The sequence below is a fragment of the Salinibacterium xinjiangense genome (assembly GCF_014645015.1).
Classification (GTDB): domain Bacteria; phylum Actinomycetota; class Actinomycetes; order Actinomycetales; family Microbacteriaceae; genus Rhodoglobus; species Rhodoglobus xinjiangensis.
In genome coordinates this window covers 1-230,686 of record NZ_BMLC01000002.1, presented here as the reverse complement: position 1 = coordinate 230,686, position 230,686 = coordinate 1, and the positions used below count along the sequence as shown (strand labels likewise).

Below are 230,686 nucleotides of genomic sequence, written 5' to 3'. Positions count from 1 at the left end.
CTCGGCAGCCGAGGCGGATTGAGTAGCGCTCAACCCACCAACCGTGAGCGCCGCGGCAACCGCGATTGCTGCGATCTTTTTGGAGATGTTCATTGCTTTAAGTGTCCTTATCGTTTTTCTAGCGGGGGTTAGTAACGGAAGGCTTGCTTGTAAGTGGTGGTGTTACCGCAGAGGGAGCCGATGGTGCCGAATCCGAACTGCTTGATCTGTGCGGAGGCCGCACAGACACTCGAGGTGGTTCCTGAGAAGGTGTTCCTGAGCAGGGTGTCGGCCGTCGACGTGCCGGCAAGGCGCGAGGTCTGCACGACGTTGAACACGAGACGGTTGATCGGGAAAGCGGTGTTGAGCTCGACTCCGCCACCTGCGGTCAGCAGGATGGGCTTGACCGTGTCGACGTTGCCCAGCGCGATGTTCCCACGGCGCTCGATGACGTTGGTCGGCAGCGCACCGTGGTTACCCTGCGCGATGTACTGCGCGATAGAGAACGGTGCGATGTCTCCGGCGTTCTTGATGTAGGTACCGGTGTGCTCCTGTGCCGTGTTGCCGATGTCCGTCGTCGGGGTTCCGACGATCGTCGCTTCGGTCAGGCCGAGCGCTGAGAGCCAGAAGGAGCGAGTGCCGGACCCTGACTGCGGGATGATCGGACGGATCGTGACAGCGTTGAAGTCGCCATCTGCGTAGGTGGTGACGGCGCCACGGTAGATGTTGCGCAGTGTGAACGGCGCGGGTGAAACAGCATCCTGTGAAGCGCTGCCGAGAGCAATGTCGCGCGGGAAGTCGCTCGCCTGGCTCACCGCGTACGTGACGGCGTCACGAGCGAAGGGGACGAAGGTCAGGTCGGTTCCGACGAAGGAGCCGCTCGGTGCGCTAGAGCTACGAGCGAAGTCGAGCTGGCCGGTGATGCTCACGCCGCCCGAAGCCGGGAACGTGCGCGTACCGGTGTTGTTGATCGACGCGCTCAGGGCCTGGACGCCCTGCGTCGAGCCGTTCGGACGGTTGAACGTCGCGCCACCCGACGTGGTCTGGATAGTTGCCGAACCGATCGCGTCCCAGGAGCCGATCGAGGTCACGACCGTGGCGACACCATCCACAACATCCTGGGTGGTGTCAGAGCCCGCGCCGTTGAGCGGCTTGAAGCCGATCGGGTCTGCGTACGCGGGGGCCGCTGCGCCGAACGCGAGCGTGGCGGCAGCAGCAGCTGCTACAACGCCAAGACGCAGCTTTGTTTTGTTGAGCATTGTGTTCCAACCTTCGTTTGGTAGGGTGCCCCTGCAGTTCAGTCCGGATGGACTAGCCCCTCATTGGCTTTGCGGTTCGATGAGGGGTTTTCTTGTGCGCCGGAGCGAAACGCACAGGAAGTTTCGGGTGTTTAGAAGAAACCTCTGCCTCTGAGTAAGACCGGGGCGATGAGCAGGCCTGCCAGCCCGATGACAAGGGCGATCACGAGGCCGGAAAGAAGAAGTGGATCGGTAGACGAGGCGTTGGTGCGTGCCGTCGACAGTTCGTCGACTCCGGCAACGACCGCCGGATCGGCGGCAGCCGCAGCTCCAGAATCGGCCGCCGCCTCGAACGGATCCTGAGCGATGGCCTTCGGAGCAACCGGACTAGCGGCAGCAGGCTTCGGCGCAGGCGTTTTCGTTACCGGCACGAAGGAGTCGATCGTGGCGATAGCAGCCACGGCCTGCGTTTTCAGCTCGTCGGTGAGAGGCAGGTAGCCGGTGGGCAGCTCACCTGGCGCGGTGCCCAGGATCTGCCCGGTCGTCGTGACCTGCTTCAACATCGCCGAGATCGTCTTCCTCGCCGCGACCGGGGCTTTGGTCAGGTTGACACCTGCGTACGTGACCATCGTCATCGGCCATCCACCTGCAACCACCTTTGACGGATCGACCTGCTTCACCGAATCCAGACTCGTCGCCGTGAGCGCTGCGAGCGCCTTCGACATCGATTCGGGGGTCATCGTGATGGACTTCACATCGGCTGGCACCGTCTTCGCCGTGACCGTCGTTCCCGGCGCGGTGAGGCTTGCGGTGCTGATGCCCCACCGCTGGGCCGACACGCTGTCGGTGACCGTGATCATGAATCGCTGGCCCGGCACCTGGGCACCGGTGGCCTTCCAGTCGCCCTTCTCTCCCACCGCGTTGATCGAGTTCGGATCCCACATGGTCTTCGCTCGCGAATCCGCACGAAATGTCTGGCGCGCGCCAGCGAGGAAGGTCTCGGAGTACGGCGCGAACTGAATGGAGTCGAACCTCGACCGCTCGGTGGCGAGCTTCAAGGGCATCAGCGTTTGGTCGTACTTGGAGAAATCGTCGGGCGGAGAGTCGACGAGTTTTCGCGGAGTGCCGTCGAGGTTGCTCAGTCCCACTGCCCGTGTGACCGCGGTCTCGAGATAGTCCCGCGACTCACTCAGGTACCAGGGGATCGTCGCCGCCGCCGTGCCTTTGGGGAGGTAGTAGGGGTTGACCGTCATCCCCCACGGGTCCTCCGCGCCGGAAAGGAACGCCCGAGCGTCAGCGTCGGCGAGGATCCAGCGCCACACCTGCCTGATGCCGTCAGATTTGGACCCCGGCAGCACGAGTGCCGGTACGTACTGGAACTGCAGGTAGTTCGTCGGATTCAGAACCTGGAACTCCGGATCCTGGAAAGGCTTCGTGTACTTCTGGTTAGCAGCACCGAGGTGAGTCGCGTTCCTGCCCTGGCTCGAGATGGACTGCGGCACCAGGAACGGATAAGACTGCGTGAGGTATTTCGCCATCAGGCGTGGTGAGAAGACGAGACTCTCCTGGCGGCCTGACGCGGATTCGGCGACGAACCCGATCACCATCGACGAGACGCCGACGGGCACGTAGCTCAGTGTGGTTTTTGCGAAGTTGGTGCGCTGATTCTCGGTGCTCAACTCACCCGCAGCCACAGGGTTGCCGCTATACGCGATATTCGGAGAGCTGAGCCCAGTATCAATCAGCTGTGCTCGCGCCAACACATCAGAATTGGTCGAAAAACTGAAGGTCGACTTCACTGACGAGCACAGCGACGGCTGCCACGAGCTCATCGCAGCCGTCATCAACTGTGACCCGACCACTCGGGTCTCCGTGCTGCCGATCGCGCAGGTGACACCAGTCGGCATGAAGTCGAGAGGAACCACGATGCGATTGTCGAAATAGTCGCACTGGTCGTTTACCGGGCTTCCCCCCTGGATGACGTTGGCCTGGCCTTTCTTGAACAGGTCGTACGGGTCCTGGTTAGCCCGGACCCCGCTGCACTCATCGCCATTTCCGCCAAAGTGAGTGCCGCGCGGCACCACCACGAGCCAGCACCGAAGGTGCTTCGCCGAACCACAGCCCAACTGCGGTGCTGACGCGGAAGACTGCGTTTCGAACTCGAAATAACCTGATCCCTTCGTACCGATACGGGCGGCGCTCACCTCGTTGGTACTGGACGAACTGAAATAGTTGAGCATGTCGTACTGGGCGAGACCATCGACCAGACGTGGCTTGCCGCTCACTTCCCTGCCGTTGGCGGTGCGGAACGGAACGTCGTGGGTGGTGGGCTTTGCGAAGTCATTGTCGAGGGGGCCGACACGACCGAGATTGTCGGCGATGACCGAGTCACCGACGCCCGTGCCATCCACTCGACCGCCCCATTGGCAGGTTTCATTGAAATCAACCGCATTGGGGTCATCGCCCCAGCACTGCATCGCCTGGATGTAGTTCTTCGCGCTGTCGGCCGCGACTCCGTCCCGGCTCTGCGTTGCGCTGATAGTCGGGCTGAACCCTGTGACGGAAACCCGGACAGTCTGATCGACAATTCCCTGCGTCTGGGAGACCGAGACTTTGATGTCGTTGAACTCCGCATAACCGGAGCTCGAAGGGTTGCGTTCGGGTTGGAAATCCTTCGCCAGTGAGACATCGCCGTCCCAGGCGACAGTCAACTCCGAGTTGGTGGATGTCGCGGCAACCGCTGGCGTCGAATCCACCGGCACAATGACGACCAGCCCCATCACGGCCAGCGTGACGAGTGCGCCGGAGACTGCCGTGACGACGCGCTTGACGCGGCGCTGAGCTGGCGACTTCGGGTGGGAGAGCATCACAGAGAGCACGTTATGAGTCACCCTTCGAAGCTGCGGCACTACCACGTTTCCTAAAGGGGTTATCAAGATGAACTTTGGGAATTCTCAGCCGATTCTGGGACGAGTTCTGTCGCTTCTTGCTTCCGTCTGTCCGACGTCTGGTCGGGCCGCGGGGAATACCCGCCATGGCTGCTCTTCTGCGCGCGATCATCGGAGGGAGAAACACCAGCGAAATTGCCGCAACCGCCGCGAGAAGCATGAACGCGAGTGTCGCGAGCGACAAACCTCGGCCGGGCAGGTCGACCGGCGAACCGGCGACAATCGGGTCGCCTCCTGCAGTCAAACCGACAGCTTTGCCGTCGACGGCAGCCGGCACACCTCCCGCACCGACGGCACCTCCTGCACCGACGGCGCCCGCAGCACCGGCCGCTGCGGCGGCGCTGGCCGTAGCAGCTGCAGAGCTCGCATTCCCTGAACTGTCTGCGGTGACCGTGTCTGCCGCACCGCCTGTGCCGGTCAAGCACTGGTCTGCGCCCTGCTTATCGCAGGCCTGGGGTTGGGGTGCTTCGTTGGCGAGTTTGTTGGTGCCATCCGGCGAGAAGGTCGGGTTGTTGCAACTCGCGATCGTCTTGTTTTTTGGGTTTCCCCCGGGAATTCTCTGCGCCTGTTCGAGACCGGCGGAGGCAAGGTTGACCGGCAACGGGGAGTACCCCAGCACCTCGGCGGACTGCTGGCCCTCGCATAGGAAGTACGACACAAACTCGGCGAGCGTCAGTCCCTTGTCCACGGTGAAATTGCCTTCGATCGCGAGCGGGACGATCATGTAGGAGTAGGACGACAGGGGATAGGTTCTGGGGTCTACGTTGCCGTACACGCCGCGCAGGTCGGCGGTGAGGTAGTCCGGGGATGCTGCGGTCGTGTTAACGACCGCTGCCAGCAAGGAGACCGCAACGTTCGAGGCCGTCGGCTCTGTGAAGTAGCCGGAACTGTTCAGCACCTTGGCGACGGGAAATCCCTCGTTGAGCGCGTAGGAGGTCTCCACGTAGGTGATCGCACCTGCCGCGTCGCCCTTGACGAATCCGGCTACGCCGTCCGAGCCCTGTTGGCTGACGAATGCCGAGCCGGGAACAACCGGGTAGTTGGAGGTGATGCCGCAGTTCGAGCGACCGGCCTTGGCGCAATACGCGTTCCAGATTGCCGGATATTGCGACCTCATCCATGACGAGAACTGTGCCGTGGTGCCCGAACCGTCTGAGCGCACAACCGGCACCACGGTAATCGCCGGAAGTGTGAGCTTTGGATTGTCTTTTGCGACCGCCGGGTCGTTCCACTTCGTGATGACGCCGGTAAAGATCTTGGCGAGCGTCTCACCCGACAGTCGCAGGTTATTCACCCGCTGGCCACCGATGGCGAGGTTGTACATGAAAGACGTACCACCGGCAACGATCGGGATGTAGGCGAACGGCCGCTTCGGCTTCGGGTCGGGGGCGTCACTGCCGCTCAATGTGTAGGGAATTTCCGAGACGCCGAAATCAATAGTTCCCTGCGAAAAGAGGGTTCGTCCGGCTGTGGACCCGCTGGCGGTATAACTCACCCTTCCCTGATAGTTGTCGAAGAAGTTTCTGGTCCACTGGTCGAGGGCGTTGGCTGACCAGGTTGATCCGGCACCCTGTACAGACTGGTACTGAGGACTGGCCTCGGCGTCGGCCGCAGTCGTACCTTCAACACCGGACCCGAGGGTCAGCGCCACCACCATCACGATGGCGAGCGTCCCCTGAATGCCCCTGGGGACGGTCAGCGTCTTTTTCACGATTTGGTGTCTTTCCTGGTCGGTGTGGCGGGGGATTCGCGAGGTGGCAATGGATGGCCGATGCCGAGCCGCGCGCGCAGCGAGCCGCGCGACGCTCCCCCACCGTTGCGGTCCAAACCGAGCTCACGCCTGCGGTAGCGGTAATCGTCATCGCGGGACTGCCTCGTCCGAGCGCGCTGCTGCCGAACAGAGAGCTGACCCGCGCCCCTGCCGCCAATGGCTCTTGCCAGTGCGAACAGGATCAGGACGAGCACCATGAGCACCGCGGCCGTGCCGAAGCCTCGGGCGACCATCGTCAATTCCGGGGACTTCACGAACGTGAAAGTGGTGAGCGGCAGCGATGTCATCGGACCGTTAAACGGGTTCAGGTTGAGGAATGTCGTGGCACCCGCCGTCAGGAGCACCGGCGAGGTCTCACCGATGCCGCGCGCGGTGCCGAGGATGATGGCCGTCGTGAGCCCCGACCTGGCCGTCGGCAGGGTCACGTTCCAGACCGTGCGCCACGTCGAGGCACCGAGCGCTCTCGACGCCTCCTTGAGGTTTCCCGGCACGAGTCGCAGCACAACATCGGCCGAACGGATGATGATCGGCAGCATCATCACCGTGATAGCGAGGGATGCCGCGAAGCCCGACCGGTTGAAGCCCAGAAAGACGATGAGCGTCGCGTAGATGAAGAGACCGGCGACGATGGACGGCAGCGCGGTCATGGCCTCGACGATCGTGCGTACGAAGCTGGCGTAGCGTCCGGGGAACTCGCTCAGGAAGACGGCGGTGAGGAGTCCGAGCGGAATGCTGATCGCTAGCGCGATCGTGATCATGATCAGTGTGCCGACCACGGCGTGGAGCACGCCTCCCTGTGTCAGAGGCTCAAGCGGACCGGCGTTGCTCATGTCTTCGATGAAAAAATTCAGGTTACCCAACGGCGCGAGTCCCCGACCGAAGGTGTAGATGACGACCGAGAACAGCGCGAGTAGCAGGATGAACGCGAGCGACTGGATGAAAACGGCGATGAGGCGATCCTTCACCGTGATCCGGTTCTCATCGAACGATGTCAAGATCGCGAACAGGATCAGGAAGATCAGGTAGGAGATCAGCACGAAACCGAGCTGCCCCTGCAGCGGGAGCGCAAAAAAGTAGAGCCAGGCTGTGAGTCCGACCGCCGCGGCGGCGGATCCGAGCATCCGGATCACATCGACGGTGCGGACGGTTGCCGTCGACCGGCGAGCCTCGGCCGCGCCGGGCGGCGTTGCCATTGCCGCATCCCTGATCCAGGTGCGCGGACTCGATACAGGAGGGGCCACGTGTGCGGGCGCAAGCGCGGTGGGCGCCTCGGTCTGTTCGGTGGTTGACATTAGTCGCTTTGGCTCCCTGAGCGGCTTCGCACGATGATCGTCGAGGCGATGAAGTTGACGACGAGGGTGATGAGGAAGAGAGCGAGCCCAGCCGCCATCAACGCGGAGATCTCGAAGACCGACGCCTCGTTGTAACGCAGGGCGATGAGGGCCGAGATCGAGTTCGCACCCTTTTCAAGAATGTGCGGCTGGATGACGAACACCGGCGAGATGATCAGGAACACCGCGATGGTCTCGCCGAGTGCCCGGCCGAGACCGAGCATGGTTCCACCGATGATGCCACCCCGACCGAAGGGCAGCACAACGTTGCGAATCATGCCCCAGCGGGTGGCACCGAGCGCGAGTGCACCCTCACGTTCGCCGATCGGGGCCTGCGTGAACACCTCCCGCATAATCGAACTGGTGATCGGCGCGACCATCAGGGCCACGACGATTCCTGCGATGAAGGTGGATGCCGCGAACACCGTCGGGCTTGCCAGCGGGTCGTTCGTGTCGAAGCCATTGACGCGGAAGACGGGGATCCAGTTCAGATAGGTCGACAGCCACTGGGAGACAGGGATGATGTTCGGACTCAGGAAGAACACGCCCCACAGCCCGTAAACGACGCTGGGCACGGCCGCCATGAGGTCGACTATCGTCACCAGTCCGTTCCTGATCTTCGCCGGGGCGTACTCGCTGATGTAGAGCGCCGTGCCCAGTGCCAGGGGCAGGGCGAATGAGATCGCCGTGAGGGCGATAAAGAACGTGCCGGCCAATACCGCGGCGATGCCGAACTTGCCCGAGTTCGGATCCCAGCTCTGCTCGGTGAGAAAAGACGGCCCGGCGACCTGCAGGGCCTGGAAACCCTGGTAGGCGAGAAACAGGCCGACGAGCGACATGACGGTGACCACGATGGTGCCGCCACCGCGCGCGATCCAGCGGAACGCGGCATCCGGCCGGTCGATCTTCGACGACAGCTTTCTCGGCTTGTCTTCGGCAACGGGCAAGGCCTCGGTCATCGGCTCGGTCACCTCGAGAATCGCGGTGCCTGTCTCGACGCTGTCTGTCTCAACGCTGTCTGTCTCAACCGTTCCTGTCTCGACGGCGCCTGCCTCGACGCTGCCTGTCTCAACGCTGGCGGCCAAGATCGCCTCCCATCAGTGCAGGCAGGTTGAGTCGAGCTCCGGTGTGCAGCGTCGCCGACACGATGGCTTTGCGTGCGATCTCGATGGAGTGGCGGCGGTCACGGTCGGTGACGTACCAACGCGCGCACGTCATTACCGGCACGCCATCGACTGTCGTGAACCATCCGTAGACTCCGCGACCCGATTCGCTCACCTGCTCGATGACCGAATCGGCGCTCGAATCGACGACGTGTTGCGCGCCGGCGGTTGCCGACTCGAAGGTGCCGTAGACGTCCACGCTCCTGGCCAGCTCGCGGTTGTTCGCAGACACCAGTTGCCAGACGATACGGCTGTCACCGACAACCGGCACGGTGGCTCGCGCGGTGCGACCGACGACCCGTGAAACATGAGCGATCCACGGTGTTAGTTTTGGACTGTCGGCACTCTGGAAGCGCACGAAAACTACACGAGGTCCAACAGCCATTGTCGGCCACCTTCTGATGAGACGCGGGAGCCTCGACATCGGGTAACGAGGCGAGTGCATTCAAATCCCGGGCACTAAACGCGTCGCGTCGCAATCACATACAACAGCGCTTTATTTGGTGAACAGTGGATGTCTCGGGGTACAACCGGGGTACGGCCGGTGAGGGGTTCCGACAACTGGCGGTCGCCGTCGTATTCACTCGCGTCGCGCGTTCACCTATGAAACGCGACATGCAGATGAGATCGAAGGTCGCTAGACACCTCCTGATGTAGTTGACCGCGTCGAGATCGGACACTGACCAGATTGCGTGCGTAGGTGTTCGCGACCGCCAGTCAGTCAGTCAGTCAGTCAGTCATCTCGAATGCGATGATCGGCTTTCAGCTTGTGCAAGCACCAATCTGCTCGCGGACGCAACAGAGGGCCACACCGTCGCACAAGGGCCCTGCCGCGACATGCCGACGCCTGCCGCGCGAATCGCTGACGACTGGCGCGCGCAGCTCGCTACGACTCGGTGTCGGTCAGCGCATCGAGGGTGGCCATGTCATCGTCGGCGATCTCGAAATCAACATCGGCGTTCTCCGTCATGCGCGACGCGTTCGTCGTCTTCGGCAGCGGCAGGATGCCGTTCTGCAGCACATAGCGGATGCAGAGCTGCGCCACCGACCGGTCGTACTTCGCGGCGATCGCCGTCACATCCTCGTTGTCGAGAATCGCGCCGGTGGCGAGCGGGGAGTATCCCTCGACCAGAATGTTGTGCTCCGCGCAGAACTCCACGACATCGTTCTGGGTGTAGCCGACGAAGTAACGGATCTGGTTGGCGTGCGGGGTGACTGTGGCTGACGTCAGGAGCGACTGCAAGTCATCTACCTGGAAGTTGGAGACGCCGATTGCGCGGGATCCGCCGGCTCCGAAAATCTCCTCGAGCGCCCGCCAGGCCTGCTTATTGCCCTCGCGATGGTCGCTGCCCATGTCAGACCACGGCCACGGCGCGTGGATCAGGTACAGGTCGACGTAGTCGAGATCGAGAGCGGCCATCGTCACGTCGAAGCTTGCCCTGGCACCGTCGTAGTCCTTGACTTCGGCGGGCAGCTTCGTGGTGATGAACAGCTCGTCGCGGGCGATTCCGCTGTCGCGCACCGCCCGGCCCACACTTGGCTCGTTGCCATAGACCCGCGCGGTGTCGATGTGACGATATCCAGCGTTCAGCGCGGCCGCGGTCGCGTCGTAGGCCTCGGCTCCGTCCGGGATCTGCCAGGTGCCGAAGCCGATCTTCGGGATGGTGTTGCCGTTGTGGAGCGTGAACGTGTCGGTCAGTGCGGCCATGATGATCTCCTCACATTGCGAGACCCGGAACTCGGGACCTCTTATCGATTGTAGGCAGGCAACTTTTCCTGGTGTCCCCCTTGCGCTCGCGCCCCATCAGTCCGTCTCGACGAGGAAACGACTGAGGATAAACAGACGATTGAAGAGAGTTGCGAGTAGGTCTGCTGCACGTCACACTCTCACCAATCCGTGCAGCAGACCCGAATGATTAGCGGGATGGTGCCCGAAGAGCGCTCGTCATCTCACAGCCCCGTTCTCGCGGGCTGTCGCCGAGTTCGGTGTCGGCGTGAGGTCAGCCGGAGGTTGTTTTCCCCAGCACGTGGATTTGGATGAGATCCCGAGTGAAGGAGAGTAGGGCTGCTATCGCGTCGTGCAGCTCTGCTGGATCAGGCCGATTCTCGCTGCCATGAACGATCGCGCTGCGCATCCTGTAGCAGTACGTGAAGAATGACGGTGCGTCGAGGCCACCGTACAAACGATCGCCAAGACCCATGGCAACCCGTTTACCCGCTTGACCGATGGACTCCTCTCCCAGATGCCCGACCCGCGCCGCTAGGGAATCTCGAGCCGATGGGTCGAGATCCAGTGTTCGAATGTGTGTGATCACTGACGCGACCGCGTCGGCGTTGACGCCGTCGAACGGTAGAGGTACGACTAGCGCCTCCAGCGCAATCATCAAGCTCAAAAACTGTGCATCTGTCGAAGGCATGTGGAAGTAGGAGCCGAACATATCAATCGCAACGAGGGCAGCTGCATCCGGAACAGCGGTCTCATCGTAGGAGTCACGGATGGCCGCCAACGCTCTCTCCCCGGTTGAGATCTGGCGGCTGGTTGTGAACATCCGGATAAAGCGAGCCGGTTCGCTCCCATCCTGAAAGATGGACACACCCGGAACGTCGCTCCCTAGACGCTCGCCAGGACGCGCTTCGAAGAAGCGGGCGAAATGCTGTTTACCCTCCTCAGTGAGATAGTGCGGGACTTGTCTCGCACGAAAATCTACCCCGAGGTTGGAACGGAGTAGTCCCATTGCCGTAGCTCCTTTCCAGCGAGCCCCGTCCGCTCTGGCTTCATCTTCGCTGCAATACCCGTAACCGCGGACTTCCAATCGTCCGACCTGCGCTATCGGGAGCTCAGTGCCAGATCGGATAATAATGCGCCGTTCGCCCTCCTCAAAAATGAGCATCTCCTGACCATCGACATTAATGCGCTGTGTTTCGGCCAGGTCGAAGGGGAATCGAAACATGTAGTTCATATGCCGACCCTAGTGCCGACTTATTGCCCTCCTTCATGAAGACCGCGGCGACGAAGCGGGCCGTTGAATGGACCCTCCCACGCCTTCCGTAGGTCGACGAGGCTCAGGGTGGCGCGCTTACCTCGCCTACTGACGAATAGCGCTCAGGTGGCTTCAACGCGACAGCAGGTTGACGTTTATGGCCGTCTCGTATCCCTAGCGATTTGAGGCGTCTCGATGATTCACCGGGACGGTGCTTGGCATCGACCATTTTCGGCCAGCGGCGATTCGCATGCTTCTGTCGCGTAACGTCCAGCGCAAACTGCAGTACACACGGTGAGTTATGGCACACCTGAAAAGTAAGGGAAGGAGCCGATCGGATAGGCGCACTTATCAACGCGTCAGCAATACACCAAGCGGTAACAGGCCAACATTCTGGCCGCGGTGCTAGCCCTCACTCGCTGAACGGATGAACATCGAGTTATCGGAACCCGATCCACTCAGTTTCCAGAACCCCTCCCAGCTCCGCCTCCAGGACTCGAACCTAGACCTAACAGCTCCAAAGGCTGTCGTGCTGCCATTACACCAAGGCGGACCGCACACGCGTGCCGGACAAGTCTGCCAGACCGACCGGGCGACGCGCTGCCAGTCCGGACCGTTGCCGTTAACGTTCGGGCGATAAGTCGTTACCGGCCCACCCTATGATGTGCGCATTATGAGATCGCGCACTCCCCTGTTTGTTGCCCCGCTCCTGCTCCTGCTCGCTGGCTGCACTGCCGCGCCAGCCCCCACGCCCACCCCGCTTCCTGAGGAGTCGAACGTCTCGGCTCCGACCCCGGATGAGACGCCCCTGGCTAAGGCTCCCGGCGAGGTCGAGGCCGATACGACGCTCATCGTGAAGACCACGGCGACGGCTGCCAACGGGGCGCAACTCGCCCTAGAAATGCGCGTGCATCAGCCGATTCCCTTCGACGACGTCGCAAACCAGACGCTGCCGGGAGCCTTCGTTGAATCGTGCGGCGCGACCTACAACGCCGACCTGTTTGCCGCCGAGGCGTGGAGCTTCGCCCGGGCGAATATCAGTGCGGTGCCGACGGCCGCATCCACCGCCGATTGGCCAACGGACGCGACGCTGAAGGTCGAACCGACACCGGGCGGCGTGCCGGTCGTCGTACCGGTCGTCGGGCGAGGGATGCTGCGCGAGGCTGCCGACGCGACCGCGCCGTGCTCCGACGCGAAGTCGTTCTCGACGATGGGCAACGGAGCCATCGCGTTAGGTGTGAAGGGCGACAGCGGCACCTTCCGGGGCTGGACGAGCCAGCGCTTCGGATTCACCGCGGCGGCCAGCGTCACCTTCAGCGATTGCAGTTTCGTCCTCACCGACCTCGGAACCAAGTTCGGTGGTGGCGACGACGCGTGGTCGTCGGTCTCGGATGGCGGCTCCTGCACCATCGGCGGTGGTTCCTAGCTCGACACCCGCGCGCGACGAACGCGACGCACCACGAGCCACACGATGATCCCGGCGAACGCGGCGTAGACGGCATAGTTGAGGTAAGACGAGTACTCGTCGATCAGGTGATACTGGGTGCCGAGGGCCGCACCCAGGCCGATCAACAGGCCATTCCAGATCGCACTGCCCGCGATGGTGAAGATGCTGAATGTGAGCAGGGGCATGCCTGCTGCTCCAGCCGGTATCGAGATCAGGCTTCGGACGCCAGGGATGAAGCGGCCGAAGAACACTGCAGGCCTGCCGTGCCTCGTGAACCACGCTGCCGCCTTCTCGAAATCCTGCCGGTCGACGAGCGGCAGTTTCGACAGCCATCGGATCGAACGCTCAAGGCCGAGCCGCGCCCCGAGCGCGTACAGCACGAGCGAGCCGAGGTAGGCACCGAGGGTGCTCGTCACGATAATGAGCGCCATATTCAGCCGCCCCTGCTGGGCCAGCACACCCGCGAGGGGCAGGATCACCTCGCTCGGAATCGGCGGGATTACCGTCTCAAGGAGGGTGAAAAACCCGACCCCCCACTCGCCGATCGCGTCGATGAGGCTGGCTGCGAAACCTACGATGCCGCCGAGATCGCCAGGGTCGGTGGTAGTAGTCAGCACACCCCATCATCACAGCAACCCCTGTGCGATTGCACACGGGGGCGGCCCGACGCCGAAATCCTCTGGCTGGATGTCGCTCGCGACGAGTAACGTTTTCCCCGTGAGTTTCATCGAAGCCGAGAGCCTGAAGAAGACGTATACCCCGCGTGGGGCATCCCCCGTCCACGCCCTCGACGGTCTCGATCTGGCCGTGCCGCAGGGCACGGTCACGGCGCTGCTCGGCCCCAACGGCGCGGGCAAGACCACGGCGGTGAAGGTGCTCACCACCCTCGTCACGCCAGACTCCGGCACCGCCGTGATCGATGGAATCGACGTCATTGCGCATCCCGAGCGCATCCGCCCGATCATCGGGGTGTCAGGGCAGTATGCGGCAGTCGACGAGAACCTGACCGCCTTCGAGAACCTTGATATGGTCGGTCGCCTCTACCACCTCGGAGCAAGTGCCTCCCGAGCCCGCGCTCGCGAACTCATTGAGCTCTTCGATCTCACCGAGGCACAGAACCGACCGGTCAAAGGCTTCAGTGGTGGCATGCGCCGCAGGATCGACCTCGCCTGCGCACTCGTCACCAGGCCGCGGGTGCTGTTTCTGGATGAACCCACCACCGGTCTCGACCCGCGAAGTCGACTCGGCATGTGGGACATCATCACCACCCTCGTCGGGGAGGGCACCACTGTGCTGCTGACCACCCAGTACCTCGAAGAGGCCGACCAGCTCGCCGACAGCATTTCGGTGATCGACGACGGCAAGGTCATTGCGAAGGGCACCTCAGACGAGTTGAAGGCCTCGATCGGTGGCCAGCGGGTAGAACTCAGCCTCGTCAGCCCGGATGACTCCACGGCGGCCCGCGAGATCCTGGTGCGCCACGGCTCCGGCGAACCGACCGTCACCGCCGACGGGCGTGCGCTCACGGTAACCGCAGATGACGCCCCGGCCGCCCTGCAGCGTATCCTCGCGGAATTCGGCAGCAGCGGCATCCAGCTATTCGATGCCGGAATGCGCAGGCCCACCCTCGACGACGTGTTCCTCAAGCTCACGGGCCGCTCCGCCACCGTGGATGACGAGTCACCAGCCACCACGAAGAAGAAGGCGAAGAGATGACCGTGGACACGCCCCAGCAGCAGTACCGCGCATCGCTGGCTACCTGGCTCAACGACGGCTGGATCACGACCCGCCGCAACCTCATCAAGATCAAAAGGGTGCCAGACATCCTGGTGTTCACGACGCTGCAGCCGATCATGTTCGTGCTGCTGTTCACCTACGTCTACGCGGGTGTCATCGACATTCCCGGCAGCACCTACACCGAATTCATCATGGCCGGCATCTTCGCCCAGACCGTCGTGTTCGGCTCGACCTACTCCGGTTCGGCGATGGCCAATGATCTGAAAGACGGCATCATCGACCGGTTCCGCACGCTTCCAATGAGCCCGTCATCGGTGCTCGTCGGTCGCACCAACGGCGACCTGCTCATCAACACGATCTCGATGGTGGTGATGATGGCCACCGGATTCATCGTGGGATGGCGCATCCGCTCCAGCATCTTCGAGGCTGTCGCCGCCGTGGCCCTGCTGCTGCTCTTCGCCTATGCGCTGTCGTGGGTGATGGCGTTCATCGGCATGAGTGTGCGAAGCCCGGAAGTCATCAATAACGTCTCTTTTCTCATCCTCTTCCCGCTGACGTTCCTGTCGAATGCCTTCGTTCCGAGCGACACCCTGCCTACCCCGCTGCGCATCTTCGCTGAGTACAACCCGGTGTCGGCACTGGTGCAGGCGGCTCGCGAGCTTTTCGGGAATGTTCCGGCCGAAGCGCCTGTGTCAGACGTCTGGACCCAGCAACATCCGGTGATCACCGTTCTGGCTGGGATCGCGATCGTGCTCATCATCTTCGTGCCAGCATCGATCCGCAAGTTCCGCAAGATCAGTACCCGTTAGAGGCTCGACCTATCCGGCCTGGATGATGAGCGGGTGGTCGAGCCCGATGTCGACGGGCGTCGACTCAGCACCAGCCCTGATCGCGGTCGAGAACCTGTGCCAGCCGCTGCTGTCAAGAGTGACCTGGTTGACGACGCCATCCTCGTTCAGGATGACCTGCACCGCGCCGTCGACGACGACGGCCGAGATCGCGCCGTCCGCCTCAATGCCCGTGCTCTTCCTGTGCCAGCCGAGGGCATCTGCCCAGACCTGCTGCAGTACCCCGCCCTCGATGGCGAACACCTGGGGAAGCGATCCGCCGACATTGACGGCCGTGATGTCACCGGTCACCGCGATGCCAGTGTCGGTGACTTTCCAGCCCGCCATGCCACGGCGCACCTGGAAAAGTTTCCCGTTCTGGGAGACCATGATCGTCGGCCAGAGCCCGCCCGTGTCGAGCGCGGCGATCTCGCCACTCACCTTGATCCCCGTGGGCATCTTCTGCCAGCCTGTCCTGCTCGCCGCGGTGAGGAACAGCTGACCGTCGTCGATCGACACCACCTGCGGCGATGCGCCGCCCATGTCGACGGCGACGAGCTTCCTGCTGCGCGACGGGATCGCGGTGTCGGTGACGGCCCATCCGTCGACCGACCTGGTGGCGGTCTTCAGCGTGCCGCCGTCGGCAAACACCAGCTGCGTGGATGCCGCGACCGCCGTGCCCGTGACGCTGTCGCCAGCATCTACCGCGCGCATCGCCACCGCGCTCATCGCGCTCGGCTGTGTCAGCAGCCCGGTGCTCCGCTCCTGCCACACGGGCGCTCCTGGCTCGCCCGTCAGGGGGAGTGCGGTGGGAGTGGGAGTGAGAGTGGGCGTTTCGGCCGGAACCGGAGTCGGATCGACCGGGGCCGGGGCCGGCCCAGTCGGCACGGGTTCGGGGGTCGGCTCGCTTGGCACCGGGGTCGGCTCGGGAGCGCCTGGTGCCGTGGTTGGCTCAGGTGTTGGTTCCGGGGTCGGTGGCACGGCATCCGGCACCGTCCACCCCGCGATGCCCCCGAGTGGAGCGGGAAGGATGAATGGGTTGGCCGGGGCCTCGCCCGGCAGTACGAAACTCGGATGCGGAATCTCCTGCGGCGGGATGCTCGGGGCGACGTCGCCCGGCTGCACTGCCTGCTCTTCGACCGGTGCCACGCTCACGGGAGTCGGCGCCCCGAAGATGACCTCACGAATCCAGCGGTTGGTGTCGCCGAAGTGGATGAAGTTCGACACTGTCGCCGCATCCACCGTCTTGAAGGTCAGTGGTCCACCCTTGTTGTTCGGCCGCCAGGCATCTTCGGAGATCAGGATCGTGCCGTCGGCGTTGACCTTCTCGACGTAGGCGACGTGGCCGTACATCCCGACGTTAGACGCGTAGGCATCCCACTGTGCCACGGCACCGACCGCGGGCACCCTGTCGACCCCGATGCCATTGGCAATCGCGGATTCGGCCCACTGGCCCGCGTCCCCCAGGCCGATGTTGGGGCGGCTGACCCCGTTGGAAATCAGCTTCCACGCGACGAAGTTCGTGCAGTTGTGGCCCGCGCCCATGCCCCAGTATGAAATCTGGTCCGACGCACCCCGGGCGGCCTGCCACAGCCCGCCATCGCAGGAGTCGGTCGTGCACACGACGACGGTCCGCGACAGCGCGATCGCGCCCGGAGCCGTCGGTGCTGCAGCGACTCCCGCGGGTGTGAGCGAGCCCACGATGATCGCGAGAACGGCCGAGGCCGTGACCGCGCCGAGGCGCGTCCGAAGGTTTCGTCCGATACTCACCTCACTATGGTGCCAGCCCGCCGCACGGACCGCGCGAGCCCCTGTGACGATCGCGCATCCGTTCGCAAACTCTTTTCTGCACCATAAGTCGCCGTTCACCTTGCGGACCGTTGCCGACAACCTCCGCCGCAATCCGGGGGTGACGGCGGCGCTGCGCTCTGCGCATCCCCCGCTCCCACATCCCCGCTCCCACATCCCCCGTCCCCCGCATCCCCCGTCCCCCGCGTTCCGCATCCAAATGAAGGAGATTTCGCGGCCAGGCACGTCGCTGGGCCGCGAAAGCATGCAGGAAGAAGAAATCTCCTTCATTTGGATGAGCAAGCGGGCGGAGAGGACGGGCGGAGAGGACGGGCGGGCGGTGAGCGGGTGGGCGGCGAGGGTGAGCGGGACGGAGGCCGGCGCGAGGGTGCGGGCACCCGAGCACCGCACCAGCGATAATTGGGGGATGCCCACCAGCGACGAAGTCGACCGCATCGTCGACGGGTGGTCGCGTGAGCGGCCCGACCTCGACTTCTCACCCATGCAGGTGCTGTCGCGCGTGGGCCGTCTCGCCCGGCACCTCGAGTTGGCGCGTAAGACTTCGTTCGAGGCATCCGACCTCGAATTGTGGGAGTTCGATGTGCTCTCAGCGCTGCGGCGGGCTGGTGTTCCCTACCAGTTAAGCCCCAAAGCGCTGCTGCAGCAGACCCTCGTCTCGAGCGGCACCATGACGAACCGCATCGACCGGCTGGTCACGCGCGAGCTCGTCGAGCGGCGCACCGACCCGAACGACGGCCGCGGCATCCTGGTCATCATGACCGATGCGGGCCGTGAGCGGGTGGATGCCGCGATCAGGACGCTGCTCGTCGCAGAGCACGAACTACTGAAGTCGCTGCCGAAAGCCGATCAGGAACGCCTCAGTGGCCTGCTGCGCAAGCTGAGCCTCGACTTTGACTAAACGGCTCGTGGCCGTGCTGCCCGGGCTGGCACTGGCTCTCGCCGCGTTCGGTCTTGCGAGCCTCGCGCACCTCCTGGCGCCCTGGATTCCCGCGCTGACAGCGTGCGTCGTGCTGGGCGTGGCCTTCACGTCGCTCCGGTGGTCACCGCGAGTGCGGGCCGTGCTCCAGCCGGGCTTTGCCACTGCAGCCCGGCGACTGCTGCGCATCGGAATCGTGCTGCTCGGCCTGAAACTCAGCCTCGTCGACATCGCCGGCCTCGGCTGGCTCGTGCTCGGGATGATCGTGCTGGTCGTCATCGCCACGTTCGTGTTCACCTTCGCCATCGGCCGACTTCTGCGGCTGCCGGGCGACGAGCCGCTGCTGATCGCCGCCGGTTTCTCGATCTGTGGCGCATCCGCCATCGGTGCGATGAGTAGCGTGACCGGGTCGAAGGAGTCTGAGCAGGCCACCCCGATCGCCCTCGTCACGCTGTGCGGCACGCTCGCGATCGCGCTGCTGCCCGCGCTCCGGCCCGTGTTCGGGCTCGACGCCGAACAGTTCGGGATGTGGACCGGTGCGAGCGTTCACGACGTGGGACAGGTTGTGGCGACAGCACAGATCGCCGGGGCATCCGCCCTCGCCATCGCCGTCGTCGTCAAGCTGACCAGGGTCGCAATGCTCGCGCCGATGATCGCCATCACGGGCCTCGTGCTGAAGCGCGACGGCAAGGGAAAGCGGCCGGCGCTGGTGCCGCTGTTCCTCATCGGATTCATCGCCGCCGTTCTGGTACGCACGTTTCTTCCCGTGCCCGACGTGGTGCTGCAGGCAGCGGACCTCATCCAGCTGGTGCTGCTCGGAATGGCCCTGTTCGGGCTGGGAGCAGCCATCCGCGTGGGCACCCTGGTGCGCACCGGCGTGAGGCCGCTGGCCGTCGCCGCCATCTCGTGGGTCGCGATCGCCGCGATGTCACTCGGGGCGGTCGCCGTCGCCACCGCTGCGGGAGCACCGGCGCTTCGCTGACCGGTCCACTTCGTTGACCGGTCCACCTCGCTGACCGGTCTCTCACAGGCAGCACGGCCTAGGCTCGGCACATGGCCACAGTCATCCTCGTGAGGCACGGACGCACCACCGCAAACGTGTCAGGAATGCTGGCCGGTCGCACCCCCGGCGTCGTGCTCGACGATGTCGGCACGGGCCAGGCGATCCGCACCGCCGAACGACTCACGGTCGTTCCCCTCGTTGCGGTCGTCGCGAGCCCGCTCGAGAGGTGCGAGCAGACCGCCAGGCACATCCTGGATGCGCAGGCGGCGGCGCCGACCTCGGTCGTCGAGAGCGCCATCATCGAATGCGACTACGGCGACTGGCAGGGCCAGCCGCTCTCGCTGCTCTCTCTCGAGAAACTCTGGTCGGTGGTTCAGACCCAGCCGTCGGCTGCGACATTTCCCGGAGGAGAATCGATGGCGACGATGCAGGCACGATCCGTCGGCGCGATCCGTCGCTGGGATGCAGCAATCGAAGCCGAACACGGACCGAACGCCGTCTGGGTCGCTGTCAGCCACGGCGACATCATCAAGTCGGTGCTCGCTGACGCTCTCGGCATGCATCTGGACCTGTTCCAGCGGATCTCGGTCGACCCGGCGTCTGTCTCCATCGTCCGCTACGGTGCGACGCGCCCGACGGTGATCACCACCAATTCGGATTCCGGGGACTTGTCGTGGCTGAACCACAGCGCTCCGGTAGCCGATGCGCCGGTCGGCGGGGGCGCCGGACATGATGCGGCACCCCCCGCAGGATCGTAAAGTTAACGGATGCCAACACTCGTGCATGAACTCGATTGGCCGGATCGCGTCGTCGTCGGCACGGTGGGCGCCCCAGGGCAGCGCACCTTCTACCTGCAGGCCCGATCAGGACGCCGCATCGTCAGCGTCGGTCTCGAAAAACAGCAGTCGGCTGCCCTCGCGGAGAAAATCGACGAGCTGCTCGACCAGCTCATGGCGACCGAGGGAAATCCTTTCAGCGTTCCTGCCACCACCCCGATCGAACTCGTTGACAACGATCCGCTCGAGCAGCCTGTGGATGAGCAGTTTCGCGTTGGTGGGATCAGTCTCGGCTGGGACTACGCTACGTCCCAACTCGTGATCGAAGCCTTTCCGATCATCGAGATCGAGGTGGATGCCGACACCGACCTCGAAAATCTCGAGGTGATCGAGATAGAGCCAGCGGAGAAGTTGCTGCTGAAGATCCCCGTCGGTACGGCTCGCGCGTTCGCGAAACGCACCCTCGAGGTCGTCGGAGCTGGTCGGCCGTTGTGTCCGTTCTGCGCCGAACCGATGGACGCAGAAGGCCACAACTGCATTCTCTCCGACGGCTATTGACGATGCCCCCGCGGGACACCGAGCCGAACGAGGTCGCCGACGCCCTCGACTGCGGTGAGCTGGAACTGCTGGGCCGCATCACGACAGCGTCCAACGCGACGTTCCTGGCGAGCATCCGGGGCACAAGGGTCGTCTACAAGCCGATCGCCGGCGAACGCCCGCTCTGGGATTTTCCCGATGGCGACCTGGCGAGCAGGGAGGTGGCGGCCCACCTGGTCTCTGAGGCGTTCGGCTGGAATGTGGTGCCGCGCACCTGGCTGCGTGACGGTCCCGGTGGTGAGGGCATGGTGCAGCTCTGGCAGGACTGTGCGCCAAACCAGGACCCTGTCGACCTCGTCACCGTCGACGCGATCCCCGACCGGGGATGGCGCCACGTACTCGACGCCAGCGACGAGAACGACCGGGAAGTCTCGCTGATCCACGAGGACTCCCCAGCGCTTCGTCGCATGGCGGTCTTCGACATCGTCGTGAACAACGCCGATCGCAAGGGAGCGCACGTGCTGCCCGTCGACGGCGGTCATCGCTACGGTTGCGATCACGGGCTCACCTTCCACGCCGAACACAAGCTGCGCACCGTGCTGTGGGGATGGATCGGCGAGCCACTCAACCCGGACGAACTGGCGGGTATCGCGCGGGTTCAGGATGCCCTGGCCGGCGAACTGGGCGAGGCACTTTCACTGCTGCTGACAGGGGTCGAGATCGCTGCACTGGCCGACCGCTGCGACGCGCTGCGGTCGGCAGCGCTGTTTCCCCCACCGCGAGGCCCGATGCCCGCGGTGCCATGGCCGCTGTTCTGACCAGCGACCCGGAAACTGCTCGCACTAGTCGTGCGTCGGATGCTCGTGGGCGCTGTGCCCGGCAGGCTCGAGCTGGAACGTAGAGTGCTCGATCTGCACCTCGAAATGCTCGGCGACGCAGTGCTGGAGCGAGTCGAGCATCTGCGCGTTGTGACCATCGTAGAAGCAGGAGTCTTCGACGACGACATGTGCGGTGAGCACGGGCAGTCCCGTCGCGATCTGGCTCACGTGCAGGTCGTGCACACCGATGACGTGCTCCAGTTCGAGCAGATGCCCACGCACGGATTCGAGGTCGACGCCTTTCGGTGTCGATTCGAGCAGCACGCTGGTGGAGTCGCGCAAGAGAAGCACAGCACGCGGCACGATCAGCGCGCCGATGATGATCGCGGCTATCGCATCGGCGAACTGGAAGCCCGTGAGCAGGATCACGAGCGCGGCGACGATGACCGCGACAGAACCGAGCGCATCGTTGACGACCTCGAGGAAGGCCGCGCGCATGTTGAGGTTCGCGCCTCGCTGGCTTGCCAGTATGGCGATGGATGCCACATTGCCCAGCAGCCCGATCACACCGAAGACCACCAGCAGGTCCCCCGCGATCTCGGGTGGATCGAACAGGCGCTGTACGGCTTCGACCACCACGAAGATCCCGACCGCGAGCAGCACGGCCGCCTGGGCTGTCGCACCGAGCACTTCACTCCGGGCGAAACCCCAGGTGCGCTTGGCTGTGGCGGGGCGCCCGGCGAGGGTCGCGGCCACGAGGGCGATGGTGAGGCCTCCCGCATCCGTGAGCATGTGTGCGGCATCCACCAGCAGTGCGAGGCTGCCTGTCACTATCGCGCCGACCACCTCGGCGACGAGCACGACAACGGTGATCCCGAGGGCGATAGCGAGTCGGCTGCGGCTCGACTGGGAGCCATGGCTGTGCCCGGTGCCCTGGCGTGCATGATCGTGTGACACACTCACCATTCTCCCGTACCGGAGGCTAACCGAGCAGTTCTTCCAGCTCCAGCCACCGCAGTTCGAGAGCCGACTGGGCGGCCTCCACAGACTGCAACTCTTTCGAGATCTCGCCAAGACCGACGTAGTCGCCCTGGTCATGGGCCGCGAGCTTCAGGTGAAGCTCCGCGATCTGGCCTGTGAACTTCTCGAGCTTGCGACCGGCAGCAGCGAACTCCTTCTGGGCAGTGCGCAGTTCTGCTCCACCGAGCTTCGGCTCGGTGGCCGTCGTCGTGGTCGTGGTGTTCGACGATGCCTTGTCCTGGGCCGTGCGCAGCTCCAGGTACTGGTCGACCCCACGCGGCAGGTGGCGCAGCGCCCCGTTCATCACCGCGTACTGCTGGTCGGTGACGCGCTCCACGAGGTACCGGTCGTGGCTGACCACCAGGAGCGTTCCCGGGTAGGTGTCGAGCAGGTCTTCGATGGCCGCGAGCATGTCGGTGTCGAGATCGTTGGTCGGCTCATCCAGGATCAACACGTTCGGTTCAGACAGCAGGATCAGCAGCAACTGCAGCCGACGTTTCTGCCCGCCCGAGAGGTCTTTCACCTGCGTGCTGAGTTGGGCGCTCGCGAAGCCGACGCGTTCGAGCATCTGGCTCGGCGTCATCTCTTTGCCGCCCGTGATGTATGTGCTTTTCTGGCGGGAGATGACGTCGCTGACGCGATCGTTCCACACGTCTTCGAGCTCAGCGAGCTGCTGGGTGAGGGTCGCGACCTTGATCGTCTTTCCGCGCTTCACCGTGCCGCTGGTGGGCAGCAGGCTCCCGGCGACGAGAGACAGCAACGTGCTCTTGCCCGCGCCGTTGACCCCGAGGATGCCGGTGCGCTCGCCGGGGGCGATGCGCCACGTGACATCCGTCAGCACCTTCTTGTCACCGTAGGCGACGCTGATGTTCTCGAGGTCGACGACATCTTTACCGAGCCGCTGCATGGCCATGGATGCCAGGCTCACGCTGTCGCGGGCCGGCGGCTCATTGGCGATCAACTCGTTGGCGGCATCGATGCGGAACTTCGGCTTCGCCGTGCGCGCCGGAGCCCCGCGACGCAGCCACGCCAGCTCTTTCTTCATGAGATTCTGGCGCTTCGACTCCATGGTCGCGGCCATCTGGTCGCGCTCGACGCGCTGGAGGATATAGGCAGCGTATCCACCCTCGAAAGGTTCGATCAGCTGGTCGTGCACCTCCCAGGTCGCGGTGCAGATCTCGTCGAGGAACCACCGGTCGTGGGTGACCACCACGAGCCCGCCAGCGTTGGCTGACCAGCGACGCTTGAGGTGGCGCGCCAGCCACGTGATGCCCTCCACGTCGAGGTGGTTGGTGGGCTCATCCAGGAAGATCACATCGTGGTCGCCGATCAGCAGCGCCGCGAGCGCGACGCGCCTGCGCTGGCCACCGCTCAGTTCTGAGACGCTCGCCTCCCACGGGAGGTCGGCGATGAGTCCGGCGATCACGTCGCGCACCTGCGGATCCCCGGCCCACACGTGCTCGTCGATGTCTCCGATGACCGTCTGGTGCACCGTGAGGGCGCCGTCGAGCTCGTCCGCCTGGTCGAGCATGGCGATCGTGACACCACCTCGGCGGGTGACACGGCCGGAGTTGGGCTCGAGCCGGCCGGACAGCATCCTGAGCAGGGTGGATTTGCCGTCGCCGTTGCGGCCGACGATGCCGATGCGGTCGCCCTCATCGAGCCCGATCGTGATCTTGTCGAAGATGACGCGGGTCGGATATTCGAGGTGCAGCGCTTCAGCGCCCAGAAGGTGTGCCATTCGGGCAAGCTTATCCGCGCGCGGAGGGTACCGTTGGCGGGTGCGACTACCCTTCGAGACTCCGGTCACGATCGAACTGCTGCTCGCCTCACCCCAGCATCGGTACGAGGGCAGGCCATCGGATGGACCGGTGGATGCCACGGCCAGGGAGCTGCACGATTCCATCCAGGTGCGGGCGGGCCTGGGTGTCGTGGGCGACCGGCACTTCGGGCAGCGAGCGCACGTGACCGCCTCGGTCACCGTGATGGCCGCCGAATCGGTGGAGTATGTGGCGCGAACCCTTGGCACGGGGCCGCTGCTCGCGGCAGACACCCGCCGCAACATCATCGTGCGCGGGCTCGATATCGACGCGATGCGCGGCGAGACGTTCAGCATCGACAGCGGTCATGGCGCTGTCACACTGCTCGCACACCGGCCCGCGAATCCGTGTGGATGGATGGATGTGGTGCTGGCTCCGGGCGCCCACCGGGCGCTCCGGCAGCGCGGCGGCATGCGCTGCGAGCCCCTGACCAGCGGCACGCTGCTGCTCGGCCCTGCGATCGTGCGCCGTGCCGTGGCATCCACCGCTCCGGTTCCGCTGTTCTAGCTACTTGCCTTCGTGCCGCCCGTTCTCACCGCAGGGCTTCGATCCCAGCGGCAAAACGTGCCGGGTGTGAGCCCCGCGGTTACTGGCCGAGGCCGACGATGCCGACGATTGCCACGATGATGCCGGCCCACAGCAGCACCGAGGCACCGATCGCGATGAGCCAACCCTGAGCGCGACGATTGCCCTCTGCTTCGTCGCTGTCCTCGGGATCGGCGTGCACGTCTGCCAGGAAGGCCCGATCCTGTACCGTGCTCGACATCTGTCTCCCGATGAATAGGGCGCCCCCGCGCCAAGTCTAACTGTATGGCGTCGAGGATGCACTGCGTGGACCCCAGTAATGGGTACAGATCATGTGACGTTCACTGTGATGGTGTGGAAGCCCTCTGAACCGTTCGGCGCGACGGGAATCCTGTTTTCGCGCTGCGTATCGCTCGGTGCACCCGTGGCGCGAACGGCGACGGTGTGGTTTCCGGCGGTCGCATCCCATTCGAGGTACCACTGGCGCCAGGTGTCTATTGAGATGGCCTCGGCCATCGTCGCCGGCTGCCAGTCACCGTCGTCGATGCGCACCTCGACGCCCTCGACGCCGCGATGCTGCGCCCAGGCGACGCCCGCGATCGCAACGGTTCCGGCCGGAGTCGACGACCCGCTCGATGGAACGTCGATCCTGGATGCCGTCTTCACCGGTCCGAGGGCGTCCCAGCCACGCGGGGTCCAGTAGCCCATGTCTGCGGCGAAGGTCGTGACGCGCAGCTCCACCACCCACTTGGTGGCCGACACGTATCCGTACAGTCCTGGCACGACCATCCGCACCGGGAATCCATGCTCGATGGGCAGCGGCTCGCCGTTCATACCGACGGCGAGCAGTGACTGCCGGTCTTCCTCGAGCAGCACGTCGAGCGGGGTTCCTGCGGTGAAGCCGTCGATGCTCGTCGACAGCACCATGTCTGCGCCAGCCTTCGGGCCGGCCCGCTTCAGCAGTTCCCTGATCGGGTATCCCAGCCAGGTCGCGTTACCCACAAGATCGCCACCGACCTCGTTCGACACGCACATCAGTGTCACCACATGTTCGGTCATGGGCAGTTCGAGCAGTTCGTCGAAGCCGATCTCGATCTCGTTGTCGACCATTCCGGTGATCTTCAGCTTCCAGCTGGCGACATCGATCACCGGAACCTGAAGAGCCGTATCGATGCGGTAGAAGCCATCGTTGCTGGAGATGAGCGGGCTGATCCCCGGTATGTCGAGCGAGGCACCGGCCGCAATCGCGGGCGCCGCGATGGCGGGTGCCGGCAGCACCAGCGCCTGGCGCACGGTGTTGACGGCCGCCGTTCCCGCGTTGAGCGCGCGCGCTCCGAGCCCGATGACGACCGCGCCGGCAGCCGTGCCACCGAGCAGGATGAAGAAGCGTCGACGCGTGACGGACGCTCGTGCGGCGTTTCTCGTGGAGGAGAGCCCCGGGGTAATCGGGGCAGGGGTAGGAGCCGAGGCATGCACCCAGTCGTGCAGCTTGTTGGAGGTGGCGCGAAGCACCATGATGCCCCCGAAGACACCGGCGAGGGAGGGCAGCGCCCACAGCGCCGATGATCCCGCGCGCGTGGCCACGGCGAGCACCGAGACCACGCCTACGGCGGCGAGCAGCACCGATCCCCACGGCGGCCGGCGAAACTGCAGCACACCCACGACCATGGCGAGGATCAGCACCAGGATGCCGAGAACCACGAACAGGGCGACCTTGTCGCCGGTGCCGAACAGCGAGATGACAAGATCTTTCAGCCAGGTCGGTACCAGGTCGACGACGGCGGCGCCGACGGCGAACAGGGGGCTGCTGCCCGGAGTGGCCATGAATGCGGCGAAGGCCTCGGCGATGGCCAGTGTCACGACAGCGGCGAGAACGCCGGTGATTGCGGCCCAGAGGGTGATGCGCCTAGGGTCCATAGCGGTGATGCTAGCGCCCGAAACCGTGAATTCAGTCCATCCAGGCCGGGCGGGCGGGAAGGTCGGGGAAACGGCGATAGATGAGGTCTGACTCAGGTCGGAGCACCGCGTGAACCGTGAGAACCATGAGCCGTGCATCCAGCCACAGCGAATGGTGGTCGAGGTACCACATCTCGAGCGCGCCCTTGTATGGCGCGATCTTGTCACTGTAGAACTGTCGCGGGTCGATGCCCTCGCGCGACAGCAGTCGCTCCTCGTCGCGGAACACGATCGACCCGATGCCGGTCACTCCCGGTCGGACCTCATAGATACACTCCCGCACCGGCTCCGGGTACACGTCGAAGTCGACCTGCATCTGAGGTCGCGGTCCCACGAAACTCATGTCGCCCACCAGCACGTTGATCAGTTGCGGAAGTTCGTTGATCTTCGTCGCGCGCAGCCCGTGCCCCAGTGGGGTCACGCGTGGGTCGCCCCGCACGGTCAGGCTCCCCGTGCCCATGTTCGGACTGTTCTTCAGCATCGTCGCGAACTTCAAGATGTTGAAGTCGCCATTGTGCAGCCCGATCCGCTTCTGTCGGTAGAACACCTCTCCCTCACCCGTGAGCCTGAGCGCGAGCATGACGGGCAGCAGCAGTGGGGTCAGGACCAGCAGCGCGACGGCCGCCACCAGCACGTCGAAGAACCTCTTGAAGAATCGGCTCACGGTCACATCTTCGCATCCAGGCTCTTACCGGTTTCCACGTGCTGGAAACTCGGTACGAGCCTGGTGAGGGTTTCGACGATGGCGCTCTTGGTGAGCTCCGGGCGGGAGAAGAGCGTCTGAAGATCCGCGACGGTCGACCGGATGCTCGCCACATCGTTGCGCGTTGTGCCCGCGATCACTCCCAGCGCCGCGAAGCGTTCGTGGTCGACGTTCTCGTCGACGGTGAAGAATTCCTCGAACGGCTTCTCGCCCGAGGTCTCGGAGGTGAAGTAGTACACCGGCCACGTGGGATCCTCGGACGATCGCCGCGCTGCAGCATCCCGTGCTTCGTCCTCACTCGCGCACGGCACCGGCGTGTAGCCCATGTCGCGCAACAGGGCGTCTGCGATGGCCGAGAAGGTGAGCATCCTGGGCTCGTCCAGTTCGGGGAAGAAGATGTCCCCGGGCGCGCCGAGCACGCAGGCGAGCAGGCACAGTTCACCGCTCTCGGCCGGCGAGACGAAGTAGCGGCGCACGTCGTGCGGGGCAGACAGGGGCTGTGCCTTGCTGATGCGCTCGAGGAATCCGGCGGGCAGGCTGCCGTTGGAGAATGCGACGTTCGCAAACCTGGCCGTGACAGCCGGCAGTCTCGCGGAGTACGCGAGCACCGCCTCCTCCATGAGCTTCTTGGAGGCACCCATCACGTTGGCCGGGTTCGCCGCCTTGTCTGTCGACACGCAGAAGAAGTGCCGGGGCGGCTGCTCGATCAGCAGCTCGAGCAGCGCGACGGTGTTCATCACGTTGTTTTCGACCATCGCCTCGATCGAGTACCGGTCTTTCTCGCTGCGCACATGCTTGTGGGCAGCGAAGTGCGCCACGACGTCGAACGGGCCCTCGCGGCGCATCATCCTCGCGAAGACCGGGTCGCCGAAGCTGATCGGATAGGTCTTGAAGTCGTCGGGGACGAACTGGCCGGATGTGCTGCGCAGGTCCCGGGTCAGTTCGGTCAACCCGTTCTCGTTGAGGTCGACGACGTAGAGTCGCGCGGGCTCGAACGGCAGCAGCGCTCGGATGAACGACGACCCGATGGTGCCGGCGCCGCCGATCACGAGCACTGAGCGGCCTGCGATGGCGGCCCGCAGCTCAGGCTCGTGGGTGGCGAGGTCTGCCGCGAACAGCGACTCGTCGCGGCCCGTCACGTGCTTCGCGATGAAGTTCTCGAGGTCGAACATCACAGCCGTCCCAGCATCACAGCATGCTCTCGACAGACTCGATCACGACGCGGATGACCTCGTCCACCTGCTCGTCGGTAAGCCCGTTGTACAGCGGCAGGGTGATCTCGTTCGAATACAGTCCGTAGGTCTTCGGGTAGTCGGCGATATCGAATCCCCGATTCCTGAAGAGCGTGAGCATCGCCATCGGGATGTAGTGCACGTTCACGCCGACGCCGTGGTCGGCGATCGCCTGGATGATCGCGTCGCGGGCGGTCTCGTCAACTCCGGCGATACGCAGCATGTAGAGGTGGCACGAGCTTTCCCGCTCGCCGTTTTTCGACACAGGCAGGATCGCCCAGTCGCGACCCGCGAATCCGTCCTGGTACCTGGCGAAGATGCGCTTGCGGTCGGGCAGCAGCGTGGACTGGTATTTGCGGATCTGTGCGAGGCCGATCGCGGCCCCGATGTCGGGCATGTTGACCTTCATGCCCTGGTCGATGATGTCGTAGCGCCACGCGCCAGGCTGGTTCTTCTCGAACGCGCTCTTGGTCTGCCCGTTGAGCGCGAAGGCACGAAGGAAAAGGTATTCGGCGTCGTTGTCGAACGGCGCTGGCAGGTTGATGCAGATCGCTCCGCCCTCGCCGGTGGTGATGTTCTTGACCGAGTGCAGCGAGAAGATTGCGGCATCCGCCTGCCGCCCGTTGGGCTGGCCCTTATAGGTCGAACCGATCGAGTGGGCAGCATCCGAGATCAGCAGGATGCGCCCGAGCCTGGCCTGCCGCTCGGTCGACGCGGTGAACTGTGCCACGACCGCCGACTCCGCCAGCACCGCTTTGATCGCGTCGTAGTCTGCCGGCCATCCGGCCATGTCGACGGGGATGACGGCTTTCGTGCGTGGCGTGATGGCCGCGCGGATGTTCGCCGCAGAGATTGTGAAGTCGTCGTCGACGTCCACCATCACCACGGTCGCACCGAGGTTCATGGCGCAGAGCGCGGTCGCACTGTAGGTGTACGCGGGGATGATGACTTCATCGCCGGGCCCGACCCCGAACCAGTGCAGCATGAGCATCGCGCCGGACGTCCACGAGTTGACGCAGAGCACCGGGGTGCCCGTGATGGCGCTGATCTCGGCCTCGAGCTGGCGAACCTTCGGACCTGTCGTGAGCCAGCCGGTGCCCGTGAGCGCATCGTTCACCTCCGCGATGACATCGTCATCGATCAGGGGGAGGGAGAAGGGGATGGGCATAAGGCCCAAATCTAGCAAGGAACAGCAGGTGGCAGACTTTAGCCATGAGCATCACGCGCACATCCATCGCCGTCATCGGCGGTTCGGGCCTGTACTCCCTGTTCGACCCAGCGGCCTCCCTGATCAACACGATCCAGACGCCCTATGGTGCGGTGGATGTCACGACGGGCGTGCTCGCCGGTCGCAGTGTCGCGTTCCTCCCGCGCCACGGGGTCGGCCACACCGCGGCACCCCACCTCATCAACTACCGCGCAAACATCTGGGCGCTCGCGTCGATCGGAGTAAAGGCGATCGTCTCCACCGCCGCCGTCGGGGGCGTCAGCCCGGACTATCCGCCGGGAAGCCTCGTGCTCGCCGACCAGTACATCGACCGCACCTCCGGCCGTGCAGACACGTTCTACGACAGGGGTTCGGTGCAGCACCTCTCGTCGGCAGACCCGTTCTGCCCGGCGCTTCACGATGCAGCCGTAGTTGCGCTTGCCGGCATCGCGATCCCGACCGGTACCGTGGTCGTCATCCAGGGTCCGCGATTCTCGACACGGGCGGAGTCGCTGTGGTTCCGCGCGGCGGCAGCGCACATTGTGAACATGACCCTCTATCCCGAGGTTCCGCTCGCCTCCGAACTCAACATCGGCACGGTCAACATCGCCTACGTCACCGACGCGGATGCCGCCCCAGCCGACGAGGAGTTGAGCGCCAAGCTCGTATTCGCGCGTTTCGCCGAGGCGCAGCCCCGCATCATCACGGCTCTCGAATCTGTCGTCGCGGCAATTCCCGAGAACTACGCACCACGGGAGCTGATCGCCCCCGCGGAAGTCGCGGCAGTGCTGGCACGGAGCACATCATGACGCTGCTCATCACCGGCGGCGCGGGCTTCATCGGCGGCGCGATCGTGGCTGAAGCGCTCCGGCGCGGCGAGACCGTGCGGGTGCTCGACTCGCTGCGCTCAGACGTACACGGCGACTCTCCCGTGGTGCCGGCGGGGGTGCAGTTCGTGCACGCCGACGTTCGCGATGCCGAGGCCGTGGCATCCGCCCTCGATGGGGTCTCCGTCGTCTGCCACCAGGCGGCGAAGGTCGGCCTCGGGGTCGACTTCTCCGATGCGCCGGATTACATCGGATCCAACGACCTCGGAACGGCCACCCTGCTCGCCGCGATGACAGTGGCCGGCACCGGTCGACTCGTCATCGCGAGCTCCATGGTCGTCTACGGCGAGGGTTCTTACTCGGGACCGAACGGGCTCACCAGGCCGGCACCCCGCGCCATCGCCGACCTCGATGCCGGACGATTCGACCCGCTGGACGCCGACGGCAATCCGCTGCAGCCCGAACTCATCGACGAGGACGCGCCCCTCGACCCGCGCAACGTCTATGCCGCGTCGAAACTGTCGCAGGAGTATCTCGCCAGCTCGTGGACCCGTGCCACCGGCGGCACGGCCATCGCCCTCCGGTACCACAATGTCTATGGCCCGGGCATGCCCCAGAACACCCCGTACGCCGGAGTCGCGTCCCTGTTCCGCAGTGCCGTGGAGCGCGGCGAAGCGCCGAAGGTGTTCGAGGATGGCGCCCAGCGTCGCGACTTCGTGCACGTCAGGGATGTCGCCACCGCCAACCTGGCCGCCCTCGAGTGGACGTCAACGGCGAGTGCAGGCAGCTTCCGCGCGTTCAACGTCGGCAGCGGCATCGTGCACACCATCGGCGAACTGGCGCAGCAGGTGAGCCTGCATTCCGGTGGGCTGCCACCCGTGACCACGGGCGAATACCGGCTCGGCGACGTGCGACACATCACCGCGTCATCCGCCCGCCTGAGAAATGAACTGTCATGGGTGCCCGCCGTCAGTTTCGAGGATGGCATGCGAGAATTCGCCACCGCCCCGCTGCGCCCCGCCGTCACTTAGCGCACGCCTCCCCGGGTGTCGCCTCCCTCCCTCCCTCCCTCCCTCCCTCCCTTTCTTCCGAAATGACGGAGTTCTCGTCCGCAATCGGGGTCGGATCGCCCGTACCGGGTCGGCAACGCCACACTTTCCGTCATTTCGGAAGATTGCGGAGGGAAGATGGATGTTCGGATGACCACCTCTGGCGTCGGCACCGTGCTGAGAGCTCTCGATAGAGTGCAGCATGACCACGATCTCCCCGTTCGAAGCGCGCATGCTGAACTCCCTTGACGAGCAGCGCCTCGTAGACAGCCTGGTGGAGTCGGTCCGCATCCCCAGCGTCACGGGCACCGCAGAAGAATCCCAGTTGCAGCACCACCAGGCGGCTGAGTTGGCGCTCTACGGGTTCGACGTGGACAGCTGGAAGTTCGACCTCGAGGAGCTCACCGCACACCCCCTGTTTCCCGGCATAGAGACCGACCGGGAGGAGGGATACGGGCTCGTCGCGACCATCGGTGGCAGCGGCATCCCAGCACTGATCCTGCAGGGTCATGTCGACGTCGTGCCCACCGGCGATCTCGACAAATGGCACGATCGCGACGCGTTCAGCGGCTCGATCAGCGGCGGCCTGCTCCATGGCCGGGGTGCGTGCGACATGAAAGCCGGGGTCGCCGCGAACATGGCCGTGGCTCGCACGCTCGCTGCCTCCGGTGTCACGCTCGATCGGCCGCTGGGCATCCATTCCGTTGTCAGCGAAGAGGATGGCGGTCTGGGCGCGTTCGCGACCCTGCTGCGCGGGCACACCGGGGAGGCCGCCGTCATCAGCGAACCGACGAGCAATCGCATCGTGACCGCGAACGCCGGTGCGCTGACATTCCGCATGGTCGTTCCCGGGAGGGCTGCCCACGGCAGCACACGCCTCGAAGGTGTCAGCGCCCTCGACGCGTTCCTGCCGATCTACGCCGCCATGGCGGAACTCGAGCGAGAGCGCAACGCGGTGCCTGATGCTCGGTTTCCAGACACCGTACTGCCGTACCCCATCTCGATCGGTCGGATCTCGGCCGGTGACTGGCCGAGCAGCGTCCCGGACATCCTGACCGCTGATGGTCGTTTCGGGCTTCGATTGGGGGAGGACCCCACTGACGCTCGCGCTGCGTTTACACGCATGATCGACGCGGTGTCTGCCCGCGACCCCTGGCTGCGCGACCACCCGATTTCTCTCACCTGGCCCGGTGGGCAGTTCGCGAGCGGGTGGCTGGACCCCGGGCATCCCCTCATCGGGGAGATGGCACAGTCGGTTGTGGATGTCGCCGGCGGTGTGCGACCCGAGATCGCAGCTGCGCCGTACGGCAGCGACCTCCGGCTCTATTCGGGAATCGGCGGAATCCCCACGCTTCACTTTGGACCCGGGGATGTGCGTTTTGCCCACGCACCCCGCGAGCAGGTAGCCATTGCCGAGCTGGTATCGGTCACCCGATCGCTGCTGCTGCTGGCTATCCGACGTTGCGGTGCTCGCGAGTCGGTCACCACGCGACCCCCGACAGCCGCACGCGCGTAAGCTTGAACCGCATCCGCGGCCGCCCCTGAAGGAGATCATGCTCGCCAGAAGCACGGCACCGTCCACGATCGGGGACCAGCTTGCCGACCTTCTGACGCAGGTCGGGCCGATCGCTTTCTACCTCGTGGTGTGGGGGCTCGTCTTCGTCGGCACGGCGCTCTTCGTGGGTGTCTTCATCCCGTTCATCACCGGTGACTCCCTGCTCTTCGCGGCGGGGATCGCGACGGCGACCAATGACAACCTCTCGATCTGGATCCTCGCCATCGGGGTGGGCGTCGCGGCGTTCGCCGGTGACCAGGTCGGGTTCGTGCTGGGGCGCCACTTCGGACGGCCCTACCTGAGCAGGCGTCGCGGGCGCTGGGTGCAGGCCGGTATCGCGCGCACCGAGCGCTTCTACGAGCTGTTCGGCTGGTGGTCTGTGGTCGTGGGTCGCTACATCCCCTGGGGACGCGTGTTCGTGCCACCGGTCGCGGGCATCGCCGGTATGGCGTACTGGCGTTTCCTCACCGCGAACCTCGTGGGCGCGGTGTCATGGGGCGTGCTGATCACGGTCGTCGGCTACGCGGCGGGATCGCAACCGGAGCTCCGCCCGATCGCCTATATCGTCGCGGGAGTTGTCATCCTCGCCTCGATCATCGCCGGAATCAGGGCGCTGGTCATCGACCGCTCGGGTCGGGCCGCTGCGGCCGCCGTCCCGGACGATAATCACGCCGTCGACACAGCCGTTGACACAGCCGGCATCTGACAAATGCGCAGCCCCGAGCTCCTCGTCGATGTCGTCTTCCCCTGCCTCAACGAGGAGGGAGCCCTCCCCTGGGTGCTCTCCCGGCTGCCGGAGGGCTATCGCGCGATCGTCGTCGACAACGGGTCGACCGACAACTCCGCGGCGGTAGCGAAAGAACACGGCGCCCTGGTCGTGACGGAGCCGATCCGCGGCTTCGGATCGGCCGCGCATGCCGGCCTGATGGCGGCGACTGCACCGATCGTCGCCATCTGCGATGCAGACGCCTCGATGGACCCGGCCGACCTGCCGCTGGTCGTCGACCCCGTGGTCGCCGGCTCGAGCGACCTTGTGCTGGGGCGCAGGAGGCCAACCACGCGCGGCGCCTGGCCCATCCATGCCCGCATCGCCAACCGTGCTCTCGCGTTCCTGATGCGGCGGGCGACCGGTATCGCCTTCCATGATCTCGGCCCCATGAGGGCGGCCCATCGCGAGGCGGTCGTCGCGCTGGGCCTGCAGGATCGCCGCAGCGGCTATCCGCTCGAGATGGTGCTCAAGGCGAACGATGCAGGATGGCGCATCACGGAGGTCGACACCCCGTATTCTCCCAGGGTCGGTCGGTCTAAGGTGACGGGAACCGTCAGGGGCACCATCGTCGCCATAAAAGATATGTCACGACTCCTAGCGGCGCAGCGGAGGGCTCCGAAGAACTAATTGTGACTACCCTCGTGCTGATCGCCAAAGAGCCGCTTCCCGGCAAGGCGAAGACCCGGCTGCACCCGCCGCTCACGCTCGAGCAGGCGGCGTCGCTGGCAGCAGCCGCGATCGACGACACCCTGCTCGCGATGCACTCGCTTCCCGCGACCCGCAGAATTCTGCTTTTCGAAGGCAACCGCTTGCCCGCGCGCTCCGAATCCTATGACGTGACTGGGCAAACAACCGGCACTCTCGACCTTCGCCTCGGCGCGATCTTCGACGAGTGCGATGAACCGATGCTGCTCATCGGAATGGATACTCCGCAGCTGACCTCCGACGACCTCGCTCCAGCTTTCGGCGGCTGGCCGCTCGATGAGAACGCCGACGTGGACGCCTGGTACGGTCCGGCCAGCGATGGCGGGTTCTGGGCGCTCGGTATGCGCGAACCCCGCGGCGACCTCATCCGAGGGGTCGAAATGTCACAGGATGACACCGGAGCGGCCCAGCTCGCACGACTGGACGAGGCCGGCCTGAAGGTGGGCACCCTCCCCACGCTCACCGACGTCGACACGATCGACTCGGCCCGCGAGGTAGCGGCACTAGCTCCGCACACTCTTTTCGCCCGCACCCTCCAGCAGTTCGAACGGGTGACCCCGTGAGCATCGCAACCACGACATTCGGTGCCGGTGGCGCCGAGCCGTACGCCAATGCACTTCGCGCCGGCGAACTGCTCTACCTGAGTGACACCCGTGCCCGCTCGACCACTCGCGTGACCATGGATGTGTCGCGCTGGAATGCCGACGCCGATGCTGCAGACCTCAGTCTGCTCTCGCGCGTAACCGGCCCCGTTCTCGACATCGGGTGCGGCCCAGGGAGAATGGTGCGCGCTGCCATGGATCTCGGCATGCATGCCGTCGGTATCGACGTATCTGCCGCCGCGCTGGAAATGGCGAGCAGCCTCGGCGGCTCGTTCTTCCGGGGATCGGTATTCGACCGCGTGCCCGGCGAGGGCATGTGGCAAACCACGCTGCTCGTCGATGGGAATGTGGGCATCGGCGGCGACATCCCCAACCTGCTGGCTCGCTGTCGCGAGCTTCTGGCGGCCACCGGTGAGATCGTCATCGAGCTCAACGCCGACCCCGACCATGAAGAGCACTACTTCGCCGAGGTCGCTGACTCGCACGGCAACCGCAGCGACTCATTCCCGTGGGCCGAGATAGGCCTCGACCGGTTGAGCCTGATGCTCGACCGCCTCGGGCTCCAGCTCGTTCAGTTTTGGGAGCTTGACGGGCGTGCGTTCTGCCGCCTCGCCAAAACCAGGTAAGCCGCGATCGCCGCAGCGGTCACGACCGCAAGGCCCGCGTAGAACGACACGAGGTTGAGGCCGTAGTCCAGCGGCAGGATCGACGTGTTAGCCGATCCGATGTCTTTCTTCAGGATCGCGGGAACGACGATCACAAAGAAGATCGCACCGATCGCGAGTGCACCCTGGATGATCGCGATGACCGCCAGCGGAATCTTGCGGGATGCCCTGCGCATCACGACGATCACACCGAAAATCACGAACGAAGCAATGCCGTCGTGGATCACAAGCGCGCCGAGGAACCAGATGGCGATACCGATGTAGTCCTTTGGTGCGACGTCGTTAAGCAGCGTGATCGCCCCGACCACGAGTAGCGCGATTCCGACGAGGATGAGCCCCGTCTGCCAGCGCCTCGTCACGGTCATCCGTCCGGCCAGGATCGGTTCTGGCGCTGTGGTGTTGCTCATGACATGACCTCCAGGGTGCTGAGCCATTTGGTTTGCAACACACCGGGCCGTGCCGGCGCGATCGCCCTGGCGGGATACCCATGGTCAATATCGAGGGGCTCACCCTCGAGGTCGAGCGCGATGAGGGTCAGGTCATCCCGAACGAATTCGGGCTGCATGGTGGTCTGGGCGTACGAGCTGTCCTGTTCGAGGCTCGTCAGTCTCACGGTCGACGACGGCTCGGCGCCCACGGCGGCGATGAGGTCTTTGAGCCTCGGGCCCTGCCAGGTGGCGTACTGGCTCCAGCCTTCGACGCAGGCAATCGGCAGCACCACCTCGTACTGGGTCATCGCTCGCAGGTCGTCGTAGCTGAATACCTTCGTGGATTCTCCGTTGCTGACGGTCAGCCGCCAGTCGGCCGAGGTTGCGGTCTCAAGCACTTTGGCGCGCTTCGCGGTGCGGTTCACCGGCAGGCCCTGCGGTCCGACATCGTTTTTGCGAGCACCGAACAGGTTCGTGGCATCGAATACGCGGAACGATTGCCCTGCCGTGAGGGTGACCAGGGCTGCGGATGCCACGGCGACGGTCGCGAAGAAGCCCCGGCGGCTGGTCTGCGGTCGCGGTGCGGGCGAGGAGTCGATCCACTGGAAGATCCGACCGGTGACCCCGGCGTACTGCCTCTTTCCGGTGAGTCGCTGCAGTTCATCCGGAGCGGCTGGATCGTCGACGACTTCGTGCCCGGCGATCTCGCCGTCTGCCGTGACGGCGTCTCGCTTGAGCCAATACCGGGAGATGATCGGCAGCTTGACCGCGATATGGATGGCCAGCGAGCCGATGATCACGAATGACAGGGCGTAGTGGGTCTGGCGGAACGCGAAGGGGAACAGCGCGTACCACTGGTAGGTGTTCAGCAGCCCGATGGTGATCTGCACGAGCGACGATGCCACGAACAGGGCGATGGACGCGCGCTCGAGGAAGTGCGGGAATGATCGCACCGGCGGCGACTGGAACAGCCCGGGGAAAACGGTGTAGAGCTTCGCGAAAAGCAACGGGAAGCAGATGATGCCGGCCGTGATGTGGATGCCCTGCGAGACCTGGTAGAGCCAGATCGGCCTGGTGAGAAACACCATGCCCGGCAGCGGCTCCTGGATGAAGTGGCTGTAGGTCCCGGTCGCGAAGCAGATGAGGAACGCGATGCCGAGCAGCCGGCCGATGACAACCGTGGCCCGCGGATTTCGCGACGGTGAGGCGAGTGAGTGCTGCGTCTGGTGCAGTAAGCGTTGAATTTGCCATTTCAGCAGCACGTGCGACCCCCTTTGGACGTGGATGACCCTATGTCTCATTATGGTTCGTAGCGCTCATGCGATCAGACAGGATGAACGGGTGCGAATTGTTCTGACCTCCCTGCTGCTGGCCGCGTCGGCCGTGGGCACAGCGCTGTCGATCACCGCGCTGCCCTACTATGACGATAAAACCGGTGACCTCGAACCGCTGGTCTACGTCACAGCCGGGCTCTGGATGTTGTTCGGCCTCTCCCTGCTGGCATCTAAGGGAGTTCGCACCCGCGCGGCGATCGTGCTCGTGCTCGTCGGCTCCGTGGCCATCGGCGGAGCGGCGATGGCGGGCCCTCCCAACACGAGCACGGACTCGGCACGGTACGCCTGGGACGGCATCGTGCAGAATGCTGGCATCTCGCCGTACGACTATGTGCCGGCCAACCCCGTGTTGACCAGCCTGCGAACAGAGTGGCTGTTTCCCACCCCTGTAGTGAAGGCCGACGGCGAGTTCGGCTGCGCGGGCCCGCGCATTATGACCGTGGAAGAGCCGAAGACCGGCGACATCATCTGCACAGCCATCAACAGGTCGAAGGTCACCACGATCTACCCGCCGGCCAGCGAGATCTTCTTCGCCGCCGTCAGGTTCGTCACGGGCCCGACACCCCAGTACTGGCCCATGCAGCTCGCCGGACTGCTGATCAGCCTCGGCACGACCGTGCTGCTGCTCAGGGCCCTCATTGCCCGCGGTCGCGACCCGCGCTGGGCTGCCCTGTGGGGGTGGTGCCCCCTCGTGGCCACCGAGGGCGTCACCAACTCCCACATCGACATCGTCGGCGCGATGTTCCTGCTGGTGGCGACACTGCTTATCTCTTCCCGTCGACCGCTGCTGGGCGGAATCGCGCTCGGCGTAGCGATCTCAGTCAAGCTCATCCCGGCGATCGGGTCGTTCGCGCTGCTGAAGCGCAACCCGTTCATCGTCATCCTGGGCGCGGTCGGCACCTTCGCTCTCCTCTATGTGCCATACATCCTGGCGAGCGGAATCGACGTGCTGGGCTATCTGCCCGGCTATCTCAGCGAGGAGGGCTACACCTCGGGCACCCGGTTCATCATGATCTCGCTGGTGGCACCGGGCTTCGCGGCACTCGTGGTCGCGGGCATCCTGATCCTGGTCACGGCGGCGCTCACCTGGTGGAAGTCGAATCCGGATGACCCGTGGCTCGGTCAGCTCGTCATGATCGGTGTGACCCTGCTCATCGTCACACCGCGCTACCCCTGGTACGCCCTGCTGCTCGTGCCCATGATCGTCATGACGGGACGCTGGGAGTGGCTGGCCGTGCCCCTCGCGCTGACGGAGCGACTGCTCATTCCATCGGTCGACCTCGCCCGGCTCACGGTCACCCTCGCGATCATCCTGATCGTCGCGATGACCATCCATCGGGCGGGCCCCGGCGCGCTCGCCCGGCTCGGAAAGGCGATCCGGCATCCCTTCGGCAGAGGAAAGACCCCGGAATTGCGCGGATCTTCATCCGCTTTTATAACGGAAACGTAACGGAACAGACTCATTCCAATCTGATTCGCGGTAGGGGCCCGAACCATCACCAGCACCAAGACAACCCACACCAAACAAAGGATTGAAACAATGCGCACGTTCTCGAAAGTAACTCTCGGACTCGCCACCGCCAGCCTCCTTGTTGCAGGCCTCGCCGGCTGCTCGGCTCCCGCAGCCGAGACCGAAGAGACCACCGCTCCTTCCGTTGAAGCCGACCCGGTGCCCCTGGCCTCGATCCCGGCCCTCGACGGTGTCGACACCGCCGTTGCTCTCGACCAGGGCTTCGTCGACGCTCTCACGAGCCTCGGCCTCACCCCCGGAGTGACCGGAACCGCGACGCTGGTCGACGGCTCGCTGCACTTCCCGATCACCGGCGGAAACGTCGACTACTACGACCCCAACGAGTCGTACCGTCCCTACGTCCAGGGCCTCATCAACCACGATGGCTCCGGCATCACGCTGACCGCTGGTGACATCGTCGTCGGCCTCAGCGACTTCGAGATCGACCCGGGCACCTCACGCCTCACCGGTACCGTCACCGCCAACGGTGCAGAGGTCGGCAAGGACATCTTCATCTTCAACCTCGACGGTTCAACCCTGAACCCGCTCGAGACCGACGCTGATGGAAACGCTGTGCTCCAGGGCACCACGGTCCTGATCAGCGCGGACGCCGCTGCGCTGCTGAACCAGACGTTCGGCACCGACGCTGTCACCGACAAGCTCGTCGTCGGCATCGCCACCATCACGGCCAAGGCTGCAGCGTAACCACAGCCCCCGCTTCACAGAAAGCCCCGCTGCGCTTCATGCGCAGCGGGGCTTTCCGCATTCCCCCCAAACAGCAGGACCCCCAAACAGTAAGGCCCGCACACGGTAAGGAAGGGTAGCCTGCAACAATGACCGCGACGATGGGCCGCGAGACGGTCAGACTGCCCTTGCTGCAACGACCGTTCGTCTCACCGCTGGCTGCAGGCCTCCTCGGGTTCGCGATCTCGATGATCGGCATCACGGTCCCCGGCCTCTGGTACGACGAGGCCGCCTCCGTCAGCTCGACGACGCGCAGCTGGCCGCAGCTGTGGGCGGAGCTCGGCAACGTCGATGCCGTGCACGCCCTGTACTACGCCATCCTGCACGTCATCTTCGACGTCGTCGGCTATTCGCCCCTGTCGCTCAGGATGCCCAGCGCCATCGCCGTGGGCATCGCCGCAGCCCTCGTGCTGATCCTCGGCCGCCAGCTCGGCAGACCGAGGCTCGCAGTCATCGCGGCAATCACCTTCTGCCTCATCCCCCGCGTCACGTGGATGGGGACCGAGGGCCGCTCCTACGCCCTCACCGCCACGCTCGCCGTGCTCGCGACGGTCGCACTGCTGCGCGCGGTTCGCGTGGGCACGCGCGCAGTCTGGATCGTCTACGGGGTCGTCGCAGTGCTGTCGGTGACACTATTCATCTACCTGGCTCTCGTGATCGTGGCACATGGCCTGACCGTAGCGTGGCTGGCTGGCGCCCGAACTCCGGCGTCACGCCGCGTGGCGCGGAACTGGCTGGTCTCGGCCGCAATCGCCGGGGCGGCGAGTATCCCGTTCGCCATCGAGGTCGTCAGCCAGAGCGGGCAGTTGTCATGGATCCCGCCACTCAGCGGCTCGACGATACGGGGAGTACTGCGCTCGCAGTGGTTCTATTCGGGCGTGTGGTTCGCCGTCGCATCCTGGGCGTTCATCGTGCTCGGTGTTGCCGTGCTGGTGCGCGGGCTGGTGCTCTCGCGCCGAAACCGAACCGACGATACCGCTCTCACCTTCCTCGCCGTGGTCATGCCGGCCCTCGTTGCACCGACCATCGCGCTGCTGCTCATCAGCGTCGTGCACCAGCCCGTCTACCAGCCGCGCTACCTCGCCATGTGCACTCCGTTCGTGGCGATCGCGATCGCCGCAGGCATCGACTCGATCCGCTGGCGGCCCGGCGCGATCATGGCCGTCGCCCTGCTCGCGGTGCTCGCCGTTCCGCAGATCATCGTGCAGCGTGAGCCCGAGTCGAAGGAGAGTTCGTCCTGGGCTCAGGTCGCCGACCTCATCGCCACCGAGCGGGCGGCAGACGGCCCCGGCAGCACGACGGCCATCATCTACGGAGAGCTCTGGGGCCACTCGAAAGCGACGACCAGGGTGATCGCGTACTCCTATCCTGAGCAGTTCGCTTCGACGGTGGATGTCACGATCCGCACCCCAGCGGCCGACACCGCCCAGCTTTGGGAGACACGTGCCCCCATCGCCGAGTGCCTCGACAGGCTGACCGGCACGGATGTCGCCTACCTGATCGCAAGCCCCACCCGTGACGTGCGGCCGGCGACCACCGCGGCTCTCGCCTCCATCGGCTGGCGAGTGACTGACGAGTGGAACTTCACCCGGGTCAACGTGCTGCGCTACATCCGCGACTGAGCGGTGCTGCGGATCAGGTGATGACGCGGGCGCCGTGCACAGGGCCGGTCGCCCGAACCACAGTGTGTCGTGCCGCGCCCAGCGCGATCTGCAGTTCGAGCGCAGAGTCGAGGTCAGCCGTCAGGAATGCGACGGTCGGCCCCGAGCCAGACACGATCCCCGCGAGAGCGCCGTTTTGCTCGCCCAGCTCGATGACAGAGGCCAGCGATGGTTCGAGGTGCAGGGCCGGGGCCTGGAGGTCGTTGTGAAGGCTCTCGGCGAGCATGTGTGGGTCCCCCGCCCGCAACGCCTGCAGCACGTTCGCGTCGACCGATGGTGCGATGGATACCGGGAAGATGTCCTGGGAGTGGCGGTCACGGTGCCGGTCCAACTCCCGGTAGACCTCCGGGGTCGACAGCCCGAAGTCCGCGAGCACGAGCACCCACTGGAAGGTTCCCTTGGCCAGTGCCGGGCTCAACTGGTCGCCGCGGCCCGTGCCGATGGCCGTGCCACCCGTCAACGAGAACGGCACGTCGGCGCCGAGTTCGCTCGCGAGTTCGAGCATCTCCTCCCGCGGGAGGCCGGTACCCCACAGGGTGTCGCAGGCGAGGAGGGTGGCCGCGGCATCCGCCGAACCACCGCCCATACCGCCCGCCACGGGAACGTGCTTGTCGATCTCGAGACGCACACCGCCGCGGAACGCCGTGCGGCGCGCGAGCAGTCGTGCGGCTTTGATGGCGATGTTGGAGCCGTCTGTCGGCACTCTGGAGAGCTCGACGGTTCCCGTCACCGATACCGAGAAGTCATCGGCGGGGTAGGCGCGAACATCCTCATAGAGGGAGACGGCCTGGTAGGCGATGGCGACATCGTGGTACCCGTCGTCGAGCAGGGAGCCGACTTTCAGGAACACGTTGATCTTGCCCGGCGCCCGAGTGTGCACCATGCTCGAACCTGGCCCGGAAGTCATACGACAAATCTAGCGCGCAACACGACGAACTCTCAGCCGCGAGCCCGGGCGACTGCGAGGAAGTCGGCCACAGTGAGTTCCTCGCCGCGGGCCGTGGGGGCGACACCCGCTGCCTCGAGGGTGGCTGACGCACCGATCGAGCCGCCCAGCACACCGGAGAGCGCCTGACGGAGCATCTTGCGCCGCTGCTGGAACGCGGCATCCACCAGTTCGAAGGTGGAGAGTCGCTCGGCTTCGGTTCCCGGCTGCTCGTGCCGATTGAACCGCACGAGGATCGAGTCGACGTTCGGCACCGGCCAGAACACCTGCCGGCTCACCTGGCCCGCGGTCGAGAAATCGCCGTACCAGGCGGCCTTCACGCTCGGGCTGCCGTAGATCTTCGATCCGGGGCCAGCGGCGACACGCTGGCCGACCTCGGCCTGCACCATCACGAGCCCGCGATCGATAGTCGGGAATCGCTCCAGAAAATGCAGCAGGACGGGCACGGACACGTTGTATGGCAGGTTCGCAACGAACACCGTCGGGTCGTTCGGCAACTCCGTGATCCGCAGTGCATCCTCGGTGATTACGATCAGCTCGGAATCGGGCTGGAATTTCGACACCGTGGCGGGCAGTTGGGTGGCCAGTCGCTTGTCGATCTCCACCGCCACGACCGAGGCGCCGGTGTCGAGCAGTCCGAGAGTCAGGGATCCGAGCCCGGGGCCGACCTCGACGACGGTCTCCCCGGCCATAACCCCCGCCGACTTGACGATACGCCTGACAGTGTTTGCGTCGATGACGAAATTCTGCCCGAGCTTCTTCGTGGGCTGGATGTCGAGCAGTTGGGCGAGCTCCCGAATCTCGACCGGCCCGAGCAACGCGCCGCTCACGCCAGGTCAGCGAACGGGCCGTCCGGCGCGGTCACAGGTTCAGCGTCCCAGCGGCCGTAGACCTCTTCCGTGGTCGACGTGACCTGCGCGGCGAGCATGGACACGTCGGTCTCGAGGTGAGCCGCCATCGCACGCAGCGTATACGGGATCAGGTACGGCGCATTCGGTCGACCTCGAAGCGGGTCGGGTGTGAGGTACGGGGCATCGGTTTCGATCAGGATGCGGCTGCGCGGGATCACGCTGAGCGCATCGCGCAGGCCGCCGGCGTTCTTGAACGTCACGGTGCCGGCAAATGACAGGTACCAGCCGTTGTCCGTGCAGAGTTTCGCCATCTCGGCGTCCCCGGAAAAGCAGTGAAACACCGTGCGCTCGGGTGCACCGACACGCCTGAGCGTCTCGATCACCTCAGCGTGAGCATCCCTGTCGTGGATCTGCAGCGCGAGGTTGTGGCGCTTGGCGATCTCGATGTGCGCCTCGAACGAACGGAACTGCGCATCCCGGCCATCCGCTCCGGTGCGGAAGAAGTCGAGCCCCGTCTCACCGATGGCGCGCACGCGCGGCCGCCCGGCGAGCTCGTCGATCTCGGCCAGGGCCGCGTCGAGGGTTCCCTCGGCGTCATACCGCGGCGCCTCGTTGGGGTGCAGCGCCACGGCTGCGAGAACGCGCGGTTCGACGCTCGCCACATCCGCCGACCATCGTGAGGTCTCGAGGTCGGTCCCGACCTGCACCACACCGCGCACACCGACACTGGATGCCCGGTCGAGGTGCTCGTGATAGTCGAGCTGCCCGTCCGGGCCGCCGTCCGAGATCTCGAGGTGGGTGTGGTTGTCGTAGGTGCCGACGACGAGCGCCTCAGGCAGCGGCGGATACTGAAGATCCCGGGGGCCCTCGGTCTGGCGATGCCGGAGGTGCGCTTCGCTCACGCGGCTCCTTCGGTGGCGGCCTGCTCGATACGCGGGAAGAGCGGGGCCGAAAGCGGCGTGACGCGTGAACCGGCGGTGAACTGCCACGCGCGGTCGACCCGCTGCTCGTCGACGCTCCCGGTTCCGCCGAGAGCCGCCCAGAGGGTGGATGTCGCCTTCGGGAGCACCGGTGACAGCAGCACGGTGAGCGTGCCGAGGCCGTGCACCACGGTCGCAAGCACCTGCGCGAGGCGATCGCGGTTCGCGGGATCCTTTGCGAGCGCCCACGGCTCATGCTCCGTGATGTAACCGTTCAATGCGTCCACGAGCTCCCAGATGCTCGCGAGAGCCTCGTTGATCGCGAAACGGTCGATCGCGGCATCCGCTGCCACCGTGACACGCTCGGCGAGTTCGGTGATCGATGCGTCTGCCGTGGCATCCGGAATCTGGCCGTCGAAATACTTGGTGACCATGGCAATCGTGCGCGACGCGAGGTTACCGAATCCGTTGGCGAGTTCCGACTGGTAGCGGGCGCTGAGGTCCTCCCAGCTGAACGAGCCATCCTGGCCGAACGTGATGGCGGAGAGGAAGTAGTAGCGGAACGCGTCGGAGCCGAAGGTGTCGGTGATCTGCGTTGGCGCGATGCCGGTCAGCTTCGATTTGCTCATCTTCTCGCCACCGACGAGCAACCAGCCGTGGCCGAACACGGCGCGCGGCACCTCGAGCCCCGCGGCCATGAGCATCGCGGGCCAGATAACGGCGTGGAAGCGGGCGATGTCTTTACCGACGATGTGCACGGCCGGCCAGCGACGCGCGAACAGCTCGTCGTCGACACCGTATCCCGCGGCGGTCACGTAGTTGAGCAACGCGTCGAACCAGACGTAGACGACGTGGGTGTCATCCCACGGAACCTTGATGCCCCAGTCGAAACTGGAGCGGGAAATCGACAGGTCGGCGAGACCCTGCTTCACGAACTGGATGATCTCGTTGCGCACGCTCGACGGCTGCACGAAGTCCGGCTGGCTCTCGTAGAGATCGAGAAGCGGCTTCTCGAAGGCGCTCATCCTGAAGAAATAGTTCTTCTCCTTGAGCACCTCGACCGGGCGACTATGGATCTTGCAGACCAGCTGGCCCGCGTAGTCGCCGTCGGTGGTCTCCATGAGGTCGTCAAGCTGCTTGTACTCCTCGCAACCGACGCAGTAGTAGCCCTCGTACTCGCCCGAATAGATATGGCCATCGTCGTAGAGCTTTTGCAGGAAGCTGGTGACGGCTTTCTCGTGTCGCTCGTCGGTGGTGCGGATGAAGTCGTCGTTGCGGATGTCGATCGTCTTCAGCAGCGGCTTCCACGCGTTCTCGACGAGGTTGTCAGCCCAGGCCTGCGGGGTGGTGTCGTTGGCGACGGCCGTACGCAGGATCTTCTGACCGTGCTCGTCGGTGCCGGTCAGCAACCACGTGTCGTCGCCTCGCTGCCGATGCCAGCGCGCGAGAACGTCAGCGGCCACCTCCGTGTACGCGTGCCCGATGTGGGGAACGTCGTTGACGTAGAAGATGGGCGTCGTGATGTAGAAGGAGTCGCCGGCGGCCATGGGTTAATCCTAAACGTCAGCGGGGAAGTTGGAGGGCGCGCTTGTCCCGCCAGACAAATCCCGCATGACAAATCCCGCACTAATCACTATATTCTCCGAATAGATCAACTTGATTCATTTAGATGTGCCCGCCCACGAGCAGCCCGGAGGACAGACATGCCCGTCACCATCGCAGGACTTCAACACGCCGGAGTTGCGGGCGATGTCGATGCCAACCTGCGGATCCTCGCCGAGGCGGCCGCAAGCGCGTCTCAACAGGGTGCTCGCATACTGGTGACCCCGGAGATGTTTGTGACGGGCTACAACATCGGCGAGAGGGTGGCCGAACTCGTGTCTCCCGAACTCGTCGACCGAGTCGCTGACATCGCCTCGACGGCTGGAATTGCGATCGTCGCAGGTCTCCCCGAGCTGCTGACGGACGGGAAGATCGCCAACACCCTCGTCGTGGTCGACTCGGATGGTGCCCTGCTGTTGAAGTATCGCAAAACCCACCTCTTCGGTGAGTTGGATCGCTCACTCTTCGTCGCCGGGGACGCCCTGCCCGACCCCATCGAGATCGACGGCGTGCTGCTCTCTTTCCTCATCTGCTACGACGTGGAGTTTCCCGAAACCGTCCGATTAGCCGCTCTCGCTGGAGCCGACGCCATCATCGTGCCGACCGCCCAGATGGAGCCCTACGGCCACATCGCCGAACATTTGATCCCTGTGCGCGCCTGGGAAAATCAGGTGTACATCGTCTATGTCAATCACGCCGGCTCAGAAAACGGACTCCGCTACGTCGGACTCAGCAGCATCGTCGATCCACGTGGTGCAACTCTCGCGTCAGTCGGGGGCACCGACAGCAGCGGTCTGATGATCGCGACGATAGACCCTGCTGTCACCGCCCAGGCGCGACAGGACAACCCCTATCTCGCGGATCGCCGCCCCGAGCTGTACTGACAACCCGCACCAGCCCGCTTCGCACCACTTCACTGCTGCACAGGAAAGGACTTTCATGACCACTCCATCCCTTGTCGAGGTCAAGCCTCGGCTTCAGGGCAATCTGGGAACAGGCGCCATCGTGTTCATGGTGATCGCCGCGGCTGCACCGCTCACCGTCATCGGAGGCAACGTACCCCTCGCGGTCGGCGTCGGCAACGGCGCGGGGGCACCGGTGGGATTCGCTCTGGCTGCGGTCATCCTGCTCGTATTTTCCGTCGGATTCGTCACCATGACTCCCTTCGTCACAGAGGCGGGGGCCTTCTTTTCCTATGTGACTGCGGGTCTCGGATCCCGAGCCGGGCTCGGAGCCGCGTTCACCGCACTCGTCGCGTATACCGCCATACAGGTTGCGGTGTACGGGTATGTGGGCTGGGCTGCGGATGATCTCGTAACCCACTTCGGCGGACCAGCACTGCCGTGGTGGCTGTACTCGTTCGCGACGATGGCCATCGTCGCTGTGCTCGGTTACCGCCACATTGAGCTCAGCGCGAAGGTGCTCGGGGTGGCTCTTGCGCTTGAGATTCTCGTCGTTATCGTGCTCGACCTCGTGATCTTCACCACTGGAGGAGCGAACGGACCCGCGCTCGAGACCTTCGATCCGGCGAACGTCTTCACCGGAAGCATCGGAGTCGCTGTGCTGTTCGCTCTCACTGGATTCATTGGCTTCGAGGCAACAGCGGTGTTCCGCGATGAAGCTCGCAATCCAGAGAAGACGATCCCGCGCGCCACCTACCTGGCAGTCACCATCATCGGGGCCTTCTACGCGATCTCCTGCTGGGCGCTGATCACCGGCGTCGGTGCGGATTCCGTCGTCACGGTGGCTCAGGCTACCCTCGCTGGCGAGGGGAACATGCTGCTCGACGTAACCGAGCAATATCTCGGAACCATCATGCGTGATGTCGTACAGGTGCTCCTCATCACGAGCCTCTTCGCGTGTGTCCTATCGTTCCACAACGTCATCGCGCGTTATCAGTTCAGCCTCGCCAATAAGGGTGTGCTGCCAGGACGACTCGGGGTGATCGATAAGAAGCACAACTCGCCGTCCGCTTCGTCAATCGTGCAAACTGTCACAGCAGCGGTAGTGCTGGGCATTCTTGCCGCCTCTGGCCTCGACCCGCTCGTCGGCGTATTCGGCTCAATGGCTGGCGTCGCAACCGTGGGGATGGTGATCCTTCTGCTCACGACATCCATCGCCGTGTTCGTATTCTTCGCCCGTCGACCTTCGGCGATCTCCGGGCGGATCTGGGGCTCCCGGGTGTTCCCGGTGCTTGCAATCATGGGGTTGTGCGTTGCCCTGTGGCTCGTGCTCTCCAATTTCACACTCGTCACGGGCGGCAGTGCATTCGTCAGCACGATTTTGGCGATCATCCCGGCCGTTGCTTTCGCGCTTGGTATTGTTCTCGGCAAGCGATTCAGGCTTGATCGCCACTCGGCTGATGATGTCGACGAGATGGATGCCAGCAGCTAGGTAAGCGGCATCCGGACCTTGTGGATCCTGACCGAACGAGGAGCGAGACTATCGACCTCTCGTCCCCAACCCTCGGCGCGATCCGCCGAACTTCCGCCGTTGATACCGTTCGCGCTCGGATCTGGCTCGCTGTGCACCTGGGGATGCTCTCGCCGGGCCAAAAGCTACCTTCCCCCGAAGAAACCGCCCATGCGTTCGACGTCGGCGAGATGACCGTGCGTCGCGCCTACCGAGCACTGGTGGATGAGGGTCTCGTCATTCGCCACCGGGGGCACAGCGGCGGAACATTCATCGCCGAGTCTCTGCCCGCCACGAGGGGTGCAGGTGTTGCCGCATATCAGGCCGATGTGAACCACGTCCACGGACTCATCGACCAACGTGCAACTCTCGAGGCAGGGTTGGCTACCCTGGCCAGCTCCAGACGCTCGGAGCAGAACCTCGCTGCATTGGCGGGCCTCGTCGACCGGATGAGAATCGCCTCAGACTGGGCAGAGTACCGCGATGCCGACGCGAAGTTCCATGCCGAACTCGCGTCAGCTTCTGGTGTTGCGGCAGCAGCGGCGCTGCACCACCGCATCTCCCATGAGCTCTACTCCTATTTCATTCCCTACCGGATCGACTACCTCCGAGCGTCCAATGACGAGCACGCGGCGCTGGTGGATGCCTTGACGACACAGGACGCGGCGCTATCCGGTCGACTGGCATTCGACCACGTCGCTCATCTGCACCAATCGATGTACGTGGGGCTGACGTCGACCTGATCCTCGGGCACACGGGGTGCCGCTGTGGGCCAGTCCCGCAAGCTGCCTGGCGAGGACTGGGTTCTTCAGACCCCAGCGAGCGGTCGGAGTCAGCGCCAGGGGCTAAAGGTGGAACCTGCGAGGGATGCCGGTGCCGCACCGCAAATGGCGGGGTCCCGCTGGAACGCGCCAGCCTGCACGACGCCCATCATTTGTTGGCGAGTGCACCCTCGTAGAGATCCCTGCGGCTCAGCCCCGTCGCCTCCGCGACCTCGGTCGCCGCCTCCTTCAGGCGCGAGCCCTCCGAGACGAGTTTCAGCACCTGCGTGATGCCTGTCGGCAGGTCGGATGTCGCGGGCTGCGCCCCCTCGACGACCAGGCAGATCTCCCCACGAGCGCCCTCCTTGAACTTCTCGGCCAACTCGGCGGCGGTGCCGCGGGCTACCTCCTCGTGCAGCTTCGTCAACTCGCGGCACACCACCACCCTGCGCTCAGCACCGAGCGCTGTCGCGAGGTCGGCAAGCGCGGCAGGTAACCGGTTGGGGCTTTCGAAGAAGACCATCGTGCGTTCCTCCCGCGCGAGCGTGCGGAAGTACACGACCCGTCCCTTGCGCGGCAGGAAGCCCTCGAAGCTGAAACGGTCGGTGGGTAATCCGGAGACGGCCAGGGCGGTCAGTACCGCGCTCGGCCCGGGCAGCGCCGTGACCGTGACCCCGGCGGAGGCTGCGGCGGCCACGAGGGGGAAGCCCGGGTCGCTGATGGCGGGCATCCCCGCGTCGCTGAGGACCAGGACATCCACCGATCTGGCGAGCTCCACGATCTCGGCGGCCTTCTCGGTCTCGTTGTGCTCGTGCAGCGCGATCAGCCGCGGGCGGTTCTCGATGCCGAGCGCGCGCATGAGGTGGATGGTGGTCCGGGTGTCTTCGCTCGCGATGACCTCAGCATTGGTGAGCGCTTCGATGAGCCGCCTCGATGCGTCGCCGAGGTTGCCGATCGGGGTTGCGGCGAGAATGATCACCCGCCCATTCTCCCAGCAGGCCCGCCACACACCTGCGCACCCGCCCCGCCGACTGCGGACTGCGGACTCCGACCTGCCACCTGCCACCGCCACCGCCACCCGTCCACCGCCACCGCCACTCGTCCACCCGTCCACCCGCCAAATGAAGGAGAAATCGGGACGGTGGCATTATTTGGCTCGCAAATCGGGGCTTACCGCGGAAATGTCCTTCATTTGGAAGGGGGGGGGAGGGAGGGGGGGACAGGAGGGAAGGAGGGAGGTCGGACCAGACAGGGTGTCGGGAGGGTGCAGCGCCCGACATTTATGATTACTGGGATGACCACCCGGGCCGCGAGCGACTTCGACGCCATCGTCGCGGGCACAGGCACCCGTATCGACGACTGGTGGCTGCGGCAGTCTGTCGCTGTCCGCCGGATGGTCAGCCGGGGTGCGCCGGCACTCGTGGTCGTGATCGCTGCGCTCACGCGACTGGTCGGCCTCGGGCATCCTGCATCGCTGGTCTTCGATGAGACCTTTTATGTGAAGGATGCCTGGACGCTCTTCAATCTCGGCTACGAGGGGTCGTGGCCCGCCGAGGCAAACACGCAGTTCAATGCCGGCAACACCGAGATTTTCACGTCCGCTCCCGCTTTCGTCGTGCATCCACCTCTCGGGAAATGGCTGATCGGGCTCGGCATGGGGTGGCTCGGGCCGGACAACCCAGTGGGCTGGCGCATAGCCACCGTGCTGGCTGGCATCGTCGCGGTTGTGCTGCTCATGGTCGTCGCGAAGATGTTGTTCCGCTCGACCCTGCTCGCCACGATCGCCGGCTTGCTGTTCGCGATCGATGGCAACGCGATCGTGATGAGCCGCGTGGCCCTGCTCGACAACTTCGTGATGCTGTTCGCGCTGCTCGGCTTCATCGCGATCCTGCTCGACCGGGGCTGGAGCAGAGCCAGGCTCGACCGCTGGCTGGAGCGCAAGGGCGGCGACTGGGGGCCTGCGATCTGGTGGAGACCGTGGCTCATTGCGGCAGGCGTCGCGTTCGGAGCGACGACGGCGGTCAAGTGGAACGGCCTCTACTTCCTGGCGGCACTCGCCATCTACACACTGGCGGTGGATGCCGTGGCCCGGCGCCAGGTCGGCATCCCGTTCTGGCTCAGCGGCACGATCTTCAAGCAGGGGCCCGTCAGCTTCCTGCTCATGGTCCCGGCTGCCGTCGCCACCTACCTCGTCAGCTGGACGGGCTGGTTCGTGACGTCGGGCGGATACTCCCGACAGTGGGCCGAAGGCGCGGGCAACGCGTGGACCGGCGCGCTCTCCTGGGTGCCGCTGAGCCTGCAGAGCTTCTGGCACTTCGAGGTGAGCGTCTACAACTACCACGTGGGCGAGATGCGCCCGCATCCCTACCAGGCGAACCCGCTCACCTGGCTGTTCCTCGTGCGGCCGACGAGCATGTACTACCAGGGGGATGGATCAGGCGGCGAATCCATCTCGGGCATCGCCAACCCGATCATCTGGTGGGCGGCAACGGCCGCGGCGCTCTACCTTGTCTATCGGCTGGTGCGCTTCCGGGAGTGGCGCGTCGGGCTGATCCTGGCAGCACTCGGCGCCGGATACCTGCCCTGGCTGCTGTACCTGAACCGCACCGTGTTCCAGTTCTACACGATCGCGTTCGAGCCGTACCTGATACTCGCGCTGGTGGCGGTGATCGGCATTCTGCTGGGCACGGCGCGGGATCCGAGCTGGCGGCGGCTCAGCGGCATCCGGATCGTCATCATCTTCCTTGCTGTCTCGATCGCGGTCGGAGTCTTCTTCTGGCCGATCTGGACGGGCATTCGGCTCGATTACCCCTGGCTCGCCGCACACTGGTGGCTGCCGACCTGGCGATAGCGTGGCCTCCTGTTACGCCGGCACAGCTTTTCCCGCCGCAGCTTCTGTAACCTGATCTCATGGCTGATCGTGACTATGGTTTCCGCACGCGTGCAATCCACGCTGGCAACATCCCCGACGCGGCGACCGGATCCCGCGCCCTACCGATCTACCAGACGAGCGCCTATGTCTTCGATGACACAGCGGATGCCGCGGCCCGCTTCGCCCTGCAGAAGTACGGCAACATCTACTCCCGGCTCGCGAACCCAACAGTCGCAAGCTTCGAGGAGCGCGTCGCCTCCCTCGAGGGCGGCCTCGGCGCCGTCGCCACCGGCAGCGGTCTCAGCGCACAGTTCATCACCTTCGCCTCGCTGGCAGGGGCCGGCGACCACATCGTCTCAAGCGCAAACCTCTACGGTGGCTCCATCACCCAGCTGGATGTCACGCTGCGCCGTTTCGGCGTCGACACCACGTTCGTACGCTCCTCCGACCCGGCAGACTATGCCGCGGCCATCACAGACAAGACGAAGATGATCTTCGCCGAGACCATCGCCAACCCCTCGGGCGAGATCGCCGACATCGAGGGACTCGCCGATGTCGCTCACGCCCACAACCTGCCGCTGATCATCGACTCGACGGTCGCCACCCCGTACCTGAATCGCCCGATCGAGTGGGGCGCAGACGTTGTCACCCACTCCGCCACCAAGTTCCTCGGAGGAGCCGGCACCACCCTCGGTGGCGTCGTCGTCGAGAGCGGCCGCTTCCACTGGGCCAACGAGCACTTCCCCCTGTTCGACCAGCCCGTGCCGAGCTACGGCGGGCTCAACTGGCATGGCAACTTCGGCGAATACGCGTTCCTCACCCGCCTGCGCGCCGAGCAGCTACGCGATATCGGCCCCGCACTCGCCCCCCACTCCGCCTGGTTGCTCGCGACCGGTGTCGAGACCCTCCCGTTCAGGATGCAGGCCCACGTCGACAACGCCCGCATCGTCGCCGAGTGGCTCGAAGCCGACCCGCGCATCGAGACCGTGTTCTGGGCGGGGCTCCCGGGGCATCCGCATTTCGAGCGGGCACAGAAGTACCTGCCCAAGGGCGCGGGATCCGTCTTCTCCTTCGTGGTGAAGGGCGGCCGCGCGGTCGGCCAGAAGTTCATCGAGAGCGTGACGCTGGCCAGCCATCTCGCGAACATCGGCGACGCGAAGACCCTGGTTATCCATCCGGCATCGACGACCCACGCCCAGCTCAACGAGCAGCAGTTGCTCGATGCCGGCGTTCTGCCCGGCGTCGTGCGGATCAGCGTTGGAATAGAAGACCCCGAAGACATTGTTGACGACATCGACCAGGCTTTGACCGAAGCGACGAAAGGCTGACGATGTCGACAACCGAAGTGCAGACCACCCAGCTCGCGAACGGGCTCACCTGCGAGCTGCCCGCGAACTCGCCGCTGGCGAAGCTGCTGAAGTCGCAGCGCACCTGGGTCGGCCCAGATGCGAAACAGCGGCTCGCCATCCTGCGCAAGTCGAAGTCGATCGCGATCGTGGGCGCATCCCCCAACGCCGCCCGCTCCAGCTACTTCGTCGGCACCTACCTGCAGCAGTCCAGCGATTACCGGGTGTACTTCGTGAACCCGAACGCCGACACGATCCTCGGCCAGAAGGCCTATCCGGATCTCGCGTCGCTACCTGAGGTGCCCGACATCGTCGACGTGTTCCGCAAGGCCAGCGACATCCCCGCCGTCATCGACGACGTGCTGGCGATCGGTGCGAAAACGGTCTGGGTGCAGCTCGGAATCTGGAATCAGGATGCCGCGATCTACGGTGAATCAAAGGGGCTGACGGTCGTCATGGACCGCTGCCTCAAGGTGGAGCACGCGAGGTTCCACGGCGGGCTGCACCTGCTCGGCTTCGACACCGGAGTCATCAGCTCGCGTCGGGCGATCCGCTAAACCCTCGGTTCGCGACTACTCGTTGACGAGGACGGGCACTCCGACGGCTGCTGAGGACGCCTGCCCAGCGATCGCCGCTGGCACGTCGATCCGGAACGCGACAGTCTCGTCAGGGATTTTCGACGCGTCGTCGGTTGTGCCGTGCTCGCTTTCGAGCACGAACCGACCTTCTCCGATCAGCGCCCCGGCGGAGTCGTAGAAGCCTGCGAGCACCTCCAGGTTGATCACCTCACTGACGTCGCTCGTGACGAGGATGCTCCCCGAGACGGTTGCGCCGTCGAAGGCGAGGTCATTCACCTCGAACCGGTCGTCGAATGGCCCTTCCGCCAACTGAACGGTTCCCGCATCCGGCGCGAGCCGGGCGATGGACAGGAGTTGCGGATCACCTGTCGGAGCTGTCAATCCGGGAAATTCGGTTTTAGCGACCGGTGCGGCAGCGCCTGCCGCGCCTCCGCCCGGCGTCGGGCCGTTAGAGAAACCGACGACCAGTGCAGCCACGACCGCGATGGCAGCCACGGCCGAGACCCCCGCAACTACCGCGATTCGAATGGATGACATCATCAGTTTCCCGTTCTTTCATTGCTTTTCGATGGATTCGCGGGCAGCGGGCCCGGAGCGTGTCCGAGCCCGCTGCCCGTGGTCACCGGGTTACGGCTGCGACGTGATCTCGAACGTGGCTCCCACGGCCTCGAGTAGTCGCTTCGTGTTCTCTGCGGTCGGCTGTGACACATCATCCAACAGAACGTATGGCAGCTTCTTGGAGAGGATCTCGCTGATCTCCTTCTCTGTCAGGTTCGTGATCGACTTGATCACGTCGACCAGTTGGCTGCGTCGCGGCCCGATAGCTGTCACGACCACGTCGTACTTCGTGCCTGCTGTCGGCGTTGCTGTCGCTGTCGGCGTCGCTGTCGGCGTCGCTGTCGCTGTCGGCTGTGTGGGAAGACGCAGCGCCCCGGTGACGATATCGAAGAGATCCGTGTTGTCGATGGTGCCGTTCAGTTTCGCCGAACCGGCGCCGTACGAGAAGATCGGGACGTCTGCGCCGGTGTGGTTGCCCGAAAGGTAGGTCAGCCAGAGTGAGGCCTGGGGCGAACCATCGATCACCGAGTCAGGGTCGTCGGCCGTACGGAACGTGGCTGGCGCGAAGTTCGTCGCGCTGGCCGATCCTGCTCCATTGACTGCACCGGATGAGCGAGCCGGGTCGAGCGCTCCGTTCTTCGGCCTGGACGGGGTCGAGTTGTTGGCGATGTTCCCGCTGTCGACGTTCACAGGAGGTGCCACGGCCTCGGCGTTGGCGTAGCTTCCCTTGCCGATGATGTTGAATCCGGCACACTCATGGTCGGCAGTGACGATCACGAGAGTGTTCCCGTCTTTCTCGGCGAACGCTTTCGCTACAGCTACTGCGTCATCGAAGGCCTTGATCTCTTCGAGTGTCTGCGCGGCGTCGTTGGCGTGGGAGCGTTTGTCGATGAGGGCTCCCTCGACCTGGAGGTAGAAGCCCTTCTTGCCGCCCTCCGCGAGCAGCGCGATGGCCTTGGTCGTCATCTCGGCAAGAGTCGGCTCCAGAGCTCCCGCAGAGCCCGGGTTGTCCTGCTTTGACTTCTCGACCGTCAGGTTGCCCTTGTTGAACAGCGCAAAGACCTTCCCGCTCGCTGACGCGGCAAGGTCTGCCTCGGTAGCCACGGTCTGGGTTGCAGGAGAGCCGAGCACGGCATACCCCTGCGCCTTGAGCGCGGTCTCGTCGTCTGCGTCGAAACGGCTCAGGCCGCCCCCGAAGATGACGTCGGCCGTGCCATTGCGGGCGATCTGGTCAGCGATCGGGGTGACCCTGACATCCGTGGTCGGCAGCGCGGTGCCGGTGATCTGCAGATCCTGGCATGACGACGCGGAATACAGCGGGCCCTGGCATCCACGAGCCAGTGCGTGGCTCATCTGGCCAGCCGGCGTCGCGTCGGTGACTTCGGATGTCGAGACGTTGCCGGTGCGCAGGCCCTGGTTCTTCGCCAGCTCCATCACGGTGGGTGTGACATTTCCCTTGGCATCGATGCCGAGGGCTGCATTGTACGACTTCACACCCGACGCCCACGCGGTGGCCGCCGAGGCGGAGTCTGTGACCAGGTTTGGCACGAAGTCTGCTTCTCCGGGCTGTCCGGAGTTCTTCTCGACCGCATAGGTGCGCACGGTACCGTGAACCGGCAACGACTCCATCGCCAGCGTCCCAGCAGCTCCCACAAAGCGCTGCCTCGCGGCGTCAACATGGGTCTGGCCCATGCCGTCCCCGAGAAGGTAGATGACGTTCTTCGCTTTCTCGTTGTCGGCTGTTGCGGCACCGACGGCCACGAGTGCTGACGACGCCACGACCAGTACGAGGGTGGCTGCGGCTAATCCCAGTTTCTTACGTTGCATGTTCGGTCTCCCGGGCGATGTTGAGGGGTGCCATACGGCGTCTACCCCCAAGAAGGGTACAAAGCCCGCCCAGTGTGTTGAGTGGCGATCCCGTGATATTCGGGAGAACAATCGATGAACGAGATCGACGCGATCCTCGCCGAACAGGCGCTCACATGTGACCGAGCTCCCGCGGAAGCTCGGTCACATCCAGGACTGCTCAGTGGTCAGCCCGCGAGACCCGCCGCGATACTCGCTACTTCGCTGGCCTTCAGCGGCACCCAGGGCGAGGCATCCGGGTCAGAGGAGGCGGCCTCGGGGCTGTCGCCCTGCGTCCACCACTTGGCCTGGAACGGCACACCGGAGAACAGCACGCGTGTGCCTTTTTCATACGCGACGCCCCCTTCCCAGTTTGAATAGGTGCCCTCGGGGAGGGTCGGTACGACAACGGGAGTCTCGCCCCGAAGCACCGGCCCGATGAGCGTCCACGGGGTCTCCCACTGGGCCAGCACCGGGCTGTCCGGCAGGTCGCCTCTCGTCCACCACTTCGCTTCGTACACGTTGCGGTGCCACACGATCTTGGTTCCCTGCAGGTATGACGACGATTCCGACCAGATCACGTAGGGGCTGGTGGCGGGGACGTCGAGGATTTTCTCAGGATCGACCGGCTCAGATGTGGTGACGTTCCCAGCGGCGCGGACGGCGCGTCCGTCAAACCCCGCGCTCAGCATGGTGGCGAATCGCACAGCACCCTGGTCGACACCGCTACAGGAGTCGGAGACCCTGGTCAGGTCGACGTAATTGGGCCCACAGCTCTGGTCGCGGTTCATCGACCACATCGACATGCGCCCCAGGCCATGCGTCACCGCGAAGGTGTTCAGGGCGACTGCATCATCGAGCGTGAAAATCTCTCCCTGGATGTCGTTCTGCCCGATCATCGGCGTCGCCCCGACCTTGTGCCAGATCGTCGCGTCCGTGAGGCTGATGCCGGCGCGGCTGTAGAGAGCCTTGAGCTGGCGGTGCGTCTGCTCGAGAGCGCTGATGGAGGCATCCGACATCGACTGCGTCTTCTCCCGGCTGTCTCCGAAGTCCATCGTCATGGCGTTGACGCCGCTGATGTCGACACCGGCGGCGAGCATCTGCGCCACGGCGGTGGTGCCGTCTTCCGTGAGACCGAAAGTGGCGGTCGGCAGTGTCAACCACACGGCGATGTCGTTGCCTGCTGCCCGATTCTCGGCCTGCAGTTCTGCCATCACCTGCGCCCGGCGTGCGCCCGCCCGCGTGTCTGCCAGGTCATCACCCTCGATATCGAGGTCGACGGTGGTGACGTCGTAGCGATCCAGGACGGCCGAATATGCTGCTTTGAGATCAGCCGGATCTGTGCACACCGAACTCAGTTCGCTGTTGTTCAGCCCGCCGAATGACACGGCCACCCCACCATCTTTCTGCTTGAGCCTGGCGATCCTGCGATCCAGGTCGAGGGCGACGGATGCCTCGTCGAGCGAGTACGCCGTGCCCCACGACGGCGCGCAGGAATCATCGGTGGCCGCGACGATGAATGACAGGATAACCTCGCGCCCCGAATCGTCAGCGGGGCTCTCGAACTCGAAAGTCGGTGTCGCCGTGGCGTCGACGTATCCCGCAAACCAGGGCTTCTCAGACCTTGTCGACTGGGTATCGCTCCACATGTCGTAGCCGTACGCCGTGCCGACACCGAGCCCTCCAAGGGCGACAACGGCCACGGCAACACGAAGGGGCGAAAGGCGCATTCCTGGGATGCTCATGAATTCGCTCCCTGCCGGTTGCGGCGCGATCCGCTTCGTGTGGCTCGCACGTGAGGGTTCTTGACGATTCGCGCATCCACGTCGCCGAGATAGAGCACCGTCGCCCAGTCGATCGGCGCCGTAGTCGGCGCGACAGTCGGCGCTGGTGTGGCCGAGGTGCGCACGGTGCGCTCGACGTAGAGCCATCGCGTCAGCCCGAGCCAGATGTCGACCAGCGATGCGCCGATGCCGATGTACGAGACGATCGCGGCCGCGGCCAGGATCGCATTGACACCGGCGAAGACAGCGTTACCCCAGTTTCCCGCGTTGACGTCGCGCCACAGGGTCAGCACCGAGAAAATCACTATCGCGTATGGCACCACGACATAGAGCAGCGGCGCCGCGGTGCGGTTGCGCACCTTTGGTGTGCGGGCAAACGGAATCTTCTTGCCTGTGATCGACTGCTCAACAGACTTCACCACGCCGGCCAGGTTGACGGGTAACAGGATCAGGTTGAACCCGTAGATCCTGAACACGTCGCTGTATTTGTAGCCGCAGTATTTGAGATCGCTGGCCATCGCCAGGAAGTACGGAAGTGCCGCGAGCAGCACTACCGGGCTGAGTAGCCGGCCATCATACGGATAGGCGAGAAGGAAGATCAGGCCGAAACTCGCCCAGGCAATCGAGGCCATGTAGTTGACCCTGAGGAGAATCTCGGTGACGGCCACCCGCTCACCGCGTGCACGGCGTTCGCGCACCTGCCGCCAGAGCTTGGGCATGATCAGGAGTCCACCGTTGGCCCACCGTCGACGCTGCACGACGAGCGATCCGAAGTCGGGCGGTGTTGCGCTGTAGCTGAGTCGCTCGGGATAGTTGGTGAGGGTCCAGCCGTGGGTGCCGAGGTCGACGCTCGACTCGGTGTCTTCGATGACCGTCCTGTCCTGGACATAGCGCCTGATAGCGAAGCCGCCGACAATCTCTTCCTCGACGATGTCGTCCAGTGCCCGCTTGCGGATCACCGCGTTGGCGCCGACCCAGAATGTCGCGTTGTGATACGACTTGCCCTGATGCAGGAGGTGCTGAAGGTCGGTGGTCGCGCCCGCGAGCCGTTCGATGCGAGTGGAGGCACCACGGAACGACGAGTACGGCGTTTGAGTGACGGCTACCCGCTCGCTGCCGGGCTGCTCCAGGAAGTAAACCAGGCGCAGGCAGTAGTCGCGCATCAGGATCGAGTCTGCGTCCAGCGTCAGCAGGTAGGTCGTGTCAGGGATGGCAAGATCCCAGCCGCTGCCGTCGTCGACGGCCCTGAGCACATCACCCGCCGGGGTCTTGACGATCACATATTTTGCGCCCATCAGGCCTATGTACGCGTTGAGGTTCATGGCCTTATTCGCCTCATGCGATACCGAGATGAACTTCTTGCGCTCGAATGTCGTCATCTGCACTGAGAAGATCCAGGCGAGCCTGCGGTACAGACGCAGCAGCTGATCGTGCTCGAACTCGGCTCCTGCCTCGTGTGCTGCCGAGAGCGCGGTCGAGACGATGTCGAGTTCAGACGCGAGCCCGCGCAGCACCTGGTTGATGAAAAACTCATCGACGTGGTCTTCGTTCTTTTCGTGCGCCGCCATGTTCTCCAGCCATTCGGCCGCCCAGGAGTAATGGCTGGCCAGTGCGAGCAACTGCTCTGCGTCGGTTTCCCATCCGAACTCGAAGCTCAGCAGCGCACTCGAGAATCGAGAAGCAGGCTCGGCGAGATCCTCCTGGATTCCCCGCGCAAGCAGTCGTGAAAGCTCGAGTTGCGCGGCTGCAGCCGGGTCGGACGGGTGCGGCGGGTCATCCAGCAGCAACACGACGCTGAGCGATGGATATTCCTGCAGCGCAGCTGACCACAGGGTCGCGCGTACGACCTCCGGCTCTTCGCTGTAGGAGGGGACTAACACTGTGATGCCATCGCAATGCCCATCGAAATGACGGTCGAGCTCGGCGCGGGGAACCCGCACATGGTTGCGAAAGCGCTGCAGTGCGCCCTGCCTGGCGACGAGGTACATCAGGGCCGAGAAGGTGAGGAACGTGACCACGACGACGTACGAGATGGCCTCGGTCGTGAACCGGAAGTTCTCTGGGCCGTTGTTGATGAACTGGCGAATGATGGTGTAGACGACATAGGTGAGCCAGAAGATCGCCGTGGCGATGATGGCCAGTCGGCCAGCGATCATTTTGCGGTCGCTGGGCCGTGGATGGAGTGAGGGCAGCGGCTCGGTGCGCTTTTCCGCACCCCACTGACGTTTTCGGGCGTGACTTAGGGGGGAATTAGAGCTCATGATCTCGGGTAATCCTTCGAACGCAGCGTCGAAGCTTCGGGTGCTTCGTCGGGGGCTGCATTTCCAGAATAGCCGCATCCGGGTTACCGGTATATCGGCCGTTAGGTGAACTCTAAGCATGAGCCTGTCCCCAGTTCAGGGGACACACTCACCAGCGGAGCGTGTCCCTACGGAACTCGTGGCGGGCGATCCGCCGGACAGGCGCTTACTCGCGGTCGAGCTCCCGGGCGAGGTTGGCCGCGTCGGTCGCCGGCAGCCGGCATACGAAATCGGTGCACACATAAGAGGTAGCGACCCCTGGCGCGGAAACGCGGCCCTCCAACAGCGCGAAGCCGGCGTCAGCCCACTGCGCGGCCTGCGCGCCAGTGAGCACGATCGAAATGCTGCCGGAGCGGTGCCAGCGACGCGCGAGGGCGGCCAAGGCATCCGCTGGATCATCGCTGATGACGACCACCTGGCGAGCCGGTTGGGCGAGCGCTGACATGACTGCGAGCGCGGCGCCACAGGAGATCGGCTGGCGGCTTGCCGCCTCGGCAATTCGCGCCATCACCGCAGTCGCGGCGGCGCGGTATTGCTCGTGCGCCGTCAGCAGGAAAAGTCGATGGGCAGCGGATGCCACGGCACTGAGCCCCGACGGCAACGCGCCGTCACTGGGGTCTGGCTCAACCGCGAGCCCCTGAGACTGGAGCACGGGGTCTGCCCCTCCAGGCACGCCGAAGGTGAGTCCTCCGGAGCCAGCGGCCAGCGAGTCATCGACCAGGGTGCGTGCGGCCACCACGTAACGCACCTCCCCCGTCGCGATGGCGAGTTCGATGAGCCCCGAGGCCAGCATGCCGACGTCTTCGAGAGTGGCCCTCGCGGACGACACTGTGCTTCCGATTGATGCACGCACCAGCCGGGCGCCGACATGGTGCTCGAGCAGGAAATCAGCGGCAATCCTGGCGGTGGCTATCCACTCCGGGTGACCGAGCAGTCGGCCGGCGACCGCGAGCCCCTCGATCGCGAGACCGTTCCATCCCGTGAGGACCTTCGCGTCGACGGGTGGGGCTTCCATCCTGCCGCGGCTGGCCGCATCCAGAGAATAGTAGAAGCCCTCGACCCGTTTGCCGTCGACCGTGCTCTCGCTGTCCTGGGCTGAGGCGAAGCCACCCCCGGGCTGCTGCATCGAGGCAATCCAACCGGCCAGCCCTTGGGCGACGTCCTCCATGCCCGCGATGGCATATCCCGGGAGAAGCTGCGCATTGTCGTAGAGCATGCGCTCGTAGTGAGGGTCACTCCAGTCGCGCATGGTCGCGTAGCGAAAGAATCCGCCGTCGACGGTATCGCGAAGGCCGAGGGTGGCGCGAAGGGTGCGGTGCGCCAGTGTCGAGGCGACGGTATCCCCCACCGACGCCCGTTCCAGCAGGAAGCGCTGCACTGGCGACACCGGGAACTTCGGAGCTCCGCCAAAGCCGCCGAACTGGGAATCCTCATAGCCCGCGAGCTCGGCCACGATCGAATCGAAGTCGATCACGAGCGACTCGCCAGCAGCGGGAACGCTGGCAAGGGCATCCACTATCGCCGCTGCGTTCTTGTCGACCTCGGCACGCCTCTGCTGCCAGGCATCCGTCACGGCGTCGAGTACGACCCTGAACGATGGATGCCCCTGCACTGGCTCCGGCGGCCAGTAGGTTCCCGCGAAGAAGGCCCGGCCTTCAGGCGTGACGAACACGTTGAGCGGCCAGCCGAGGTTGCCGGTGAAGGCGGCAGCGGCCGCCATGTAGGTGGAGTCCACCTCGGCGTGCTCCTCGCGGTCGACCTTGATGGCGACGAACCGCTCGTTCATGATTGCGGCCATGGCCGGATCGCTGAAGCTCTCGCGGGCCATGACGTGGCACCAGTGGCAGGTCGAGTAGCCGATCGACACGAGCACGGGAACATCGCGGCGGGCGGCCTCAGCGAACGGCTCCGGCCCCCACTGCCACCAGTCGACCGGGTTGTCGGCGTGGGACCGGAGATACGGACTTACAGCATCCATCAATCGGTTGGGCATAGTCTCAGGATATGTCGACGACGACCTTCACATATCTTGGTGGCCCTACCGGAATTCTCGAATATGCGGGTACCCGCTTCATCACCGATCCGACGTTCGACGCGCCCCAGACGTACGCGGAACCCGGCAGCAGTGAGCTTGTGAAGACGACCGGGCCCGCCATCGAACGCGCCGACATCGGACACATCGATGTCGTGCTGCTGAGCCACCACTCGCACAAGGACAACCTCGACTACGAGGGCCTCGAACTCGTCGCTACCGGGATCCCCACTCTCAGCACCAGGGAGGCTGCGAACGACCTGTTCGGCGGGTCCGTCATCGGCCTCGACTCGTGGGAATCCTGGGAGGTCAACGGCGTCACGATCACCTCGGTGCCAGCGCTGCACGGCCCTCCCGGAAGCGAGCGACTCGTCGGCCAGGTCACCGGCTTCGTGCTGGAGGCAGACGACGAGCCGACGGTCTACGTCAGCGGCGACAACGCATCCATCCCGCTGGTCGAACAGATCGCCGGGCGGTTTCCGGATGTCTCGATCGCCATCCTCTTCGCCGGAGCCGCCCGCGTGCCCAGCATAGACGCCGCACTCACCCTGACCTCGGTCGACGCCGTCAGGGCGGCGACGGCCCTCGGAGCATCCACCGTCGTTGGAATCCACACCGAAGACTGGCAGCACTTCTCGGAGTCACGTGCCGAACTGGAAGCGGCGTTCGCCGACACGGGGCTGCTCGTGACGACACCGCGCGGCGACACCGTCACTCTGTAGGCGCCGCGCGACGCCTGCACTGTCGTTGCCCGGCCCCCCTGCCCACGCCGCCCAACCTTGCCCCCACCTTCCGAAATGACGGAACAGCGGGCACCGAACCCCGTGTTTTCCGCCTTCGCTTCGTCAGCAGCGGTCGAAACTCCGTCATTTCGGAAGCGAATGGATGCACGCACCGGATCTACTCCGGAGCTGAGAGGGGCGGCGGCGCTCCAGCGGCAGCTATCGGAGTGCAGGCTACCGGGGTACGTCGTCGGGGTTTGCGCCAACACGCTGGCCGCGGTCGAGCCCGTCGATGGACGCCATCTGTTCTGTCGTGAGTTCGAAGCCGAACACGTCGAAGTTCTGCGCGACGCGCTCGCGCGAGTTCGACTTCGGGAACACGATGATGCCGTTCTGGATGTGCCAGCGGATCGCGACCTGCGCGGGTGAGACACCGTGAGCCGCGGCCGCGGCCGCGATTGCGGTCTCGCCGAACAGGTCGTACTTGCCCTGGCCGAGCGGCCCCCACGCCTCGATCTGCATGCCGATCTCTGCACCGAACTGGCGCAGCTCTCGCTGGGCGAAGGCCGGGTGCAGTTCGATCTGGTCGACGGCAGGAATGGTGTCGCTTGCCGCGATGATCCTGTCGAGGTGCGCGCGGTGGAAGTTGCTGACGCCGATCGATCGGGTCTTGCCGTCGGCTTTCAGCTGCTCGAGCGTGAGCCAGCTGTCGAGGTAAAGATCCAGGTCGGCACGCGGCCAGTGGATGAGGTACAGGTTCACGTAGTCGAGGTCGAGCTTTTCGAGGCTGAGATCCATCGCGTCGATCGCGGACTGGGTGCCGTGGTCATTGTTGTAGAGCTTCGTGGTGATGTACAGCTCGTCGCGCGGAATGCCGGAGGCGGCGATGGCCTTCCCGACGCCTGCCTCGTTGCCGTAGATGGCGGCGGTGTCGATGTGGCGATAGCCGACCTCGAGTGCGTCACTGACGATGCGCTCGGTCGCATCCGGATCAACCTTGAAAACCCCGAAACCGAGCTGCGGGATTGTGGTGCCGTCGTTGAGAGAGATCGTGGGAACAGTCATACTCTCAGCCTATGTCAGCCCACTAGACGTGCCGCTCGTCGGGGCCTACGTACAGGCTGAGCGGGCGGATCAGGGCGTTTGATTCGAGCTGCTCCATGATGTGCGCCGTCCAGCCGGTGATGCGTGATGCCACGAACAGGGGCGTGAACATCTCGGTGTCGAACCCGATCAGGTTGTATGCCGGGCCGCTCGGGTAGTCGAGGTTCGGCAGGATGTTCTTGCGATCCGTCATGGCCGTCTCGAGTGCCACATACAGTTCGAGCATCTCGGGGCGGTCGTATTCGGCGACGAGGGTGTCGAGCGCGGCCTTCATCGTGGGGACGCGGGAATCTCCACTCTTGTAGACGCGGTGCCCGAAGCCCATGATCTTGCGCTTCTCGGCGAGCGCGGTCTCGAGCCAGGCCTCGGCCTTATCGGCCGTGCCGATCTCGTCGAAGACGTGCATCACCGCCTCGTTGGCCCCACCGTGCAGTGCGCCCTTGAGCGCTCCGACTGCTGCGGTCACGGCCGAGTACAGGTCAGACAGAGTGCTCGTCACAACACGGGCGGTGAAGGTGGATGCGTTGAAGGAGTGCTCCGCGTAAAGGATCATCGACACGTCGAAGGCGTTGACGACAACCTCATCCGGAAGCTCCCCGAAGGTCATGAACAGGAAGTTGGCGGAGTAGCTGAGGTCGTCACGGGGCTCCACGAGGTGCTCACCCCGGCGGCGGCGCTGGTCGTAGGCGACGATCGCGGGAAGCTGCGCCAGCAGGGCTACGGATTTGCCGAGGTTCGACTCGCGACTGGAGTCGGCGGCATCCGGGTCGCTCGCACCGATGACGCTGACGGCCGTGCGCACGACATCCATAGGATGCGCGCTCAGGGGCAGCTCGTCGATCACCCGCTTCACGCGCTCGTCAAGGTGACGCAGTGCACGCTCCTGGTTCTCGAAGTCGGCCAGCTGGGTCGGCGTCGGTAACTCACCGTGCCACAGCAGGTAGGCGACCTCCTCAAACGTGCAGTTCGCGGCGAGCTCCTGCACGGGGTATCCGCGGTAGAGCAGCGAGTTGGTCTCGGGGTTCACCTTCGAGACGGAGGTGGTGTCGACATAGACACCGGCCAGGCCTTTGCGGATCTCTGGGTCAGTCATGGATGTTCCCTACTTCCCCTGCGGGACCTGGAAGTTGTATACCGAGGTGTCGAAGGTGTTGTACGACTCGTAGTCGAGCAGTTCATACAGTCTGGCGCGAGTTTGCATTCCCGCAACCTCCGACCTGAGGGACCCTTCGCGAGCGATTGTGTCCAGTCCCCGCTCGGCAGCACCCATGGCGATTCGCAACAGGCTCACCGGGAAGATGACGATGTTGATTCCGACGCCGGCCAGCTGCTGGGTCGTGAACAGTTCGCTCTTGCCGAACTCCGTCATGTTGGCGAGGATCGGCACATCCACGGCTGTGCGGATGGCCTCGAACTCGGCGAGGTCGGCCATTGCCTCCGGGAAGATGGCGTCGGCCCCGGCATCCACCAGTTGCTTCGCACGGTCGATGGCGGCCGGCAGCCCGTCGACGGCCCGGATGTCGGTGCGGGCCATGATGAGCAGGTTCGGGTCGCGTCGCGCATCGACAGCCGCGCGGATGCGTTTGGCCGCGACATCCGCCCCCACCACAGCCTTGCCGTCGAGGTGACCGCAGCGCTTGGGGTTGACCTGGTCTTCGATGTGGAGGCCGGTGACCCCCGCGTCTTCGAGCGACTGCACGGTGCGGGCGACGTTCATCGGCTCACCGAAGCCGGTGTCGGCATCGATGAGGGTGGGCAGATCGGTTATCCGGCTGATCTGCTGGCCGCGACCGGCGACCTCGGTCAGCGTGGTGAGACCGATGTCGGGCAGGCCGAGGTCTGCCGCAAGCACGGCACCCGAGATATAGACGCCCTCGAAGCCTTTGTCCTGGATGAGTTTCGCGCTCAGTGGGTTGAACGCGCCGGGGAATCGCAGCAGTTCACCGGTGGCGAGGGCCGCCCGCAGCTTCACACGCTTCTCGGCGGGAGTGATGGTCGAATACAGCATTAGAAGATGCCCTTCGGGGTGATGGCCGGGAAGTTTCCGTTGACGGTGAGCCCGGTCAGGTCGGTGAGATTCGGCAGGTTCTGCGCGGTGTCGAGGAACCGTTCGATTTCGCCGGCCTCCAGCACGCGGTCGGCGAGACTGCGGAACTTATGGATGTACTGCTCGCGCCCGAACGGCTTAGCACCGAGCGGGTGGGCGTCGGCGACCGCGATCTCGTCAACGATGCGGGATCCGTCTGCCAGCTCGATCTCGACCCGTCCCCCGAACGCCTTCTCGGTGATGTCGTTGGAGTGGTAACGGCGGGTCCACTCGGCGTCTTCGACGGTGGTGACCCTGTTCCACAGCGCGATCGTGTCCGGGCGGTTGGCGCGCCCGGGGGCGTACGAACGCTCATGGTGCCATTCGCCATCCTGCAGCGCGACGCTGAAGATGTACGGGATCGAGTGGTCGAGGGTCTCGCGGCTCGCACTCGGGTCGTACTTCTGCGGGTCGTTGGCACCGGATCCGATCACGTAGTGCGTGTGGTGGCTGGTGTGCAGCACCGCACTCACGATCGACTCGGCCGTCAGCCCAGGATGCTCGCGCTTCAGCCTGCGCGCAAGATCGATCCACGCCTGCGCCTGGTACTCGGCCGAGTGCTCTTTCGTATAGCTGTCGAGGATGGCCAGGCGTGCCTCGCCTGCGGCGGGCAGCGGAACCTCGTACGACGCATCAGCTCCATCCAGCAGCCAGGCGATCACCCCGTCTTCGCCCTCATAGATCGGGGTGGGGCTGGACTGGCCGCGCATGGCTCGATCGACGGCTTCGACGGCCATCTTCCCCGCGAACGCGGGAGCATGCGCCTTCCAGGTGGAGATCTCGCCCTTGCGCGACTGGCGGGTGGCGGTGGTGGTATGAAGTGCCTGGCCGATGGCCTGGAAGATGGTCTCGGTTTCCAGCCCGAGCAGGGTGCCGATACCGGCAGCGGCCGACGGGCCGAGGTGGGCGACATGGTCGATCTTGTGTTTATGCAGGCTGATCGCTTTCACCAGGTCGATCTGGATCTCGTAGCCCGTGACGATGCCCCTGAGCAACTCGGCTCCGGACCGGCCAAGGTGCTGGGCGACACTCAGGATCGGCGGGATGTTGTCGCCGGGGTGCGAGTACTCGGCGGCGAGGAAGGTGTCGTGGTAGTCGAGCTCGCGCACCGCGACCCCGTTGGCCCAGGCCGCCCACTCCGGGCTCGTCGGGAGGGTGCTGCCGAACACGGTCGACCCGGCTCCATTGCGGGAGACGGGGTGCGCCTCGGCCTGGGCACGCGCGGCGACGACCGGCCCTCGGGTGAGTGACGCGGTCGCGACAGACGCGTTGTCGATGATGCGGTTGATGACCATGTCGGCCACGGCATCCGTCGCCTCGATCTGTTCTGAGGCGACCTCGGCGATCTTCCAGGCGAGCTGGCTCTCCCTGGGCAGGTTCTCTTCGCTCTTGTAGACGCGAACGTGGTGGAGAGTTGTCATGCTGGAGTTCCTTTATCGATGCGTGCTGAGCATCTGCGCGGTCGCGAGGATGCTGGTCAGGCTTTGGTGAAGGTGCACGTGGGTGGCCGAGGCGGCGAGTTCCCTGTCGCCGGCCGCGACCGCCTCCACGATGAGCAGGTGTTCGCGGGCCGCGGCGAGCAGCCGTGAGTTGTTGTCGCGCGAGATGCGGCGCAGCCTGACGAGGTGCGGCCTGAGGCTGCGAACGGCGGTCACGAGGTAGCTGTTGGCCGACGCGGCATCCATCGCAGCATCGAGCCTGGACACGAGCTCGTAGTAGGCGGCGTGGTCCGATCGCTCGAGCAGCCCGGGCGCTGCCCGAAATTCGACGGCGAGCGATTCGAACACAGTGGGGTCGCCGTGCTGGGCGGCCTGGCGGGCTATCTGCTGCTCGAGCGCCTGCCTCAACTCGAACAGCTGGGCGATATCGTTCACCGAGACCGCTGTGACGACGAGCCCCCGGCCGCCCTGCGCCGCGACGAGGCCGTCTGAGAGCAGTCTCGCGAGGGCTTCCCGCAGCGGTGTCCGTGAGATGCCGAGCCGCTCCGACTGTTCGACTTCACCGAGCACGGTGCCGGGTTCGAGGCGCCATTCGAGGATGTCGTCCCGCAACGCCGCGTAGGCGCGTTCACTCGCTCGCATGATCACCTCCTCGTGCTGTGTATACAGTAAAAGACTCTAGCGCGGAATAAGGGGCATGGTGTCATACTTCTGTGAGTGAATGTATACATACATTCCACACTTCGATGAAGAGGTACGCCATGGCATCCACCGAGAATTTCGAATCTGTCGTCGCGCGCAGCAAGCAGGACCCGTCACGGTTCTGGCTGGAGGCGGCAGGCGCGATCGATTGGGATGTTGCACCCACCGTCGCCGTTGACGACTCCGATGCCCCGCTCTACCGCTGGTTTCCGGATGCCCGGCTGAACACCTCGTACAACGCGCTCGACCGGCATGTGCTCGCCGGCCGCGGCGACGACACCGCCCTCATCTACGACTCCCCCGTGGTGCTCAAGAAGAAGCGCTACAGCTATTCGACGATGCTGGACAAGGTCGGTCGCGCCGCCGGGATGCTCGCTGCTGCCGGGGTGGTCGCCGGTGACCGCGTCGTCATCTACATGCCGATGATGCCCCAGGCCGTCGTCGCGATGCTCGCCTGCGCGCGCCTGGGCGCCGTGCACTCTGTCGTCTTCGGAGGATTCGCCGCGAAGGAGCTCGCGAGCCGACTGGATGACGCCAAACCCCGGGTGATCATCACCGCATCCGGGGGCATCGAGTCCGACAGGGTCGTCGAGTACCTGCCGGCCATCGTGAACGCCCTCGAGCTGGCAGAACACACGGTCGAGACCGTCATCGTCAAGAACCGACCTGAGGTTCCCGGTTCGGCAGCGGAGTTCGAGGATGCCACGCCCGGCACCCGCTGGTGGGACTGGAGCTCGCGGTCTACCGATGCGGTGCCGCACCCTCCCGTGAGCGTCGCCGCGACCGATCCGCTGTACATCCTCTACACCTCGGGCACCACGGGATCGCCCAAGGGGGTTGTGCGTGACAACGGTGGACATGCCGTGGCCATGGCCTGGTCGATGCGCAACGTCTACGACATCGGTATCGGCGATGTGATGTGGACGGCGAGCGATGTCGGCTGGGTGGTCGGGCACTCGTACATCGTCTACGGACCGCTCATCGCCGGCGCCACCACGGTGCTGTACGAAGGCAAGCCCGTGGGCACTCCGGATGCCGGAGCCTTCTGGCGCGTGATCGACGAGCACAGCGTGAAGACCCTGTTCACCGCCCCGACAGCGCTGCGTGCCATCCGGAAGGCCGATCCGCACGCCGAGCTCTCGCACGGGTACGACCTCTCCCGGCTCGACGCGATGTTCCTGGCCGGCGAGCGGCTCGACCCCGACACCTGGACGTGGGCGACCGCGCTGCTGCAGAAACCGGTGATCGACCACTGGTGGCAGACGGAGACGGGATGGGCGATCTGTGCGAGCCCCCGCGGGATCGAGCACCTGCCGCTGCGTGCCGGTTCGCCGTCATTTCCGCTGCCGGGATTCGGGGTGTCGATCGTGGATGAGCACGGCGAGCAGGTTCCGCACCTCGAGGAGGGCAACATCGTCATCGACCTGCCGCTGCCGCCGGGCACGCTGGCGACCCTCTGGCAGGGTGACCAGCGCTACATCGACTCGTACCTCTCGGCTTTCCCCGGTCGCTACCTGACAGGAGATTCCGGATACCTGGACCGCGACGGCTACCTCTACGTGATGGGACGCACCGACGACATCATCAACGTCGCCGGGCATCGCCTGAGCACGGGGTCGATGGAGCAGATTCTCGCGCAGCATCCGGCGGTCGCCGAATGTGCGGTTGTGGGGGTGAAGGATGCGCTCAAGGGACAGAAGCCGCTCGGGCTGGTCGTGCTGGCCTCGGGCACGACGATCGAGGAGGCCGTGCTCATCGCCGAGCTCGTCGCGATGGTGCGCGAGCAGATCGGTGCGGTGGCGGCGTTTCGGGATGCCGTGGTGGTCAGCGCACTGCCCAAGACCCGTTCGGGCAAAATCCTGAGGAAGACGATGCGGCAGATCTTCGACGGCGACGATTACGTGGTGCCGCCGACGATCGACGACACCCGCGCGATCACGGTGATCGTGGAGGCCGCCGGCGCATCCACCAGACGCTTGGTCTAGCGGCGCACTTTTCCGGTGAGCGCGGCGAGGGGCGCCAGCAGGCTCGGTCGTGCGGCGAACCAGCCGATGACCATGAGCACGACGGATCCGGCGAAGAAGGCGAACCCGAGCCAGCCCTCGTCGTCGCGCGCTGCATACATGTGATTGAGGTTGCGCAGGGCTCCGGTGGTGAGCACGAGCGTGACGTGCACGATGATGAAGGCCACGAAGTAGATCATCACGGGCCAGTGGATGGCGCGGGCCACCGACAACGGAAGAACCCTGTCCATTGAGCGGAACGTCGCCGAGAAGCCGGGCGCCAGGCGAATGCCGGTGGCGAGGGCGAGCGGCGCTGCAATGAATGTGGTGGCGAAGTAGGCGAGCAACTGCAGCGCGTTGTAGTTGATCCATCCGTTCCCGGTCGGCCAGTCCAGCGAGGCGTACTGCAGGGCGGCGGAGAGCGCGTTCGGAATGACGTCCCAGCTGACGGGGATCACTCTCACCCATTGCCCGGTGGCGAACAACAGGATGTAGAACACGACACCGTTGAGCACCCACAGCGAGTCGACCGTGAGGTGGAACCACGTGGGCAGGCCGATGCGTACCGGCGGGTTCTTCGTTCGGATGAGGCCGGTGTTGTTGCGGGTCCAGAACGCGGCGGGGCGTTTGCCTTTGCGGATCTCCCAGCCCGTCCTGATGATGAACAGCAGGAAGAACGAGTTCAGGAAGTGCTGCCAACCGAGCCAGGCAGGCAAGCCGACGGGGGAACCCGCCGGTAGCTCAGACTCACCGGGGTAGTCGATCAAGAACGACTGCACGGCGGGAAGGCTCCGGATGCCCTGTGCAGCCAGCACAACCAGCACGACGACGACGAGACCGGCGGGAATGATCCACGCGAGCTTCCACCAACGGCTTCGCGTGGCGGAGGTCTGGGTCGTCGTCACACCCCCAGAATATCGGTTGAAGATGTTAGTCGAGCGCGTGCAGCCAGATGTCGTCAGGATCTCGGCGGTGGCCCCTCTTGCCCTTGCGCGTGTGCTGCGGTTCGAACGGTGATTGCTCCTCACCGTTCCAGCCGACGCGTTGGTCCCACAACCTGCGCAGGTCGAAAACGTAGCCTTCGATGTGTTCGATGACCCCGTGCCTCAGGTGATGGCACCGATTCGGCCAGTCATCGCGACTGTCGATCCACCCCGCGTCCCGCAGCGACCGGAGGTGGTGCTGGACGGCGGTGCGACCGACTCCGAACTCCGTGGTGATGACGCCCTCCAGTTCGCCCGTGGTGTGCTCGCCCGACGCGAGGATCTCGACAAGGCGACGCCGGACGGGCTCCGCCAACACTTCGAACGGGTGCACAAAAACACTGTGTCAGTTGCGACTGATGCCAGTCGCAACTGACATTCAAAATCAGGACAGGGTCGCTCGGGCTGGCCGTGTGGGGGAACAGTGTCTACTGCTGTGCGGCCGCGGGAGCGCGCAGGCATCCGGTGCCAGGCCTCAGTCTCGCGCGACAGCCAGCGCGATCACGAACTCTCGTGCTCGGTCGAGTTCGGCGACGATCGGCCCCACGACAACCCGTCGGGTGACCTCGCGCACCGAGGCTGTGAGCGCCTTGCGGGCACGGCGTCGGCGCGAGGCGCTGACGGCTCTCCCGATCACCGCCCCCAGCACACCGAGCAGGATGCCCAGCAGCACACCCGCGACGATCAGCAGTGTAGGCACCGCCCACCCCTCCACCGTCGGAACCTCGAACCTCGGCAGGCCGACCCCCGGCAGCAGCGCGTTCGCGAGCAGCCAACCCGCCCCGACAAGCGCGGCCAGCAACGCCACCCACTGGACGACAGCGAAGATCGCCCACCACCACGAGCCTTTCGCGGGCAGCCTGGTGCGTGCGATCGCGAGATCCAGTTCATCGGGAAGCGAGGCGATCGTGCCATCGGTGACCGAGCGGATGCCCGCCCGCCACGATTCCGTCAAACCCTCGCCCGCGGCATCCGCAAACCCGCGCACCGACATCGATACGGCGGCCCGGCCCCCTGCGCTCAGGGCCGGCATGCTCGTTCGGTGCAGTGCCGGATCGGAATCTGTGCCGGAACCCTTAGCGAGCGGCCCGAGCCCGAGCCTGCGCAGGGGATCGACCCTGAACCTGACCAGCCACGAGACCACCGGCCATCCGGTCGCCTGCTGCGAGCGCTTGCGGTACGAGCCAGCCACCGCCGACGCGACCACGGGAACGCCAGCGGCATCCGCCAGCTCCCTCGTAAGTCGGTCGAGTGGAACGTCCGTGCGACGCGGCAACACGCCGGGCTCCGGGATCGCGGCGGCCAGAGTCGAGACGTCGGCCGCCAACCGCGCATCCCGCAACTCCCCCGCTGCCGCGAGGTCGCCGATCGCCGCCCTCAACCGTGGGATGCCGACACCCGTCCGCGCGCTCACCGGCAGCACCTTCGCCCGGCCGAGACCATCGTTGGCGAGGATGCCACGCAGCGAATCCATCACACCGGCGACCTGCGACTCCGGCAGCAGGTCCACCTGATTGAGTACCACCAGGGTCACGGCACCGTGGCGAGCATGGGGTGCGATGAACTGCACGTGCAGCACCTCATCTGCGTATTTTTGGGGATCGACCACCCAGACCAGAGCATCCACCTGCGCGACGAGCCGCTGCGCGACATCCCGGTTCGCCAGCTCTATCGAGTCAAAGTCCGGCAGGTCGAGCAGCAGTAGCTTCTGTGCCCTCGGGTCGATCGGATCCTGGCGCACCACCCGCTCCCGCACGCCCAGCCAGTCGAGCAGCTCGGCAGCCGTATCGGCGTTCCAGCCCACCGACAGCGCCTGCGAGGTCGTCGGGCGACGCACGTGGGTGCGCGCCACGTCTGCACCGACGAGCGCGTTCACGAGGCTCGACTTGCCCGAACCCGTCGCGCCGAACACTCCCACGACCGTGAACTCGGGTGAGAGGCTGCGGCGAGCGCTGGCCCGCCCGAGCAGGGCGTCAAGCCCAGCGGCAGTCTCATCGTCGATGCGACCGTTCCCCGAGTCGAGCAGCATGCGTAGGGCATCCAGTCGCGCATCCAACGTCGACGTCATGGGCGGTCACCGGATGCCGCGGCCCGCTCCACATCGTGGAGGAGCGCCTCGGACTCACGACGAAGCACCTCGGGCGACGCGCCCATCCTCGCCTCCTCGAGCGCCGCCGTGACCCTCGCGGCTTCCCCATCGAACAGGGCACGCACCCGCTGCTGCAGGTCGCGGCGGGCCTCGAGCGCGAGGCGCCGCACGGCGTCCTCACCGAAAATTGTCTCGAGCAGCTTCTGGCCGACCACGGCCGACCCACCCGCGATCGCAACCTCGCCGCCGGTCAGGCCGCCGGTGGAGGCAAACACCACCACCATGAGAGCGACGGTCACAACGTTCAGGCCGAGCGACAGCACCCGCGCCCGCACCCGCTTCGAGCCTGCGTTCTGCTGCACGAGCCGCATCAGCGCGCCCTGCCAGTCGCGCACGAGTGTCGCCGACGCTTCGGCGAATCCCGCACTTTCCGAACGTAATCCTGGATGCTGTTGAGCGATCGACCGGCCGGCCGCGCTGCGCTGCAGGCTCGCCCACGCAGCACCGGCGGCGCTGCCACCCTGGTCGACGATGACAGCGTGGAGCCCACGCTCGATCTGCGTCTCGACCTCGACCACCGATTGTGGCCGACCGCGTAACCACGCCGTCGCCTGGTCCCGCGCACGCGACACCCAGCCTTCCAGCCGTCGGAACACGTCAGACGTGCCCACGAAATCCTGCCAGCGGGCGAGAACCTCACCGCGCAGCAGCGCGCCATCCTTGGTGGCGTCATCCACGGCCTCGACTGCCAGCTCGTACTCGTGGGCGACTGCGGCGACGGCGCTCTCCACCCAGTCGAGCTGCTGGCGACGGGCATCCGCGATCACCTGCACCCGCCGGTCGAGGTCGTCGACGGCGCCGCGCAAGGTTCGGGCGGCGACCCTGGCACGCTCGGCACGGTCGCCCGCGATCGACTCGAGCCAGGCCCGGGGTGCCTCGACGGCTGTCGGTGGCAGCATGCCGAGGTCGTCGAGCGGCTGCTCATCGATGACGAAGACAGGTGCGCCGGGCAGGCCGCGCTGGTCGAGCATCCCCCTCAGGTCCGGCAGCACATCGGCGGCAGCACCCGGCGGAACACGGTTCAGGATGACGCCGACCGTGATCGAGCGGGCCGCCGCGTTGTCGAGCAGCCGCCACGGCACGGCATCCGCGTAGCGGTTCGCGGTCGTGACGAACAGCCAGAGGTCGGCGGCCGCCAGCAGTTGGCTGGCGAGGGCGCGGTTGTCGTCGGCGACCGAGTCGATGTCTGGGGCATCCACGATGGCCAGGAACGGCGGAACGCGGTCGATTCCGAGCAGCATCAGTTCGTTGATACGGGATGCCGCCGGCGCATCCCCCGCAGACGACGCCGGTGTTCCCGCCGCCGTCACCTGGCCGCGCACACGCGCGAGCCCCGGCAGGATGCGGTCTGATGCGAACCAACCGGCATCCGCGGGCGAGTGCACGAGGATCGGCTGCCGCGTCGTCGGGCGGATCACTCCCGCCCTGGAGGTCGGCGTGCCCACAAGCGCGTTCACGATCGTCGACTTGCCCGAGCCGGTCGAACCACCCACCACAGCGAGCAGCGGAGCGTCGAGGTCGGCAAGGCGGGGGCGGATGTAGTCGTCGATCTGGCGCACGGCCGCGGCCGCTTCATCGCGGTGCTGCTGCGCTGCGTCGAGAGGCAACCCGAGCCCCACATCAGCGAGGGACGCCCGCAGGCGCTCGAGGGAGACGATCGCCGGCGTCCGTGACTCGTCCACCTTCCCAGCATGCCGCACCGGGTGGCGCCGCGCATCCCACCGAGCCGGGTTAGAGTGTGAGGCTGATGTCTTCTGAGAGCCCGCCCCCGATAAGCGGGCCCCCGCACGTCACCTTCCCGCCCGACCTCCCCGTCAGCCAGCGCAAAGACGATATCGAGGAGGCGATCCGCGGCAGCCAGGTGGTGATCGTCGCCGGGGCCACCGGTTCGGGAAAGACCACCCAGATCCCGAAGATGCTCATGGAGCTCGGCTTCGACAGCATCGGGCACACCCAGCCCCGCAGGATCGCAGCGCGCACGATAGCGGAGCGCATCGCGGAGGAGCTCGGGCAGGAGGTGGGGCAGCTCGTCGGCTACCAGGTGCGGTTCACCGACCGGGTCGGCAAAGACACGAAGATCAAGCTGATGACCGACGGCATCCTGCTCAACGAGATCCACCGTGATCGCGACCTCAAAAAGTACGACGCCATCATCATCGACGAGGCACACGAACGCAGCCTGACCGTCGACTTCCTGCTCGGCTACCTCAAACAGCTGTTGCCGAGGCGACCCGACCTAAAGGTCATCATCACCAGCGCGACGATCGACCCAGGAAGTTTCGCGCGGCATTTCGCCGACGCCGACGGTACCCCGGCGCCCATCATTGAGGTCTCCGGCCGCACCTACCCGGTCGAGATCCGCTACCGGCCGCTCGTGCCGGATGCAGACCTGGACGCAGACCCTGACGACGACAGCACCCGAGACAGCGCCGAAGGCCGCGACCTCTTCCAGGCGATCAACGACGCGGTCGACGAGCTCGGGCGCGAGAGCGACGGCGACGTGCTGGTGTTCCTGTCCGGCGAGAACGAGATCCGGGATGCGGAAGACGCCATCCGGGGTCGGCACCTGCCCGGAACCGAGGTGCTCCCGCTCTACGGTCGCCTCAGCGCCGCAGACCAGCACCGGGTGTTCGAGAGCAGCAGAACTCCGGGAACCCGCCGCCGCATAGTGCTGGCGACGAACGTCGCGGAGACGAGCCTGACTGTGCCGGGCATCCGGTACGTCATCGACGCCGGCACCGCGCGCATCAGCCGGTACAGCGTGCGATCCAAGATCCAGCGGCTGCCGATCGAGGCGATCAGCCAGGCGTCGGCCAACCAGCGCAGCGGCCGGTCCGGTCGCACGAGCGACGGCATCGCCATCCGGCTCTACTCGGAGGAGGACTTCGGCAAGCGGCCCGAGTTCACCGAACCCGAGATCCTGCGCACCAACCTGGCTGCCGTCATCCTGCAGATGATCTCGCTCGGGCTCGGCGAGATCGTCGCCTTCCCATTTTTGCAGCCGCCGGAATCCCGCGGCATCAAAGACGGGCTCGACCTGCTTCGCGAATTGAACGCGATCACCGCGGATTCTACGATCACGCGCGTCGGCAAACAGCTCAGCCAGCTGCCGATCGACCCGCGGCTGGCACGCATGGTGATCGAGTCGAAGCAGCACTCCACCACCCGTGAGGTGATGGTGATCGTTGCGGGGCTGAGCATCCAGGATCCGCGCGAGCGCCCGCTGGAACGGCGCGCACAGGCCGACCAGCAGCACGCGAGATTTACCGACCCGACGAGTGACTTCCTGACCCTGCTGAACCTCTGGAACCACCTCGAAGAGAGGCAGAAAGAGCTCAGCGGCAACCAGTTCCGTCGCGAGGTGAAAAACGAATACCTGAATTTCCTGCGCGTGCGCGAATGGCAGGACGTGTATCGGCAGCTGTCGCGCACCTCGAAACAGCTGGGGCTACACATCGGCGACGCGCACGCGAACCCCGACGGCATCCACCGGTCACTGCTCGCGGGGCTGCTCAGCCAGATCGGACTCAAGGATTCAGCGAAGAAGGATTACATCGGCGCGCGCCAGTCACGATTCGTGATCTTCCCCGGCTCGGCTCTCTCGAAAAAGCAGCCCGCCGCGGTGATGAGCGCCGAGCTCGTCGAGACCAGCCGACTCTTTGCGAGGATGAACGCCGCTATCGACCCCGCCTGGGCCGAGTCGATCGCGGCAGACCTCGTCAAGCGCACCTACTCGGAACCGCACTGGGAACGCAGGCAGGGGGCGTCCGTTGCCTTCGAGCGAGCCACCCTCTACGGGGTGCCGATCATCGTCAAGCGCCGCGTGCAGTTCTCCCGCATCGATCCGCAGTATGCGCGCGAACTGTTCATCAGGCACGCGCTGGTCGAGGGCGACGTGACGGAAGAGACCCTGCGGGCGCGACTGTACGACTTCGACAGGGCCAATAAGCGACTGCGTTCCGAGCTGTCCCAGCTCGAGGAGCGCACCAGGCGCCGCGACATCCTGTTCGACGATGAGGCGATCTTCGACTTCTACAATCGGCGTATCCCACCCGAGGTGGCGTCGACGAGGGACTTCGAGGGATGGTGGCGCAAAGCGAAGGTCGACTCTCCCGACCTGCTGACGATGACCGCCGAGAACCTCGTTGACGACGAGACGCCCAATCTCGACCACGACGCCTTCCCGAGCACCTGGCAGCAGGGCGACCAGTCGCTCGACCTCAGCTATCGTTTCGAGCCGGGCACAGAGGATGACGGCGTCACGGTCTCCGTCCCGCTGCCGCTGCTGGCGGGGCTGAAGCCCGACGGGTTCGACTGGCAGGTGCCGGGCCTGCGCGAAGAGCTGGTGACCGCGCTGATCCGGTCACTGCCGAAGAGCATCCGACGCCATGTCGTGCCGGCGGCAGACTGGGCGCGCACTCTCCTCGCAGAAGCGGGTGACCCGGAAGGTTCTCTCGTCGCGTTCCTCGCGCGCCAGATCACCGCGAAGACCTACACGCCCGTGACCGTCGCCGACTTCGACCTCGACCGGGTTCCCGCGCACCTGCGCGTGACTTTCGCCGTGATGGATGACCGCGCGAACCGTGTGGCGAGCGGCAAGGCGCTGAGCGCGCTGCAGGCCAGCCTCAAGCCGGTGGCGCGGGCGAGCGTCGCGCGCGTGACGGAGAAGGCCTCGGCTGCGCTGCCGCAGAGCGACCGCCTCGAGCGCGCCGGAATCACGACCTGGGATTTCGAGGAGCTCGACCGCAGCCGCGACACCAGGCACGGTTCGAACACGATTCGCGCGTATCCGGCTCTCGTCGATGAGAAGTCCGGTGTCGCCATCAGGCTCATGAGCACGCCGGAAGACCAGGCTGCGGCGCATCGTCTCGGAGTGCGGCGCCTGCTGCTGCTCGCGATCCCATCCCCGACCGGCTATGTGCAGGAGCACCTCACCACCCAGGAGAAGCTGGTGCTCGCCCAGAGCCCGTACCGCACGAACGCCGCCCTGTTCGAGGACTGCATGATCGCCTGCATCGACGCCGTCATCGGCGATGGCCAGCTGTTCACGCGAGCCGAGTTCGAGACGGCTCGGGATGCGGTCTCGGCCACCATCGTCGACGCGCTCTTCCAGGCCGTTGCACTCGTCTCCCGCATCACCGCCAAAGCCCGCGAGGCTGACAAGTCGATCAAGGCCGCTACGAGCCTCGCCCTCATCGCACCCCTCGGCGACGCCCGCAGCCAGCTGGATGCCCTCGTCTTCGACCGTTTCGTGAGCGCGACCGGGCTCGAGCGCCTGCGCCGCATCCCCGCCTACCTCGACGGGCTGATCCATCGCGTGGGCAAGCTCGTCGAGAATCCTGCCAGGGACAGGGTCTGGATGACCGAGGTGCAGCTCGCGCAAGGGCGCTACGTCACGGCGGGAGGCACCCTGCCGGTCGATGCCGCGGGTGAGCCCCGCATCATCCGGGCGCGCTGGATGCTGGAGGAGCTGCGTCTCAGCCTGTTCGCGCAGCACATCGCTACCGCAGAACCTGTGAGCCTGCAGCGCATCACGAAGGTGCTTGCCGACTGAGAAGAATTCTTTATGTAAAGTTTTCTTGACACGGTGTCTGGCTTCTCATACATTGTGCATGTCAGTAATTCTTGACATCACACACCGGAGGGGTCATGGCTTTCGAAGAGAAAAGCGCCTGGATCATGGGCAGTGTGTCAGTCGTCGCCTATGCCGCCTATGCGTTCATCGTGCTGAACCTGGGCCGGGCAATGCCCCTGGCCGAGGTCGACTACGTGCCAGCGATGCTCGGCACGATCGGGGCGGCCATCGTCGTCTCGATACTGCTGCACATCATCGTTGGCATCGTGTCTCGCAGGGATGTCGGCAAGAAAGACCAGCGCGACCGCCAGATCTACCGGATGGGCGAATACGTCGGGCAGTCGTTCGTGGTCGCCGGCGCCATCGCCGCGATGCTCCTGGCGATGTTCGAGCTGCCCCACTTTTGGATCGCCAATGTGCTGTATCTCGCCTTCGTGCTCTCGGCCATCCTCGGCACCATCGCCAAGCTCGTGTCGTACCGCCGGGGGATGCCGGCATGGTGAAGCCAACCAGCATCACCAACTCGATCCGCGCACTGCGGTTCAGTAACGGCGAGATGACCCAGGCCGACCTGGCCGAACAGATTGGCGTCACCCGCCAGACTGTCATCGCCATCGAGCAGGGGCGCTATTCACCGTCGCTCGAGCTCGCCTTCCAGATCGCGCAGGCCTTCAGTGTGCAACTCGGCGAGGTCTTCCAATACCCATCAGACTCAGGAGCCAGCTCATGAAAGCGATAGTGCACGACGAATACGGCCCGGTGGAGGTTCTCTCCCTGCGGGAGATCGAGTCGCCGACTCCTGGGCCCGGCGAGGTTCTCATCGGGGTGCACGCCGCCGGGGTCAACCCCGCAGACTGGCACCTCATGACGGGCGTGCCCTACCTCGCCCGCCTGGCGTTCGGGCTCCGCCGTCCGAAGAACCCGGTGCGGGGAGCGGATGTCGCGGGTGTGGTGCAGTCCGTCGGACCAGCGGTCACCGGGTTCCGTGTCGGCGATCGGGTGTTCGGGGTGGCGAAGGGTTCCTTCGCGCAATACGCCGTTGCTGCCGTCGGCTCGCTCGCCCACCTCCCCGAATCCCTGTCCTTCGTGCAGGGGGCCGCGATTCCGCTTGCCGGCTGCACGGCCCTCCATGCGGTTCGGGATGCCGGGCTCGTCTCAGCAGGCCAGCGCGTGCTGGTCATCGGGGCCGGTGGCGGCATCGGTACCTTCGTCGTCCAGCTCGCCGTCGCCCTCGGGGCCACGGTCACCGGCGTCTGCAGCACCTCCAAGCTGGAGCTCGTGCGTTCGCTCGGTGCCGAGACCGTCATCGACTACACGGTCGATGACATCACCGGGCACCTGCCATTCGACGTCATCATCGACACCGCAGGTAACCGGCCGCTGTCGCTCCTGCGAAGCACTGCGACACCGCAGGGGCGGGTCGTGATCGTCGGCGCCGAGGGTGGAGGGAATTTCGCCGGAAACACCGGTCGACAGCTGCAAGCCCTGCTCACTCCGCGAGCACGACAACGAGCGATCGGCCTGTTCTCGACCGAATCGACGGCCGACCTGGAATCGCTGCTCGAGTTCGTGGCGACCGGATCCGTTCGCCCCGTGATCGACCGCGAGTATCCTCTCGCCGAGGCGGCAGCCGCGATCACCAGGATGACCGATGGCCTCGCCCACGGAAAGATCGTGCTCACCGTCTGAGTTCGACCCGGGGTGCAGGGCGGAGCAGGGCCGGAGGTGCGACTAGCCTGTGGGAGGCACCTCTACCCGGGCGCCGTCAGCAGAGAGGTCATGTCGTGCAGCAGAATGCAACCCGAACCGTGTCAGCCGAGATCTCCCGGTCCTGGTTGCTCGTCGCCGCCACGAGGCCAGAGACCTTCGACGCCGCCGAAGGTTCCCGGGCCGACCAGATCATCCTGGACATCGAAGATGCCGTCGACCCCCGCCTCAAAGACAGCGCCCGCGCCGCCGTCGTCGACTGGCTGAGCACCGGCGGCAGCGGGTGGGTGCGCATCAACGACCGCACGTCCGATTTCTGGTCGGATGACGTCGACGCTCTCGTGGGCATCCCCGGCCTGCGCGGCGTCATGCTCGCCAAGTCGGAGTCGCCCGAACACGTCTCGGAGACCTTCGACAGGCTGCACGGCGTCACGCCCGTGATCGCACTCGTCGAATCAGCGCTGGGCATCGAGGAGGCGGCGAACATCGCCCGTGCCCGCGGTGCCTACCGGCTCGCCTTCGGAAGCGGCGACTACCGCCGCGACACCGGCACCAGCTCGGACGACATGGCGATGTCGTATCCTCGATCCCGCCTTGTCGTTGCCAGCCGGGTCGGAAACCTCCCCGGTCCCATCGACGGGCCCACCGTCGGCTCGAACCATCCCGTGCTGCGCGAGCAGGGCAGCATCGCCGTCGCGCTCGGGATGACCGGCAAGCTGTGTCTCGACATCGAGCAGCTCCCCATCATCAACGAGGTCATCAGTCCCACCCGGTCAGACGTGGCGTGGGCTCGTGACTTCCTCGCCGACTTCGAGGCCAGGGGCCGCGTCATCCGCGATGGCAGCGACCCGCCGCGACTCGGTCGTGCCCAGAAGATCGACAAGCTGGCGCGCGCGTTCGGGGTAGAACCGGCATAGACATACGCCCATGTCACGACGAAGGGGCGGCCCGGCAGGAGCCGCCCCTTCGTCGTAACAGGACTCCGGTTACTTCTTCTTGTCCTGGGCCCGACGCTCTGCACGGTTTGCGGGCGGCGGGGTCTCGCCCTCCGACCGCTGGCCGAACGCACCGCGTGAGGCTGGCTGCTGCGGCTGCTGCTGCGCGCGCTGGGGACCAGGCTGCTCGCTCTGCGCCTGCTGGGCCTGCTGCGCGCGGGCCGTTGCCGCCTGCTCGATCTGGCCGCGCTGGTTGCGCACCTCGACCTCGCCCTGGGCGTCCGCGCTCGGCGCGGAGTAGCTGAGCCTGTTCGCATCCGTGGCGGGAGCCGCGAGACCCTTCGCCTCGACCCCGGAGCCGCCCGTGACCTCGACTTCGAGGTTGAACAGGAACCCGACAGACTCTTCGCGAATCGACGCCATCATCGACTGGTACATCGCGAATCCCTCGCGCTGGTATTCGATGAGGGGATCGCGCTGCGCCATCGCGCGCAGCCCGATTCCGTCTTTCAGGTAGTCCATCTCGTAGAGGTGGTCTCGCCAGCGACGGTCGATGACGGAGAGCACGACCCGACGCTCGAGCTCACGCATCGCAGGCTCACCGAGCTGCTGCTCGCGGCGCTCGTAGGCGAGCCGCGCATCAGACATGATCTCCTTGGTCAGGAAGGATGAGGTGACCTTGCCGATCGAACCGGCCTCCGTCAGCAGCTCGTCTGTCGAGATCGAGACCGGGTATAGCGTCTTCAGTTCGGTCCACAGCGCATCCAGGTCCCATTCGTCAGAATGACCCTGGGCGGTGTGCACGTCGATGACCTCGCTGACGACGTCTTCCAGGAAGTGGGTGACCTTGCCCTGCAGGTCGTCTCCCTCGAGGATGTGACGGCGGTCACCGTAGATCGCCTCGCGCTGGCGATTCAGGACGTCGTCGTACTTCAACACGTTCTTGCGGATCTCGGCGTTACGACCCTCGACCTGGCTCTGCGCACTGCGGATGGCGCGGCTGACGACCTTGGACTCGATGGCCAGGTCATCCGGAACGTTCCCACGACCCATGAGCGCCTCGGCAGCGCCGCTGTTGAACAACCGCATGAGGTCGTCTTCGAGCGACAGGTAGAACCGGCTCTCGCCGGGGTCACCCTGTCGGCCGGAGCGGCCTCGAAGCTGGTTGTCGATGCGACGGGACTCGTGGCGCTCCGTGCCGAGCACGTAGAGACCACCGACCGCGATGACCTTCTCGGCCTCGACCTGCACTTCGTCCTTGACGGTCGCATAGACCTCATCCCAGGCGGCCTCGTACTCGTCCGGCGTCTCGCTCGGGCTGAGGTTCTGGCTGTTCAACTGGGCGACTGCGAGGAATTCGGCGTTTCCACCGAGCATCACGTCGGTTCCTCGCCCCGCCATATTCGTCGCAACCGTCACGGCGCCGAGGCGGCCGGCCTGTGCGACGATCGCGGCTTCACGAGCGTGGTTCTTGGCGTTGAGCACCTCGTGCTTGACGCCTCTCTTGGCGAGCATCCGTGAAAGCAGTTCGCTCTTCTCGACGCTCGTCGTTCCGACCAGCACCGGCTGGCCGGAAGCGTGACGCACCACGATGTCTTCCACGACCTGGCCGAACTTGGCCTGCTCGTTCTTGTAGATCAGGTCTGACTGGTCTTTACGCAGCATGGGCTTGTTGGTCGGGATCGGTACGACGCCGAGTTTGTAGGTGCTCATGAACTCGGCGGCTTCGGTTTCGGCAGTACCGGTCATGCCCGAGAGCTTCGAGTACAGGCGGAAGTAGTTCTGCAGCGTCACGGTGGCGAGAGTCTGGTTCTCGGCCTTGACCGCAACGCCCTCTTTCGCCTCTATCGACTGGTGGATGCCCTCGTTGTAGCGGCGGCCCATCAGGATTCGGCCGGTGTGCTCGTCGACGATCAGCACTTCGCCGTTCATCACGACGTAGTCCTTGTCTTTCTTGAACAGCGACATCGCCTTGATGGAGTTATTGAGGAACGAGATCAGTGGGGTGTTCGCCGACTCGTAGAGGTTGTCGATGCCGAGGTAATCCTCGACCTTCTCGATGCCGGGTTCCAGCACGCCGACCGTGCGCTTCTTTTCGTCGACCTCGTAGTCGACATCCGGGATGAGCTTGTTGGCGAGGTTCGCGAACTCTGTGAACCAGCGGTTGGCTTCACCCGAGGCCGGGCCCGAGATGATCAGCGGCGTGCGAGCCTCGTCGATCAGGATGGAGTCGACCTCATCGACGATCGCGTAGGCGTGGCCGCGCTGCACCATATCCTGCGCCTGCCACGCCATGTTGTCGCGCAGGTAGTCGAATCCGAACTCGTTGTTGGTGCCGTACGTGATGTCTGCCGCGTACTGCTCGCGGCGTTCCGGCGGAGTCTGGCCCGACAGGATGACGCCCACCGTCATCCCGAGTGCCCTGAAGACCCGACCCATCAACTCTGACTGGTAGCTCGCAAGGTAATCGTTGACCGTGATGACGTGCACCCCGCGCGACGGGATCGCGTTCAGGTATGCCGCGAAGACCGCGGTGAGGGTCTTGCCCTCGCCCGTCTTCATCTCGGCGATGTTGCCGAGGTGAAGAGCAGCTCCTCCCATGGCCTGGACATCGAACGGACGCATTCCGAGGGTGCGCTGCGCAGCTTCGCGAACAGCGGCGAAAGCTTCGGGCAGCAGATCGTCGAGGGACTCGCCCTTCGAGAATCGTTCGCGCAACTCGACGGTCTCGCTCTTCAGCTCGTCGTCCGTCAGCTCCCTGAAGTCTTCTTCGAGGTGATTGACTGCTTCCGCATAGTGCTTGAGGCGCCGAAGAAGTCGGCCCTCACCTACGCGAAGCGCGCGTTCAAGAACGTTGGCCACCGATAACTCCAGTCTTCGTCGGGCGTGCCCGAGTTTCCGGCACGACGATGAACACGTTACCGGTGGCCAATGGTACCAAGCTGAGCCGGATCAGCGCCTGCCGCTGCGACCCCGGCTTGCGACCGCGGGCAGTTGCCCGGACTCCTCCTCGAGCCCGATCACCCCGTAGTCCCAGCCCTTGCGACGATAAACCACGCTGGGCCGGTCGGTCTCACTGTCGATGAACAGGAAGAAGTCGTGACCGACGAGTTCCATGTGATCGAGCGCGTTCTCTACCGTCATGTGGCTGGTGGGGAACACCTTGCGGCGGATCACCACGGGCGAGTAGTCCTCGTCACCCGGTTCTGCCTCAGCGGTCTGCACCGCGATGGAGCCGGTGCTCACCTTTTCGAGGATCTCGGGGCTGGCGGGGGTGATGTCCACGACCGCGAAACCGCCGGCCGAAGCCTCACGCAGCGATACGGGACGGTGCTGGCCGCGATGGACCTTCTTGCGATCCTTCGACTGGCGCATCCGCTCGATCAATTTACCCATGGCGAGGTCGAACGCGACGTACTTGTCAGAACCTGCGGACTCTGCCCGCACCAGCGGACCCGGACCGATGAGGGTGAGCTCGACTCGATCGTCGCCGCTCGCGCCCCTGGTCTCGTGATGACGGGTGACTTTGATCTCGAACGCGATCGCCTTTTCCGAGAGATGATTGACCTTTTCGGCCTTCTCGATCGCGTATTCCCTGAACCTGTCGGTAACCCCCAGGTTTCGTCCGCTGACGGTAATTTCCACGGCGACCTCCCAGCCTTCATGCGCGGCCGCCAGAGCCTTCAGTCAAACCCAGGCGGTTCTTGTTCTGCGCCTTTTGCCCCACCGTAGTCCCTGCGGCTGGGGTTGTCACGCACCGCGAACATCCTCGGTGTGAACGCGATGGTTGCGGCCCCGGCAACCTCGCCACCGGCCGCTCGAATGGCTCTCGCGGCCTCATCCATCGTCGCTCCGGTGGTCAGCACATCGTCCACGATCACGAAGATCCTGCCTTCCAGCGAGCGCCTGGCCACCATCGCGCCGCGCAGGTTGGACGCCCGTCCCGCGCTGTCGAGCGACTTCTGGGGGGCCGTACGTCGCACCGTCACGAGCACCGCGGCAGGCCGGTAACCGGTATGCCCGAGGACGACCGCGACGGGATTGTACCCGCGTCGACGGTACGACGACCGGCTCGTCGGCACTGCGGCGACTTCCACGCGTGCGCCCGGTCGCTGTCGGTGAGCGGCGGCCAGCGACTGCCGGATGGCGACGGTGAGCGGGCGCGACAGGGCAGCGGCCACATCCGTCCTGTGGTGTTCCTTGATGGCAAGGATCACTCGCCGCACCCGCCCCTCGTACCGCAGGGCCGTCACGACCTCGAGCCCGCCGGCCGTCGTACGCGGGGTCGCCGACGGATGCAACTCCCTAGCGCACGCCGCGCACAGGCCGCGGTCGTCAGCGCCGCATCCCGCGCACTCGACCGGTAGGAGCAGGGCCCACGCATCGAGGATCGCGGCGAGGGCCTGGGGCAGCCATGCAAACATCACCGATGATGGCGCCGTTCGGAGGCGCACACTCGGCTCTCGTCCTTCCCCTGTGGAGAAGCCTGTCGCTACTGCTTGGTGCCGAGGAAGGTGGCCTGGATCCCGGTCGGTACCCAGCCGCTGCCCTGCGAGCGCCAGACCTCGCCGGCGCTCAGCACCCTGAGTCCATCCGTGCCACCCGCGCCACCCGCGATCGTCGTCGTGTCGTCGAGCTGGCCGAGTAACTGGGTGGGCCCGCCGATCTCCACGAGCGTGATGAGACCTGAGCCCGAGACCGTGGCCACCGACCTGTCGTCGATCCACGTGGCATCCACCGGCGCACCCAGCGGGGTCGGCAGGTCGAACAACTGGCCGAGCCTGGTCGGCACGGCGTCCTGCCGGATGATGCCTGCCACCACCAGCTTCGCCCCCACCGGGGTCGCAAGGTAGACCAGCAACCGTGCCCCGTCGCGGGAGACCGCCATCGACACGATGCTGCTGTCCGCCGGCAGGCCGGACTGGAGCGCGTGCGGCACGCCATCGGATCCGAAGGTCACGAGGGACGACGCGTCGTTCCCCTGGGCTGTCCACACGAAACCGAAGGTATCTATCGACGGCCGGATGAGTCCAGGGCGGTCGTCGATGAGGGTGGCAGAGCTCGAGCCGGCTGCGGCGAGTGACACACCCTCGGCGGAAAGGATGGCCGCTGACAATTTGTTCTGAGCGAGGCTTGCGGCGAATGCTCCGGTTTCGGCGACGAGGCTCGACACCCCGGGGATCGACGCGATTTCCGCGCCACCGCTGAAGCCGAACGACTTGTCGGTGCCGATCAGCGCTGCGCTGTCGACGGTGGGCGTGATCGCGTCGTTTCCGGAGGCGATGGGCGTCGCGAGCTCGGTGCCCCCGACGGTGATGACGACGTTCGCGATGCCGAGCGTGGCGACCAGTTGTTGTCGCATCTGGTCGCGGGCCGCCGGGCTGGAATCGATGACCTCGTTGCTCAGGTCGACGATCGCCTGCCCGGCCTGGACACTCACCGAATCCAGCGTCGTGACCTGCGGGAACGCAGTAACCCCTGCCTGCACGAGCCAGTCAGACGGTCCCGCGAGCAGTGCCGTCACTGTGTCGCGGGTGATATTCGACCGTTTCGCGAACCACCTCACGTCGGGAACAAGGTATCGATAACTCGGGTCGAAGAAGTACAGGGACTGCTCGGCGAAGACGAGACTGAAGCTACTGCGCGAGAGCACGATCCCCTTCGGCGCAGAGCTGATGCGCCACTGCCCGTCTTCCTGCGCGAAGCCGTAGCTGAGGGTCTGGCCCGCCGGCGGCGGCTCCGAGTACCTGCCGCGGTTGTCCACGATGGCGCCGGTAGTGACCGTGTACGACAGCGTGTCCGGTGCGTCGGCGGCGGTGATCGTCGCCACACCCGACCGGATGAGTGTGCCGGCATCCGGTTCCCAGTTGCTCGCCATCTCTGCGGTGAAGAACGATCGCGCGACCTGGAAGTTGCTTTGCGGCGCGCGCACAGCCTGCATAAAACCCGCGAGGATCTCGTCCGGAGTCGCGTCGGGCGTCGGGCCCAAGACGACGAACTCGACACCGGGGTTGTCTGGGTCGTTTATCATCGGACCAACCTGCACCCCGCCGCCAGAGGGCACGCCGACGCACCCGGCGAGCGCCAGGAGAACCGCGAACGCTGCCACGACGACTGCTGGTTGCTTACGCATCGATCGCCTCCTGGGCCGGGTCTTCGGGGGGAAGGGCCAGCGGCGATCCTACGAGCTCCGCTCCCCGCACCCGGGGAAGCGTAAGCCTGAAGCATGAGCCTTCGCCGGGAGCAGACCAGACCTCGAGCCAGCCTCCGTGCAGCGCCGCATCCTCGAGCGAGATCGCGAGACCGAGACCGGTTCCTCCCGTGACGCGCTGTCGTGACGGGTCAGCGCGCCAGAACCTGTCGAAGACACGGTCCATCGCGGCCGCGGTCATGCCGACGCCATAGTCGCGCACGGCGATGGCGACGGCATCCTTATCGCTGTCCACCCACACCACGATCGGTCGCCCCTCGCCGTGATCGATCGCGTTGCCGAGGAGGTTATGCAGGATGCGACGGATGCGCCTGCTGTCGACATCGGCCTCGAAGTAGCCGCCAGGGGCGACCATCCTGAGGGGCGATCCTTTCGACTCAGCGAGCGTGGTGACGCTGTCGATGGAGTCCTCGACGAGGTATACCAGGTTGGTGGGCTCGGTCTCCATGTCGACGGCGCCGGCGTCATACCTGCTCATCTCGAGAAGATCGGCCAGCAGCGATTCAAACCTCTGCACCTGGGTGTGCAGCAGTTCTGCGGTACGCGCTGCCGACGGGGAGAACGAATCGCGCTGGTCGTAGAGCACGTCGCCCGCGAGGCGGATGGTGGTGAGCGGGGTGCGCAGCTCGTGGGAGACATCGGAGACGAATCGCTGCTGCACCTGCGACAGGGCGGCGAGCCTCGTGATCTGGTTCTGCAGTGAGGCCGCCATGCCGTTGAACGATCGCGCGAGGGTGGCGATCACGTCGTCGCCCTTTACCGGGATGCGTACCTCCAGTTGCCCCGCCGCGAGCTTCTGGCTGGTTTCCGCAGCAAGCTGCACCGGACCCACTACCAACCGCACGACCGCGTAGGTGACGGCACCGATCAGCAGGATCAGGGCGAGTCCACCGAGAAACAGGGTGCGCTGCACGAGCCCGAGCGATTGCTGGAGATCCTGGATGTTGTAGACCAGATACAGCTCGTACTGCGCACCACGCACGTCGAGCACCGTGCCGAACACGAGACCGGGCTGCTCCGTCGAATCGCCCTGGGCGAGTCCGACCGACTGCGACACCGTGCGGCGCTCAGCAAGCCCCTGCACAGTCGCCCTGAGCTCGTCCGAAATGAGGAGAGGATCGAGGCCGGGTGACTGGATCTCCGAGGGGGTCCGCGGGCCATCCTGGCCCGGCGTGCGCTTGAGGGCGAACTGGGTGACCCCGGTGCTCGCGGCTGCGTTCAGGATCGCCTTGGCGGCATCCGTCGTCGTCGCATCGATGTCTTCATCCCCCAGCTGCTCCGTCGACTCGTCGAAGAACCGTTGGCCGATGATGGCAGCGTTCGAGGTGGTTCGGCTGAGCTGGTCGCGGCGGGCGTCGAAGAGATTGGCACCGACGCTCACCGACATGTAGCCACCGATGATCGCCACCGCGACCCCGGACAGCGCGAGGGTGAACGCGATCGTGCGCAGCTGCAGCGACGAACGCCACAGCCGCACGAAACGCTGCACGATCGCGCGCCACGGGAAATCACGCATAGTGCTACGTGATGCTGCCCGCGCGGTAGCCGACGCCCCGCACGGTCATGACGATGCGCGGGTTGTCCGGGTCTTCCTCGACCTTCGCGCGCAGTCGCTGCACGTGCACGTTCACGAGCCTGGTGTCAGCCTTGTAGTGGTAGCCCCACACCTGCTCGAGAAGCATTTCGCGGGTGAATACCTGCTGGGGTTTGAGCGCGAGAGCGAGTAGCAGTTCGAACTCGAGGGGCGTCAGGCTGATCTTGGACTCGCCGCGCCTGACCTCGTGACCTGCGACATCGAGAGTCAGGTCGCCAACCTGCAACGATCCGGTCGCGCTTTCCGGGCTCGGCCTGAGCCGCGTGCGCACGCGCGCGACCAGCTCCTTCGGGTTGAACGGCTTGACGACGTAGTCATCAGCGCCACTCTCCAGGCCTTTCACGACATCGGCCGTGTCGCTTTTCGCGGTCAGCATGATGATGGGAACGCCGGATTCCTCGCGGATCCTGGCGCACACCTCGATGCCGTTCATCCCCGGCAGCATCAGATCGAGCAACACGAGGTCGGGTTTCGAGGCGTGGAATGCCTCGACCGCCGCAGCGCCGTCAGCGCAGAAGAATGGTTCGAACCCCTCCGCACGCAGGACTATGCCGATCATCTCCGCCAGCGCCGTGTCATCATCGACCACAAGAATTCGCGCGTTCACCTGTACCTCGCCCATGCATAGAGCCAGCCGGACGTGCGCCGGAGCTTTCGCACAAGAGTAGTCGAGTGTGAAACCATGATGAGGACTGTTCCGCTATGCAAAGGATGAGCTGTGAGTGACAACACCCCGTGGCGGTCCCCAGCAGGTGGTGCAGCTACCCCGCCACCGTCTCCATATATGGCCCCCGGCTCGACGCCACCGCCGCCCGCGGGCGGATGGGCCCCGCCGCCGAAGCCGGGCCTCATCCCATTGCGGCCGCTGACGCTCGGGACCCTGCTCGGAGCGGCGTTCCAGGTGCTGCGCAGAAACCCGCGGCCGATGTTCGGCTTTTCGCTGCTGCTCACCGGGGTCATCTTCGCGTTCACCCTGCTCGTGGTGGGCTTCGTGACGTTCTTCGCCTTCTCGCGAGTGTCGAGCGCGACCGGGGCCGACCAGGCTGCGGTCGAGGCCGGGTCGGTGGCGACGGTCATCCTGTCTGCGCTGGTTCCGGTGGTGCTGTCCATCGTCGTGACCGCGGTCCTGCAGTCCATCGTCGTGCTCGAGGTCGCCAGGGGAACACTGGGCGAGAAGCTGAAGCTCGCGGGCCTGTGGCGCCAGGCGAAAGGTCGGATCGGTGCGGTCATCGGGTGGTCGCTGCTGCTCACCGGTGCCGCGGTGCTGGCCCTGACCATCCTTTCTGTCGTGATCGGACTGATCATCGCCTTCGGCGGCACCGCCGGGATCGTGGTCGGCGTGATTCTCGGAATTCTCGCGGCGGGCGGCGCCCTGGTGCTGTCGTTCTGGTTGGGCACCCGGCTGTGCCTCGTGCCGAGCGCGCTCATGCTCGAGAGACTGCCTCTTCGGGCCGCCATCGCCCGGTCGTGGTCGCTGACTACCGGCTACTTCTGGAAGACGCTCGGCATCCAGCTGTTGGTGGCGGTCATCGTGCAGACGGTCGCCGGTATCATCAGCGTCCCGCTGCAAATCCTCCTGGGCTTCGGCAGTACCCTGCTGAACCCGAATAGCGAGGGCGACGGTCTGCTCATCGGCGCGGTGGTGCTGTACGTGCTCTCGATCATCCTGAGCATCGTGTTCGGTGCGATTGCCGCCGTGATCCAGAGCGCGACGACCGCACTGATCTACATCGACATCAGGATGCGCAAGGAGGGGCTCGACCTGGAACTGAACAGGTTCGTCGAGGCGCGCCAGGCCGGCGACTCTCGCGTGCCAGACCCCTATCTTCAGCGCGCGACCACCGCTGGCGCGGCACCGCAGGCACCGTCCCAGCCGTCGCCCTCGCCGTGGTCGTGACCGGCTCAGCGCTGCCGCTCGACGTGCCGGTCGATCCCGACGCTCGGGATGCGGCCGAGCTACTCATCACCGAGCTCTCCAAAGCGCAGTACCAGGCCGCGCGACCGACCTGGTTCGACCTGCTCGCCAAAGCCGTACAGGATTGGCTCTCGTCGCTGCGTCTCGGCGATGTGCAGGGTCCACCCGCTCTCGGGCTCGGCATAGTCGGGGTGCTCGCCGTGGTCGGTATCGTCGTCGCGTTCCTCATCTTCGGTGTGCCGCGCCTGAACCGCAGGAGCGCCGTGGCCGGATCCCTCTTCGGCGAGGACGACCGCCGAACGGCGGCGATCATCCGTCAGGATGCCGAGGCTGCAGCCGCGCGCGGCGAATACTCGACCGCGGTCGCCGAGATGTTCCGTGCGATAGCTCGCGGGCTCGCAGAACGGGCGATCGTGACTACGAGCCCGGGAACCACGGCCAGGGACTTCGCGATCAATGCGAGCACCCCGTTCCCCGATCTCAGCGACGCGTTGCGCGAATCCGCAACGGCCTTCGACCAGGTGCGCTACCTCGACCGCACCGGCACGGCCGGGCAGTTCCAGCAGGTCGCGGCCCTCGAGCGCGACCTTCGGGCCACCCGGCCGGTACTGGAGCTGCTGTGACGACCCAGGCTCCCAGCCAGAGTGTGCTGACCCCGACGGTCGGTCGCGTGGCGAAGCGCGCCCTGTTCTGGGTGGCCGTCGCGGCGTTCGCGATCCTGATAGCCATCGTGGCCCTGGCGACGGCAGGCTCCACCGCCGGCGGCGCACCTCTCGACCCCGAGAGTGCAGCTCCCGGGGGCTCCATGGCGGTGGCCGAGGTGCTTCGGCAGCAGGGGGTCGATGTGGTCGTGGCATCCAGCCTGGTCGAGGCTCGAAATGCCGTCGCCGGTGTCGACGACACGACCGTACTGCTCTACGATCCCGACGGATATCTCGACGACGACCAGTTGAGAGAAGCCGCGACCCTGGCTCGCTCTGTCGTGGTCGTCGACGCCAACTTCACCCAGTTGCAGGCGATCGCGCCGAATATAGCGCAGGCAGGTGACGCCGACACCGAGCTGACCGCGGGGTGCGACGTGCCCGCCGCGGCAAGGGCAGGCAGCGTTTCGGGCGAGGCTGTCGGCTACCGCGTCATCGACGACTCCGTAGGCACCGCCACCTGCTTCGGCAGCGGCGACGACGTGTTCTCGCTCGTGCAGGTGAACCGCGACGGCGTGGAACTGACCGTGCTCGGTCTCACAGCAGCGCTGACCAACGAGCGCGTCATCGACAGTGGCAACGCCGCCCTCGCGCTGAACCTCCTCGGTGCGAAGTCGACTCTCGTCTGGTACATCCCGACCCTCGCCGATGTTCCGGATGCCGGCCCAGCGACCCTCGGTGAACTCACCCCGCCATGGGTCACCCCCGTGTTGCTGCTGCTCGCGCTCACGTTCGTGGCGGCAGCGGTGTGGCGCGGCCGCCGCTTCGGCCCCCTGGTGATCGAGAACCTGCCGGTGATCGTGCGGTCCAGCGAGACGATGCTCGGTCGCGCGCGACTCTACGAGCGATCGTCGTCGCGGCTTCGGGCGCTCGACGCCCTCAGGATGGGCGCCATCCAGCGACTCGCTGTGCTCTGTGGCCAGCCGCGTTCAGCCTCGGTTGACGAGGTCGTCTCGGCGGTCGCAGGCGTGACGGGTGCGCAGCGGCACGTCATCCGGGATCTTCTCGTCGACACGATCCCCGGCACCGATGCCGACCTGGTCACGCTGTCGGATGCCCTGCTCGTACTCGAGCGGGACGTCGCTGTGGCCGTGCGCCCATGACCGTCACGTTTCACGCTCTGACCTCAACACACTGGAGAATCGACTCATGACTGACGAGCAACTGACTGGCGAGCAAGTGACGGGCGAGCAAGTGACGGGCGAACATTTGGCTGATGAGCAACTGAGGCGATCATTCGCGAACCTGCGCACCGAGGTCGGTAAGTCCGTGGTCGGGCAGGATGCCGCCGTCACGGGCCTCACGATCGCACTGCTCGCCGGTGGCCATGTGCTGCTCGAGGGTGTGCCGGGTGTCGCGAAAACACTTCTGGTGCGCACGCTCAGCCATGCGCTCGCCCTTGACACGAAACGCGTGCAGTTCACTCCGGACCTCATGCCGGGCGACGTGACCGGGTCGTTGGTCTACGACGCCAGGGCGGGTGAATTCGAGTTTCGCGAGGGGCCGGTGTTCACCAACATCCTGCTCGCCGACGAGATCAACCGCACACCACCGAAAACGCAGTCGGCGCTGCTCGAAGCGATGGAAGAGCGCCAGGTCTCGGCTGACGGTGTGACCCGTGCACTTCCCGTGCCGTTCATGGTCGCAGCGACCATGAACCCCATCGAATACGAGGGCACGTACACGCTTCCGGAGGCCCAGCTCGACAGGTTCATGCTCAAGCTCGTGCTCGAGTTGCCGGAGCGCGACACCGAGATCGAGGTGTTGAGGCGCCACGCTGCTGGCTTCAACCCTCGCGATCTCGACGCCGCAGGAGTCACCGCCGTTCTGGACGCCGACCAGCTCGCTCTCGCGCAGGCCGCCGTCGCCCGCGTCGGCGCGACCGCAGACGTCATCGGCTACACGGTGGATCTCGCCCGCGCCACCCGGCACAGCCCGTCGGTGAAGCTCGGTGTGAGTCCCCGCGGGTCAACGGCGCTGCTCGCCGCAGCCAAGGCGTGGGCCTGGCTGAACGGATTCGACTCCATCACCCCTGACCACGTGCAGGCTATGGTGCTGCCGGTACTGCGGCACCGCATCCAACTGCGACCCGAAGCCGAGCTCGAGGGTGTCTCGCCCGACGCCATCCTGCGCTCGATCCTGCAGCAGGTGCAGGTTCCGCTGTGATGCTTCTGCTCGCTGCGGTGCTCTAGTGGCCGTCTCCGGCCGGTTCGTCGCGCTCGTCGTATTCGGCGTCGCGCCGATCGTCCTCATCGGCCAGCCCTGGGCGCTGTTGGCGTGGCTGCTGCTGGTAGCAGCACTCGCCACCCTCGACCTCCTGCTCGCGGGCTCTCCGCGGGCGGTGCGACTCTCCAGGGAGCTCCCTGCGCGAGTGAGGCTGGGTGAATCGGTCGCGTCGATCCTGCTCATCGCCAACCCCGGGCGCCGACGGGTACGCGGGATGGTTCGCGACGGGTGGTCGCCATCCGCTGTCGCGGAACCCGGCAGGGCGCCACTGGATATCCCCGCCGGCGAGCAGCGCACGATCACGACCACGCTGACCCCGTTCCGTCGAGGCGAACGCCGGGCCGCGCACGTCACGATCCGATCGTTCGGACCACTGGGGCTCACCGCCCGGCAGGCGACCATGATCGCACCCGGCACGATCACCGTGCTGCCGCCGTTCAACTCGCGCAAGCACCTGCCGTCACGACTGGCCCGGCTCCGCGAACTCGACGGCGCCACGAGCGTCATGGTCCGTGGCCAGGGAACAGAGTTCGACAGCCTGCGCGACTACGTGCGCGGCGACGACGTGCGTTCCATCGACTGGAGGGCCACGGCACGTCGGGCCACGGCATCCGGCCCCGGCCTCGTGGTGCGCACCTGGCGGCCCGAGCGGGACAGGCGGGTCGTGATCGTCATCGACAGTGGCCGCACGTCTGCCGCCCGTATCGACAACGAGCCGAGGATCGATACCGCCTTCGAGTCAGCACTGCTGCTCGCCGCTCTCGCCTCGAGCGCGGGAGACCGCGTCGACATGGTCATCTACGACCGGCGAGTACGCGCCCGCGTGCAGGGCGCCACGGGAGCTGAGCTGCTCTCGCGCATGGTGTCCAGCATGGCCCCGGTCGATCCTGAGCTCATCGAGATGGACTGGACCGCGGTGCCCGCGCTCGTGCGTTCCATCACCTCCAACCACGCGCTCGTGGTGCTCGCGACCACCATCGACGCGCCGGGTACCTCGCGCGGCCTGCTCGCCGTGCTGCCGCAGCTGACCCGCAAGCACATGGTGGTCGTGGCATCCGTCACAGATCCCACAGTGCTGGATGCGACGCAGCAGCGCAGCAATCGCGACGACGTCTACCGCGCCGCGGCCGCAGAGCGCGCACTGCTCGACCAGTCACGCGTGGCTGCGGCTGTGCGCCAGCTCGGTGCCGAGGTCGTCACCGCTGCGCCCCAGGACCTGCCCCCCGCGCTTGCCGACGCGTACATCGCGCTGAAAGCAGCAGGTCGCCTCTAGGGTCTCGGCGTCGACCCCGGGCCTCACCGCTGCCAGAGGATCCGTGGCTAGCTGCTGCGGCATTCACCTGGCAGAAACCGAGGTCTGGACGTGAAGCCCCGCCGCGCCGCTTCATCCGCACCCTTCCGAAATGACGGAGTCCGCACCCTTCCGAAATGACGGAGTCTGCACCCCTCCGAAATGACGGAGTCTGGCGCGGTTGGAAGACATGAGCCCAGTGGATGCCGGCCGCGGCACCGGCAGTTCCGTCATTTCGGAAGGTATCGGGCGCAGGCAGGTACCGGCACAGGAAGGTATCGAGCGCAGGCAGGTACCGGCACAGGAAGGCACTGGCACAGCGGGCACGGGCAGTGCGGGCTCGCGGGCAACCCCGTCCCAATGGCACGAACGGCCAGCCCCGATGGGACCGGCCGTTCGTTCAGCGGGTGGAACTAAGCGCCGACGGTCTCACGCAGCGAAGCGCCGAGTGTGGCATCCACGTTGCTCCAGTACCAGAAGAAACGCTCGCGGATCTCAGGGACCGTGATGCCCTTGCCCTGGCCGGTGAGCGTCTCCAGCAGGCGAGCCTTCGAGCCTTCGTCGAATATGTCGCGGTAGAGCGTGCCAGCCTGGCCGAAGTCGTCATCCTCGGAGTGCAGGGTTGCCGCAGCGCGGGTCAGCGTGCCGTCAGACTCCCAGCTTCCCTCGCCGGCGCGCGCAGGGTCGGCGACGGGCCCACCGTACGAGTTGGGCGTGTACGTGCGCGCTGTGGCATCGCTGAACTCGTAGCGCATGCTGCCTTCGTGCTGGTAGTTCGCAACCGGCGCGGCGTGCGGCTTGTTGACCGGAAGCTCGTTGTAGTTGGTGCCGATGCGATACCGCTGGGCATCCGGATATGAATGCACGCGCGCCATCAGCATTTTGTCGGGGCTGATGTCGATGCCGGGCACCAGGTTCGCCGGTGAGAACGCCGCCTGCTCGATCTCGGCGAAGAAGTTCTGCGGATTACGGTTCAGCGTGTACTCGCCGACCTTCACCAGCGGGTAGTCCGCGTGCGACCACGTCTTGGTGATGTCGAAGGGGTTGAAGCGATAGGTCTTCGCATCCTCGTACGGCATGACCTGCACGAAGACGTCCCAGATCGGGAAATCGCCGGTTTCGATCGCGTTGTACAGGTCGCGGCGGTAGTAGTCAGCGTCTGATCCGGCGAGCTTCTCGCCCTCTTCGGCGCTCATGCGCTCCACGCCCTGGCGCGACTTGAAGTGGTACTGGATCCAGTGACGCTCACCGGCGGCGTTGATCCACTGGTAGGTGTGTGAACCGTAACCGTTGAGGTGACGCCACGACTTCGAAAGCCCACGGTCACCCATCAGGTAGGTGACCTGGTGGGACGACTCCGGTGACAGGGTCCAGAAGTCCCACTGCATGTCGGCGTCGCGCAATCCCGACCCACCCAGGCGTTTTTGGGAGTGGATGAAGTCAGGGAACTTCATGGCATCGCGGATGAAGAACACCGGGGTGTTGTTACCGACGACGTCGTAGTTGCCTTCGGTCGTGTAAAACCGCAGCGAGTAGCCGCGCACGTCGCGCCAGGTATCAGGGGAGCCCTGCTCGCCGGCCACCGACGAGAAGCGGAGCAGGATCTCGCTCTTTGCGCCCGGCTGGAAGACCGCGGCACGCGTGTACTGCGACACATCCTCCGTGACCTGGAATTCGCCGAACGCCCCGCCACCTTTTGCGTGGGGGTTGCGCTCCGGCACACGCTCTCGGTTGAACGCGGCGAGCTTCTCGACCAGGAACCGGTCATGCAGCACGGTGCTGCCGTCGGGGCCTGCGGTGAGCGAATGCTCGTCGCTGGCCAGCGGCGCTCCGCTCTGGCTGGTGGTGAAATTGTCGGTCATGAATCCTCCTGGTTAGTGGTCGATGAATGGATGGGATCGAGGCGGGCGCAGTCCTGGCAAAGCCCCCAGAACGTCACCTCCGCCGTCGAGATCTGGAAGCCCGAACTGTCTGACGGTGACAGGCACGGAGGGTGGCCGACCACGCACTCGACGTCGACGACGGTTCGGCAGGAGTTGCACACGAGGTGGTGGTGGTTGTCGTTCTCGTGAAGTTCGTAGAGCGCGGCAGAGCCCGCGGGCTCGATGCGGCGAAGCAGGCCAGCTTCGGTGAGAGCGGCGAGGGCGTTGTGCACGGACTGCACGGAGGTGGCGGCATCCCCCAGTTGGGAGTGCAGCGCGAGAGCCGACGAGTGCGGAAGACCAGCGAGGGCGTAAAGCACTCGCACACGGCTGTTGGTGATGCGAAGCCCAGCCCGGCGAAGCGAGGTTTCTGCGGAAAAGGTCATTCCGCCATCATAGCCTTATCGTGAACGAATCAAAACAAGGCTACCCTGCGACGAGCTGCCTTGCCCCGGCCTCGAACTCCTCCAGGTCGCCAGTCTCGCCCGTGCTGGCAGCGCGTCGACCGACCACCCACTGGTAGAACAGAAACCCACCGAGCGCGACGGTACCGATGCCGATTTTGATCGGCCACGGCCACTCCTGCCGAGTGACGAGTCCCTCGATGAGCCCGGAGACCAGCAGCGCCAGGATGAGCCCGATGACAATCGTGAACATCGCGCGACCCTCCTCAGACAGCGCCTGGGCGCGGGTGCGGGCCCCGGGCGCGATCCAGGCCCAAAAGATGCGCATGCCCGCCGCGCCGGCCACGAAGATCGAATACAGCTCGAGCTGGCCGTGCGGTGCGATGTACAGGAAGAACACGTCGAGGCGATCGAATTCGTTCATGATGGCGGCGGTCATCCCGAGGCTCTGCGCATTGGTGAAGAGCAGGTATGCGGGGTAGAGGCCGACGATTCCGAAGGCGATGCACTGGGCCGCGAGCCAGGCGTTGTTCGTCCACACGAAGCTCGTGAACGATGTTCCCGAGTTCTCGGAGTAGTAGTTGACGAAGTCTTCCTTCGCGTACCGCTCGAGTTCGGAGGTAGGGCCGAGCGTAGCCAGCACCGCCGGGTTCGACGACGCCCACCACGCGTACAGGAACGCGATGACCACGGATGCCGCGGCAACAGCGAGGCACAACCACCGGATCCGGAACAGGGCGGCGGGCAACTGCGCGGCGAAGAATCGCGGGATACGGCTGAGCACATTGGCGGATGCCCCGCTGAACCGCAGCCGCGCCCTGCTCAACCCCAGCGACAATCGGTCGCCCTGCACGGACTGCCCCGAGGTCGTCTTGATAGCCGAGAGCTGCGTCGCGCCAGACTGGTATTTGTCGATCAGTTCGTCAGCTTCTACCCCGCTGAAACGTCGCTTCGCGCCGAGCTCGGCGAGGCGATCCCATTCCTCGCGGTGGGCGGCTGAGTATGCGTCGAGATCCATCTGATTAAATGATGGCATGGCCAGCATCGATTCTGTCGAGCATGACGAAAATCTGCACGAGCTCGTCACGGGCGAAGCCGTCGCGCTCGACCTCAGGTCGTCCAGTTTCGTGCTGCGGGCGGCTGGCACGATCATCGACTACTTGCTCTATTTCGGTTCATACATCGGGATCATCGTCGTGATGTTCTCGCTCGCCGACCAGTTCGGGCTCGACCAGGCACTCATGACGGCGATCAGCGTCGTCGGGCTCGTGCTCTGCCTCGTGGTGATCCCCACGGCCGTCGAGACCGCGACCCATGGCAAGTCGCTCGGCAAGCTGGCTATCGGTTCACGCATCGTGCGCGACGACGGCGGGTCGATCGGCTTCAGGCACGCTTTCATCCGGGCGCTGACGGGCGTCTTCGAGATTTTCATGACCTTTGGTGGCATGGCGGCGATCATCGCCCTGCTGAACGGCCGCGCGAAACGGCTCGGTGATCTGGTGGCTGGCACGTACAGCCAGAACGAGCGGGTCTCCGCGGCGGTCACCCCGGTCTACGGCGTTCCCACTGTCCTCGCCGAGTGGGCCAGGACGGCGGATGTCGCCACTCTCCCCGACGCACTCGCTCGCCGGGTCGCTGCGTTCCTCGCGCAGGCCGCCTCCCTCACCCCTGTCACGCGGGAGCGGTTCAGTCGCGAACTCGCCGATGAAGTCAGCGTGTTCGTGTCGCCGGTCCCCGCCGCCAACGCCGAACTGTTCCTCGCCGCTGTCGTCTCGGTTAGGCGCGACCGTGAGTCTACGGCCCTCGGCCTCGAACGATCAGGGCTCGAACGGCTCGCGCCGGTGCTCGGGGGCTTGCCCCGCGGATTCCCCGATCGCGGCTGAGCCACCGCCGCACGCCCGCCCTCGCACGCCCGCTGCCGCACGCACCCGCGGCTCAAGTGCGGCGATCACATGTTCCGAACATCCCGGAGCATGTATTCGCCGCACCTGAGCATGCTGCCGGCAGCTGGCTGCCGGCTCAATCAGTAGCGGTAGTGGTCGACCTTGTACGGCCCCTCGACCGGGACGCCGATGTAGGCGGCCTGCGTCGGGGTCAGCGTCGTCAGCACGACACCGAGGGCGTCGAGGTGCAGGCGAGCCACCTTCTCGTCGAGGTGCTTGGGCAGCACGTAGACCTGCTTCTCGTACTTTCCTTCGGTGTTGTTCACCCATAGTTCGAGCTGCGCCAGCACCTGGTTCGTGAACGAGTTGCTCATCACAAACGACGGGTGACCCGTCGCGTTTCCGAGGTTCATCAGACGACCCTCCGACAGCACCAGGATGCTGCGGCCGGACGGCATGCGCCACTCGTGCACCTGTGCCTTGATTTCGACACGCTCAGCACCGGCCAGGCTCTCAAGCCCCGCGATGTCGATCTCGTTATCGAAATGGCCCACGTTGGCGACGATCGCAAGATGCTTCATCCCCATCAGGTGCTCGACCGTGATGACGTTCTCGTTACCGGTGCTCGTGACGAAGATGTCGACCTCGGCGAGCGCCTTCTCGATCGTCGTCACCTGGAATCCGTCCATCGCCGCCTGCAGCGCGTTGATCGGGTCGATCTCGGAGACGATCACGCGGGCACCCTGGCCGCGCATGGCCTCGGCAGAGCCCTTGCCCACGTCGCCGTAGCCCGCGACGAAGACGACCTTGCCGCCGATGAGCACATCGGTGGCGCGGTTGATGCCGTCCGGGAGCGAGTGACGAATTCCGTACTTGTTATCGAACTTGCTCTTGGTGACCGAGTCGTTGACGTTGATCGCCGGAAACAGCAACTCCCCGTTCTTCGCGAACTCGTAGAGGCGATGCACACCGGTGGTGGTCTCCTCGGTGACGCCCTGGATCTCGGCGGCTATCTTCGTCCATCGCTCGCCCGACGCGTTCAGCGAACGACGCAGCACGTCGAGAATGACGCTGTACTCATGCGATGCGTCCGCCGGGGTGGCTGGCACGGCACCGGCGAGTTCGAATTCGCGACCCTTGTGCACAAGGAGGGTGGCGTCGCCGCCATCATCGAGGATCATGTTCGGGCCGACGGCGCCCGAGCCGTAAGCCGAGGAGTCGCTCCAGTCGAAGATCTGCTCGGTGCACCACCAGTATTCCTCGAGCGTCTCGCCCTTCCAGGCGAACACGGGAACCCCTGCAGGAGCATCCACGGTGCCGGTGGGGCCGACGACCGTCGCGGCGGCGGCGCCATCCTCCGTCGAGAAGATGTTGCACGACGCCCAGCGAACATCGGCACCGAGCGCTACGAGGGTCTCGATAAGCACGGCTGTTTGGGTGGTCATGTGGAGTGAACCGGCGATGCGAGCGCCCGTGAGGGGCTTCGATGCGCCGAACTCTCCACGAAGAGCCATCAGTCCGGGCATCTCGTGCTCGGCAAGACGGATCTGGTGGCGGCCGGCCTCAGCGAGAGAGAGGTCGGCGACCTTGAACGATAGTGCAGTGGATGTCACAGAAGTCATGCCTCCATTCTCGCAGGCCCGCGCGAGCTGCGCCTACGGGTTGCGCGACAAAGGCTCCATCGTCATGAGAGGAAACGCGGCATCCGGATCATCGAACCAAACGTTGAGTGATTCCACGGCCGCCAAAGTACCGCGCCAGTCCTCGATGGCGACCGACGGCACGCCCATCGCGAACACGGGGTAGTCGTTGCCGGTCGGGTCCAATCGGTCGCCGATGAACAGTAGCTGGTCGATGCCGACGCCGAGCTTCTCGGTGAGCCTCGCGATGCCGAAGGCCTTATCGATTCCCTTGCGCGTGATGTCGATGGATGTCGACCCGCCGCCCCGCACCTCGAGGTCGGGCAGCCTGGGCGAGACGTACCCCCACAGGGCGAGCTTCTTGGCACCATCCGGATCCCACGCGTGCTTCTCCGCGACCGGCGCCTGCTGGCCGAGAGCCGAGAATGTGATCTGGCTTCCGCGGTCTTCGATGAGGTCGCCCCACGGTCCCGGATGCCACAGCCCGAGCTCGCGGGCGCCCTCCTCCAGGGTGCCGATCGCTCGGGACTTCTCGTCGTCGCTCAGATCTTCGGCGTACTGCAGTGTCCATTTACCCTGCTGCCACCGGTAGTAGCGGGTTCCGCAGGTCGGCATGAGATGCAGTCGGGAGAGGGATTCGTCACTCGCCGAGAATCCGTCGAGGGCCTGCGATTCAAACTGCTCGAACCGTCCGCCGGAGATGATGGATACCGGCACGCGCTCGAGCAGGTCGGCGAGGGCACGAGTCATCGCGGGATCCATGCTCGATTTGGAGGGCGCGAGGGTGTCGTCCAGGTCGAACACGACGGCGCGGATGTCAGGTCTGGTACTCACGATGACCGAGGGTACCAGCCCATCTGCGGCCCCCGCCCAAGCAGGTCGCCGCCTAAAGCAGGTCGCTGCCTAAAGCAGGTCGCTGCCCATCACGACATGCCTGACAACCTGCCAGCCCTGCGGAACAGACATCCGATCGGCGTGCCGGTCGCAGAGGTCATAGCTGTGCGGCTCCGATGCGTAGCTGAGGGGACCCAGGACGGCCATCGAATCGGCGTAGTCGTAGGTGAGGGTGGCCGTGGCCTGCTGGCTACAGGCGACCTTGCTGCACGGGCGACCATTCATTTCTTCCTAAGGCTACGTCTGACCGCAGACAGCGGGGCACAGCCACGCCGATAGAATCGGGGCTGTGACCAGTCCGGGCGGTGCAGACCAGTCGAGGTCAGCACGGCCTGGATGGCGAGACCGGCACGGCCGTGGCATCCGCGGCCCGGTGACCGGCCCTCACCTACCGTTACTGCGCAACCGGGTCGACATGTTCGACATGACCGTGGCCTCGACCGCCGAGTACCTCAAAGACCTGTGGCCAGATGAGCTGGCCGATGTCGCCTTCGAGGTCGCCGCCATGCCGTCAGAGCTGGGCGAGACTCCCGCCGTCGACCGGTGGCGGGTCGAGCTGAAGAATCGCCGCGTCATCCTGTACCGGCTGCCGATCGAGAGACTCTCGCGGCTGCACAGCTATGACGAGATGCACAAGCGCATGATGGTAGAGAGCTGCGTGTTCCGGGCCGTGGCCGAACTGCTGGGCAAGGATCCGTGGGACCTGGCGCCAGACCGGTTCCGCCACCTGTAGTCGAGCTGCCCTACGGGTAGATCCTGATGGGGCTCGAGCCGACCCCCGGCGGGTGCACTGAGTAGCGGGCGAGCATCCCGTTGCCGGTAAGGCTCACGGCCGCGTGCACTGAATCGAACTCTCCCAGGCTGTAGCTCGTCCCCGCCACCAGCGCAACAGCGACCGAGCTTCCGGCGGCAACGACGACCGAGACGGCAGGCCCATCGAGTGGCGTCAGAGAGACGGTCGACTCTGCGATCGTGGGGTTGTAGACGTGCAACACGGGATTTGGCCCGACGGCCGCCGTGAACTGCGCCAGAGCACCGAGCTTCTGGGCGGAAGTGAACCACGCGAAGTCGGTAGCCGGGCCGGCCGCGGAGCTGGCCCTGACCGAAGCGACCGACGGAATCGGCGACTCCACGATGACCGTGTACGTGCCCGGTTCGAGTTCCTGGATCGGGACATCCGTCACGAGTCCCCCATCGAGGTCGTACGAGAACGATGCACCCGCTCCGGATCCGCTCTCAGGAACCACCCTGACCGTCACGGGAACCACCTCCTCACCAGGAGCGAACAGCCTCAGCACGGTAGCGAAGTCGTCGGGCACCTCGCTGGCGCTCGTTGAGCTGCGCACCGCGGCGATCGCGGTCTCGTCGCCGACCACCACCCCGGGGATGACGCTCATGGTCGACGGCGATCCCGACGATTCGACGATGTCGATGCCACCGGGATCGAGCCCCCGCAGCACCGATTGCTGCATGGTCGCCTGCACCTGTCCGCCCGTGCTCATGACGTGCACGACGGGCGAGACGAGGCCCGGCGCGAAACCAGCGAGCGACAACACGCGCTGCCCACTGGCCGGGACGATGATCCCGCTCGTGCCGGGAGCGGCGATGGCGCCGTTCTCGCCGAACAACTCGAGGTTGACCGTGGCCGAAACCTCGGTGGGGTTGGTGAGAGTCAGGAGCGTAGTGCGTCCCGTCGTCGTCGCACCACCGACGAGCCAGCTATCTCCACTCGCGATCCCGCAATCCGCTGCGGCCAGGCCGACGTAGTCACCGCTGTCGACCTGCTCAGACTGGGCGCCGCTGAGGAGGATGCGCTGGCTCGGGTCTGTCGCATCGGGTGGGGTGCTGATGATGGTCGGTGCCGCCGGGGTTCCACCGGTGCCTGCATCGGAGGCCGCGGCATCCACGGAATCGACCGATCCGGAGCTGCTGCCGGAGCGCACGGTGGCGCTGCCGAGACCGAATGCGGCGGTGGCATCCTGCCCGCTGTCACTGGCCAGCCTCAGGATGCCGCCCGGGCACACGAGCTGCTGCGCGGTCGCAACCGGGGTGATGAGCGTGCTGGGGGCGGTCGATTGCACGACCGGAAGCTGGAGGAAGACGGATGCCACGATCGTCAGGGCCGCAACGCCGACCCCAGCGAGCCCGACGGCCGCCCTGCCGCCGACGATCGCCAGGCCGCGCGCTGTGACAGGTCGTCGCGTCGAGCTCTGCAGCTCTTCCTGCTCGGGGAAGACCTCGTTTTTGACGAATTCTTCGCCACTGGGTTCCTCGGCCATGCCCGGCTCGTCGCTCACGCTGTCACCCCATCGGTGCTGACCGGGTCAGCAGTCGTGCCATCGATCCTGAAATCCACTCGCGCGGCCCTGACTCGCCTGCGTTTGGTGGTGGGGATCGCCAGCAGCAGCGTCAGACCGATGACCACGGCCTGGCCGATGATGACCCAGACACCAAGAGTGGTGTCGAGGGGGCCCGGGCCCACGGGCGCCGGGCCATCGGCGATGTTCCCGTAGTTCCAGAGGAAGCCGTTCGCCGTCGCTCCGATCGGTGTGAGACTGCGGTTGCCGTCGAGAGCATCGGCTACTCGTTGCCTGGTCCCCGCTGCACCGTCGTCTGTGACGTTGGGCAGGAGCACGAAGGCGATCTGCAGCGCGTCGAGCTCGCCAGCGATATCGAAGCCGCTGCGGGAGGCGAGGTTTCCCGCCAGGGTGGCGATCCGAGCATCCCTGGGACCGAGGCTGTCGTCCGTGGCAGCCAGTGTGCTCTGCTCATCGAGCGTCGTTCCCAGCCCGCGATGCACGGTGGTCGCTATTCCGCCGTTCGGCTGGGCGGTGATCTGAAGCGTGCCGAGCTCCGGCCTGTTCGCTGCTTCGGCCGAGGCGAATGCCGGCAGTAGCCGTCCGTTGCTTGCGGCGACAGCTATTGTTCCGGTAGCCGCGACGGTGACCATCGGAGCCGCGAGGGCCACCAGCGTGACGGCGGCAACCAGCGCGGGGGCGACTTCCGCCCTCCTGACCACGTCGAGGGTCACGACCATCGCCCCGGTGAGGCCGAACCAGTACAGGCTGAGCGCGGGGCCAGCCCAGATGGGTGTCGCTGTCGATCCGATGGTGGTCACCATGAGCTGTGAGACGGCAACGGCGGTACTGAAACCCATCAGCGCCATGACCAACGCAGGAACCGACCGCCGGAACCCGGGAACGAAGAGCGAGACCAGAGCCAGGATCGCCAGGGGAGCAAGAAGAGCCGCGACCACGATCGGGGCGATTCCGGGCGGCAGTCCGAACTGGGCGAGGAACAGGTCCCATCCCGCCAGTCCGTGAGAAGGCACGCCGAGCAGCAGGTGTAGCGGGGTGGGAACGACATCGCCCACCGGCAGCCCGGGTTCGGCGAAGATCGCGAGCCAGTTTCCGCGGGAGACCTGCTCAATGACCAGGGGAGCGAACAGGGCAGCCGCCGGAATCGGAATTCCGAGGATGCGCAGCAATCCGCGCGGGTTCACGACGGTCCAGGCCACCAGGCCCATCACGAGTGCGGGGGCCAGGATGGGCGCAGACGCCACTATGGCCGCGAACAGCAGGGCAGCGAGCGCAGACATCGACCAGTTGCGTGCCGCGTTCACGACCGCGAGCACAAGGGTAGGCAGCAGGATGTGGGCGATAACCGCACCGAGATGACCGCCCGTAAGGGAGGCGAGGAAAGGAGGCGCGACGGCCCAGGCTATGGCCGCGACGGCGGGCGGCCAAGCGCGCTGCGTCAGCCTCGCGGCGCAGAACCATGCGCTGAGCGCAGCGAGCGGAAGGGCAGCAAGGTACAGCAGCACGATGCTCAGCGACGGTGACCAGAAGGTGAGGGATCCCAGCACAGCGAGCACGATAGCGAACGGATCGGCGGCTCCCGTGAATCCGGATGCGATGTCGTGCCACCCGTAGCCGACGTGTGACCAGAGTTTGCTGACGGTCGTGCTGAGCGGCAGCAGCCCTCCCCCGGCCAGTGCTGGGGCATCCACGAATCGGCCGAAGGCCACGACACCGGCGATCGCGGCGAGCAGCACTACCCACGCGCCTCCGCCCACGAAGAAGCCAGGGCGATCACGGACAGTCATGTAGCCAGAGGCAGCAGCCGAATGTTCGCTCGAACGCCGCTCCCGCATGTCGGCCCAGGACAGCCGGAGCGCGTCGACGGCGGCCCAGCTCATCGTGCGATTGCGCCTGATGTTCGACCGGGCGGCCGGGATGCTCCCGTCGAAGGCGGCACGGAATGCCGCACCGAGTTCGCCGCCCACTGCGCCGGGGCGCTTGGCCACGAGGTGCCCCAGCGATCGCAGCACGGCGAGGGGCACGAGCGTGAGCCAATGCAGCGGCAGGGCGACTGTGGGTGACCAGGCGAGCCTGCGATGAAGCTGGGCGAAGCGGCGGATGCGGTTCTGCGCCCCCACCGAGACCGACTTCCTGCCGAACAGCTCCGGAGGGCCGGCGCTGGTGACCCTCGCAGCGGGAACACCGATGACTCGATGACCGGCAAGCCTGGCTCGCACGGCGAAGTCGAGCGCGGCATCAGCGCTCGGAAGTGCAGGGTCGAATCCACCGAGGGCGGCGAAGACCGTGCGACGCACGAGCATGCCACCGGCAGCCACTCCCAGGTGGTCCGAATGGATGTCGTGCTGCGCCTGGTCGAGTTCCCCGTCGACCAGTGAAACCGAGCGACCGTACGCCGTGAGGCTCTCGCCGAAACTCGCGATCACATCCGGTTCGTCGAGCCGCATGAGCTTCGGGCCGGCAATCGCCACCGACGGCGCCACCTCCACCGCTCCGAGCAGTGCAGCAAGCGCCGTGGGGTCAGGGGCGTTGTCGTGGCCGAGCAGCCACATCCACTCATTCTCAGATTCCGCGGGCGGCGAGACCTGCATGGCGTGAGTGACGGCGCCGCCGAATGACCGCCGGGCCGGGGTGGTGACGAGTCGGGTGGAGCCAGCCGCGGCCAGCAACGACGGTGAGGCGTCGGTCGAGCCCGCGTCGACGAAGACTGTCGAGTCGGGTCGCCGGGTCTGCGCCGCGAGCGCGGCAAGCGTTCTCGGAAGGTACCTGGCCCCGTTGAGGGCCACCAGCACCGCAATGACTCTCGGTTGCATAACGTGTAGAGACTAGGCGCGAGGAACGCCTGCGTTCGCCTGACTCGCTGCAAAGTCGAGAGTCCGTGCGGCGGCTATCGACGATCCGGGCTAGGCGCGCTTGCGCAGCTTTCGCCGTTCGCGCTCGGAGAGTCCGCCCCAGATGCCGAAACGTTCGTCATTCTCGAGTGCGTATTCGAGGCACTGGTTGCGCACCTCGCACGAGGTGCAGATCTTCTTCGCGTCGCGGGTCGATCCCCCCTTTTCGGGGAAGAATGCTTCAGGATCGGTCTGGGCACACAGCGAGTCGGTCTGCCAGGCGAGCTGGTTCTCGTCTTCGATGACGACGGTCTTGCGAACCCCTGGGACTCCGAGCCTGACGGGGTCTACGAACCAGTCGTCAGGGACTCCTGCGCGGTATCCGTTCTCCGTCATACTCTGATCTCCCCTCCGCAACGGCCCGGTCCACCGATTGCGTTAGGCATAATTACACCGTCGTAGTTAGGCCCACGTCAAGTCGGGGATGATAAATCCTTCAACCAGCTTCTGAGGGTTGTGCGGCCCGGCGTGTTGCGATCCACTGACTCTCCACCATTTCACGCAGGCTGTGACGCATCTTCCAGTCGAGATCGCGCGCGGCAAGATCGCCGGCGGCGACGATCCGCGCCGGGTCTCCCGGGCGACGTGCGCCGATCTCCGGGGTGAACGCGATGCCGGTGACCTCCGCGACAGTGCGCATGATGTCACCCACCGAGCTGCCGGAGCCGCTGCCGAGGTTATACGCGGGCTCGATGGTGACTCCCGCGTCGAGTCGCTGGGCGGCCGCGACGTGTGACGCTGCGAGGTCGGCGACGTGGATGTAGTCGCGCACATTCGTACCGTCTGGCGTCGGGTAGTCATTGCCGTTGATACGCGGCGTCCTGCCCTCGACCAGGGCCGCGAACACGAGCGGGAGGAGGTTGTGCGGGCTCGCGTCGTAGAGGTCTTCAGAGGCAGAGCCGACGACGTTGAAATACCGCAGCGAGGTGTGCCTGAGCCCCCGGGCGACGCCCTGGTCGGCCAGTAACCACTCACCGATCAGCTTCGATTCGCCATAGGGCGACTGCGGCGACTTCGGCGTCTCTTCCGTCACGAGTTCGGCGGGCGGCGTCCCGTAGACCGCGGCGCTCGACGAGAAGACCATGCGATCTACCCCGCACGACTCCATGGCGGCGAGCAGGGTCGCGGTCGCCGTGACGTTCTGCTGGTAGGTGTGCAGCGGCCGCGTGACCGACACGCCCGCATATTTGTACCCGGCGACATGGATTACCCCGGTGACCTTATGAAACTGCATGACACGCTGGAGGTTCTCACCGTCGAGAATCGTTGCCCGTACGAAAGGCACACCATCCGGAACAAACGACTCGAAGCCCGTCGAGAGGTCGTCGATCACGACCATGGGCAGGCCCGCCTGCGCGAGTGCTCGCGCGACGTGCGATCCGATATATCCAGCCCCACCCGTCACAAGCCATGTCATAGCGACAACGATAGCGGTGGCAGTTGCGCGGGAATGCCGACCGATGGGCTACGGCACGAGGTGCCCACTGGCACGGAACAGCTCGTACCATTCGGATCGCGTGAGCGGGAGGTCGGAGCCCTGTGCAGCACCGCTAACCCGTTCCGGCGTCGTGGTTCCGAGGACGACCTGCATGTTTGCCGGATGGCGGGTGATCCACGCGGTAGCGATGGCGATAGCCGGAACGTCGTACGCCCCGGCAAGCCTGTCGATCACCTGGTTGAGTTCTACGTGATCAGGCGATCCTAGGAACACCCCGTTGAAGAAGCCGGCCTGGAAGGGCGACCAGGCCTGGATCGTGATGTCGTTCAACCGGCAGTAGTCGACGATGCCTCCCCCGTCGAGCGTGAGCGATTGGTCCTGCCCGCTCATGTTTGCGGCCACGCCCTGGGCGACGATCGGCGAGTGTGTAATGGAGAGCTGCAACTGGTTGGCCACGATGGGCTGCTTCACATATTTCTTCAGAAGGTCGATCTGCCGCGGTGTGTGGTTCGAGACACCGAACGCGCGCACCTTGCCCGCGGATTCCAGCTCGTCGAACGCCCGGGCGACCTCCTCGGGCTCGACGAGCGCGTCGGGCCGGTGCAGCAGCAGGATGTCGATGAAGTCCGTCTCGAGCGCGTCGAGAGAACCGTTCACCGACTCGATGATGCGTTCGTAGGAGAAGTCGAAGTACGGACCTTCCGGCACGATCCCGCACTTGGTCTGAATGGTCAATTCGGCACGTTGCGACGACGTCAGCTGCATGGCTTCCGCGAACCGCCGCTCGCAACCGTGCATTTCGTTGCCGTAGACGTCAGCGTGGTCGATGAAGTCGATGCCGGCGTCTCGCGCCGTTTTCACGAGGTCGCGAACCTCGTCGTCGCTCTTGTCGGCGATACGCATGAGCCCCAGTACGACATTGGGTGCCGAAATTCCGGTCCCGGCCAGTTCTATCGTCTTCATGCTCACTCCTCGTCATCATGGTCGCCGATGCCGACGACTTCTCCTTCGAAACTACCGTCCGATCCCACCACGAAGTGCGAGGCTGGCAGGAAGTCGACGGGTTGCCGGATCCTGTCGATGATGGCAGAGTTGCGACGTCCATTGAATTTCCGCCAGGGAGCGTCATGCTGCGCAAGATCGTCCTGCTCGCCCTCCCCGGCGTCGCACCCTTCGAGTTCGGCGTCATCTGCGAAGTGTTCGGTGTCGACCGCAGCGATTCCGGCGGCCCCAGGTTCGACTTCACGATCGCGACGGCCGATCCGGGTCCCGTCCGCACGAGCCTCGGCTACGACATGATCATTGATGCTGGGCTGGATGCCGCGTCCGATGCCGACCTCATTGCCGTCCCCGTGCATGCCATCGACCACGTCGACGAGCGCTACCTGGAGGTGATCCGCGCGGCGGAGGCCAGGGGGGCGTGGGTGCTCAGTGTGGCCAGCGGCGCGTTCGCGCTGGCCCATGCGGGCATCCTGGACGGACGCAGGGCGACGACCCACTGGATGCACGCCGCGGCCCTGGCAACCCGGTTCCCGCTCGTCGACGTCGACCCCGACGTGCTCTTCGTGGAGGATCGTCGCGTGGTAACCAGCGCTGGAACGGCAGCCGGGATCGACGCCGCGCTGCATATCGTGCGCCGCGAGCTCGGTGCGGCTGCCGCCAATGTCATCGCCCGGCGCATGGTCGTGCCGCCGCAACGCGATGGTGGCCAGTCGCAATACATCGAGTCACCCGTGAAGGCCGAATGTGCAGACTCTTTCGCCGCAGTTGCAGAATGGATGCTCGAAAACCTGTCAGCAAGCCTGACTGTCGACCAGCTCGCGAGACAGGCGCTCATGTCGAGCAGGACGTTCGCCCGGCGCTTCCGGGCAGACATGGGAACGACGCCGGCGGCCTGGCTCAACCGGCAGCGACTCATCCGGGCCCAGCAACAGCTGGAGCAGACCGACGACAGCCTCGAACTGATCGCCCAGGCGACGGGTTTCGGCACGGCCTCCGTGATGCGCCACCACTTCGTGAAGGTGCTGCAGGTGTCACCCCTGGCCTACCGACGCGCGTTCGGGCTGGGCCTCGCGTCGTAGCGCGCCGCCGCGTCCGTACTGACAGTATGAGCACATGAGTGCACCAGACGATGGCGATTCTCTCGTTCCCCCCACTGCGGAAAAAAGCTACGCAGAGCGGCTCAGTCGGCTTTCGGGCGCGCGCTGGAAGCAGGTTCTCCACGTTCAGGCACCGTTCAGGGCGCACATCCGGCATCTGCGCCTCGGTCGCACTCTCGACGTGGGGTGCGGCACCGGCCGCAACCTGCAGTACCTCGACGAAAACTCGGTGGGAGTGGATCACAACCCGTTCTCCGTGCAAACCGCTCGAGATGCCGGGCTCACCGCGTACACCAGCGACGAGTTCTTCGGCTCTGGAGTGGCGGCTCCCGCATCCTTCGATTCCGTGCTCTCCGCTCATGTCGTTGAGCACCTCGAACCACAGGATGCCGCGGAGATCTTCGCGTCATACCTGCCGTACGTTCGCCCTGGCGGCACGGTCGTGTTCATCACCCCGCAGGAGCGTGGCTTCGCTTCAGACAGCACCCACGTCGCTTTCAGTGACCACGCCGCCCTCGAGCGGTTGGGGGCCTCGTTGGGGCTCAAGCCCGAGAAGCACTACTCGTTCCCCTTCCCACGTTTCACCGGAAAGTTCTTCACCTACAACGAATTCGTGCAGGTCTTCAAGGTCTGATGGTCCAGCGCCGGTTCTCCGGGGTCGAGGAGCGCTTGATGCACTGGGCGAACCGGTCGATGGCCAGCGGGTGGCCGGTCGACCGTCATTCAGAAAAGCTGCGTGACGATGAAGCTCAGAACCGCGAGCAGGACAAACGAGAACAATGAGCCGTGAAACACAAGGGCGAAAGCCGTGATGATCGGCTCGCGCACCAGGCAGAGGCGAATGTAATCGTGCCAGGCAAAGAGAACACCCGCATCCACAGCATCTTCCCGTGCACTCCATAGCGGTGCCGATGGCGAACATCGGAGGGTACTGCAGCGCAGCAATGCTCGCTCCGCATCTGATGATGCTCAGCCGGATGGCGACAATGACCTGCTTTATGAACGGCGCCTACAGCACGACGAACAGGTAGGCCGCCAGCAATTGGGAGAACAGCACCTGCCCATCGACGACCACGACGGAGGTGTCGTTCCGGGCCATTCGGCTGCCAGGCCAGACCCTCTCAACACCGGTCGCAGGGGTATCCGGCCGGATGGAGGGTGATCTAGTCGCTCATGCCGGGGTGCACGTGCGCGGTACGAGCAGTTAATCGGGCGCGCCGAGTAGCACCGCCCCGAACGCCTGTACACCCGATCGCCAGGGCCTCCTGGGAATGCACACACCCCGTCGAAGGTGCTCAACAAAGCCGATCGAGCGAGCACGATCCGCCACAGAATGAAGAAGAGGAAGACAGCTTCGCCGCGGGTGCGGATGATCTGCCGGGGGCTGTGCAGGATGATGCGTTCAGGAGTGAAGACCTGCGCACTCGCCCCGAGCTAACCCTCCGCGGGTCCTTGGCTCGACGAAGAGGGTGCGGTGGACCAGCACCGGTCCTGCCACGAGACGTCGGATTTCGTCGATCACGCACACGCATATAAGCGACGGCATGTTTCCTGTTGCGGTCATGAGGTTGCGATAAAGAGTGCGCCGGTCCCCCGAATGTCGAGGGATGCCTCATCCGAGACATACACGGCTCCGCCGCGATTCAGGGTGAACGTAGATTCCGCTCCGGTGAGCGTGAATTCACCGTCGAGGCACAGCGCGATGGCGGATCCGTCGAGCTCGGTGACAGAGTCCGTCACGACCACATGCAACGCGAACTCGGCGCCGACGGGCCTGAAAACCTCAACCCCGGTTGCTGGATGGTGCGGCTGGATGTACGGCACCGCCAGCGGGGTGAATTCCAGCACCCTGAGCAGTTCGGGCACATCGATGTATTTCGGGGTCAATCCACCGCGCAACACATTGTCAGACGCCGCCATGAGCTCGATGCCCACACCGGAGAGGTAGGCATGGATGTTACCGGCTGGAAGGAACAACGCCTCACCTCGGGCAAGGGTCACCCGGTTGAGCATGAGCGAGATCACAATGCCCGGATCGCCCGGATAATTCTCGGCCAGCAGCTTCACCGTTGCGAGCTCAGGGGTCGAACGATCCTCCGCCGCACTCACCGCGGCCACCAGCGCGTCGACGCCCTCACCTCGGGTGAGGAGCCACTCGAACACCGAGCGCAGCGAATCATCGCCGTGGAGGTGGTCGAGCAGGGGCGCTGCCTCAGGCAGCCCCGACTCGATGATCGCGCGGATATCACTCGCCGACCTGAAGCCGCAGAGCGCGTCGAATTTGTCACTGAGGGCGTAGATGAGCTCGGGCTTGTGAAACGCGTCTTTATAGTTGCGGTGCGGTGCATCGAGAGGGATGCCCAGCGCGTTCTCCCGAGCGAATCCCTCAGCGGCCTGAGCCATGGTCGGGTGGGCCTGCAGCGACAGGGGCGAGCCTGCAGCGAGCACCTTCAACAGGAACGGCAGCCGCCCGTCGACGACATCCAGCAGCGTGTCAGTCGAACCCACAACCCGGCTCGGCGAGCCCGCGTGCGCACCCAGCCACAACTCTGCCTCGGGAGCGCCGGATGCCTCGGTTCCCAGCAGTCTTGAGATGGCTCCGTCTGAGCCCCACGCGTAGTCACGTGGGGTATTGGTGATGCCTACAAACATGGGGTCGACTCCTGTGTACGTGTTGGACCAAATAGCCAACGGACGAGGGAACCTTCACCATGCGGCCGTAGTCTTTCTGAGGATTTCGACTAAGCAATGGAGTGGATTTATGTCATTCGAGACAATCGGCGCAGATTTCTATGGCTTCGAGAACAAACTTACCGACCAGGAGAAAGACCTGATCGTCAGGCTGCGGGCGTTCCTCGATGAGAACGTACGGCCTTTCGCCAATGACCTCTGGGCTCGGGCCGAGTTCTTCGACCGCGACGTCGTCGTCCGAGGCCTCGCCGATCTCGGCCTCTTCGGCCAGCCGTGGGAGGAAACACAGCAGTTTCCCAACAGCGCCGTCTTCCGTGGCTGGGTGGCTCTCGAACTCGCTCGCGTCGACGCCAGCGTCGCGACGCTCGTCGGCATGCAGAACGGACTCGTCATGGGTTCCATCGCCGAGGCTGGTTCCCCGGAGCAGCGCGCGCAATGGCTGCCGAAGTTCGCGAGCGGCGAGCTACTCGGCGCGTTCGGTCTCACTGAGCCGCTGTCTGGATCGGACACCGCGCAGGGCCTGCAGACGGTCGCGAAGCGCGACGGCGACAACTGGGTGATCAACGGCGCCAAGCGCTGGATCGGCAACGGCTCGATCAGTGACGTGACCATCATCTGGGCTCGCGACGCCGACGACAACCAGGTCAAGGGTTTCATCGTGCCGACCTCGACCCCCGGATACTCGGCGACGCGCATCGAGAACAAGCAGGCGCTGCGCATCGTGCAGAATGCCGACATCGTTCTTGAGAACGTCGTAGTGCCGGAGGCGAACCGGCTGCAGAAGTCGCAGTCATTCCGGGAGACGGCAGCTGTACTGCGACTGACGCGGGCCGAGGTGGCCTGGGCCGCGGTGGGCAACTCGATCGGCGCATACGAGGCAGCGGTGAAGTATGCCGGCGAGCGCATCCAGTTCGGCAAGCCGATCGGCAGCCACCAGCTGGTTCAGGAGTTGCTCGCGAAGAGCCTCGGTAACATCACCGCATCCATCGGACTCGTCACTCGCGTGTCGGAGATGCTCGACGAGGGCGTGCAGAAAGACGAGCACTCAGCACTCGCGAAGGAATTCACGACCAGTCGCATGCGCGAGACCGTCGCCTGGTGCCGCGAACTCATGGGCGGCAATGGCATTGTGCTCGACTACGGCGTGATGCGCTTCTTCGCCGATGCCGAGGCTATCTATTCATACGAGGGCACGCGCGAGATGAACACGCTCATCGTCGGCAGGGCCATCACGGGTAAGGCCGCATTCGTCTAAATATCGACTGCCGTCGCCTGCCGTATCCTGGGGCGGCGGCGGCACAGCACCTTCGTCGTTTACCCTTGCGGAATGCGAATGATCGAGCTCCAGCCGGCGCGCACCGCGTTTCTGGTGCTCACCGTCGCCACGCTGATGGCGGGAGATGCCTGGCGATACGTCATCGGTTGGACGGGCTTCTCGATCCTCGCGGGTCTGCTCGCGGTCATCTCCATCCTGATGCTCGTCGCCCTGCGCGATGAATGGAAGATCAGCCTGCTCCCGTATCCGCTCATCGCGTTCCTCCTGCTGACCGTGCTGTCGCTTGTGTGGTCGTTCTACCCGGGCGCCACTGCGCTCGGAATCGCCGCGACCTGGTGCACGGTGATCGGTGGCATCGCGGTCGCCGTGACGTTCAGCTGGGCAGAGATCCTGCGCGGATTCAGTCTTGCGCTGAGGATCGTGCTCGGGCTGTCGATCGTGTTCGAGTTCGTTGTCGCAGCCTTCATCCGTCGTCCGGTGCTTCCTCCCGTGCCGCAGCCCGGCATCGACTACGCGAACCTGCCAGATCCAATACCACTGATGCTGTACTGGTCGCGCAACGAGCTGTTCCAGGTGTTCGACGACGGAAAGATCCAGGGCATCGTCGGAAACTCGACGCTGCTCTCGTTTGTGGCGCTGGTCGGGATCATCGTTTTCAGCATCCAGCTCGCGGGCGGTCTCGTGCGAAAGAGTTGGGGCCTGTCGTGGCTCGCGGTCGCCGTCGTCAACCTCGCCTTCAGCCGGTCTGCCACGAACGTCCTCGGGCTGGTCGCGGTTACCGCCGTGGTTCTCGCCGTGCTGATGGTTCGGCGGGCGACAACCCCGCGGGCGGTCATCGCTACCTACGCCGGACTCGTCGCCGTAGCAGCGGCGGGCATCGTCGGCGCCCTCATCTTTCGCGCTCCGCTGCTCGCTCTGCTGGGTAAGAGTTCTGACCTCACCAACCGCACCGAGATCTGGCACGATGTGAGCGAGCTCGCACAGCAACGTCCTGCTGTGGGCTGGGGCTGGGTCAGCTACTGGGCACCGTGGGCGAAGCCGTTCGACACCCTCGCCGAAAATAACGGCATCAGGCAACTACACGCCCACAATGCATGGATCGATGTCTGGTTTCAACTCGGGATCATCGGGCTGGTCATCTTTGTTTCGCTCGTCGTCTCGACGCTGTCCCGCACGTGGCTTCATGCCGTCGACAGGCCTCGACTCTCCCGGAACACCTTCGGGCCCTACACGCCAGCCAGCCTGTTGCCGCTGCTCATACTCGTCGCCCTCATCGTGCAAAGCTTTGCTGAAAGCCGCCTCCTCGTCGAGTTCGGTCTCTTTGCGCTGGCGCTGCTCGCCGTGAAGACCAAGTGGCCGGACCGGGAGCCGCGGTGACAGAGCCGAACCCCCGGTTCGTTGCCCTCGACGTGGCAACGGAAGTGTTGAGTTCGCCCAGATTCATCACAGCCCTCACGACGTCGATCGTGGGCGTCTCCGTGCTGTGCTTCATGCTGCGCAGCCTCATCGGATGGCCCGGACTTCTCGCGATCCTCTCGCTTCAGGTGGTCCTGGCGGGCGGTTCGATGGTGGTGCGTCGTGGCTCGATTGAATGGCACGGCATCCTCCCTGTCTCGCTCATCGTGTTCATCACCTGGGCCAGCCTGTCGATCTTCTGGAGCAGCTTCAAATGGGCCACCCTTGCAGGTCTGGCCTACCTGCTGTGCTTCACGGTGTTCGGCATCTACACGGCGCTGCTTCGGGATACGATCCAGGTCGTCCGGGCGTTCGGGGATGTGTTCAGGCTTGTACTCGCGGGATCAGTGTCGATCGAGATCTTCGCCGGAGTGCTCATCGACAGTCCCATCCCGTTTCTCGAAATCTTGGGCAAGCTCAACGAGTTCGGTCCGATCCAGGGCTTCTCTGGTGCGCGCAACCAACTCGGGATCCTCGCGGTGCTCGCGCTCGTGACCTTCGCCATCGAATTCAGGACGAAGTCGGTCACCCGTGGAGTCGCTATCGGCTCAGCCGTGCTCGCCGCTCTGGTGCTCCTGCTCACGAGATCGCCCCTGGCCACCGGGTCACTCGTGATCGTCATCGTGGCTGCCGCCGCTCTGTACGGATTGAGGCGGGCTGAGCCGGAGCGGCGGCGATTCCTCCAGCTGGGGCTCCTCCTCACCGCGGTCGTGATCTCTTCGGCGGTGTGGGCAGCTCGCAGCCCCATCGTGCAGGTCTTCAATGCGACCGGGGAACTGTCGTACAGGCTTGCCATCTGGCGCCGCGCCTGGGATCTCATCGCACTCAACCCCATCGAGGGTTGGGGATGGATCGGACCCTGGCGAAGCAACCTGTCTCCCTTCCTCTTCTTCAACGGTCTCAACTCACGCACTCCGACAACCGCGTCGAACGCCTTCGTGGACGTCTGGCTCCAACTGGGCCTCGCAGGGCTCATGATCTTCGTCGGCCTCGTGGGGCTGGCTTTCGTCCGGTCATGGCTACTCGCATCGAGCCAACGGAGCGTCGTCTTCACCTGGCCGGCGCTCATCCTGGTCGTACTGGTGGCCACGGCGCTTGCAGAGAGCTCGATGCTGTTCGAATTCGGCTGGCTCACGTTCGTGACGTGCACTGTCAAGGCCGCGCATCATCTCAGTTGGCGGAAGGCACTGAAGGGCCTGCGGGACGCCGGCCTGACCAAGCCGGAAGACCAAAAATGAGCTCGACGACTTCAGTTCGTGCTATCTGCCCCAAGAAGCCCGAGATCGGCCATGACCATCCGACGGACTAGGTCATCGAACCCCACTTGCGGCACCCAGCCAAGAACGGACCTCGCGCGCGAGCTGTCCGCAAGTTGTCGTGGGGGATCCGCCGGGCGCGCGAACGTCGGGTCGAGAACCACGTAGTCCTGCCATGCATCTATTCCGGCTGCGGTGAATGCCGAGGCCACGAAGTCCGCGACAGTGTGTTCGACACCCGATCCGATGACGAAGTCTCCGGCCACTGAGTGGCGGGCAGCCAGTTGCATGGCCCGCACATAATCCGGCGCCCATCCCCAGTCTCTCGAGACGTCGAGCGTCCCCAGAGAAAGAGAGTCCTGCAGTCCCAGTGAGATCCTGGCAGCGGCCAGTGTGATCTTCCGTGTGACGAAGGTGGGCGGCCTCAACGGCGACTCATGGTTGTACAGGATGCACGACGAGGCGTGCAGTCCGCGGCTTCGAAACGCGCCCACGATGAAATGCCCGAACGACTTGGCCGCCCCGTACGGCGACACCGGAGAGATGGTTGTGGATTCGTTCTGGGGAACCTGGGCGGCTGCACCGAAGATCTCAGCGCTCGAAGCCTGGACGAAGCGCACCGGCCTGCCTGTGCGTTCCTGCAACTCCCAGCAGCCCTGCGCCATGATGGCCACGGCGGTGCCCGTAGAGGCGGCCGTTCCCACGGGGTCTGCCCAGGACGCTGCCACTGACGTCTGCCCAGCGAGGTTGTAGACCTCATCGGGCTTCACCTTCGCGATTAGCTGAGCAAGCAGCGCTGAGTCCGTCACATCGCCCTCGTGGCCCACGACCCCGGGTGAGCGATCGCCCAGGGTGGCATCGCCCGGTTTGACTAGCCCGTGGACCTCGAAACCCTGTTCAAGCAGATCCCGTGCGAGGTAGGTCCCATCCTGTCCCGTAACCCCCGTGATCAACGCAACTGGCATCGATTAGCCGTGTTTCTTCAGCTCGGCGAGATCGGAGTCGACCATCATCGTCACGAGTTCCTCAAAGCCCACTGTGGGTTTCCATCCCAGCACCTCGCGGGCTTTGGATGGATCACCCACGAGCAGGTCTACCTCGGCTGGCCTCATGAATTGGGGATCCTGCACCACATATGATTCCCAGTCATCGATGCCGACGTGCGCAAAGGCGACAGTGAGAAGTTCACGGATCGTGTGCGTCTCTCCGGTGGAGATCACATAGTCGTCAGCTGTGTCCTGCTGGAGCATGAGCCACATCGCTTCAACGTAGTCACCCGCGAAACCCCAGTCCCGGCTTGCATCGAGATTTCCCATCACGATCTTGTCCTGCACGCCTGCGGCAATTTTCGCAACCGCCTGGGAGACCTTCCGAGTCACGAATTCAGGCCCTCGGCGCGGTGATTCGTGATTGAAGAGCAACCCCGACGACGCGTGCATGCCGTAGGACTCGCGGTAGTTGATGGTCATGTAGTGGGCGAAAACCTTCGCCACCCCGTAGGGCGAGCGCGGCCAGAGAAGAGTGTCTTCTCGCTGAGGCACTGCCTGCACCTTGCCGAACATCTCAGAGCTCGAAGCCTGATAGAAGCGAATTCGCGCCAGGTCATCGCCAGAGTGCAACCGCGTTGCTTCGAGGATGTTGAGCGCCCCCTTGCCTGTGACGTCGGTCGTCAGAGCGGCGTTCTCCCACGAATACGCGACAAAGGAGATGGCGCCCAGATTGTAGATTTCGTCGGGTTGCGCGACATCCAGCGCTCTCAGCAGGCTGGAGAGATCGGTGAGGTCGCCGAACAGCAATTTGGCACCGGGAAGCACGGATCGCACCATCTCGAGCTTCGGGTTGTTCTGGCCGCGAACCAACCCGAAAACCTCGTATCCCTTAGAGAGAAGCAACTCGCCGAGGTACATTCCATCCTGGCCGGTGATTCCGGTTATGAGAGCCCTTTTCATACAGGAAATCGCCTCTTTCGCTTTCGGTCGGTGCTGCCAAGAACTCTATCCGTTGGCTCGTCGGGTTCGCTTGCGGGTATGCTCCAGCGGTGGCGATTGACATTATGATGCCCTTTTACGGCGATGTGGCGCAGTTCATCCTCGCCGTCGACAGCGTGCGAAGCCAGCGCGGCGAGTGGCGTCTCGTCATCCTCGACGACGTCTACCCTGACGCGGAACCGCGCCGCTACGTCGAAGCGCTGGCCGACCCGCGAATCGTGTACGTCGTGAACGAACGAAATCTTGGAATCTCGGGCAACTTCCAGCGAAGCATCGAATTGGCCGAGGCCGAATTCACGGTCATCATGGGGTGCGACGACATCATGCTTTCCGGCTACGTGATTCGCATGACGGCGCTGATCTCACAGTTTCCCGATGCCGCATACTTCCAGCCCGGCGTTGCGACCATTGACGATAACGGCATCAGGTCCTCTCCGTTGGGGGACAGGGTCAAGTCCCTGTTTCGACCAAAAGGAAAGCATCCCGCGCGGTTGTCCGGCGAAAAGCTGGCCGCGAGCCTGCTTCAGGGAAACTGGACATACTTCCCCTCACTCTGTTGGCGCACAGACGTGTTGGCCGCCCACGGGTTCCGTGAAGAGTTCCGCATCGTCCTCGACCTCGCTCTCCAGCTGTCGATCATCGAGGACGGTGGAGTTCTCGTTCTCGACGACACTGTCGTGTTCGAATACCGACGCCATTCCGCGAGCGCGTCATCGTGGGCCGGAAGCGGAAGTGGACGATTCAAGGAGGAGAAGGAGTTGTTCCGCCAAACCGCGGAGACGATGCGGTCGAAAGGATGGAACAAGGCGTCGCGCGCTGCCCGCGTGCACCTCACCTCGCGGCTCAATGCCCTCACCCAACTTCCCGGAGCTATAGTCGGGCGCGAGTCAGAAGCGGTGAAGTCCCTCTCCAGCCACGCCTTTTCGCGTGGCTGAGAGACTTCTCTTTTCCGCTTGCTGAGCGCAGGTTAGAATTCCGTCATGGTTGTCACATTTGAGCGCACGCTGATCGTGATGCCGGCGTTCAACGAAGAGGCGTCAGTCGCCGATGTGGTTACCGAAGTGTTCGCCGCCCTGCCCGGCGTCGGGTGCCTCGTCGTCGATGATGGTTCGACAGACGCGACCGTGGCTGAGGCCACCGCCGCTGGAGCGATCGTGGCCAGGCTCCCGTTCAACCTGGGAGTAGGTGGAGCGATGCGGCTCGGCTTCCGCTACGCCATGGATCACGGTTTCGACAATGTCGTCCAGATCGATTCGGATGGCCAGCACGACCCCGGTAATGTCCCAGCGCTGCTGGAGGGTCTCGCCTCGGCAGACCTCGTGATCGGGGCTCGGTTCGCCGGACAGGGCGACTATGAGGTGCGCGGCCCTCGACGATGGGCCATGAGGGTGCTTGCCGTCATCCTCAGTCGCACGACCGGCACGAAACTGACCGACACGACCTCCGGCCTCAAGGCAAGCGGGCCTCGCGCGGTCAGGTTGTTCTCGGTCACCTATCCGGCAGAGTATCTGGGCGACACGATCGAGGCTCTGGTCATCGGAGCAAGGGCCGGGCTCGTCATCCGTCAACTCCCGGCGTCGATGCGACCCCGGGCGGGCGGCACTCCCTCGCACAATCCATTCAAGGCGGCCCTCTACCTCGGTCGCGCGATCCTTGCCCTGGGCTTCGCGCTCGTGAGGCCGACGACGGTTGAGGAAGGTGGTCACCCGTGAGTCCCATCACCTACATATTCGGTATCGCCGCAGCGCTGGGCATCCTTCTCGTCGTCGTGGAGATGCTGCGCCGCGGACGGTTGCGCGAACGTCACGCCATCTGGTGGATCGTTGCCGGGGTACTCGCCCTCGTCATCGGAGTGTTCCCCACGGTGCTCGACTGGGCTGCCGGGCTGCTGGGAATCACCCTGCCCACCAACCTCGTCTTCTTCGTCAGTATCGCCGTGCTCTTCCTGGTGTGCATCCAGAACAGCGCGGAGCTCACGAAGCTCGAGAACAAGACCAGGACTTTGGCGGAGGAGGTCACTCTCCTGTCTCTGCGCCTCGACCAGCTCGAACCAAAGCCACACAGTGGACCGCTAGCCCCACCAGCGGAGCAACGCTCAGTGATATGAGCGCCCGGGTCTCGATATCAGCTGGCAGCAGTAGCAATGCCACTGCTACGCACGCGGCTACGAGCCAGCCTGCCGAATAGAAGTTATGGCCGCCTCGAGCGAGCACAGCCGTGCCGCTCAGCGCCAGCCAGGCCGTGGGTATGGACGATGCCACCATCAGTCCGACGAATCCTGGATCGACCCTGAACAGGTCACCAGCTATCCACACGATGAGATCGGCGCCGACCCACCAGGCGATCAGCGATCCGACTATGCCGACGCCGGCGACGCCACCCATGATCAGCAGCAGCGATCGAGCGATGTGGCGCTTCGCGTCACGGAAGTGCACGATCAGGTAGCTCTGAAACGCGATCGTCGAAACGACGAGGGGCGCTCGAGTCAGCGTCAGTGCGAATACAACCGCGCTTAGCATCCTGCCCTGAACTGTCGGACTCGTCACCCCGAGCAGCAACGGGAACCCGCTGACCAGAATTGCTGTCGCTCCGGACGCCACGACCGTCCTCAGCACGTTGGCGATGGCCGCGCCGTACCCGACATCAAGCTCGCCGCCGGTGAGCACCGATCCTTTGGTGATGCCGAGTACGACCACGACTACGAGGCCGATCGGGATCACCGTGAGCCAGGCGATACCCGTCACGCGCAGCCCGAGGGCGAGCCCGATGGCCACGAACAACAACCTGAGTGCTACATCGAGCACGATAGCCAGCGCCAGCGGTCGCCAGGAGCGCAGCCCGTACATGGTACCGGTGACGCTTGCCAGGAGCACCGAAAGTCCGGCTCCGACCGCGAGGGGCACGACGAGCACGTATCCAAGCTCACCGAATACGGCGTTCCCCCACGCGACTCCCGTCAGCAGAAGCAGTACCACTACGGCCACCGACACCCCTGCGGCGAAGATCACGATGTTTGCGCGGCCCGGAGCGCTCGTCGCCCTTCTCGGCATCGTGGCCCGTGTGACCTCCTGCTGCACTCCGGCGAGGGCTCCGATGACCAGGAAGAGGGCCGACCAGAATACGGCGAAGACCGCATACGAGTCAGCAAGCCCCCGCGCGGCGATGGCCTGGATGGCGTATGCGCAGATTCCTGCTGTCGCCGTGGCGCCGGCGATAAGTCTGAATCCGCCCGGGCCAGAATTCTCCGGCTCAGTGGACGACAACATTCACCCCCAGCCCAGGGCACGCCGCGTCGACTTCGGCGCGAAGCGGCGGGGACTTCGTCAGCACCATCAACCTGGTCGGCAACAGCCTCGCCAGGTCGCAGAGCTGGTATGCATCGGATCCGTCGAGGTAATACGCATAGGGCCTGATGGGATCCTTGCTGTCAGTGGCGTGCTGCTGGATGAGCCAGCTGTTCACGAACTGGTCATCCGATCGGTCGTCTGAATAACGGGCAAGGACCGTCACGTTTTCCGGGTTTGAGCGGGCGAACAGCGTGGCCACCACATCGCTGCTGATGTTGGATGACCCGCTGATCAAAGACAGCGGCAAATCCCTGCTCTCTTCAGTCAGTTCGGGCCAATGGAGTAAACCAAGGATGACGAGGGCTGTGGCAGCCGCTACCCCCGGCTTTCTGAGCGCTCCCCATGCCCCGGCTCTCTTCGCCGACCCGGACATCCATGACAGCATCGTGACCGCGAGCACGATGATCATGAGCATCGCGAGGATCCAGGAGTACTTGATGGGGTAGTAGCCCCAGACCTGGTCCAGACCCAGCCGTTGTGCGACGAGATAAGAAAGCCCGACGCCCCCCGCAAGAACGACTATTCCCAGGCCCACCGCGTTGGACCACATGCGTCCCCTCCACGCCGTCAAAAGCAGCACGATGAGGGTGACGGTCATCACGAGTATGTAGTTCGCGGGAGCGAAAAGGAAGATTCCCCCGTCAGCAGAGAGTGCATCACCCTCCCTGAGTAGGTCTGGAATGGTCACAGCCACTGCGTACGCGGGCACAGCGAGAATCGCCGCGAGAACTGCTAGCAACCTCGATCCCCTCAGCCCCAGCACCCACCGGGGGCCGGCCCGCACGACAACACCCAGAGCGAGCGCCAGCGGCACTATCGCCAGTGGCGCCCACGCCGATAGCAGCGCGAGGGTGCTCAAAGACAGTGCGATGGTCGCGGCGAGCGGCGAGCGGCGAGCGTGGGTCCACGCGATCCATGAACAGAGAAGCACAATCAGGGAGATTGTCACGTTATAGAAGCCGAACTGGAACGCGTACCCGATGACGAAGCTGGAAAGCGGGATACAGGCGACGGCGAAACTCGCCACCCCACGGGCAAGCGGACGAAGCATATGCAGCCCGGCCCGAGCAATCAGCCCCGCCAATACGCTCGACACGAGGATGAGCAACAGCCAGAGTTGCGCCTCTCGAGTTACGTCGTGAAGCAGAGCGTCGCCGGCAGCTACACTCCCTCGACCGGTGGATACCGCGACAGCCAAAAGCAGGGCGGTGAGCGGCGAGGAATTGGGGCGCGCAACACTGAGCCCACCGTCGTCCGCGACGAACCGCGCTGAAACGGTGTTCCAGACCGCGTCGTTGATCATCGCCCACGAGATCCTGCTGCCGGTGGGAGCAGACACTGTCACCAGCACCATCAGAACGACCGCTGCTGCCGCAAGCGGCGCCACGAACGCGAGAACAGGCCTCGCGACGGCCCAGCTCGGAACACGCAGGTCATTCCGCACGAGCCACATCGCGATCAGGGAACCCACGGCGATGGCGAGCAGTGCGATCCTCACCTTTACATCAAGCTCGACCGCGATGGGCTGCAGCACCCTGGCCAGAAGAACGGCTGTAACGAACATGACCACGACTGATCCCGCGGCAGCAAGCGTCCATCCCATGCGTTGCGCCAGCGCCAGCGCCACGACCGCCAGGGTCACCGCGACGAGGATCCAGGGCGTTATGGCCGCGAAGGCAAAGCCGACAGCCACCGCGACGGCGAGCACGACGAGTGCACCACGCGAGGAAGAACGGCCTTCATGTTCCATCGCGAAACGGCCCCTGTCGCCAAAAAGATTCGGTCGTCAATTTATCACAGGGCGTGACTGGGGGCGGGCAGGCAGGGTGCGCGGCGCACGCGCGGCTAGTATCGGGGCATGCCCAGCAGCTCACGCAAACCAGCCTCAACGAGCGGCATGGCAGGCCGAGGATCCGCAGTGCTGCGCCGCCATAGGCCATGGCTCGTGTTCCTCGCCAGCTGGGTTCTGCTCTCTTCTCTTTCAATCCTGTGGTCGATAGCGACTCCCCTTGCCGCGGCGCCCGACGAGCCCGCCCACACGATCAAAGCCGCGTCTGTAGCGCGCGGACAGTTCGTTGGCGACCCGGGCCCGGAAGGGAGCAAGGTCTCCGTCCCGCAGTACATCGCCTTCACCCACGGCCAGACATGCCCGGCAAACAACGACGAGGTGCCCGCGAACTGCATCCCACCGGTGCCGGGAGATCCCGCTGAGATCGTCGGCTCCGCCACAACCGCCGGACTCTACAATCCCGCTTACTACCTGATGGTGGGCTGGCCCTCACTCATCTTCCAGGACTCGACGGGCGTGTTCGCGATCCGGATCGTCAGCGGAATAATCTCCAGCGCATTCCTCGCCATCGCCGTGATGATGGTCGCGGCCTGGCGTAATAGGCGCCTCCCGATGGTGGCACTGGCTACCTGCATCACCCCGATGGTTCTGTTCCTGAACGGATCAGTCAATCCGAACTCAGTCGAGGTCACGGCGACCCTGGCGGCTTTCGTGGCGATGCTCAGCATCGTCCGCTATCCCGACCGAAGCCTTCTCACGCAGCGAGCAGTCATCCTGATCGTCTCTGCCGCTATCGCCGCCAATATGCGCGGCCTCTCTCCCCTGTGGCTCGCAGTGGCACTTTTCGCGCCGTTCATGCTCGCGTCGAGGGAGCATATGCGCGAGCTTCTGAGAACTCCTGCCGTCAGGGTGGCGATCGTCTCGATCGCGGCTGCCGTCAGCTTCGCGCTGATCTGGCTCCGCGCCTCGAATAATTTCGCCCCAGCGGTCGAGCTTCCCGATGATCGGCCGGGCGTGGTCGACATCGGCGCGTCTCCGATCGTGGGTTTTGCGAAGATGATGGTGCGCTTTGTACCCCACCTGCAGGAGATGGTCGGTGTCTTCGGTTGGCTGGATACCGAGGCACCGATTCAGACCTACGCCTTGTGGGCGCTGCTGATGGGCGGCCTGCTGCTCGGCTCCTTCGCGCTGTTGCGCGGGCGGCGCCTGGCGCTGATGGCTGTGCTGGTGGCGGCGCTCATTCTTCTCCCCGCGCTGGTGCAGGCTGCGTTCATTATGACCGGAGGGTGGATTTGGCAGGGCCGGTATGCGCTGCCCTTACTCGTTCTCGTGTTGATGGCTGCCGGATCGCTCCTGGCGCGGCCGTTCGAGGAGCTGCCCGGGTTCGCACGGGCGCGCATCGCGGGTTTTGTGTGCGCAGCCTGGGCCTTCACCCAGTTGCTCACGTTCGTCTCGACCATCAATCGCTACGCCACCGGCAGTGAGGGCTCGTGGTTGCGTATGGTTGTCGCGCCGGATTGGGCGCCGCCGGGTAGCGCTGCGGCTCTCATTGTCGCGTTCGCCGTCGTTGTGGGCGTGATCGGCGTGCTGGGATACCGCCTCACACGCCCCGTGCCGGATCTGCGGAGCTAGCGCCGTTCGTTTCCCGCGGGTTGGAGCAGGTCTCTCAGGATGTCGCCAGCGCCCCTGCTGTATCGCGCATAGCGCCCCGTGGAGACTTCTTTCAGCACGGGCAGCAGTCGCAGCAGTTGCACACGGGAGAAGCGGGCACGAACGCGGAGGTGAACAAGCTTCTCCCGCGCGCGATCGCGAGCATCAGGCCTGACAGCATCGCCGAGAGAGTCGAGCCTGGACACCAGCACCTGAGCCCTCTCGGCAAGATGGCGGTTGCGACCGTTTCGGGGCTCGAGCACTCTGCCGACCCTGCCCAACAGCCCGAGTCTCGAGACACCGATCTGGTTTGCAGAGTGCTGGCGATAATCCACCAGCTCGTCCATGACGATCTCTCCCCTGCCGATTGATGCTGCAATCACGGCCAGCCACTCGTCGTGAACCCACGGCTCCGGGAATGGCGCGGCGAGCGCCACCACAGCCCTGCGGAACATCGCGGTCGCCCCGGTCACCAGATTCCGCCTCAGTAATACCGCCAGCTCGTCGCCCTGTCTCACCTCGGCCAGCTCGGCATCCGTGATCCTCAAGGCGTAGAACAATGAATGCCCGATCGGGCTGCCCGACTCGTCGACCAGCCGCGCGTCCGAGTGAACGAGCATGACCTCGTCATCTCTCCGGAAGTGCGCGACCGCTGCCTCGATTCGATCCGGATGCCACACGTCATCCTGGTCGCAAAGCGCAACCAACTCGCCGTCGCACGCGAGAAGTGCCTGCTCGAAGTTCTTGACGACGCCCAGCGGGATAGCGTTCTTCAGGATATTGATCGATACCGACCGACCAGGGTGTTGGTGAGGCAGCGACGCTAGCACCCTTGCGATACGGTCCAGCGTGTCATCACGAGAGCCGTCGTCAGAGATAACCAGCTGTTGGGGCATCATGCGCTGCTCGAGGATCGAGCGCAGCTGCTCCTCGATGAAATTGGCCCCGTTGTAGGTGCACAGCGCGACAGAGATACGCAGCATGAATCAGCCGCGCCGGAGGCGACGCCTCACCTTGTCGAAGACGACGACCGGACCACCGTTCTGCAGGTAGTGCTTCACGAGCCCGAGATCGTGGCGGAGCCCCGATCGTCTCCTGCGCTGCCGGTTCGGAGCGGCGGTTGCGCGGCTACCCTGTGCGATCCGCATGTCGCCTGCATGGTGCGGCGCTGCCACGAACTCGACGAGCGGCGCCAAAGCCACCTCCCAGAAGTAACGTTCGCGCACATTCTGGATGTTCGCGCGCACCGTTGCGATGAACTCGGTGTCGAATATCGCGCGTTCGAGGGCCGCGGCTAGCGCATCCACATCCTCGGCCGGAACCACGATCCCGAGGTTCTCGGCTTCGATGAGTTCGGCGAAGTGGTCACCAGCCGTGACCACCATCGGAAGCTCTGCCCAGAGGTAGTCCAGGATCCGGGTTCGGAAAGAGAATGTCGTTTCGATGTGGGAGAAGTGAGTGCTGACTCCCACATCTGCTTCGAGAAGGTAGTTTTCGCGATCGCTGTAGTCGACCCACGAGTCATTGAAGAACACCGTTGAGCCGAGCAGCCCCAGCTGCTGTGCGAGCGCCCTCGACTCGCCGACGATCTCCATCTCGGGTACGCCGGGGTGCGGGTGCTTGGTGCCCTGGAAGAACAAACGCACGTTGTCGTGCTTCTCAGAGACTCGACCGACCGCCCTGATCAGGGTCTTCGGGTCGAACCAGTTGTACAGCCCTCCGCTCCAGAGCAGCACCTTGTCGTGTTCGGTGATTCCCGGTAGTACACCTTTGAGCACGTCCCTGCGGTGTTCGGGTGGCGTGGAAGACAGCCCGAACGGCACGACGCTCAGAAGCCCGTCAAGGTCTGGGTCACCCCGATAGGTATCCGGATTAATGCGCCCGAGAGAAGCCAACTGTCCGAGCCAGAACAGTCTCTGGCGATCGGATGCACAGAGGAAGAAGTCTCCACGCTCCATCTGCTGGTTCAGCACGTCCGTGGCGTCGCTCACCTGCTTGTCCCACTGTGCCGCCGGCAGTTCCCGGCCCTGCTCGAGCTGCTCGAGATGCATCGGGTCGTAGAGGTCAACGACCAGGATCTTCTTCGAATCTCGCAGTGAGTCGAACACCGACATGGCGTTGCCCTGGAAGACGATCACATCCGCCGCGGCTTCGAGTTTGGAGAACGAGCGGTCGTCGCCCATCGACACATGAACGAGATCGAAGGGCGCATCTACTTTTTCGACCCTCGAAAGGCTGACGAGGGTCACCGTGCAGTGTCGTGACAGCAGCTCAGCCATGTTCCAGGCACGGATGGCCGGACCGGCGATCTTCGCGCCGATCGGATCCCCGGTAATGACGACCACGTTCGTTGCCGACGGCGGTTCCGTGACATCGAACGCCGTTACGAGGTTTTCGTATCCCCTGAGGTAGCCCTCCTCCTGGAACACCGGAGCGTCAGCCAGCCCGAACAGCTTCCAGATTCGCTCATCAGAGATTTGGCGACCCGCCTGAATCCTGTCGCGAGTTGCTCGGAGCCCCGGAAGCTCCTCGACGAACTGGTCGATCGCGAAGGTCGCGGCCATTGTCTGCTTCGACACTTCCATCGTCTGCTCAGCGTCGCCCCCGGGTTTGCGCAGGTCGAATGAGGTCGAATCGAGTTTTCCACGGGCGATGCCCCGACGGACGGAGAGCCCGATCGCCGCCGGCAGCGCGGAGCCGACACTTTCGTCCCCGATGTTCTTATAGAGGGTGAAGAGCGCGTTACGTTCGAGCAGGTAGGTCTCCTTGTAGGGACCGAACGCGCTCATCGAAGCGTGATGCTTGTGGAATGCGAGAGAAGCAGGCTCGTATACGAAGCGCCAGCCCGCGAGGTTGAGTCGCCAGCCGAGATCCACGTCTTCGAAGAACATGAAATACCGTTCGTCGAAACCACCGAGTTCGTCGTAAGCGGTGCGACGCACGAACATCGCCGAGCCGGTACCGAACAGCACGTCTCGAGCAGTGTCGACTTTCGGCGGCACAGCTTCCGCAGTAAAAGGCTTGTAGCCCATGCCGTACCAGGTCATGGCTGAGCCGATGTAGTCGACGAGTTTGCCATCCCAGTCGAGCACCCTGCTGGCCACCGCGCCGATTCGAGGTGATTCGCCGAACTTCGATACTGCGGCCTTCACCCACCCCGGATCGGGTTTCGCATCGTTGTTGAGCAGGGCTATGAATTCTCCGCTGGATGCCGCGACGCCCCTGTTGCACCCGCCGGCAAAGCCGTCGTTCGTGGCAGATACGACGAGCGTGATGCCTGGCGCCTCGACCCGGAGTCGCGCAGCGCTGTCATCGCCGGATCCGTTTTCGACGACCACGATCTCGAGCAGTTCGGCCGGCCACTCAAGCAGGCGCAGGTTCCGGATGGCTTCGAGGGTGTCGTCCGTTCCGCGAAAATTGACGAGCACGACGGAGACGACCCCGGATTTCAACGTGGGCATTCGAACCTCTCAGAGTCTGACGTCGAGCGCGGGAAGTCTACCAATTCGCCGGACTTCCCTGTTCTCGCTACTTCAGGATGCGCCTCGCAGCACCCGTGACCGCCCTCAGTGGCGCGGTGATCCGCCAGGAGGCGCTGGCGTGCAGCCCACCCGTCTGCGTCTCCAGGTCGGCGACCCTCGCTTTCAGGCTAGCGATCTCAGCAACAGCGGCAATCTGCACGTTCGCATTGAGGTCAGCGGCACGAGTCCCGTTCGCGCAGAAGTCGAGCAACGGCTGCAACACACGATCCCATTTGTACAGCTCAGCAAACTCCGCCACGCGCGCGGTGATCCGCCCATGCTCTTCGTCGTCGAACAGCGTAAGTTCCAGCGCAGCCTCGAGCGCCTCGACATCACCCGCAGGAACCACGGCGCCCAGGGAGTTCTTCTGGATCAACTCGGCAAACGTGTCACCATCGGTAGACACGACGGGCAGTGACGTCCAGAGGTAGTCCAGGATTCGCGTTCGAAAGCTGAACGCAGTCTCGAGGTGATCCAGGTGGGTGCTGACACCGACGTCGGCATCCAGCAGGTAGTCCGCGCGTTCGTCGTACGGCACCCATCCTTCGTTGAAGAAGACGATCCGGTCGAGCAGCCCTCGCTCTTCCGCCAGCTTCTTTGCATCGAACGCCATCTGCATGGTCGGCACGTGCGGATTGGGGTGCTTGACGCCCAGAAAATACAGACGCACTTCCGGTCGGCGCTCGGCGAGTTTCTCTACAGCTTTGATCAGGGTGATCGGGTCGAACCAGTTATAGATCCCACCGCCCCACAGGATCACCTTGTCCGTTGCGGCGATACCCGCGACAGCACCCTTGATTGCGTGCTTGTTCTGAACCGGAGCAGCGTCAGGCAAACCGAACGGCACGACATCGATCAGCCCTCGCAGGCTCGTGTCAGCGTCGTATGTCGCCGGGTTGATCCGCCCCAGGCCCGCCATCTGGCCCAGCCAGAAGTCCCGCTGCTTTTCAGACGCGCACACCATGTAGTCAGCGCGAAGAATCTGATCGTTGAGAACGCCGACCGTGGCGGAGCTGATGTAGACCCGATCATCGAACGAGCGCCCGCGCGACTGTTCGAGCACTTCGAGGTGCATCGGGTCGTAGATGTCGACGACGATGATCTTGTCGGTGGCCTTGATCCACGGATGGGAGCTGAGGAGATGGCCCTGGAAAACCAGGACGTCGGCCCATTCGACCAGGCTTTCGAGTCCGACCTTGGACACGTCCACGATCTCAAGGCCATCATGGGACAGTGTGGAGTGCACCGTCGAGGCCAGCTTCACGTTGGCGACTGACGCGACCGCCTTCGCTATCTCGAACGCGCGGATGGCTGGCCCCGCCATCTTCTCCGACAGGGAGTCCGAGGTGACTACGAGAACGTTGCGGTCATGCGTCATACGTATGTCGTGTCCTTTGGTGTCACCGAACCAGCGCTACCGGCGTAGCACCACGGCCTTTAACACAACTATAGGTGAGCCAATTCAGGAGGCAGGCGGTGGAACAGGGCTGGCGAGCGGTTGCGCCTAAGCTGGACCCAGTATTTTGCCGGGTATCGTCCGAAGCGGTTCCACGGCAGCCACAGTGAGATGTAAAAGGTTGCAATGATCAAAATCCCCACAACAAGACGTGCGGTAGCGGGCCCTCGCCAATGGATTTCGAAATGGGCCGTCGCGATCGTGCTTGTGGTCGTCGGCGCTGCTGTTTCTATTTCCAATTTGTCTCAGCACGACGAAGTTTTCTCGGCATTCGACGAGTGGGTTTACTACGATTATGTAGTGAAATTTCCGACTCAGGGATTCGTGCACCAAGGGGAGGAAATCGGGGAACCGGCACTTCAAGCGATGGCCTGCACCGGAGACCTGTATGGTCCTCGCGGAGAACCGTGCACGGGCGAAGACGGAATTTACGATGAGCCGGAACTGTATCCGCAACAGGGCCTGACATCGGCAGATATCTACTCTCCGTTGTATTTCGGCATCACCTGGGCCGGAGCTCAGGTTGTCATGCTCTTCAGTGGACTCAACCTCCTGGATGCTGCGCGAGCCACAGGAGTTCTTTGGCTCGGCGCTGGGCTGATCCTGTTGGTATTGCTCTTTCGAGAATTCAAAGTGCCAGCACTGTTGCAATTGGGGCTGGGGCTGGCGACCATAGGCCTCGGGACCAGTCACTACGCTTTCACCTACATCACCACAGACGCGCCAGCACTGGCCAGTGGAGCCGCTGTAGCCGTACTGGGCTATAAATTTGCCCGAACGGGTCGATTCGGGGGCTGGCTCATTGCAACGGCCGTCATGGTGACGCTGCTCAAGGTCGCTTTCCTGCTCATCGTTGCGCTGGTTGCGATAGCACTGGTGTTGCATGCCCTCATCAAATTGAAAGCAGGCGCGTCATTTCGGGGTGGGCCCGCACCGTCCCCTGCCATTTTGATGTCAATACCGCTCGTTGCGCTCGGGAGCTCGGCTCTCGCAGAGCTCATTTGGCTCACTTTCCGCAGCATCAGTAGCGTTGGCCCCAGCCCAGACCAGGGACTCGCATCTACCCTGTCCATCATCGGGGTGCTCAGTGCCGCATTCGTGTTTCTGGTGGCGCGCGACGGGATTAATAATACGAGTTCGATGGCGGAGATCGTCACCGCGCCGTACTACCTACTCGTCATCACCGGTGTCCTGGGCTGGTTCCTGACTGCACGGGGTTCAGGTATTTTTCGCTTGTGGAGCATCGCGACTGCGGTCATCACGGTGGTGGCCGCCCCTCTAATGCTGGTGGGAATGCAGCTCGCCCTTCACACCATCGCGCCGATTTCGCCACGTTACGCGCTTGTGCTTGCTCCAATGCTCCTCGTCGCCGTAGCAGCGGTGGTCCGAAACTCCGTTTCCGTGTGGATAATCCTCGTCTACGGAGTAGCGCTGAGCGGCGCTGCATTCCTGGGCCTCATTCGATAGCTGCCACAAGCGAAACGACAGCGGTGAAGGCCGTTGACCTGCTCAGGAATTGCTCGATAGCGAATCCTTGTAAGCCTGGATGGTGGGCGCGGCATCGCCCACAGCACGGAGGGTTCCGTGGCTGATCCACGCAGCTTTGTCGCACATCTTCTCCACCGTGCCCATCGAGTGGCTCACGAGAATAACGGTGCGGCCGGCTTCGCGTAGATCCTGGAATTTCTGGTAGCACTTGTCCTGGAACTCCTGGTCGCCAACGGCGAGCACCTCGTCAACCACGAGAATGTCTGGATTGACGTTGATGGCAATCGCAAAGCCCAGTCGCACGAACATTCCCGACGAGTAGTTCTTCACTGGCTGGTCGATGAATTGCTCGACGCCCGAGAAATCCACGATCTCGTCGAATTTGCTCGTGATGTCCTTCTTTGACATTCCCAGGATCGAGCCGTTCAGGAAAATATTGTCTCGACCGGAGAGCTCGGCGTGGAATCCCGAGCCCACCTCGAGCATCGCGGCCAGTTTGCCCTTATGAGCGATGGTTCCCTCATTCGGAAAGTAGATGCTCGCCAGACACTTCAACAGTGTTGACTTACCCGAGCCGTTGCTGCCGATCAGCCCGAAAGTCGACCCCTGCGGCACGTCGAATGTGACGTCTTTGAGCGCCCAGAAGTCTTCGTGCACTGAACGCCGACCGCGCATGATGGTCGACTTGAGCGTCTGGTTGCGCTCGTGGTACATCCTGAACTTCTTGCTCACATTGTTCACGCGAACTGCGATGTCGCTCACAGCGCTTCCGCCAGTCTCTTGTCATTGCGTTGGAATACCAGCACGCCGAGGATCAGGGTGATGGAGGCCCACGCGAAGCACACCAGCCACTCCACCGGGTCGGGCCAGCGGTTGTCGTATAGGAGGTTTCGAAACACCGTGATGAAGTGATCCATTGGGTTGAGTCGATAAATGTCAATGAGCGAGACCGATGTACCCAGAAGGCCGCCGACGTCTTTTGACGCCTGCTCGACCAGCGAAACCGGGTAGATGATCGGCGACAGATACATCCAAATTTGAAGGATGATCGTCAGGAAGTACTGCGTATCCCGGAAGTACACGTTGGCGATGGACAGCATGAGAGCAAGTCCCGCGGCGAACATCGCGAGCAACAGCATGATCAGGATCATCAGCGGCACCCATGGCAGCACGAATGCGCCGGCAATCGAGAGCACGATCACCAGCACTGCCATCTCAAAAAGCCAGTTGTATGCGCTCGATGCGACATTCGACAGAGGGAGCACGATGCGCGTGAAGTAAACCTTCTGGATTAGCCCGGTATTGGCGACGAGCGAACCGATTCCGACATTGAGGACCGTTGCAAAGAAGGTCCAGGGCAGCAACCCACACAACAGCCACAGCGCGAACGCATCGAGGCCGCTGGGGTCACCGACGTCCGGCTCGGTTTTGAAAATAAACCCGAAGACAAAGGTGTAGATGACCATCAGGGCCAACGGATTGGCCAGCGACCAGAGTTGACCGAACAGGGTGCGGCTGTACTTGCCTCGCACCTCTCGCATGGTGAGGTTCACCAACAGTTCGCGAGCTGCGAAGACCTCTTTTAGATATCTCATGCAACCTCACTGCGGACGGGGCCATAGACCGAGGACCAACTTAGCCTAGAACTCTGAACAACCGTCATCGCGGCGCCACCGAGCCGGTCATCCTGCGGCGGCGATGAGCCCCTGGAGATAGGTACCGTAGCCGCTTTTCTGCAAGGGGGCCGCGAGCGCCGCAAGCTGCGCGTCGTCGATCCAGCCCGCACGCCACGCAATTTCTTCGATGCAGCCAATCTTGAACCCCTGGCGATCCTCGATGACACGCACATACTCGGATGCCTGCATCATCGACTCGAATGTTCCGGTATCAAGCCACGCTGTCCCCCGGTCGAGCACCTGCACCTGCAGCTTTCCAGCATCGAGGTACCGCTCGTTTACCGTAGAGATCTCGAGCTCACCCCTCGCGCTCGGAACAATGGTCTTCGCGATGCCGACAACAGAGTTGTCATAGAAGTACAGCCCGGGAACCGCATAGTTGCTCTTCGGTTTGGTCGGCTTCTCCTCGATGGAGATCGCCTTCATGTCATCGTCGAACTCGACGACTCCATAGGAGGTCGGGTTCGAGACGTGGTACGCGAAGATCAGACCGCCTTCGATCCCACCGTTGCCCCGCAGGGATGAGCCGAGCCCAGCGCCGTGGAAGATGTTGTCGCCGAGCACAAGGGCGACGCTCTCGTCACCGATGAACTCCTCGCCGATGATGAATGCCTGCGCAAGACCGTCCGGGCTCGGCTGCACCGCGTATTCGAGTCGGATGCCCAGCTCTGAGCCATCGCCCAGCAACGCTCTGAACTGGTCGTAGTACGCGGGTGTTGTGATGATCAGGATCTCCCTGATGTCAGCCATCATCAGCGTCGACAGGGGGTAGTAGATCATCGGCTTGTCGTAGATCGGCATCAACTGCTTGGAGATGCCTTTGGTAATCGGCCAGAGGCGCGTACCGGATCCGCCGGCCAGGATTATTCCGCGCATGTCAGGCTCCGTTTGCTTCGTTCAACTCGTTGTAAAACGCCCTGACATCATCCCACCGAGGCAGCAGCCCCAGGGCTTCGGCCTCAGCAAGCGACGGCGCCTCGACGTCTTTCGGCGACAGCAACGCCTCGCCGGCTTCGGGCGGAAATACCAGGCCGATCTGCTCATCCAGCGGGTTGATGCCATGCTCTGCGGTCGGGTTGTATGTGTCACTGACGAGGTAGCTCACCACCGCGTCGTCGGTGAGGGCGACGAAGGCGTGCCCGAGCCCTTCAGAGAGGTAGATCGCCTTGCAGTCCACGTCGTCGAGCAACACAGTGTCCCATTGGCCGAACGTCGGCGAGCCGAGACGAATGTCGATCGCAAAGTCGAGCACTGCCCCATGCATGGCGGTGACGTACTTTGCCTGCCCGACGGGAACATCCGCGAAGTGGATCCCGCGCACGACTCCCTTCTTCGACACGGAGGTGTTCGCCTGCCTCAGGGTGATGGGGTGACCCGTCACCTCAGCGAGCTTGTCGAACCGGTACCACTCGAGAAACCTTCCACGATCGTCCGCCCGCTGGACGGGGGTGATCTCGTAGACGTCAGGAATCGTAAGCTCACGGATTTGCACTCGGAGAGTCTACCGAAACCGTCGCATCAGCACTGTTTAAGCCTGGCAACGTCCTCAGTAAGAACAGCAGCACCACCCAAGAGCGTCACCTTGGTGGTGCCGAATTGCTGCAGAGCAGCAATGACGGAAGCCGGTATGCAGCTTGTGGGTATGACGATCAGCGGAGCGGATCGGGTTCCTGCCAGCACCGCGCCAGCAAGCGCATCAGGGAAGTTATAGCCCGTCGCCAGGAACACCTCAGTCGGGTTCGACGACCCAAAGGCTGCAACCGCAATGTTTTTGGATGTCTCGAACCTGTCTTCCCCGCCTATTCGTGTCGTAGGAGCTATCCGTCCCAAAGAAGCTTTCATTCCCTCGGTCATCGAAGCAGGCCCACCTATCACTGCGATATTCGAGACACCGAGTGCTGTCAGGAGAGCCTGCGTCGCGCTATCCACTGACGAGAGGTGGCCGGGTACAAGGATGACCGGCGTGTCAAGTGCGCCTCCCGCGCCGCTGGCACTGAGCGCATCAGGAAAGTTCGCACCCGTGGCGACATACGCGCTGGCGGCAGAAGGGAACGCGTACTTGACGATGTTACGGGAGGTCTCGTAGCGGTCCCCGCCGCCGATTCGAATGATGTTCGGTTGCACACTTTCGAGGCTGGCGAACACGGAATCCGACACGGAATTCGGACCCCCCACCACGACTATCTTCGCCGGATCCAGACGAATGATCTCGTCCCTCACATTCGCAGGAAGCGAATTTGGCTCAGTGAGAAGAAGGACACCGCCCTGCCTTGCGGCAGCCGGAGCAGCAGACAATGCATCGGGGAAGTTTCGCCCCGTCGTCACGTACACCACGTTGATCGATGTTGGCGAGCCTGCGGGATATGACGAGGTCGAAACCTTGATCGCTGTGTCGAAGCGATCCGTTCCGCTGATGCGCTGGGAGATGTTGTCTACTACGACGCTCAGTACGACCGGGGCAGACCTGGACCACCCTGATCCCGCGGCCAGACTCACCGAGTGAGACCCCGCTGCAACACCATTGAGGGAAATGCTCCAGCTACCTGACGTTGCAGGTACGGTGGCGAACGGGCTTGTCGCCCCGTCCAGGTATGCGAGCACCTTCGAGGACGGCGTTGGCGAGGAAACAGTTCCAGTGATCGAACCGATCCCGGAGAGGTGAGCCCCGGAAGCAGTCGTTACCGCCGGTGCGGCCACCGCCACGGCGATTTCCCAATTGGCGCCGTAGAGAGCAGCGACGCTCGATTTGCCCGCCCCCCCTGCCATCGGAAATGCACCCGAAGCAAAATTTGGATCATCGCACGTGCCGATTGTCGCCCAGGATGTCACGCCGATGGCGAGACTTCCCGACACCAGCGGCCCCCCGCTATCCCCCTGCACGGTACAGGCATCGGTGACGACGGAATTGACAAGGCTGCCATCCACGTCGGCGGTAATGTCGACAGCCAGAACGGTTCCACATTTCCAACCCGTGCTGCTCCCCGACTTGCACACCGCAGCTCCATCGACAGTTCGCGACGTGCCTGTGATGGTGAGCGGTGTCGAAGCGAGAGGAGCCCCTGCACCAGGAACCCCTGCACTGCCTCCCCACGTCAGCACCGAAGACTGCGATCGAACATTCGGGTTCGAGACGTTCACCAGGCCAGCGTCGTTACCGTCGCCGAGCTTCGCGCTTGAGAGAACTGCCTCCCCGAGGATGGGGCCAAGCTGGGCTAGGGTCGCTTCCTGGTTCGGGCTGGACATGTTGAGCGCAGTTACAGGGCTCTGTGCATTCTTCACACAGTGGCCAGCGCTGAGGAACTGTCGCCCGCCGGTCGACGAAAAGCCGTTGAATCCACTGGTGCAACGGAAGGCAGACACGCCGGATTCGAAGTAGTAACCCTGGCCTCCGTAGAAGTCGGACGACGGGTCGGCGGCGAACACCAGAGGGGCCTCCGGAGCGACGAACGGAGCCGGTTCACCCACAACTCCGACCGCACCGGCTGCTTCGACAACCGCTACTTCCGCTTCCGTCGACACGTTCACGGTCAGCGTGGTGCCGTCGATGCGTGAGCCAAGCACAACGATGCCGGCATCCTCAAGCGAGTCGACGACCTCGACAGCCTGGGCTGCCGCTTCAGACTGTGCCATGAACTCTTCACCGGTGATACCGAGGTCGACGTCGAGGCTGGTCACGAGCTCGGGCGGGAGGGCCTGGGCCTCTGCGACGAAGTCGGCGGCGGGGTATGACCCCATCACTTCGATCCCGCTCGTATCGATGGGTTCGTCCGCTGTCGCGGCCATGACCGGGCTAATGGCCAGCGCGCCGCACATGGCGAAGGTCGTCGCTGCGGCGACGATTCGTGAGCGGCGCTTGGAAAAGCGAGTGGCCAGCATGGGAATCCCCTTGTCCATTGCGTGGAACCCGATTGTCCACGCAAGAAATTAGGGTGCTGAAAAGCCACCCATGGTGATGATGCTAGGGCTGCATAGTTCACGAGGCAATGGCCTGGCTGGCCCCCATCCGGGCCTTACAGACTCGACGCTCCGGTACTGTGGACATCCATGTTCAACACCGGCGATCACAATGGCGCCGAGCCCGACATCGTCGTGCTACTCGCGACGTTCAACGGAGTGCGATGGTTGCCCCAGCAGATCGCCAGCATCCTCGACCAGTCCGGTGTTGCGGTCAGGATTGTCGCCGCGGATGACGGCTCGACAGACGGCACCGGCGAATGGCTCGCCGAACTGGCGTCGCGCGAGCCCAGGCTGACCGTTCTCGAAGATCCGGCGCCGACGGGCAGCTCGTCGGCGAACTTCTATCGGCTGCTTACCTCGGTCGATACTGCCGATGCCCTCGTGGCATTCGCCGACCAGGACGACATCTGGATGCCCGGAAAGCTGAAGCGCCACGCAACGCTGCTCGCGCGCGGATTCGACGGGGTGTCATCCAGTGTCACGGCCTTCACGGGCGCGGGAAAGCGCACCCTGGTGCGCAAGGACTACCCGCAGCGCGGGCGGGACTACCTACTGGAGAGCCCCGGGCCGGGCAGCACTTTCCTCCTGACTCCGCGGCTGGCGCAGCTCACCAGGGATCTGCTCACCCGACCCGATGCCGTCGCCCCTCGGGTCGACTTCCACGATTCGCTCATCTACGCGATCGCACGGTCGCACGGCTGGTCGTGGCACATCGACGGCGAGTCCACCGTCGATTACCGCCAACACGATGACAACGTCATCGGATCGAACACCGGTATCGGCGCCGCGATCACTCGATTGAGACTGATCCGCAGCCACTGGCTACGCAATCACGCCGTTCTGCTGACGCGAGTATCGATCCAGTCGGCACCATCAGGCGACCGCGCTGCGCTCGAGCAGATCCTGCATTTGCTCACCGCCACCGGACTCCGATCCCGGTTGGCGTTGGCCAGCATGAGTGGCCAAATGCGGAGAAGACCGCGGGATCAAAGGATAATTGCCCTATTGGTAGCCATCGGCGTGTGGTGAAGCGAAAGAAAGTTGCACAAGATCATGAGAATCCTCGTCACCGGCGGTGCCGGCTTCATTGGCTCGAACTTCGTTCGACGCACCCTGGAAGATGCGTACCCCGGGCTTGAGGGGGCCGAGGTCGTCGTTCTCGACGCCATGACATACTCCGGCAACCTCGAGAACCTGGCGCCGGTCGCAGATTCCCCGCGGTATTCGTTCATCGAGGGCGACATCCGCGATTCCGACCTGCTCGACAAACTGCTTCCCGGCGTGGATTCCATCGTGCACTTCGCCGCAGAATCGCACGTCGACCGCTCGGTGCGCGACTCGGGCATCTTCGTGGAGACCAACGTGCTCGGCACGCAGAGGCTGCTGGATGCCGCGCTTCGCCACAATCTCGGCCGCTTCGTACACGTCTCCACCGACGAGGTCTACGGCTCGATCGCCGAAGGCTCGTGGGATGAACAGCGGCCGCTCGAACCGAACTCGCCGTACTCCGCATCGAAGGCCGGAAGCGACCTGCTCGCCCGCAGTTACTTCCGCACGCACGGGCTCAATCTTTCGATCACGCGCTGCTCGAACAACTACGGGCCGTACCACTTCCCGGAAAAGGTCATCCCGCTGTTCGTCACCAACCTCATCGACGACAGGCACGTGCCTCTCTATGGGGAGGGCAACAATATCCGCGACTGGCTGCATGTCGACGACCACACCCGCGGTATCGCGATGGTTCTCGTCGGTGGCCGCGCCGGCGAGATCTACAACATCGGGGGCGGAACGGAGCTCACGAATAAGGAGCTCACACAGTTGCTGCTGGATGCGACGGGCAAAGACTGGTCGTACGTCGACCGGGTCCAGGATCGCCTGGGACATGACCTGCGTTACAGCGTCGATATCTCCAAGATCCGCGCAGAGCTCGGTTACGAGCCCCTCGTGCCGTTCGAGCAGGGCCTCGCCGACGTCGTGCAGTGGTACCGCGACAACCGCCAGTGGTGGGAACCGTTGAAAGAGCGCGCCGCACTGTGAGTTCGACCCCGTCTCGCAGGTACCTCATCGCCGGCGCCGGTGGCATGCTCGGCACCGACCTCCAGCGCGTGCTGTCAGAGCGGGATGTCACAGCGCTCACCCGCGCTCACCTCGATGTAACCGATGCGAACGCCGTGCTCTCGGCCGTCGAGGGGCATGACGTCGTCATCAATGCCTCCGCCTACACGAAGGTCGACGACGCCGAGACCCACGAAGATGTTGCGTTCGCGATCAACGCGGCGGGTGCTGCGAATCTCGCTGCCGCTGCCGCCAGGTTCGGCGCGGCACTGGTGCAAGTCTCTACCGATTATGTTTTCGATGGCACTGCGACGACGCCCTACGCCGAGGATGCACCGTGCCATCCTGTCTCTGCCTACGGGCGCACGAAGGCGCGGGGTGAGCAGCTGGCGCTGGCGATCCACCCTGAGGGCACCCGCATCATCCGGACAGCATGGCTATATGGCCAGCACGGCGGCAACTTCGCCGCGACGATGCTGCGGCTTGCCAGGGAGCGCGACACGGTCGATGTGGTGAGCGACCAGCTCGGCCAGCCCACCTGGACGATGGATCTCGCCGCACGGATCGTTGGGATGCTCGACGCGGGTGTACCCGCCGGGATCTACCACGGCACCAATTCGGGCCAGGCGACGTGGTTTGATTTCGCGCAGGCGATCTTCGAGCTCGGTGGTTTCGATCCTGAGCGTGTGAAGCCCACCGACAGTTCATCGTTCGTGCGCCCGGCACCGCGCCCGTCGTATTCTGTGCTCGGCCACGGTGCATGGACGGCCGCGGGCCTCGAGCCCATGCGTGACTGGAAGGCGGCCCTCGGTTCTGCTTTCGCCTCAGGGGCCCTGGGGGCCTCATGACCACCCTCCGAGTCATCATCGATGAGATGCTCGCCCACACCCCCGGGAGCGTGGGCAGGTACACCGAGGAACTCACGCGAGCCCTTATCGCAACGGCACCGCGCGACTGCTACGTGGAGGCGTTCGTCTCAGCATCGACCGAGCCGGAATACGATTTGATCAACCAGAGACTCCCCGGTCTCTCCCGGCTCCACAAAAGCGCCCTCGCCGGCCGGGAGGTAAAGGCGGCCTGGCAGCACGGCTTCACGAGGCTCCCCGGCCATGGGATGGTGCACGCGCCGAGCCTGCTGGCCCCACTGTCCCGCCATGATCGACTGAACAGTGCAGACCAGATCGTGGTCACTGTGCACGACACTGTCGCGTGGTCGCATCCTGAGTTGCTCCCTCCCCGCGTCGTCGCCTGGCACAAGGCGATGCTCAAGCGCGCGACGCGCTTTGCCGACGGAATCGTCGCGCCCAGCCACACAGTTGCCGACCAGCTGGGCGGGATCGCCGATCTCGGTGACCGGGTGCGGGTCATCAGCGGCGCCGCCAGTTCGCTCATCATCCCGCCCGTCGACGCCGACGAACGGGCCTCCAGGCTCGCCCTCCCGGCACGCTACATCCTGGCCATCGGCGGCCTCGATCCGCGAAAGGGCATCGATCAACTGATCCGGGCGATGTCACAACTCAGAAGTGACGAACCACTGTTGATCGTCGGTCCTGCCGCCGATGATGGTGCCCTCGCCACAGCTGTCGCTGACGCCGGCCTCGAACAGGCGCGCGTCCAGGGTCTCGGATTCCTGGAGGATGCCGACCTGGCGGTCGTCATGAAGAACGCGACGGTCTTCGCCTACCCCAATATCGAAGAGGGATTCGGCATGCCCATGCTCGACGCTTTCTCGCTCGGCACTCCGGTCGTGCACTCCGACGCTCCCGCGCTTGTCGAGCTCGCCGCGGGTGGCGGAATCGTCGTGCAGCGGGGCGACAGCGACCTCTATCCGGAGAGACTGGCCGACGCCATCCAGTCCATACTGGATGACCGCCAGCTCGCAATCAGGCTCGGCTACTCGGGTTCGGACCGTGCACATGCCTTCAGCTGGCGCAGTTCAGCCGAGAAGGTCTGGCAGCTCCACGCCGACCTGTAGCCGCTATCCGCCGGTGGTGTCTGAACTCGGGATCGGCGCAACACCGGCAGCCACCAACTGCCTGATGTGGTCATAGTCGGGATCTTCGGGATCGACGCCGTTATCCGGAACCAATTCCACGTTCTGCAGGGGCAGGTTCTTCGTTTTCGATGCCAGGTCGACAAAGTAGCCCAGCGATGCCTGCGGAATGTCGGTCTTGACCACCCGGGTTCCTGCAGCGGCAACCCCCTGCAACTGGCTCAGGACGTTCGCGGGAGTGAACTGCTCGAGCAGCGCTTCTTCGAGCTGGCGTTGGCGCGCCATTCGGTCATAGTCCGATGTGTCGTGTCGCGACCGCGCATACCAGAGCGCGTGATAGCCGTCGAGATGAACAACCCCCGGACCGATCCATTCTGCGACCGTGGTGAACGTCTCGTCGGAGTGGATCGGAACTGCCGTTGCTACATCGACGGTGATCCCGCCAAGCGAATCAACCAGGTCGAGAAAGCCCTGCATGTCGATCAGCGCGTAGTACTGGATGGAGAGACCGGTGATGCCCTGGACGGCATCCCTCATGCCCTCGATCCCGGGCTCACTGCCCTGGGCAACCGCATCCGGGTACATCTCGGGGCTCATGAGCTCCACCTCGGTGTAGACGGAATTCAGGAGGCAGACGCTCACCTCACAACCCAGATCGGCACCGTATCCATTGGGGTACGCGGCCGCCAGGGGAGAGCCCTCGGAGAAGGGCACGTATTCCATGTTCCGGGGCAGGCCGATCATCGTGGCAGCACCCGTGGCCGCGTCGATGCTGACCACCGTGATGCTGTCTGGGCGAAGCCCATCCCGGTCGGGGCCGGAGTCGCCGCCGAGCAGCATGATGTTGTACCGACCGTCGATGGCCGGCTTCGGAGGTGCGGTGATAAAGACGTTGGAGACGAAGTTGCTCGCCGTAGTCGCAACGAATGCACCGTAGGCAGCCGTGCCGGAGGTCGCCACCAGCAGGATCGTCGCGAGGCCCGCGACCCATCCTCGAGCAGACGGTGCAGCCTTGATGAGTCTCACCAGGCGTAGGGTGTCGAGCGTGAGAATCAGCCAGAGAACCGCGTAAAAAGCCAGGACGAGCGCGATCGCGATCAGGCTGATGCTCATGCTGGCAATCGTCAGGATGGTCGATCGTGACAGCAGGAACGTGAGGCCGGCCGCGATGATCAGCGCCCACAGTACGAAGGTGGCGCCGACTCCGAACCGTCCGAGCCGCCTGTTGCCTGCGAGGAGCTGGGCTGATCCGGGGATCAGGATGTTGAGGACCACCAGCACCCAGGCGCGCCTTGTCATCACCGGTTGCGAACCGGAATCGGGGTAGCGGACCGGCTGGCTCGATGCCAGCGATGCCTGGCTCACAGTGACCTGTTCAGTGCGGAGTTCTTCTCTTCCACCATGGCTTCGAGGCTACGCGCGTACACGGCGAGTTTTTCCGTCAATGCCGCGTCACCCGACCCGATGATGCGCGCCGCGAGAATTCCGGCGTTCCGTGCGCCACCGATGGAGACCGTCGCCACGGGGATGCCTGCGGGCATCTGCACGATAGAGAGCAGGGAATCAAGACCGTCGAGCTTTGCGAGCGGCACCGGAACGCCGATCACGGGCAGTGTGGTGACCGAGGCGAGCATCCCTGGAAGGTGGGCGGCTCCCCCGGCTCCGGCGATGATGACCCGGATGCCCCTGGCAGCAGCGGCCTTGCCGAATGCGATCATCTTCTCCGGGGTGCGGTGCGCAGACACGACCTGCACCTCATGAGGGATACCGAACTCCTTCAGCACAAGAGCACTCTCGGCCATGACGCTCCAATCGGAATCGGAGCCCATCACGACCGCGACGAGGGCAGCCGTCATCTCGGGTTCACGGTCTTTCGATTCAGGCACTCGCCAATGGTAGGTGTCATTCCTGTGGGATGGCCAGCGACACGGTAGACCTATGATCGTATGGATTGCCCTGTCGTCGACGGCCCTGTGAGACTCGGTAGCTGTATTTCACTAAATACGTCGGGCTCCGGAAGGTCGATACTCGATTGCGGTCTGTGATCATCGCTGTACTCACCACGCTCCACCTCGACGGTGCCGCTCGCACGGCATCGGCTGCTGGGCGACGCATGGTCACCGGATCTGGGACCGGCGCGCAGCAACTCAGTGACGCCTTGTCAGCAGCTCGAAAGCTGATCATCTCCTACCCGTCACGGAGACGGGCAGCTCGCGCGTATCGGAAGCTCGTCGCCTGCGGCATTCGACTGGAACCGCTTCTCGGTGCGACAAGCGGGTTGGCCATCCCGGTCATCATGTGTATGTGGCGACGGCCTGAACGGATGAAGACCATTCTCAGGATGCTCGATGACCAATCAGACTGCCCGCCGATCCGACTTGTCCTGTGGAACAACAATTCCCTGAATTCCGCGAAGATCAGATCAGATATCTCCGGGTTTTCTGCGGTGGGCTCGCTCGAGAGCATCGAGCTGTATGAGTCGGCAGTCAATGTTGGAGGAATCGGTCGCTTCCTGGCAGCCAGGGAGGTTCGAAAGCACAGCACCCGCGGCCTCATGATCATGCTGGATGATGACCAGGATGTGTCGCACTCGTTCGTCCGGGACCTGGCAGCAACCGGGTCTCCCCGAACTATTTCGGGGGTGTGGGCATGGCGGATTCACTCCGGCTACTGGGATCGAACCCAGGTGGTCATCCAAGGGGGAAGCGCCGACTACGTGGGCACCGGTGGCTGTGTCTGGGACTCCTCCCTCATCGACGATCGACGGCTTCTGGATGACCTTCCATCGCGCTTCATGTTCATGGAGGACATCTGGATGAGCCGATTCGCGGCACAGCGCGACTGGAACCTACGTATGGTCGACACCCCAGTGAGTTTCGTGTTGGCTGACCTCGATCAGGGACACGATCTCCACCGCCAGAAAACGAAGTTCTACGAGTGGTTGGTCAGTCGCAGTTGAGGTATGACTGCACGCCTTGGCTGAGCGCTGCTGGCCCGCCGAGAAGTGTGACTGCTGGGGCCTGGATGGTGATGAAATCCTGAACGACGCTGCGGTATATGCAGGGAGTCGGTGACAAGTAAAGTGCGGCCCCCTGGGACCCAGCGAGAACAGCCCCGGCCAGGGCATCGGGAAAGTTGTATGCCGACGCTACGTAAACTGGAGACCGGACCGGGAAGGCATCCCGGTTCAGAGCGGCAGCGACCGCGAACCGGTCGGCCCCTCCGAGGCGGTTCACCGTGATACCCGGGATAGCCCGAAGCCCGGCTTCAACCCCAGCGCTCACGGCCACCGGGCCGCCGGCGATGATGACCGAGGTGACTCCCAGCGTCGCAAGGGTTTGTGCCGTTGCACCATCGAGGGTGCTGGCAGATCCGTCAACAAGAATTACGGGAGCCTTACGATATCCCGCAGCTGCACTCGCAGACAGCGCGTCAGCGAAACCATTTCCCGTAGCGATGTAGGCCAGTGTGGCGCCAGTCGGGAACCCGTTGGCTGCAATGAGTCTGGAGGTCGAGAACCTGTCATCAGCTCCATCCCGCCGGATAGTTGGAGCGAGTGCCGTCAGGGCGTCGTAGGCAGCGCGCGAGACAGCGGCTTCTCCACCCACCACGACGATCAACTTGGGCGTCAACCGCCGGATTTCCGCCGCCACGGCCGCAGGCACGGTGTCGCCGGGTACTAGCAGCAGCGGGCCGTTACCCATGACTGCCGCCGGTGCTGCGCTCAACGCGTCCGGATAGTTGTAGCCGTTGGCGATGTAGATGACATCAGCCGCGACACTTCGCCTTGCAGAGATCTTGAGCGCCGTATCGAACCTGTCGATACCATCGATTCTCGTGGGAACGACCCCCGCGAGAGTGATCCCCGCCGGATTCCCAAACCAATTGGAGTAGAACGTCCAGAAGTTTCTGTTGCCGTAAGTGGAGCAGCCATCTCCAAGGCCATAGAGATTCGTGAGCGCAGCTGCATTTGGCGTGTAGGGCGTGTACCAGTACAGGCTCGCGGTCGGTTGGTTCCTGACGACCACAGATCGCGTGCCGCAGTCCGGATTGTTATCCTTGTAAAGGATCTGGCTTATCTCTCCAATGCGGTAATTCGAACGGTAGTTGCTGGTGTACTCAGTTCCTGGACCCGTACCCGCAGGCATCCCGTATCTGACCATGTAATACGCAGCCAGATAGACCTGTTGGAAGAAACCCTTCTGTGCCGGATCGCATGCTGCCGTGTCCGGGCAACCCGCACCCATCGCCGTCGCGAGCTGACCTGTTGTAGGCCAGGTGTCGGTGATGAGGCCCTGCTCCTTCTGAAGCATCACAAGCAGTACCTTGGGGCTGATGCCGCACGCTATACCCACCTTCGACACGATGCGCGCAACGCTCTCATCCGAGGCGCCCTGATACGGACGACACATCGGATTGGCGGGCTTGTCAAAGGTGGGAAAGCTGAGGTCGTACAAACACGTATACCCGGGATGCTGAGGGGTATTGCAACTGACTGGCCCCTTCGCATCGAGGAAGGATTGAATGTCGGCCTCCGCCAGCGAGGTGCTCGCGTAGAACTGCGCGTCGCTGATGATGTAGCCCGGGTCGAAGTCAGCCCCGGTGATGGCACCCGCGGGCGCAGGTACTGCCGCGACCGAGATGCCAACCACGAGAGCGAAGCACGCTCCCGCAGCAACCGCAAGGCGCCTCAAGTAATGCGCGCGATGATGATGTTCCCCTGATATCTGTGCCACTATCCGCCCCCGGTTCGTCAGTGAAGCGTAGCCCGGATCGCTACAAACACAAGCCTTTTCCCGAAGGAGAGTCTGACGTTTCAGTCAGTCAGTGCCATAGAGGCGGCTCGAGCGCGAGCCACGACGTCGTCAAGATCTTCTCCACCTACCGTGACGTGACCGACCTTTCTGCCAGGTCGCGACGCTTTGCCGTACTCATGAAACTTCACGTCAGGATACCCGGCCATCGCTACTGGATACCGATCGGGAACCGTTCCGGATGCCGGGCCTCCAAGCACGTTGACCATAACGCTCCAGCGATCCCGAGGAGCCGTAGAGCCGAGTGGTAGGTCCAGCACGGCGCGCAGATGTTGCTCGAACTGGGACGTCAACGATCCGTCTATGGTCCAGTGGCCGCTGTTATGTGGGCGCATTGCCAGCTCGTTGACCAGCAACCTGTCATCGGCCGTCTCGAATAGCTCGACCGCAAGCACACCGGTGACCCCGAGATTTTCGGCAATGGCCGTTGCTATCGACTCAGCCTCGACCTGGAGCCGCCGGCTAGCACGAGGCGCAGGCGCGATCACTTCTGCGCAAACACCGCCCTGCTGGATAGATTCAACGACGGGCCAGAGCGCGATCTCGCCCGATGGACGCCTCGCCAGGACCTGTGACAGCTCTCGGGTGTATCTGACGAGCTCCTCTGCGAGGACGGGCCCGTGGTCGAACCACGAGGCGACATCCTCACCTCGAGAAACCACGCGCACACCCTTGCCGTCGTAACCGCCCCTCGGGGTTTTCGCGACCGCCTGACCACCGTGATCTTCGATGAACGCAGTCAGCTCCGCGGCCGAATCGACACGGGCCCAGCTCGGCATCGGCAGGGCAAGCTCGCCCAGTCTCGCGCGCATTGCGAGCTTGTCCTGCGCGAAGAGAAGAGCCTCAGGCGCTGGGTGCAATTTTATGCCGCTGTTTGCAAGCTCATGCAGAACCTCCAGAGGGACGTGCTCGTGATCGAATGTGACAACATCAACCCCGTTGGCAAACCGGCGCAGCGCGCTGGCATCTCCGAGATCCCCCACCATTGACGCGGCCATCGCCGCGGACATGCCGTCCGCCTCGGCAAAAACTGAGATGTCGATGCCGAGCTCAGTTGCCGGGCCGATCATCATTCGAGCAAGTTGTCCGGCGCCGACCACTCCTACGCTAAAGCCCATCGGTTCTCCTCTATCCTCACAGTAAGCATCCGGGAACCTGGCGTTCTGGGCGGATAGACTCCTTAGCCTTTCCCATTCTCGCCTACTCCTGGAGCCCAGTGCGCAAGTTCCTCAAGCAGTTCGCACGTTTCGGGATCGTCGGCTTCGGTGGATTGATCATTGACGTCTCGGTGTTCAACCTGTTGAGGATCACCGTGTTGTCACCTGATGCTCTCCACGAGGGTCCGGTGATTGCGAAAATCATCTCAACTTCGATCGCGATCGTGGCCAATTGGGCCGGCAACCGCTACTGGACTTTTAATTCACAGCGCAGAGCGCATCCGCTACGGGAGGGAATCGAGTTCGCCATCGTCAGTGCGGGAGGAATGCTGATCGGGCTCGGATGCCTCTGGGTGAGTCACTACGGATTAGGCTTCACTTCGCTTTTGGCCGACAATATCGCGTCGAACGGCGTGGGCCTGGCATTAGGCACAGCTTTCCGTTTCACATTTTATCGGCTTTGGGTCTTTCGGTCTCGAGAACTGGAGTCGTCCGAAGAGCTACCGACCGAATCGGATGAGCCAGAGGATCCTTCCCGGGCAGAAAGCATCCGGCGGATTCTTCCGACGCTCCAGCGATAAGGCGCCGTTATGCGCCAACTGCCGCTCGCCAGTGTGGCGTTCAGTGCAGCTACCGATTCCCTCGTTGATGCTTCAAGTTCCCTGATTGACGATTCACGATCCAGAATCGACAGCTCACATTCCAGAATGCGAGATTCGCGCTTCTTCACGATGTCGACCAACTCGATAGAAGCCGCGTCCAGGTCGCGATAGGCCTGCTCCAGCTCTAGTGTCAGCACTTCGAGTGGATTCTGGGCCACGCGCTCCCCAGCCAGGATGTTCCGGCCTCGCGATCGCGGCCATTCGTGCCATCGTGACGCGCTGTTCTCGATCGCCACAATGTTGATTTCGTGTCGAGCAGTCGCGAGTGCGATTCCCACGGAGAGCTGGTCCCGGCGCGAGTATCGCAAGACGTGATCGAGCCATACCGCCATGGTTTCGCGCACTGCGACAGTCGATCTGCGGGCAAGCATACCTGTCCAGAGCACCTCAGATGCGAGCACGAGGGGAGCCACAACCATATAGTGCCCCCATTGCTCGAATATGCGGGCAGGATCGTCAAGTTTCAACGTCACAACTTCAGCAAATTCGGCTGAAACGTTCTCCCGGAAACTGTGCCTGGGTACGGCCAGGTCCGCGCTGACCAACCACTCATCCAGGAGCTCGCCGGGATCTCCTATGAAAGCGACTGTGTTGTCGAGCCAGAGCGTTTCCTGAAACTCATCGAGCAACTCGTGCCCACGAATTTTGAGCACGCGAGCACTGCGAACCCTGTCAAGTGGAAATTCTGGCTGGATGAGGCGGACGTCCCAGGTTTCGCTCGTGAGCGTGGGGTCATCGGTCAGGCAGATGAAGGGAATCGAGCTTTCGAGTGCCGCCGGCTGCTCGAGCAACTGCTCGTATCCACCAATCAGGGCACAGTACACAGCGCGAGTTGGTTGGTTCACCACGTGCCTGCCAATTCAGCCGAACTCAAGAGCACCGCTTCGTCCGGATAGATCCATCCCGATTCGAGCATTCGCGAGACTGCGGCCTCGGACCTGCCAGAACCGACCCGTATCAAATTGTGGGTACGCCGATCGATGAGAAAGAGAAATCGCCCACGGGCAAGCTCGGTTATCCTCCCAGCCGACAGGCCAGCCAACGGAATAATGACTGCCCAGCGAACGAACCTCGTCAGAAGTGGCGTGAGTTCCGCGATCGCGCAGTAAGAGTCGAGGTGCCATCCGATACGGAAACACGCGTTCTGAGATTGTCCAGGATTGCTAGCCAGCGTGGCAGTGACGGCCAGTCCAACGAGCAGTGGGGGCATCAGCGACACCTCTGATTCGATGAGCTCGACCGCCCGGCCAGCTTCGGAAAGAGTTCGTTGCAGGAAAGGAAACTCGGCGCCACCGTTCTCGGCGGAGACCAAACGAGATCCCGGCGGGAGCGGCACCGTGGCGATCAGCTCACCGAATCCACTGCCCAGCTCGACGATGACATCCCAAGGGTGCAGCCAGGCAACACGCTGCCAAAACACACGCCCGATGGATTCCATTCTGCGGACTACATCACCCGGGATCCCCGTTGCGCCGGGCGGAACATAGACGACACCCTCGACGCCGCCAATGCGAAGGACAGCCGCACTTGCATCAGCCTCGATCATGCTCTGATTATAGGAGAGCGGCGCCACGCAGAGTTCCGCTGCCACATCGACGCTGCTTAGAGTCACTGCTGCTGATTCGAAGGCTGTTCCCGCTGCGCGGCCTCGATGAGCTCGTGAAGCGCCTCTTGCACGAGGTCTGCTGACGGCACGTCCCTGAGCACTACCGGGTTGTCCTGGCCGGAGTTCAGAACGACATCTCCGCTGCGAAAGACAGCCTGGAGCGCATTCCGTCGCACAGTGACATCGTGAGCGCGGCTGTGCAGTAGCTCCTGCCTGGTACGCATGAAGATCCCGCTGCGCACCACGATGCGCCTGGTCGTGATCGTGGTGCGGCGTGACAACCAGCGGCACAGGGGCATTAACCAGCCAGTGAACACGAGCAGCGCTGCGATCACGAGCACAACCAGAAACTGCCACTGCTCGGTGACAAGGCCCGCCACGTATCCGACACCCCCAGCGACCACTACCAGCACCACGGTCGGCCAGAACAGTGCCCGTGAATGCGGCCGGAGCTTCACGATGACGGTGTCGCGCTCCGGCCTCGCATTCACGCGTACCTCAGGTGCGTCACGTCCCCGGCCGCGATCGCGCGCACACCGTCGAAGCTCGTGCCCGCCACCACGAGCCGTCCCGAATCGTCGATGCCGGTCGCGGCACCGAACAGCTGGTCCCCGTCGGGAAGATCCACCCTGACGCTGCGACCGATCGTGTTGCACGCGGCGCAGACCTCGGTGCGCAGTCCGCTGGCACCCGCGTCGAAACCGGCGGCAGCAAAGGCCGAGTAGAGCGAGTCGAGCTCGTTGAGATAGGTGCTGAGTGCGGCATCCAGCATCGCATCGTCCACGGCCTCACGGCCGTCGCCCCAACCGTTGAGGGCGAGGGACGTGGAGGTCGGTGTCGGCAGCTCTGCCGCGGTCATCGTGAGGTTGAGGCCAGCGCCGATCACGACGCCGATACCGGGAACCAGCTCGGCGAGGATTCCGGAGATCTTCAGGCCGTTCACGTGTACGTCATTCGGCCACTTAAGGGTCACCTCGTGGCCTTCGACGAGCAGCCCAACAGCCCGCGTCATCGCGAGCCCCGTCAAAAGTGGCAGCCAGCCGAGCCGGTCAGGTGACACGGCACCGGTTCCGAGGAACACCGAGACAGCGAGAGCCTTCCCCTCCCGAGCGACCCAGTCGCGCCCCAACCGACCTCGTCCGGCGGTCTGGTTCGTCGTCGCCAGCACGGAGAGGTGCGGGAGATCGCCACCGGATGCCCGGGCCACGAGTTCGTCGTTGGTGGAGCCTGCCCGCGGCAGCACATCGAGCCGCGCGACGATGGCGCTCGACAGTGGAAGGTGCATCCCCACAGGTTAGGCCCCCGTTTCTGTAAGGTTCCGCCAACGACATGCCCAAGTCGCTGGTGGGTAAAGTGACATCGTGACTTCCGACGCCGCACCACACATCCCTGACCTTACGACGACAGCTGGCCGCATCGCCGACCTCAAGGTGAGGTACCACGAGGCGGTCACCGCCAGCGGCGAGGCCGCTATTGAGAAGCAGCACTCGAAAGGCAAGAAGACTGCCCGCGAGCGCATCGAGCAGTTGCTCGATCACGGGTCTTTCGTCGAGCTCGACGAATTCGTACGACACCGCACCCATGCCTTCGGCATGGAGAAGAAGCGGCCATACGGTGACGCCGTCGTCACGGGGCTCGGAACCATCCATGGGCGCCAGGTCGCCGTCTACTCACAGGACTTCACCATCTTCGGCGGCTCACTCGGCGAGGTGGCCGGCGAGAAGATCATCAAGGTGATGGATCACGCCATCAAGACCGGCGTGCCCATCATCGGCATGCTCGACTCCGGTGGTGCGCGCATCCAGGAGGGTGTGGTCGCACTCGGCAAGTATGGCGAGATCTTCCGGCGCAACACCCAGGCATCCGGGGTCATCCCCCAGATCTCGATCGTCATGGGGCCAGCGGCCGGTGGCGCCGTGTACTCCCCGGCCCTGACCGACTTCGTCATCATGGTCGACAAGACCAGCCAGATGTTCGTTACCGGGCCGGATGTGATCAAGACCGTCACCGGTGAAGACGTGGGCATGGAAGAGCTCGGTGGCGCGCTCACCCACAACAAGATCTCCGGCGTATCGCATTACCTGGCCAGCGACGAGGACGACGCACTCGACTATGCGCGCACCCTCATCGGGTTCCTGCCAGACAACAACCTCTCGGACCCTCCCGTCTACGACAGTGAGATCGAACTCGAGATCACCGACGAGGATCGCAAACTCAACTCCATCATCCCCGACAGCCCCAACCAGCCGTACGACGTGATGACGATCATCGAGCACATCGTCGACAACGGTGACTTCCTCGAGACCCAGCCGCTATACGCACCCAACATTGTGGTCGGATTCGGCCGCGTCGAAGGCCGCACGGTCGGCGTGATCGCCAACCAGCCCCAGGCGATGGCCGGCACGCTCAACATCGAGGCCGGTGAGAAGGCCGCCAGGTTCCTCCGCTTCTGCGACGCTTTCAGCATTCCGATCCTCACCCTCGTCGATGTTCCCGGTTACCTTCCCGGCACCGATCAGGAGTGGACCGGCGTCATCCGCCGCGGCGCGAAACTGCTGTACGCGTACGCCGAGGCGACAGTTCCACTGGTCACGGTCATTACCCGCAAGGCCTACGGCGGGGCCTACATCGTTATGGGTTCCAAGCAGATGGGCGCCGACCTCAACTACGCCTGGCCTACGGCAGAGATCGCTGTCATGGGCGGCCAGGGCGCTGTCAACATCCTCTATCGCGGCGAGATCAAGGCCGCAGAGGCTGCTGGCGAGGATGTTGCGGCGGTTCGCACCCGGCTCGCTAACGAGTACACCTACAACGTTGCGTCCCCGTTCCTCGCCGCTGAACGAGGGGAACTGGATGGCGTCATCGAGCCCGCGGCGACCCGGGTGGCTATCGTGAAGGCGTTGCGTGCCCTGCGCACCAAGCGGGCCTCCATGCCCGCCAAGAAGCACGGAAACATCCCACTGTGATCCCGGCCGAACCGGACACCAGCGCTCTCGAGCTTCGCATCATCTCGAAAGGCGTGAGCGTCGAGGAGATCGCTGCGGTGACCGCTGTCATCACGGCCTCCCTCGATGAGCTCGCCAGCACCATGGCCACAGATGCCGCGGCTCCGGCCTCGGCCTGGCAGCGCAGCCAGCGTTCCGTTCGCTCGACGCTCGTTTCCGGAGCAGGTAATTGGCGGAATTTCTCCGGATAGAGCCCCGAATGGGGGTCAGAATTGCGGATGCTGCATAACAGCTCAGCCTAAACGACGAAATCCGCAGCTAAACCGCCCCGAATTGGTCCAACTGCTGCCGATTGGGCCAAAAAGCAGCGCAAAAGGCGTAAATGTACCCCGACCATTCATCAGCTTAATCAGTGAATCCGCGCAGGTTCAACGCAAAGCCGCGCCTCGGAAACCGAATTGTCCCCCGAGAGTCCCCCAAAGAGACGACTATTTACTATCGTCACGGCACTGCATAGTTGTACCTGCTAGGTGTCTCACACTGTGAGTAACATCGCCATTCATCGGCGGACTAGGGTAAGCGCGCCGATGAATGGGGGCGAGTCAGGGCGATATTCGGGTTATCGCCCCGACTCGGAATTTAGCGGGGGGTCGAAGAAGTGCTCACTGAGCCACTTCGGCCCCTCAGCTATAACCGGCCCCGTCACAGTTGGTTACTGCTGTAGCCGGCCTCTGCTGGCGGCGGTCCCTGCTACGGCCGTCCTTCGCTACCGGGTCGCGGGTACCCGAGGTATCTCGAGCCAGAGGTCGACCTCGTCCTCCATGGCTGAATCCTGGCCCAGGGCAACAGATTCCCCATCGGCGAAACTCCTCAGACCGACGACCGTCACGGCGACGTCAGATCCCTCGGGCACAGTGCGAGCGATCACCTTGTCGGCATCGGTCTGCCTAATGGCGAGCGCGAGCCGGTTGAGAACCCTGTCGAGCTCATCCTCTGAGAGGTCGTCGATGCCACCCTCGTCGAGCAACGTCACAGTGGCTCCGCGTCGGCGGGCAGACATCACCTCGATACGCACGGCATCGTTCAGCAGCTTCCTGCCCCGGATCTCATCACGAATGGCGCCCTCGAGGTAGAGGCATTCCTGACGCTGGGCATCGGAGAGGTGTCCGCCGTTCAGTTCGATCTGGCGAAGCATGTCCAGCGCCATGGCGCTGGTCTGCCCGAGACGGAACTGCCTCTCGTACACGTGTGCGTCCTGGGCGGCCTGCCACTCCGTCGCCTCCCGCTCCGCCATGGCAAAGCGCTGGGCGTCTTTGGATGCTTTGGACATCGCGACACTCAGCACATGCGAGACGCCGACCCACGAGGCGCTTCCCACGATTCCCAGGCTGAAGATACCGGCCGGGCCGACGTCGCCGACGATCGCGATGGTGTGCACCACGAGAAATCCGATTCCCAGCCATGCAAAGGTATGGCGGCCGCGGGTCGAGGTGATGGTGAGCAGTGTGCCGCTGGCTGCGACGTACCAGCTCGCATAGCCGGCGCCGCCTGGGCGGGAGAAATCCAGCCCATTCGCCACGAGCAATGTGATCGCGATCACGACCGCGAAATTGAACGCCGCCATCGCGACGGGCATTCGAGTCGGCCCGAAGGACAGCAGGCTGATGATCGTCGCCACCCCGTAGACCACCATCGCCACGATCACCGGGCCGGGATATTGTGGCTGGTCGATCGTGAATGCGGCGAGAAGAATGTGATACGCCGAGAACAGCGCAGCGATCCCGACGAACATGTACCGCGGAACTGAGATGTTCATCGCCCCACCGCTTGGTCGCCGCTCAGCGAATCATCCATCGATCTCTCGTTCGCTGGCTCGGTTGTGTCCGGCCACGTGATGGTCACGACGGTGCCCTCGTTGGGGGCGGTGACGATGGCCGCCCGGCCACCAGCATTTCCGGTGCGCTCGATGATCGAAATGCGCACTCCCAGCCGTTCACCCGGGACCTCGGATGGCACGAAGCCGACCCCATCGTCTCCGACGACCACCTCAATGCCGTTCGGGGCGATCCCATGCACGCTCACCCATCGCGAAACGGACGACTCGCCAGCGTGCTGCATGCTGTTCATCATCGCCTGGATGACAGCGGAATGGACGGCTTCGGCTGCCTGGATCGGTAACGATCCGCTTCCAGGATGCCGCACTTTGACCCGGAACGGCATGGACAGGTCAGACGCACTGTCGACGATCCTCGACGCAAGGGCGGTCACTCGCATCGTGGAGCCGTCGTCTGGGCTTGCCGCGGCCGCATCCCGCAGATGTCCGATCGCATTGCCCGCCATTGTCGCCGCCAGCGCCTCGGCCTCTGGTGTATACGCCCGCGCAGCCGAGATGAAGGTCGTCAGCACGCTGTCATGCACGATCGAATCGACCTGCACCCGCTCCACCTCCGTCGCGTGCTGGCGAACCGCATGGCCGTAGCGATCGAGTGCCGTCGCCTGGGCGTTGTCGACGTTCGTGGCTGCCTGCCTCAGCATCGTGATGATGATGATGATCGCGGCGCCGAGGATGATCGCATACACGCCCTCCACGATGGCCAGTTGCCACGTTGCGGCACCGCCCTGTGGGGTCATCCGCACCACCGAGTAGATGATCGGAGCCACAAGCAGGTAGATGGTGCCCCAGCGGGCGGTGAACCCGATGGCAGCCATGGCCGTGGCGACGGTGAGGATGTAGTCGAGCCAATGGATTCCGGGAAAGACAGGCACCCCCGGTATCACCGCAAAAGGCCAGCTGATGAGAGCACCCAGGTAGAGAATGGCGAACAACGCATGGGCGCGCCGGACCCAGACCTGCATGATCGACATCACCAGCACCAGGGCGAGCGAACCGGCCAGGGCGGGCACCACGAGCCAGAGCCACAACGGATATGACTCATCGATCTGGCCCAACAGCCACGGGATGGTCTGCGCCCCGAACACTATGCCGAAGCCCGCGACACTGCGGGAGACGACTTTTTCGACCTGCTTGCGGCTGATCGGATTTCTGGGCTGTTTGACCTGTGGAACAGACGTGATTACGGCCCCGTTATCGGGCATCTCCGCCATCCGAGTCGAGCCCGGGAAGAATGCCGTCTTCCACGGCTCGGCGCAGCAGGTCGACCTTTGTGGGAGCCGGGCGACCGACCTCCACGTACTTCACACGAATGCGGTCGAGGTACTCGCGAGCAGTCGAGTAACCGATGCCGAGCTGCTGCGCCGCCAGCTTCAGGGGCAAACCCGAAGCATAGAGATGCAGGATCTCGCGCTCGCGGCGACCGAGTTGCGCTTTCGCGAAGTCACGGTCGGCGTCGATCGCCGTCGCCCATTCGAGATTGTTCAGCACGTCACCCTTCGCGACGGTCGTGGCAGCGGCAAGCACGGTCTTGGTCGCGGAAGACTTGGGGATGACGCCGGCAGCTCCGGCGGCCAGCGCTTCCCGCACGCTCGCCACCCGGTCGGCAATGCTGTGCACGAGCACCGCAGATCCGGTCGCCTGCACCCGCTTGACGTTCTCCGTCACCGTCGAGCCGTCACCGAGCGAAAGGTCGAGAACGACGACATCCACCTCGCGACCGGCAAGCCTTTCGACGAACTCGTCGACGGTGGCGGCCTCGATCACGAAGTCGTACCCGTATTCGATAAAAGCTGCCTTCAGACCCAGGCGCACGGACTCGTGATCGTCGACCACGGCCACCCTGATATGCGAGAGGTCAGCCGGAGCATCGGTGACGGTGGTCTCAGTCAAAACGGTTCCGATCTCGCAGAGGTTAGCTCCTAGCTTAACCTCGCGCCGAGGCAAACGCGCCGCTATGCGTCAGGTCAGCCTCGTGAGAGGGTTCCCACCGCCTCGACGTGGTGCGTGTTCGGGAACAGGTCGAACGCCCGAAGCGCCGTGAGCGTGTAGCCATGGCCAGCGAAGAACTCCACGTCCCGGGCGAACGCGACGGGATCGCACGCCACGTACACCACCTGCGCCGGCGCGAGGGCGGCGATCGAGGCGACCACATCCCGGCCAGCACCCGACCTCGGAGGGTCGAGCACGATTGTCGCCCTGGCGAGTCGCGACCTCTCCGACGCGCTGGCGGATGCGGCAAGATCACTCACCCAGCGTTCCACCCGCGCGGTCTCGGAGCGGGCGCCGATCCATTCCGCGAGGTTGTCTGCAGCGTAATCGGTGGCGATGGCATCACTCTCGACCGTCGTGATCTTCGTCGCGGGGCCGAATCGATCGGCCACAGCTGCGGCGAGCAGTCCGACTCCGCCGTAAAGATCGAGGTTGTGGGCCGCTGGGTCGAACCTGGCGGGATCCACGGCATCCTGCACGGCCTTGGTGAGTGCCTGCGCCGCACTGCGGTGCACCTGCCAGAAGCCGGCATCGGCTAGCCGAAACTCCCGTTCCCCCACGATCTCGGTGATGGTCGTGCGCTTCTGGGCTTTTTTGCCGCCGATGATGAGCCGCACACCCCCCGTCGATGGCGCGAGTACATCGACATGATCCGATCCGGTGAAATCCTGGTCGAGGGGCGCCGCAGCCGACAGTTCGTCAGTGGCCAGCGGGAGTTCGGTGACGGGGATGACCCGGTGTGACCTGGCGGCGAATGGTCCGGCACGCCCGGAGTCGTCGACATGGAGCCTGACCCGGGTGCGCCATCCTGTGCCGCCCCGTTCGTCATCGCCGGGCAGGGGCTCAACCTGCACGTCGCTTGTGACCTTCGCCATGCGCTGGAGCGATTCTGCGAGCACCTGTCGCTTCAACTCGCGCTGGTGGTCCAGTCGGATGTGACCGAATTCAGCACCCCCGGCCCTGTCTGCCGGGTCTCGATCGATGGATGCCGCCGTCCAGACGTGAGGCTGGCGGAACTCGCTCGCCGTCACTACGGAGACCGTCTCGGCGCGCCAGAACGACTTCTTGGAGTCTCCGGTGACCCTCGCCACCACCCGCTCCCCGGGAATGGCGTCGGCCACGAAAACCACCCGCCCATCATGGCGAGCCACCCCCACTCCACCGTGCGCGATGTTGGTAACGTCGACCTCGATCGACCGGCCTGCAAATTCACCCATCATTCGAGCATAGGAGCACCGTGCGGCTTTACCTCGCCTCAACCTCACCAGCCCGGCTTGCGACCCTTCGCGCGGTGGGTGTCGAGCCTGTGCTGTTGTCGTCGGGAGTGGATGAGGAGGCCGTGGCCGCCGCCGCGGAACCGCTCGATGGTCCCCAGCTCGTGCAACTACTGGCCCGAGCGAAAGCCGAGGCCGTCGTCGGGCGATCCGAGATCGACGGTTTCATCCTCGGCGGGGACTCTGCTTTCGAACTCGACGGGCAACTGTTCGGCAAGCCGCACCTGCCGGAGGTCGCTCGCGAGCGCTGGCTGGCGCAGCGCGGACGCACGGGGTTGCTGCATTCAGGGCACTGGCTGATCGACCACCGCGGTGGAGTTCTCGGAGACGCGGTCGGCGGAGTGTCGACGGCAGCGGTCACCTTCGCCGGCGATATCACCGATGACGAGATCGATGCCTATGTCGCGACCGGGGAGCCACTGCAGGTCGCGGGCGCGTTCACTATCGACAGCCTCGGCGCCCCTTTCATCTCCCGCGTGGACGGCGACCCCCATGCCGTCGTCGGGCTGTCGGTGTCGCTGTTGCGCACGTTGCTGCTCCAGTTCGGCGTTCCATGGCATAGCCTGTGGAACCGTCAGCCGCTGTAGAAACCCACAGCGTCCACTCGACGTTTCTGTTGTCACTCACCAAAGGCCCCATCGCCGCCGCCCATAAGCTAGGAAACTATGGCTCCCATCACGAAGGTCCTCATCGCCAACCGTGGGGAGATCGCCGTTCGGGTCATCCGTGCCGCCAAAGACAGCGGCATCGCGACCGTCGCCGTCTACGCAGACCAGGACCGGGATGCCAGGCACGTCAGGCTCGCTGACGAGGCATATGCACTCGACGGCACCACGTCCGCCGAGACCTACCTCGTCATCGAGAAGCTGCTCTCCGTCGCCCGTCGCTCCGGTGCCGACGCCGTGCACCCCGGCTACGGCTTCCTCGCAGAGAACGCGACATTCGCCCAGGCCGTCATCGATGCCGGACTGATCTGGATCGGCCCGTCCCCCGCGGCGATCGAGCAGCTGGGCGACAAGGTGTCGGCACGGCACATCGCCGAGAAGGTCGGAGCGCCGCTCGCCCCTGGAACCCTCAACCCCGTCTCGGGTGCCGAAGAGGTGCTCGACTTCGTCGACATCCACGGACTCCCCGTCGCCATCAAAGCCGCTTTCGGTGGTGGCGGCCGCGGGCTCAAGGTCGCCCGCACGCGCGAAGAGATACCCGAGTTGTTCGAGTCGGCCACGCGCGAGGCCGTAGCCGCATTCGGTCGCGGCGAATGTTTCGTCGAGAAATACCTCGACCAGCCACGCCACGTCGAGACCCAGTGCCTCGCCGACAGCTTCGGTAACGTCGTCGTCATCTCCACGCGCGACTGCTCGCTGCAGCGCCGACACCAGAAGCTGGTCGAAGAGGCACCGGCGCCGTTTCTCACAGACGAGCAGAACGAGCTGCTCTACTCGTCGTCAAAAGCCATCCTGCGCGAGGTCGGCTACGTCGGAGCGGGAACCTGCGAGTTCCTGGTCGCACGCGACGGCAGTATCTCCTTCCTCGAGGTGAACACGCGACTGCAGGTCGAGCATCCCGTTTCCGAAGAGGTGACCGGCATCGATCTCGTGCGCGAGCAGTTCCGTATCGCCTCCGGTGGCAGCATCGACTACGGTGACCCGGTTGCGGTCGGTCACTCCTTCGAGTTCCGCATCAACGGCGAAGACCCCGGGCTGAACTTCATGCCGTCACCCGGGCCGGTCAGTGTGCTCAGGATGCCTGGTGGCCCCGGCGTCCGTGTCGACAGCGGTGTCACCACCGGTGATGTGATCAGTGGCGCGTTCGACTCGCTGCTCGCGAAGCTGATCGTCACGGGTGCGACGCGCGAGGACGCCCTCGAGCGCTCCCGCCGAGCGCTCGACGAGTTCGAGGTCGCGGGCCTTCCGACAGTGCTGCCGTTTCACCGCAAGATCGTGCGAGACCCGGCATTCACGTCGTCGCCCTTCAGCGTCTACACCCGCTGGATCGAGACCGAATTCGTCAACGATATCGAACCGTGGAGCGGATCACTGGCTGATGGCACTCCCCCCGCGGCACGCCACAACGTCGTCGTCGAGGTGGGCGGTAAGCGCATCGAAATCTCCCTCCCGACAAAACTCGTGCCGACGGCGGGTGGCGGAACTGCGCTCACCGCCTCCCCCAAGCGCCGGGCATCCAGTTCGGTGAATACCGTCACGGGTGATTCGCTCAAGGCACCCATGCAGGCCACCGTCGTCAAACTCGCGGTCGCCGAGGGCGACAGGGTGGTGAAGGGCGACCTGATCCTCGTGCTCGAAGCGATGAAGATGGAACAGCCACTCGTCGCACACAAGGACGGCACGATCACCGGTATCAATGCCGCAGTCGGCGCCACCGTGTCATCCGGTCACCTGCTGCTCAGCATCGTCGACTGAGCGTCTCGCCCACCACGCCGCTGCAACAACTGCGCGGGGGTTTGTGAACGTCGCGGGTGTTCCAACCGCCGCGACGTTACCGAACCTCCGCCGCGTTACGGCACACTCCGGCCGCAAACAGTTGTGCACGGAGACGATCGGGCGACGTGGCAATATCCCAGCCCCATCGGCTCATCCCGTGACCAGCCGGGCTCAGGTCATCCTCACGCCACTTCTCATCCAGCAGGGCCGCGTGGGGCGTCCTCCCTCGGAGGAATTCCGGATCTCTGTATTTCGCAGCCCCGTCGAATTCGCCGATGATGTCCACTCCACGCCAGAAGAAGTCCACGAAATAGGTCTTCCCGCTCGCACCACGGAGTCGAACCTGAAGCTCAGGCGCAGGAATGCGTGCTCGGCGCATGCTTACCCTGCTCATCGACTCGCCCGGCCGATCCGCCAGCCCACTGGCGAACTCGATGACCGCCCGCGCCTTCGCCGTGCCATGCCGCATCGGAATGAGTTGCAGCTCTTCGAGCAGTGTCTGTTGCGACAGTGATACCGGCGGCACTCCACTCGCGGGGTGCACAGAACGTCGCAGCGCGGCATCGGTCATCGTCACGGCCACGCCGAACGGGAGGCTTCTTGCGATATCGACGACTGTGCGTGCGAGGGATGTCACCCGGATGCCCTGAATGTGTTCGAACTCGAATGGCACACCCGCTGCATGGCGCTGGAACATCGCGTTGCTTCGCCCACCGCATGATTCTTCTGCAAGAGTCTGGATCCGCACCGACCAGGCGCCGACCATCGGCAGCCTCCACAACACAGCAGCGGACTCGTGTGAGAAGGTTGCCTCCGAATCGACCGCCGCAGCGGCCTTCACACGGAGCTCATACCGTTCGGCCCGGCTAAGGCTGATCCATAGTGGCGTGGGCACCCAGACCCCTCGGAACAGTGCCGTGAATTCGCCTTTCCTGGCACGCGCGAAGAACTGGGCGCGGTCGGTGTGGATGTCGAGGTCTCGGGTGAGAATCACATTCTGACGCCACTGCTGCACATCGATGGGGACCATCCGTCGATGGTGGCCTGCCTTCCAGCTGCAGAGGCAGTGCGCGTCGAACCGGTGGAGAAGTTTCGCTCATCGACAACGGTGCGGTTTGGCAACAACGCGGTGGCTCAAACCTCCGCCTCGTTGACGACGCACAGCAGGGTCGAGCGGCCCGGACACGCACCCTGCCGAGCGCAGGAGGCGTTAGTTGACGATGTGCATGGCGCGCGCGGCATCGGTGATGCTGCCCGTGAGCGACGGGTACACCGAGAATGCGCGTGCAAGCTGGTCGACGGTCAGTCGGTGCTCTACGGCGAGCGCCACCGACATGATCAACTCCGAGGCGTGCGGAGCCACGATGATCCCGCCGATGACGGTGCCAGATCCGGTGCGGGCGAACAGCTTCACGAAACCGTCCTTGATCCCCATCATCTTGGCCCGCGGGTTCGATGCCAGCGGCAACTTGTAGACCTCGCCCTGGGTGATGCCATCCTCGATCTGCTTCTGCGTCCAGCCGACGGTCGCGATCTCGGGCTGGGTGAAGATGTTGGATGTCACGTTCCGAAGCTCGATCGGGGTGACACCGTCGCCCATCGCATGGAACACCGCCGTGCGGCCCTGCATCGAAGCGACGGACGCCAGCGGCAGGAAGTCCGAGCAGTCCCCCGCGGCGTAGATGGAGGGCATGGATGTGCGGGCTACCCTGTTGACGCGGATGTGGCCGGAGTCGGTCAATTGCACGCCAGCCTCCTCCAGGCCGATGCCCGCGGTGTTGGGGATAGATCCGACGGCGAGCAGGCAATGGCTGCCCTCTACCGTGCGGCCGTCAGACAGGGTCGCGATGACACCGTCCTCGGTGCGGGTCACGGATGCTGCGCGAGATTTCGAGAGCACCTCCATGCCATTGCGCTTGAAGACGTCTTCGATGACCCTCGCCGCGTCGGCATCCTCGCCGGGGAGCACCTGGTCGCGCGATGAGATCAGGGTGACCTGCGAGCCGAGGGCCGTGTACGCGGAGGCAAACTCCGCCCCCGTGACCCCGGAACCCACGACGATGAGATGCTCCGGAATCTGCTGCAGTGTGTACAGCTGCGTCCAGGTCAGGATGCGCTCGCCATCCGGAACCGCGGTGTCCAGGATGCGCGGGCGTGCGCCCACGGACAGCACCACCGTGTCTGCGTCGATCTCGTCGAAGTCGGTGCCGGCTGCGCCCCTGCCCGTGGAGACGACCAGGCGCTGGGGCCCGTCGAGGCGACCCTCCCCCTGGACGATGCGGACTCCCGCCTTAATGAGCTGTGACTTCATGTCTTCAGACTGCTGCCGCGCGAGTCGCATGAGTCGCGCATTGACTGCCGCGAGGTTCACCGTGACCTCGGGTCGCACCGCTCGCCCCGATTCGGAGCGGGTGAAGAACTGCACGCCGAGGTCGGCGGCCTCGCCGATGCCGTTGGTGGCTTCAGCGGTGGCGATGAGGGTCTTCGACGGCACTACGTCTGTGAGCACGGCCGATCCGCCCACGCCCTCACGCTCCACCAGGGTGACCTCAGCACCGAGTTGCGCCCCGGCCAGCGCAGCCTCATATCCACCAGGCCCACCACCCAGGACGGCGATGCGTTGCGTGCGCTCGAATTCGTATGCCATTGCCTAATTATCGCAGAATAGAGTGGGGGGATGTCGCAGCAGAACTCCACGCACCCACTCGATGACCCGGCAGCGGATCCTTTCGAGATCGCCGCCACTGCAGCAGCAGAAATCGCAGAGCGAACCGGGGTCGAGAAGCACGACATCGCCCTCACCCTCGGCAGTGGCTGGGCGAAGGCCGCCGACCTGATCGGCGAGACGACCGCGACGATCCCGGCGCTCGAGATCACGGGATTCAGCAAGCCCGCGCTCGCGGGCCACGTCGGCACCCTGCGTTCGGTGCTGCTGCCGAGCGGCAAGCGTGCTCTCATCATCGGCGCCCGCACCCATTACTACGAGGGCCATGGCGTGCGTCGAGTCGTGCACTCCGTGCGGACGGCCGCCGCCACCGGTGCCAGCACGATGATCCTGACCAATGGCGCTGGCGGCATCCGGGAGACCTGGAGCCCCGGAACCCCCGTGCTCATCAGCGATCACATCAACCTCACCGCGGACTCTCCGCTCGAGGGTGCGACGTTCGTCGACCTGACAGACCTGTACAGCGTGCGACTGCGCGATCTCGCCCGCTCGGTCGAAAACGGTCTCGACGAGGGGGTGTACTGCCAGTTCCGCGGACCGCACTACGAGACTCCCGCGGAGGTGCAGATGGCGAAGACCATCGGCGGGCACATCGTCGGCATGTCCACCGCGCTCGAGGCGATCGCGGCCCGGCAGTCGGGAATGGAGATCCTCGGCATGTCGCTGATCACCAACCTGGCCGCGGGCATCCAGAAGACACCGCTCAGCCATGAGGAGGTCATCCAGGCCGGAAAGGATGCCGAAACGCGCATCAGCAGCCTGCTCGCCCGAATCGTGGCCACGCTGTGAGCGCCGGGCTGCTCGCCGACGCCAGGAGCTGGCGGGAGCAGGATCCGGATGCCACCACCAGGGCCGAGCTCGATGAGCTGATCCTCGCCGCCGAGGCCCACGACCCCGCCGCCATCGCCGCACTCACCGACCGCTTCTCGGCCCGGCTGGAGTTCGGCACCGCCGGTCTTCGCGGCGAGCTCGGGGCCGGACCGCGCCGGATGAATCGTGTGCTGGTGACCCAGGCGGCCGCCGGCCTCGCCGCCTACCTGCTCAAGCGCGAGCCGAGCCCGAGCATCGTGATCGGGTACGACGGTCGACGCAACTCCGAGGTCTTCGCACGCGACACCGCGACGATCATGGCCGGCGCCGGAGTGACAACCACCCTGCTGCCGCGCCACCTGCCGACCCCGGTACTGGCATTCGCCGTACGCCACCTCGGTGCGAGTGCCGGAGTGATGGTCACCGCGAGCCACAATCCTGCCAACGACAACGGCTATAAGGTCTACCTCGGCCGGGCCGACCAGGGTTCGCAGATCGTGCCTCCCGAGGACGGCCTGATTGCCGCTGCGATTGCCCAGATCTCGACCGTCTCCATCGATGAGCTCCCCCGCTCGACGGATTTCATCGTCGCCGACGACACGGTCATGTTCGAGTATGTGCGCCAGACGGCGACCGTCGGTCGTCCTGTGGTGCCATTGAAGTTCGTCTACTCGGCCATGCACGGGGTGGGCTGGGAGACGGCGCAGCTGGTCTTCGAGGCGGCAGGCTTCGGCACGCCCGCCGTGGTCACCGAGCAGATCGAGCCGGATGCCACGTTCCCCACTGTCGCGTTCCCGAACCCCGAAGAGCCCGGCGCGATGGACCTCACCTTCGCTCGCGCTGTCGAGGTTGGTGCTGATCTCGCGATCGTCAATGATCCTGATGCCGACCGGCTGGCCGTTGCCGTGCCTGGACGGGACGGGGTGTGGCGCAGGCTGAGCGGCAACGAGGTCGGCTGCCTGCTCGGCTGGCGGGCGGCGGAGCGGGCCACAGCCGGGGGTGCGACAGATGGCGGAACGCTGGCCGCATCCATCGTCTCGAGCCCGGCCCTGCGCGCCATCGCCGCGGAATACCGACTCGGCTACGAAGACACGCTCACCGGTTTCAAGTGGATCTCGCGCGCCCCAGACCTCATCTATGGTTTCGAAGAAGCCCTCGGCTACCTCGTCGACCCGCACATCGTTCGCGATAAGGACGGCATCTCGGCGGCAGTCGACTTCCTCGCCCTCGCGTCGGAACTGAAGGCGGCCGGTCGCACCATCGACGACCATTTCGACAGCTTTGCCGACCGTTTCGGCGCATATGCCTCAAGCCAGGTCTCGCTGCGCTTCGAGGATCTGTCCCAGATCTCCGGAACCATGACGACCCTGCGGTCGAGGCTGCCGAACCTGGTGGGGAGCATTCCGGTCGACAGCATCGACGACTTCATCGACGGCTTCGAGCAGTACCCGCCCGGGGATATCCTGCGCATCCACCTCGAGGGGGGAAGTCGCGTGATCGTGCGCCCGAGCGGCACCGAGCCCAAGCTCAAGGTCTACATCGACGCATCGAGCACCGCCGGTGACGCGAGCGAGCGGCGGGCGGCGGCAAACGCCGTCGTGGCCGAACTCGAGGCCGGCATGCGGGCGCTGCTGGCCGGTTAATCGACAGCCAGCGCTCAGCCCAGCGCCGCCTCCAGCTTGGCGCTCAACTCTGCGGTGTCGAAATAGTTTTCGATGACGATGACGTCGGCGAACGTCGCGCCGATCGCCTCCACGAACTCGGCAGACGTCAGGATGACCTGGGCGTCGGCCGCGACATCCTGAACCGAAGCGACATCGGCGGCGATCACGATGGCCTCGATGTCGAGTCTTGCCAGCACGCGCTCGGCGTTGACCTTCAGGATGCCCGAGCTGCCGATCCCGGCGCCGCAGATGGTCACGATCTTCATAGCTCCACCCTCCCTCGCAGGCTCAGTCGGCGCTGGGGTCGCCGAATCGCTGGCGCGATTCTCATAGCTCCACCCTCCCTCGCAGGCTCAGTCGGCGCTGGGGTCGCCGAATCGCTGGCGCGATTCTCATAGCTCCACCGCGCCCATGATCTTCTGCACCTCGAGTGCCGAAACTGCTGCTGCCAGGTCGGCGATGGCGGACGAGTCGTTGAACACGTTCGCCACGGCGGCGACAGCCGCGAGATGGGTGTCGGCGGAGGCGATCGCCAACCCGAGCACCACACTGACCGGATCATTGTGCGGGTGCCCGAAGTTGACTGGGCTCGCGAGCGTCACGATCGACAGCCCATCGGCAATGACCTCGGGCCCTGGCCTCGCGTGCGCGAGGGCGAGCCCCGGTGCGATGACGACATAGGGACCGTGCTGCTCGATCATCCGGATCATCTCGCGTGAGTATCCGGGTTCGGCCGAGCCAGAACGGGTCAGCGCCTCCCCCGCCAGCGTGACAGCGGCACGCCAGTCCGCTGCCTCCGCCGCGAGGACGATAGCACTCTCAGGAAGCGGGGGAAGGGTCATCAGGCCGCGTCGAAACCCGCGGTGATGATGTCTGCGAGCTCCTCTCGCTCCTCTAACGGCAGGAACAACGATGCTGCGGCATTCAACTGGAACACCGCAAGGTCCGAGAGGTCGTAGCCGAACGTCTCAGACAGGAGGAAGAGTTCGCGCGTGAGCGACGTGGCGCTCATCAGCCGGTTGTCGGCGTTGACCGTGACGCGGAATCCAAGCTGGTACAGCAGGTCGAATGGGTGGTCGACGAGCTCGTCCCCCCATTGCTCGATGGCGCCGGTTTGCAGGTTCGAGCTGGGGCTGAGTTCCAGCGCAATCTCGCGATCCTTGACCCACTGGGCGACCGGCCCGAGCGTTACGTAAGTGTTCTCGTCGTCCTCGCTCGAGGTGGTGATGTCCTCCGCAAGCCGCACGCCGTGGCCGAGCCTGAGCGCGCGACCATCGAACAGGGCGCCACGAATCGACTCCAGCCCATCGGCCTCGCCGGCGTGGATCGTGGCGGGGAGGTAGTTTCGGGCGAGGAAGTCGAAGGCCTCGCGCATCTTTCCCGCTGGAAAGCCTGCCTCAGCGCCGGCGATGTCGAAGCCGACGACACCGTTGTCGCGGTGGCGAACGGCGAGTTCGGCGATCTCGAGCCCGCGGTCAGCGTGGCGCATAGCGCTGATCAGCTGGCCGACCCGGATGCTCCCGCCGGAGCCAGCGACGTCATCTGCTCCCGCGTCGAGGCCCTCCTGCACGGCCTCCACCACCTCGTCGAGACTGAGCCCACGTGCGAGGTGCTGCTCCGGAGCCCACCGGATCTCGCCATAGACGACCCCATCCGCGCCGAGATCCTGCACGAATTCGCGAGCGACCCTGGTGAGGCCCTCCTTTGTCTGCATCACGCCGGTGGTGATGTCGAACGTCTTCAGGTATTCCACGAGCGATCCGGAATCGGCCTGGTCGGCGAACCACGTCGCGAGCCCCGCGGCGTCGGCTACCGGCACGGCCATGCCGACGGCATCCGCCAGCTCTATGATCGTCTGCGGGCGCAGGCCACCATCGAGGTGATCATGCAGGGAAACCTTGGGGAGGCTGGCGATGTTGGCGCCGCCCCCGGGCATTGTGTAGTCGTCGACCGCGGTGTTCATAGGGATCAATCTACCGGGTGGTCGCTGGGGGGTAGCCTCAGATCCGATGCCGAACAAGATCATCCTGGACTGCGATCCGGGGCACGATGACGCCATAGCCCTGCTGCTCGCCTGGGGGAGCCCCGAGATCGACCTGGTCGGCGTAACGACCGTCATGGGTAACCAGACGATCGAGAAGGTGACACGCAATGCCCTCTCTGTCGCTCGGGTCGCGGGGATCACCGGCGTGCCGTTCGCCCGCGGGGCACACCGGCCTCTCGTGCGCCAGATCGAGGTAGCCGAAAGCATCCATGGAAAATCAGGGCTCGACGGGCCGCGACTTCCCGAGCCGACACTGGAGCTCGATCCTCGCCATGCCGTGGACTTCATCATCGACACGATCATGGCGGCCGATGTGGGCGACATCACCCTCGTTCCGACCGGAGCCCTCACCAACATCGCGATGGCAGTGCGCAAAGAGCCTCGCATCGTCGAGCGGGTGAAGCAGGTGGTGCTGATGGGCGGCGGCGTGAACGTCGGCAACTGGAGCGCAACAAGCGAGTTCAACATCGTCATCGATCCTGAGGCTGCCCACATCGTCTTTAACGAGCCATGGCCGCTCACCATGGTCGGCCTCGACCTGACCCACGAGGCACTCGCCACTCCCACCGTCGTCGAAGCCATCGCGGCGATCGACACCGCGCCGTCGAGGTTCGTCGGTGAATTGCTGGAGTTCTTCGGCGAGACCTATCGCGAGCAGCAGGGTTTCGAGCATCCTCCCGTGCACGACCCCTGCGCCGTGGCCTTCGTGATCGATCCAACCGTCATGCAGGTGACGCGAGTGCCGCTCGATGTCGAACTAACCGGGACCCTTACGCTCGGGATGACCGTGGCTGACTTCCGCGCGCCGGCGCCGGCCAGCTGCACGACCCAGGTCGCGGGAAAGCTCGACCACGCGAAGTTCTGGAGCCTGGTGGTCGACGCGCTGGAGCGCATCGGCGATCCGGAGCAGTAGCCGGCGCCGGTCTCCAGGTACCGCCGGCCGCCGAGGTGCGGCAAAGGCAGCTACGCAGGCCACCCGCGGATGCGTTTGCCGCACCTCAGGCCGCGCGGGCTCAACTCGGCCTGTGGACAACCCGCACGGGAGCCGGCGGGCGACCAAGATGTCGGAATGTCGGCACGCATCCCCCTTCCTGACTCCCTCGGCCCGAACTTCCGAGTGACCCTGGGTGCCGCGATGGGAGTCGGCCGCGGAAGGCTAGCGGGATCCGACCTCACGCGCCCATTCTGGGGAGTGCGCGCCCTGGGATCCGGCACCAGCATTCGCGAGCTCGCAGCGTCCTACCTCCCGCGGATGTCACCTCTCGCGCTTTTCTCACATGTGACCGCTGCGCAATTATGGGACATCCCCCTGCCGCTTCGACTCCAGGGCGCACTCCCGCTCCACGTCGCTGTTCCCGACCCGCGCCGAGCTCCCGAGGGGCGGGATGTCATCGGACACCGCCTTCAACTGCGCAGACCCGACCTGCAGCGAATCTCCGGGTTATGCGTGACATCTCTGGAGCGCACGGTCCTCGATCTCGCGACGTTGCTCGATGACGAAGAGCTGCTGGGAGCAATAGACAACATTCTGTGGAGACGGAGGAGACCGCAGATACGTGCAACTATTCCGACCATCACCGCGGCGCTGGCCAGCACTACCGCACGACGCGGGCGAACCCGCTTTCTCGAACTGCTGCCGCTGGCGAGTCCACGGTCCGACTCCAGCCCCGAAACAGCGTTTCGGCTGCGATTCATTCGTGCCGGGTTCCCTGATCCGATTCCTAATAAAGATGTTTTCGATGCGCAGGGCAGGTTCCTCGCGATGCCGGACCTCCAATTCCCTCTATTTCGAATGGCGTTCGACTACGAGGGCGACCATCACCGCACCGATCCAGGACAGTGGCGCAAGGACCTTCGCCGCGTTCCTCTGCTCCAAGACGCGAACTGGCACCACACGCGACTCTCCGCCGCCGACCTCGCCGACCCGCACTACATTCTCGCGAGGACACGGCGAGTACTTCTCGAGCGAGGATGGACTCCGTGAGGTGCGGCAATCGCATCCTCGAGGGTCGGCGGAAGGTGCAATTGCCGCACGCCGGCGGCGGGAATGGTCGGGTCGAGTCGTAGACGGCGACGAAACTGGAGGAGCTAGCCGACCCTGCCAGCGACCAGCGGGCCGCCGTTCTCGACGGGGTCGCCGACTGCGCCGATGCGGTACGCACCCGTGAGCGCCTCGATCGCGCGGTCGAACCGCGCGGGCTCATCGGTGTGCATGATGAACAGAGGCTGGCCCTTCACGACGGTGTCACCTGGCTTGGCGAGCAGGTCGATCCCTGCGGCATGGTGAACAGGATCCTGCTTGCGCGCGCGACCCGCGCCGAGCCGCCAGGCCGCGATGCCGAACGGCAAAGCCTCCTGCGCGACGAGCACGCCATCCCTCTCGGCGAGCACAGGCTGCGACTCGCGCGGGCTGGGCAGCGCCGCATCCGGATCCCCGCCCTGGGCCGAGATCATGCTGCGCCAGGTGTCCATGGCCCGACCGTCGGCGAGGGCGGTCTCGACGTCGGCGTCAGGCTGGCCGGCGAGCGCCAGCATCTCCCGGGCGAGGGCGAGGGTCAGCTCCACGACATCCGCAGGTCCGCCCCCGGCAAGCACCTCCACCGACTCGCGGACCTCGTTGGCGTTTCCGATCGTGAGCCCGAGCGGCACATTCATGTTGGTGAGCAGCGCGACCGTCTTCACCCCGGCATCGGTACCGAGTCGCACCATGGTCTCTGCGAGCTCCCGGCTGCGCGCAGGGTCTTTCATGAACGCACCGGAGCCGAACTTGACGTCGAGCACGAGCGACGCCGTACCTTCGGCGATCTTCTTGCTCATGATGGATGACGCGATCAGGGGAATCGCCTCGACGGTGCCGGTGATGTCGCGCAGGCTGTACAGCTTGCCGTCCGCGGGTGCGAGGCCGGTGCCTGCCGCGCAGATCACGGCCCCTACCGAACGCAACTGGGCGTAGAACTCGTCGTTGGAGAGCGCTGCGCGCCACCCCGGGATGCTCTCCAGCTTGTCGAGCGTGCCACCGGTGTGCCCGAGCCCACGGCCTGAGAGCTGAGGCACGGCCACGCCGAAGGAGGCCACGAGCGGGGCGAGGGGCAGCGTGATCTTGTCGCCGACGCCTCCCGTGGAGTGCTTGTCCGTCGTGATCTTGCCGAGGCCGTCAAACGACAGCGTCTCACCCGATGCGATCATCGCGAGAGTGAGGTCGCGAATCTCGTCGCGTTCCATGCCATTGAGAAAGATCGCCATGGTCATGGCGGCCATCTGCTCGTCTGCGACGTAGCCGCGCGTGTAGGCGTCGACCAGCCAGTCGATCTGCGCGGCGGTCAGGGCGCCGTGGTCGCGCTTGGTGTGGATGAGGTCGACGACATCGAAAGCTTCAACAGCCATGGTGATTCCTTACAACGTGGGGGCGAGACGATTGCGGGTCGAGCTATTCATCCCGGTACGCCGCGAGGGTGCGCGGACCGAAGGCATCCGGGATCACTTCATCGATGGTGCGGATTCCGGAGACGGTCTCGAGAAGCATGCCCTCAGCGGAATGTTCGAAGAGCAATTGCCGGCACCGCCCGCACGGCATCAGCGCGCCGCCATGACCATCGACGCAGGTGAAGGCGACGAGCTTGCCGCCACCCGTCATGTGCAGGGACGACACGAGCGCACATTCGGCGCACAGGGTCAGCCCGTACGAGGCGTTCTCGACGTTCGCACCGGAGATGACCCGACCGTCGTCGACGATCGCGGCAACCCCCACGGGAAAATTCGAATACGGCACGTAAGCGTGGGTGGCGGCTTCATTGGCGACCGCACGCAGGGCGTCCCAATCGATGGTGGTGGAGTCGATAGTGATGGGATCGGTGCTGATGGGGTCGATGCTGGCGGGGTCGGTGGCGTTCGAATCGATGGTCACGATTTCACGTATGCCTTCCCGGATGCGGCCGGCGCTCTCACGTGGCCCACGAGCCCCGCGACCGCGAAGATCGTGACGAGGTATGGCAGCATCAGCATGAACTGGCTGGGGACTGGGGACCCGACGATGCTGAGCACGCTCTGAAGGTTCGAGGCGAAACCAAAGAGAAGCGCAGCCAGGGTCGCCCGGATCGGATCCCAGCGGCCGAAGATTACCGCGGCGAGGGCGATGAAGCCTGCGCCCGCCGTCATCTCCTTATTGAAGGCACCGACCGATCCGAGGGTGAAGTAGGCCCCGCCGAGGCCCGCGATGGCACCGGCCAGGGACACATTCCAGAATCTCGTGCGGTTGACGTTGATGCCTACGGTGTCTGCCGCCTGCGGGTGTTCCCCCACAGCGCGGAGCCTCAGGCCCCACTTCGTCTTGAAGAGAGCGAACCACACGACCGCGATCGCGACGTACATGATGTAGATGATGATCGTCTGGCGGAACAACACGGGCCCGATGATAGGGATCTCACCGAGCAGCGGAATGGGCAAGCGCTGGAACCGGGGCGGGGAATTGAGAACCGCGGAGTTGGGGCTCAGTACCTTCGAGAACAGGAAGCTCGTAAGCCCGATGACCAGCACATTGAGCACGACGCCCACGATCACCTGGTCGACGACGTACCTGATAGAGAAAGTCGCGAGCACGAACGATACGAGCACACCCGCGACGACGGCGGCGATGAGTCCAGCGACGAGCGACTGGGTGATGGATGCCACGACCGCCGACGCGAAAGCCCCGGCCAGTAGCTGGCCTTCGATCGCCACGTTCACGACACCGACGCGCTCCGAGATGACGCCGCCGAGTGCACCGAAGATCAGCGGAGCGCTCAGCCCCACCGCACCGACGAGCAGCCCCGGCACCGGAATGGTCGCGCCCGCAGCCGCCCAGCTGAGGAAGGCGACAAGGAACAGGGCGGCGAAGACCGAGGTCAGCCACAGTGGAGTAGGCGCCGCGCGATATGCACGCCAGGCCGAGAGCGCGGCGATGCCGAACAGAACGATAGTGACGATAATCGTGACGACCGCCACATCAGCCGCGACTTCGGGCAGCTGGATGAGGTCGCTGGTGGTCGACAGGCGGAACATGGTGACGCCGCTGCGCGAACCGACCGTGAAGAGCAGCAGCGCGATGACCGCGAAGACTCCCAGGCCGATCGGCGGCTTCCAGTTGCGCACCGCGGCGCGCTCGAGGCCGGTCGTCGTCGCGGTCTGGGTGGGGGTAGCGACGCTCATCTGGTCACCATCGCCTTCGGGTTGAGCGCCCTCGCTCGGCGCATGGTTCCTGGTATCGGCAGCCTGAAGATCGCACGCACGAGCGGGGGCGCTGCGATGAACAGCACGATGAGTGACTGCACGACGAGCACGATGTCGACGGGAACTCCCTGCGCCGCCTGCATCGAGTAGCCTCCAGCCTTGAGTGCGCCGAACAGGATGCCGGCGAAGAACACTCCGACGGGCTTCGAGCGACCGAGCAGCGCGACCGTGATCGCGTCGAATCCGATGCCGGCATCGATGCCCTCACTGAATCCGGTGGTCACGGTTCCGAGCACTTGCGACACACCGGCCAGGCCGATGAGGCCACCCGAGATCAGCATCGCGTAGACGTAGACGTTCTTCACGTTGATGCCGGCCACGCGAGCAGCGTGCGGGTTCTCCCCCACTGCGCGGAACTGGAATCCGAGGGTCGACCTGTTGATGAGGTACCAGACCCAGGCGGTTGCTGCGATGGCGAAGATGAACCCCCAGTGCAGGTTGTACTTCGCACCGAACAGCTCGGGGAAGATGGCGCTGGGTAACATGGCCGGCGATTTCGGGTTGTTCGATCCCGGCGCTTGCAGTGCACCCTGCGTACGCAGAAGGTAGGAAATCAGGTAGAGCCCGATGTAGTTGAGCATGATCGTGACGATCACCTCATGCGCACCGGTGCGCGCTTTCAGCAGTCCGGCGATTCCGCCCCAGAGCGCCCCTGCTGCGACGCCGGCGATAACGGCCACGATCAGGTGCAGCGGGAACGGCATCGGCAGGGCGAACGCCACGTAGCCCGCAGCGCCAGCGGCGACGAGCATCTGCCCACGGCCACCGATGTTGAAAAGCCCGGTGCGAAACGACACCGCGACACCGAGTCCGGCAGCGATCAGCGGGGTGGCGAAGGTGAGGGTTTCGGTCAGCGGCCGGATGCCATCAGCAAATCCAGGACGCCTGAAGTTGTAGATCGAGCCCTGGAACAGCGCAGAATACGCTCCGGATGCCGCGTTCCAGATCGCCTGTAGCGTGTCGCCGGGCCGGGAGAAGAAGTAGCCGGATGCGGCCTGCACGTCTTCGTCGGTGAAAGCGATCAGGATCGCGCCGACGAGCAATGCCAGCGCGACAGCGAGAACCGAGATCATCGCGTTGCCGCCGACGATGTCCCTGAGCACCTGCTCGGTGCGTGAGGAATGCTGGGGGTCTGCAACCGGCTTCGCCGGGGCCTCAGTGGCCTCCGGCTGCACCGGCGGGGGAAGTTGTTCGCTCATGCCGCGCTCTCTGCCGATCGGGGTATTTCGCCGGCCATCATGAGGCCGAGCACTTCTCTGGGGGTGTCTCCGGGCACGATTCCGACAATGGTCCCGCGGTACATCACCGCGATGCGGTCTGCGAGCGCAACAACCTCGTCGAGCTCGGTGGAGACGACGATGACCGGGATGCCAGCATCCCGGGTCTGAATGATCCGGGTGTGCACGAACTCGACGGAACCGACGTCGAGACCACGTGTGGGCTGGGCCGCGACGAAGAGGCTCAGGTCGCGGCTGAGTTCGCGCGCGAGCACCACTTTCTGCTGGTTTCCCCCGGACAGTCGTGCGACGTGGGTGCCGATCCCCTGGGCCCGGATGTCGAACTCGGTTATCTTCTCCCGAGCAAACTCATCGAGGTAGCCGAGCTGCAGCGTTCCCATCCTGACAAACGGCGGCTTGTGATACCGATCGAGCATGAGATTCTCCGAGATGGTGAACTCGCCGACGAGTCCATCCTCGGTGCGGTCTTCCGGGATGAACCCGACCCCGGCATCCAGGGTCTTCCGAACCGAACCACGGATCGAATGGCCGTTGAGCTCGATCCCGCCGCGCACCTTGTGCTGCAGGCCCATGATGGCCTCGACGAGCTCGGTCTGGCCGTTGCCCTGCACTCCGGCGATAGCGAGGATCTCGCCCTCGTGAACAGTGAAGCTCACATTGTTGACGACGATCTGGTTGCGCGAGTCAACCACGGAGAGGTGGTCGACGACGAGGGCTGCCTTGCCAGGATGCGCCGGTCCCTTGTCGACGGTCAGGTCGACGGCGCGACCGACCATGAGGGAGGCGAGCTCTTCATTGGTCTCCGTGGGTGATGCCTCGCCCACGACCTTGCCGAGCCTGATGACGGTGATCCGATCCGCGACCTCACGCACCTCGCGCAACTTGTGCGTGATGAAGACGATAGAGGTGCCGGTTTGCTTGAGTTGACGCATGATGGCCATCAGCTCATCGGTCTCCTGCGGGGTGAGCACGGCTGTCGGCTCGTCGAACACGAGCACCTTCGCGTCGCGCGACAGCGCCTTGATAATCTCGACCCGCTGCTGCACACCCACGGGGAGATCGTCGATGAGGGCGTCAGGGTCGACGTCGAATCCGAATCGGCTCGAGATCTCACGAACCTTCTCACGTGCGCCCGCAAGGTCGAGCCGACCTCCGAACGTGGTGTCTTCGTGACCGAGCATGACATTCTCGGCAACGGTGAACACGGGGATGAGCATGAAGTGCTGGTGCACCATGCCGATGCCGGCCGCCATCGCGTCGCCGGGACCGCTGAAATGCTGCACTTCGTCGCCGAGCAGGATCTGGCCCTCGTCGGCCTGGTACAGGCCGTACAACACGTTCATCAGGGTGGACTTGCCAGCGCCGTTCTCACCCAGGAGGCAGTGGATCTCGCCCGGCTCAACCGTGAGATCGATGTGGTCGTTGGCGACCAACGAACCGAATCTCTTGGTGATTCCGCGAAGTTCTAGCTTCATGTCAACCAATCTAACCTGCAGACAACATTGTCTTTATTCGGGGTATTCACCGCAGCCCTCCGGCACATTAAACAGGCCTTCCGGCATGTTAAACAGGCCCTCCGGCATGTCAAACAGGCCCTCCGGCATGTTAAACAGGTCGGGGAGGCCAGCTGAGCTGACCTCCCCGATCTTGGTTCTGCCTAGAGAACCTCGTGAGAGCGATATTAGCCGAGGTACGACTTGACCGGGATCGTTCCCGAGATGATGTCAGCCTTGAGCTGGTCGAGCTCGTCAGCGAGTGCCGGGTCGACCTTCGACTCGAAGTTGTGGAACGGCGCGTAGCCGACTCCATCGTTCTCGAGGGTTCCCACGTAGGAGTCGGTCGAGAAGTCTCCAGCGGCAGCGTCAGAGACGACGGCCGAGGTTGCACTCTTGATTCCCTTGAGGATCGAGGTCAGGATGACGTCTGCGGTGGTGGGGTCGGTCACGAACAGGTCGGCGTCGACACCGAGGAGGGCGACATCTTTGCCGGAGTCAGTGATGGCCGCGATGGCGCTCTGGTAGATCGGTCCACCGACGGGCAGCAGTACGTCTGCGCCCTGGTCGATGAAGTTCTGCGCGGTCGACTTGGCGACATCGTTCGCCTGGAATCCACCGGTCACCGTGTAGGTGTCGGGGCTGGCCGGGTCGTAACCGAGGACCTTGACGTCTTTGCCCTTCTCCGTGTTGAAGTATGCAACGCCCTGGGCGAATCCGTCAGAGAAGATCGAGACAGTCGGGAACGGGAGTCCGCCCCACGTCGCGACGATGCCCGACTTCGAGTAGCTCGCTGCGGCGTACCCGACGAGGAAGGCCGACTGCGCCGTGTTGAAAAGGATCGGCTTGATGTTCGGCGCGTCGACCTCGCCGTTGAAGTCGTTGTCAGCTGCGTCATCGATGATGGCGTACTCGACGTCGGGGTTGGCCAGCGCTGACTCGACGGTCGCCTGCGACAGCGCGAATCCGACGGTGATGATCAGGTTGCAGCCCTGTGCCACGAGGTTCTCGAGGTTGGGTGCGAAGTCGGTCTCGGCGTCGGACTGGACGGTGATCGGCTTGACACCGATCTCATCTGAAGCCTCGGTGAGCCCCTCGAAGCCGAGCTGGTTGAACGAGTTGTCATCGAACCCGCCGCTATCAGAGACCATGCAGGGGATGAAGTCGCTGGCGGCAGCTGTACCGTCGCCTGTGGATTCGGGTGGTGCTGCACAACCGGCGAGCACGATGGCGCTCGCTCCGACTAGTGCAATGCCGCTGACGACGCGGCCGCGTGAGGTGATTCTCAAGGTGTCCTCCAGGGTGCTGCCCAACCATCAGGGCTGGGACATAGTGGCTTCAGGCTACAGATTTCCGGCTAGGGCTGACAGTAGAAATAGAGGCAGACACTGAATGGTTACCAAACCGCGACTGCTCCGAAATCAACCTGACATGTGCCGCAGGGCTGAGGTCGCGGCCGGGTCAGCGCGGCGTGCTCGGGCTGGTGACCGTCACCGCACCGGAGATTATGTCGGCACGCAGCGCATCGATCTCGGCAGACAGTTCGGCGGTCACTTTGCCGGCCAGGTCGTGGAATGGAGCGATATCGACTCCACCGTTCTCCAGGGTGCCGATGTATGGGCTGTTGTCGAACTCCCCATCGATGCTGGACTTGACGATCGTGACGACGGCGTCTCCCGTGTTCTTCAATACGGAGGTCAGCAACACGGGCCGGAACTCGGGCGCGAGCACGTCGTATCCATCGGTGTCGACCCAGATGACGGATGCACGACCACCGGAATCGAGGGCCGCGCGGGCCGCCCCCTCGCCGACCTGTCCAGCGACGGGCAGGATGACGTCGGCGCCCTGGTCGATCAGGCCTTGCGTCACGGTAAGCCCCTTGTTGATGTCTTCGAAGTCACCGGTGAACACACCGTCCTGGGTTTGCTTGTCCCACCCGAGAGCGACGACGGCTGTGCCGTGCACCTCGTTGTACTTCGCGACACCATCGACGAAGCCGTCCATGAAGAGCGTGACAGGTGGCTGGTTTCCTCCGCCGAAGGTCGCTACCTTCCCGGTAGTGGAGACCCCGGCGGCGAGGTAGCCGGAGAGGAAGGCCGCCTGCGCGGTGTCGAAGACGAGCGGCTTGATATTCGGGGCATCCGCCACATCGTCGACGATGGCGAAATCGACGTCGGGGTTGCTTGCCGCCTGCTCGATGGTGGCGGGGGTGAGCTCGTAGCCGACCGTCAGGATGAATCCGCACCCCGTGTCGACCGCCTGCTGCATGTTGGGCGCGAGGTCGGTCTCGGAGGTAGAGACGAGCACATCGACGTCGATTCCGAACTGGCCGGCCGCGTCCTGCATGCCTTTCCAGCTGGCGTCGTTGAATGACCGGTCGTCCAATCCACCGGAGTTGGTGACCATACGAGCGCAGAACTGCTCGCCTCCACCGTCCGCACCCGGCGCGTCAGGGGCTGGGGCGCAACCGGCCAGAGACAGCATCGCGACGGCGACAACAGCGACTGTGCGCACCACAAACGATTTCGACATGAGCCCTGCTCCCTGTGACCTGGCCGACTGAACGCCGTTCCATTGGAAATGACGCTAGCCACATCGCCGATGACACGACCAGTCGAGGTCGCGCACGACCGAGTTCGTTACGACTTCGTTACTGGCTGACGTTCGAGGTCGACGTCACAGCACGTCGTCGCGACCGGACAGCTTGAGCGCATCGACGACGGACTTCACTCGCTGGGCATTCGCCGTCGTGGTCACGAGCAGGGCATCCGGAGTGTCGACGACAACGATGTCCGTGACGCCGATGAGAGAGATCAGACGGCCGCTCTGACTGATGACGACACCGGTGGATGCATCGGCAAGCACTCTCGCGTTTTCACCGAGGATCGCGAGGTCAGACTTTCGGCCGCCGGAATGAAGCTTGGCGATCGAGGCGAAGTCACCGACATCGTCCCAGTCGAAGTCGCCGGGGATGACAACGAGCTTTCCCGCGGCAGCGGCAGGTTCGGCCACGGTGTAGTCGATCGCGACCTTGGTGAGGCCCGGCCAGACCCTGTCGACGACGGCTCCGCGACGCGGGGTGTCCCACGCCTCCGCGAGCTCCGTGAGTCCGGCGAGTAGTGCCGGTTCAGCCTTACCGAGTTGCTCGAGAAGAACGTCGGCCTTGGCGATGAACATCCCTCCGTTCCAGAGGTGGTCACCACCAGCCAGGTACCGCTCTGCCGTCTCCAGGTCGGGCTTCTCGACGAACGAACGAACTGTCACGGCGTTTGGCGCACCTGCTATAGAGAGCGGATCCCCACACTGGATGTAGCCGAACCCGATCGCCGGATCGGTCGGCGTGATGCCGATCGTGGCGATATAGCCAGCGCGGGCTGCAGCCACACCTTCGGCCACGGCTCGACGGAATCCTCGCATGTCCTTGATGACGTGGTCTGCCGCAAAAGATCCCACGATGACATTGGGTTCTCGACGCAACAGGATCGCCGCGGCGAGCCCAATTGCCGCCGATGAGTCTTTCGGCTCGCTCTCGAGCACGACATTCGGGTCTAAGAGGTCTGGCAGCTGCTCTTCCACGGCTGCGCGGTGCGCCCTGCCTGTGACGACCATGATGCGGTCGACTCCTGAGAGAGGCACCAGTCGATCCCAGGTGTCACGAAGGAGCGTCTTGCCCGACCCCGTGAGGTCGTGAAGAAACTTGGGGGCGTCGGCCCTCGACAACGGCCACAGCCTGGAGCCGATACCGCCGGCCGGGATCACGCTGTAGAAATCATCGAAAACGGAGGGCTTGTTCATGCCCCAACCATAGGCTTAACGTGGCATTCACTCTCAGGACACCCTGCCCGCTTAGCGTGGAAAACACGGCGATCGAGCGGAGTCGGTGTGCGAGTTGCAGTTGTCAGCGAAAGTTTCCTTCCCACAGTCAACGGCGTCACCACCAGCGTCAGGCAGGTGCTGGATCATCTGCAGCGCGGTGGCCACGAAGCCATCGTGATTGTGCCATCGACTGGCGCGCCCACGAGTTATGCGGGGTTCCCCGTGTTTGGCGTTCCCACGATCGCCTATCGGCAGTTTCCGGTGGGACTTCCGAGTCCACAGGTGCAGCGGCTCATCGCCGACTTCGCGCCGGATGTGATCCACGCGGCATCACCCTTTCTTCTCGGCGCCCAGGCGATCGCCGCCGGCGGCAGGCTGGGTATCCCCTCCGTCGCCATCTTCCAGACGGACGTCGCGGGCTATGCCAGGCGCAATCACCTCGGTGCTGCCACGGGGTTTGCGTGGCGGGTGGTGCGGTGGATCCACGAGGGCGCAGACCTCACTCTCGTACCGTCCAGCGCATCGATGGCCGACCTGGAGAAGGCCGGAATCACCGGGCTCGCCCGGTGGGGTCGAGGGGTGGATCTGGTGACCTATCACCCGAGGAACAGGGCGACCCCGGCAACTAAAGCCCTTCGCGAGCAGATCGCACCCCGCGGGGAGACGGTGGTGGGATACGTCGGACGAATCGCCCCGGAGAAACAGGTGGAGCGGCTCGCCGCCCTTCGCGGCGTGGGGGGCATCTGCATCGCTATCGTCGGCGACGGCCCGTCAGTTCCCTACGTCAGGAAGCAACTCGCTGGCATGCCTGTCAGCTGGCTCGGCAAGCTCTCAGGGCCTGATCTCGCGACCGCCTACGGCAGTTTCGACATGTTCCTGCACACCGGTACAGAAGAAACGTTCGGGCAAACAATCCAGGAGGCCCAAGCGACCGGTATTCCCGTCATCGCGCCGCGCGCCGGCGGCCCGATCGACCTCGTCGACCACGGCCGTAACGGCTTCCTGTACGAGCCCGGCAACGATTCGCAGTTGCGGGCAAGCGTGCAGGCACTGGCAGCGGATGGCGCGCTCATGTCGCGCATGGGGGAGGCGGGTCGCCGAGCAGTACTTCCCCGCGACTGGGAATCCCTCTGCGACGAATTGCTCGGGCACTATGCGCACGCGGTCGCCGGCCGGGCCGTGCCAGCCAGGCGCTCGGTCATCGCCAACCGGCGATAAAAGAAAGCGATGCGAGAAAGCGATGAAAGAAAGCTAATTCTTTCGAAACTGACCCGTTCAGTGCTGTTTTGAGGGCCTCCTGCGCAGTGAGGGTCCATTCGTCCGAATAGACTGATTGCGTCCGTCAACCGGACAATTCGTCGGCCATAACTGATGGCCTGGAATCCGCGAGGAGGGTTGATCGTGTCCGATAAATCGGCCGGTACCCTGGCGGGCAAACAGCCCGTCACCCCCATCATTGCCATGCCGAAACGGCCAGCGGGAACGCTTTACCGGGGGCGCGAAGGAATGTGGTCGTGGGTGATGCATCGCATCACCGGTGTCGCGATCTACTTCTTCCTTCTCGTCCACATTCTCGATACCGCGCTCGTTCGAGTCAGCCCCGAGGCGTACAACGCGGTGATCAACCAGTACAAGACGCCCCTCATGGGCCTTGGCGAGATCGGGCTTGTCGCGGCTATCGGGCTGCACGCGCTCAATGGGCTGCGCATCATCCTGATCGACTTCTGGAGCGTAGGCACGAAGCACCAAAAGCTCATGTTCTACATCGTCATCGGCCTGTGGGTCGTGCTGATGGTCGGCTTCGTACCTCGCCAGTTCATGCACATTTTCGGAGGCGGAGAATGACCACTATCGAGGCTCCGCGCACCCCTGCTCCCGTTCGCCGTCCTCGCGGTGGCGTCAACTGGGAGAAGTGGGGCTGGATCTACATGCGTGCAAGCGGTGTCGTTCTCGTCGTGCTGATCTTCGGGCACCTCTTCGTCAACCTCGTGGCGGGCGACGGGGTGAAGGCGATTGACTTCGCGTTCGTCGCCGGAAAGTGGGCCGATCCCTTCTGGGTCGCATGGGACACCGCGCTGCTCTGGCTGGCCCTCATCCATGGCGGCAACGGTATGCGCACCCTGATCAACGATTACGCGAACAACCAACTCGTGCGCACGGTGCTGCTCAGTGCCGTTGCCATCTCCACCGCCCTACTGATTGTTTTGGGAACCCTTGTGATTTATACGTTCGACCCCTGCCCCGCAGGAACTGCCGCTGACCTACTCCCCAGCTTCTGCCCGGTGCCCTAATGGCCGACAACACGAACGGGGCCGACAACACGAACGGGGCCGACAACACGAACGGCATGATCGAAGACGGCGCGATAGTCGACGGGGTGCACTACCACCAGTTCGACATCGTAATCGTGGGTGCTGGCGGTGCTGGCATGCGCGCGGCGATCGAGGCGGGCCCGGGAGCGCGCACTGCGGTCATCTCGAAGCTGTACCCAACGCGATCCCACACGGGTGCCGCGCAGGGTGGCATGGCTGCGGCCCTGGCCAACGTCGAAGATGACAACTGGGAGTGGCACACCTACGACACCGTCAAGGGCGGCGACTACCTGGTCGACCAGGACGCCGCAGAGATTCTCGCGAAAGAGGCCATCGATGCGGTCATCGACCTCGAGAACATGGGCCTGCCATTCAACCGCACACCCGACGGCTTGATCGACCAGCGCCGCTTCGGTGGCCACACCCGCGAGCATGGCAAGGCCCCTGTTCGGCGTGCCTGCTACGCAGCGGACCGCACGGGTCACATGATCCTCCAGACCCTGTACCAGAACTGTGTCAGGCTCGGCATCAACTTCTTCAACGAGTTCTACGTGCTCGACATGGTGATGACCGAGGTGGATGGGCTCGAGCAGCCGTCCGGTGTCGTCGCCTACGAGCTCGCCACCGGTGAACTGCACGTCTTCCAGGCGAAGGCGATCATCTTCGCGACCGGCGGCTTCGGCAAGATCTACAAGACGACCTCCAACGCCCACACCCTTACGGGTGACGGCGTCGGGATCATCTGGCGTAAGGGGCTGCCGCTCGAAGACATGGAGTTCTTCCAGTTCCACCCCACTGGGCTCGCGGGGCTCGGAATCCTGCTCTCGGAAGCCGCTCGCGGCGAGGGCGCAATCCTGAGAAATGCCGAAGGCGAACGCTTCATGGAGCGTTACACCCCGACCCTGAAAGACCTGGCGCCACGAGACATCATCGCGCGATCGATGGCCCTCGAGATCAGGGAAGGACGTGGCGCAGGCCCGAATAAGGATTACCTGTACCTCGACATCACCCACCTCGAACCGGCCGTGATCGACGAGAAGCTTCCGGACATCACGGAGTTCGCCCGCACTTACCTCGGAGTCGAGCCGTATACGGAACCCGTGCCGGTGCTGCCCACAGCGCACTACGCCATGGGCGGGATCCCGACCAACGTGCATGCCGAGGTGCTGCGCAACAACACCGACGTGGTCAAGGGGCTCTACGCCGCTGGCGAGTGCGCCTGCGTGTCGGTGCACGGATCGAATCGGCTCGGAACCAACTCGCTTCTCGACATCAACGTGTTCGGTAAGCGAGCCGGAAAGCGAGCGGTCGAGTACGTGCAGACCGCCGAGTTCACCCCGCTCCCCGAGAACCCGACCGCGGGCATCCAGTCGATCCTTGACATGGTGCGCGCGGGCAACGGCACCGAGCGAATCGCAGTCATCCGCAAAGAGCTGCAGGATTCGATGGACCGCAACGCGCAGATCTTCCGCACGGAGGAAAGTCTCAAAGAGGTCACAGATCTCATCGAGACGCTGCGCGCGCGGTACAAGAACATCCAGATCCAGGACAAGGGCAAGCGGTTCAACACCGACCTGCTCGAAGCTGTCGAACTGGGCTTCCTGCTCGACCTCGCCGAGGTGCTCGTCTACTCGGCACGCTCACGGCACGAATCCCGTGGTGGCCACATGCGGGAAGACTTCCCCAACCGCGACGACGAGAAATTCCTCGTGCATACGATGGCTTACCGCGTCGGCGACCCGGAGTCCACCGACGCCGGAGAGCACATCCGTCTCGACTGGAAGCCTGTCGTGATCACGAACTACCCGCCGATGGAACGAAAGTACTGAGGAACAGTCTCATGAGCAACGCGGTCATGGAAAGCAAGCCGAGCATCCCGGAAGAGATTCCCACGTTCACGGCCACGCTCATCATCCGACGCTTCGACCCCGAGGTGGATGACGAGCCGCGCTGGCAGGACTTCGACGTGCAGATGCACGGCACCGACCGTGTGCTCGACGCCCTGCACAAGATCAAGTGGGAACAGGATGGGTCATTGACCTTCCGCCGCTCGTGCGCGCACGGCGTCTGCGGCTCCGATGCTATGCGCATCAACGGCCGCAACCGACTGGCGTGCAAGACGCTCATCAAAGACCTCGATATCTCGAAGCCGATCTACATCGAGGCCATCAAGGGCCTGCCGCTGGAGAAAGACCTCGTCGTCGACATGGAGCCGTTCTTTGACTCCTTCAAGAGCGTCAACCCGTTCCTCATGGCGGGAAGCGTCCCGAAGGCCGGGAAGGAGCGCAAGCAGAGCCCCGTGGAGCGCGCGCGCTTCGATGACACGACCAAGTGCATCCTGTGCGCTGCCTGCACCTCCAGTTGCCCCGTGTTCTGGACCGACGGACAGTACTTCGGGCCTGCGGCAATCGTGAATGCGCACCGGTTCATCTTCGATTCCCGCGACGACAACGCCCAGGTTCGCCTGGACATCCTCAACGACAAAGAGGGCGTGTGGCGCTGCCGCACTACCTTCAACTGCACCGACGCCTGCCCCCGGGGCATCCAGGTGACGCAGGCCATCGCCGAGGTCAAACAGGCCATCCTCCGGGGCAAGGCCTAGGGCTTTTTCCGGAGGGATGCCCCGCGGGTGCCGAGCTTGAGGGAGGCTGCCGCGGAAGCAACCGGACCGGCGGAACGCCCAGGCCTTCAGTTGAGCAGGTTGTCAGCCGAGCAGGTTGACGGTGACGCCCGAGCCGCCGCTGGTGAGCAGCAGCGGCTTCACGAGGGCGTCGATCAGAGAGTCGGCGGTGCCGAGAACGGTCGCCAGGGCGCCGCCTCCGGGAAGCGTGCTCTTCAGATAGGCGCGATCGACGTGCTGGACCAGGTCGAGAGAACTCACTCCGCCCGGGATCCCAGCCGCATTGAGCACCCAACCGCCGGTCGCACTGACCGTTGTCGTCGCATACACCTGGCCCGCTGCCTGCAGCGAGAGTTGCGCGCCGGGCGTCGCTGAACCGGCAAGGTTGAGGGAGAGGTCGGCAACGACCGCACCGCCAGTCACCGAACCGACAACCCCCGTGACTCCGTCGACCACTCCGCCGACAGCTCCTCCCAGATCGCCCTCGAGCGCCTGGCCGACACCGCCGAGGACGGTTCCCACCCCGTCGGTGACTCCACCCTCACGAGGACCGCCAAGCAAGTCCATCACGGCCTCGGGCACGGCGAGTCCGAGGTTGGCAGCGTCGTCAATGCGCGTTCCCGAGTCCTGCGCCGAACCCCATCCGGAATCGCCCTGCGCTGCCGCGCTCTCATCGAGCTCGGAGACGGACGTGCTCGCGGTGTCGTCGACAACGCTGTCCAGGGGGCCGAAAGAAACTGCAGACCCCGAGACGAGCACGACCAGTGCAAGGGTTCCCACCACGCCGATGGAGGTCCCGGCGATGCTGAAGAACCCGAGGGCCCCTGTGGTCGCGGCTCCCGGGCCGAACACCGCTGGCACGGCCGGGATAGTTCCGACGCTGGCCGCCATGGCAGAGCCAGCCCCTCCGTACGAGGCGAGCATGGCGCCACCGGCGACACCACCCAGCAGGATGGGAAGCATCACGAAGGCCAGCCGCGATCCGACCTCGTCGACCTCCTCATTGATGATGGCGCACTTGGCGCAGGTCATGAGGTGGGCATCCAGCCGCTCGGTGTCTCGTGCCGTCAAGCCCTTTCGGGCGTGCTCGCCTATGCGCGAGATCGTCCATTGGCATTCCCCGGAGGCCGTGGCGTCGTTGATGTGGGCCTGCAACCAGGCCTTTCGTAGCCCTTCGCGCGCCCGGTACGACAGCGCCGCGACACCGTTGGCGGTCATGCCGAGCACCGGCGCGACCTCGTGCGGATCCATTCCTTCGACCTCGGTGTACCACAGCACCGACTGCCAGCGTTCGGGGAGACTGCGAAAGGCACGGGCCGTGAGTGTGCGGTCCAGGGCGATGGCCGCTGGATCGTCGATCGTCGCCGGGTCTTCGAAGTCGGCGATATCGGCGACCTGCACGTCCCTGGAGGCGGCACCCCATGTCGAGGCGAGGTTGCGGATGGTCGTGTAGAGGTAGGGGCGGAAGGCTCCGGTAGGGCCGCCGCCCGTAAGGACACGCTGGTAGATGCGGGTGTACGCCTCGGAAACGAGGTCGTCCGAATCTATCGACGATGTGAACTGTCGGGCGACGCGAGCGCCCGAGCGGAAGTGGCGACGCCACAGCTCCGCGAACGCGCGCTGGTCACCCGCGCGAGTCTGCTCGACCAGTGCCTGGTCCGAGATGGGTGGCTCTGCGCCGTCGCTACTATTCATCCCCTTGGTCCCTTCCCCCCAGAATCGACTACCCCATTGTGCCGTGCTGGCACGCAATTCCCCCAGCTTTCCCTCAACCTGAGAGACCGCCGAGCGGGGCAATTATGACGCCGATCCTCCAAAATAATTCCAAATATTAATGGGATGCCCCGGCTCAGGGCCCGACGGCCGCGGCGGCCGCGCGTGCCCCGGCGGCCGTCGACGCACCGAGGGCAGCGTCAGCTCGTGCTCGCGCCTGCTCAGGATTCACCGTCGCAAGCTCTGCCCGCACATCCGCGAGCGCCGCCGGTGTCATCGACAGGGTGGTCGCACCGAGACCGACGAGCACCACGGCCAGCTGAGGATCTGCGGCCGCCTCACCGCAGATTCCGACGCCCTTGCCCGCGACGGCCCCGGCATCACCCAACATCTTGACGAGTCGGAGCACGGCAGGATGCCACGGATCCTGGTAGCTCGCGACGGAGCCGAGCATCCGGTCTGCCGCCATCGTGTACTGGGTCAGGTCGTTCGTACCGATCGACACGAAATCAGCCGCGGCCAGCACCTGGTCTGCCATCAGGGCGAGCGACGGGATCTCGGCCATCACTCCGACCGTCTTCAGACCGAGGGCCTTACCGAGCTTGACGAAGTACCGGGTCTCTTCGGCGTCGGCGACCATCGGTGCCATGACCCAGAGGTCGGCCTCCGTCGCATCCTGCGCGCCTTTCAACGCCGTGAGCTGGTCGAGCAGGATCTGCTCGCTCGCCCTCAGGGCACGCAGCCCACGGAGCCCGAGCGCCGGATTCTCTTCGTGGGCGCTATTCAGGAAGGCGAGAGGCTTGTCTGCCCCGGCGTCGAGAGCGCGCACCACGACCTTTTTGCCGGGGAAGAACGACAAGAGCTCGGTGTACCTGGCCTGCTGGTCGGCGACGGTCGGTGCCGTCTTCGAGTCGAGGAACAGGAACTCGGTGCGGAACAGGCCGACGCCCTCGGCACCCAGCTCGACGGCCTCCAGCCCGTCTTTCGGCGAACCGACGTTGGCCAGTAGCGGGATCTTCGTGCCATCGGAGAGCGCGCCATCCACGACCGGGATGGTCGACGCGGCGGCGCGGGCAGCGATGCGCGAGTTCGCGTCGGCGATGGCCGCCTCGGCGGGGTCGATCGTGACGAGCCCTGCCGCGGCATCCATGATCACAACAGTGCCGTCGGCGATCTCGAGCGCACCTGGCACCCCGACGATGGCCGGGATCGACTTCGACCGGGCCAGGATCGCGGTGTGGCTGGTCGGGCCGCCGTCGCGGGTGATCAGGCCGAGCACCTTGTCGAGATCGAGGAGCGCCGTATCGGCGGGAGCGAGATCCGCAGCGATGAGAATGAACGGGGTGTCGCTGGTAGGCACCCCCGGTGCCAGCACCCCACGCAGGTGCGCGATGATGCGCTGCGACACGTCACCGAGGTCGGTCGCCCGCTCGGCCATGTAACCACCCATGCCGACCAGGATCTCCTGGAACGCCGCGAACGCTTCGAACACCGCACGCTCGCCCGACTTACCGGCCTCGATGCGCTCTTTCACGTCATCGGTGAGCATCGGATCCTGCGCCATCATGGACGCTGCCTCGAGCACGGCCTGGGCCTCTCCGCCCGCGGAGGCACCCTTCGCCGCCAGCTCGGCGGCTACGGCCGAGAGCGACTTTTGCACTATGGCGTATTCGGCGGCAGCATCGCCGGTGTGGCGGTCGTCCGTGGGCTCCGGCAGCGGGTCGGGCATTCTCAGGATGGGCCCGACGGCGATTCCGCGGCCGACTCCTACGCCGTGCAAATCCATCTGCCGGTCCTCTCCATCGGGGTTGTGGCGGTGCACGATCGAGACCGACACGATACCGTCCGCATCAGCCTAGCTATGGTGGAGTGATGGCGTTGATGGAGAAGGTCACAGCAATCACCGCGCGGGTGATGAAACTGAAACCCGTGCGTGTGTTTCTCCACTATGCAGCGCACAACGGACCGCTGATGGCCGCCGGCCTGTCATTCCAGGCCATCTTCGCGGCGTTCGCGGCAATCTGGGTCGGATTCGCGATCGCGGGCTTCGTGATCAGGTCGAATCCCGAATTCGAAGGCGCATTCCTCGGTCTGCTGCGCTCCAACGTCCCCGGCCTGATCGGGGGAAACGGGAGCGACGGGGCGATCAAACCCGACGAACTCTTCTCGACCGGGATCCTCACCTGGACGGGCGCCATCGCCGCCGTCGGGCTCCTCTTCACCGCGCTGGGCTGGCTCGCCTCGGGTCGCGACGCCGTGCGCAACATCTTCAGCCTCTTGCCCGCCCCCACCAACTTCCTGCTGCTGAAGGTCAAAGACCTCGGTATCGCGATCTTCTTCGGCCTCGCCCTGATCCTGTCCGCCGCGGTCACCGTGCTCAGCACAGCCGCCCTGGCGACGGTCATCGGGTGGCTCGGCATCGACTCCACCTCGGATTTCACCGTCATCGTGGTGCGCATCGCCGGCCTCCTGATCGCACTCATGCTGGATATCGTCGTGCTCGGTGCGTTTTACAGGGTGGTGTCCGGCATCCGCATCCCGTGGCGGATTCTCGCGCAGGGAACCATCATCGGAGCCGTTGCCCTCGGCGTGCTCAAGGCCCTGGGTAGCAGCCTTCTCGGCGGCGCGACCCAGAACCCCCTGCTCGCATCGTTCGCGGTGATCATCGGTCTGCTCATCTGGTTCAACGTCATCTGCCAGGTGATCCTGCTTGCAGCGTCATGGATCTCGGTGAGCTCGGAAGACAGGGGTGTGAGCCTCACCGGCAGCCAGAAGCACGGTAAGAAGACCGACGCGCGACCCAGCGACACCGCGACGGCGCTGTAGCTGCGGCCGCAGCGTCGGCAGCCGTCGGTAGGCTCGAATCATGGCTACACGACTTCGCATTGCATCCGTCAACACCAACGGCGTCCGCGCCTCATTCCGCAAGGGAATGGGTGACTGGCTGGCGGCACGCGACGTCGACATCCTCGCGATGCAGGAGGTGCGGGCGTCCACGGAAGACCTCGAGGGGCTGCTCGGCCCGGAGTGGACCATCCTGCACGACGCCGCGACCGCGAAGGGCCGCGCGGGGGTGGCACTGGCATCCAGGAATCCGGCGCAGGTGCACAGGGTGGCCCTGGGCTCCGATGATTTCGACAGCGCGGGCCGCTGGCTGGAAGCCGACTACGAGGTCGGCGGCCGCAGCGTCACCGTGGTCAGCACCTATGTCCATTCCGGAGTGGTCGACACCCCGAAGCAGGTCGAGAAGTACAAGTTCCTGGACGCCATGACGGCACGGATGCCCGAGATCACCGCCCATACCGAGCTCGCCGTGATCGTGGGAGACCTCAATGTCGGGCATCGTGAGCTCGACATCAAGAACTGGAAGGGCAACCGCAAGAGCGCCGGATTCCTGCTCGAGGAGCGCGCCTACTTCGACAGGTTCTTCGGCCCCCGTGGCGAAGCCGTAGAGGGTGTTGACGGCACGGTGGCGCCCGGGCTCGGCTGGGTCGACATCGGCCGCCGGTCCGCGGGTGAGGTCGAGGGGCCGTACACCTGGTGGTCGCAGCGCGGCCAGGCGTTCGACACCAACACAGGGTGGCGCATCGACTACCACGTCGCAACCCCCGAGCTTGCGGCATCCGCCAGCAACTACACGGTTGATCGCGCCACCGCCTACGACCAGCGCTGGAGTGACCATGCGCCGGTTGTGGTCGACTACGGGGTCTGAGGCGCGCATTCCGATCTGGGAGAATGGTGGCATGAGCGCCAAGCCCCGACTTTTCTCCGGCATGCAGCCGTCGGCCGACTCCCTCCAGCTCGGCAACTACATCGGGGCCCTCCTGCAGTGGAAAGAGCTGCAGTCCACGCATGACGCCATCTTCTGCGTCGTCGACCTGCACGCGATCACCGTTCCCCAGGATCCGGTGCAGTTGCGCGCGGCCACGAGGCGCACCGCCGCCCAGTACATCGCCGCGGGAATCGACCCGGCCCAGTCGATCCTCTTCGTACAGTCACAGGTCGCGGCGCATCCACAACTCGCGTGGATGCTGAACACCATCACCGGATTCGGTGAGGCTTCGCGCATGATCCAGTTCAAGGAGAAGTCGCAGAAGCAGGGCGCAGACGGCACCAACGTCGGGCTGTTCACCTACCCCGTTCTGCAGGCAGCAGACATCCTGCTGTACGACGCCGAGATCGTGCCCGTCGGCGAAGACCAGCGCCAGCACATCGAACTCACCAGGGATCTCGCGAACCGCTTCAACACCCGTTTCGGGCACACCTTCGTCGAGCCGGAGGCCGTCATCCAGAAGGAGACGGCAAAGGTCTACGACCTGCAGGCACCCACCAACAAGATGAGCAAATCTGCGTCGAGCACGGCGGGCGTGGTCTGGATGCTCGACGAGCCAGCCGTCACGGCGAAGAAGATCATGTCGGCTGCGACAGACAGCGGCCGGGAGGTGCGGTTCGACAGTGTAGAGAAGCCGGGCATCTCGAACCTGCTGACGATCTACGCCGTGCTTTCCGGGCGCACGATCGCCGACATCGAGCGGGAGTACGACGGGCACGGTTACGGCGACTTCAAAAAGGGTCTCGCCGAGGTCACGGTCGACACGTTCAGCCCGATCCGCGCCAGGACCCTTGAGCTGCTGGATGACCCCGCCGAACTCGACCGCATCCTCGCCGGCAATGCAGACCGCGCCGCTGGAATCGCCGACGCCACACTCGCCCGGGCCTACGACCGCATGGGCTTCCTAGCGCGCGCATGATTCCCGCAACGCTCACCACAGCTCGGCTGAGGCTCGACGCGATCAGCTCGGCCGACAACGACGCCGTCTTCGAGTACTGCAACGACACCGACTTACAGGGTTACGTCCCTGTCCCCGTGCCGTACACGCATCAGGCGGCGGCGAGCTACACGGAAGGTTACGCACCCAAGGCCCCCTGGCTGTGGGCGATCCGACTCCTCGAGGAGCAACGACTGCTGGGTGTGATCGAACTGAAGCCGCACGAACTGCGCTCTGCGGAGCTCGGTTATTGGCTGGGGGATCCTCATCGTGGCCAGGGGATCATGACCGAGGCCGCCATGGCAGTGATTGACTTCGGCTTCAGTGCCGACGGCGCCGCGCTGGCCCACATCGACTGGTGCGCGGTCGTGGGAAATATCGGCTCGGCAACCGTCGCGCAAAAGATCGGGATGCGATACGAGGGGCTGCGCCGGCAGTCACTGCCGCATCGCGACCGCCGCCTCGACGCCTGGTTCGCGAGCATCCTGAGCACCGACGACCGCGAGCCGCAGACAGGCTGGCCGCTGTGACCATCGCCGTCGTCCTGTTCGATCTCGATGACACCCTGTTCGCCCACCGGTACGCCGTCGACACCGCGATCGCCAGATTCCTCGACACTGATGATCCAGCCGAGGTCGTGCGCTGGCACGACCTCGAAGAGCTGCACTACCCGCGCTATCTGTCTGGGGAGCTCGGGCTCATCCCGCAGCGACGAGTGCGGGCTCGGGCGATGGCTGAGCCCTATGGCCTGGCGCTCACTACCGACACCGAGGCCGACGCCTGGTACGACAGGTACTTCGTGGAATACAGACGGGCCTGGTCGCTGCACACCGACACCATCCCGTGTCTCGATGCGCTGGATGCCGCCGGACTGAGGATCGGGCTTATTACCAATGGAGATCTCGCGTTCCAGACCGAGAAGCTCGAGTTGACGAGCCTCGATTCGCGCCTCGAGCACGTGATCGCGAGTGGCGACGTGGGCTTCGCGAAACCGGATGCCCGCATCTTCGCTCTCGCCTGTGAGAGGTTCGACGTGCATCCGTCACAGGCGGTCTATGTGGGCGATCGTCTCGAGACGGATGCCGTCGGAGCGGCGGGGGCCGGCTTGACCGGGGTGTGGCTCGATCGCTCCGGCGCCGGCGCCGTGGACGAAGTCGCCGCGCACGACCCTGCGGCGGGAATCCACACCATCACGACCCTCGCTGAACTGCCGGGGTTGCTCGCCTGACCCCGCATCCAGCGTTCGGTGGATGCGCCGCCCTCCGGTGGATGGCGGTGGAACAGCTCCCGGCAGGGGCACTATCGACTCATGACAACCACCGACCCGGTCGTGAGGGTGCGTGATCTCCACAAGCGCTACGGCAGCTTCCCCGCCTTCGACGGCGTGAGCTTCGACATCCATCGCGGCGAGACATTCGCCCTGCTCGGCCCGAACGGCGCGGGCAAGTCCACCACGATCGAGATCCTCGAGGGCTACCGCAATCGCACGAGCGGTGAGGCGAGCGTGCTCGGGGTCGACCCCGGCAGGGGTGGGCTCGAATGGAAGGCCAGGCTCGGCATCGTGCTGCAGTCGACGGGCGAGAGCGGCAACGTGACAGTGCGTGAGCAGCTCACCCACTTCGCCGGTCTCTACCCTCACTCTCGCGACGTGGACGAGGTGATCGCTGCGGTAGGGCTCGTCGACAAGCAGAAGACGTTGATCCGCAAGCTGTCAGGCGGCCAGCGCCGGAGGGTGGATGTGGCACTCGGCATCATCGGTCGCCCCGAGTTGCTGTTCCTGGACGAACCGACCACGGGCTTCGACCCCGAGGCCCGGCGCCAGTTCTGGCAACTGGTCGAGGGCCTGAAACAGGATGGAACGACCATCCTGTTGACCACCCACTACCTCGACGAGGCCGCCCGCCTGGGCGACCGTGCCGGCGTGATCACCGGTGGCAGGCTGATCGACATCGGCGGGATCGACGAGATCGGTGGAGCCGAATCCCGCGTTCCGATCGTGCGCTGGAGACAGGATGGCGTCGAGAGGAGCGTGCGCACGACCGAGCTCGGCCTGGTGGTCGCGCGAGTCGTGGCAGAGGTCGGTGAGCCGCAGGGGCTGGAGATCATCCGTCCGAGCCTCGAAGACATCTACCTTCAACTGCTAGCCGACCACGCGGCCGGAGAGGCCGCCGACCTGATGGAGAACGCGCCATGACCGTCACGAGCATCCCGACCCTGCAGGCCGGCCGGACCGTGCTTCTAGGGCTCAGCCGCGTCCGCTACGAGGTGAAGACGTATTTCCGCCAGGGTGACTCCGCCTTCTTCTCGTTCCTGTTTCCGCTGGTCCTGCTCACCATCTTCTCTGTGGCCTTCAGCGAGCAGAACTTGGGAACGGAAGATGCCCCCCTCAGCGCTGCAGCGTTCTACCTTCCCGGGATGATGGCGGCCGGCCTGCTGCTCAGCGGGCTGCAGAACCTCGCGATCGATATCGCGGCGGAGAAGGGCGACGGCACTCTGAAGCGCCTGGCCGGTACTCCCCTGCCCGTGCCGAGCTACTTCATCGGCAAGATCGGGCAGGTGTTCGTCACGGGGATCCTGCAGGCTGCGATGTTGCTGGTAGTCGCGCGGGTCGCCTTCCAGATGGAGCTGCCCACGCAGCCGGAGAAATGGGCGCCCTTCGCCTGGGTGTTCGTGCTCGGGGTATCGACCTCGGCGATCCTGGGAATCGCGCTGAGCGGGCTGCCCCGAAGCGGCAAGAGCGCGACGGCCGTCATCATCCCGATCGCTCTCGTGCTCCAGTTCATCTCGGGCGTATATCTCGGCTTCTCGCAGCTTCCGGAGTGGCTGCAGACTGTGGCCAGCGTCTTCCCGCTGAAGTGGATGGCGCAGGGCATGCGCTCCGTGTTCCTGCCGGAGGATTTCGCCTCACTCGAGCAGGGTGGAACGTGGGATCTCGCGGGCGTCGCGATCGTCACGGCGATCTGGCTCGTGGTCGGACTCGCGGTGACCCGTATGACGTTTCGTTGGATCCGCAAGGATAGCTAGGGCCCGGTAACAGCTATTCCACAACTGCGGCGGTGACGACCGGCCGGGGTGGAGTGGGCGCCAACCGTCTGCGATCAGGGAATGCCCGAGCCGGAACCCACCAGTCATCTGGTCGATTCCGGCCCGGGCATCTGTTAAGGGTTGATGCTGAACGAGCCGTACTTGGCGATGTTGTCCTTGTTGATCAGGAAGCAATCGAAAGTTTGCTTCTCGGTGGCAACCCCGGTCTTGCCGGACTTGAGGAAGGCATCAGCCTGGGTCACAGCTGCAGTCGCGTAGATCGTGACGGGCTGGAGAACCGTGTAGGCCATGGAGCCGTCAGCCACCGCCGCAGCAGCATCCGGGGAACCATCGAATCCACCGACGATGACGTCGGTACGGCTGGCTTCCTTGAGGGCAGCGATCGCACCCAGTGCCATCGTGTCATTTCCTGCGATGATCGCGGTGATCTCCGGGTGAGCAGTGAGCAACGTCTGGGTCTTGTCGTGAGCTTCCTTGGTGTCCCAGTTTGCAACTTCCTGGCCAACCAACTTCAGATCCGGATACTGCGAGAGCACCGATGCATAACCGTTGGACCGGGTCGCGGCGTTGTTGTCACTGGGCTTGCCCTTGAGTTCGACGTAGATGCCCTTGCCACCGGTGGCTTTGACGAACTCCGTCGCGCCCAGTGCCGCGCCCTGTGCATTGTTGGACACGAGCTGGCCCTTTGCAATGCCCTCCTCGTTGATCTCGGCGTTCACGAGGAAGACGGGGATTCCCGCATCCGTCGCCTTCTGAACCGCACCGATCGACCCATCGGCGTCGGCCGGGTCGATGATGATCGCGACCGATTTGTTGGTGATGGCGGTGTCGATCAGGTCGCTCTCGAGCTTGGAATCACCCTTATGCGCTGACACGTTAGCTGTGTAGCCAAGTTTCTCAGCCTCGGCCTTGGCCGCGTCGCCCTCTGCAGTCCAGTACGGGTTGGCCGGGTCGTTGACGATGATCGAGATCAACCCTCCGCCATCGGAGGCTGGCGCGGCGTTGTCATCGGGGGTAGGGGTCGCGCCGGCACATCCGGCCATCGCGACAACAACGGTTACTGCGGCAAGCGTTGCTGCTATTTTGCGAAACATACTGCTTTCCTCTCGGTGATGGGTAGTCGCCCAGGTTGCTAGGCGACGTTCTTCTCTGCCCTCGGTTCGGCGGGAGCCGACGAGACTGCGGCGAAGGAAGCTGTGGGGGGTGGAGAGTCGGGGCCTCTCTTGCGCCCCCGGTAGTGAATGGCGTTCAGCATGACTGCCAGCACGATCACGCCGCCCTTGAAGATCATCTGCCAGTACTCGGAGACGCCGATGATCACGAGTCCGTCTGAGAGGAAGCCGATCACGAAGGCGCCAAGCAGGGTGCCGCGGATGGCTCCGATACCTCCGGCGAGACTTGCCCCACCAATGACTACCGCGGCGATAGCGGTGAGTTCGAAGGTCTCACCAGCGACCGGACTGGCACTGGTGAGCTCGGAAGCGATGATCACCCCGGCGATGGCTGCACACATGCCCGAGATGACATATACGCGAATCTGCACCTTCTTGACCGGGATGCCCGACAGCTCGGCCGCGCGATTGTTGCCACCTGACGCATAAATCCAGCGGCCGAAGACCGTGCGGTTGAGGAGGACGCTGAGCAGGATGGCAATCACGAGCATGATCACGACGCCCACCGGGACCCCGAAGACCCGATTGAAGCCAAGCCAGTTGAAGCCTGTGTTTCCGAGGTCGGCCGATCCCTGCAGTTTTGGAAACGTGAGGCCGCCGGTAATGAGGAGAGCTGCGCCGCGCACCACGTAGAGCATGCCCAGCGTGGCCACGAAGGGGGCGACCCTGAATCGGGAGATCAGCACCCCGTTGATGAAACCGATCCCTGCGCCACAGGCAACGGCGATCAAGACGACGACCCACACTGCTGGGAACAACTTGATACCAAGCGCCGGTATGTCGACTCCCTGCATGAGCGAACCAGCGATGATGCCGGCAAACCCGAGAGTAGAACCGACGGACAGGTCGATACCGCCGTTCAGGATGACCATCAACATGCCCATCGACAGGATGGCGAAGACGGCGACGTGCGCTGACATCTGAAGGATGTTGTTCAGTGACAGGTAGTTGGGTGATAACACCGAGAAAACGATGATGATGATGATGAGCGCAAACCACGCCCTCCCCCTCAACAAGGTGGCTCGAATATCGAACCCGTCATTGAAAAGCGAAACCAGGCGTGTGGGTTTTGACGTGCTCATGAGTTGTCTCCTCCTGAGATCTAGGCGAGTACGGCTTCGCCGGACGCGGACATTATCTGTTCTTTGGTGACGTTAGGCCCGAAGGATGCCAGGATCCGACCCTTGTTCATGACCACGATGCGATGTGCGATGCTGAGGCATTCGCCGACTTCGGAGGTTGAGTAGAGCACCGCAACACCCTGGCTGGCCAGCGACGAGAGAAGACCAAAAACCTCCGCCTTCGCCCCGACATCGATGCCACGACTCGGCTCGTCGAGCAGAATCACTGTCGGGTTGGTGGCCAGCATCTTGCCGATGACGACCTTTTGCTGGTTGCCTCCACTGAGAGAGCCGATAGCGGCTCCCCCGCCGTTTGTCTTGACGTGCACCTTCGCGATCTGGTTATCAACGAGCCTGGATTCCGAAGTGGAAGACATTAGCACCCCCTTCACCAGCGACTGCAGGCTGGCGAGGGACAAGTTGTGCCCGACTGTCATTGTCTGCACGAGGCCGTCGCGCTGACGATCTTCGGGCACCAGTCCAAGACCGCGTTCTATGCGCTGGGCTATCGACAGTTTCGCCACGTCCATGCCATTGAGCAGAACCTCACCGGACGCTATGGAACCACGGCCAGCCACGGCTTCGAGCAGTTCCGTGCGGCCGGCACCCATCAGGCCGTAGACGCACACAATTTCACCAGCGCGGATATCGAGTGTGAGGTTGTTGACCAGGTAGCGGTCGGGGTTCGCCGGATCTGCAACGCTGACCTGCTTGACCTGCAACACGGTCTCACCGAACTCGTACCCCGTGGGCGGTGTGCCCAGGTCGAAATTGCGACCGACCATGTTCGAGACGATCCACACGAGGTCGATGTTGGCGGCCTCGTCCTGCGCCACGATCTCACCATCACGCAGAACCACCGCGAAGTCCGTGATCTGCAGGGCCTCCTCAAGGTGGTGCGAGATGTAGACAATAGACACTCCGGATGCGGTGAGATCGTGGATGACCCTGAACAGGACCTCCACTTCGTTCGCGCTGAGCGCCGAGGTTGGCTCATCCATGATCAGGATGCGCGAATTGACCGACAGTGCCCGAGCGATCTCGACGATCTGCTGCTGGCCGAGGCGCAACTCGGAGACCAGCGTCTTCGGACTGATGTTCTCTTCGAGGCCCTCCATGAGGGCTCGCACGGCCTTTTCTTCTGCTGCATAATCGACGGTGCCGCGATTGGTCGTGATCTCGCGGCCCATGAAAATGTTGTCGCGGACCGACAGGTTCGGCGCAAGGCTGAGTTCCTGGTGGATGATCGAGATGCCTTTTTCGCGGGCGTCGACAGTCGAAGTGAATTCAACGGGCTGACCGTCGAGGATCAGCTGTCCTGATGTGGGGACCTCAACGCCCGAAAGGATTTTCATGAGCGTCGACTTTCCGGCGCCATTCTCTCCGAAAAGCGTGGTGACGGCGCCCCGGTGCACCTCGAAATTGACCCCTTTGAGAGCGTGCACGCCGCCGTATCGTTTAACGACCGAGCGTGCACTCAGGAGAACCTCACCCTGCATCACCATCGCTAGTTCACCTCGATCGCGACGGGGGTGATTGTGTACGCCCCCGGGTTGACCAGCTGAAAGGCACCGGTCACAGTGACCGTCTTCCCATTCAGGTCTGCCGCCTTCACCTTGGCGAGCACCTGCGTCTTGAGCTCGTTGTTCAGGGCGACTCCAGCATCCTGGTATTCGATCTGGTTAGTGAAGTCGGCGAAGTGGATGGTGCCTGTGGCGTCACGCAGATCGGTTCCGCCAATGGCCGGGCCGGTCTGGATCCGCACAGTGATGGCAGAGGGAACGCCGTCAACAGTGAACGGAACGAAGCCAGCTGCATCCGCCGGCCCGGCGACAGCGGTGAACGTCACGGGGAACACCGGAAACGACGTGCCCTCCACAACACCGTATTTCCCAACGGCACCCGCCTGGTCGGCAGCCAGGGCCGTGGCCACGTCACCCAGCGGGGCCGCGGTCTCGATGATCGCGGCAGACACTTCAGGGAAATGCTCAGCCCCGAACTGTTCGGAGTTGAATTCCACCGGCTGGTTTGCTGTGAGTTCAGCGCCGGAGATGACCTTGGTCGACAGACTGATCGCAACGAGCACGACGATGAGCACGATGGCCCAGACGCCACGCCGCTGCTTTTGTGACATGTTCTTCATCCGTGGAACACCTTTGATCCTGAGTCGTTGGGTCTGATCTGCAGTTTTCGGCCGGTGCCCTTGCGGAACATGTCCAGCGCTTCGGCGTAGTCCTCGAGGCTGAAGGAATGGCTGATCATGGCGGCGCTGTTGATGGCGCCCGCCTCGAACATCTCAACTGCCCGACCGAAGGAATTCAGGACCGCCATTGTGCCAACGACGGAGATCTCATCGCGATAGACCCTGAACGGGGAATATGACGCGAACGCGTCAGCCGGCGCAACGCCAAAATGCTGGAAAGTACCGCCGGGCTTGACACGGGGCAGACCATCCTCGATGGCACGGAGGTTGCCGGTGCAGTCTATGACCACATCCCACGTCTCACGATCGGATTCATTGGCGCTGGTGAAGGCCTGCGTCACGCCTACTTCTTTTGCCGTCTCGAGGCGGTGCTCATTGACGTCGATGATTGTCACGCTGGCGGCTCCCGCACGGGGAGCCAGCTGGGCCATCAACAGGCCCATGGTCCCAGAACCGTAGACGAGGTAGTGCTCACCCATCCTGCGAGGAAGGAGGTCGTAGGCGTGGATGGCACAGGCCAGCGGCTCGATGAGCGCGGCGTGGTAGATGTCAGTTTCCGGCCGGAGCTTGAAGACGTTGGCTGCTGGTGCCGTGAAGCGCTGCTGGGATGCGCCGTCAGAGGCCACGACGCCGAGCCCGTTCCAGAATCTGCAGAGATTGGCTTTGCCGGTGAGGCAGAATTCACATTCACCACAGGTGGTTGAGGGGTTCACGGCAACGTGATCGCCCAGTGCCACATGGCTCACGCCTTCGCCGATCGCAACGACCACCCCGGTTGCCTCATGCCCGGGCACCAGGGGGAAAACCGTTCCCTCGAACTCTCCGTCAAAGACATGCGTATCGGTTCCACACACACCCACTGCCGCGACTTCGACGACAACTTCCTTGGCACCAGCAGTCGGCTCAGGCCGATCTACGAGACTCATTTTTCCTGCTGATTCAAAAACCACAGCGCGCATCTGCTTTGACACTCCATCCCGGTCCCACCGGCTCGCGCCGGATCTGGATTGCTTCCCACTGAAACGGGTATCGACCTGAGTGCGGCTGAGCATGGGCCCGACAGCGTTGTCAGTGTCGACACCGATATGCCGAAACTTCCCGATTGGTAGAAAGTTCCTGCAATATCGATACCGATTTGTGGTTTTGCTTCATCAAACTGATGTCGACCAAGTGAAGGGATTCACATTTGTGCACCCGATCACCGTTGTGAGAAGTGTAATGCGGAGATGCCCGATGTCAACCTCCCCCGCAAGAGACGCTACCAAAATGAGACTTTCTAGTAACAGCTCCCCGACATGGACACTGGATTGAGCCATGGACGCCACTGACCGGGCACGTTTGCACGCGAGCACGAGCACACAGGGGAAGCGGCTGGCTCGCCGTTACGTCACTGGAGTCCGGCGAGGCCTTGCGCCAGTGAATCATCGACTATCAGAACCTGCACAAACCCACCCCGGATCGCAGCTCTCACCGCTTTCGCCTTCTCGCTGCCGCTGGCCACCACGACGACGGTCTGGATCGCTGTGATTTCGTCCAGGTCGAGCGACAGGGTGCGGCGACTTATCGCAAGGTCGATCTGATCGCCTTTGTCATTGTAGAAACGGCCGCAGATCTGTCCGACTGCGCCGAGATCCAGCGCCTCCTGCGTCTCTTCCGGAGTCACGTTGGCCCGCTTCAGAAACAGGTCAGAGCTGCCGCTGGCGAATTGGCCAACCCCGACGATAGCGACGTCACAGCCGCGAGCAGCCGCGAGCGCTTCGGCGACCTGCGGCGTCTGCGCAAGCGCTATGGCCGTCTCCTCGTCGCGGATGGCCGCCGGAGCATTGAAGTAGCGGTAGCGCCCACCGAGCTTTTGGGCCAGGTTTCGCACGAGATCGTGGCCGGAGAAGCGCGAATCGATACTGAGCTCACCGGCAATCTGCACCACTTCCACATCGACGCGCCTGTCGAAGTGAGAGCTTTCAACCATGGCCTCAATCGTGCTGCCCCAGCACAGCCCAAGACGATCCTGATCTCGCAGGTTGATGTCGAGCCAGGCCGAACAAGCCTGGCCGACGTTCAGCAGCCCGTGGCTCGCCCGCCCCACTCCTGATGCGCGGGTGGGCACGACTATTACTTCACGCACGCCCTCCGCGGCAAAACTGGCAGTCAGCCTTTGCTCGAGGACAGGGTCGCGGTCCAATGGATAAGCGATTTCAAAACGAACGATGTACTGCTCGCGGGCTGCGGTGAGCATTCGGGAGACGTTGGAACGAGTGACACCCAGGGTGGCCGCGATATCGGCTTGCGACTGCCCCTGGATGTAGTAGAGAAAAGCAGCGTGCGCCAATCGCTCTTCCCTCATTCGAGCCATTGCACTATCCCCCATGCGCCCATATTTGTGAGTCCCTAGCCTAGCAACTCGGGGACTCGAGCCTCCCTTGAGCCGGCTTCTAAAGTCGACTGCGTGACTTTCTGCCAGTGCTCAAATCCACCTTCGGCGTACGACCTGTCCGCCGCGGGGACGAACTGGGCACACGCCCCTTCTTCTCTCGAACTTGCCGGAATGTCAATACCGAGGAAGGCAGCGGCTGCTCGCGCCGCACCGAATCCAGTCAACTCTCGACTCGGCGGTCGTACGATGACGCGATTGGCCAGATCTGCCAGGAGTTGGCACATGTAGTCATTGCTGGCCGCGCCACCGTCGACTGACAGCGGGCCATGACGCTGCGCATTCGGAACTGCCGACACGAGGTCGAAAGCCTGGAAGGCCATACTCTCGATGCCTGCCCGAAGGATGTCACGAGCATCGGTGTCCATTGTCAGGCCATGAATTGATGCCCCCCGGCCCTTCAGCCAGCGGGGAGCGCCGAGCTCTGTGAACGACGGCACGACCGCGACACGCCCCTCCGGTGGCACAGTGCTTCGCGTCACCAGCGCGTTTGAGTTGGCCGGCAACTGGAGGATGCGGTCCAGCCAGGTCACGGTAAACCCGGAATGGAAGGCTGATCCCTCCATTTCGTAGACGACTGACTCATTCGCGTGAGACCAGGCAACGCTGGTCACGAGACCCTCACCCAGCGTCGCTTCGGCTCCCAGATTGACCCCGACTACGCAGGAGGTGCCAAAGGTAGCTTTCGCGTCACCAACAGACACACAGTCGTGCCCCAGCAGCGAGGCCTGCTGGTCGCCGATCATGCCCGTGATGGGAATTCGCGCTCCCACGATACCGACGTCGGTGAAACCGAAGTCGCTGCTGGTGGGGTGAATAGCCGGCAGGGCCGCGAGTGGGATTCCCAGCGCCTCCGCCAACTCGCCATCCCACTCGAGATCCTGAAGATTCAAAAGCTGATAGCGGGAAGCGTTAGAAACATCCGTGGCGTGGGTGGCCCCGCCGGTCAACACGAAGAGCAGCCAGGAGTCAACAGTCCCGACCGCCACTCTTCCCGCTGCTGCATCTGCTCCGATGTCCGGGCGCGCATCGAGAAGCCAGGCGATTTTGGATCCGAAGAAGAAAGTATGGTTCGACAGGCCGGTCTTGACCCGGATCTGCTCAGACAAGCCTGCGTCGCTCCAGCGGTCGACAATATTCTGGCTCTGCTGGGACATCCACATGATGCCGTCGTGTACCGGCTCCCCGGTCTTCTTATCCCAGGCGATGGCCGTCTCGCGCATGTTGGTGATGGCGATGCTTACGGGAGTCGGGCACAGGGCGAGCGTTGATCGCAGCACCCTGATAGTTGCCGCGGCAATAAGCCCCGGGTCAACCTCGATGCGGTTGCCCACCATCGGCCTGAGCGCTATCGACTCTGTCGCGCCGACACTGTGTGCACCAGTGTCGACGTCGACGATGAGACAACGCACAGACTGCGTGCCGCAGTCGATGGCAATTATTTGGGTGCCAGGCAAAGTACTACTTCCTTGTAGAAACCGTTTGTTGCTGCCGTACACGCCGCTATTCTGGGGCGGTCTCGCCTTCGTCACCGATATAAGCGATGACGGTGCCCGCGGTGACGCTGGTCTCCGCGGCCGCGACGATCTTGAGCAGTATGCCGTCAGCAACGCACTCGACATCAAGCTGGGCTTTATCAGTCTCGACGCTGAGAAGGGGGTCGCCCATCTCGACGGTGTCGCCTTCCTTGAAATACCATTCCTGGATATAGGCCTCGTCGCTGGTCTGACCGAGCGCTGGCATGATAATCGCTTCCATTACGCCTCCACTAATTTTTCGCGTCTGTGATCCATGGCAAGGACGGACCGCAAGGCCGCCTCGATATCTTCCTTCTGAGGCAAGACAGCTGCCTCGAGCGGCGGGGAGAACGGCATCGGGATATCCCGACTGGCGACCCTGCGCACCGGAGCCTTGAGGTCAGTGTAGAGCTCGTCCGAAATTCGAGCACTCACTTCTGCACCCCAGCCACCTGTGAGGTGTGCTTCGTGGGCTATCACCAGGCGACCAGTCTTCCTGACGCTGTTCGTCACGGTGGTCCAGTCGAACGGCGAAAGCCACACCGGGTCGATGACCTCGATCTCGATTCCCTCTTCTGCCAGCTTCTCGGCCAATTCGAGCGCCGCGTAAAGCTCGGTGAACGTAGCTACGATCGTCGCGTCCGTGCCGAATCGGCGCACTCTCGCCTGTCCGACCGGCAGCGCGAAATTCTCCTCTGGCACGAATGCCTTGGTGTCGATCGAGCCCGCCTCCTTGCGCTTGGCGCCATAGAGCAGCTTGTGCTCGAACACGAGCACCGGGTCGTCGTCGCGAATGGCCGCGGTCAGGGCGCCCTTTGCGGTATACGGATCCGAGATGCACAGCACCTTGATTCCGGGGACGTGCATGAAGAAGCTTTCAGGGTGCTGGGCGTGCTGGGCGCCGCGCTGGGACGCGCCGACCGGGCACCGCAACACCATCGGAATGGTCAGCTTCCCATTGGACATGTAGCGCTGCTTCGCAGCCTCGTTGACCAACTCATCCATCGCCTCGAACACGAAGTCGGCGTACTGCAGGTCGGGCACTGTGCGCAGCCCCCCGATCGCCGCACCGATGGAGGCACCGATGATGGCCTTCTCGCTGATCGGGGTATCAATCACCCGATCGCGGCCGTATTTCTCGGCAAGTCCCTGGTAGACCCCGAAGGCCCCACCGAAGCCGCCTGGCACGCCGACGTCTTCGCCGAGCAGGATGAGAGTCGGGTCGAGCGCGAGCTCGGCATCCAGGGTTTCGCGGATTGCCTCGGCTATCGACTTGGTCCGCTCCTCGGGCCCGAGTTCAAGAGGACCGGCACCTTCGACCACCTGGGGTGGATTACCGAACATGATGTTGGGAGCGAGCGCTGTCACCGGGTCGGGCCATGGAGCATTCTGGGCGTGCTTGAGGGCGACCGAGATGCGCTTTTTACCTCGCGACGTGGCCTCCTTCACCTGCTCTTCGCTTGCTATCCCGTCCTTGATGAGCGAGTCACCGTAGGTTGCGATGGGGTCTTTCGCGAGCCAGTAAGCCTCTTCGTCCTTTGTGCGGTATCCGCGGGCATCGCCCCTGCTGTGACCGACGTAACGATAGGTCAGGTATTCCAGGAGCACAGGTCCCTTGCCGCTGCGGGCCGTTTCGATGGCTTTCGCGGCCGACTCGCGGACTGCGCGGATGTCCATGCCGTCGACCTGTTCCGAGGGAATGCCGTACGCAGCTCCCCTTGAGGCGACGTTGATGTTGCGGGTCGTCTCGTGGAATGGAGTAGACGCGCCGTACATGTTGTTCTCGCACACGAAGACCACCGGCAGGTTGAAAGCTGCCGCGTAGTTCACGCCTTCATGGAAGGCTCCTTCGTTCACAGCCCCGTCGCCGAAGAAGCAGACCACGACGTTATCGGTGCCCTTCATCTTCAACGCTGTCGCAATTCCGGGCGCGATGGTGATGCCACCGCCGACGATGGCGATCGAAGGCAGGATGCCGAGCTCGGGGTCACCGAGATGCATCGAGCCACCCCGACCACCGAGGCAGCCTGTCGCCCGGCCGTAGATCTCGGCCATGCCTGCTGACGGGTCAAGCCCCTTGGCCAGGGCGTGTCCGTGGGGACGATGGGTAGAGGTGATCCAGTCTTCTTTGCGCAGCAGAGAACAGACTCCGACCGCGACGGCTTCCTGACCCTGGGATTGGTGCAGGGTGCCGGGGATTTCCCCCTGGAGATACCGCAGGTAGGCAACCTGCTCGAACTGGCGGATCAGAACCATCTCTTCGAGCAGGTGGAGACTCTCATCCAACCCGAAGTGCTCGCCCGCCATCAGCGCTTTGCCTGGCCGGTCGAACCGAAAACGTCCATCAGTCGCTGGATCTCTTTCGCCAGCGCCACGCCAGCCCGTGAGTTCACGTCGGCCTCGAACCGGGAACCGAAGGCAAGGTTGGGGTCATCGACCGTACTTCCCAATTCGGCGACAAGAGCGTTGCCGTAGACGAACTTGAGCTTGGTGCCGACGTTGATCTTGGTGATGCCAGCCTGAACGGCGCGCTGGGTCTGGTCGTCGGGAGTTCCCGAGCCGCCGTGCAACACCAGTGGCACGTTCACAGCCTCGCCGATCTGCTTGATGAGATCGACCTGCACAGTGGGAACATGGCTGCCCGTGACGAAATGCACGTTGCCTACGGCAACGGCCAGACAGTCGACGCCGGTCTCACGCACGAACAGCTCTGCCGCTTCGGGGGACGTGTATGAGGCGCCGGCAGCGTCGAGGACGCCATCCTTGATCTCAGCCAGTGCGCCGATTTCACCCTCGACTGCCACGTTGACGGCGTGCGATGCCGCCACGAGGGAGGCAGTGTCCGCAAGCAGTTTGTCCTGGTCCCACCCCTGCGTGTGCATCATGACCGAGTTGAACCCGGCGCCGAGGCCACCCGCCGCCTCGCGAAAGCTGTCTGCTTCGTTGAAGAGTGTGGAGATGGGCACGGAAGACCGGGCGGCGAGAGAGGCGGCGATGGCGCCATAAATCTCAATGCCTCCGGACTGCAACCATTCATGGCTGCACGAGAGGCCACCGATGCCGATAATCACCGGCGAGTTGCTGGCTTCCGCAGCCGCGACGGTCGCCTGGAGGCTGTAGACATCCCAGGACTCGAAATACCCGACGGCGTACTTATTGGCTCCGGCGTGGCTGAGAAGCTCGGGGAGGGGAACTAGTGGCATGTGACGTGCTCCAATTTCATCATTGATAGTTGGTTGGGTTGGCAGTGGGCGAGTCAGCGGGCAATGCTGGCATCGGGTTCATAGGCCGCTGGGCGACGCAGACGGATCCAGTCGCGGTACGAGGCGATCTCGCGATCGATCTGAGCCTGGTCCCAGCCCAGTTCCTGCGCGGCAACAGCGGCCACGCCGTCCAGCGAATCCAGGCCAGCGTCGTCATTCCAGACCAGCAGGAGTCGACGGGCGACGATGTCGGTGAGGGTGCGAGCGAATTCGTCCTGCACGGCCATCACCACCTCCGCCGCAATCGCGTCATCGCGCCCGGGTAGCGTTGCCGCCAACTCAGGACGACTCGCCACCAGTTGCTCCAGCCTCTCGACCCGGACCCCGTAGAGGCCGAGCAACCGATCGATCGACGCAGCGGGAAGCGATGTCGTCCGCCGAAACGATGAGGTGAACCGCGTCAGGTCTGACGATCGCGCACCGGGAAGTTTGAGCCGACGAGTGCTCGCCGAAGGATTGAACAGTTGCGAGAGCAACCGTCGCCGTCCTGGAGCTCCTGGTGTTGCTGGGCGGGATTGCAGCTTGTTGATCGCCATTTCACCGAGAGCGCGATGGGTCGTGAGTTTACCGCCCGTGATACTGAAAAGCCCAGACATGGCGGGGTGCGCCACGAGGTGGTGGCTGCGGCTGACCTGTGCGGCCGACTTGGCTTTCGGCGAGAACGGCAACGGCCGCACGCCTGACACCGTGTGCAGCACATCCGACCGGAGGAGGTGGGCTGCCGGCACCAGCCGGTTGACTTCGGAAATGAGGTAGTCGATCTCCTCATCGGACATGACGGCCGAGCCCGGATCGCCTTCGAAGAAGATATCGGTCGCCCCGACCAGGTAGTTGCCGTCTGGGAGCGGAAGAACCAGAATTGCCCGGCCGTCGCTCGTTGCCTCGAAGTGAACCCCTGTCGAGGGAGCACCGGGGAATGGACCAACGGTCAGGTGCGAACCCTTCGTACCGCCGATCAACTGCGAGCTCGCCGTCTTACTGAGACCCAACACCCTGTCGACCCAGGGGCCTGCGGCGTTGACCACGATTGCCGCCGTTTGTGTGTAATGAGTTTCCGTAAGGGAGTCGAACATACTCACGGAGATGCCGGAGGCCTGCTCGGTCAGGCCAGTGACGCGGGTGTGGTTTCGCACGCTGCCGCCGAGCGCAACGATGTCGAGAGCCTGTTCAACGCAGAGGCGCTCGGTGTTCGCCGCTTGGGCGTCGTAGTAAAGGGCCGCACCGTAAAGGTCTTTTGAGTCCAGTCCGGGATACGCCTGCTGCACCCGCGTTTTGCTGAAGGTGCGATGAAGTGGCGTGGACTTGTCGAACGAAAGAACGTCGTACAGCACCATTCCGAGACGCAGGACGAATCCGTGGCGCCTGTTGTGCTTGTAGAACGGAATCAGTAAGGGGTACGGCTGCACGAGGTGCGGGGCAGTGAAGAGGAGGCGTTCGCGTTCTTTCAGAGATTCCCGAACCAGGTGAAACTCGAGGTTCTCGAGGTACCTGACTCCGCCGTGCACGAGCCGACTGGACGTGCCGCTGGTTCCAGCTCCGATGTCGTCAGCCTCCACGACCGTAGCTGACCATCCGCGAACTTGCGCTTCACGCGCGACAGCCAACCCATTGACCCCGCCACCAACTATGAGAATATCGACACCGGGTAAGTCAACGCCCTTGTGACTCTCACACCTGTGCAACTCTTCACATATGTGATTCATGTGAGTTAGTATGACGGAGAAGAACGGTGCTGTCAATGCCGATTTCTCGGCCCGGATCGCACCATCACACACCTCGATCCCACCTCTCAAGGAAGTCAACTATGGCAAATACGGACGCGTACGTAGTAGAAGGCACAACCAAACCGCTGGCAGGAATACGACGCGCGGCAGCCCGTCAGATGATCGCAGCGTGGGAGGCGCCCGCATTTCACCTCACTGTCGAGGTCGACATGACAACGGCCCTGACCGTCAAAACGGTAGCGCCGGGTTCGACGGTCACTGACCTGCTCGTGTCAGTCTGCGCCAAAGCCCTCATCGACCACCCTGCACTCAACTCTCACTACGGCGAAAACGGCATCACCACATTCGATGAGGTCAATATCGGACTTGCCGTGGCAACAGACGCCGGCCTCACGGTTCCCAACCTGCACCGGGTCGGGGGGCTTCCTCTCGCTGGTATCGCTGAACTGAGGAAGGGCGCAGTCGAGCGTGCGCGAACTCGGCGCCTCACTATGAACGACGTCACCGGCGGCACCTTCACCATCTCCAATCTGGGGATGCTCGGAATCGACAGGTTCGACGCCATTCTGAACGTTCCGCAGGTTGCGATTCTCGCGGTTGCATCAACCCGTCAGCGCTTCGTTTTCACCGAGGGCGGAGGGCAATGGCGCCCTATCGCCGAATTGACACTCACCTGCGATCACCGGGCAGTCGACGGCGCAACCGGCGCGGTGTTCCTTTCCAGGATCAAGGAACTGCTCGAAGGCGCGATCGCCGACTGAGCTCGTGAGGGCGCCGGTGAGACGAGCACCATCTGGTGACCCGCTACAGCTGGAAGCCGATAACGGTCGGTTCGGCCTGCAGGGTGAGGCCGAACTCCGCGAGTACCCGCGCCTGGACAAACCGTGCGAGCTCGGCGACCTGCTCCGCCGTTGCTTCGCCACGATTCGTGATCGCGAGAGTGTGCTTGCTGGAGATCGCGGCACGCGATCCCGGCAGCGCGAAGCCCTTACCGATCCCTGCGTGCTCGATGAGCCAGGCCGCGCTCAGCTTCACGAGGGATGACTGCTCGTACCTGCGTTCGGGGAGTTGCTGCCCCAGCGGCACGACCAGATCCGGCTCCCCGAGACCGATGGGCCACCGTGGGGCATCTTTTGGGAGGCGGCGCGCGACGTTCTCGTCGACTATCGGATTGGTGAAGAACGAGCCGCAGCTGGTCGAATCGGGGTCGTCAGGGTTGAGGACCATGCCCTTGGCCGCCCGAAGGGCAAGCACGCTGGAGCGCACGTCGGCCAAAGGCACCTCGGTGCCCAACGGCACACCCAGCGCGGTGGCCAGCTGGGGATACGCCACGGCACCCGCTGGCCTGCTGGCCAGTCTGAGCTCGATCGCCAGTACTACACCCTGACGCCCTGCCTTGAGGCTCGAGGTGCGGTAGCCGAGGACAAGCTCGTCGGCGGGGATGTGCTCGACCTGCCCGGTCAGGTAGTCGAGAAACTGGACCGAGACCAGGGTGTCGCTTATCTCCTGGCCGTACGCGCCGATGTTCTGGATGGGCGCCGCCCCGCTCGATCCTGGAATCCCGCTGAGCGCCTCGATACCAGAGAGGCCGTTCGATACCGCGAACTCGACCACAGCGTCCCAGGGCTCCCCGGCCTGCACTACGACCCTGCCGCCGCCATCGACCGAACGGTCGATCCCTCGAGAAAGAGCACGGATGACCGTGCCGTCGAACCCCGCATCCGAGATGACCACGTTCGAGCCGCCGCCCAACACCATCCACTCATCGCCGGACGACCAGGCTTCGCGGGCTGCCGCCACCAGCTCATCGCGCGTCGTAGCATCCACCAATCGACCGGCCGGACCGCCGACCCGCATAGTGGTGAGCTCAGACAACAGCATCAGGTGAACGAGACCCTGACCTGGGACTTGCCGAGAACGGTCTGGTCTGCGGCAGTCACGACCAGGTCGATACGGGTCGAATCCTCGTCGGCAAGGCCGATCTTCGCAACAACCGTGATGTGCGCGCCCTCGATCGCATCGACGAGCACCGGACGTGTGAAGCGCACGTGATAGTCGAGCACAACACCACGCTCGCCCAGCCAGTCGACGACGGGTTGGACGGCCAGTCCCATGGTGAGCATGCCGTGTGCAAGCACCCCGGGCAGGCCGACGGAGTGTGCAATGTCGTCCCGGTAATGGATGTTGTTGAAGTCACCGGATGCCCCGGCATAGCGCACCAGCGAGTCGCGCGTGATGGCGAAGGTGCGCTCGGCGATCACGTCACCAACGGTCAGCTCGCTCATGCGTCACCCCTTACGACAAGTGTTGAAATGGCAGTGACCACATGCGAACCACGCGCATCCACGATGGTCGATTCCGCGGTCACCATGGAATTGCCGCCGAGAGATTTGACGCTGGTGACGGCGAGGGTCGCCGTGAGCTCATCGCCGGCGATGATCGGGCGCGTATAGCTGAATCGCTGCTCACCATGCACGACCCTCGAGAAATCGATCCCCGCGTCGGGCTCAGCGAGTAATTGCGCGAGGGTAGCTTCCTGCACGACGACAGGAAACGTGGGCGGAGCCACCAAGTCGGAGTATCCGGCGGCGGCAGCGGCGGCCACATCGAAATTGAGCGGGCTGGAGGCGAAAACGGCCCGAGCAAACTCGCGCACTTTCTCCCGCCCGACGAGATACGGGGCGGTGGGGGCGAACACCCGACCCTGAATGTCTGGATTCACTGGCACCAGGTCAGCCTACCCACAAGCCCAGCGCCATCCGTGTGATGAACTGCAAAACCCCGGTGGCCACGTGGGCACCGGGGTTTGCGTAATCTATTGCTGTACGACGCTTTACTGGCAGCTGTCGCACTGTAGAAGATCCATCGGGTCGACGGGAACTGCGTATCCGCCGACATTGTCACCGTCGTTGTTGTAGCTGTCGTTATCCATGGCGATCCTCCCCAAGTTCTTGTGTGGCCGTGACTGCCAAAGGCAGTATCTGTGACCATGCCACCCGCTGTCTGCGGCTGGACCTCCACTATATAACGTGAATGACACCCCTGTCATTCCACTACATGTTGTGTTTTCGGCGTGTCGGCGAAGTTTTTCCGAGAATCCCACTCTGCGTGCTGCCCACGGCACCATTGCGGCCGCTGCGGCCTGGCGCGCTGCATCGTCAGCTCCATCGCCCGCTCATGTCACGCACATCCTGCAGCACCGGGGCGATCCCATGGGGTGTCAGGGAGCGACCAGTCCGGGCCTCACAAGTCCGGGCCACGCTGCCGAACCAACACTGCCTCCTCCGGCCTGCCCAAGTCGGCAGCTCCGGGTCCCGTTTGCTTGGAGTTCGCCGATACGTCTCGACAGGTGCGTGTCCCACGGGGTTTACTCAGGGCTACAGCAGCGTGTGCAGTGCCGGGAAGAGTGTTCCGCATTTCCACTAAAGGAAAATTGGGGGAGCAAGCCATGACGATCACAAGACCAGCGGCCACCCGCGAGCAAAAAACAGGCGGTCCCATCCAGTGGAAAGTCATCCAGCGCGGACTCTGGATCGGTAAGCGCGGAGGCGAGTTCGCCGGGATGATCGAGTCGGTGCGAGACGGTGGTTTCGCAGCGATGACCTGCCTGGGTGAACAGCTCGGCACCTTCAGCACGGTGGATGCCGCAAAACACAGTTTCGCAGCCTGACTCTGCTCCGCCACTGGGGCCCTGAAAAGCAGCCCCTCGCCTGAGCTTTCCGGCCGGCCCTGTGCTCGTCGCCCTACTGCCCGCCAACCCTGATGAGCAGGGCGTCGCCCTGGCCGCCGCCGCCACAGAGGGCGGCGGCGCCGACGCGCTGCCCGCCAAGTCGGCCCAGCTCGAGTGCGAGGTCGAGCACCAACCTCGCGCCGGTCATACCGATCGGGTGGCCGACGGCGATGGCGCCTCCGTTGATGTTGACCTTCGCAGAATCGACGCCAAGCTCTGCAATAGAGGCCATCGCGACGCTGGCGAACGCCTCGTTCATCTCGAACAGGTCGATGTCGTCGATGGTGAGGGTGCCGTCGCGTCGCAGGGCGTCACGGATGGCGTTGGCCGGCTGGTGCAGCAGCGAAGTGTCGGGGCCCGCAACCGTGCCATACGCGACGATCTCGGCGATCCAGCGGAGCCCGAGCTCCCGTGCTCTCGCCTTCGACATGACCACCACGGCCGCAGCCCCATCAGAGAGTTGCGAGGCTGAGCCAGCCGTGATGGTGCCGCCGGGAGCGAAGGCCGGCTTAAGCCTGGCCAGTGTGTCGACAGTGGTTGTGGGGCGAATTCCCTCATCCGAATCAATCACCACCCCCTTTGCTGTGGTGACGGGGATGATCTCCGCGGCAAAGCGGCCACTCGTCGTGGCCGCATGTGCACGGCGATGAGATTCGGTGGCGAACGCATCCTGCTGTTCGCGGGTTAATCCGAACTTTCGCTGGTCCCGTTCGGTCGCAGCGCCCATGGTGATGCCCTCGATCGGGCCGATGAGGCCATCGCGATCGATCGCGTCTTCGAACTGCCGGCTGCCATAGCTGATTCCGCGGCGCACTCCGCGCACAAGGTGGGGCGCGTTAGTCATCGACTCCATGCCACCAGCGATCACTATCTCGTGCTGCCCGCTCACGATCGCCTGGTCGGCCATGGCGATCGCGGTGAGGCCGGACAGGCACAGCTTATTGACGGTGGTGGATGGCACGGCCAGCGAGATCCCGCCGGCGACGGCCGCCTGGCGACTCGGGCCGGGGCCGACCCCCGCCTGCAGAACATTGCCCATGATCACGGCATCGACCTGGTCGGCGGTGATTCCCGCCCGCTCGATCGCAGCGGCGATAGCGAAACCACCCAGTTCGGGAGCCGTGAACTCCGACAGGCAGCCGAGCAAACGCCCGATCGGCGTCCGTGCTCCGGCGATGATGACTGACCCTGCCATAGCGACCTCTTCCGTCTGCGCAAGTTGCACCTTCGTTTTTACACCATGAGGCTGCGCGCGGCGAGGGTCGGCAGCCGATCGTTAGGCTGGGATCATGGCTCCGGTTTCTGAACTATTCGACCCTGTTCGCTGGCAGGATGTGGTGGGTTTCGAGACCCTGGACGACATCACCTACCACCATGACACGAGCGGTCGAATCGCGAGGGTCGCCTTCAACCGACCGGAGGTGCGCAACGCGTTCCGCCCACAGTCGGTCGACGAGCTGTATCGCGCGCTCGACCATGCGAGGCAGAACACCCGCATCGGAGTCGTGCTCATCACGGGCAACGGGCCGAGCCCCAAAGACGGCGGCTGGGCATTCTGCTCGGGTGGCGACCAGCGCATCCGGGGCCGCGACGGCTACCAGTACGCCGACGGCACGGCATCCACCGGGCGCCTGCATATTCTCGAGGTCCAACGACTCATCCGCACGATGCCGAAGGTCATCATCGCCGTCGTGCCGGGGTGGGCGGCGGGCGGCGGGCATTCACTGCACGTCGTATGCGACCTGACCATCGCGAGCGCCGAGCACGCCCGCTTCAAGCAGACAGATGCCGATGTCGGCTCCTTCGATGGAGGATATGGAAGCGCGTACCTGGCCCGCCAGGTCGGGCAGAAGTTCGCGCGCGAAATCTTCTTCCTCGGGCAGGAGTACAGCGCGCAGCGCGCGTACGAGATGGGAACGATCAACGCGGTCGTGCCCCACGCGCAGCTCGAGAACACGGCCCTCGAGTGGGCGGAGACGATTCTGGGGAAATCGCCGACCAGCATCCGGATGCTCAAATTCTCGCTGAACGCCATCGATGACGGTCTCGCCGGCCAGCAGGTGCTCGTGGGTGAGGCGACCCGACTCGCTTACGGCACAGACGAGGCCGTCGAGGGCAGGGATGCCTTCCTCGAGAAGCGTGAACCGGACTGGGGGCCGTACCCCTGGCAGTTTTAGCCGGCCCAGGTTCCGTCGGGTGAGGTCACGACCTGCACCGCGGTGTACGCCCAGTGCCCGCCGTTGGCATAGTGACTGGATGCCCACGGTGATGCCCAGATCGCGGATTCGATGACCTCCGTCGGAGCGGAGGCCGCGAAGCCCGCGACGATTGCGCTGTAGCCACCGACGCTGTGCAGCGCTTCAGCGGCGTTCTCGGCGGCGAGCTCGAGGCTGTCGTAGCTGCCGAGACCGCTGTTGCCGCCCGAACCCCATCCGTTATTCAGGGGGTTATTGCGGTTCCACCAGTCGTCTGCGCCGTTCTCCTGGCGCATCCACCTCGTCATGACCGTGACGTTGCTGTCGGTCATGGGGAAGCCGGCTTTCAGCAGCACCAGTTTGGCCCAGTCGTAGTTGGTGCCGCCAGCGGCAAGACTCTGCACACCGGCGGTTGCCGTGTACCCGTCCCTCGCGACGGTAACGACCTGCGCGCGCTCGGGGATGACCAGTTTCTGCGCACCAGCAGGGCGGTAGGACTGGGCGTTCGGCCCGGCCGCGGCGACATCGGACACCGGCGGGGGCGCGAGCGATCCGACGGTCACCAGCGCGAAGGCGCCGACCAACGCCACGACTGCGAGCCCGTGGCGGGCGCCCACAGCAGACCGTATGCGCGGTGCGCGGGTGCTGTGCGATGCGGTCATGGCGGGGTTCCTCGAGGGTCAGGCGGACTTTCTACCGTAACAGCCGGGCTTAGGAGTGGGCAGAACGGCCTGGTCAGGCCCGACTGTGCGCGCTGTCCGCCGCTGCCCGCGGAACTCCCGTGGTTCGCGCGGCGGAGCCTGTTCGTGCGAGAAACTCTTCGACGACTGCGGCGAACTCCTCAGACTGTTCGATCTGCGGCATGTGACCGGTCCTCGCGAAGACGTGCCCTTCGGCACCGGGCAGGGCCGTGACCGCCGCATCATGGTGGAGAAACGGAAGCACGTGGTCGTGATCCCCCCACGTCACCAGGATCGGTATTCCGAGCGCGCGCACGGCGCCGAGCAGTGATTCACGCCATTGCGGCCGCACGCCCCTGATCGTCCCCAGTTCGTGAGCGACATCGAGAAGGGTCTGGGTGTGTCCCGGTCTCAGCGCCAGGCTGTATGAGCGATCGATTCGCTCGGCGGTCGCGAACTTCTTGTCGTAGAAGAGGGATTCCGCGCTGCGCGCCGAGGTCTTCGGATTCGGGCGGGCGAGCGCAGCGCCGACACCCTTGATGGCGAGCACTCTCAGCGCGACGGTGACCTCCTTACCGAAACCGACGCTGTTGACGAGCACGAGGCTCGAGACCCGCTCGGGATGGGTGACGGCAAATGTCATGGCGACCGCACCACCGAGCGAGTTACCAATGACTGGTAATGCTCCGGCGACCCCGACCGACTCCAGAAACGGGTCGAGCACACCGGCGAGGGTCGCGAGACTCGCGGCGCCCGCTGCCCGATCCGACCAGGCGAACCCGGGCATGTCGATGCTGATGACCCGGTGATGGGCTGAGAGCAACTCGTGCTGTTCGTCCCAATCCTCGAGGCTTCGACCGATTCCATGAAGCAGCAGGATCGGTGAACCCTCTCCGGTGATCCGGTAGCGCAGCCCGAGCCCGCCGATCGTCATGAAGGCAGAACCCTCATGCGCTAGCGGAACGCTCACTCTCCGCCGTTCGAAACGCACGTCGTCGGTGATGCGGCCGAGTCTCAGCAGCCTGAAATCCCGCACGTAGTTCTGATGCAGGCGCCATGGGGCCTTCGCACCCTGTCGCGGGAGCTGCGAGACACCGCGGCGAACGTACCCGGCATCCAGGTCGATGAGGGAAACGAGATCTCCCGAGCTCACCGACTCCGGCGGATCCGGGACGACGGTGTCGTATCCCTTGTCGCTCATGTGCTTCAGCACGCGACACACGTACTGCGCCACGAGGTCGGCTTTGAGTGTCCAGGAGGCGTTCGTGTAGCCGATGGTAAGCGCGAAGTTGGGCACCCCCGCGAGCATCATCCCCTTATAGGTGAGAGTTGTGGGCACATCGACGGGTCGACCGTCGACGACCAGCGTCATCCCCCCCATCGCGAGGATGTTCAGCCCCGTGGCGCTCACGATGACGTCAGCGTCGAGTGTTGCTCCCGACGCCAGCTCGATCCCCGTGGGCGTCAGCGTGCTGATGGAGTCGGTGACGATGTCTGCGCGACCGTCGCTGATCGACCTGAAAAGATCTGCGTCCGGGATTACGCACAGGCGCTGGTCCCACGGGTTATACGCGGGGGTCAAGTGTTTGTCGTAGTCGAAGCCCTCGGGCAACGTCGAGAGCGCGGCCTTGCGCAGGATCGACTTCATGGTGCCGGGGCGACGGCGGCTCAACTGGTATGTGAGCATCGAATAGCCGATGTTCTTGGCACGCACGAGCCCGTACGCGAGCTTCGTGGGCAGCAGGCGACGGATCCTGTCTGCATGCCTGTCACTGGATGCCACGGGGGCAATGTACGTCGGCGAACGCTGCAACATGGTGACGTGCGCCGCGGCTTTTGCCATCGCCGGCACGAGGGTGACAGCCGTCGCGCCACTACCGATGATCACAACACGCTTGCCCTCGTAGTCGAGATCGACGGGCCAGTGCTGGGGATGCACGATCCTGCCCTCGAACGTGTCCGCCCCCGGGAACGTGGGAGCGAAGCCTTCGTCGTAACGGTAGTAGCCCGAGCACACCGAGAGGAACGAGCAGGTGAAGACGACGGTCTCCCCCTGCGGCGGAGCATCCATCGAATAGTCGTCACCGGTGGTCTGCAGGGCGGTCACCGTCCAGCGCGCCATCTCGCTCGACCACTCGGCGTTGGTCACGCGGTGATTAAGCCGGATCACCGAGTCGAGCCCTTCGTCTGCGACCGTGTCATCGATGTAATTGCGGATCGACTCGCCATCGGCGATCGCTTTCGGATCGGTCCACGGCCTGAACGAGTACCCGAGCGTGAACATGTCCGAGTCTGAGCGCACGCCGGGATAGCGGAAAAGATCCCAGGTTCCGCCGATCGAGCTCCGCGATTCGAGGATCAGCACGGATCTTCCGGGGCATTCGCGGCGGAGGTGGCTTGCTGCTCCCACACCGCTGAGGCCAGCGCCCACGATCAACACGTCGATGTGTTCTGTCATCACTTAAGACTAATTCCAGATGCTGTGGAAGAGTGTGGTTTGGGCTGTCCACGATTCTATTGTGCACAATGTGTTACTGTGACGTCATGCCCGACACCGCGATCCGCCCACTGGAGGAACAGATCTGCTTTGCCCTGTACTCGGCGTCGAGATCGATCACGGGCCGATACCGGGAGCTTCTCGCGCCGCTGGGCGTCACCTACCCCCAGTACCTCGTGTTGCTCGTGTTGTGGGAAACCGGCACCAGCACGGTTCGCCAACTCGGCGATCGACTCCAACTCGACTCCGGCACGCTGTCGCCGTTGCTCAAACGACTGCAGGCGCTCGGTCTCGTCACTCGAACGCGTTCCACGCTCGACGAGCGAGTGGTCGAGATCTCGCTCACCCCAGCCGCCAGCGAAATGCGCAATGAAGCCCCCCGCATCGCCGAGCAGATCTGCGCGTCCACCGGTTTCGCACTCGGTGATCTCGCCAGGCTGCAGGGCCAGATCGCCACCCTCGCGACACAGGTGCGCGAGTTTGGCTGAGTTTTTTCGACGCGACCGGATTCCCGGTCATCCATCTCACGAGCAAGGAATCAACTATGCCAACACGTACCGCACGCACCGCCTGGAACGGAACCCTCGAGGAAGGCTCCGGGCAGGTCGAGCTCACCAGCTCACAGCTCGCCACGTTCGACGTGTCTTTCCCCAAGCGAGCGGCCGACGAGGCCAACGGATCGACCAGCCCCGAAGAACTGCTCGCGGCAGCGCACACCTCGTGCTACGCCATGCAGTTGTCGGCTGAACTCGCCGCTGCCGGCGGAACCATCGAAGCCCTGGATGTCTCGGCCGACGTCTCCCTCGGCGCCGACCCCGCGGGCGGCTTCCGCCTCACCAGCATCAAGCTGACGGTTCGCGGCGAGGTGACAGGTGTCGACAGCGGTGCCTTCCTCGCAGCAGCGGAGTCGGCCAAGGTGAACTGCCCCGTCAGCAAGGCGCTCACCGGAGTCGAGATCACGCTCGACGCGACGCTCGAAGTCTAGAACTCTTCAGAGAGGGGGCACCACTTCTGTGGTGCCCCCTTTGTCGTGCCGATTTCGAGAGCATCATCGTTCCCCATGGCAGCGTGCCAAGTGGAGACTCGGGTCATGGAAAACGCGTGCGTGGGGCCGCCGACGGCAACGGGGTCGTGCCTGACCAGATTCGACGATGCCAGCTCTGATGTCACCCGCTCGACGGCCATGCGCGACTCGGGCTCGTTCCCCATGGCGTGCGCGACCTGCCGGATGTTTACCCACAGGGATTCGTAGGCGACTAGCGCGTGCATTTCTCCTCCTCCGTTTGCTTCTGGACGTGGTGACAGCGTGAGCCGGTGTTGTGCGTGGGCTCAGGGCCCGAAGTTCCCCGATCGAGGTATTCCGGTCACACTTGGGCGGCCCGAATCGTCATACAGACAGGGCCCTGCGACAGGGGCCTGTCCAATCGATCAAAAGGAACGAAACCCATGAAGACCATGACATGCAGACAGCTCGGTGGACCGTGTGACCTCGAACTGAACGCAGAAACCGCCGACCAGATCATCAAGGATCAGGACCAGCACCTCAAGCAGGCCGTGAAAGACGAAGATGCGACTCACGATGCGGCTCGGCTGGAGATGAAAAATCGCTGGAAGCATCCACGGCAATCCATGGAGTGGTACTCCAATACGAAGAAGGCGTTCGCTTCGCTCCCCGAGCGCTAGGTTTGCCTCGACGACTCGCTAGCGAGTGATGACGAGGGCTGAACCACAATGGATCGCACCACGGTGTTTGCGGAAGAGCGGAGCCGGCTGCTGCGGATGGCAGGGCGGATCCTGGGTGACTCCCACGAAGCCCAGGACGTCGTGCAGAACGCCTGGCTGCGCATGCAGTCGGTGGAGGGCGAGATCTACAACCTCCCGGGCTGGCTGACAACGGCCACCACCCGATTGTGCCTTGACCGCCTCAGGGGCAGAATCCCGGTGATCGACGTTGACGCCGACGGCGGCGGCAGCACCCCCGACGCCTCGGAGCAGGTGGCTCTCGCCGAGACGGTCGGGGTCGCCCTCCAGATCCTGCTGGATCGGTTGACCCCGAATGAGCGGGTCGCGTTCGTGCTGCACGAGAGCTTCGGCTTCGACTTCGCCACCATCGCAGAGATCCTGGGGCGCACGCCGGCAGCTACCCGCAAGCTCGCGTCGAGGGCTCGGAGCAAGATCGATCAACCACGTACCCGGCCAACCGACACAGACCCGTTGCCTGACTGGAAGGTGGTTGACGCGTTCCTGGTTGCGGCCCGAGAAGGCGACTTCCACCGGTTACTGGCACTGCTCGCACCGGCGGTGGTCGTGGAAGGTGACCCAGCGGCCATCGCGCTCGGAACCCCGCAACGCATCGAAGGTGCCGAACAGGTCGCACGGTTCTTCAACGGCGCAGCCACAACGGCCTTCCCCGTGTTCGTCGGCGATCGGCCCGGGGCAGCCTGGATTCTCCTTGGTGAACCAAAGGTCGTGTTCGACTTCATCATCGATCAGGGAATGATCCTGCGGATCGATTTCCGTGCGGGGGCAGGGCTCCTCGCTCAGGTGCAGCGGCGCGAGGGGAAGGACCGGTAACTAGGGTTGTCCGGTGCTGGTGGCTCCGAGATCGCTGGCGTCTCTGTCGGCACCGGATTCGCCATAGCTGCTTCACACCTACTGCTGGGCGGTTTCGGATTCGCCGTAGCCATAGCCATCGCTCCCGCCCACAACAACAAAGACCCCACGCGAACGGCGGGGTCTTTTCTCTTTCGGTAGCTGAGGCGGGGCACGATCCCGCGACCTCACGATTATGAGTCGTGCGCTCTAACCAACTGAGCTACTCAGCCATGCAGCCGCTGGAAGCAACTGCGGAGCCCCCTGTGGGAATCGGACCCACTACCTCTTCCTTACCAAGGAAGTGCTCTACCAATGAGCTAAGGGGGCGCACAAAGGACTTAGCCGTCCGTTTGGCACCGTAAGAGACTAGCATTCCCGGGAGCCTCATCCGTGCGAAACCGGCCGGTTGCCCGTCGCGCGACGTTTCGATGCAGGGGTAGCAGACTGCGGCAAAAGTGCAAGCGCTTTCGCCTTTGTCGTCATGAAGTATCGTGTTCGCATGACCCTCGAGAGCGCCGAAGCCTTTGCCGTGCCCGCAGATCAGCCCGAAACCACCGAGGTTGTGACCGCGACAGGCTCGGAATGGTGGCGCACAGCGGTCATCTACCAGATCTATCCGAGGTCGTTCGCCGACTCCACCGGCAACGGAATCGGCGACCTCCCGGGCATCACGGGCCGGCTGCATTCCCTCTCCGAGCTCGGTGTTGACGCCATCTGGCTGTCCCCCTTCTTTACTTCGCCGCAGAACGACGCGGGCTACGACGTCTCCGACTACTGCAACGTCGATCCCATGTTCGGCACGCTCGCGGATTTCGACACGCTCGTAACCACTGCCCACGGCCTGGGCCTCAAAGTCATCGTCGACATGGTCCCTAATCACACCTCCGATCAGCATGCGTGGTTCCTGGAGGCGCTCGCGTCACCGGTGGGCTCCCCGGAGCGCGACCGCTACATGTTCCACGACGGCCAGGGGCCGAACGGCGACCTCGCCCCCAACAACTGGGAATCCGTCTTCGGTGGGCCGATGTGGCAGCGCACCACCAATTCCGACGGCACCCCCGGGCAGTGGTACCTGCACATCTTCGACGTCTCACAGCCCGACCTCAACTGGGAGAACCCGTGGGTTCGCGAGCAGTTCTTCGGCATTCTGCGCTTCTGGCTCGACCGTGGCGTCGATGGATTCAGGGTGGATGTCGCACACGGCATGATCAAGGAGGAGGGCCTCCCCGACTACTCGCCTCCCGTCGAAGGCGCCAGCATGGGCGGCACTGCCGCCGTAGCATCCGACCTCGATCCCGTGACCCCCGAAGTGCACCCGGACCCGCCCTACTGGGGACACTCGGGAGTGCACGAGATCTGGCGCGGTTGGAACGCGGTGCTCGCCGAGTATGAGGGTGACCGTGTCATGGCAGCAGAAGCGTGGGTGGATCCGCTAGAGAAGATGGCCCTCTGGGTGAGGCCCGACGAGTTCAGCCAGGCCTTCAATTTCGGCTACATGTTCACCGAGTGGACTGCCCCGACCATGCGCAGCATCATCGACGAGTCCATCGCCGCATTTTCCAGCGTCGGCGCACCGAGCACGTGGGTGCTGTCAAACCACGATGTGGTCAGGCACGCGACCAGGCTCGCGCTGCATGCTGACGTTCCGCAGGGTTCCGGCATTGGGCCAGACACCGAGGGCAAGCCCGATACCGCTGAGGGGCTGCGCCGAGCACGCGCCGCCACATCCCTGATGCTCGCCCTTCCCGGCAGCGCCTACCTCTATCAGGGCGAAGAGCTGGGCCTTCCTGAAGACATGGAACTTCCCGATGCCGCCCGCCAGGATCCCACCTGGTTCCGCACCGACCACGAGAAGTATGGACGGGACGGATGTCGCGTGCCGATTCCCTGGGAGGCCGACAAGCCGTCATACGGCTTCGGCCCTGCGGCGAAGAGCTGGCTCCCTCAGCCCACAGACTGGGGACCCTACTCTCGTGACGCGCAGGAGGGAGTACCCGGCAGCACCCTCGAGCTGTACCGCTCCGCGCTCGCGCTGCGCGCCGAGCACGGCCTCGGTGCCGGCCACATCGAATGGCTCGATGGCTACGGCGTCGACGTTCTCGCCATGCGCAACGGCGCGGTCACCGTCATCGTGAACTTCGGCGACGTGGCGGTCGAACTGCCGCTCGACGAAATGCTGCTGGCAAGCGAAGAGATCGTCGGTGGCGCGCTTCCTGCAGACACCGCTGTGTGGCTGCGCAGCTAGCCGGGAAGGTGGCTTCCTAGTCGGACGCGTTGGCGGACAGCCAGGAATACGGATCCACAGCCTCATCATCCACGTAGATCTCGAAGTGGAGATGAGCGCCGTAGGAGATGCCGGTGTCCCCGACGAGACCCAGGTAGTCGCCGACCTTGATCTGCTGTCCGGCCACGATCGGACTGGAGTCCATGATCATGTGGGCCGAGTTGCTCTTCACGCTGATGCCGCCGAGATTGTGCTGGATGACGACATGGTTGCCGTAGCCCGAGGTGTCGTAGCCCGCTGACACGACGACACCATCCGCAATCGCGTAGATGGGCGAGCCTTCGCCGGGCACGAAGTCGACGCCCTTGTGGAACCCGCCAGAGCGCGGACCGAACCCGTCGGTGATCGGTATCGCCGACGAGAGCGGCCAACGCACGGCACCGCTCGTCAGCGTGTAGGCATAGTCGACCCCGGCGAACTTCAATGCCAGCACCTCGGCGGGTGACACCACGTCGAAGTTGTCGCGCACGGGGGCGCTCTCGATGGCGTCAGCCGACACCTGCAGGGTCTGGCCTGCGATGACACCTGACGACGCGGCGGTGTTGGCAGCAGTTGCGATCGAAGCGGTGGTGAGCACATTGATGGGGAGGGATGAGCCAACCAGCAGCGCACCCGCAATGACGAGGGCGCTGAGTGAAACCAGTTTCGAGCCGAGGCTCGACGTGTGCCGGGGGCGAGCCGTCGCCGACCGCACGGCTCGCTCGGCACGCTTCGATGCCCGGCGATCCGCGAACGTCTTCCTCGGCACGGGCACCGCACGAGGCCAGATGGCTGCGACGACGTCAGCGGGAGGCTCTAGCCGGGTGAGCGGGGCTGCCGCAGAGATGGCATCGGGGTCAGGGAACGAAACCTGCCGCACCGCGGCAGCTGGTGCCGCGGTAGATGGCACCTCTGCGGATGGCACAAGAGCGGCTTCCCGTGCCCGGGACTCGCGGCGCGTGAGTGGTGGCAGTTGCCCGCCGCCGCCGACCCCGTGAACATGGGGCACCGCGGACAGGACGGAATCCGGCCTGTCGCTCGGTGTCATAGCTCGCTCCTCAGAGATCACGAATGCGCGCAGCGCAGAGTGAATCTTCGGGTAATGGATCACGCACCTGGCGGTGCGAAATGTAACGGGTAGGTAAAGGTTACCGGCTGCCGGGGGTCGGCGCGAACCCCCGAGCGGGTCACAGGGCCAGGGCCCTGATCGCTCTTTCAAGCTCCAGGGCGACGGCAGGGTGCGCCGCGAGAATGAAATCCCGGCTGGGCGCCCCACCATCCAGCCCCGCGACTGTCGCGCCCGCCTCGCGCGCGATGAGGGTACCGGCTGCGTGATCCCATGGGCTCAGGCCGCGTTCGAAGTAGGCATTGGTGCGACCGGATGCCACAAAACAGATGTCGAGCGACGCCGTACCCATCCGACGGATGTCGCGAACCATCGACAGCAGCCCCGCGATGACAGCACCCTGCTCGGCCCGGGTCGCGGAGTCGTAGGAGAATCCCGTGGCCACGAGCGCCTGCGAGAGATCCACGGACTCGGCGACATGGATTGCAGCTCCACCGAGTGCGGCTCCCCCGCCCAGCGTCGCGGTGAACAGCTCAGTCGTCACCGGGTTGATGACGACGCCGGCGAGCGCCGACCACGTCAGCGGGTCGGGTTCACCCTCCACCACCGCGATGCTCACCGCATAGTGGGGAATGCCGTACAGGTAGTTGACGGTGCCGTCGATGGGGTCGACGATCCAGGTGAGACCGCTCGAGCCGGGATCGGCGCCGCTCTCCTCGCCGAAGAATCCGTCGTCGGGGCGGGCATCCATCAGCAGGGAGCGGATGAGTGCCTCGGTCTCACGGTCCGCTTCGGTGACGATATCCACCGGCGACGACTTCGTTGCGGCGACCTCGATGCCTTCGGTCCGGCGCTTCTTCGCGAGTTCACCGGCCCTGAGGGCGATAGTGCTGGCGATGGTCAGGAGTTCGTCATGGGGCACCGCTTAAGCGTAGGGCGCACGCCGCGCCGACCGAGCACAGCATTTATGAGTCGTGGAACCCCCGGGACGAATCGATGATGCCGCGCCGCTCGGCGCATCAGCTGCCTCACCGGCATTTCGTCGCCCTCATAGAAGATTGCGTCGGGTGCGCGGCCATCAGCGCGGCGAAACTCTCGAGCGACCGGGGGAGTCGAACCAGAACGGGGCGGTGCTGGCATCCTGAAGAGCACCCCAGAGCGTTACTGCGAGATGCTCCAGCTGCTGCGAGTACACGGTGGGCGGGACACTCCGGACGATTCCGATGCTGAGCGATGTGGATCCTGCGGAGTGTCTCGCCAGCGACCAGCCTGGGCCTTCCTGTCGACGGCAATCCTGAAGCGGTCTGGCCGGCGGGCAGCAATTTCGAGGTAATCGCCGCAGCGAGCGCGTCGATCCCGAAGCCCGGCCGAAGCGCATCCGTCACGCCGCGTCACTACCGAAAGCCTCAGCCCCGCAGCCGTGCGATCCGTGCCAGCACGAAGCAGTAGATTCCATAGGCCACGAAACCGAGCCCGATGAGGATGAGGATGACCCGGCCGAGCGGCAGCCCAGCGAGAGCTTTGAGCGAGCCGTCCAGCCCCGCGGCCTGGCTGGGATCCGCCGTCGCGGCGGCAATCGAAAGCAGCACACCGGTGAACGCGAGCGCGATTCCCTTCGCGACATATCCGATGACGCCGAGCAGGATGATCGATCTGCCCGGCTTTCCGGCGGGCAGCGTGATGTCATCGATGAAGCGCCGGCGTGCACCAGTGACGATGAAGAACCCGCCGATCCCAACGACCGTCAGTGCTAACGCCCACAACACGATGATTCCGCCCGGCGCTGCGATGAGTGCAGCGCTCAGCGTGTCGATTGCACTCTCGCCATCGGTGGACCCACCGCTCGCGAACGTCACGGCTGCGCCGCCGATCGCGAGGTAGGCGACACCCTTCGCCAGGCCGGTGACGAGCTCTGAGGCTTTCTTCTTCTTGTTGCGGCTCGGGTAGCGGACTGCACTGACGATGAGCCAGATGCCCAGCGCTGCCAGGCCGACAGCCGTCACCCACAGGATGACCGTGCCGCCTGGAGTGCCGGCGATCTGCCCGAGCGCTCCCGACTGGTCTGCGCTGCCACCGGCACCGCTGGCCACTCCGATCGCGATGACACCGATGATAATGTGCATCAGACCGTTGACCGCGAACCCGAGCCTCGCCAAAGCCCTGAACGCGACCGAATCCTGGGCGGCTCGCGCTGCGCTCTCTACGGGTGAACTCATGGTCGCAGCGTAGCTTCCTGCCCCTTCCCGCTGTCAATCCCTCTCGATCCCGCGCGCCCGGTCTTAGACTCACGCCATGTTCACCGCAAGAATGTCCAAGGGAGCTTACGAGCAGGAACTCGTTCGACTGCAGTCCGAACTCGTGAACATGCAACGCTGGGTCATCGAGACCGGGGCCAGAGTCCTGGTGATTTTCGAAGGTCGGGATGCGGCCGGCAAAGGCGGCTCGATCAAACGCGTTATGCAATATCTCAATCCTCGGTCTGCTCGAGTCGTCGCCCTGCCCCAACCCGACCAGAGGGAGAAGGGCCAGTGGTATTACCAGAGGTACATCGAGCATCTCCCCACTGCTGGCGAGATCGTGCTCATGGATCGGTCCTGGTACAACCGGGCCGGGGTCGAGAAGGTCATGGAGTTCTGCACCCCTCAGCAGCATGAGCTGTTTCTCCAGCAGACTCCGGTGCTGGAACGACTTCTCGTCGACGATGGGATCATCTTCATCAAATACTGGTATTCAGTCTCAGACCGCGAACAGGAGAAGCGATTCCGATCCCGGAAAAAAGATCCGTTGCGACGCTGGAAGCTGTCGGAAACCGATCTCGCCTCCATCACCAAATGGGAGGACTACTCACGAGCAAAAGACGAAATGTTTGAACGCACCGACACCGACAAGGCGCCGTGGTGGACCATCGAGAGCGATGATAAACGCGCCGCACGCATCAACACCATCAAGCACCTCCTCTCCCAGGTTCCCTATAAACCACTCCACCCCGCGAAGGTCAAGATCCCGAATCGTCCGCGGGCAGACAAATACGACCGGCCGGTTAAAGAACTGCACCGCTACGTACCGGATCATGCTTCGTCGCTGATCCAGACGTAGCGCCTACAGCGCGACGATCTCAGCGATCTGTCTCGCGCAACCAGAAAAACTCGTGCGGTGTGAGGATCAGCCCATCCGTCAGGTCTACCAAGGCACCGGATACGAGGTCGGTGCACTGCGGCGCGACGGCGGCGAAGCGGGCAGCATCCACTATGGATACAACATCTGCGAAGTTCGCGAACACGAGAACCCGGCTGCCGTCTGCCGCGAACCGCTGGTAGCCGAGCACCGATGGATGCCACGTATCGAAGACCTCGAGCGCCCCCGCCGCGAACTCGGCTGTCTGCTTGCGGACTCCGATGAGTGTCCGCAGCCCGGCGAAGATCCTGCCGGCTGTCGTTGCCGGATCGTCGCGCTCAGAATATGCCGGTGACGGATACGGAGGACGCCCCGACCATCGGCTGTCACCGGCTTTACCCGGATCATCGATGTAGCCGTAGTCGTTCAACTGGCCCACCTCGTCGCCGAGGTACAGCAGCGGGATACCCCCGGTGCTCAGCACGATGGAGTGTGCGAGCAGCACCCGGCCAACCCCCTCTGGGTCCCTCGCCTCGATTCCCGCCAGCGACGCTGTAGTTCCGGATACCCGGGCATCTCCTGTTCTCGGGTTCTCCTGGAAGGGCACGCCGCGTGCGAAACTTCCGGGAAACCGATCCACGTAGAACGCGTTGAGGAAGCGACGGTGTTCGAGTCCGTCTATCCCCAGTTTCGCGGCATCCTCGTCAGCGAAGGTCCAGCCGATGTCGTCGTGGCTGCGCACGTAGTTCACCCAACTTGTTCCCACCGGCAGATCGTTTCGCCCCGCGAGCGCCTGGCTGAGAAGGCCGACATCGCGAGTCGCAAGCGAACTCCAGATCAACGCCATCTGCAGCGGGTTGTAACTGAGCTGGCACTCGTCGGGGTCGATGTATTCGATGACCTCATCCGGGTGCACGATCGCCTCCGATTTGAAGAGCAGAGACGGGGCCCCGATGCTGCACGCCGCATTGAATGCCTGAAGCAGCATATGCGCCTCGGGAAGGCTCTCGCATGCGGTACCCAGCTGCTTCCAGATGAAGGCGACGGCATCCATTCGCAGGATTTCGATGCCCTGGTTCGCGAGGAACAGCATCTCTCCGAGCATGGCTCGGAACACAGCGGGATTCGTGTAGTTGAGGTCCCACTGGAAGCTGTGGAAGGTCGCCCACACCCACCTGCCGTCCGGCAACGGGACGAATGATCCGGGGTGGTCGTCAGGAAAGACCTCGCGCGTGCTCTGCTCGAAGGCATCCGGCATCATGCGATCAGGGAAGATCCAGTAGTAGTCCTCGAAGCCGGGCTCGCCATTCCGCGCGCGCACCGCCCAGTCGTGTTCATCCGAGGTGTGGTTGAAGATGAAGTCCACAACCAGGGAGATCCCCGCGGCGCGAAGCTCACGACTGAGGGCGGCGAGGTCGGTCATGGTTCCAAGGGTGGCGCGCACGTCGCGATAGCTGGAGACGGCGTATCCGCCATCCGAATTGCCGGCCGGTGCGCGGAACAGCGGCATGAGGTGCAGATACGTGAGCCCCAGTTCCTTGAAATACGGGATGCGATCTCTGAGCCCGGCGAGGTCGATGGCATACAGGTCGACGTAGCAGACGGCCCCGAGCATCCGTTGCGAGCGGAACCATTCCGGGTCAGCGGTGCGAGTGGCGTCGAGTGCCTTCATGTCGGCAGGGCGCTCTGTGAACGAACGCAGCAGGTCGTCAGCGACGCCGGAGAGGATGCCTCGCGCCTCGGCCCCGTCACCGTACAGTCGCTCGAACAGCAGCTCCAATCGGGGGAAATGCTGCTCGAAAGCCCGGTCGAATGTGGACCGTTCGGAGGCTGTCAGGGCCACAGAAGTCGTCTCCTCGCGTCGTTCATGAAATACGGCCTGCGTGTTCGCGGGCAATGACAGTCTTGCGCATCAGCGGTGGGGAACCCTTTCGACCCGAAGGCGATCGGCGAGCATGCCCCAGACCACGAGCGCGAGGCCGGCGCCGAGCAACAGTCCGCCGATGTCGTCGGTGATCCAATGCACGTTGAGGTAGGTGCGGCTGAGCGCCATGGCGGCGGAGAGCACAACTGTCAGCACGCTAAACCAGCGCCACCCGAGAATGAGAGCCAGCACCACGAGCACGGCGACCAGGTTGGCGACATGCCCGGATGGGTATGCGCTCAGTGACACCGGAATCAGCTGGTCATCGGGTCGTGGCCGTTCGAGCGCCGACTTTATCGCGTTGACCAGCGGGGCACTCGCGATACCGCAGAGAAGCACGGCGACCGCAGCCCAACCGCGACCGCGGAGCCCGAACAGCGTTGCGGCGACAATTGGCATCACCACTCCGACGACGACCTGCGCCCCAGCGTCGTTGAGAAAACGCGACACCTGCAGGATCGGTTGCGAGAGAGTGCGGTTACTGAACGTGAACCATGCGACATCGACCGCAAGCGGCCCATTACCCAGAAGGGAGATCACCCCGCCGCCAGCGATGGAGAGCAGGATGGCCAGGAGTCCCACGACGCGGGCAACCCTGGGCCTGGTCGCCCTGCGCACCGGCGACGTCGACTCGGTCATCGCACGATCCTACGCGTGGTTTTCTCCGGTTGTCACTGTCGCGTTCTTCTGCGGGCATCGCCCGCCGCCGCGTGAACACATGATTTCAGGGCGCGCAGGCCTCGAAGACATGACCAGCGTGGTCGGCGGCCACGAGATCCCGGTCGCGCAGAATCGTAGAGAACGGCGTGTGGGCGTCGTCGCAGACCTCAGCAAACGAGCCACGCAGGTTATCGGTGTATTCGATGTCGATCATTGCGGCGCCGTACACCTCGGTGTACTCGCCACACTCGTCGTAGCGGTGGCATTCCTCCGCGACGGCGAAGTCGAACCCCACCTCGTCGCGGCCTCTCGTGCCCAGTTCAACCGCATTCTTTTGGCCGATAAGCAATCCGGCGGTATGCGCAATGACCGCATACTTGCGGGCAAGCGCGATCGCGTCGTCCTGGGTAAGTCGACCCTCCGAGCGCGTGTACGAGTCGAGATTATCGATCTCCACAGCGTCAAAGCCGGCCTCGGCACAGTGTGTGATGCTCTCGCCGATACGGGCCGCGATACGCGCGCGGAGCTGGTCGCTGGAGGCATCGAGGATCAGTTCATCCGGCCAGTTCTCATCGATCACGGGCCCGCCGTCGCCGCCGAACAACACGAGGTCAGGTTCTGCGAGCCAGGATTCACGTTCCGCTGGCTGGCTTTGGAAGCCGTTCACGTAGCACAACGAATACCGGTCGGGGTCAGCTGAGTCGGTGCTGTCTCGAGCGACTCCGCCGACACCATCAGCCGGCTCGTAACCTCCGCCTAATTGATAGTCGAAGACCCGGTCGCTGGGGAACGTACCTGCCGCGCTCGTCGAGCGGGGAAACGATGGCCGCTCTGTGATGACCGCCGAACAGGCGACTATTGAGCTTATGAGCGACAGGGAGGCCAGCGAGCAAACGGCCCACACCAGCCGCCGAGATCCGCGCACTCTCGCAGCTTAGCCGCAGCGGTCCAGAGAGGCAGTGCGCCAGAGAGGCAGTGCGCCCGAGAGGCAGTGCGCCAAAGGGCCACTACGCCAGAGGGCAGCGGGCCAAACAGCAGCACGGATTACTTTGGGTGATGCAGAGTTCATTCCTGAATCGACGCGTGGCCAGCGAGGCGCAAATTCGTTATACGGCGGGCCCGGCGGCATAGTAATAGCGCCTGACCCAGTCACCCTCGCGGGTGAAGCAACGGAACTGCTGATTCGGCCCGGGTTGAAACCCACTACAAGTGCGACACGGGCCAGACGACGGTGGGGTCGCGCGCCCACACCGCCAAGATCGCCGCTGGGACTGCTGACGTGGCACACCACGTGAGGCTGGACCTGACAGTGCGCACCACCAGCTGGCCCCTGGCGTTACATCTGGTGCTTAACGCAAAACAGCCACCCTGGCTGTTTTTCAACAGCTGGGGTGGCTATTTTACA

Annotated in this window: 205 protein-coding genes, 3 tRNA genes and 1 pseudogene (1 of these 209 cut by a window edge); 84 read left to right on the top strand and 125 right to left on the bottom strand. The window is 64.3% G+C overall.

The genetic code is table 11. The annotated features are described in order from the left end of the window. The 10 genes from IEW81_RS07865 to IEW81_RS07820 form a co-directional block, all read right to left on the bottom strand. Positions 1–93, bottom strand: the 5' end (the start) of a protein-coding gene (locus IEW81_RS07865) for an Ig-like domain-containing protein (protein WP_097059398.1). The gene continues 1,185 nt to the left of window position 1, outside the view; 93 of the gene's 1,278 nt are visible here — the first part of the coding sequence; its start codon is at positions 91–93; the stop codon falls past the left edge of the window. A gap of 35 nt (positions 94–128) precedes the next feature. Continuing rightward, positions 129–1,238: a substrate-binding domain-containing protein gene (locus tag IEW81_RS07860; protein WP_097059397.1), complete on the bottom strand. Its 1,110-nt coding sequence runs from the start codon at positions 1,236–1,238 to the stop codon at positions 129–131. A gap of 131 nt (positions 1,239–1,369) precedes the next feature. Beyond that, positions 1,370–4,108: a hypothetical protein gene (locus tag IEW81_RS07855; RefSeq protein WP_143544603.1), complete on the bottom strand. Its 2,739-nt coding sequence runs from the start codon at positions 4,106–4,108 to the stop codon at positions 1,370–1,372. Beyond that, positions 4,098–5,876 carry a phosphate ABC transporter substrate-binding protein PstS gene (gene pstS, locus IEW81_RS07850; RefSeq protein WP_218839946.1) on the bottom strand — a complete coding sequence of 593 codons (1,779 nt, stop codon included), beginning with the start codon at positions 5,874–5,876 and terminating at the stop codon, positions 4,098–4,100. The genes IEW81_RS07855 and pstS overlap by 11 nt, the downstream gene beginning before the upstream one ends. Continuing rightward, positions 5,873–7,129: a phosphate ABC transporter permease PstA gene (pstA, locus tag IEW81_RS07845; protein ID WP_218839945.1), complete on the bottom strand. Its 1,257-nt coding sequence runs from the start codon at positions 7,127–7,129 to the stop codon at positions 5,873–5,875. Before pstA ends, pstS begins: the two co-directional genes overlap by 4 nt. A gap of 98 nt (positions 7,130–7,227) precedes the next feature. Further along, on the bottom strand, positions 7,228–8,352 hold the full coding sequence (gene pstC / locus IEW81_RS07840; RefSeq protein WP_229671301.1) for a phosphate ABC transporter permease subunit PstC: 1,125 nt from the start codon (positions 8,350–8,352) through the stop codon (positions 7,228–7,230). After that, positions 8,336–8,815 (bottom strand): hypothetical protein, encoded by a 480-nt coding sequence (locus IEW81_RS07835; RefSeq protein ID WP_097059394.1) that lies wholly within the window; start codon positions 8,813–8,815, stop codon positions 8,336–8,338. Before IEW81_RS07835 ends, pstC begins: the two co-directional genes overlap by 17 nt. 501 nt (positions 8,816–9,316) lie before the next feature. Then, positions 9,317–10,138: an aldo/keto reductase gene (locus IEW81_RS07830; RefSeq protein WP_097059393.1), complete on the bottom strand. Its 822-nt coding sequence runs from the start codon at positions 10,136–10,138 to the stop codon at positions 9,317–9,319. Between the two features lie 292 nt (positions 10,139–10,430). Continuing rightward, positions 10,431–11,390, bottom strand: coding sequence for a hypothetical protein (locus IEW81_RS07825; protein ID WP_097059392.1), 960 nt, complete (start codon positions 11,388–11,390; stop codon positions 10,431–10,433). 502 nt (positions 11,391–11,892) lie between these two features. Beyond that, positions 11,893–11,964, bottom strand: a tRNA-Gln gene (locus tag IEW81_RS07820). A gap of 120 nt (positions 11,965–12,084) precedes the next feature. Between IEW81_RS07820 and IEW81_RS07815 the strand changes: the two genes are divergently transcribed. Then, on the top strand, positions 12,085–12,837 hold the full coding sequence (locus IEW81_RS07815; RefSeq protein ID WP_097059391.1) for a hypothetical protein: 753 nt from the start codon (positions 12,085–12,087) through the stop codon (positions 12,835–12,837). On the opposite strand, the gene IEW81_RS07810 is transcribed toward IEW81_RS07815, so the two are convergent. Beyond that, positions 12,834–13,475: a DedA family protein gene (locus IEW81_RS07810; protein WP_097059390.1), complete on the bottom strand. Its 642-nt coding sequence runs from the start codon at positions 13,473–13,475 to the stop codon at positions 12,834–12,836. The genes IEW81_RS07815 and IEW81_RS07810 overlap by 4 nt on opposite strands. A gap of 100 nt (positions 13,476–13,575) precedes the next feature. On the opposite strand from IEW81_RS07810, the gene IEW81_RS07805 reads away from it, so the two are divergent. Both IEW81_RS07805 and IEW81_RS07800 read left to right on the top strand, forming a co-directional pair. Next, complete coding sequence (locus IEW81_RS07805; RefSeq protein WP_179691729.1) at positions 13,576–14,574, top strand: ATP-binding cassette domain-containing protein; 999 nt, start codon at positions 13,576–13,578, stop codon at positions 14,572–14,574. Beyond that, on the top strand, positions 14,571–15,404 hold the full coding sequence (locus IEW81_RS07800; protein WP_097059388.1) for an ABC transporter permease: 834 nt from the start codon (positions 14,571–14,573) through the stop codon (positions 15,402–15,404). Before IEW81_RS07805 ends, IEW81_RS07800 begins: the two co-directional genes overlap by 4 nt. 9 nt (positions 15,405–15,413) lie before the next feature. On the opposite strand, the gene IEW81_RS07795 is transcribed toward IEW81_RS07800, so the two are convergent. After that, positions 15,414–17,192: a CHAP domain-containing protein gene (locus IEW81_RS07795; RefSeq protein WP_179691728.1), complete on the bottom strand. Its 1,779-nt coding sequence runs from the start codon at positions 17,190–17,192 to the stop codon at positions 15,414–15,416. A 445-nt stretch (positions 17,193–17,637) separates the two neighbouring features. Here IEW81_RS07795 and IEW81_RS07790 point away from each other — a divergent pair, with 445 nt between their 5' ends. The 5 genes from IEW81_RS07790 (at position 17,638) to IEW81_RS07770 (ending at position 21,281) form a co-directional block, all read left to right on the top strand. Beyond that, a complete protein-coding gene (locus tag IEW81_RS07790) occupies positions 17,638–18,129 on the top strand; it encodes a MarR family winged helix-turn-helix transcriptional regulator (RefSeq protein WP_097059789.1) in 492 nt (163 codons plus the stop codon). Further along, a complete protein-coding gene (locus IEW81_RS07785) occupies positions 18,122–19,129 on the top strand; it encodes a YeiH family protein (protein WP_097059386.1) in 1,008 nt (335 codons plus the stop codon). Before IEW81_RS07790 ends, IEW81_RS07785 begins: the two co-directional genes overlap by 8 nt. A 71-nt stretch (positions 19,130–19,200) precedes the next feature. Then, entirely contained in the window at positions 19,201–19,908 is a 708-nt protein-coding gene (locus tag IEW81_RS07780) for a histidine phosphatase family protein (RefSeq protein WP_097059385.1), read from the top strand. Positions 19,909–19,917: 9 nt separating this feature from the next. After that, positions 19,918–20,484: a DUF3090 domain-containing protein gene (locus IEW81_RS07775; RefSeq protein ID WP_097059384.1), complete on the top strand. Its 567-nt coding sequence runs from the start codon at positions 19,918–19,920 to the stop codon at positions 20,482–20,484. A gap of 2 nt (positions 20,485–20,486) precedes the next feature. After that, positions 20,487–21,281: an SCO1664 family protein gene (locus IEW81_RS07770; protein ID WP_097059383.1), complete on the top strand. Its 795-nt coding sequence runs from the start codon at positions 20,487–20,489 to the stop codon at positions 21,279–21,281. Between the two features lie 24 nt (positions 21,282–21,305). On the opposite strand, the gene IEW81_RS07765 is transcribed toward IEW81_RS07770, so the two are convergent. Continuing rightward, positions 21,306–22,247 (bottom strand): cation diffusion facilitator family transporter, encoded by a 942-nt coding sequence (locus IEW81_RS07765; protein WP_097059382.1) that lies wholly within the window; start codon positions 22,245–22,247, stop codon positions 21,306–21,308. Between the two features lie 16 nt (positions 22,248–22,263). Then, the gene (locus tag IEW81_RS07760) at positions 22,264–24,042 is read right to left on the bottom strand and encodes an ABC-F family ATP-binding cassette domain-containing protein (RefSeq protein WP_097059381.1); all 1,779 of its coding nucleotides are present in this window, start codon (positions 24,040–24,042) and stop codon (positions 22,264–22,266) included. 40 nt (positions 24,043–24,082) lie between these two features. Between IEW81_RS07760 and IEW81_RS07755 the strand changes: the two genes are divergently transcribed. Continuing rightward, on the top strand, positions 24,083–24,628 hold the full coding sequence (locus tag IEW81_RS07755; protein ID WP_097059380.1) for an MOSC domain-containing protein: 546 nt from the start codon (positions 24,083–24,085) through the stop codon (positions 24,626–24,628). Positions 24,629–24,707: 79 nt separating this feature from the next. Here IEW81_RS07755 and IEW81_RS07750 read toward each other — a convergent pair whose 3' ends face one another. From IEW81_RS07750 to IEW81_RS07730, 5 genes are all read right to left on the bottom strand, one after another. Further along, positions 24,708–24,887, bottom strand: coding sequence for a hypothetical protein (locus IEW81_RS07750; RefSeq protein WP_097059379.1), 180 nt, complete (start codon positions 24,885–24,887; stop codon positions 24,708–24,710). Positions 24,888–24,976: 89 nt separating this feature from the next. Further along, positions 24,977–26,563, bottom strand: coding sequence for a molybdopterin-dependent oxidoreductase (locus IEW81_RS07745; RefSeq protein WP_097059378.1), 1,587 nt, complete (start codon positions 26,561–26,563; stop codon positions 24,977–24,979). Between the two features lie 31 nt (positions 26,564–26,594). Beyond that, positions 26,595–27,266, bottom strand: coding sequence for a sugar transferase (locus IEW81_RS07740; RefSeq protein ID WP_097059788.1), 672 nt, complete (start codon positions 27,264–27,266; stop codon positions 26,595–26,597). Positions 27,267–27,268: 2 nt separating this feature from the next. Beyond that, complete coding sequence (locus IEW81_RS07735; RefSeq protein ID WP_097059377.1) at positions 27,269–28,477, bottom strand: UDP-N-acetylglucosamine 4,6-dehydratase; 1,209 nt, start codon at positions 28,475–28,477, stop codon at positions 27,269–27,271. Positions 28,478–28,493: 16 nt separating this feature from the next. Next, positions 28,494–29,705, bottom strand: a complete 1,212-nt coding sequence (locus tag IEW81_RS07730) for a DegT/DnrJ/EryC1/StrS family aminotransferase (RefSeq protein ID WP_097059376.1) — start codon at positions 29,703–29,705, stop codon at positions 28,494–28,496. A gap of 44 nt (positions 29,706–29,749) precedes the next feature. Between IEW81_RS07730 and IEW81_RS07725 the strand changes: the two genes are divergently transcribed. The 7 genes from IEW81_RS07725 to IEW81_RS07695 all read left to right on the top strand — a co-directional run bounded on the left by IEW81_RS07725 (position 29,750) and on the right by IEW81_RS07695 (position 35,877). Further along, positions 29,750–30,553: an MTAP family purine nucleoside phosphorylase gene (locus IEW81_RS07725; RefSeq protein WP_097059375.1), complete on the top strand. Its 804-nt coding sequence runs from the start codon at positions 29,750–29,752 to the stop codon at positions 30,551–30,553. After that, positions 30,550–31,602, top strand: coding sequence for an NAD-dependent epimerase/dehydratase family protein (locus tag IEW81_RS07720; RefSeq protein ID WP_097059374.1), 1,053 nt, complete (start codon positions 30,550–30,552; stop codon positions 31,600–31,602). Before IEW81_RS07725 ends, IEW81_RS07720 begins: the two co-directional genes overlap by 4 nt. Before the next feature lie 220 nt (positions 31,603–31,822). Next, positions 31,823–33,136 carry an ArgE/DapE family deacylase gene (locus tag IEW81_RS07715; RefSeq protein ID WP_097059373.1) on the top strand — a complete coding sequence of 438 codons (1,314 nt, stop codon included), beginning with the start codon at positions 31,823–31,825 and terminating at the stop codon, positions 33,134–33,136. Positions 33,137–33,173: 37 nt separating this feature from the next. Continuing rightward, on the top strand, positions 33,174–33,881 hold the full coding sequence (locus IEW81_RS07710) for a DedA family protein (protein WP_229671300.1): 708 nt from the start codon (positions 33,174–33,176) through the stop codon (positions 33,879–33,881). Positions 33,882–33,884: 3 nt separating this feature from the next. Then, positions 33,885–34,571 carry a glycosyltransferase family 2 protein gene (locus IEW81_RS07705; protein ID WP_097059372.1) on the top strand — a complete coding sequence of 229 codons (687 nt, stop codon included), beginning with the start codon at positions 33,885–33,887 and terminating at the stop codon, positions 34,569–34,571. A gap of 2 nt (positions 34,572–34,573) precedes the next feature. Further along, on the top strand, positions 34,574–35,212 hold the full coding sequence (locus tag IEW81_RS07700) for a TIGR04282 family arsenosugar biosynthesis glycosyltransferase (RefSeq protein WP_097059371.1): 639 nt from the start codon (positions 34,574–34,576) through the stop codon (positions 35,210–35,212). Continuing rightward, positions 35,209–35,877 carry a class I SAM-dependent methyltransferase gene (locus IEW81_RS07695; RefSeq protein ID WP_097059370.1) on the top strand — a complete coding sequence of 223 codons (669 nt, stop codon included), beginning with the start codon at positions 35,209–35,211 and terminating at the stop codon, positions 35,875–35,877. Before IEW81_RS07700 ends, IEW81_RS07695 begins: the two co-directional genes overlap by 4 nt. Here the strand turns inward: IEW81_RS07695 and IEW81_RS07690 are convergent. Both IEW81_RS07690 and IEW81_RS07685 read right to left on the bottom strand, forming a co-directional pair. Then, entirely contained in the window at positions 35,823–36,323 is a 501-nt protein-coding gene (locus tag IEW81_RS07690; protein ID WP_097059369.1) for a hypothetical protein, read from the bottom strand. The two genes, IEW81_RS07695 and IEW81_RS07690, sit on opposite strands and share 55 nt — an antisense overlap. Next, entirely contained in the window at positions 36,320–37,606 is a 1,287-nt protein-coding gene (locus tag IEW81_RS07685) for a molybdopterin-dependent oxidoreductase (RefSeq protein WP_229671299.1), read from the bottom strand. Before IEW81_RS07685 ends, IEW81_RS07690 begins: the two co-directional genes overlap by 4 nt. A gap of 79 nt (positions 37,607–37,685) precedes the next feature. Here IEW81_RS07685 and IEW81_RS07680 point away from each other — a divergent pair, with 79 nt between their 5' ends. From IEW81_RS07680 to IEW81_RS07670, 3 genes are all read left to right on the top strand, one after another. Further along, entirely contained in the window at positions 37,686–39,128 is a 1,443-nt protein-coding gene (locus tag IEW81_RS07680; protein WP_179691727.1) for a glycosyltransferase family 87 protein, read from the top strand. A gap of 90 nt (positions 39,129–39,218) precedes the next feature. After that, positions 39,219–39,893, top strand: coding sequence for a hypothetical protein (locus IEW81_RS07675; RefSeq protein WP_097059367.1), 675 nt, complete (start codon positions 39,219–39,221; stop codon positions 39,891–39,893). 128 nt (positions 39,894–40,021) lie between these two features. Next, on the top strand, positions 40,022–41,554 hold the full coding sequence (locus IEW81_RS07670; RefSeq protein ID WP_097059366.1) for a glycosyltransferase family 39 protein: 1,533 nt from the start codon (positions 40,022–40,024) through the stop codon (positions 41,552–41,554). Between the two features lie 13 nt (positions 41,555–41,567). On the opposite strand, the gene IEW81_RS07665 is transcribed toward IEW81_RS07670, so the two are convergent. The 4 genes from IEW81_RS07665 to metG are packed head-to-tail and all read right to left on the bottom strand — an operon-like array spanning position 41,568 to position 45,857. Next, positions 41,568–42,500 (bottom strand): 4-(cytidine 5'-diphospho)-2-C-methyl-D-erythritol kinase, encoded by a 933-nt coding sequence (locus IEW81_RS07665; protein WP_097059365.1) that lies wholly within the window; start codon positions 42,498–42,500, stop codon positions 41,568–41,570. 32 nt (positions 42,501–42,532) lie between these two features. Continuing rightward, entirely contained in the window at positions 42,533–43,369 is an 837-nt protein-coding gene (rsmA, locus tag IEW81_RS07660) for a 16S rRNA (adenine(1518)-N(6)/adenine(1519)-N(6))-dimethyltransferase RsmA (protein WP_097059364.1), read from the bottom strand. Further along, complete coding sequence (locus tag IEW81_RS07655; protein WP_097059363.1) at positions 43,366–44,292, bottom strand: TatD family hydrolase; 927 nt, start codon at positions 44,290–44,292, stop codon at positions 43,366–43,368. The genes rsmA and IEW81_RS07655 overlap by 4 nt, the downstream gene beginning before the upstream one ends. Further along, complete coding sequence (gene metG / locus IEW81_RS07650; protein ID WP_097059362.1) at positions 44,289–45,857, bottom strand: methionine--tRNA ligase; 1,569 nt, start codon at positions 45,855–45,857, stop codon at positions 44,289–44,291. The genes IEW81_RS07655 and metG overlap by 4 nt, the downstream gene beginning before the upstream one ends. Before the next feature lie 156 nt (positions 45,858–46,013). Here metG and IEW81_RS07645 point away from each other — a divergent pair, with 156 nt between their 5' ends. From IEW81_RS07645 to IEW81_RS07635, 3 genes are read left to right on the top strand one after another with little or no spacing between them, the layout of a single operon-like run. Beyond that, positions 46,014–46,796 carry a carbon-nitrogen hydrolase family protein gene (locus IEW81_RS07645; protein WP_097059361.1) on the top strand — a complete coding sequence of 261 codons (783 nt, stop codon included), beginning with the start codon at positions 46,014–46,016 and terminating at the stop codon, positions 46,794–46,796. A gap of 55 nt (positions 46,797–46,851) precedes the next feature. Further along, on the top strand, positions 46,852–48,306 hold the full coding sequence (locus IEW81_RS07640; protein WP_097059360.1) for an APC family permease: 1,455 nt from the start codon (positions 46,852–46,854) through the stop codon (positions 48,304–48,306). Positions 48,307–48,326: 20 nt separating this feature from the next. Beyond that, positions 48,327–49,067, top strand: a complete 741-nt coding sequence (locus tag IEW81_RS07635; RefSeq protein ID WP_218839944.1) for a FadR/GntR family transcriptional regulator — start codon at positions 48,327–48,329, stop codon at positions 49,065–49,067. A gap of 187 nt (positions 49,068–49,254) precedes the next feature. On the opposite strand, the gene rsmI is transcribed toward IEW81_RS07635, so the two are convergent. Next, positions 49,255–50,064, bottom strand: a complete 810-nt coding sequence (rsmI, locus tag IEW81_RS07630) for a 16S rRNA (cytidine(1402)-2'-O)-methyltransferase (protein WP_097059359.1) — start codon at positions 50,062–50,064, stop codon at positions 49,255–49,257. A 315-nt stretch (positions 50,065–50,379) separates the two neighbouring features. Here rsmI and IEW81_RS07625 point away from each other — a divergent pair, with 315 nt between their 5' ends. Genes IEW81_RS07625 through IEW81_RS07615 form a run of 3 tightly spaced genes read left to right on the top strand, consistent with a single transcriptional unit; the run spans position 50,380 to position 53,860 of the window. Beyond that, positions 50,380–51,936: a dolichyl-phosphate-mannose--protein mannosyltransferase gene (locus IEW81_RS07625; protein ID WP_097059358.1), complete on the top strand. Its 1,557-nt coding sequence runs from the start codon at positions 50,380–50,382 to the stop codon at positions 51,934–51,936. Positions 51,937–51,995: 59 nt separating this feature from the next. Continuing rightward, positions 51,996–53,285 carry an O-acetylhomoserine aminocarboxypropyltransferase/cysteine synthase family protein gene (locus IEW81_RS07620; protein WP_097059357.1) on the top strand — a complete coding sequence of 430 codons (1,290 nt, stop codon included), beginning with the start codon at positions 51,996–51,998 and terminating at the stop codon, positions 53,283–53,285. 2 nt (positions 53,286–53,287) lie between these two features. After that, a complete protein-coding gene (locus IEW81_RS07615) occupies positions 53,288–53,860 on the top strand; it encodes a CoA-binding protein (protein ID WP_097059356.1) in 573 nt (190 codons plus the stop codon). Between the two features lie 15 nt (positions 53,861–53,875). Here IEW81_RS07615 and IEW81_RS07610 read toward each other — a convergent pair whose 3' ends face one another. The 5 genes from IEW81_RS07610 to IEW81_RS07590 all read right to left on the bottom strand — a co-directional run bounded on the left by IEW81_RS07610 (position 53,876) and on the right by IEW81_RS07590 (position 62,361). Next, the gene (locus IEW81_RS07610; protein WP_143544602.1) at positions 53,876–54,418 is read right to left on the bottom strand and encodes a hypothetical protein; all 543 of its coding nucleotides are present in this window, start codon (positions 54,416–54,418) and stop codon (positions 53,876–53,878) included. 90 nt (positions 54,419–54,508) lie between these two features. After that, entirely contained in the window at positions 54,509–56,266 is a 1,758-nt protein-coding gene (locus IEW81_RS07605) for an alkaline phosphatase (protein WP_179691726.1), read from the bottom strand. A gap of 206 nt (positions 56,267–56,472) precedes the next feature. Continuing rightward, on the bottom strand, positions 56,473–58,029 hold the full coding sequence (locus IEW81_RS07600; RefSeq protein ID WP_179691725.1) for a chitinase: 1,557 nt from the start codon (positions 58,027–58,029) through the stop codon (positions 56,473–56,475). Continuing rightward, on the bottom strand, positions 58,026–60,329 hold the full coding sequence (locus IEW81_RS07595; RefSeq protein ID WP_097059354.1) for a glycosyltransferase family 2 protein: 2,304 nt from the start codon (positions 60,327–60,329) through the stop codon (positions 58,026–58,028). Before IEW81_RS07595 ends, IEW81_RS07600 begins: the two co-directional genes overlap by 4 nt. A 205-nt stretch (positions 60,330–60,534) precedes the next feature. Then, positions 60,535–62,361 (bottom strand): thioredoxin domain-containing protein, encoded by a 1,827-nt coding sequence (locus IEW81_RS07590; protein WP_097059353.1) that lies wholly within the window; start codon positions 62,359–62,361, stop codon positions 60,535–60,537. 11 nt (positions 62,362–62,372) lie between these two features. Here IEW81_RS07590 and IEW81_RS07585 point away from each other — a divergent pair, with 11 nt between their 5' ends. Further along, positions 62,373–63,122: an MBL fold metallo-hydrolase gene (locus IEW81_RS07585; protein ID WP_097059352.1), complete on the top strand. Its 750-nt coding sequence runs from the start codon at positions 62,373–62,375 to the stop codon at positions 63,120–63,122. A gap of 234 nt (positions 63,123–63,356) precedes the next feature. Here the strand turns inward: IEW81_RS07585 and IEW81_RS07580 are convergent, their stop codons facing one another. Genes IEW81_RS07580 through IEW81_RS07560 form a run of 5 tightly spaced genes read right to left on the bottom strand, consistent with a single transcriptional unit; the run spans position 63,357 to position 68,393 of the window. Beyond that, complete coding sequence (locus tag IEW81_RS07580) at positions 63,357–64,187, bottom strand: aldo/keto reductase (protein ID WP_097059351.1); 831 nt, start codon at positions 64,185–64,187, stop codon at positions 63,357–63,359. A gap of 22 nt (positions 64,188–64,209) precedes the next feature. Continuing rightward, positions 64,210–65,319: a bifunctional 2-methylcitrate synthase/citrate synthase gene (locus tag IEW81_RS07575; protein ID WP_097059350.1), complete on the bottom strand. Its 1,110-nt coding sequence runs from the start codon at positions 65,317–65,319 to the stop codon at positions 64,210–64,212. Between the two features lie 9 nt (positions 65,320–65,328). After that, positions 65,329–66,234 (bottom strand): methylisocitrate lyase, encoded by a 906-nt coding sequence (prpB, locus tag IEW81_RS07570; protein ID WP_097059349.1) that lies wholly within the window; start codon positions 66,232–66,234, stop codon positions 65,329–65,331. After that, on the bottom strand, positions 66,234–67,733 hold the full coding sequence (locus tag IEW81_RS07565; protein WP_097059348.1) for an MmgE/PrpD family protein: 1,500 nt from the start codon (positions 67,731–67,733) through the stop codon (positions 66,234–66,236). The genes prpB and IEW81_RS07565 overlap by 1 nt, the downstream gene beginning before the upstream one ends. A gap of 12 nt (positions 67,734–67,745) precedes the next feature. Beyond that, positions 67,746–68,393, bottom strand: a complete 648-nt coding sequence (locus IEW81_RS07560; protein WP_097059783.1) for a GntR family transcriptional regulator — start codon at positions 68,391–68,393, stop codon at positions 67,746–67,748. Between the two features lie 119 nt (positions 68,394–68,512). Between IEW81_RS07560 and IEW81_RS07555 the strand changes: the two genes are divergently transcribed. After that, the gene (locus tag IEW81_RS07555; RefSeq protein WP_218839943.1) at positions 68,513–70,438 is read left to right on the top strand and encodes an AMP-binding protein; all 1,926 of its coding nucleotides are present in this window, start codon (positions 68,513–68,515) and stop codon (positions 70,436–70,438) included. Here IEW81_RS07555 and IEW81_RS07550 read toward each other — a convergent pair. From IEW81_RS07550 to IEW81_RS07535, 4 genes are all read right to left on the bottom strand, one after another. Beyond that, on the bottom strand, positions 70,435–71,361 hold the full coding sequence (locus tag IEW81_RS07550; RefSeq protein WP_097059346.1) for a cytochrome b/b6 domain-containing protein: 927 nt from the start codon (positions 71,359–71,361) through the stop codon (positions 70,435–70,437). The two genes, IEW81_RS07555 and IEW81_RS07550, sit on opposite strands and share 4 nt — an antisense overlap. 25 nt (positions 71,362–71,386) lie before the next feature. Beyond that, positions 71,387–71,773 (bottom strand): ArsR/SmtB family transcription factor, encoded by a 387-nt coding sequence (locus tag IEW81_RS07545; protein WP_097059345.1) that lies wholly within the window; start codon positions 71,771–71,773, stop codon positions 71,387–71,389. 141 nt (positions 71,774–71,914) lie between these two features. Further along, complete coding sequence (locus IEW81_RS07540) at positions 71,915–73,507, bottom strand: GTPase (RefSeq protein WP_097059344.1); 1,593 nt, start codon at positions 73,505–73,507, stop codon at positions 71,915–71,917. Continuing rightward, complete coding sequence (locus IEW81_RS07535) at positions 73,504–75,270, bottom strand: dynamin family protein (protein WP_097059343.1); 1,767 nt, start codon at positions 75,268–75,270, stop codon at positions 73,504–73,506. The genes IEW81_RS07540 and IEW81_RS07535 overlap by 4 nt, the downstream gene beginning before the upstream one ends. Positions 75,271–75,335: 65 nt before the next feature. Here IEW81_RS07535 and hrpA point away from each other — a divergent pair, with 65 nt between their 5' ends. The 5 genes from hrpA to IEW81_RS07510 all read left to right on the top strand — a co-directional run bounded on the left by hrpA (position 75,336) and on the right by IEW81_RS07510 (position 81,787). Next, positions 75,336–79,142: an ATP-dependent RNA helicase HrpA gene (hrpA, locus tag IEW81_RS07530; RefSeq protein ID WP_097059342.1), complete on the top strand. Its 3,807-nt coding sequence runs from the start codon at positions 75,336–75,338 to the stop codon at positions 79,140–79,142. 95 nt (positions 79,143–79,237) lie between these two features. Beyond that, the gene (locus IEW81_RS07525) at positions 79,238–79,666 is read left to right on the top strand and encodes a hypothetical protein (protein ID WP_097059341.1); all 429 of its coding nucleotides are present in this window, start codon (positions 79,238–79,240) and stop codon (positions 79,664–79,666) included. Further along, complete coding sequence (locus IEW81_RS07520) at positions 79,660–79,893, top strand: helix-turn-helix transcriptional regulator (protein WP_097059340.1); 234 nt, start codon at positions 79,660–79,662, stop codon at positions 79,891–79,893. Before IEW81_RS07525 ends, IEW81_RS07520 begins: the two co-directional genes overlap by 7 nt. Beyond that, complete coding sequence (locus tag IEW81_RS07515; RefSeq protein ID WP_097059339.1) at positions 79,890–80,852, top strand: NAD(P)-dependent alcohol dehydrogenase; 963 nt, start codon at positions 79,890–79,892, stop codon at positions 80,850–80,852. The genes IEW81_RS07520 and IEW81_RS07515 overlap by 4 nt, the downstream gene beginning before the upstream one ends. A gap of 95 nt (positions 80,853–80,947) precedes the next feature. After that, entirely contained in the window at positions 80,948–81,787 is an 840-nt protein-coding gene (locus IEW81_RS07510) for an HpcH/HpaI aldolase/citrate lyase family protein (RefSeq protein WP_097059338.1), read from the top strand. A gap of 69 nt (positions 81,788–81,856) precedes the next feature. On the opposite strand, the gene secA is transcribed toward IEW81_RS07510, so the two are convergent. From secA to mtrA, 6 genes are all read right to left on the bottom strand, one after another. After that, positions 81,857–84,667 (bottom strand): preprotein translocase subunit SecA, encoded by a 2,811-nt coding sequence (gene secA, locus IEW81_RS07505; protein WP_097059337.1) that lies wholly within the window; start codon positions 84,665–84,667, stop codon positions 81,857–81,859. A gap of 90 nt (positions 84,668–84,757) precedes the next feature. Continuing rightward, positions 84,758–85,450, bottom strand: a complete 693-nt coding sequence (gene hpf / locus IEW81_RS07500) for a ribosome hibernation-promoting factor, HPF/YfiA family (protein ID WP_097059336.1) — start codon at positions 85,448–85,450, stop codon at positions 84,758–84,760. 38 nt (positions 85,451–85,488) lie between these two features. Continuing rightward, positions 85,489–86,259 (bottom strand): ComF family protein, encoded by a 771-nt coding sequence (locus IEW81_RS07495; protein ID WP_229671298.1) that lies wholly within the window; start codon positions 86,257–86,259, stop codon positions 85,489–85,491. A 38-nt stretch (positions 86,260–86,297) separates the two neighbouring features. After that, the gene (locus tag IEW81_RS07490) at positions 86,298–87,938 is read right to left on the bottom strand and encodes an LpqB family beta-propeller domain-containing protein (protein ID WP_097059334.1); all 1,641 of its coding nucleotides are present in this window, start codon (positions 87,936–87,938) and stop codon (positions 86,298–86,300) included. Beyond that, the gene (gene mtrB, locus IEW81_RS07485) at positions 87,931–89,532 is read right to left on the bottom strand and encodes an MtrAB system histidine kinase MtrB (RefSeq protein ID WP_097059333.1); all 1,602 of its coding nucleotides are present in this window, start codon (positions 89,530–89,532) and stop codon (positions 87,931–87,933) included. Before mtrB ends, IEW81_RS07490 begins: the two co-directional genes overlap by 8 nt. A gap of 4 nt (positions 89,533–89,536) precedes the next feature. Further along, positions 89,537–90,217 carry an MtrAB system response regulator MtrA gene (gene mtrA, locus IEW81_RS07480; RefSeq protein WP_097059782.1) on the bottom strand — a complete coding sequence of 227 codons (681 nt, stop codon included), beginning with the start codon at positions 90,215–90,217 and terminating at the stop codon, positions 89,537–89,539. Positions 90,218–90,328: 111 nt separating this feature from the next. On the opposite strand from mtrA, the gene IEW81_RS07475 reads away from it, so the two are divergent. From IEW81_RS07475 to IEW81_RS07455, 5 genes are read left to right on the top strand one after another with little or no spacing between them, the layout of a single operon-like run. Then, on the top strand, positions 90,329–91,507 hold the full coding sequence (locus IEW81_RS07475; RefSeq protein WP_229671297.1) for a glycerophosphoryl diester phosphodiesterase membrane domain-containing protein: 1,179 nt from the start codon (positions 90,329–90,331) through the stop codon (positions 91,505–91,507). Then, a complete protein-coding gene (locus IEW81_RS07470) occupies positions 91,504–92,148 on the top strand; it encodes a DUF4129 domain-containing protein (protein WP_229671296.1) in 645 nt (214 codons plus the stop codon). Before IEW81_RS07475 ends, IEW81_RS07470 begins: the two co-directional genes overlap by 4 nt. Beyond that, a complete protein-coding gene (locus IEW81_RS07465; RefSeq protein WP_097059331.1) occupies positions 92,145–93,329 on the top strand; it encodes a DUF4350 domain-containing protein in 1,185 nt (394 codons plus the stop codon). Before IEW81_RS07470 ends, IEW81_RS07465 begins: the two co-directional genes overlap by 4 nt. Positions 93,330–93,375: 46 nt before the next feature. Then, positions 93,376–94,392, top strand: coding sequence for an AAA family ATPase (locus IEW81_RS07460; RefSeq protein ID WP_179691723.1), 1,017 nt, complete (start codon positions 93,376–93,378; stop codon positions 94,390–94,392). Between the two features lie 25 nt (positions 94,393–94,417). After that, a complete protein-coding gene (locus tag IEW81_RS07455; protein ID WP_097059330.1) occupies positions 94,418–95,725 on the top strand; it encodes a DUF58 domain-containing protein in 1,308 nt (435 codons plus the stop codon). Between the two features lie 431 nt (positions 95,726–96,156). Here IEW81_RS07455 and IEW81_RS07450 read toward each other — a convergent pair whose 3' ends face one another. Genes IEW81_RS07450 through IEW81_RS07440 form a run of 3 tightly spaced genes read right to left on the bottom strand, consistent with a single transcriptional unit; the run spans position 96,157 to position 99,087 of the window. After that, entirely contained in the window at positions 96,157–97,605 is a 1,449-nt protein-coding gene (locus IEW81_RS07450) for a catalase (protein ID WP_097059329.1), read from the bottom strand. Then, entirely contained in the window at positions 97,602–98,051 is a 450-nt protein-coding gene (locus IEW81_RS07445; protein ID WP_097059328.1) for a Fur family transcriptional regulator, read from the bottom strand. Before IEW81_RS07445 ends, IEW81_RS07450 begins: the two co-directional genes overlap by 4 nt. A 40-nt stretch (positions 98,052–98,091) precedes the next feature. Beyond that, positions 98,092–99,087, bottom strand: coding sequence for a stage II sporulation protein M (locus IEW81_RS07440; RefSeq protein ID WP_097059327.1), 996 nt, complete (start codon positions 99,085–99,087; stop codon positions 98,092–98,094). A gap of 16 nt (positions 99,088–99,103) precedes the next feature. Here IEW81_RS07440 and IEW81_RS07435 point away from each other — a divergent pair, with 16 nt between their 5' ends. Then, a complete protein-coding gene (locus tag IEW81_RS07435; protein WP_097059326.1) occupies positions 99,104–99,952 on the top strand; it encodes an RDD family protein in 849 nt (282 codons plus the stop codon). Positions 99,953–100,092: 140 nt separating this feature from the next. Here the strand turns inward: IEW81_RS07435 and ahcY are convergent, their stop codons facing one another. The 3 genes from ahcY to IEW81_RS07420 all read right to left on the bottom strand — a co-directional run bounded on the left by ahcY (position 100,093) and on the right by IEW81_RS07420 (position 102,711). Next, entirely contained in the window at positions 100,093–101,574 is a 1,482-nt protein-coding gene (gene ahcY / locus IEW81_RS07430; protein WP_097059325.1) for an adenosylhomocysteinase, read from the bottom strand. 33 nt (positions 101,575–101,607) lie between these two features. Beyond that, a complete protein-coding gene (locus IEW81_RS07425; RefSeq protein WP_268236641.1) occupies positions 101,608–102,426 on the bottom strand; it encodes an HAD-IIB family hydrolase in 819 nt (272 codons plus the stop codon). 69 nt (positions 102,427–102,495) lie between these two features. After that, complete coding sequence (locus IEW81_RS07420) at positions 102,496–102,711, bottom strand: DUF3499 family protein (RefSeq protein ID WP_097059324.1); 216 nt, start codon at positions 102,709–102,711, stop codon at positions 102,496–102,498. Positions 102,712–102,775: 64 nt separating this feature from the next. Between IEW81_RS07420 and IEW81_RS07415 the strand changes: the two genes are divergently transcribed. Further along, positions 102,776–103,219, top strand: coding sequence for a metallopeptidase family protein (locus tag IEW81_RS07415; RefSeq protein WP_097059323.1), 444 nt, complete (start codon positions 102,776–102,778; stop codon positions 103,217–103,219). Between the two features lie 10 nt (positions 103,220–103,229). Here the strand turns inward: IEW81_RS07415 and IEW81_RS07410 are convergent, their stop codons facing one another. The 5 genes from IEW81_RS07410 to IEW81_RS07390 form a co-directional block, all read right to left on the bottom strand. Further along, positions 103,230–104,783 carry a DUF5719 family protein gene (locus tag IEW81_RS07410; protein WP_097059322.1) on the bottom strand — a complete coding sequence of 518 codons (1,554 nt, stop codon included), beginning with the start codon at positions 104,781–104,783 and terminating at the stop codon, positions 103,230–103,232. Continuing rightward, complete coding sequence (locus IEW81_RS07405) at positions 104,780–107,617, bottom strand: glycosyltransferase family 2 protein (RefSeq protein ID WP_097059321.1); 2,838 nt, start codon at positions 107,615–107,617, stop codon at positions 104,780–104,782. Before IEW81_RS07405 ends, IEW81_RS07410 begins: the two co-directional genes overlap by 4 nt. Before the next feature lie 90 nt (positions 107,618–107,707). Continuing rightward, positions 107,708–108,031, bottom strand: a complete 324-nt coding sequence (locus tag IEW81_RS07400) for a WhiB family transcriptional regulator (RefSeq protein WP_097059320.1) — start codon at positions 108,029–108,031, stop codon at positions 107,708–107,710. 100 nt (positions 108,032–108,131) lie between these two features. Next, a complete protein-coding gene (galE, locus tag IEW81_RS07395) occupies positions 108,132–109,112 on the bottom strand; it encodes a UDP-glucose 4-epimerase GalE (RefSeq protein ID WP_097059319.1) in 981 nt (326 codons plus the stop codon). A gap of 48 nt (positions 109,113–109,160) precedes the next feature. Then, complete coding sequence (locus IEW81_RS07390; RefSeq protein ID WP_097059779.1) at positions 109,161–110,096, bottom strand: aldo/keto reductase; 936 nt, start codon at positions 110,094–110,096, stop codon at positions 109,161–109,163. Positions 110,097–110,260: 164 nt separating this feature from the next. Here IEW81_RS07390 and IEW81_RS07385 point away from each other — a divergent pair, with 164 nt between their 5' ends. Both IEW81_RS07385 and IEW81_RS07380 read left to right on the top strand, forming a co-directional pair. Then, positions 110,261–111,214 carry a GlxA family transcriptional regulator gene (locus IEW81_RS07385; protein ID WP_097059778.1) on the top strand — a complete coding sequence of 318 codons (954 nt, stop codon included), beginning with the start codon at positions 110,261–110,263 and terminating at the stop codon, positions 111,212–111,214. 34 nt (positions 111,215–111,248) lie between these two features. Further along, on the top strand, positions 111,249–111,866 hold the full coding sequence (locus tag IEW81_RS07380; RefSeq protein WP_097059318.1) for a class I SAM-dependent methyltransferase: 618 nt from the start codon (positions 111,249–111,251) through the stop codon (positions 111,864–111,866). Positions 111,867–111,955: 89 nt separating this feature from the next. Here IEW81_RS07380 and IEW81_RS07375 read toward each other — a convergent pair whose 3' ends face one another. Together IEW81_RS07375 and manA are read right to left on the bottom strand one after the other, a co-directional pair. Continuing rightward, positions 111,956–112,111 (bottom strand): hypothetical protein, encoded by a 156-nt coding sequence (locus IEW81_RS07375; protein ID WP_179691722.1) that lies wholly within the window; start codon positions 112,109–112,111, stop codon positions 111,956–111,958. A gap of 681 nt (positions 112,112–112,792) precedes the next feature. Then, the gene (gene manA / locus IEW81_RS07370; protein ID WP_097059317.1) at positions 112,793–113,884 is read right to left on the bottom strand and encodes a mannose-6-phosphate isomerase, class I; all 1,092 of its coding nucleotides are present in this window, start codon (positions 113,882–113,884) and stop codon (positions 112,793–112,795) included. A gap of 109 nt (positions 113,885–113,993) precedes the next feature. Here manA and IEW81_RS07365 point away from each other — a divergent pair, with 109 nt between their 5' ends. The 3 genes from IEW81_RS07365 (at position 113,994) to IEW81_RS07355 (ending at position 117,892) form a co-directional block, all read left to right on the top strand. Beyond that, positions 113,994–115,178 (top strand): acyl-CoA dehydrogenase family protein, encoded by a 1,185-nt coding sequence (locus IEW81_RS07365; RefSeq protein WP_097059316.1) that lies wholly within the window; start codon positions 113,994–113,996, stop codon positions 115,176–115,178. A 72-nt stretch (positions 115,179–115,250) separates the two neighbouring features. Further along, a complete protein-coding gene (locus tag IEW81_RS07360) occupies positions 115,251–116,576 on the top strand; it encodes an O-antigen ligase family protein (RefSeq protein WP_097059315.1) in 1,326 nt (441 codons plus the stop codon). Beyond that, positions 116,573–117,892 carry an O-antigen ligase family protein gene (locus IEW81_RS07355; protein WP_229671295.1) on the top strand — a complete coding sequence of 440 codons (1,320 nt, stop codon included), beginning with the start codon at positions 116,573–116,575 and terminating at the stop codon, positions 117,890–117,892. The genes IEW81_RS07360 and IEW81_RS07355 overlap by 4 nt, the downstream gene beginning before the upstream one ends. An 11-nt stretch (positions 117,893–117,903) precedes the next feature. Here the strand turns inward: IEW81_RS07355 and IEW81_RS07350 are convergent, their stop codons facing one another. Further along, positions 117,904–118,875, bottom strand: a complete 972-nt coding sequence (locus IEW81_RS07350) for a GDP-mannose 4,6-dehydratase (RefSeq protein ID WP_097059314.1) — start codon at positions 118,873–118,875, stop codon at positions 117,904–117,906. A 3-nt stretch (positions 118,876–118,878) separates the two neighbouring features. Next, the gene (locus IEW81_RS07345; RefSeq protein ID WP_097059313.1) at positions 118,879–119,859 is read right to left on the bottom strand and encodes a GDP-mannose 4,6-dehydratase; all 981 of its coding nucleotides are present in this window, start codon (positions 119,857–119,859) and stop codon (positions 118,879–118,881) included. Positions 119,860–119,948: 89 nt separating this feature from the next. Between IEW81_RS07345 and IEW81_RS07340 the strand changes: the two genes are divergently transcribed. From IEW81_RS07340 to IEW81_RS07330, 3 genes are read left to right on the top strand one after another with little or no spacing between them, the layout of a single operon-like run. After that, the gene (locus IEW81_RS07340) at positions 119,949–120,833 is read left to right on the top strand and encodes a glycosyltransferase family 2 protein (RefSeq protein WP_097059312.1); all 885 of its coding nucleotides are present in this window, start codon (positions 119,949–119,951) and stop codon (positions 120,831–120,833) included. A gap of 45 nt (positions 120,834–120,878) precedes the next feature. After that, complete coding sequence (locus IEW81_RS07335) at positions 120,879–121,610, top strand: glycosyltransferase family 2 protein (protein WP_097059311.1); 732 nt, start codon at positions 120,879–120,881, stop codon at positions 121,608–121,610. Then, positions 121,607–122,005, top strand: a complete 399-nt coding sequence (locus IEW81_RS07330) for a DUF2304 domain-containing protein (RefSeq protein ID WP_097059310.1) — start codon at positions 121,607–121,609, stop codon at positions 122,003–122,005. Before IEW81_RS07335 ends, IEW81_RS07330 begins: the two co-directional genes overlap by 4 nt. On the opposite strand, the gene IEW81_RS07325 is transcribed toward IEW81_RS07330, so the two are convergent. Together IEW81_RS07325 and IEW81_RS07320 are read right to left on the bottom strand one after the other, a co-directional pair. Continuing rightward, entirely contained in the window at positions 121,914–123,161 is a 1,248-nt protein-coding gene (locus IEW81_RS07325; protein ID WP_179691721.1) for a hypothetical protein, read from the bottom strand. The genes IEW81_RS07330 and IEW81_RS07325 overlap by 92 nt on opposite strands. Continuing rightward, on the bottom strand, positions 123,148–124,995 hold the full coding sequence (locus IEW81_RS07320) for a hypothetical protein (RefSeq protein WP_097059308.1): 1,848 nt from the start codon (positions 124,993–124,995) through the stop codon (positions 123,148–123,150). The genes IEW81_RS07325 and IEW81_RS07320 overlap by 14 nt, the downstream gene beginning before the upstream one ends. Before the next feature lie 108 nt (positions 124,996–125,103). Here IEW81_RS07320 and IEW81_RS07315 point away from each other — a divergent pair, with 108 nt between their 5' ends. Beyond that, positions 125,104–126,666, top strand: a complete 1,563-nt coding sequence (locus tag IEW81_RS07315) for a DUF2142 domain-containing protein (protein ID WP_097059307.1) — start codon at positions 125,104–125,106, stop codon at positions 126,664–126,666. Here IEW81_RS07315 and IEW81_RS07310 read toward each other — a convergent pair. The 3 genes from IEW81_RS07310 to IEW81_RS07300 all read right to left on the bottom strand — a co-directional run bounded on the left by IEW81_RS07310 (position 126,663) and on the right by IEW81_RS07300 (position 131,583). Continuing rightward, on the bottom strand, positions 126,663–127,667 hold the full coding sequence (locus IEW81_RS07310; protein WP_097059306.1) for a glycosyltransferase family 2 protein: 1,005 nt from the start codon (positions 127,665–127,667) through the stop codon (positions 126,663–126,665). The genes IEW81_RS07315 and IEW81_RS07310 overlap by 4 nt on opposite strands. 3 nt (positions 127,668–127,670) lie before the next feature. Beyond that, positions 127,671–130,145, bottom strand: coding sequence for a glycosyltransferase (locus IEW81_RS07305; RefSeq protein WP_097059305.1), 2,475 nt, complete (start codon positions 130,143–130,145; stop codon positions 127,671–127,673). Between the two features lie 67 nt (positions 130,146–130,212). After that, positions 130,213–131,583, bottom strand: a complete 1,371-nt coding sequence (locus tag IEW81_RS07300) for a glycosyltransferase (protein WP_097059304.1) — start codon at positions 131,581–131,583, stop codon at positions 130,213–130,215. Positions 131,584–131,787: 204 nt separating this feature from the next. Between IEW81_RS07300 and IEW81_RS07295 the strand changes: the two genes are divergently transcribed. Further along, on the top strand, positions 131,788–133,128 hold the full coding sequence (locus IEW81_RS07295) for a hypothetical protein (RefSeq protein WP_143544601.1): 1,341 nt from the start codon (positions 131,788–131,790) through the stop codon (positions 133,126–133,128). A gap of 42 nt (positions 133,129–133,170) precedes the next feature. Here the strand turns inward: IEW81_RS07295 and IEW81_RS07290 are convergent, their stop codons facing one another. From IEW81_RS07290 to IEW81_RS07270, 5 genes are all read right to left on the bottom strand, one after another. Further along, complete coding sequence (locus IEW81_RS07290; RefSeq protein ID WP_218839942.1) at positions 133,171–133,911, bottom strand: ABC transporter ATP-binding protein; 741 nt, start codon at positions 133,909–133,911, stop codon at positions 133,171–133,173. Beyond that, positions 133,908–134,744 (bottom strand): ABC transporter permease, encoded by an 837-nt coding sequence (locus IEW81_RS07285; RefSeq protein ID WP_097059302.1) that lies wholly within the window; start codon positions 134,742–134,744, stop codon positions 133,908–133,910. Before IEW81_RS07285 ends, IEW81_RS07290 begins: the two co-directional genes overlap by 4 nt. Positions 134,745–134,831: 87 nt before the next feature. After that, complete coding sequence (rfbA, locus tag IEW81_RS07280) at positions 134,832–135,701, bottom strand: glucose-1-phosphate thymidylyltransferase RfbA (RefSeq protein WP_097059301.1); 870 nt, start codon at positions 135,699–135,701, stop codon at positions 134,832–134,834. 1 nt (position 135,702) lies between these two features. Next, the gene (locus IEW81_RS07275; protein WP_097059300.1) at positions 135,703–136,317 is read right to left on the bottom strand and encodes a dTDP-4-dehydrorhamnose 3,5-epimerase family protein; all 615 of its coding nucleotides are present in this window, start codon (positions 136,315–136,317) and stop codon (positions 135,703–135,705) included. 26 nt (positions 136,318–136,343) lie between these two features. Further along, positions 136,344–138,701, bottom strand: coding sequence for a cell wall-binding repeat-containing protein (locus IEW81_RS07270; RefSeq protein WP_179691720.1), 2,358 nt, complete (start codon positions 138,699–138,701; stop codon positions 136,344–136,346). A 168-nt stretch (positions 138,702–138,869) separates the two neighbouring features. On the opposite strand from IEW81_RS07270, the gene IEW81_RS07265 reads away from it, so the two are divergent. From IEW81_RS07265 to IEW81_RS07250, 4 genes are read left to right on the top strand one after another with little or no spacing between them, the layout of a single operon-like run. Further along, complete coding sequence (locus tag IEW81_RS07265; protein ID WP_097059298.1) at positions 138,870–139,811, top strand: glycosyltransferase; 942 nt, start codon at positions 138,870–138,872, stop codon at positions 139,809–139,811. Between the two features lie 24 nt (positions 139,812–139,835). Next, positions 139,836–140,819: a dTDP-glucose 4,6-dehydratase gene (gene rfbB, locus IEW81_RS07260; RefSeq protein ID WP_097059297.1), complete on the top strand. Its 984-nt coding sequence runs from the start codon at positions 139,836–139,838 to the stop codon at positions 140,817–140,819. Beyond that, entirely contained in the window at positions 140,816–141,685 is an 870-nt protein-coding gene (gene rfbD, locus IEW81_RS07255) for a dTDP-4-dehydrorhamnose reductase (RefSeq protein WP_268236639.1), read from the top strand. Before rfbB ends, rfbD begins: the two co-directional genes overlap by 4 nt. Then, positions 141,682–142,812 carry a glycosyltransferase family 4 protein gene (locus IEW81_RS07250; RefSeq protein WP_097059296.1) on the top strand — a complete coding sequence of 377 codons (1,131 nt, stop codon included), beginning with the start codon at positions 141,682–141,684 and terminating at the stop codon, positions 142,810–142,812. Before rfbD ends, IEW81_RS07250 begins: the two co-directional genes overlap by 4 nt. Before the next feature lie 3 nt (positions 142,813–142,815). Here IEW81_RS07250 and IEW81_RS07245 read toward each other — a convergent pair whose 3' ends face one another. Beyond that, positions 142,816–144,195: an LCP family protein gene (locus IEW81_RS07245; protein ID WP_308421892.1), complete on the bottom strand. Its 1,380-nt coding sequence runs from the start codon at positions 144,193–144,195 to the stop codon at positions 142,816–142,818. Then, positions 144,192–144,686, bottom strand: a complete 495-nt coding sequence (gene purE, locus IEW81_RS07240; RefSeq protein ID WP_097059773.1) for a 5-(carboxyamino)imidazole ribonucleotide mutase — start codon at positions 144,684–144,686, stop codon at positions 144,192–144,194. The genes IEW81_RS07245 and purE overlap by 4 nt, the downstream gene beginning before the upstream one ends. 185 nt (positions 144,687–144,871) lie before the next feature. On the opposite strand from purE, the gene IEW81_RS07235 reads away from it, so the two are divergent. Beyond that, a complete protein-coding gene (locus IEW81_RS07235; RefSeq protein WP_097059295.1) occupies positions 144,872–145,789 on the top strand; it encodes a hypothetical protein in 918 nt (305 codons plus the stop codon). Here IEW81_RS07235 and IEW81_RS07230 read toward each other — a convergent pair. Both IEW81_RS07230 and IEW81_RS07225 read right to left on the bottom strand, forming a co-directional pair. Beyond that, complete coding sequence (locus tag IEW81_RS07230) at positions 145,776–147,566, bottom strand: cell wall-binding repeat-containing protein (protein ID WP_188732701.1); 1,791 nt, start codon at positions 147,564–147,566, stop codon at positions 145,776–145,778. The two genes, IEW81_RS07235 and IEW81_RS07230, sit on opposite strands and share 14 nt — an antisense overlap. Before the next feature lie 80 nt (positions 147,567–147,646). After that, positions 147,647–148,762, bottom strand: coding sequence for a 5-(carboxyamino)imidazole ribonucleotide synthase (locus IEW81_RS07225; RefSeq protein WP_097059293.1), 1,116 nt, complete (start codon positions 148,760–148,762; stop codon positions 147,647–147,649). A 98-nt stretch (positions 148,763–148,860) separates the two neighbouring features. Between IEW81_RS07225 and IEW81_RS14510 the strand changes: the two are divergent. Then, positions 148,861–149,211, top strand: a pseudogene (locus IEW81_RS14510) (GtrA family protein); the annotation flags it as partial. Positions 149,212–149,252: 41 nt separating this feature from the next. Here the strand turns inward: IEW81_RS14510 and IEW81_RS14505 are convergent. The 4 genes from IEW81_RS14505 to IEW81_RS07205 are packed head-to-tail and all read right to left on the bottom strand — an operon-like array spanning position 149,253 to position 152,354. Then, positions 149,253–150,254 (bottom strand): glycosyltransferase domain-containing protein, encoded by a 1,002-nt coding sequence (locus IEW81_RS14505; protein ID WP_229671294.1) that lies wholly within the window; start codon positions 150,252–150,254, stop codon positions 149,253–149,255. Positions 150,255–150,304: 50 nt separating this feature from the next. Beyond that, entirely contained in the window at positions 150,305–151,054 is a 750-nt protein-coding gene (locus tag IEW81_RS07215; protein WP_097059290.1) for a hypothetical protein, read from the bottom strand. 17 nt (positions 151,055–151,071) lie between these two features. Then, complete coding sequence (locus IEW81_RS07210) at positions 151,072–151,560, bottom strand: PH domain-containing protein (protein ID WP_097059289.1); 489 nt, start codon at positions 151,558–151,560, stop codon at positions 151,072–151,074. Then, positions 151,557–152,354 (bottom strand): biotin--[acetyl-CoA-carboxylase] ligase, encoded by a 798-nt coding sequence (locus IEW81_RS07205; protein ID WP_097059288.1) that lies wholly within the window; start codon positions 152,352–152,354, stop codon positions 151,557–151,559. The genes IEW81_RS07210 and IEW81_RS07205 overlap by 4 nt, the downstream gene beginning before the upstream one ends. 76 nt (positions 152,355–152,430) lie before the next feature. On the opposite strand from IEW81_RS07205, the gene IEW81_RS07200 reads away from it, so the two are divergent. Both IEW81_RS07200 and IEW81_RS07195 read left to right on the top strand, forming a co-directional pair. After that, entirely contained in the window at positions 152,431–154,035 is a 1,605-nt protein-coding gene (locus tag IEW81_RS07200) for an acyl-CoA carboxylase subunit beta (RefSeq protein ID WP_179691719.1), read from the top strand. After that, a complete protein-coding gene (locus IEW81_RS07195; RefSeq protein WP_097059287.1) occupies positions 154,032–154,265 on the top strand; it encodes an acyl-CoA carboxylase subunit epsilon in 234 nt (77 codons plus the stop codon). The genes IEW81_RS07200 and IEW81_RS07195 overlap by 4 nt, the downstream gene beginning before the upstream one ends. A 515-nt stretch (positions 154,266–154,780) precedes the next feature. On the opposite strand, the gene IEW81_RS07190 is transcribed toward IEW81_RS07195, so the two are convergent. The 4 genes from IEW81_RS07190 to IEW81_RS07175 all read right to left on the bottom strand — a co-directional run bounded on the left by IEW81_RS07190 (position 154,781) and on the right by IEW81_RS07175 (position 159,114). Continuing rightward, positions 154,781–155,830, bottom strand: a complete 1,050-nt coding sequence (locus IEW81_RS07190; RefSeq protein ID WP_097059286.1) for a DUF8320 family protein — start codon at positions 155,828–155,830, stop codon at positions 154,781–154,783. After that, positions 155,827–157,110, bottom strand: a complete 1,284-nt coding sequence (locus tag IEW81_RS07185) for a sensor histidine kinase (protein ID WP_179691718.1) — start codon at positions 157,108–157,110, stop codon at positions 155,827–155,829. Before IEW81_RS07185 ends, IEW81_RS07190 begins: the two co-directional genes overlap by 4 nt. Next, positions 157,100–157,798 carry a response regulator transcription factor gene (locus IEW81_RS07180; protein WP_097059285.1) on the bottom strand — a complete coding sequence of 233 codons (699 nt, stop codon included), beginning with the start codon at positions 157,796–157,798 and terminating at the stop codon, positions 157,100–157,102. Before IEW81_RS07180 ends, IEW81_RS07185 begins: the two co-directional genes overlap by 11 nt. 74 nt (positions 157,799–157,872) lie before the next feature. After that, positions 157,873–159,114 carry a class I SAM-dependent RNA methyltransferase gene (locus IEW81_RS07175; protein WP_097059284.1) on the bottom strand — a complete coding sequence of 414 codons (1,242 nt, stop codon included), beginning with the start codon at positions 159,112–159,114 and terminating at the stop codon, positions 157,873–157,875. A gap of 20 nt (positions 159,115–159,134) precedes the next feature. Between IEW81_RS07175 and IEW81_RS07170 the strand changes: the two genes are divergently transcribed. Both IEW81_RS07170 and IEW81_RS07165 read left to right on the top strand, forming a co-directional pair. After that, complete coding sequence (locus IEW81_RS07170; protein WP_097059283.1) at positions 159,135–159,758, top strand: Maf family protein; 624 nt, start codon at positions 159,135–159,137, stop codon at positions 159,756–159,758. 78 nt (positions 159,759–159,836) lie between these two features. Beyond that, a complete protein-coding gene (locus IEW81_RS07165; RefSeq protein WP_097059282.1) occupies positions 159,837–161,591 on the top strand; it encodes an acetyl/propionyl/methylcrotonyl-CoA carboxylase subunit alpha in 1,755 nt (584 codons plus the stop codon). Positions 161,592–161,667: 76 nt separating this feature from the next. Here the strand turns inward: IEW81_RS07165 and IEW81_RS07160 are convergent, their stop codons facing one another. Both IEW81_RS07160 and IEW81_RS07155 read right to left on the bottom strand, forming a co-directional pair. Then, positions 161,668–162,642, bottom strand: coding sequence for a hypothetical protein (locus tag IEW81_RS07160; protein ID WP_097059281.1), 975 nt, complete (start codon positions 162,640–162,642; stop codon positions 161,668–161,670). A gap of 180 nt (positions 162,643–162,822) precedes the next feature. Further along, positions 162,823–164,259: an NAD(P)H-quinone dehydrogenase gene (locus IEW81_RS07155; protein ID WP_097059280.1), complete on the bottom strand. Its 1,437-nt coding sequence runs from the start codon at positions 164,257–164,259 to the stop codon at positions 162,823–162,825. Positions 164,260–164,289: 30 nt separating this feature from the next. Here IEW81_RS07155 and IEW81_RS07150 point away from each other — a divergent pair, with 30 nt between their 5' ends. After that, positions 164,290–165,126: a purine-nucleoside phosphorylase gene (locus IEW81_RS07150; protein WP_097059279.1), complete on the top strand. Its 837-nt coding sequence runs from the start codon at positions 164,290–164,292 to the stop codon at positions 165,124–165,126. Further along, a complete protein-coding gene (locus IEW81_RS07145) occupies positions 165,123–166,790 on the top strand; it encodes a phospho-sugar mutase (protein WP_097059278.1) in 1,668 nt (555 codons plus the stop codon). The genes IEW81_RS07150 and IEW81_RS07145 overlap by 4 nt, the downstream gene beginning before the upstream one ends. A 14-nt stretch (positions 166,791–166,804) precedes the next feature. Here IEW81_RS07145 and IEW81_RS07140 read toward each other — a convergent pair whose 3' ends face one another. The 3 genes from IEW81_RS07140 to IEW81_RS07130 form a co-directional block, all read right to left on the bottom strand. After that, entirely contained in the window at positions 166,805–167,077 is a 273-nt protein-coding gene (locus IEW81_RS07140; RefSeq protein ID WP_097059277.1) for a PTS sugar transporter subunit IIB, read from the bottom strand. Positions 167,078–167,203: 126 nt separating this feature from the next. After that, on the bottom strand, positions 167,204–167,653 hold the full coding sequence (locus IEW81_RS07135) for a PTS sugar transporter subunit IIA (RefSeq protein WP_097059276.1): 450 nt from the start codon (positions 167,651–167,653) through the stop codon (positions 167,204–167,206). Then, complete coding sequence (locus IEW81_RS07130) at positions 167,653–168,774, bottom strand: adenosine deaminase (protein WP_097059275.1); 1,122 nt, start codon at positions 168,772–168,774, stop codon at positions 167,653–167,655. The genes IEW81_RS07135 and IEW81_RS07130 overlap by 1 nt, the downstream gene beginning before the upstream one ends. A 46-nt stretch (positions 168,775–168,820) precedes the next feature. Here IEW81_RS07130 and uriH point away from each other — a divergent pair, with 46 nt between their 5' ends. Then, entirely contained in the window at positions 168,821–169,768 is a 948-nt protein-coding gene (gene uriH / locus IEW81_RS07125) for a uridine-preferring nucleoside hydrolase UriH (protein ID WP_097059274.1), read from the top strand. A 156-nt stretch (positions 169,769–169,924) separates the two neighbouring features. Beyond that, positions 169,925–170,839: a hypothetical protein gene (locus IEW81_RS07120; protein ID WP_097059273.1), complete on the top strand. Its 915-nt coding sequence runs from the start codon at positions 169,925–169,927 to the stop codon at positions 170,837–170,839. Positions 170,840–170,943: 104 nt separating this feature from the next. On the opposite strand, the gene IEW81_RS07115 is transcribed toward IEW81_RS07120, so the two are convergent. From IEW81_RS07115 to IEW81_RS07080, 8 genes are all read right to left on the bottom strand, one after another. Further along, the gene (locus IEW81_RS07115; RefSeq protein WP_097059272.1) at positions 170,944–172,239 is read right to left on the bottom strand and encodes a thymidine phosphorylase; all 1,296 of its coding nucleotides are present in this window, start codon (positions 172,237–172,239) and stop codon (positions 170,944–170,946) included. 43 nt (positions 172,240–172,282) lie between these two features. Next, on the bottom strand, positions 172,283–172,699 hold the full coding sequence (locus IEW81_RS07110) for a cytidine deaminase (protein WP_097059771.1): 417 nt from the start codon (positions 172,697–172,699) through the stop codon (positions 172,283–172,285). A gap of 56 nt (positions 172,700–172,755) precedes the next feature. After that, the gene (locus tag IEW81_RS07105; protein ID WP_097059271.1) at positions 172,756–174,039 is read right to left on the bottom strand and encodes an ABC transporter permease; all 1,284 of its coding nucleotides are present in this window, start codon (positions 174,037–174,039) and stop codon (positions 172,756–172,758) included. After that, the gene (locus IEW81_RS07100) at positions 174,036–175,319 is read right to left on the bottom strand and encodes an ABC transporter permease (protein WP_097059270.1); all 1,284 of its coding nucleotides are present in this window, start codon (positions 175,317–175,319) and stop codon (positions 174,036–174,038) included. The genes IEW81_RS07105 and IEW81_RS07100 overlap by 4 nt, the downstream gene beginning before the upstream one ends. Beyond that, positions 175,316–176,833, bottom strand: a complete 1,518-nt coding sequence (locus IEW81_RS07095) for an ABC transporter ATP-binding protein (protein WP_097059269.1) — start codon at positions 176,831–176,833, stop codon at positions 175,316–175,318. Before IEW81_RS07095 ends, IEW81_RS07100 begins: the two co-directional genes overlap by 4 nt. A gap of 206 nt (positions 176,834–177,039) precedes the next feature. Further along, a complete protein-coding gene (locus tag IEW81_RS07090) occupies positions 177,040–178,140 on the bottom strand; it encodes a BMP family lipoprotein (RefSeq protein ID WP_097059770.1) in 1,101 nt (366 codons plus the stop codon). A gap of 172 nt (positions 178,141–178,312) precedes the next feature. After that, positions 178,313–179,383, bottom strand: a complete 1,071-nt coding sequence (locus IEW81_RS07085) for a BMP family lipoprotein (RefSeq protein WP_097059268.1) — start codon at positions 179,381–179,383, stop codon at positions 178,313–178,315. Between the two features lie 144 nt (positions 179,384–179,527). Further along, the gene (locus IEW81_RS07080; protein WP_097059267.1) at positions 179,528–180,646 is read right to left on the bottom strand and encodes a mannose-1-phosphate guanylyltransferase; all 1,119 of its coding nucleotides are present in this window, start codon (positions 180,644–180,646) and stop codon (positions 179,528–179,530) included. A gap of 87 nt (positions 180,647–180,733) precedes the next feature. Between IEW81_RS07080 and IEW81_RS07075 the strand changes: the two genes are divergently transcribed. From IEW81_RS07075 to IEW81_RS07055, 5 genes are all read left to right on the top strand, one after another. Beyond that, a complete protein-coding gene (locus tag IEW81_RS07075; RefSeq protein WP_097059266.1) occupies positions 180,734–181,885 on the top strand; it encodes a glycosyltransferase family 4 protein in 1,152 nt (383 codons plus the stop codon). A 243-nt stretch (positions 181,886–182,128) separates the two neighbouring features. Next, on the top strand, positions 182,129–182,512 hold the full coding sequence (gene sdhC, locus IEW81_RS07070; RefSeq protein ID WP_097059769.1) for a succinate dehydrogenase, cytochrome b556 subunit: 384 nt from the start codon (positions 182,129–182,131) through the stop codon (positions 182,510–182,512). Beyond that, entirely contained in the window at positions 182,509–182,958 is a 450-nt protein-coding gene (locus IEW81_RS07065) for a succinate dehydrogenase hydrophobic membrane anchor subunit (RefSeq protein WP_097059265.1), read from the top strand. Before sdhC ends, IEW81_RS07065 begins: the two co-directional genes overlap by 4 nt. Before the next feature lie 56 nt (positions 182,959–183,014). Further along, entirely contained in the window at positions 183,015–184,808 is a 1,794-nt protein-coding gene (gene sdhA / locus IEW81_RS07060) for a succinate dehydrogenase flavoprotein subunit (protein ID WP_097059768.1), read from the top strand. A gap of 11 nt (positions 184,809–184,819) precedes the next feature. Then, on the top strand, positions 184,820–185,581 hold the full coding sequence (locus IEW81_RS07055) for a succinate dehydrogenase iron-sulfur subunit (protein WP_097059264.1): 762 nt from the start codon (positions 184,820–184,822) through the stop codon (positions 185,579–185,581). 102 nt (positions 185,582–185,683) lie between these two features. Here the strand turns inward: IEW81_RS07055 and IEW81_RS07050 are convergent, their stop codons facing one another. Next, on the bottom strand, positions 185,684–187,294 hold the full coding sequence (locus IEW81_RS07050) for a sigma-70 family RNA polymerase sigma factor (protein WP_097059263.1): 1,611 nt from the start codon (positions 187,292–187,294) through the stop codon (positions 185,684–185,686). A 154-nt stretch (positions 187,295–187,448) separates the two neighbouring features. Continuing rightward, the gene (ptsP, locus tag IEW81_RS07045) at positions 187,449–189,098 is read right to left on the bottom strand and encodes a phosphoenolpyruvate--protein phosphotransferase (RefSeq protein ID WP_097059767.1); all 1,650 of its coding nucleotides are present in this window, start codon (positions 189,096–189,098) and stop codon (positions 187,449–187,451) included. An 86-nt stretch (positions 189,099–189,184) separates the two neighbouring features. On the opposite strand from ptsP, the gene IEW81_RS07040 reads away from it, so the two are divergent. The 7 genes from IEW81_RS07040 to IEW81_RS07010 all read left to right on the top strand — a co-directional run bounded on the left by IEW81_RS07040 (position 189,185) and on the right by IEW81_RS07010 (position 195,105). After that, on the top strand, positions 189,185–190,138 hold the full coding sequence (locus tag IEW81_RS07040) for a YihY/virulence factor BrkB family protein (protein ID WP_097059262.1): 954 nt from the start codon (positions 189,185–189,187) through the stop codon (positions 190,136–190,138). Positions 190,139–190,178: 40 nt separating this feature from the next. Beyond that, complete coding sequence (locus IEW81_RS07035; protein WP_097059261.1) at positions 190,179–191,024, top strand: exodeoxyribonuclease III; 846 nt, start codon at positions 190,179–190,181, stop codon at positions 191,022–191,024. Between the two features lie 31 nt (positions 191,025–191,055). Further along, on the top strand, positions 191,056–192,063 hold the full coding sequence (trpS, locus tag IEW81_RS07030; protein ID WP_097059260.1) for a tryptophan--tRNA ligase: 1,008 nt from the start codon (positions 191,056–191,058) through the stop codon (positions 192,061–192,063). Then, positions 192,060–192,611, top strand: coding sequence for a GNAT family N-acetyltransferase (locus tag IEW81_RS07025; protein WP_097059259.1), 552 nt, complete (start codon positions 192,060–192,062; stop codon positions 192,609–192,611). The genes trpS and IEW81_RS07025 overlap by 4 nt, the downstream gene beginning before the upstream one ends. Beyond that, positions 192,608–193,309: an HAD family hydrolase gene (locus IEW81_RS07020; RefSeq protein WP_097059258.1), complete on the top strand. Its 702-nt coding sequence runs from the start codon at positions 192,608–192,610 to the stop codon at positions 193,307–193,309. The genes IEW81_RS07025 and IEW81_RS07020 overlap by 4 nt, the downstream gene beginning before the upstream one ends. Positions 193,310–193,390: 81 nt before the next feature. Next, entirely contained in the window at positions 193,391–194,275 is an 885-nt protein-coding gene (locus IEW81_RS07015; RefSeq protein WP_097059257.1) for an ABC transporter ATP-binding protein, read from the top strand. Next, the gene (locus IEW81_RS07010; RefSeq protein WP_097059256.1) at positions 194,272–195,105 is read left to right on the top strand and encodes an ABC transporter permease; all 834 of its coding nucleotides are present in this window, start codon (positions 194,272–194,274) and stop codon (positions 195,103–195,105) included. The genes IEW81_RS07015 and IEW81_RS07010 overlap by 4 nt, the downstream gene beginning before the upstream one ends. 134 nt (positions 195,106–195,239) lie before the next feature. Here IEW81_RS07010 and IEW81_RS07005 read toward each other — a convergent pair whose 3' ends face one another. The 11 genes from IEW81_RS07005 to IEW81_RS06955 form a co-directional block, all read right to left on the bottom strand. Beyond that, positions 195,240–196,220 carry a D-ribose ABC transporter substrate-binding protein gene (locus tag IEW81_RS07005; protein ID WP_097059255.1) on the bottom strand — a complete coding sequence of 327 codons (981 nt, stop codon included), beginning with the start codon at positions 196,218–196,220 and terminating at the stop codon, positions 195,240–195,242. Positions 196,221–196,258: 38 nt separating this feature from the next. Then, a complete protein-coding gene (locus IEW81_RS07000; protein ID WP_097059254.1) occupies positions 196,259–197,380 on the bottom strand; it encodes an ABC transporter permease in 1,122 nt (373 codons plus the stop codon). A gap of 20 nt (positions 197,381–197,400) precedes the next feature. Next, complete coding sequence (locus IEW81_RS06995) at positions 197,401–198,864, bottom strand: sugar ABC transporter ATP-binding protein (RefSeq protein WP_229671293.1); 1,464 nt, start codon at positions 198,862–198,864, stop codon at positions 197,401–197,403. A 62-nt stretch (positions 198,865–198,926) separates the two neighbouring features. Continuing rightward, complete coding sequence (locus IEW81_RS06990; protein WP_218839941.1) at positions 198,927–199,562, bottom strand: DUF2291 family protein; 636 nt, start codon at positions 199,560–199,562, stop codon at positions 198,927–198,929. Then, a complete protein-coding gene (locus tag IEW81_RS06985) occupies positions 199,559–200,548 on the bottom strand; it encodes an alcohol dehydrogenase catalytic domain-containing protein (protein ID WP_229671292.1) in 990 nt (329 codons plus the stop codon). The genes IEW81_RS06990 and IEW81_RS06985 overlap by 4 nt, the downstream gene beginning before the upstream one ends. A gap of 461 nt (positions 200,549–201,009) precedes the next feature. Then, positions 201,010–201,951: a sugar-binding transcriptional regulator gene (locus IEW81_RS06980; RefSeq protein WP_179691717.1), complete on the bottom strand. Its 942-nt coding sequence runs from the start codon at positions 201,949–201,951 to the stop codon at positions 201,010–201,012. 59 nt (positions 201,952–202,010) lie between these two features. Then, the gene (locus IEW81_RS06975; protein WP_179691716.1) at positions 202,011–203,510 is read right to left on the bottom strand and encodes an FGGY family carbohydrate kinase; all 1,500 of its coding nucleotides are present in this window, start codon (positions 203,508–203,510) and stop codon (positions 202,011–202,013) included. A 46-nt stretch (positions 203,511–203,556) separates the two neighbouring features. Then, positions 203,557–203,811: a biotin/lipoyl-containing protein gene (locus tag IEW81_RS06970; protein WP_097059249.1), complete on the bottom strand. Its 255-nt coding sequence runs from the start codon at positions 203,809–203,811 to the stop codon at positions 203,557–203,559. Continuing rightward, entirely contained in the window at positions 203,811–205,856 is a 2,046-nt protein-coding gene (locus tag IEW81_RS06965; RefSeq protein WP_179691715.1) for an alpha-ketoacid dehydrogenase subunit alpha/beta, read from the bottom strand. Before IEW81_RS06965 ends, IEW81_RS06970 begins: the two co-directional genes overlap by 1 nt. Positions 205,857–205,876: 20 nt before the next feature. Further along, positions 205,877–206,773, bottom strand: a complete 897-nt coding sequence (locus tag IEW81_RS06960) for a class II fructose-bisphosphate aldolase (protein ID WP_097059247.1) — start codon at positions 206,771–206,773, stop codon at positions 205,877–205,879. Positions 206,774–206,826: 53 nt separating this feature from the next. Then, positions 206,827–208,536 (bottom strand): glycerol-3-phosphate dehydrogenase/oxidase, encoded by a 1,710-nt coding sequence (locus IEW81_RS06955; RefSeq protein ID WP_097059246.1) that lies wholly within the window; start codon positions 208,534–208,536, stop codon positions 206,827–206,829. A 101-nt stretch (positions 208,537–208,637) separates the two neighbouring features. Here IEW81_RS06955 and IEW81_RS06950 point away from each other — a divergent pair, with 101 nt between their 5' ends. Then, complete coding sequence (locus IEW81_RS06950) at positions 208,638–209,318, top strand: 2-oxo acid dehydrogenase subunit E2 (RefSeq protein ID WP_097059245.1); 681 nt, start codon at positions 208,638–208,640, stop codon at positions 209,316–209,318. Positions 209,319–209,361: 43 nt separating this feature from the next. Here IEW81_RS06950 and IEW81_RS06945 read toward each other — a convergent pair whose 3' ends face one another. The 4 genes from IEW81_RS06945 to IEW81_RS06930 form a co-directional block, all read right to left on the bottom strand. Beyond that, a complete protein-coding gene (locus IEW81_RS06945) occupies positions 209,362–210,438 on the bottom strand; it encodes a UDP-N-acetylmuramate dehydrogenase (protein ID WP_097059244.1) in 1,077 nt (358 codons plus the stop codon). Beyond that, positions 210,438–210,842, bottom strand: a complete 405-nt coding sequence (locus IEW81_RS06940) for a MaoC/PaaZ C-terminal domain-containing protein (RefSeq protein WP_097059243.1) — start codon at positions 210,840–210,842, stop codon at positions 210,438–210,440. Before IEW81_RS06940 ends, IEW81_RS06945 begins: the two co-directional genes overlap by 1 nt. Next, a complete protein-coding gene (locus IEW81_RS06935; RefSeq protein WP_097059242.1) occupies positions 210,839–211,285 on the bottom strand; it encodes an FAS1-like dehydratase domain-containing protein in 447 nt (148 codons plus the stop codon). The genes IEW81_RS06940 and IEW81_RS06935 overlap by 4 nt, the downstream gene beginning before the upstream one ends. Before the next feature lie 105 nt (positions 211,286–211,390). Continuing rightward, complete coding sequence (locus tag IEW81_RS06930; protein ID WP_097059241.1) at positions 211,391–211,489, bottom strand: ribonucleotide-diphosphate reductase subunit beta; 99 nt, start codon at positions 211,487–211,489, stop codon at positions 211,391–211,393. Between the two features lie 516 nt (positions 211,490–212,005). On the opposite strand from IEW81_RS06930, the gene IEW81_RS06925 reads away from it, so the two are divergent. Further along, positions 212,006–212,227, top strand: coding sequence for a hypothetical protein (locus IEW81_RS06925; protein ID WP_097059240.1), 222 nt, complete (start codon positions 212,006–212,008; stop codon positions 212,225–212,227). A gap of 73 nt (positions 212,228–212,300) precedes the next feature. Here IEW81_RS06925 and IEW81_RS06920 read toward each other — a convergent pair whose 3' ends face one another. Further along, a complete protein-coding gene (locus tag IEW81_RS06920) occupies positions 212,301–213,482 on the bottom strand; it encodes an acetyl-CoA C-acyltransferase (protein ID WP_097059239.1) in 1,182 nt (393 codons plus the stop codon). Between the two features lie 94 nt (positions 213,483–213,576). Between IEW81_RS06920 and IEW81_RS06915 the strand changes: the two genes are divergently transcribed. Continuing rightward, complete coding sequence (locus IEW81_RS06915; RefSeq protein ID WP_097059238.1) at positions 213,577–214,464, top strand: 1,4-dihydroxy-2-naphthoyl-CoA synthase; 888 nt, start codon at positions 213,577–213,579, stop codon at positions 214,462–214,464. Here the strand turns inward: IEW81_RS06915 and IEW81_RS06910 are convergent. Together IEW81_RS06910 and IEW81_RS06905 are read right to left on the bottom strand one after the other, a co-directional pair. Continuing rightward, positions 214,461–215,144: a hypothetical protein gene (locus tag IEW81_RS06910; RefSeq protein ID WP_097059237.1), complete on the bottom strand. Its 684-nt coding sequence runs from the start codon at positions 215,142–215,144 to the stop codon at positions 214,461–214,463. The genes IEW81_RS06915 and IEW81_RS06910 overlap by 4 nt on opposite strands. Before the next feature lie 73 nt (positions 215,145–215,217). Next, positions 215,218–217,620 carry an alpha/beta fold hydrolase gene (locus IEW81_RS06905; RefSeq protein WP_179691713.1) on the bottom strand — a complete coding sequence of 801 codons (2,403 nt, stop codon included), beginning with the start codon at positions 217,618–217,620 and terminating at the stop codon, positions 215,218–215,220. An 86-nt stretch (positions 217,621–217,706) separates the two neighbouring features. On the opposite strand from IEW81_RS06905, the gene IEW81_RS06900 reads away from it, so the two are divergent. Both IEW81_RS06900 and IEW81_RS06895 read left to right on the top strand, forming a co-directional pair. Then, a complete protein-coding gene (locus IEW81_RS06900) occupies positions 217,707–218,147 on the top strand; it encodes a MarR family winged helix-turn-helix transcriptional regulator (RefSeq protein WP_097059235.1) in 441 nt (146 codons plus the stop codon). A gap of 56 nt (positions 218,148–218,203) precedes the next feature. Beyond that, positions 218,204–218,644, top strand: coding sequence for an OsmC family peroxiredoxin (locus IEW81_RS06895; RefSeq protein ID WP_097059234.1), 441 nt, complete (start codon positions 218,204–218,206; stop codon positions 218,642–218,644). Here IEW81_RS06895 and IEW81_RS06890 read toward each other — a convergent pair. Continuing rightward, entirely contained in the window at positions 218,641–218,928 is a 288-nt protein-coding gene (locus IEW81_RS06890) for a hypothetical protein (protein ID WP_097059233.1), read from the bottom strand. The two genes, IEW81_RS06895 and IEW81_RS06890, sit on opposite strands and share 4 nt — an antisense overlap. 177 nt (positions 218,929–219,105) lie before the next feature. On the opposite strand from IEW81_RS06890, the gene IEW81_RS06885 reads away from it, so the two are divergent. Both IEW81_RS06885 and IEW81_RS06880 read left to right on the top strand, forming a co-directional pair. Then, on the top strand, positions 219,106–219,342 hold the full coding sequence (locus tag IEW81_RS06885) for a DUF1059 domain-containing protein (RefSeq protein WP_097059232.1): 237 nt from the start codon (positions 219,106–219,108) through the stop codon (positions 219,340–219,342). 48 nt (positions 219,343–219,390) lie between these two features. Further along, positions 219,391–220,233, top strand: a complete 843-nt coding sequence (locus tag IEW81_RS06880) for a sigma-70 family RNA polymerase sigma factor (protein WP_097059231.1) — start codon at positions 219,391–219,393, stop codon at positions 220,231–220,233. A 177-nt stretch (positions 220,234–220,410) separates the two neighbouring features. On the opposite strand, the gene IEW81_RS06875 is transcribed toward IEW81_RS06880, so the two are convergent. Further along, positions 220,411–220,484 (bottom strand) — tRNA-Met (locus IEW81_RS06875). A 25-nt stretch (positions 220,485–220,509) separates the two neighbouring features. After that, positions 220,510–220,581: transfer RNA gene (locus IEW81_RS06870), tRNA-Thr, on the bottom strand. 172 nt (positions 220,582–220,753) lie between these two features. On the opposite strand from IEW81_RS06870, the gene IEW81_RS06865 reads away from it, so the two are divergent. Continuing rightward, a complete protein-coding gene (locus IEW81_RS06865; RefSeq protein ID WP_097059230.1) occupies positions 220,754–222,499 on the top strand; it encodes a glycoside hydrolase family 13 protein in 1,746 nt (581 codons plus the stop codon). Between the two features lie 16 nt (positions 222,500–222,515). Here the strand turns inward: IEW81_RS06865 and IEW81_RS06860 are convergent, their stop codons facing one another. The 3 genes from IEW81_RS06860 to IEW81_RS06850 form a co-directional block, all read right to left on the bottom strand. Continuing rightward, positions 222,516–223,565: a M23 family metallopeptidase gene (locus tag IEW81_RS06860; protein ID WP_179691712.1), complete on the bottom strand. Its 1,050-nt coding sequence runs from the start codon at positions 223,563–223,565 to the stop codon at positions 222,516–222,518. Between the two features lie 139 nt (positions 223,566–223,704). After that, complete coding sequence (locus IEW81_RS06855; RefSeq protein WP_097059765.1) at positions 223,705–224,505, bottom strand: inositol monophosphatase family protein; 801 nt, start codon at positions 224,503–224,505, stop codon at positions 223,705–223,707. 484 nt (positions 224,506–224,989) lie between these two features. Beyond that, positions 224,990–225,799, bottom strand: coding sequence for a DUF1206 domain-containing protein (locus IEW81_RS06850; RefSeq protein WP_097059227.1), 810 nt, complete (start codon positions 225,797–225,799; stop codon positions 224,990–224,992). A gap of 76 nt (positions 225,800–225,875) precedes the next feature. Between IEW81_RS06850 and ppk2 the strand changes: the two genes are divergently transcribed. Further along, positions 225,876–226,679 carry a polyphosphate kinase 2 gene (gene ppk2 / locus IEW81_RS06845; RefSeq protein WP_229671291.1) on the top strand — a complete coding sequence of 268 codons (804 nt, stop codon included), beginning with the start codon at positions 225,876–225,878 and terminating at the stop codon, positions 226,677–226,679. Positions 226,680–226,698: 19 nt separating this feature from the next. On the opposite strand, the gene IEW81_RS06840 is transcribed toward ppk2, so the two are convergent. The 3 genes from IEW81_RS06840 to IEW81_RS06830 form a co-directional block, all read right to left on the bottom strand. After that, positions 226,699–228,540 (bottom strand): amylosucrase, encoded by a 1,842-nt coding sequence (locus tag IEW81_RS06840; RefSeq protein WP_229671290.1) that lies wholly within the window; start codon positions 228,538–228,540, stop codon positions 226,699–226,701. A 69-nt stretch (positions 228,541–228,609) separates the two neighbouring features. Continuing rightward, positions 228,610–229,260, bottom strand: coding sequence for a phosphatase PAP2 family protein (locus IEW81_RS06835; protein WP_097059225.1), 651 nt, complete (start codon positions 229,258–229,260; stop codon positions 228,610–228,612). A gap of 85 nt (positions 229,261–229,345) precedes the next feature. Further along, complete coding sequence (locus IEW81_RS06830) at positions 229,346–230,206, bottom strand: endo alpha-1,4 polygalactosaminidase (RefSeq protein ID WP_218839940.1); 861 nt, start codon at positions 230,204–230,206, stop codon at positions 229,346–229,348. Between the last annotated feature and the right edge of the window lie 480 nt (positions 230,207–230,686).

Bases quoted from the DNA above. Each gene is read 5' to 3' on its own strand.
- IEW81_RS07860 (WP_097059397.1), bottom strand. From the start codon at position 1,238: ATGCTCAACAAAACAAAGCTGCGTCTTGGCGTTGTAGCAGCTGCTGCT.
- pstA (WP_218839945.1), bottom strand. From the start codon at position 7,129: ATGGCAACGCCGCCCGGCGCGGCCGAGGCTCGCCGGTCGACGGCAACC.
- IEW81_RS07835 (WP_097059394.1), bottom strand. From the start codon at position 8,815: ATGGCTGTTGGACCTCGTGTAGTTTTCGTGCGCTTCCAGAGTGCCGAC.
- IEW81_RS07830 (WP_097059393.1), bottom strand. From the start codon at position 10,138: ATGGCCGCACTGACCGACACGTTCACGCTCCACAACGGCAACACCATC.
- IEW81_RS07825 (WP_097059392.1), bottom strand. From the start codon at position 11,390: ATGAACTACATGTTTCGATTCCCCTTCGACCTGGCCGAAACACAGCGC.
- IEW81_RS07815 (WP_097059391.1), top strand. From the start codon at position 12,085: ATGAGATCGCGCACTCCCCTGTTTGTTGCCCCGCTCCTGCTCCTGCTC.
- IEW81_RS07800 (WP_097059388.1), top strand. From the start codon at position 14,571: ATGACCGTGGACACGCCCCAGCAGCAGTACCGCGCATCGCTGGCTACC.
- IEW81_RS07790 (WP_097059789.1), top strand. From the start codon at position 17,638: ATGCCCACCAGCGACGAAGTCGACCGCATCGTCGACGGGTGGTCGCGT.
- IEW81_RS07780 (WP_097059385.1), top strand. From the start codon at position 19,201: ATGGCCACAGTCATCCTCGTGAGGCACGGACGCACCACCGCAAACGTG.
- IEW81_RS07775 (WP_097059384.1), top strand. From the start codon at position 19,918: ATGCCAACACTCGTGCATGAACTCGATTGGCCGGATCGCGTCGTCGTC.
- IEW81_RS07770 (WP_097059383.1), top strand. From the start codon at position 20,487: ATGCCCCCGCGGGACACCGAGCCGAACGAGGTCGCCGACGCCCTCGAC.
- IEW81_RS07765 (WP_097059382.1), bottom strand. From the start codon at position 22,247: ATGGTGAGTGTGTCACACGATCATGCACGCCAGGGCACCGGGCACAGC.
- IEW81_RS07760 (WP_097059381.1), bottom strand. From the start codon at position 24,042: ATGGCACACCTTCTGGGCGCTGAAGCGCTGCACCTCGAATATCCGACC.
- IEW81_RS07750 (WP_097059379.1), bottom strand. From the start codon at position 24,887: ATGTCGAGCACGGTACAGGATCGGGCCTTCCTGGCAGACGTGCACGCC.
- IEW81_RS07745 (WP_097059378.1), bottom strand. From the start codon at position 26,563: ATGGACCCTAGGCGCATCACCCTCTGGGCCGCAATCACCGGCGTTCTC.
- IEW81_RS07735 (WP_097059377.1), bottom strand. From the start codon at position 28,477: ATGTTCGACCTCGAGAACTTCATCGCGAAGCACGTGACGGGCCGCGAC.
- IEW81_RS07730 (WP_097059376.1), bottom strand. From the start codon at position 29,705: ATGCCCATCCCCTTCTCCCTCCCCCTGATCGATGACGATGTCATCGCG.
- IEW81_RS07725 (WP_097059375.1), top strand. From the start codon at position 29,750: ATGAGCATCACGCGCACATCCATCGCCGTCATCGGCGGTTCGGGCCTG.
- IEW81_RS07720 (WP_097059374.1), top strand. From the start codon at position 30,550: ATGACGCTGCTCATCACCGGCGGCGCGGGCTTCATCGGCGGCGCGATC.
- IEW81_RS07715 (WP_097059373.1), top strand. From the start codon at position 31,823: ATGACCACGATCTCCCCGTTCGAAGCGCGCATGCTGAACTCCCTTGAC.
- IEW81_RS07710 (WP_229671300.1), top strand. From the start codon at position 33,174: ATGCTCGCCAGAAGCACGGCACCGTCCACGATCGGGGACCAGCTTGCC.
- IEW81_RS07705 (WP_097059372.1), top strand. From the start codon at position 33,885: ATGCGCAGCCCCGAGCTCCTCGTCGATGTCGTCTTCCCCTGCCTCAAC.
- IEW81_RS07690 (WP_097059369.1), bottom strand. From the start codon at position 36,323: ATGAGCAACACCACAGCGCCAGAACCGATCCTGGCCGGACGGATGACC.
- IEW81_RS07675 (WP_097059367.1), top strand. From the start codon at position 39,219: ATGCGCACGTTCTCGAAAGTAACTCTCGGACTCGCCACCGCCAGCCTC.
- IEW81_RS07670 (WP_097059366.1), top strand. From the start codon at position 40,022: ATGACCGCGACGATGGGCCGCGAGACGGTCAGACTGCCCTTGCTGCAA.
- IEW81_RS07665 (WP_097059365.1), bottom strand. From the start codon at position 42,500: ATGACTTCCGGGCCAGGTTCGAGCATGGTGCACACTCGGGCGCCGGGC.
- metG (WP_097059362.1), bottom strand. From the start codon at position 45,857: ATGGCCGCCGGCGACTCCTTCTACATCACGACGCCCATCTTCTACGTC.
- IEW81_RS07645 (WP_097059361.1), top strand. From the start codon at position 46,014: ATGCCCGTCACCATCGCAGGACTTCAACACGCCGGAGTTGCGGGCGAT.
- IEW81_RS07640 (WP_097059360.1), top strand. From the start codon at position 46,852: ATGACCACTCCATCCCTTGTCGAGGTCAAGCCTCGGCTTCAGGGCAAT.
- IEW81_RS07625 (WP_097059358.1), top strand. From the start codon at position 50,380: ATGACCACCCGGGCCGCGAGCGACTTCGACGCCATCGTCGCGGGCACA.
- IEW81_RS07620 (WP_097059357.1), top strand. From the start codon at position 51,996: ATGGCTGATCGTGACTATGGTTTCCGCACGCGTGCAATCCACGCTGGC.
- IEW81_RS07615 (WP_097059356.1), top strand. From the start codon at position 53,288: ATGTCGACAACCGAAGTGCAGACCACCCAGCTCGCGAACGGGCTCACC.
- IEW81_RS07610 (WP_143544602.1), bottom strand. From the start codon at position 54,418: ATGTCATCCATTCGAATCGCGGTAGTTGCGGGGGTCTCGGCCGTGGCT.
- IEW81_RS07605 (WP_179691726.1), bottom strand. From the start codon at position 56,266: ATGCAACGTAAGAAACTGGGATTAGCCGCAGCCACCCTCGTACTGGTC.
- IEW81_RS07600 (WP_179691725.1), bottom strand. From the start codon at position 58,029: ATGAGCATCCCAGGAATGCGCCTTTCGCCCCTTCGTGTTGCCGTGGCC.
- IEW81_RS07595 (WP_097059354.1), bottom strand. From the start codon at position 60,329: ATGAGCTCTAATTCCCCCCTAAGTCACGCCCGAAAACGTCAGTGGGGT.
- IEW81_RS07590 (WP_097059353.1), bottom strand. From the start codon at position 62,361: ATGCCCAACCGATTGATGGATGCTGTAAGTCCGTATCTCCGGTCCCAC.
- IEW81_RS07585 (WP_097059352.1), top strand. From the start codon at position 62,373: ATGTCGACGACGACCTTCACATATCTTGGTGGCCCTACCGGAATTCTC.
- IEW81_RS07580 (WP_097059351.1), bottom strand. From the start codon at position 64,187: ATGACTGTTCCCACGATCTCTCTCAACGACGGCACCACAATCCCGCAG.
- IEW81_RS07575 (WP_097059350.1), bottom strand. From the start codon at position 65,319: ATGACTGACCCAGAGATCCGCAAAGGCCTGGCCGGTGTCTATGTCGAC.
- prpB (WP_097059349.1), bottom strand. From the start codon at position 66,234: ATGCTGTATTCGACCATCACTCCCGCCGAGAAGCGTGTGAAGCTGCGG.
- IEW81_RS07565 (WP_097059348.1), bottom strand. From the start codon at position 67,733: ATGACAACTCTCCACCACGTTCGCGTCTACAAGAGCGAAGAGAACCTG.
- IEW81_RS07560 (WP_097059783.1), bottom strand. From the start codon at position 68,393: ATGCGAGCGAGTGAACGCGCCTACGCGGCGTTGCGGGACGACATCCTC.
- IEW81_RS07555 (WP_218839943.1), top strand. From the start codon at position 68,513: ATGGCATCCACCGAGAATTTCGAATCTGTCGTCGCGCGCAGCAAGCAG.
- IEW81_RS07540 (WP_097059344.1), bottom strand. From the start codon at position 73,507: ATGACGTCGACGTTGGATGCGCGACTGGATGCCCTACGCATGCTGCTC.
- hrpA (WP_097059342.1), top strand. From the start codon at position 75,336: ATGTCTTCTGAGAGCCCGCCCCCGATAAGCGGGCCCCCGCACGTCACC.
- IEW81_RS07525 (WP_097059341.1), top strand. From the start codon at position 79,238: ATGGCTTTCGAAGAGAAAAGCGCCTGGATCATGGGCAGTGTGTCAGTC.
- IEW81_RS07520 (WP_097059340.1), top strand. From the start codon at position 79,660: ATGGTGAAGCCAACCAGCATCACCAACTCGATCCGCGCACTGCGGTTC.
- IEW81_RS07515 (WP_097059339.1), top strand. From the start codon at position 79,890: ATGAAAGCGATAGTGCACGACGAATACGGCCCGGTGGAGGTTCTCTCC.
- IEW81_RS07490 (WP_097059334.1), bottom strand. From the start codon at position 87,938: ATGCGTAAGCAACCAGCAGTCGTCGTGGCAGCGTTCGCGGTTCTCCTG.
- mtrB (WP_097059333.1), bottom strand. From the start codon at position 89,532: ATGCGTGATTTCCCGTGGCGCGCGATCGTGCAGCGTTTCGTGCGGCTG.
- IEW81_RS07460 (WP_179691723.1), top strand. From the start codon at position 93,376: ATGACTGACGAGCAACTGACTGGCGAGCAAGTGACGGGCGAGCAAGTG.
- IEW81_RS07450 (WP_097059329.1), bottom strand. From the start codon at position 97,605: ATGACCGACAATTTCACCACCAGCCAGAGCGGAGCGCCGCTGGCCAGC.
- IEW81_RS07445 (WP_097059328.1), bottom strand. From the start codon at position 98,051: ATGACCTTTTCCGCAGAAACCTCGCTTCGCCGGGCTGGGCTTCGCATC.
- IEW81_RS07440 (WP_097059327.1), bottom strand. From the start codon at position 99,087: ATGGATCTCGACGCATACTCAGCCGCCCACCGCGAGGAATGGGATCGC.
- IEW81_RS07435 (WP_097059326.1), top strand. From the start codon at position 99,104: ATGGCCAGCATCGATTCTGTCGAGCATGACGAAAATCTGCACGAGCTC.
- ahcY (WP_097059325.1), bottom strand. From the start codon at position 101,574: ATGACTTCTGTGACATCCACTGCACTATCGTTCAAGGTCGCCGACCTC.
- IEW81_RS07420 (WP_097059324.1), bottom strand. From the start codon at position 102,711: ATGAATGGTCGCCCGTGCAGCAAGGTCGCCTGTAGCCAGCAGGCCACG.
- IEW81_RS07405 (WP_097059321.1), bottom strand. From the start codon at position 107,617: ATGCAACCGAGAGTCATTGCGGTGCTGGTGGCCCTCAACGGGGCCAGG.
- IEW81_RS07400 (WP_097059320.1), bottom strand. From the start codon at position 108,031: ATGACGGAGAACGGATACCGCGCAGGAGTCCCTGACGACTGGTTCGTA.
- galE (WP_097059319.1), bottom strand. From the start codon at position 109,112: ATGACATGGCTTGTGACGGGTGGGGCTGGATATATCGGATCGCACGTC.
- IEW81_RS07390 (WP_097059779.1), bottom strand. From the start codon at position 110,096: ATGAAGACGATAGAACTGGCCGGGACCGGAATTTCGGCACCCAATGTC.
- IEW81_RS07385 (WP_097059778.1), top strand. From the start codon at position 110,261: ATGCTGCGCAAGATCGTCCTGCTCGCCCTCCCCGGCGTCGCACCCTTC.
- IEW81_RS07380 (WP_097059318.1), top strand. From the start codon at position 111,249: ATGAGTGCACCAGACGATGGCGATTCTCTCGTTCCCCCCACTGCGGAA.
- manA (WP_097059317.1), bottom strand. From the start codon at position 113,884: ATGTTTGTAGGCATCACCAATACCCCACGTGACTACGCGTGGGGCTCA.
- IEW81_RS07365 (WP_097059316.1), top strand. From the start codon at position 113,994: ATGTCATTCGAGACAATCGGCGCAGATTTCTATGGCTTCGAGAACAAA.
- IEW81_RS07360 (WP_097059315.1), top strand. From the start codon at position 115,251: ATGCGAATGATCGAGCTCCAGCCGGCGCGCACCGCGTTTCTGGTGCTC.
- IEW81_RS07350 (WP_097059314.1), bottom strand. From the start codon at position 118,875: ATGCCAGTTGCGTTGATCACGGGGGTTACGGGACAGGATGGGACCTAC.
- IEW81_RS07345 (WP_097059313.1), bottom strand. From the start codon at position 119,859: ATGAAAAGGGCTCTCATAACCGGAATCACCGGCCAGGATGGAATGTAC.
- IEW81_RS07335 (WP_097059311.1), top strand. From the start codon at position 120,879: ATGGTTGTCACATTTGAGCGCACGCTGATCGTGATGCCGGCGTTCAAC.
- IEW81_RS07320 (WP_097059308.1), bottom strand. From the start codon at position 124,995: ATGGAACATGAAGGCCGTTCTTCCTCGCGTGGTGCACTCGTCGTGCTC.
- IEW81_RS07315 (WP_097059307.1), top strand. From the start codon at position 125,104: ATGCCCAGCAGCTCACGCAAACCAGCCTCAACGAGCGGCATGGCAGGC.
- IEW81_RS07310 (WP_097059306.1), bottom strand. From the start codon at position 127,667: ATGCTGCGTATCTCTGTCGCGCTGTGCACCTACAACGGGGCCAATTTC.
- IEW81_RS07305 (WP_097059305.1), bottom strand. From the start codon at position 130,145: ATGCCCACGTTGAAATCCGGGGTCGTCTCCGTCGTGCTCGTCAATTTT.
- IEW81_RS07300 (WP_097059304.1), bottom strand. From the start codon at position 131,583: ATGACGCATGACCGCAACGTTCTCGTAGTCACCTCGGACTCCCTGTCG.
- IEW81_RS07295 (WP_143544601.1), top strand. From the start codon at position 131,788: ATGATCAAAATCCCCACAACAAGACGTGCGGTAGCGGGCCCTCGCCAA.
- IEW81_RS07285 (WP_097059302.1), bottom strand. From the start codon at position 134,744: ATGAGATATCTAAAAGAGGTCTTCGCAGCTCGCGAACTGTTGGTGAAC.
- rfbA (WP_097059301.1), bottom strand. From the start codon at position 135,701: ATGCGCGGAATAATCCTGGCCGGCGGATCCGGTACGCGCCTCTGGCCG.
- IEW81_RS07270 (WP_179691720.1), bottom strand. From the start codon at position 138,701: ATGCTGGCCACTCGCTTTTCCAAGCGCCGCTCACGAATCGTCGCCGCA.
- IEW81_RS07265 (WP_097059298.1), top strand. From the start codon at position 138,870: ATGTTCAACACCGGCGATCACAATGGCGCCGAGCCCGACATCGTCGTG.
- rfbB (WP_097059297.1), top strand. From the start codon at position 139,836: ATGAGAATCCTCGTCACCGGCGGTGCCGGCTTCATTGGCTCGAACTTC.
- IEW81_RS07250 (WP_097059296.1), top strand. From the start codon at position 141,682: ATGACCACCCTCCGAGTCATCATCGATGAGATGCTCGCCCACACCCCC.
- purE (WP_097059773.1), bottom strand. From the start codon at position 144,686: ATGACGGCTGCCCTCGTCGCGGTCGTGATGGGCTCCGATTCCGATTGG.
- IEW81_RS07225 (WP_097059293.1), bottom strand. From the start codon at position 148,762: ATGGGCTTTAGCGTAGGAGTGGTCGGCGCCGGACAACTTGCTCGAATG.
- IEW81_RS07205 (WP_097059288.1), bottom strand. From the start codon at position 152,354: ATGCACCTTCCACTGTCGAGCGCCATCGTCGCGCGGCTCGATGTGCTG.
- IEW81_RS07190 (WP_097059286.1), bottom strand. From the start codon at position 155,830: ATGAACATCTCAGTTCCGCGGTACATGTTCGTCGGGATCGCTGCGCTG.
- IEW81_RS07185 (WP_179691718.1), bottom strand. From the start codon at position 157,110: ATGCCCGATAACGGGGCCGTAATCACGTCTGTTCCACAGGTCAAACAG.
- IEW81_RS07175 (WP_097059284.1), bottom strand. From the start codon at position 159,114: ATGGGTGAATTTGCAGGCCGGTCGATCGAGGTCGACGTTACCAACATC.
- IEW81_RS07165 (WP_097059282.1), top strand. From the start codon at position 159,837: ATGGCTCCCATCACGAAGGTCCTCATCGCCAACCGTGGGGAGATCGCC.
- IEW81_RS07160 (WP_097059281.1), bottom strand. From the start codon at position 162,642: ATGGTCCCCATCGATGTGCAGCAGTGGCGTCAGAATGTGATTCTCACC.
- IEW81_RS07155 (WP_097059280.1), bottom strand. From the start codon at position 164,259: ATGGCATACGAATTCGAGCGCACGCAACGCATCGCCGTCCTGGGTGGT.
- IEW81_RS07150 (WP_097059279.1), top strand. From the start codon at position 164,290: ATGTCGCAGCAGAACTCCACGCACCCACTCGATGACCCGGCAGCGGAT.
- IEW81_RS07140 (WP_097059277.1), bottom strand. From the start codon at position 167,077: ATGAAGATCGTGACCATCTGCGGCGCCGGGATCGGCAGCTCGGGCATC.
- IEW81_RS07135 (WP_097059276.1), bottom strand. From the start codon at position 167,653: ATGACCCTTCCCCCGCTTCCTGAGAGTGCTATCGTCCTCGCGGCGGAG.
- IEW81_RS07130 (WP_097059275.1), bottom strand. From the start codon at position 168,774: ATGAACACCGCGGTCGACGACTACACAATGCCCGGGGGCGGCGCCAAC.
- uriH (WP_097059274.1), top strand. From the start codon at position 168,821: ATGCCGAACAAGATCATCCTGGACTGCGATCCGGGGCACGATGACGCC.
- IEW81_RS07120 (WP_097059273.1), top strand. From the start codon at position 169,925: ATGTCGGCACGCATCCCCCTTCCTGACTCCCTCGGCCCGAACTTCCGA.
- IEW81_RS07115 (WP_097059272.1), bottom strand. From the start codon at position 172,239: ATGGCTGTTGAAGCTTTCGATGTCGTCGACCTCATCCACACCAAGCGC.
- IEW81_RS07105 (WP_097059271.1), bottom strand. From the start codon at position 174,039: ATGAGCGTCGCTACCCCCACCCAGACCGCGACGACGACCGGCCTCGAG.
- IEW81_RS07100 (WP_097059270.1), bottom strand. From the start codon at position 175,319: ATGAGCGAACAACTTCCCCCGCCGGTGCAGCCGGAGGCCACTGAGGCC.
- IEW81_RS07095 (WP_097059269.1), bottom strand. From the start codon at position 176,833: ATGAAGCTAGAACTTCGCGGAATCACCAAGAGATTCGGTTCGTTGGTC.
- IEW81_RS07085 (WP_097059268.1), bottom strand. From the start codon at position 179,383: ATGTCGAAATCGTTTGTGGTGCGCACAGTCGCTGTTGTCGCCGTCGCG.
- IEW81_RS07080 (WP_097059267.1), bottom strand. From the start codon at position 180,646: ATGAACAAGCCCTCCGTTTTCGATGATTTCTACAGCGTGATCCCGGCC.
- sdhC (WP_097059769.1), top strand. From the start codon at position 182,129: ATGCCGAAACGGCCAGCGGGAACGCTTTACCGGGGGCGCGAAGGAATG.
- IEW81_RS07065 (WP_097059265.1), top strand. From the start codon at position 182,509: ATGACCACTATCGAGGCTCCGCGCACCCCTGCTCCCGTTCGCCGTCCT.
- sdhA (WP_097059768.1), top strand. From the start codon at position 183,015: ATGATCGAAGACGGCGCGATAGTCGACGGGGTGCACTACCACCAGTTC.
- IEW81_RS07055 (WP_097059264.1), top strand. From the start codon at position 184,820: ATGAGCAACGCGGTCATGGAAAGCAAGCCGAGCATCCCGGAAGAGATT.
- IEW81_RS07050 (WP_097059263.1), bottom strand. From the start codon at position 187,294: ATGAATAGTAGCGACGGCGCAGAGCCACCCATCTCGGACCAGGCACTG.
- ptsP (WP_097059767.1), bottom strand. From the start codon at position 189,098: ATGGATTTGCACGGCGTAGGAGTCGGCCGCGGAATCGCCGTCGGGCCC.
- IEW81_RS07040 (WP_097059262.1), top strand. From the start codon at position 189,185: ATGGCGTTGATGGAGAAGGTCACAGCAATCACCGCGCGGGTGATGAAA.
- IEW81_RS07035 (WP_097059261.1), top strand. From the start codon at position 190,179: ATGGCTACACGACTTCGCATTGCATCCGTCAACACCAACGGCGTCCGC.
- trpS (WP_097059260.1), top strand. From the start codon at position 191,056: ATGAGCGCCAAGCCCCGACTTTTCTCCGGCATGCAGCCGTCGGCCGAC.
- IEW81_RS07025 (WP_097059259.1), top strand. From the start codon at position 192,060: ATGATTCCCGCAACGCTCACCACAGCTCGGCTGAGGCTCGACGCGATC.
- IEW81_RS07015 (WP_097059257.1), top strand. From the start codon at position 193,391: ATGACAACCACCGACCCGGTCGTGAGGGTGCGTGATCTCCACAAGCGC.
- IEW81_RS07010 (WP_097059256.1), top strand. From the start codon at position 194,272: ATGACCGTCACGAGCATCCCGACCCTGCAGGCCGGCCGGACCGTGCTT.
- IEW81_RS07005 (WP_097059255.1), bottom strand. From the start codon at position 196,220: ATGTTTCGCAAAATAGCAGCAACGCTTGCCGCAGTAACCGTTGTTGTC.
- IEW81_RS07000 (WP_097059254.1), bottom strand. From the start codon at position 197,380: ATGAGCACGTCAAAACCCACACGCCTGGTTTCGCTTTTCAATGACGGG.
- IEW81_RS06990 (WP_218839941.1), bottom strand. From the start codon at position 199,562: ATGAAGAACATGTCACAAAAGCAGCGGCGTGGCGTCTGGGCCATCGTG.
- IEW81_RS06985 (WP_229671292.1), bottom strand. From the start codon at position 200,548: ATGAGTCTCGTAGATCGGCCTGAGCCGACTGCTGGTGCCAAGGAAGTT.
- IEW81_RS06970 (WP_097059249.1), bottom strand. From the start codon at position 203,811: ATGGAAGCGATTATCATGCCAGCGCTCGGTCAGACCAGCGACGAGGCC.
- IEW81_RS06960 (WP_097059247.1), bottom strand. From the start codon at position 206,773: ATGCCACTAGTTCCCCTCCCCGAGCTTCTCAGCCACGCCGGAGCCAAT.
- IEW81_RS06955 (WP_097059246.1), bottom strand. From the start codon at position 208,536: ATGAATCACATATGTGAAGAGTTGCACAGGTGTGAGAGTCACAAGGGC.
- IEW81_RS06950 (WP_097059245.1), top strand. From the start codon at position 208,638: ATGGCAAATACGGACGCGTACGTAGTAGAAGGCACAACCAAACCGCTG.
- IEW81_RS06945 (WP_097059244.1), bottom strand. From the start codon at position 210,438: ATGCTGTTGTCTGAGCTCACCACTATGCGGGTCGGCGGTCCGGCCGGT.
- IEW81_RS06940 (WP_097059243.1), bottom strand. From the start codon at position 210,842: ATGAGCGAGCTGACCGTTGGTGACGTGATCGCCGAGCGCACCTTCGCC.
- IEW81_RS06930 (WP_097059241.1), bottom strand. From the start codon at position 211,489: ATGGATAACGACAGCTACAACAACGACGGTGACAATGTCGGCGGATAC.
- IEW81_RS06925 (WP_097059240.1), top strand. From the start codon at position 212,006: ATGACGATCACAAGACCAGCGGCCACCCGCGAGCAAAAAACAGGCGGT.
- IEW81_RS06920 (WP_097059239.1), bottom strand. From the start codon at position 213,482: ATGGCAGGGTCAGTCATCATCGCCGGAGCACGGACGCCGATCGGGCGT.
- IEW81_RS06915 (WP_097059238.1), top strand. From the start codon at position 213,577: ATGGCTCCGGTTTCTGAACTATTCGACCCTGTTCGCTGGCAGGATGTG.
- IEW81_RS06910 (WP_097059237.1), bottom strand. From the start codon at position 215,144: ATGACCGCATCGCACAGCACCCGCGCACCGCGCATACGGTCTGCTGTG.
- IEW81_RS06905 (WP_179691713.1), bottom strand. From the start codon at position 217,620: ATGACAGAACACATCGACGTGTTGATCGTGGGCGCTGGCCTCAGCGGT.
- IEW81_RS06900 (WP_097059235.1), top strand. From the start codon at position 217,707: ATGCCCGACACCGCGATCCGCCCACTGGAGGAACAGATCTGCTTTGCC.
- IEW81_RS06895 (WP_097059234.1), top strand. From the start codon at position 218,204: ATGCCAACACGTACCGCACGCACCGCCTGGAACGGAACCCTCGAGGAA.
- IEW81_RS06890 (WP_097059233.1), bottom strand. From the start codon at position 218,928: ATGCACGCGCTAGTCGCCTACGAATCCCTGTGGGTAAACATCCGGCAG.
- IEW81_RS06885 (WP_097059232.1), top strand. From the start codon at position 219,106: ATGAAGACCATGACATGCAGACAGCTCGGTGGACCGTGTGACCTCGAA.
- IEW81_RS06880 (WP_097059231.1), top strand. From the start codon at position 219,391: ATGGATCGCACCACGGTGTTTGCGGAAGAGCGGAGCCGGCTGCTGCGG.
- IEW81_RS06865 (WP_097059230.1), top strand. From the start codon at position 220,754: ATGACCCTCGAGAGCGCCGAAGCCTTTGCCGTGCCCGCAGATCAGCCC.
- IEW81_RS06860 (WP_179691712.1), bottom strand. From the start codon at position 223,565: ATGACACCGAGCGACAGGCCGGATTCCGTCCTGTCCGCGGTGCCCCAT.
- IEW81_RS06850 (WP_097059227.1), bottom strand. From the start codon at position 225,799: ATGAGTTCACCCGTAGAGAGCGCAGCGCGAGCCGCCCAGGATTCGGTC.
- ppk2 (WP_229671291.1), top strand. From the start codon at position 225,876: ATGTTCACCGCAAGAATGTCCAAGGGAGCTTACGAGCAGGAACTCGTT.
- IEW81_RS06835 (WP_097059225.1), bottom strand. From the start codon at position 229,260: ATGACCGAGTCGACGTCGCCGGTGCGCAGGGCGACCAGGCCCAGGGTT.